This is a genomic window from Paenibacillus sp. FSL H8-0104 (genome assembly GCF_038050215.1).
GTDB lineage: Bacteria > Bacillota > Bacilli > Paenibacillales > Paenibacillaceae > Paenibacillus > Paenibacillus amylolyticus.
In genome coordinates, this window is record NZ_JBBOTC010000001.1 from 6,170,856 (window position 1) to 6,401,541 (window position 230,686).

Sequence of the window (230,686 nt, forward strand, 5' to 3'; positions counted from 1 at the left end):
TCAATGGGCAATTGCTGCAATTTGAAGCTCCTATTTATTGGGCGGTTGCAATCACTACCCTCCTATTTATCATCTGGGTAGCCATTTACTTCAAACAAATCAAGTTAGAAACACAGCAAGATTGGCTCAAAGTGGCCGTGCTATTGATTCCACTTACCTATGTACTATCCCTCATCAGTGCTGCATCGGAATATTTGGCAATCAATATGATCCTCATCCAGTGCATTTATGCGATAATTTTTGTGATGACGATGTACCTGCTTCAAAACAACAAAATCAATCATATCATACAATCTTCTTTAATAGGAATTGCATATGTTATTGTGGGTTTTGGTTTGTTAAACTGGCTAGGAGCCTTCAGTTTCGCCGGCAAGCTGGTGGGGTGGTTTTCTGCAGGAGTTATTAACGGTGTATACAACCAAGCGATCTGGAATGATTCAAACGGACCACGACTTGCATCAGTGTTTCAGTATCCTAATACATACGCCGCATTCCTAATGGCATTTTTATTTATCACCATTTTTAGTATGATCCGTTCCAAAAAAGTGTACACGCAGTTTCTACATAGTTTTATGCTTGTACCTATTATTTTGTCGCTACTGTTGACACTTTCCCGGACTGGGCTTGTCATGCTTCCGATTGTGTTCGTTATACTGTTATTATTGTTAAAACCCGCTAAACAAATTCTATGGTTTATCTATAGCGGAGTAGCCGCAATCGGCACACTGGTTGTATTGAATCCAATAAATACAGCAGGACTTGAATTGCAACTACAATTTTCCGGCTCACTCGCAGCCAAGGGTTGGATTTATCTGTTAGCAGCATCCATCATTGTGGCAATAGTAAGTTGGGTTATCCAGCGTTGGATCGCACCACAACTAGAGCATGGCATTCAATCCTGGTCAGCTCGAAAAGGCTCCAGTTTATGGATTCCACTAGGATCTGTTATTCTCACAGTTGTTGTTTCCGTGCTTCTGCTCGGTACGAGTGTGAGAAACATTTTACCTGATAGCATTAGTACACGACTTGAAAATATCAATTTCCAACAACACAGTGTACTCGAGCGAATTACGTTTTATAAAGATGCTACAAAGTTATTTGCAGACTACCCAGTCATTGGTGCGGGCGGTGGCGCTTGGACCGCCTTGTATGAGAAGTACCAGAACAATCCTTATATTAGCGCCCAGGCTCACAACTTCTTCATGCAATATCTGGTTGAGGTCGGGATCATAGGCTTTGTTGTTTTTATGGCATTTATTCTCTTTGTATTCTATCAATATGTGCGTGCTTATTTAAAACGGAGTGAGGAAGAACGCGAATCGCATTTTGTGTACTTCATTCTATCGATGTCCATTCTGGTATTGAGCCTTCTCGATTTCAATATGAGTTATGTCTTTATTGGAATCTTGGTATTCCTTGGACTCGGCGGTATGGCTGCTGCCATGGACCCCAAGCCGATGCGTCGATTGAAGATGAGCGACTCCACCGCACGCGGAATCTACAGTTCGATTTCGGGAGTAGCTGTAATCGTTCTGCTCATTATGTCTATTCGTTTCCTGCAAGCGAATCAATATGCCTACGAGGCTAAGGAGGTAGCTCAAACGAGCCAAGACTTCCAGATGATCAAAGCTCCACTGGAAAAAGATCTTTCGATTCGAAGCACACATTCAGACTCCTTGCTGATGCTGGCTTCCCTGTATCAACAAGGCTATGAGCAAACAAAAGATGATCAGTTCTATACAGCCTCAGCACAGTTGCTCCAGCGTGGTCTTGAAGCAGAGCCCTTTAATAAAGGTATGGTTAAGCAACTCATAAGTTTAGACGAATTGAAGGGTGAGTTTGACCAAGCGTATGCACTCCAAAAAGAATATGCGGCCAATTATGTCTGGGATATGGCTTGGTACGAAACACTGATAAGCCGTTCATTCGATCTTGGTTATCAAGCACTTGGACAAGGCGATGCAGCTAAGAAGGAATCTTATTTCACTTCAGGTCTGGAAGCCTATCAGCATGTTGTTGATGGAGTAGAACATCTACAGACCCTCCCTGAAGGACAACTTCAAGGACAGCCGTTCGAGCTGACTCCAACAATGATTCTGAACGCGGGGAAAATAAAATACATGTTAAACGATTCTGCTGGAGCAGCTACTATCCTTAAGGGTGGGATTGCAGAGGATCTGACCGATGCTACCAACCGTGAAATTGCTCGTTGGTACCTTGCCGCTCTAACGAAGGATGGGCAACAAGATCAAGCTATATATGATAAGCTTATCGCTGTCGCACCTAACGAAGCAGACGAGATTAAACAGATAGCAGAACTGAATTTCTAATAACAAAATGCACTAGTGGTCCTCTATAATTCCACACAAAAAAGGTTTGCCTTCATCAAAGGGCAAACCTTTTTTGTGATCTAATTCATTAGGGATGTGTTAGTTCGACGCCACTATCTTCTTTAAATACGCCAACAAATCCTCCCTCAGATCCGGGCGTTGCATTGCGTAGTGAATCGATGTCTCAATAAAGCCCAACTTTTCACCAACATCATGACGTAACCCATCAAAATGATAAGCAAGAATTTGTCGCTGTTCATTCAATCGGGACAAGGCATCCGTGAGCTGGATTTCTCCCCCGACACCAGCAGATTGTTGACCCAGTATCTCAAAGATATCCGGTGTAAGAATATAACGTCCCATAATAGCAAGGTTCGAAGGGGAATCTTCGGTCTTTGGTTTCTCAATTAAGCGGCGGGCCCGAAAGACACGATCATCGGTAGGGGTCAGCAACTCTCCGTCCACTATCCCATAGCGGGATACCTCGCTCCAATCAACAGGCTGTACACCAACAATCGGAGATTGCAGTTCATCGTAGACATCGATCATCTGCTTCAGGCAGGGATGTTCCGCTTCCACAATATCATCCCCTAACAGGACGGCAAAAGGCTCGTTGCCGATAAACTTGCGGGCACACCAAATGGCGTGACCAAGTCCCTTCGGTTCCTTTTGACGGATATAATGAATATCTGCCATCTCGGAGGGTTTGCGTACTTCGTTAAGCAAGTCCCACTTCTGTTTGTCCGCCAGATTCTGCTCCAGCTCAAAAGAATAATCGAAGTGATCTTCAATGGCCCGTTTCCCTTTACCTGTCACAATAATGATATCTTCAATGCCTGAAGCTACGGCTTCTTCAATAATGTACTGAATCGTTGGCTTGTCCACGATGGGCAGCATTTCCTTAGGCATCGCCTTGGTGGCAGGCAGAAACCGGGTACCCAGCCCTGCGGCTGGAATAATCGCTTTGCGAATACGCACACGAACCCACTCCTTTTGCTAGATACATATTTTAATATATTTAATGATTCTGAGTGCTTGGATGCTTGGACTTCATTATACCATCAACAATTCGCGGATATCCTGTTCGGATAAGGTCGTCGATCCCCCGTCTCCCGGTTCGATTACTTCGGCAATCAAGTCCTTCTTCCGCTGCTGAAGTTCCAAAATCTTCTCTTCGATCGTACCTTCGGTAACCAGACGAATGACTTGCACCACTTGTTTCTGTCCCATGCGATGGGCACGGCCAATTGCCTGTTCTTCCACGGCAGGATTCCACCACAGATCATATAATATAACGGTATCTGCCCCTGTTAAGTTTAATCCGGTACCTCCAGCTTTCAGGGAGATTAAGAACAGTTCAGCTTCGCCCTCATTAAATCTGTGACACATCTCGACCCGGCTCTGAGCAGGGGTCTGACCATCGAGGTAAAATAGGTTTCTTCCCTGTGCCGCAAGGGTCTGACGAATCAGGTTCAACATGCTCGCAAATTGGGAGAAGATGAGAATTCGTTTCCCTGAAGCCAAACAATCCTCGACCGTTTCTAGCAACTGTTCCATTTTCCCGGAATCGCCTTGATATCCTTCAACAAAGAGGGCCGGGTGACAACACAACTGACGCAAGCGCGTGATACCAGCCAGAATTTTGATACGATTCTTCTGGAATCCGTTATCCTCCATGTCCTTCGCTGCTTCATCCTGAAGCTGGGAAAGGTATGCGGCATACAATTTCTTCTGTTCAACCGTAAGCTCTGACCGCTGTACCGTTTCAATTCGATCAGGCAATTCTTCCAACACATCCTTCTTCAAACGGCGCAGAATAAACGGACGTACCATCCGCGAGATCCGTTCCGGAGGAAGGTCGCGGAATCTTCTGTAACTTGGAAATAACCCAGGGAATACCGCTTCAAAAATGGACCACAATTCATCCAGCGAGTTCTCCACAGGTGTACCTGTGAGTGCAAAACGGCGCGGGGCCTGAATTTGTTTCACTGCCTGCGCTGTCTGGGAAGAAGCATTTTTGATTGCCTGAGCTTCATCCAAAATGAGCGTATGGAAGGTTCGGCCGAGATAGGTGTCCAAATCCCGTCGCAAGAGAGGATACGACGTCACAATTACATCTGCCTCATCCATGCCTGAAAGCATGCTGGCTCGTTCTTCTTTCTGACCTGCGGCAATCAGTACGTTCAGATGCGGGGCGAACCGCGCAAACTCATTGGCCCAGTTATAGGTTAGCGAGGCAGGCGCCACGACAAGTACCGGAGGGTGAATGACCCTCGTTCGGATCGTCAGTCCATCCTGCTGCATCGTGGACCATAGGCCATCCCTATTCTCTGAGGCCATCTTTTCCAATGGGAGACCAGTTTCGGGGTCGATGTCGGAAGTCGTTAACGTTTCACCGCCCCGTAATGATCCGCTCTCCTGGTATTTATCAACGCCCGTATTGTCCATATTGTAGTCGGGCTTCTCCTGAAGAACCGCTGTGATATACGCGATGCTTTGCAACGTTTTACCAAGTCCCATATCATCCGCCAGAATGCCGCCAAAACGATAATAAGCGAGGGTACGCAGCCACTGGTATCCGCTGTTCTGATAATCCCGTAGGATGGGGGTCAGTGATCCCGGCAATGCAAAATCCATCCGTTCGGGATCTCTGAGATCATCGAGGAAACGTTTCAGAGAACCTCCCCACTTCACATGACCGGAGACTTCATCCCTGCCCGGCAATTGTAACGCCCGAACAGCTGGCAGCCGGATATGGCTGCTCTTGATGTCATCTGCTCCCAGCCCAAGTGAATCGGCCATGTAAGCGAAGCTATCTGCACCTTCATTTTCAAGCGAGAGAAAGACACCGCTCTTGAGACGGAAATACGGTTTCTTTTCCACAATGCGACGCATGAGTTCCTGAAGCTCCTGCTCGTCCACACCTTCCATCTCAAATGAAATCTCCAGCCAGTCCAATCCTCTTCCCAAATCTGCTCGTACTTTCGGCGGTGTGGGATAGGATTGCACCATCGCCTTCACGGCGTTTGGCATATAGACTTCTACCTGTTTCTCAAGCTCAGGCAACAGATGATACATGACATCATAGATGGCATCTTCCCGTTCACTCGCCCAGACACTACCATCACGTTCCAGGAAAGAACGATCGAGCCGTTCAATCAGATTCCGCTCTTTGTATCGATCACGCACCAAAATAACCTTTTTCTCTTCTTCATCTATTAAATACTCTGCAAGCGGATTAATAACCATGACCTCATAGTCGAATTCCAGACGCGCTGTAATACGCTCACGATAGAAGTCGATGTACAACTTGGGTGAGAGTTCCGGTTCCGCGATCTGTTCACGTACCTGTGAATCAATGGACAGATGTCCAAGCGTACGCAGTTCTGGCACGACATGCTGCACGAATTCATCCACCTGCTGGGTCGAAATATCGATGCTTTCCTTGATTCCATATGAAGTGAGAGCCCCACTCAAGTCCTCCAGACTTCGCATCTGCATCGGCTCCAACATATGCAACTGTCCTTCCACCACGGCGGCATCATAAGCAGGAAGAAGAATCAGCTCACGCAGTCCCGAAATTTCAAGCTGATATCCTTCATTCGCTCCCTGGGCGATCCGGTAAAATAAAGGAAGTACCCCCTCACCCAGTGTGAGTGGTCCATTGGCAAATCCCGTGCCCTCCATCCGGCTGTCAGCCTGTAGTAGCAATTCCAGCAATGGCTTCCATACGAGCGGAGCGATCAATATATCCCGTCCGTCCGAAGCTCCCAGATAACCGGAGATGGATTGGCGATAGGCCTCCTCACTCTGTCTCATTCGAATAAGCATCGAGAGAATGGCCTGATCCTGCGGAGCGAACACATGCATCAATGGATCATAGTGAAACAGCTTGGTAAATGACATGGGCTCGCCCTTTTCGATGCAGTTCAGGAATTGTTTCACTTTCTGCACCACATACAGACGTTTGTTACCCACTTTCAGTTCAAGGGCAAGTTTCCCACCACCCTTGTGAACCTGTGTCAGCTTACATATAAACTGAACCTGCAATTCTTCCCGCAGGGAGGAACGGCTGACAGGGGCAGTGTATTTACGATCATTTCCATGCAGCGGTCTCCGATCCTTGGCAAACATGGACAGAATCTGATCCGCCGTACGGTAAGAAGGTTTATCTGCCGAGCGGCCCCACCCCGAAGCTGAGCTTGGCCGACCTGCTTGGGCAAAGTGAACGGGCGGACGCTCTGGGGCATCATTCAGTTGCTTTCGTTGTGAAGGGGACTGCGGTCGCTCCCACATGCTCTCTTCGACCAACGTCCCAACCCTGGACTTGGAACCTGAACTGGAACTGGTATTGGCTCCTTGGCCTGGAGCAGGTTGAGGAGGCTTCCCCGAAGCAATCGTGGCATTACGCTCCTGCTGCTCACCCCATTCGTGAATAGCCAACAGGACAGCAGCGACATGTTTGCAATAGTCATAATGCCTACCGTCACCCGGACAACTGCAGCCTGCCACAACCTCACCCGTTCCATCTATATCCACGGTCACCTGATAACGCTCCGATCCACGTACCTGAGCTTCATAATGAAGCTGATCCTCACCGACCACCAGATTGGTCACCCTGCCAGATTGGTTATAGTCTTCTCCGCGCTTGAATGCCGTGACCCCGCACAGCAATTTGATATCCATAATTGTGAATGGCGCCACGCTTCTTCGCCTCCTGTATCATGATGTAAAAAAACCCCAAGAGCTCCTTGAAGCAGAGTTTGGGGTTCCTTCATGCTTGTAACTGTTGTTGTACCATAAAACTGTTTATTTCACCAATTGACCACGTGTAACGCCCAGTTGGTTCGTTGCTTTAAGTGTTTTCCACACTTGTGTACCACTGATCTCGCCGCGCAGTGCACGGTTATACAGATCAATTACTTCACGTACCTGCTCAGGTGTCTCTTCCAGGAACTCCACACGGTAACGGGATACACCCAGATCCATAAAGTTGGTCAGATACTCGGCACCTGACTGTTCCACTGCGTTGTATACCGTATTACGGCAACCTTCATCCACACGTACCGGGTGGGACATACCGATCCGGTCTTGCAGGGATGCACGCTGTTCCTCACAAGGACGGCCACAGTTCGTAAAGTCCGTTCCTTCACTCATAAACGTACAATACACACAGTGCTCGGTGTGGAACATCGGCAGATGCTGATGGATAACCACTTCGGTCTGACTTGTACGGGAGTGACCCAGCAAATCAACCATTTGTTGAATGTTCAGGTCATAGGATGGCGTAATCCAGTCACATCCGGCTTCCAGGAACAATTCTACTGCTTTGTGATTGGCGATGTTCAATGAGAAGTCGCCGATCAATTCCGGGTGCTTCGCATCCGGGTTTTCCATCCGGTGACGCAGGTAGAAGTACAGTGCGCCTGTATTACGTACCAATACCGCATCCGGCTTCAGACGCAAGATGTTGTTGTGATATCCGTTCTCCCCAGGCATGTGAATACGCGGTGTTGCCAGCGCGATCTTGCGACCAGCGGCATGCGCAGCTTCTACGGCTGCCGGGAACTGTTTGATAAACTCGAAGTCGGCATAGATCATACCTATTCCTGCTCCAATCGCTGCCTCCACTTGTGGCAGGCTACGGCAGAGTGCGGTCAGTTCTGCTTGACCACGAGCGACTGGTGATGCCGGTTTAACCGAATCGCCGTACACATCTACCGCGCGTTTCACGTAGACGGGCGGTTTAGGACGCTCACCCGCGAGTTGTTCTACCGCCTGACGACGAATGTTATTCAACTCACGCATCGGGATGATAACGTCACCGTGCAGATTGACGTCCATTCCTTCCAACTGGAACACAGTGCCTCCCAGACGACCGAACTGCTCTTCGAGCAATTCATGTGTCATTGGACGCTTCTGGGCGATGTCCAGTTCCATCTCGGAATCAATACGGACGGTCGTGCCTTTCTGCACGTCTGTCCACCATGTGCTAAGCGGCTGCCCCGGGCTGCCGATGACCTTCACCTTCACTGGGAATACACGGTACGGCTTCTCGGTCTCGAAGCTTTGACGCAGACGTTTGTCCAGCGCCGGGTCATTCGTTTTCCACACTTTGTCGCCAACTTTCACGCGTCGCAGATCCACGTCACTGCGGCCTGGCACGACATCAACGATCCAACCCTCTTCGGCTTCGCCTTCGAGTTTTACACCTTTGCGACGTACATCGTATACACGTCCGCCCTCTTCCTTCTGAGTCGGGTCTCCGGCGTCAAATACGATCCCATCTCCACGTTTCACGGGTGCATCCAGCTTGAGGACCACACCATCGCGCAACACTTGATCCACACGACCGAGGTAGACACCACGGCTTTTCGGGAACGTTCCATCCACCAGTTCTTTGTTGTTTGTACCGCTGAGGAAACCATGCGTGAATCCACGGGAGAAGCTTTGCTGCAATTCGCGAACTTCTTCCTTGCTTGGCGGTGTGTTATCTCCATCAAAATAACGGTCAATCGCTTTACGATATTTGCTTACTACGTTTGCTACGTATTCCGGCGTTTTGAGACGTCCTTCAATTTTGAAAGAAGTTACTCCTGCTTCGATCAGTTCTGGCATCAGGTCAATCGCTGCCAGATCTTTCGGAGACAACAGATAGGCTACATCACCCATCGGTTTGTGTACCCCATCCACCATCAGGTCATATGGAAGACGACAAGCTTGTGCGCACTCCCCACGGTTCGCCGAACGTCCTCCCCACATTTCGGAAGTAAGACACTGCCCCGAGTAGGATACACACAGCGCACCATGAACAAATACTTCCATTGGAAGTTTTGCCTGCTCACCGATCTTCTGGATCTGCTTCAGGTTGTTCTCCCGTCCCAGAACGACACGTTCCATATCAAACGGCTTCGTAAACTCGACCGCTTCCGGAGACGTAATTGTCATCTGTGTTGAACCGTGAATCGGGAAATCCGGTGATATCTCGCGGATCATCTTCACCAAACCCAAATCCTGAACAATTACAGCGTCCACACCTGCATCGACACAAGCGTCAATCAGTTCTTTGGCATCCGTCAATTCATTTTCAAAAATCAATATATTAAAGGTCAAAAAACCTTTTACGCCATAACTGTGCAAAAACGCCATTATCTCCGGCAGCTCGTCCATACGGAAATTGTTCGCCCGTGCCCGTGCATTAAACTTTTCGACTCCGAAGAAAATTGCATCTGCGCCATTAGCTACCGCCGAACGCATACAATCCCAGTCACCAGCCGGTGCCAGAAGTTCAACGTCTTCTCTTCGTATTGTTGCTGTTTTCATGTAGATCCTCCCCATAACCGGCTATCCGCCGGATTTCATCCCTATATCCTTAAACGCCTGAACATACCAAGCCTAAGACTGCACCTTATCGGGTACACCTGCATTGTCACGGTATTACAATATCTATCTATTATGACTGTATTGCCTGAACTCCAAGCTTACAGTCATTCCTATTCATCAGAACAGCAGTCATAACTCCTGAACTAGTATAGTGTACCACTTCTGCACCGACTCTTCTACGTTTTCCTGAAAAAACCGTTTACCATTTTCATTTCCAGTACAACGAAAAAAACCGAAAGGTCTTTTGACCCTCCGGCTCCACTAATATTATTTAATAAAAGTAAATGAGTTCACTGCTTTTTCCAAGGCTGCCGCCTGAACTTCTGTCTTGTTGGCATCATTCAGCCCACTTGTGATCGTATAGGTTGTTCCGTCCTTTTCAAACACGATCTGACGACCCGCATATGGCACGCCTTTGTCCAGCTCATGATACGTAAAGGAAAATGCAGGCACACCCGCAAACGTCAGCTCTTCACTGCCAAGCAACTTGAAGTTCTTACGGGTTTTGGTGGCTTCGGCATAGGCTTCTCTCAATTGGCTGACCGTCATCTCGATCGACTTGTCTTCGCTCGCCGCAATGGAGAACTCTCCGCCAGTAAAGGTGTACACCACAGGTGAATATTCGAATCGATCACTATATGGCGTCCAGTAACGCGGAATATCTACACTGTATTTATAACGTTTGGACGTACGTGTAAGTGTCTTCGTTTTGTCTGTCAAATAAGGATCTTCATCCAGCTGACCGAAATTATCGGCAACCGTATCAAAATCAATCTCCACACTCTTCATAATCCGTTCGAACCATGCCCGATCTGCAACCTGCTCCTCAGGGAACGTATACTCTGCATAATACCGATACCCATTCTTCTGCAAAAGAACATCAAACTCGGTCTGCCAGCCCCCGCCAAAGTTATAACGGAATTCATTCACCTCGGCAGTCTCTCCCGAGATATCCATCGTGTATGAGCCAATTGGCTTGTAACTCTCTGGTGTAAATGTCTCACGCATCCACTTATCCAGTTGGCCGCTCCAGTCTTTTACCGTTGTACCTGCCTTCGCCGAAGTGACACGCCATTGCAGATACGCACCATCCTTGGCTTCATAGATCATCTGATTGTTATCCATCGACCAGCCGGCAGGTATCTTCAATTCAATACCATAGTCATCGTTCCATGCGGAGCGCATGCCGTTATCTACGGTGGACAGATCCTTGATCGTTCGATCCGATTCCGCATAGGTTGGCTGGAATGAATTGAGCAGCGCTGCACGTTTGCCCAGATCTTTATAATTCAGGGCTTCATAATCCGCCAGGTACACATCATATTGACGACCTTCGCTCAGATACTGACGCATCTCCCATAACATGCCGTCTACATCTTTCACGATAATCCGTGCATAAGGCGTTTTGCCTTTCGACACCGCTTCACGATCCAGCACCGTATCTCCCGATTGTTTGGCCTCCTGGACAAGTTGCTGCAACAAATCATCCGCATCCAGAGCCACATCCTGATCGCTGACATACACTTCAAGATAATAACTGTTGTCCGCAGCGCCAAAAGTCATCATGCGCTCCTGCTCACCGGTCTGGAAAACCATAAGGTCTGCCGGGTAGTTAATGGACCAACCGTAAAAACTGTTGCCGATTCTGGTTTTGCCTTCATCCGGATGAATGCCATCCTCATCATCCACCGAATCATCGGTTTGCAACAGACGAATGACCATTTCTCCGGAGCTGGTTGGAGCTAGCGTCGCCCCAATACCGGCAGCAACCGGACGAAGTGGAACCATAAGTACGCCATTCACCATCTTGGGAGCGATACCCATCTCATGTTTTACACCATCCACCCAGGCAATTGAACTGCCAATCGTTAGAGTCACAGTGTGCGGGCCTTCCTTGATTTTGACAACATCATTTTTCTCCAGCCGGATTTCACTGCCAAATGCTTTCTTGAATACACCGACAGGTACCATCGTTACACCCTTGAACTTGTAAGGTTTGGCTATGGCCTGCTTATCGCCGTTAATGTAGGCGCTCGTGCTACCCGCTTTGACACGCAGTTCACTTGTCGTCAGATCAGATGCCCATACAGGCAGTGCCGCGCCAATGGTCAGCATCCCGGTTAATACACCTGTGCTTAGCACACGTATCCATGACTTTTTCATTCCGTTCTTTCGTCCTCTCTCCATCCGGGCTGATCGCCGGGCTTTATTGTTCTTCATCTGCAAGGAACGCCTCATCTTCCTCGTCTACGATGTCTGCGCGATCAGCAAGCACCAACGTACGGGTGACGATATCGCCATCCGATTGCATCAACAGCTTTACCTTTTGCCCAGGCAGATACTTTTTGAGCAACTCATTGATATCCACTACTGAAGAGACACGTGTGCCCGCGACACTGTAAAGGACATCGCCCTCTTTGATTTTGGCTTTCTTGGCTTCTGGAGACAATACGCCCGTAATCGTTAATGGATCATCTGTAGGCAGGCCCACAATCGCAGACCAACTTTCCTCCAGCTGCAGCCCCAGACTTGCACGTTTTATTTTGCCATATTTAAAAAACTGATCGATGATATATTGAACGGTATCCACGGGAATCGAAAACCCCAAACTCTCTACGCCGACCGCAGAAAATTTCATCGAGTTGATACCAACCACTTCACCCTTCAGGTTAACCAGCGGTCCTCCGCTATTTCCAGGGTTAATGGCCGTGTCGGTCTGAATCAACCGGTAGGTCGCCTCAACACCACGATTCAAGCCGCTAATTACCCCTACCGTTGCCGAGTTGCGCAAAGAAAAGGAAATCGGCGTACCCAAGGCAATCACTGTTTCTCCAACAGTGGTTTGTGAAGCTTTGGCAAAGCTCGCCGGTTTGAGTGATTTGGCATTGATTTTGATTAGCGCCAGATCACTGAGTGCATCACTGTATATTTTCGTAATTTTGTATGTATTGCCATCCGTCGTTACGACAACCGGATTCGTTAATCCGTCGACCACATGTGCATTCGTTACAATCCATCCATTGGACCGGATAATGACACCTGTACCATGTGCAAGATTATAACGGTCGTCTGATGTTGCACCGTCCTGCACTTCGGTAGATTTCCCAATAATGCCTACGACCGAAGGAGATACCTTTTCGATCACTTTGGGAATGGCTTCACTTCCCTTGTACGTGTACGTTCCTGATTTGGCATCATATTGTCCACTTCCACCAACTGCCTTGAGCAGATCCTTGGTGTTCACATAGACTTGACCGTCTACCACTTTCGCTTGCATCGCCGCTTTGGATTCAGCTGCACCGGCCGTTGCCGCTACACTAATCGAGAGTACAGCAGCCATCAGTATGGCTATCCCCTTTTTACCCAACACGCTCATATTCTCACCTGACCCTCTCTATACATCCTTCTTGCGCGACTCGACATCGGATTCATCGCTGAATCTATTCTCTTTTTCTCTCATCTGCAATTCCGGTATCCCTCAATGTATCATACAGAATCTGGATATACAATTGTTTTAAGTCCTATTTTAGTAGAGAAGATAGAATCTTGTTCAATCGCTCCATATAAACGAAAAAAAACACCCTCCATGTCTCTCGTGGAAAGTGTTCATCTGTAACTCTTTTGGCTTAAATCCCATTCACTTCATTGGCATTCCTACTGAGCAAACCAACCCGTTATCATCGCATAGTCTGTCATCAGAAATACCAGTAGGCTGACTACTGCAAATCCGATCGCAAACAGATTTTTCTTCGGTGCCCGAAGAAGCCGAACAACTCCGATGAAAATCAGGATCGTAAATAAGATGACAAAAATATCAAATGCATTAAAATTCGATGTACTCGCCGTGGCAGCTTCTGCAAACAGCATGGATAGACAGACCTCCTTACCATAGTTGAACAGCTAACGCATACCCTAATATCTTCCTCTATGTTATCTGTACCCTGCTTGTAATGCAAGCCCTATCATCCATAAAAATGAAAAAAAGCCAATTTGGCCGAATATTCCTGTAATGCTCGTCGCAATGCATATGTAAACACTTTCACGAAATAACCTTAGTCCGAGGGAACACTGTGCATAATTCATAATGAAAAGCCCTTCTTCTCGGAAGCAGAGCACATCAGATCGTAATCCAACGTCTTTACCTTTTCGAAAAGAAGGGCCAATACTGCCACTTCATATTGATATAACTACTGGTTAGAAGACCTTAGTCTACTAATTGCAGTGCCTTGCTCCGCTCGGTATCCCGCTCCAGAACCGGTTTCAAGTACTTGCCAGTATAGGAAGCTTCCACTTTGATGATATCCTCAGGTGTTCCAGTTGCAACAATGGTACCTCCACCGCTACCACCTTCTGGACCCAGATCAACAACATAGTCTGCCGTTTTGATCACATCCAGGTTATGCTCAATCACCAGCACTGATTCCCCGGAATCAACCAGACGGTGTAATACGTTCAGCAAACGGTCGATATCATCGACATGCAAACCGGTAGTCGGCTCATCGAGGATGTAGATGGTTTTCCCTGTACTGCGGCGATACAGCTCGGAAGCGAGCTTCACACGCTGGGCTTCACCACCAGACAATGTGGTTGCAGGTTGTCCCAGATTGATATAACCCAATCCCACATCCATCAGCGTCTGCATTTTGCGATGGATCTTCGGAATGTTCTCGAAGAATTGGGTTGCATCTTCAACCGTCATTTCCAGCACATCGGAAATATTTCTGTTTTTATATTTCACTTCAAGTGTTTCCCGGTTGTATCGTTTGCCTTTGCAGACTTCACAAGGGACATAAACGTCCGGCAAGAAGTGCATCTCGATTTTGATAATACCGTCTCCACGGCAGGCTTCACAACGTCCACCTTTGATATTAAAGCTGAATCGGCCTTTCTTGTATCCACGTACCTTGGCTTCGTTCGTCTGAGCAAACAGATCCCGGATATCATCAAAGACACCTGTATACGTAGCCGGGTTGGAACGTGGTGTCCGCCCGATTGGTGACTGGTCAATATCGATAACTTTATCGATATGCTCCAGACCACGAATCTCTTTATGTTGACCCGGGCGCACCCGAGCACGGTTCAGATCACGTGCCAGCGTTTTGTAGAGGATCTCATTGATCAATGTGGATTTACCTGAGCCAGACACACCCGTTACCGCAGTAAATACACCTACAGGAATCTTCACATTCAGATTCTTCAGGTTATTTTCTTTGGCTCCGCGTACTTCCAGCCAGCGGTCTCCTACACTTCTACGTTCTGCACGAATAGGAATGAATTTGCGACCACTCAGATATTGACCGGTTAATGAGTTCTCATCGTTCATGATCTCCTCCGGTGTACCCTGTGACATAATGGTACCTCCGTGGATACCTGCACCCGGGCCAATATCAATAATATAGTCGGCAGCCATCATCGTGTCCTCATCATGTTCAACCACGATCAATGTGTTACCAATATCCCGCATATGCGCAAGGGTTGAAATCAGACGGTCATTATCCCGTTGATGCAAGCCAATACTTGGCTCATCGAGAATATACAGCACACCCATCAGGCTGGAACCAATCTGTGTGGCCAGTCTGATTCGCTGAGCTTCCCCACCGGACAATGTTCCGGCAGCACGACTCAGTGTAAGATAATCCAGACCAACATTCACCAGGAAGCCGAGACGACTGTTGATTTCTTTCAGAATAAGCTTGGCAATCGTCTGCTCTTTCTCCGACAATTCCAATGAATCGAAGAATCGGCCAGCTTCACCAATGGACAAACTAGTCACATACGCCATGTTGTGATCATTAATCGTAACTGCGAGACTTTCCCGTTTCAGACGCTGACCTTTACATGTACCACAAGGCTTCGCACTCATGTAACCCTCAATAAACTCACGGATGCCTTCAGATGCTGTATCCCGGTAACGACGCTCCAGATTATTCACAATACCTTCAAAGGTAACCAGTGCTTCCTTCCGTTGTCCAAAATCATTCTCATACCGGAAACGGATTTTCTCCGTACCTGTACCCTGTAACAACTTGTTCATCTGCTCAGCTGGCAGATCTTCGACAGGTACATTTTGCGGAATGTTGAAGTGCTCACATACTGACTTCAGGAACTGAGGATAATAGGTGGATGTGCCACCTGTCCAAGCATCAAAAGCTCCATCTTCGATGGTCTTAGTCCGATCCGGTACGAGAAGATCAGGGTCAACAATCATTTTGACACCCAACCCATCACAATCCGGGCAAGCCCCGAAAGGGCTGTTAAATGAGAACATCCGTGGTGCCAGCTCTTCAATACTGAATCCGCACACCGGGCAGGCAAAGTTGGAACTAAAGCGCAGCTCTTCTTCGCCCATAATGTCCACCAGGAGTTGTCCACCGGACAAATTAAGTGCCGTTTCAATGGAGTCCGCCAGACGCGCCTGTACATCATCCTTAACAACGATCCGGTCAACGACCACTTCAATCGTATGCTTTTTATTTTTCTCCAATTGAATATCTTCTGAGAGGTCACGCAGTTCCCCGTTCACCCGTACACGGACAAAGCCCTGCTTGGACACATCGGCAAATACACTTTTGTGCTCACCCTTACGACCAGAGATAATGGGTGCCAATATTTGTAGCCGGGTACGCTCCGGGTATTGCATAATGCGGTCAACCATTTGTTCTACGGTTTGGGAACTGATCTCTACGCCGTGGTCTGGGCAATGCGGATGACCCACACGTGCAAATAATAGACGCAGGTAATCATAAATTTCGGTCACGGTTCCTACTGTGGAACGCGGGTTACGGCTTGTTGTTTTCTGATCTATTGAAATGGCAGGAGATAATCCTTCGATGGAATCCACATCCGGTTTCTCCATCTGTCCCAGAAACTGCCGTGCGTAAGCTGACAATGATTCTACATAACGCCGCTGTCCTTCGGCATAGATGGTGTCAAAAGCCAGCGAGGACTTGCCTGAGCCACTCAGGCCGGTCAATACAACAAAGCGGTCACGCGGGATGGTAATGTCGATATTTTTCAGGTTATGCGCTCGTGCGCCTTTAATGACAATGTTATCGCTCGCCAATAGTATTCATCCTCTCAAATTTACTAATCCAACCTTTTAAAAGGCTTTTCGATCCCTCCCAAACCCTCCCTTCCAAGGGAGGGCCCCAGAGGGCGCAGCCCTCTGGACACCCGAAACAAGCGGTGCAACCGTGAGGGGTCGGGTCTTGCTATGTGAAGGGTTGTCGTGTGCCCGCGGCTCCGTATAAGGTTCCGGCTCATTGCCGGAACCTTATACGGCCGCTCTACTGCGAGGGTGCGCTCTCGGCTTCGCCACGTTCGCGACAGGGTCGCCATTGCCTTTGGCTCGGCTCCGAGGTCAACACTGGGGCACTCTCGACTCCCAATTGCTTTCCTATAAACCTTTTAACCAATTTCAACATTTCTATCAGTATAGACCTGAATTCAAGATTTCAACATCTCTTATTATCGGTAGATATCAACGATTTCCTTACTCAACAAGAGAACGGCCAATTGGCCGTTCTCTTGTTACAGATCCATCTTTACCGGAGCATATGAATGAGCTGTATCTTATTCAGCGCGAAGTTCCAGCAACGCATCGCGAAGCTCGGCAGCACGCTCAAACTGCAGGTTTTTGGCTGCATCTTTCATCTCTACCTCTAGGCGCTGAATAAGCGCCTGGCGATCTTTCTTCGACATCTTCTCGGCTGCGCCTGTGAGATAGTCTTTCTTGGATTCGGCAACTTTGGTTGCCTCTATTACATCACGCACTTTTTTACGAATCGTCTGTGGTGTAATTCCATGTTTCTCGTTGTACTCGATCTGGATTGCACGACGACGCTCTGTTTCCTTTATTGCTTTATCCATCGAATCCGTTACTTTGTCACCGTATAGAATAACACGACCCTCGCTGTTCCGTGCCGCACGACCAATCGTTTGGATCAGTGAGCGTTCGGAACGCAGGAATCCTTCCTTATCAGCATCCAATATAGCGACGAGGGATACTTCGGGCAGATCGAGACCTTCCCGGAGCAAGTTGATTCCGATTAGGACATGGAAAACACCCAATCTTAAATCACGTAAAATCGCCATCCGTTCCAACGTCTTGATCTCAGAGTGCAGATAACGAACTTTGATTCCAACTTCCTTCAGATAATCCGTCAGGTCCTCGGACATCTTCTTCGTTAATGTTGTAATCAACACACGCTCGTCTTTGGCAATCCGGTCGTTAATCTCACCAATCAAGTCATCGATCTGCCCCTTTGTTGGACGCAGTTCAATGATTGGATCAAGCAGTCCGGTTGGACGGATAATCTGTTGCACCATCGTATCGGTATGCTCGATCTCATACGGGCCTGGTGTAGCCGATACATAGATGATCTGATCCATCTTGCCTTCGAACTCATCGAATTTGAGTGGACGATTATCCAGCGCTGACGGCAGACGGAAACCATGCTCAACCAATACCGTCTTCCGCGCCTGGTCACCATTGTACATCGCACGGATCTGTGGCAGAGTCACGTGAGACTCATCGACCACGATCAACATGTCATCCGGGAAGTAATCCATCAGTGTGTATGGGGTATCGCCGCGTTCGCGGAAAGTCAGCGGACCGGAATAGTTCTCAATCCCCGAACAGAATCCAACTTCCTTCATCATCTCGATATCATACCGTGTGCGCTGCTCCAGTCGCTGAGCCTCCAGCAGTTTCCCCTGTTCACGCAACACTTCAAGACGCTCCTCCAGTTCACGCTCAATGTTCACCAGCGCAACCTTCATTGTCTCTTCTTGCGTTACGAAGTGAGACGCCGGGAAGATGGCAATATGTTCACGTTCACCAATCAGTTCTCCGGTTAACACATCAATCTCCGTAATTTTCTCGATCTCATCACCAAACAATTCAACCCGAATTGCATGTTCACCCTTGGAAGCAGGGAAAATCTCAACAACATCCCCACGAACACGGAATGTACCCCGCACAAAGTTAATATCGTTCCGCTGATACTGGATCTCTACCAGTCGGGATAAAATCTGATTACGTGGTTTCTCCATACCTACCCGAAGTGACAGCAACATGCTTGAATACGAGTGCGGTGAACCCAAACCATAAATGCAGGAAACACTCGCTACAATGATGACGTCCCTGCGCTCAAACAACGAACTTGTCGCTGCGTGCCGCAGTTTGTCGATCTCTTCATTAATACTTGAATCCTTCTCGATATACGTATCGGAGGACGGGATATATGCTTCTGGCTGAAAATAATCGTAATAACTGACGAAATACTCAACCATGTTATTAGGAAAAAAATCTTTGAACTCACTTGCAAGCTGCGCTGCCAACGTTTTATTGTGTGCAATAATCAGCGTCGGACGTTGCAGTTGGGCTATCGTCTGGGCTATCGTAAACGTCTTACCCGTACCCGTTGCACCCAGCAGTGTCTGGTATCTCTTCCCCTCCTGAACACCCTTCACCAATTCTATAATGGCTGCAGGCTGATCACCTTGGGGAGAAAACTCTGACTCGATTTCGAACGTTTTGTCGCTCATTATAATATCGCTCATTGCCGTATCTCACCCTATCGTCTAAAATAATAGTCACTATATATTGTCGAAGTTCCCCGAATTTTCATATGGGAAAACTTATAGTAATAGGAATATTTGTTCCCGTTTAATTATACCTCGTTCGTTTTAGTGATGCAAACGTGAAATGAAGATAGGAGTGGGTTAATTTATGGATATTGCGACACTTATCGGTATTATTGCCGGAATTGCCGCAGTCATTAGCGGTTTTTTGTGGGAAGGCGGCCAATTGTCTGGTCTCCTGCAAAAAACGGCTGCTTTAATTGTATTCGGTGGAACGATTGCTGCTGTGGTTGCCAGTTTCCCGGCGCATCGCCTTCGTACGATTCCAGCTGCCCTGCGTATGGCTTTTGGACGTAACAATAATGATTCAGGCTTGTGGGTTGAAGAACTGGTGGAGATGTCTTCAATCGCACGCCGCTCAGGTGTACTTGCATTGGAACGCAAGGTTATGGATCATCCGCATCCATTTTTGCAAGACGGTATTCAGATGGTTGTTGATGGTACCGATCAGGATGTGGTTCGCCAGATCCTGGAGATGGAGATCGATTCTATTGAACAAAAACATGAGGGTTACGCCAAAATATTCGAATCTGCTGGTGGTTACGCCCCAACCATGGGCATCATCGGAACCGTGATGGGACTCATTCAGGTCCTTGGCAGTTTGACCGATCCCACAGGACTCGGACCTGCCATTGCTGTTGCCTTTACCGCAACCCTGTATGGGGTCGCCAGTGCCAATCTTATCTTTTTGCCCATTGCCTCCAAGATCAAATCCAGAGGTGCCGATGAAGTGCAGACCATGGAAATGCTTCTCGAAGGTGTACTTGCCATTCAGAACGGTGAGAATCCCCAGCTTGTACGCAAAAGACTGGAGTCCTTCACCCTCACGCATCGTCAGCATATACGCCCCCTAGCAAAGGAGGGATTGGATGAGTCGGCGCAGTAAACGGCGCGGAAAACGTGAAACTATCGATCATCGGGATCGCTGGATGATTACTTATGCCGATCTCATAACGCTGCTTTTGATCTTTTTTGTCATCATGTATGCCATGAGCAATCTGGATTCCGGTAAATATGACGTCGTTACTCAATCGTTACAAAATACATTTAATGCGTCCGACTCAGTCCTTGAGCTTGGTGAGGGACTCGGTGAGAAACCCGGTCAAACGATTACAGAGACTCCACCATCCGAGGTGCAGGGTGAAGATCCTTCAGATGGGGAAGGAAACCCTTCCGATTCCGGGACTGCAACACCAGATAATGACAACAAGCCCCTCACAGAACGGGAAGAACAGTTCAGATCACAGGAGCAGGAATTGCAAAATCTGTTCAATGTGATTACCCAATATATCGAGGATAATAAACTGGAAAATCAGATTTTTGTTGCGGACAAGCCACAGGGCCTATCCATTACACTTAGTGACCGCTTCCTGTTTGATCAGGGACAGGCCGCTCTAAAGGACGGTGCAGCACCAACGCTAAGTAAACTTGCCAGCCTGTTCCGTGATCTGAACACCGTTGTCAGCATTGAGGGTCACACCGATAATGTTCCTGTGGGAGCAAACTCCGCCTATACCGATAACTGGCAGCTTTCCGGGGAACGTGCACTGTCTGTATTACGATTTTTTCTGGATACAGAGAAACTTAACCCGGACGGATTCCAGTATGCCGGATATGCGGATACTCGCCCAACGGGTGACAACACCACTGCCGCAGGAAGACAAAAGAATCGTCGGGTTGAAATAACGGTCCTGCGTCAACTCCAACCTTAATCATCAATATCTCACATAATGCATCATTCCTTATGCAAAGAAAGCACGTTCTAACTGAATTCAATTCAGCAGAGCGTGCTTTCTTTTATGTCGTATTACCTTATGCCTCTACTCCTGGCTGGCTAGGGCGTAGAATCGCAGAGCCAACAGTCAGTAAAATGGCAGCCATGCCAAACAAAATCAATAGTGGCAATGTGATATCCGACAATGTACCACCAGCAGAGATCGTCTCCACTGCCTGAATCGCCCATTTCTGTGGAACAAAGTTGGCGAGCTTTTGCATATAATCCGGCATCAACGAGATCGGCCAGAAACAACCACCTATCATGCAAGTTGGCATAATGACAAGTGAATTCAGCATGTTGGCATTTTTGGGATTACGTATTAATCCTGCCACGGTACTTGCGATCCCCATGGAAACCAGCATGAATGCGGCCAAGATGATGAAATGAATGCCAAAAGGAATACCGGCATCATAATGCAGTAGCCACCTGCTGACTCCCAAAACGAGAACAATCTGAATCATGCCAATGACAAAGCTACCGAGGAAGTTACCAAGCGCAATCTCATATGCACGGACGGGTGCCGTATATACTCTGGCCATCGTACGTTTCCTGCGATCTTCCATTATCACAGCCACTGCACTGGTCAGCAGCCCCATCATAAACATGATTGTAAATCCAGTCACATTGTTCAGGCCTGGCTTGGGATAAATCTGAAGATCGGTGACTTCACCAGCGACTTGATGTTTTCCTATCTCCTGTAAAAGCTGTTCAAAGGGCTTCTGTATACTCGATAGTATGTCCGTCTCACTTGAGACAGGACCTGCCGCCACCTTAACAGCTGAAGCAGATTGTAACAATCCGCTCGTCAAACCTTCAACTGCTGCTCGTAGGGTATAGGAATCTTCGCTTATACGCAGTTCCACCAGTTGGATCTCGGTTGGCTTTCCTTGTAACAGATCCTCCGTATAATGTGCCGGAATGATGATACCCGAGCTTCCTTTTTGCTGAGCGATGGCTTCCTTCACTTCTGCTTCGTTTGTCATCGGTTTGAGCAGATACTCCTCTTTGCCAGCAAGTTCATGAATCATCCATGTCCCTGCCACCCCTCCATCCTCATTGACATAGGGAATAACAGTACGTGTACTCTGCTCGCTTCCAAATAGAGCAACTGCTCCTGTAACCACCAGGCAAGGCAGAAGCAGAAACGTAATGAAGCCCATTTTACGGCCAAGTGTACGTCTAATCATCAACCAGGCGATGTGTAGACTATTCATATCGGTATCCTGCCTTTCTATAGATCAATCCTGAGATGAACAGTAATACAGCGCATACCACGCCTAACATTAGAATGTTATATACAATCTCTCGTACAGGTGCATCCAGCATCATTCTCAGAAAACTTTGGAGCGCCCAGTGGTTAACCGTAAATTCGCTAAGCCGTTGTACAAAATCAATTGGAATGGGCGTGAACCCACCGCTAATAAATGTCATGGCAACGATGATACCTTGGATGGTTGCACTGGCCGATGCTGTGCTTTTGCATACCAGTGCGACGATTACACCAAGGGTCATGGAGGCCAATGTGATACATACACAAGTCAGCACAATATACCAAGGATGCGATCCCCAATCTACACCGTAGAGCCAATATGTCATAAGGATAATCGTTGTTGCTTGTAAGAAAGCGAGTAGACTATTGCCTGCAATTTTTCCAGCGAAAATAACTCCGTTACCTATCGGCGCAGCCTGAAGGCGAATTAACGTTTTGTTATCACGCTCTCCAAAAAGGCTGGTACTGGTTGTCATGCCTGAGTACAACATGAACATCGCCAGCATGGAAGCTGCATAGTATTGGGAGGCACTATACGCCGTACCTGTCTTACCGGGATTAGTGACAGCAATGGAGGTGGAATTCGCCGTACCAGACTCCGAAGCAGAGGCCATGGCAGCAATTACTTCCGGACCGAGCACTTTGGTAATCGCCATCTGTCGGTTCCATTCATCCGTAAAACGTGTAAACAAAGTTTCACCCAAGGTATTAAGTGTGTTGTCCTTTCCTCGTATCCACTGTAATCTGGCCTCTTTCCCCATCATCACGTTTTGCTCAAAATCCGAAGGAATCATTACAGCAAAGTCCAGCTTGCCGGTACGCAGCGAATGAACGGCCTCTTCTTCAGTCGTAAAGTTCTGCACCTTGACCATCTCAGCCACTTCCGGGGATTCAACGAATGAATCCAGTGCTTGATTAACCGTACTTGATCCTCCACCAGATTCAGTACTCAAATGGATAATTCCCACACGTACAGTATCCGGAATAACATCATCCGCCGTACCCATCGTACTGGAAAGGGCCGTGCCCAATATAAAAATCAGTAACAACGGCAAAATAAACAGGTTTAACACCACAGATCGAATCTTAAGAATACGCCTTAATTCAAAGATGCAAATATGCCATATATTCATCTCTTGCTCCCCCTAGTCCCGAAGCGTACGCCCGGTCAGATTGAGGAACAACGTTTCCAGATCTGGCTCTTCGACCTTGAGCGACTGAATGGATACTTCATGTTTGCTGCAAATGAAGAGCAGATCCTGGAGATCCTGCTGTGCCGAAGGCAGCGTAATGGTCAGTGTATTCTCTGAAACGTCTACCATCCGCACACGGGGGTGAAGTTTCAGTTCTTCCACGACGTCGGTACCGATACCGGAAGTGGAGAGCACTACTTTTTCCTCCGATGCTACCCGTTCTCTCAGCTCTGCTTCAGTCCCACAGGCAATAATTCGCCCCTGATCCATAATCGCAACCCGGTGACTAATCGCCGCCACTTCCTCCATGTAATGACTTGTATATATGATCGTTGAACCCATCTTGTTGAGTGTCCGTACCGATTCAAGAATATGATTTCGAGATTGCGGATCAATGCCAACTGTCGGTTCGTCCATGATAATTAGATCAGGGCGATGTGTAATCGCACATGCGATGTTTAACCTGCGTTTCATACCGCCAGAGAAGGTCGAGGGGGCATCCTTTGCTTTATCCTGCAACCCTACAAATTCAAGGGACTCCTGCACTCTTTCCTTAAGCAATTTTCCACGCAGTCCATACAGTCTGGCAAAAAAGGTCACATTCTCCGCAGCAGACATGGTTTCGTATAAAGCCAGATCCTGCGGAACGAGTCCGATCTTGCGCTTTACTTCAAGCGGTCGCTCCTTGACCGAGATCCCATCTAATCTGATCTCACCCTGATCCATATTCAGGAGCCCTGCAATCATGCTAATAGTGGTACTTTTTCCTGCTCCATTGGGACCAAGCAATCCAAAAATCTCGCCTTTGCCAACACTAAGGTTCAAATGATCCACGGACAGCTTGCTACCGTATCGTTTTACTACATGATCTACTTTAAGTATGCCCATCCCTTTTACGCCCCTTTTCCGTTTCGGCCTTCGCCGCTGGATTTCATAATTTTATTGTAACGGATCGCAATCTGTAGCGAAGGTACAAAAAGTCATGAATCGAAGGTGACTTAAGTCATCTCCTGATTCGAATGCTGCTTATGGTATAATCAAGGGCGCATTACCAAGAGATTTTCTACTCCACTTTTTATATAAAGGATGTCACAACCATATGCCGATGCGGTTTCTGCAATACGGATTAATTATCGTTCCAGCAGTGCTGTACCTTTTGATGCTGCCCTTGGAAAATGAAGCCGTCTACACCTTGTATATCATCATCGCGCTTGTACTCTCCGTGTGGAAAGATTTTAACCGTTCAAGTACACAGCAATGGCTGTTGCTGCTGGCCGAAATACTCTGGAGCTGCTGGCTGATTGCTTCGTATGGACCATTTATGTTTTTCCTCTCTCTATCCGTGCTCTACGTGTATATATACAGACTGGAGGGAAGTCGCAGATGGTTGATGTTTGCAATTCAGCTTGTCGCTAACAATGTCGCTTTGCATTGGCATTATTCTGCCCCACAGGCACCGCAGCCAGGGTTAACCACACTAAATACAACCGCCACTACATTACTCTCCACAGAGACAACTGCGATTGTTCTTGGCAACCTGCTTCTGCTCATCACAGCGGCTCTGTCCTGGCAGGGATCAAGGACGGCGAGCAGCCGCGGACAACTGGAACAAGTCTATGACGAACTTCGCAGCAAACATTACGAGCTACAAGAAACTCGTGCGCAGCTGCTGTTATTTACAAAGCAACTTGAAGGAGTGGCTCAGGCAGAGGAACGTACCCGTATCTCCAGACAGCTTCATGATGATATCGGGCATCGACTGATCCGCACCAAAATGATGTCGGAAGCCGCCCTGTTGACCTTCCCCCTCGATATGGAACAAGGAACGGAAATGGTGCGACAGATTCGCGATCAATTGGCCGATAGTATGGATGATATGCGCAGCACACTACACAAACTGCAACCTAATTCCTATGCATCCGAAGCCTACGCCCTGGATCTTCTCCTAGAGGAAGTGGGCAGAGATACCGGCGTGAAGACAAATTATGAAGTTCATGGTCCATCCCATGTGCTGTATCCCAGCATACAAATTGTTTTGTTCAAAAATGCCAAAGAAGCCTTGACCAATGCCCTGCGACACGGAAATGCTTCTTCAATCACAGTAGAGCTGGTATTTGGGGATCAGGAAGTCCGTATGAGTGTAAGTAATGATGGCAAAATCAATCCTCCTTCTTCCAAGCGAAACGGCATAGGGCAGGAAGGTATGCTTCTGCGCACACAAATGGTGGGAGGAACCTTGGAGATTCAATCGGCTTATCCGTATACAGTGATTACACGCATTCCAATAACGAACCAGTTGAATATACTCTGAAAAAGGAAGTGAATATTCTCATGTCCGAACGTAATGATGTGAACAACAAGAATGATTCAGGCCAGCTCCCACTTATTCGGCTGATTCTCGCAGACGATGATTACTTCATTCGTGAGAGCCTGAAAGTGTTGCTTGGACTGGGCTCCGGCATTTTCGTTACAGGCACGGCCTCAAATGGGCAGGAAGCGTTGGAATTGCTTGAATCAGGGACGTCTGCGGACGTGGTTTTAATGGATATTCGGATGCCGGAATGTGACGGAGTTGAAGGTACCAAACGCATCAAGGCACGTTTTCCTGAAATCCAGGTGCTCATGCTAACTACGTTTGACGACGATGAGTATATTATTCAGGCATTACAGAACGGAGCAAGCGGTTATTTGCTCAAAAACGTCCCCCCCGAACGGATCATTCAAGGCATCAAGACCGTACATAACGGTGATATGTTAATCCATCCGGATATTGCCCGCAAATTGGCAGGCCTTCTTCGTCCTGCTGCGATTCCCCTGACACAGAATCCAATCGAAGCCTATGGACTGACACGTATGGAGCTGGCGGTTGCCGAGGCCATATCGGAGGGGTTGTCCAATAAGGAAATTGCCGCCAAACTGTTCCTCAGTGAAGGCACCGTCAAAAACTATGTCACGGATATTCTCGGTAAGTTGAGCTTGCGTGATCGGACCCAAATCGCCATCTTTATGTTAAAACAATAACAAAGAAAAAGGTATTTCCCTTGCCTGTGACGGCGCTCGGAAATACCTTTTTCTTTGTTTTATTTATGCAACATACTTCACACGTATGCTTAGTTGTTACATCTCTATGGACCCTTTATCACTGCCCACAGGGGCTGGCGGTAACGCCAAGGGAGCTTCGTCCCTTTGTGGTTTTTTCAGACGGGCAAACAATTTGAGGTTGATGATATGGAACAACGTCAGTGGACGTAACCGAATCGCCCAGACCTCGTGATTGTCCGGTGCCATAATGACACCAAGCTGATGATGCTCCCCTTCATAGATCGCTCGTTGCATGAACTTGCTTTCTCCCTGGTGATTGCGAACCTCAAGTTTGCAAAAAGCCGGGTTCATCCGCAGAGCACGATGCAACTCTTCTGGTGAATGAACCAACTTACCATTCACCTTGTACAAGGTCTCACCTGCTTCAATCCCCAAATCCGCTGCAGGGCTCTCCGGAATAACAGCCAATACCTTCAGCCCATGCTGCGGATGGACAAATACCGGACTGCGGTTTTGCTCTTCAAACGCGCTGTACCATACCAGAAATTCATGTCCAATAAATGCGATAAGCGCAGCAACCACTATGAGTGGAGACCACCATGCAGCAAGCAAACTGAACACAAGCAAAGTTGCCCCGTATATCATCAACCGCTTTGATGAGATCTGTACCTTTTGTCCCGGAAGCATACTCTGCGTTATCTCACCAAATCCGAGCATAATCGGCAACGCAACCAGCATGTAACTATGACCTGCATTCATCAGTGGATTCCATGCCAGCTCCGCGCCACCTCCTGTGACTGGAACAAGAATTAGTAGAGGAATGGCCCAGAACTGCTGCAGTTGATATCCCCCAACCAGTTTCCCGCGTTTTCCCTCGAAGAGAAGCGGTGATGCCATCGATACCCCCTGCATGCGTACCAACAAGGCTTCACCCATATGTAGAAGGGCAGCCAGGACAAGCAGTGCAGGCATATCCAGGGTACGTAGCGTTTCCGTGATAGTGCCCATCCAACCCGATGGTTGCCAGCCTGAAGCCACATTCAAACCAAATTGCAGCACACCCAGTAACCCGGCCGCATAAGCAAAGCACAGATACCGGATACGGAATAAGGATAGAATTAATGTTGCAGCCCATATGCATATCAGGCTTCCCAGTGTAAGGTGTGCACCGAGGAATAGGGACACGATCGAGACAATGGTACCGATGAGTATGCCTCCGAGCACCGCACGAATCGTCTGTGTTATCGAGCTTTGCAAACGGACATGAAACAATTTACGCTCCTGTAGTAACTGACGATGATAGATCAGCGCAATCAGGATCACCGCAATATAATAAAACGGCTGAATAAACAACTGCAACAAAGCTTCCCCTAATGTAGTTAACCACGGCCATACCCATTCCATTGTGGTCGGTCACCCCTCTCTTTCAGCCGGTTCAGAAAAAAAGAAGGCTGAAAATCAGCCTTCTTTATGGCTTCGACACAGCGGACGAAATATCCTTCGAGACATTTTCGATCGCGCGTTTCAGCTGTGCATCATATTGAGGATTGGCAATACGTTCAATCAGAGCCGCTTCCAGTGATTCAGCGGTTTTCTCGTCAATCTGGCCTGTAGCCTGAATGCCTTTTTGCTTCTGGAATGCCTTGACCGCTTCTTCCGTCTTCTGGTCGTAGTATCCATCCACACGATCCGGTTTGAAATCGAGTCCTCTCAGCATCGTCTGCGCACTTTTCACATCCGAGCTATTGCTGTCATATTTCAGTGGTAACTTCTCTTTGTTAATCGGTGCCACCGAGAAATAATCCGGCTGGTCTACCGCAATATCCGGTTTGATTCCTTTTTCATGAATCCAGTCTCCGTTCGGAGTGAGCCACTTGGCAATGGTGATCTTCAGCAAGCTGCCATCACCCATCTGCTTGTCATAACTCGTCTGGACGGTTCCTTTACCAAAGGAGTTTTCACCAATCAACTTAGCACCTGCTGACTGTTGTAATGCACCGGCCAAAATCTCCGACGCACTCGCACTGCCTTTGTTCATCAGGACTGTGACTGGGTAAGCTTTGGCTGATCCATTGGACTTGCTTTGTTCCTTTTTGCCGTTCTTGTCTTCAACTTGCACAATAACCTTGCCTTTAGGAACAAACTGTTCAGCAATATCAATAACAACTTGCAATACACCGCCTGGGTCATTCCGTACGTCGATGACCAGACCTTTCATGTTCTGCTTCTCAAGCTTCGCCAACTCTTCCTTAAAGCGATCGCCTGTATTCAAAGAGAATTGAGTAATGGCAATAACACCAATTCCGCCATCCTCCATGTGAGCATATACGGTCTCCAGATCAATGTCATCGCGTACAATGACAAATTCAATCAGCTCGGAAGATCCGGCACGTTTGACCTGTACCTTCGCTTCACTGCCCTTGGGACCTCTGATTTTGTTAACAGCCTTGTTCAGTTCCAAACCTTGCAGGGATTCGCCGTTGACCGACATAATCATGTCTTTTGCACGAATACCCGCTTTCTCGGCAGGAGATCCTTTGATTGGGGAAACAACAACCACGTTTCCATCCTGAGAGGATACCTCTGCGCCAATACCGGTAAATGAACCTTCGATCGACTCTTCAAACTGAGCAGCCGTTTCCTGCCCCATATAGTTGGAGTACGGATCACCAAGCGATTCCATCATGCCGTTGATCGCACCGTCAATCAATTTGGTCTGATCCACGTCTTTATAATAGTTGCTGGAGATCAAATCCATCGCAGTTTCAATCTTTTTCAAATCGTTCTTCTGCTGTGTATTGCCGGTTACACTAGCCAGCAAACCTTCGCCCGCTGTGGTTTGGTTTGCTATTCCCGGATAAGTCATTAATACCAGGGTTAGCAAACTACCACCCAGGAGACCCACAATGACAAGCAGTAGCGCCGATCTTTTCTTCATCATCCGTTTGTCACCGCCTTTAGTTTTGAAGCGTGTCCGATTCCATTGTTGCCAGAATCCATTCCCTGAACATGCCAGCTTATTATATGTCTAGCTTGTACGGAATATGTTTTTTCCATTCGAACGATGGAGCAATAATTACAAATAGTTCATCGGATTTACAGCGGTACCGTTGTCTCTCACTTCAAAGTGCAAGTGAGGTCCAGTAGAGTTCCCTGTATTTCCTGACTCCGCAATGGTATCCCCTTTGCTTACTGTGTCTCCCTTGCTGACTTTGAATCCACCTTCGCGCAAGTGACCATATAACGTCCATAGTCCACCGCCGTGGTCCACAATAACCGTATAACCATAACCGCTATACCATTCAGCCATGATCACGATTCCGCCAGAAGCAGCATGAACCGAAGTTCCCTGAGGAACAGCAAAATCGACACCGGCATGCATTTTACCCACTACACCCGTAATCGGATGGGTACGGGGGCCGAATCCAGAAGAAATACGTCCTCCAGATACTGGTCTTGAGAAGATACCATTACCGGATGAATACGTGACCTCACTGCTACTATCCGAACTCACTCTAGTAGGCGCCTTGGCTGCAGCTTTCGCCCGAGCCGCTGCTGCGGCTTTTGCTTTGGCTGCGGCAGCCGCCTGCTGTTCACGCAATTTATTTTTCTCTTGAAGAAGTGCCGAACGTTTGCTGGCAATCTGCATTAATACATCTTCCTGCTCTTGTGTCAGCTCTTCTGACTCTTCAATTTTAGCATCATATGAAGCGAGAAGCACTTGCTTTTCCGCTTCTTTTTCATTCAATTGGGACTTACGCTGTTTCTTCTGTGCATACAGACTCTTGGCTTCCGCATATTGCACATCCAATTCTGCCTTTTTGTCCACGACAAGTTGCTTGTCCGCTTTGTGCTCATCCAGCAGATGCTGATCCTGATCCACAATCGTTTTGAGTGAATCCGCACGGGTCAGGAAGTCAGTGAAGCTAGTAGAGGACAACAATACATCCAGATAGGATACAGCACCGTCCGTATACATCAGGCGCACGCGTGACTCCAACAATTTTTCCCTTGCAACAATGCGTTCTTCTGCCGCTTGCAGATCTTTTTTCGTTGTACGAAGATCTTCCTCCGTGTTCTCGATCTGCAAGGATACACTCGCCAGTTCATCACTAACGACATTGATCTGTTCCATGACAACCTTCAGATAAGCGTTGGTTTTGTTCTTGTAATGCTGTGCTTCCTTTTTGTTGGAAGCCGCTTTTTTTTGCTCCTGCTTGGCAGAAGCCGCCTTGCTCTCCAGTTGCTGAATCTGTTGGTCAATATCGCTGATGCTACTCTTGGCATATCCGTCAGAAGGTTGAAGCGTCAAACTGGCCAATAACGTAAAGGCCAGCAGCGAAGCGGTTTTTTTCAAAATGATGATCCCCCATCCTATGATTTCACAAGAAAGCAACCTGCACAGGTGGTGAACAGCATGTTCTTTGCTTTCTTCAATCTTAAAAGACTCCGTCTTTCCTACATATCGTCAAACAGCGTCCATTAATGAACCTGCTTTACCATTCTTTTCGACATATTCTGCAATTCGATCGTTGAAAACAAAATTAAACGTTGAGTGATTTCCGAATGGACAGTGTACTTCCCAAAATACCTACCAGCACACCAAGTCCGATCAACAGTGTTCCAAACAGCCCCCAGATTTCGCCGAGCGGAATCAAGTTAAGCATCTGCATGAAGACATCCTGACCAATCGTCTTCATCAACTGGCTGTACCCAACAAACAACACACCAACCGTAATGACCGAGCCAATAAATCCAATGAGTGCACCTTCAATAAAGAAAGGCCAGCGAATAAAGGTATTGGTTGCACCAACCAGCTTCATAATTCCGATCTCCCGGCGACGTGCCAGAATCGTTACGCGAATCGTATTCGAGATCAGGAACATGGACATGAGACCCAGTCCCCCGACAAAAATAAATCCGATGTTACGAACAAGCTTCGTAAATTTGAACAACACTTCCACCGTTTCCTTGCCGTAGTTCACTTTCATGATCGGCTTCTCCGGGTGTTTTTCGTTCAAAGCTTCGATTTTTTGCGCCACAAAAGTGACGGTTTCCGGTTCAATGACCTCAACTTCAATGGTCTCCGGCAGTGGGTTGTTGTCCACATCGAAACCGCTAAGCACGTTATCTGCACTCTCTCCAAGACGCTCACGGAACTCCTTGAGTCCTTCTTCCTTGGAAACAAAACGAATCTCACTTACTTCAGGCATCGCGCTGATTTCTTTCTCCAGTGTGTTACGCAGGTTCTCGTCCACATTCAGTTCGAGGAACGTGCTGATCTCCACTTGGCTATCAACCTGATTCGCCATGGAGTTCACATTGAGCACCAGCAACATAAACACACCAAGAATCAATAGCGACACAATGATGGACATGATGGAGGCCACGGACATCCAGCCGTTGCGGAATACGTTTTTGAATCCCTCCCGCAGATGGCGCAAGAGAGTACTAAAATTCATAACCGTATTCCCCTCTCATCTGATCCCGTACAATCTGTCCACGTTCAATCGCGATTACCCGTTTACGCATCGTATTCACGATATCTTTGTTGTGGGTCGCCATAACAATGGTTGTTCCCCGGAAATTAATCTCATCCAGCAGTTGCATAATGCCCCACGACGTCTCCGGATCGAGGTTACCTGTAGGCTCATCCGCGATAATAACCGATGGGTTATTGACGATAGCCCGTGCAATAGCAATACGCTGCTGTTCTCCACCCGAGAGCTGTGAAGGTTCACGATTCGCCTTACTGCGCAGTCCCACCAAATCGAGCACTTCCATCACCCGTTTTTTGATATGACGCTTCGGGGCTTCAATAACTTCCATCGCAAATGCCACATTCTCAAATGCTGTCATCCGTGGCAGCAGACGAAAATCCTGGAACACAACGCCGATGTTACGACGCACATAAGGAATCTTTCTTGGCTTCAACTTACCAATATTAAATCCGTTAATGGATATTTGTCCTTTGGTCGGAACTTCTTCTCTGTACATCAATTTCATAAATGTCGATTTACCTGCTCCGGACGGACCGACGATATAAACAAATTCATTGCGGTCGATCTTCACCGACACCCCTTGTAATGCGTGGGTCCCATTGGCGTAGGTCTTCCACACGTCCTGCATTTCTATCACATCATCACTTCCTGCTCGCATAGTTAGCCATTATCATTTCGACACAATCCCGGCATTTCCTTTAAAAAGACCTGAATTTCATCAGGGAAAAATCCACTTCGTTCCTGTTTCAATGGTGAAGCATGGATGCATATGAAGTTTATTGTAACAAATTTGTTACCTATTGAGTACCCGAAAGTTTTCCTGCATTGGATCATATATATAGAAAGTGTTACAAAGTCGGGAACAACCGAAGTATAAAGGAGCGTACGGTTATGAAAAAAATACATTTGACGGTCATTGTTCTATTCTCCATCCTCTTGATCGGCTCCGCGTCCTATGGATTGTTGTATATGTACGTGAATCAGCCTGCCCTGCCCAAAAACGTTCATGTTGGCGAGATGCTGGTGGAGGGGAAGAATCGTAAGAACGTATTGCATGAATTGGATGAACAGATCCAAAAGCTGGAGGACTGGCCTGTCACCTTTGAAGTGACTGAACCCAACCCCCAGACGATGTCGTATACCGCAGCTCAGGTGGGGGTGAGTTACAACGTTAACAGCTTGGAGTCCGCAATACAGCAGCTGGAGGAAGGTAACCTGTGGGAACGCGCTTATGCACGTTATCATTTTCCGAAAGAGTTCTCTCTCGATATGACCTATAACTCAAGACCACTCCAAGAACATCTCAGCCCTGCCTGGGAAAAAGAAACCTTTGGTACACCTGCGGACGCTGTTCGCCGCATTACCACAAGTGACAAAGTCCAGTATATCCCGGAAAAGGGCGTCCGCCGCATTGATTGGGATACACTCACAAGTCTCATTCAGACCAAGTTGCACCGAGATTTCAGTGTACTGAACCCGGATGAAAAACCCGCCCCATTGCTGATCCAGGTACCACTGTATACGCTGAAACCTGAAGTAACCCTTGATTCGCTGCGCCAGGAAGGCATTGACCGAAAGATCATCCAGTTCTCCACGGGTCTGGGCAATAGTAGTGAAGGCCGGATACATAATGTCAGCGCAGCGGCGGAAGCGATTAACGGCATGATTTTGCCACCAGATGCCACATTTGATTATGAGAAGGTCGTCCGTCAAGCTGAAAAGGAGTATGGGTTTCGTGAGGCCCCGGTCATTGTTAATGGCAGACTAACCCCTGGAATTGGCGGAGGAATCTGTCAGGTATCCAGTACGGTGTATAACGCAGCGCTATTGACGGGTCTTGATATTATTGAGCGTCGCAACCATTCCCTGCCGGTCAAATATTTGCCGAAAGGACTGGATGCCACCTTTGCCTCGGGAGCCATCAATTTTCGCTTCAAGAACAATACAGGCAAGTCCTTACTCATTCATGCAGAGGTGAAGAACCATCAATTGATGGTGAAATTTTTCGGCACATTCCCGGAGAATGTCAGCTATGCACTTGAATCTCGTACCATTGAAACATTAAGTGTTCCGGTAAAGTATGTGTCCAGTACAGTACTGCCTGATGGTGCTCAGCAGGTGCTGCAAGACGGACAGCCTGGATATATTGTTGAGACGGTAAGAACCAAGAGGCTGGACGGCAAAGTGGTCGAATCCAAAACGATTACACGGGACACGTACAAAGCTCAGAATCGTCTAATTGCCCGCTCAGGTCATAGCAGCTTGCCAGATCCACAAGAACCTTCTGTTGTCGAGGATGGTATTAGTGATACGAAACAGCCTTAATTTTTTTCAAAGCAACCGACAACTTACAGATCACGGAATGGTACAAACAAGGCCCTGCCGTAATTCATGGATAAACATAAGCTGATCACACGAAAACAAAAAGACACACTTCACGTCCCTTTTGGGGATAAGCGAGAAGTGTGTCTCTACATTTTCAAGATAAGTTATTCGAGTTTTATCAAGCTACAATCAGCTTTACTACCGTAACTTACAGTTTACTGCATTACGGTTTAGTGACCGCCGGTGTATTCGCCTTGCTCTTCGCCTACAACCATCTTCTCTCTTCCCATGAAGAAGGAAGCGACCAACGCGAGTGCAGCCGGAATTACAGCCCAGGCAAATAACTGTACGATGGAAGAGGACAGGGCATGTGTGATGGTATCCAGCACCTGAGGCGGAATCGCCTGTCTGAGTTCTGGTGAGAGCAACGCATGTGGATCTGTCAGATCCACTCCCTGCGGCACGCCACCCGCTGAAGCACCGCCTGCTTCCGCAGCTGAACCAGCGAGAGCATCGTTCATTTTACGCGTAAATACCTGGCTCTGTACGATACCAAAGATCGTAATGCCCATCGTCATGCCGAGGGACCGCAAAAAGTTAAGTGTGGAGCTTGCTGCTCCGCGCCTTTGCGGTTCAAATGCGTTCATGGCTGCATTGCTAAGTACAGAGAACGACGCACCGACACCCAGACCAACCATCACCATGTAGATACGTATCGTCCAAAGGGAAGAATTCTCATCCAGTGTGGTCAGCAATCCAAGTCCAATGACAAGTAAAGCTAACGTAGGGATCATGATATTACGATACTTGATTTTGGTCATCAGCACCCCGCCCAAGGACGCCGTCACAACGGACCCAAGCATCATGGGTAGCAGCACAAGACCGGAGTTGGTCGCTTTACCACCAAGTACCCCCTGTATGAAGATCGGAATGTACACGGATGCTGTAATGAACGCCGCACCACTGAACATACCAATAACGTTACTGGACCAGTAGACCCGGTTGCGGAACATGCTGAAGGAGATGATTGGTTCTTTGGCTTTTGTCTCTGCAAAAAGGAAGAGCAGGGCTAATGCTATAAATCCGGCAAACAAGCCAAGAATCTGCCACGAATCCCAGGCAAATGTTTTGCCACCCAGTTCCAGACCAAAGATCAGGCACACAACAGCACCGATCAGTGTTACAGCACCCAGCCAGTCGATCTGTTGGGATTGATGCTGATGGGATTCTTTATAGAAGAACGCAATAAACACAAATGCAATCAAGCCTAGCGGCAGGTTGATATAGAATACCCATTCCCATGTCGCATACTGGGTAATGTAAGCACCGAGCAGAGGTCCGAATACGCTGGAGAGGCCAAAGACGGCTCCAAACAATCCACCCAATTTACCACGAGATTCTGGTGCAACGACATCAAACATGATCGTAAAGGCAATCGGTACCAGGGCCCCCGCGCCAATACCTTGAATCGCTCTGTACATCGTCAATTCCACAATAGACGTTGCCGTTCCGCACAGCGCTGAGCCAAGCATAAACACAATAATACCAAATACAAAAAACTTCTTCCGTCCATACATATCGGATAACTTACCGAATATCGGCATCCCTGCCATCTCAGCCACCATGTACGCGGAGGTAACCCAGACGAACTTGTCAAGCCCGCCCAGCTTCCCGACAATATCCCCCATAGCTGTTGCCACGATGGTATTATCCATCGAAGCCATTAATATGCTGAGCAGTAACCCTGCCAGCACCAATCCAATACTGTTTTTACGTGCAACCATTGTACTCAATCTCTCCATTCACGCTCTATTCATATGACTGCATTAGTATATCCGAAAAGAAGTCTGCGTTAATCAGTCCAAGGACCGATTGCTTTGCAACAAAACTTCCGATTGCGGATGAATTTGCAGAGATGAACGATATTCCACTGTACCAATCCGGCAGCCAGGACCGATTTTTATTTTATCGCCACGGACAATCTCGGCCTCCGTATTCTCTAATTCAATGTCATCACCTTCGATAATCTGTGCCTTGAGAATTGATTTATTTCCCGTAAACAAGTCATTCAACCGGCCACTCTTCACCGAGATGATGGAACCACCCATTTCCTTGACCTCGGATGGACCCATGATTTTGAGCGTCATTTGTTCAGCGCTGAGCATCCCCGCTATCGTCAAACGCCCGTTCAGCTTGATATTTTCCGCCTGACAATCCCCTGACAGATGAAGTTCACCGACCACTTTTATATGCTCAGCTTTGGCATGCAGGCCAGATGCCTGGATTCCATCCTCACCATCGTTGCTGGTCTCTCGCTCTGTTAGAGTCAGGGTTCCGGTAATTTTAATATCTGTGGATTCAAGCGATCCGTATATGACCGATGTACCCGTACATTTGAATCGATCACAAGATAGATTGTCGTTAAAGGACGCGTCCCCTACGACCTTGATCTTGCCGTACACGCCACCAGAAGAACTGCCATCACCAACGATGCTGATATCCATTTTTTTGTCCAATGAACGCCCAGGATTGTTATTCATGTCGATCCCATCCCTTTCTCTCCATATGCAAACTTTAAATTCGCTGACTGCTGCCCACCTTGGCATCCTGATCTACCTCAAGTTCACCTGAATACTCAACCAGTCTGATGTTACAGCCGCGACCGATAAAAATGTTACTCCCCCGAACAATGTCAGCTTCGGTATCTTCCAGCACAATCTCATCACCCTCAATTAAGGATGTCTTAAATGAAGGGGTCCCGCCCAGACCAATACTTTTCCAAAAGCCATTCTGTTGTTCCTTGCGACGAATATCGATACGCTCTCCGCCAATCTCTTTAGCCGAAGAAGATGTATGCAGCCTGATCTCCACTGTTCCCGCATTCAGTAAACCGCTGATCTTAATATTGCCCCGTACATTCAGGGACTCACATTGGACATCCCCTTCAATATCGATCACACCGCCAATATCAATTCGTTCCCCATCTACTCTTCCACGTACGGTACACTTTCCGTTCACTTCAAGTTCAGGGCTATGGAGATCTCCGTTAATCGTCGTCATGCCATCCACCCGGACACCAGAACTGGTCAGAGGTCCATTCAACGTGCACATGCCGTTAATCGCTACACTCTCGGAGGTCAAAGCGCCGTGCATCTTCAATGTTCCATTCACTTCCATAGAGGTGCAGTCCAGATTTCCGTTCACCTTAGCCATGCCATCAATAGATACACGGTGAAAATTCCCGCCTGCCGTTTGACTTATGCCCGCCACATTCAGATCATTCCGCTTATTCCGCTCTTCCATAGATGATCCTCTCCTTAACCCAATTTGAGTTTTAATTCTTCCATAAATGTTCCCATCGGCTGCCTAAGAACCACTTTCACACCATTGTCAAAATAAAACTCCGTTCCTGCTGTTACCAGCATGAATGAAGGAACACCCATCTTACGAATAAGCACGAGTTCGCTGGGTTTGCCTGTAAAACGATAATAATGTTCGGACATCACTTCGATCAGCAACGCACCCTCTTGCCGAGTAATATCTCCGCTCATTAACAGCTTATCAAGGACGTAGAGCATCATAATCTGCTCCAAAGCATACAGCGGTTGTTCTCGACCTGCTTCTTTTAACAGCTCCAGCGAGATTTGTGAAACAATGTTTCGCTCTAATAGTTGCTGTGCAGACATCTCCACTTCACCCAACGTAGGTGAGAACACGTCTGCCAGCTCATCCAGCGATAATCCGTCTTTCATATTGAGAATCTTGTCAATGCGCAGTAAAATCTGTTGTTTGGGAAAAAAGGTCTCTTGTCCGGTGTAGGACGACTTCCGAATGAACCATTCTTCCGGAATGAGATTTTTCCGCTTCCATCGGTATAACTGGCCGTATGAGATTCCTGTCAGGTCCAACAATTCTTTCTTGGAGATCAAATCATCTGTCATATATGGTCCCCCTTTTTATTGAAACGAGTGTAACATAACATTGTTACGTTGTAAACTACATTGAAAAATCGATGATCAGATTACAGATTTCCACTTTAACCACTGGTGTGAAATTCTTTGTTTTCTTCTGTAGATCTTGTTATTGCAATGGAAGCGTAATGCGTATAACCTGTTACATATAAACACTTTGGAGGCCTAGGCATCCGATTTCCATCCCATCGTCTCATGTCAGAACAGGTGGTTAACGAACTTATGAAAGGGGTTTCTTATACTCATGGCACTTATTAAATGTGATTTTTACTCGGATACGCTCGGGCTGAGCACCAGCATGCATGTCATTCTACCGCAACAAACCCACAATCAGATCGGTATGGAGAATGTGACTGGCAAAGGGTTGCACCCAACTCTGTACCTGCTGCACGGCCTGTCTGATGATGATTCCATCTGGCTGCGTCGGACTTCCATCGAACGTTATGTGGCCAACCTCGGGATCGCCGTTGTTATGCCACAGGTTCACCGCAGCTTCTATACAGATATGGTAGAAGGCGGACGTTATTGGAGCTTTATCAGTGAAGAACTCCCGGCACTTGCTCGTTCTTTCTTCCCACTCTCAGACCAACGGGAGGACAATTTCGTTGCCGGATTATCCATGGGTGGCTATGGGGCGTTCAAGCTGGCCCTTCGTAAACCAGATCAATATGTTGCAGCTGCCAGTTTGTCTGGAGCACTCGATATGTCTGCACATATGGATAGAAACGCATCCTCAGCATTGCAACAGACGGAGTTACAACGTATTTTCGGACCAGAGGTGGCAGGTACAGAGAACGATCTGATTCATCTGTTAAAAGAAAGCCAATCTAGCAAAAGTCCTCGACCTTTGCTCTACCAATGCTGCGGAACGGAAGATTTCCTGTATGAGGATAATCAAACCTTCCGTCAAGCCTGTGAACAGACGAACTTCGAACTGACATACGATGAAGGGCCTGGTGAACATGAGTGGGGCTACTGGGATGCCAAGATTCAGGATGTATTGAAATGGTTGCCTTTACAAAAGCGCGATTAGTGGAGAATTGCAATGGAGCTACCGCGAGTAACTAAACTGGTACTCCGATAGTAGAACAACCTAACATCCGTTCGCGGTTGAGTAGAATGTATCTAAAGCACATCGCTGTAAAACACAAAAAGCAGGCCGCTGAGAACAAAGTTCTCTGGCCTGCTTCTTTGTTGTACTGTTGTATCTGTAAGGGTACCTTATAGTAGCTGTGGTATTAACCGCGGTTCGTAATCCATTGCTCGGTGATCTCCAGTACCTTCTCACTGCGCCCGATGGCTTCAGCGACTTGACCCGAAGCTGTCCCGCCGTAAACATTACGAGCGTTCACTACCGCTTCCGGTTGCAGCACATCATAGATCCGGTCATCAAACAGTGGTGAGAACTGACGAAATTCATCAATCGTCAGATCCAGCAAATACTTGCTGTTCTGGATGCAGTACAGCACCGTTTTACCAATCACTTCATGCGCCTGACGGAAAGGCAAGCCTTCTCCCACGAGGAAGTCGGCAATATCCGTAGCGTTGGAGAAATCCTGGTTGACCGCTTGACGCATCCGATCCTTGTTCACTGTCATTGTCGCGATCATTGGAGCAAACAGTTGCAGCGCACCCTCCAGCGTCGCTACTGTGTCAAACATACCTTCTTTGTCTTCCTGCATGTCTTTGTTGTATGCCAGTGGAAGAGATTTCAGTACCGTCAGCAAACCGATCAGGTTGCCGTACACACGTCCTGTTTTACCACGCACGAGTTCAGGAACGTCCGGATTTTTCTTCTGAGGCATGATGCTGCTGCCTGTGCAGAATGCGTCGTCCAACTCCACAAAACCAAACTCCGTGCTGCTCCACAATACCAGCTCTTCACTCAGACGGGACAAGTGAGTCATGATCAGCGAAGCCGCCGCCAAGAACTCAACGATAAAGTCACGGTCGCTTACTGCGTCCAGACTGTTCTCGTACACCCCATCAAAGCCCAGTTGTTCCGCGACAAAATGACGGTCAATCGGGAATGTTGTGCCCGCGAGCGCACCTGCGCCCAGTGGCAGGATGTTAATGCGTTTGTAGCTGTCCATCAGACGCTCCGCATCCCGTTGGAACATGGAGACATACGCCATCAGGTGATGTGCAAACAGAATTGGCTGTGCCCGTTGAAGATGCGTATAACCCGGTACAATTGTATCGAGGTTATCTTTCGCTTGTCCAATCAGTGCTTCCTGCAAGGAATGCAGCATGCCTACAAATCCAACCACGCGTTCGCGCAGGTATAGGTGCATATCCGTTGCTACCTGGTCATTCCGGCTACGGCCTGTATGTAATTTGCCGCCTACAGGGCCAATCGTCTCGATCAGGTTTTTCTCAATATTCATGTGGATGTCTTCGTCCGATACGGAGAATTCCACTTCGCCCGCACGGATTTTGTGCAGAACGGTGATCAATCCTTCTTTGATGGTCTCTACATCTTCCGCCGGCAGAATACCGCATTTGCCCAGCATTGTCACATGGGCCAGACTGCCCTGAATATCTTCCTCAGCCAAAGCTTTGTCAAAATTGATCGATGCCGTATATTCCTCAACCAAATGATTGGTTTGTTTTGTAAAACGTCCTCCCCACAGCTTGCTCACGGTGAGTACTCCCCTTTCGCTCATGGACAAAGCCGCTCCTGCCAGATGTGCAAGAACGGCCTGCCTTGTCATTTATATTGATATAGCTCTATAGATGCAGGTTGAAATTAGTTTTTGTTTTGCTCCACGCCGGAGTTTACTTTCAAACGCAGTGCATTCAGGCGGATAAAGCCTGTTGCATCACCTTGATCGTAAGCTTGCGTTGGATCAGCTTCCATCGTTGCGATGTCCGGATTGTAGAGGCTGACAGAACTTTTCACACCTGCGCCGATGATGTTGCCTTTGTACAGTTTCACACGAACCGTACCTGTTACGTTCTTCTGGCTTTCAGTCACCAGCGCTTGCAGCGCCAGACGTTCCGGTGCGAACCAGAAGCCGTTGTAAACGAGTGTGCTGTAACGTGTGATCAGGCTATCACGCAGGTTCATCACTTCACGGTCCATCGTGATGGACTCCATTTTGCGATGTGCTGTGAACAGAATTGTTCCACCTGGTGTTTCGTACACGCCACGGCTCTTCATACCAACAAAACGGTTCTCAACCATATCTACACGGCCAATACCATGTTTGCCACCCAGCTCGTTCAGTTGCTCCATCACTTGCAGTGGGCTCAGACGCTCACCGTTCAGTGCAACACAGTCACCTTGTTCGAATTCCAGTTCAACATATTCCGCTTGATCTGGTGCATCTTCAGGTGCACTGCTCAGCAGGAACATGTCTTTGTTCTCGTCCGCGCTTGGATCGAACCAAGGATCTTCTAGCACACCGCTCTCATAGCTGATATGCAGCAAGTTACGGTCTGTGGAGTATGGTTTAGCCGCAGAAGCGGTTACCGGAATGCCATGTTTCTCAGCGTACGCGATCATCTCGGCACGTCCCGGGAATTGGTTACGGAATTCTTCCAGACGCCAAGGTGCAATTACGTTAATGTCTGGTGTCAGTGCAGCCGCGTTCAGCTCAAACCGAACTTGGTCATTTCCTTTACCTGTAGCGCCGTGAGCGATGGCTGTAGCACCTTCTGCACGAGCGATGTCCACCATACGTTTAGCGATCAGTGGACGAGCAATACTTGTGCCAAGCAGGTATTGTCCTTCATAGAGGGCACCTGCCTGGAACATCGGATAGATGAAATCTTTTGCGAATTCATCGCGCAGATCATCAATGTATACTTTGGAAGCGCCTGTTGCCAGTGCTTTTTCCTCCAAACCGTCCAATTCATCCTTTTGTCCAATATCCGCTGTGAATGCGATAATCTCTGCATCATATGTTTCTTTCAACCATTTCAAAATTACAGATGTGTCCAACCCGCCTGAATATGCGAGTACAATTTTTTCCTTAGCCATGTTCGATGGTCCTCCCCAAGATCAGTTAAGTTAAACAGAGCCTTCATACACTGAATCCTACGAGCCAGAAAATCCTTCCGATCACTGTTATCCCCAGATTTTTTCATCCCTTTATGACAAAGGGTAAAATCCGGGGATAGCCTATGCTTCCGATGCAGCTTTCTTTCAGAAAGCTTTCAGGCGACCGCTTCGCTTCTTCAGGCTTTTTCTGTCTCTTCGTTTTTGTGTATGCTTCTTGTTTAATTAACTTTTTAAAGTACATTATAGATGAATCTATCATCGCGAAATCTGCGCCTAAAATCAACCCATAAAGGCAAATAGCATCTATTCGCTCATTAATGCAGCCATTAATGCTTTCTGTGCATGCAAGCGATTCTCCGCCTGATCAAAGATCAGAGAGTTCGGTCCGTCAATTACACCGGCACTCACTTCTTCGCCGCGGTGTGCTGGCAGACAATGCAAGAACATGTAGTCCGGCTTCGCGCCTTTCATCAGTTCCTCGTCCACTTGATATGCCGCAAATGCCTGCTCCCGAATCTTCTGCTCTTCTTCAAAGCCCATGCTCGCCCATACATCCGTATACACGATATCTGCATCTTTGGCTGCTTCCTGTGCACTGTACGTTACAGTCACTTCAGAACCGCTCTCCTGTGCGATAATGCGTGCCTGCTCCACAACTGCACTATCCGGCTCATAACCTTCTGGCGTTGCTACAGCAACATGCATTCCCATCTTCGCTGCACCGAGCATCAGGGAGTGCGCCATGTTGTTGCCATCTCCGATGTAGGCCATTTTCAGACCTGCCAGCTTGCCTTTGTGCTCCAGCACCGTTTGGAAGTCTGCCAGTACCTGACAAGGATGCGCCGCATCGCTCAGGCCGTTAATGACTGGAACATCAGCATGCTCTGCCAGTTCAGTTACATTATGGTGTCCAAAGGTACGGATCATGATGCCGTCCAGGTAACGGGACAATACTTTGGCTGTATCATGTGTTGTTTCCCCGCGACCCAGCTGGATATCATTTTTGCTCAGGAAGAGCGCGTGTCCGCCCAATTGGAACATACCCACTTCAAAGGATACACGTGTACGTGTGGATGATTTTTCAAAAATAAGTCCGATCGTTTTGCCTTTCAACGGTTGAAAAGGTACACCGCTTTTTTGTTTGCCTTTAATCTCAATTGCGAGATCAAGCAGATAACGAATTTCCTCTGCTGTGTAGTCCGTGAATTCGATAAAATCCCGGCCTCTCAGATCAATCTTTTGAACCTTTTCCGTCTGTTGTGCTGTCATCTATAATGTCCTCCTTATTTCCGGTTCCCTGCACCCGCATGGGCAGAAGAGAGCACCGTTAACATCGTTTTTGGTGCTTCTCAGGTTCATCTTCCGCAAGTTCACCGCGCGGCTACAGGGATTCATCATCTCATTCTGCTTCGAGGCCGGTAATGGCCCCGAGACAGAAAGGTTCTCATTTTTATGTTAGGCTTTCGCCGCTACGTGCTCTTCGATCGATGTAGCTACAAGGGATACCGCCTCGTCAATCTCTTCTTTGCTCACATACAGGTTCGGAAGCAAACGAATCACATTAGGTCCTGCAGAGACAAACAAAATACCGCGTTTTTGCCCAGCAAGCACAATATCACCTACCGGCTCAGCACATTCAATACCGACTAACAATCCCAAGCCACGAATTTCCTTCACAAAGGAATTACCCGCCAAACGATTCCGCAGGGAGCTCATCAGGTATTCACCCATCTCCGCTGCGCGCTCTGGCAAGCGATCTTCCAGCATTGTTTCGATTGTTGCTATCACAACGGATGAAGCAAGTGGTGTTCCGCCAAATGTTGTCGCATGGCTACCTGGCGTGAACGCATCCCGCAGGAAACCTTTACCCAGCATTGCGCCTACAGGGAAACCACTGCCGATACCTTTGGCAACGGTGAACACGTCTGGCTCAATGCCATAATGTTCGTGTGCGAATAGTTTGCCTGTACGTCCCATTCCCGTTTGTACTTCATCAACAATGAGCAACAATCCGTGCTCGTCACACAATTTCCGTACATGTTTGACGAATTCCGGTTCAACCGGATATACACCACCCTCGGCCTGAACCATTTCCAGCATAATAGCTGCTGTGTTGGGTCCAATTGCCGCTTCAAGGGCAGGGATATCATGCAAAGGTACAGTTACAAATCCGGCTGGCAATGGCAAAAATCCTTCTTTCACCTTATCCTGTCCGGTTGCTGTCAGTGTAGCGAGTGTCCGTCCATGGAAGGACTGGGCAAATGTGATCACTTCATAGCGATCTGTACCCTTCACCTTTTGGTGATAACGACGTGCTACTTTAATAGCTGCTTCGTTCGCTTCGGCACCACTGTTACAGAAAAACACTGCGTCAGCACATGTATTGGCTGTCAGCAATGCTGCTGCCTTCTCCTGGCCTGGAATCTGGAACAGGTTGGATACATGCCACAGCTCATCAATCTGAGCTTTCAGCTTGGCTCCAACTTTCTCCGGTGCATGGCCCAGGCTAGTTACAGCGAGTCCGCACATGAAATCGAGATAGCGGTTCCCCTGATCGTCCCATAACCAGCTGCCTTTACCTTTGACCAGACTGATTGGATAACGTGCATACGTTTGGAAAAGCGAGCTTTCCGTCTGTGCCGCTGCACCTGTTGCTGTTGCGCCCGCTACCGCTGTGCCAGAACCTGGCTGTTCGTTGCCTTTTGCCATGACCCTATCACTCCTTATTGGTTGGTGCAACGGCAATTATATAAGAGCTCTTATTTACACTAGATCACTCCGATTGCGGAACCATCTTCCGAACGTATGCATACTCCACTTCGATGACAGAACAACCTTCCGATCGCTGTTATCCCTGGATTTTTTTTATTCCCCTTCAATGGGGAAAATCCTGTGATAAAGGCGAGATGATGCTTACGAAGTAGCTTTCTTTCAGAAAGCTTTTAGCTCCGCTTCTTCAGGTTATTTCTGTCCTCTCCGTTATGCATTTTTATTCTTCAGATTGGTTCTGCACCCTACGATATGTGAGTGTAATATTAGATTTCTTATATAAAAAAGCCGTGCACATATTTTTCTATTTAAATAAGACTATTAAGACCCTAGCGTATCGAGCAATTTTATTGCATACGGATGATTCTAGTTCCGATGATTTCTCCGCCGAGCACTCGGCTCAGGATCTGGGGTTCGCTTCCGTCTACGATGACGACCTCACGTACTTGGCCATGGATACATGCGATTGCTGCACGCACTTTGGGAATCATTCCGCCATAGATTTCTCCGGTCTGGATCATGTCCTCAATCTCTTGTACAGATACGGATGGCAGTACTTTTTTCTCGCCGCCTACGTTTTTCATGATGCCAGGAACGTCAGTCACGACAATCATCCGACTTACGCCGAGATGAGACGCAACTGCACCCGCAGCTGTATCTGCATTTATGTTATAGCGTTGTCCAGTTGCATCTACGCCAACTGGTGCGATAACTGGCATGTATCCCATGTTCACGATGCCTTGGATAATCTCTGCGTTCACACCAGTGACATCGCCTACCCAACCGATCTCTGCGTGGTTGGATACGGGCTTCGCCTGAATGAGACCCCCGTCCACGCCGGACAAGCCTAGTGCACGACCGCCCACACGCTGAATCAGACGTACGATCTGCTTGTTGATACTTCCAGCGAGCACCATCTCCACTACGTCCAGCACAGGTTCAGTTGTTTTGCGCAGGCCGTTAACAAATTCAGTTTCGATACCAAGCTTCGCCAAGTTATCTGAGATCGCAGGACCTCCGCCATGCACGATTACCGGTTGCGTGCCCTGAGACTGCAAATCACGCAGATCCGCAAAGAAAGACTCCGGCAACGCCGCCAGCGTGCTGCCTCCACATTTCATGACGAACATCTGTTTCTCTGTGCTCGCTTCCGTTGCGGTACTCTCGTTTGGCATTGTTGAATTCATGAGGGCAAGCTCCTATCATAGTAAAAATTATATTCAAAAAAATATAACACTTTTATAAGGTCACACAGGCTGGTAGGAGTCCATTCCGAATTCGGATTGTTCTTTTGATCGCTGTTGTCTCCAGGTTTCTTGAATTATCCCTATATAGGGGAACACCCGGAGACAAAGGCGACCGCTCCGCTTCTGCAGAATCAATTCCGTCTTCTCCATTACTATCGCTATATGTCCAACACCAAACAACAAGTTTAAATTTCATTGATAATTTTTGAAACATCTCACGAAACAGCTTCACAATAGAAGACAGCTGTTTCGCAAAACCTTTATCCAAAGGTTTATTAAGTGCGGTATGCGGCGTTAATTCGGACGTAGTCATACGTCAGGTCACAGCCCCAGGCTGTTGCTGTTCCTTCGCCGTGGTGCAAATCCACCACGATGCGAACTGTATCAGTCTGCAAATAGGCCAATGCCGCTTCTTCGTCAAACACGACTGGGCGGGACTGCGCGAGTACCGAGATATCTCCCAAACGGATATCTACGGTATCCGGGTTCACCGGCTGTCCTGCACGCCCTACGGCTGCAATAATCCGTCCCCAGTTGGCGTCTGCGCCAAACATGGCGGATTTCACCAGACTAGACCCGATGACGGTTTTGGCAATGGCTTGCGCGGATTCATCACTTACCGCACCTGTAACTTCTACCTCGACCAGTTTTGTTGCTCCTTCACCATCGCGAGCAATGGCTTTGGCCAGTACTTGGCATACATAGGTGAAGCCGGCTGCAAAAGCGTCCCAATCCGGGTGCTCCATCGTCAGCTCTTCATTGCCTGCATATCCACTGGACATGGCTACCAACATGTCGTTTGTACTTGTATCCCCATCGACGGTAATCATGTTGAATGTATGATTGGTAGCCTGGCGCAACAGACGCTGTAACGCTTCTGCACCAATGACCGCGTCAGAGGTCATAAAAGCGAGCATTGTCGCCATATTCGGATGAATCATACCCGAGCCTTTGGCGGCTCCCGCAATCGTAACCGTCTTGCCGTTAACTATAACGGAGACGCAAGCTTCCTTTTTTACCAAATCCGTTGTCAGAATCGCTTGTGAAAATTGCTCCGCCTCATTCGATTCCTTGCCCATATGCGCTGGAAGTCCGGTGATGCCTGAATGTACAGCATCCATTTTGAGCAATTCACCAATGACACCTGTGGATGCCACAGCCACGTCTTCTTCTGCCACACCCAACTCACGCGCAGCCGCCGAACGCATCGCATAAGCATCTTCTTCCCCTTGTTGCCCTGTACATGCATTAGCATTACCACTGTTAACGATAACAGCCTGAAGGCGTCCGTTGCTCAAGCTTTCGCGTGTTACTTTGAGTGGTGCCGCCTGAAACACGTTCGTCGTGTATACAGCAGCAGCTGTAGCCGGTACATCACAGCGGATCGCTCCGATGTCATTACGAGATGTCTTTTTCAATCCGCAGTGAAGTCCACCAGCAGTGAATCCCCCAGGGGTTACAATTGTTCCGTTCTCAACCACGGTAAAAGTATGTTGCTCCACATTCGTTCCCATATCATATCCCCCGTATGCGTTCAGCTATATGCTGATGATCGCCTGCTTAACCTGATCCGTTCTCCCTAAGTTGACTCCGAGAAAGCACTCTACACCGAATGTTCCAGCACTCCTCCTGAATACCAATCCCTTATGGATATACCGGTGTCATGTTCAGCCCAAGGTTCTCCTCCCATCCCATCATCAGGTTCATATTTTGAATCGCTTGCCCGGAAGCACCCTTCACCAGGTTGTCGATGACCGAAATAATCGTCAAACGCCCTGTGCGAGGATCTACCGCAAATCCGATATCACAATAGTTGGATCCGTACACTTCTTTGGTAGAAGGCCAGATGCCCGGTTCACGTACACGTACAAAAGGCCTGTTCTCATAATATTTACGGTACAAATCTACGATCTCCCGGTCGCTGTGTTCCCCAACGAGGTTTGCATACATCGTACTCATAATTCCACGTGTCATTGGCACCAGATGTGTTGTGAAAGTAACCGTAACAGGCGTTCCCGTTATACTGCCAAGCACTTGTTCGATCTCGGGAATATGTTGATGTTTATTCAGTTTATAGGCTTTGAAATTCTCATTCATCTCTGCATAATGGTTTGTCAGACTTGTTCCACGTCCCGCTCCGGATACGCCTGATTTGGCATCAATTATAATAGTAGAAGGATCAATCCATCCTGCCTCTACAGCAGGGATCAGTCCAAGAAGTGTAGCCGTTGGATAACAGCCTGGGTTGGATATAAAATTCTGTCCCTTCACTTCTTCGCCATACACCTCAGCCATGCCGTATACCGCTTGTTCCAGCAAATCAGCTGAAGGCGCCGGATGTTTGTACCACTCTTCGTACACTGTTCCATCCTTAAGTCTGAAATCGCCAGACAGGTCAATCACCTTAAGTCCTGCTGCCAGCAGGCTTGGTACGAGCTTAGCACTTACGCCGGACGGGGTCGCTGTGAATACCAGATCCGCACGACTCGCAATTTCAGCCGGATCTACACCGTCGAGTGGCCTGTGAATCACGCCCGTCAAATGCGGAAATCCATCTGCGATGGACTCACCACTGCTCGATGATGAGATCACCGATGTGATTTCAACCAGCGGATGGTTCTGGAAAAAACGAATCAGCTCCACCCCACCGTAGCCGGTGGAACCGACGATTGCTACTTTTAATTTGTTATTCACTCTCGCTCCCCCAATCTCGATGTATGCGCTACTTGTGCTATGTCCTTGCCTGAAGGATACTTGAACACAGCAATTCCGTCGCTTATATGCATATTTGTGTATTATTATACGACTCTGGTTATATAAATACAACACTCTATCATCAATTTCACATGGATTTCCATCCAATCCGAACATATCTTTTTTAACATCCGGGACGAATAGGTATACATCTGTTAAAATACGTATTAGTAGGAAACATTACAATCAGGGTCTCATTCATAACTAACCTGCTAATCAAGGACATATGAATAGATTCATGATGGTCATAATGAGACGTGGGGGACTATAGTGCATATCGAATCCATTTTACTTATTGTACTCCTTGGCCTGAATATTATTTTTGCCGCAGCAGTCGTTTTCTTCGAACGGAAGGATGCCAGCGCTTCCTGGGCTTGGCTGCTCGTCTTGAACTTTATTCCGGTGTTTGGGTTTTTACTTTATCTTTTAACCGGTCAGAACCTGACCCGATACCGGCTTTTCCAGTGGAAAGAACGTAAGAAGCTCGGGCTAGAGGAACGTATTGAAGCCCAGCTCACGCAGTTGCACGATAACCGCACACCTTTCCGCAACCAAGCAACCGAGACTAGCCAGGACATGATCTATATGAACCTGAAGCAGAACGGTGCTCTGGTGACGGAAGATAATGCGGTCGAGATCATTACGGATGGAACAGATAAATTCCAGCGGCTCTTGGATGACATCGAAGCGGCCAAGGATCACGTGCACGTACAATACTACATTTATAGAGGCGACCGTCTGGGCAAAAGAATTCGGGATGCACTTATCCGCAAAGCGCGGGAAGGCATCAAAGTTCGTTTGCTGTATGACGCGCTCGGATCGCGGCGGGTATCAAAACGCTTTTTCAAAGAATTGCGCGAAGCAGGCGGTTTGGTTGAAGTCTTTTTCCCCTCCAAATTCAGTCTGATCAACTTGCGTATGAACTACCGGAACCACCGTAAGATTGTCATCATTGATGGTAACCTGGGGTACACAGGCGGGTTTAACGTTGGAGATGAGTATCTTGGCTTGAACTCCAAATTCGGTTATTGGCGTGACACACATCTGCGTATTCAGGGGAATGCCGTTCATGCGCTGCAGACCCGTTTTCTCCTAGATTGGAATGAAGCGTCCAAGCAACACGACACACCTTATGTTCCGGCGCATTTCCCTCATATTGAGGGTACAGGAAAGATTGCCATGCAGATTGTCTCCAGTGGACCGGATGCAGAGACTGAACATATCAAGAACAGTTATCTTAAGATGATTAACGGGGCCAAACAATCGATTCTGATTCAAACTCCTTATTTTATCCCGGATGCCAGTGTATTCGAAGCTATTCGTCTAGCGTGTCTGTCCGGCATAGATGTTCGCATTATGATTCCAAATAAGCCCGACCACGCCTTTGTATATTGGGCTACGCTATCTTATATTGGTGAGTTGCTAAAAGTGGGCGCCAAAGTATTTATATATGATAATGGCTTCATTCATGCCAAAACACTTATCATTGACAGTTTGGTTGCATCCGTGGGAACCGCCAATATTGACTACCGCAGTTTCCGGTTGAACTTTGAGGTTAATGCTTTTATGTACGATGAAGCGATTGCGACAGCACTTGTACAAACCTTTGAGCACGACCTGCATGTATCGCGAGAAATGACGCTCGATGAATACCAAAAACGTAGTCTCATTATCCGCTTCAAAGAAGCCATTTCCCGTCTGTTATCTCCGATTTTGTAGCGGTCAATATTTATAGTAAAAAAACAGGCACATCCTCTCCCGTCATTTCGGAGTAAGATGTACCTGTTTTTTTCTTGTCTTGAACTTCCGAACGTATGAGCCTACACGGCTCACTCGATATTCTTCACACCGTTCACACATGCTCTCCCCGCTTAAAACCTTCGCCAAGCACTTCGTGCGCGTTACTGATAATGACAAATGCTCCCGGGTCCACAGACCGAATCAACGCTTTGAGTCTTGGTACCTCATTTTGCCCAACCACGACCATTAGTACTGTTCGTTGATCATCGGTGTAACCACCTTTAGCTTCCAGCTTTGTTAATCCGCGATCCAGATCATCCAGAATCACTTTGCTAATCGCTTCGGTCTGGTTGGAGATAATATAAGCCACCCTGGAAAAGCCTAGGCCCATCTCAACGGCATCGATCACTTTACCGGTAACATACAACCCAATTAGTGCATAGAGAGACTGTTCCAATGACAATACAAAAGCAGCCATAATAATAACCGTAGCATCCATAATTACGACACAAAGAGAATAACTCAGTCCGCTGTATTTCTGTACGATTCTGGCAAGAATGCTCATGCCACCTGTTGATCCTCTACCTCGGTATACAATTCCAATCCCTAAACCAACGCCAATCCCACCATACAGTGAACCAAGTAGCGGATTCGTTGTTGGAATGGCCCAATCCTTCGTGAGATAGACTAACAGTGGCAGGACAATACTGCCCAGTACTGAACGAATTCCATACTGCTTACCAATAAGCAGGAAACCCGCAATCAAAAGTGGGATATTAATTGCCCATTGGGTATATGCCGGCTCCCAATTAAGCCACTCCTTGCCCAGGATCGATAACCCGGACACCCCACCCGAAGCAATCTGATTTGGTAATAAAAATAAATTAAAGGCCACGGCAATTAAAAACGAACCTAAAATGATAGATACCGTATCCACGACGTTTCTCCATGGACCATTGAGTGGAATGAGGCTAGTTATCCTCTTTTTGCGATTATTGTGAAGTTGTGATCGTTGTTGCATGTTCTCGTGCTCTCCTTTTATGTGACTGATCAGTTGTTCGCTCATTTTTTCTATCCTATAAAATTATTCAAAAAAAAGCTCCCGTATACACCAGCATACGCCTACACGTATGGGTCCATACAGGAACTTATATTAATCGGTTTCTACTTTAATCTGGCTACGCAAATAACCATCGATGAATGCATCGAGGTCGCCGTCCATTACTGCTCCTGTATTTCCAGTCTCTACGCTTGTACGGTGATCCTTTACCATACTATAGGGATGGAACACATAGGAGCGAATCTGGCTACCCCATGAAATATCCGACTGATCTCCTCGGATTTCATCCAGCTGTTGTTTTTGCTCTTCAATTTTACGCTCATACAATTTCGAACGAAGCATCTTCATCGCCCGCTCACGGTTCTTGATCTGTGAACGTTCATTCTGACACGTTACAACTACACCTGTCGGAAGGTGGGTAATCCGCACGGCTGAGTCGGTGGTATTGATATGCTGTCCACCCGCGCCACTCGCACGGTAGGTATCAATCTTGAGATCCTCTGTTCGAATGTCCAATTCAATCGTATCATCAATCTCAGGAACCACATCACATGATACGAAGGACGTATGTCTACGGCCCGATGAGTCAAAAGGAGAGATCCGCACCAGTCGGTGTACACCCTTCTCGGCTTTCAGATAACCATAAGCATTGTGCCCCTTGATCGATAGCGTGACGCTCTTGATCCCCGCCTCATCTCCTGGCAGATAATCCAGCACCTCAACCTTGAAGCCACGTTTCTCGGACCAACGTGTGTACATCCGGAGTAACATCTGTCCCCAGTCCTGTGACTCGGTACCACCTGCCCCCGGATGAAGCTCTAGAATGGCATCCATCTTATCATACGGCTGGTTCAGGAGCAGCTGAAGTTCGAACTCTGCCACCTTGCTCACGATCGCTGTGACGCTTCTACCGATCTCTGCAGCGAGGTCCTCGTCGCCTTCCTCGTCAGCCAGTTCTACCATCATCACCGCATCATCATAATCCTGTTGGAGTTTGGTGTATTGATCCACAGATCCCTTCACCGCATTTAGCTCAGCGATTACGGATTGCGCCTTGTCACTGTCGTCCCAGAAATCGGGGGCAGACATCTTCACTTCGAAGTTGCCAATCATCTCTTGCTTCAGATCTAAGTCAAAGAGACCCCCTAAGGTTGGTTAGTTTCTTGCCTATTTCACGCAGGTCATGCTTCACGTTTGGATCGATCATGTGCAATTCCTCTTTTCATTAAGATAAGCTCCCCGCATCCAGGGCATTCCTCCAGATCAAGTAAGTGATGCGCCACCCTGGTGTTGAGACTACTGTTATATCAGTATATCTCTTCCCCGTGATCATGGTCATATTATTATAACTATGCACCATTAATCGGTTTTGCATCCTTCACTTCATCCTATGGAATACCCGGCTGCAAGGAGCCATTCATGTCATTCGTGTATAAATGAACCCTTTAACTACTCTTGACCGTGGCAGTGTTTGAACTTCTTACCACTACCGCATGGGCATGGATCGTTACGTCCGATTTGGTCAGAAACCTTCACTGGACGTTTCTCAGCAGGTTCACCGCTTGTCGAGATCTGACTTTCCTCAACAACCGCTTGACGCTCCTGATTGCTCTCGATCTGTGCTCTCATCACATAAGTCGCTACTTCTTCTTGAATCGAAGCGATCATCTGATGGAACATCTCGAAGCCTTCGAACTGGTATTCACGCAGTGGATCTGTACCACCGTAGGCGCGAAGGTGGATACCTTGACGCAATTGATCCATTGCATCGATATGATCCATCCACTTGCTGTCTACTGCACGGAGCACAACCACTTTCTCGAACTCACGAACCATCTCTTCGCCAATTCGCTCTTCACGTGCATTGTACTTGTTCTGAACTTTCGTGAACAGCAACTCGATGATCTCTTCTGCTTCCTTGCCCCACAGATCATCTTTTGTTATGGAACCATCGTCCAGCAATTTGCTGTTCATATAATCAGCAACTTCCTGAAGCTCCCAGTTTTCCGGGATATCATCACTACAATGTGCTTCAACGATACGTTCAATGGAAGGCTTGATCATATCCATAACGATTTGTTTGATATTTTCGGACTCCAGTACCTCGCGGCGCTGTTTATATATAATTTCACGTTGTTGGTTCATTACATCATCATATTGGAGAACGACTTTACGCACGTCAAAGTTGTTACCTTCAACACGCTTCTGCGCTGATTCTACTGCACGGGTAATCATCCGGCTCTCGATCGGTTGGTCTTCTTCAAAACCAAGGCGCTCCATCATGTTCAATACATTATCTGCACCGAAACGTCTCATCAATTCATCACCCAGTGACAGGTAGAATTGTGTTGAACCCGGGTCACCTTGACGTCCCGCACGGCCACGTAGCTGATTATCAATCCGGCGTGATTCGTGACGCTCTGTACCGATGATATGAAGGCCGCCTACTTCAGCTACACCATCACCCAAGATAATATCTGTACCCCGTCCTGCCATGTTGGTTGCAATCGTTACTGCACCCGCTTGACCAGCTCCTGAGATGATCTCTGCTTCTTCCGCGTGGTACTTGGCGTTCAGTACCTGGTGTTTGACACCACGGCGTTTAAGCATGTCAGACAGGCGTTCAGAGTTCTCAATGGACACTGTACCTACCAGAATCGGTTGATTCTTACTGTGGCGTGCCACGATCTCTTCTACAACGGCATTGAACTTGCCATCGATGCTCTTATACACGACATCTGCCATGTCATCGCGTTTATTCGGACGGTTGGTTGGAATTTGCAGTACTTCGAGACCGTAGATTTTTTTGAACTCTTCTTCCTCGGTTTTCGCTGTACCCGTCATACCCGCAAGTTTACGGTACATCCGGAAATAGTTCTGGAAGGTAATCGTAGCAAGCGTCATGCTCTCATTTTGTACTTCAATGCCTTCTTTGGCTTCAATCGCTTGGTGCAATCCATCACTGTAACGACGTCCAGACATCAGACGACCTGTGAATTCATCAACGATCATGACTTCCTCATCACTGACAACATAATCCACGTCACGACGCATGATTGCATTAGCTTTCAAGCCCTGTACAATGTGATGGTTGAGAGTTACATTGGCATGATCATACAAGTTCTCGATACCAAATGCTTTCTCTGCTTTTGCCACGCCCGCCTCAGTCAACGCTACGGATTTCACCTTAATATCTACCGTAAAGTCTTCTTCCGGCACCAAACGTTTCACAAAACGATCTGCTGCATAGTACATATCCGTCGACTTCTGAGCTTGTCCAGAGATAATGAGTGGCGTACGCGCCTCATCGACCAAGATGGAGTCTACTTCATCAATGATACAGAAGAACAATGGACGTTGTACCATTTGCTCTTTGTAGAGCACCATGTTGTCACGCAGATAGTCAAAGCCAAACTCATTGTTCGTTCCGTACGTAATATCACATGCATATGCATGTTGTTTCAACGCATGGTCCATACCGCTGAGGTTAACCCCAACCGTCATGCCCATGAACTCATAGATTTGTCCCATTTCCTGGCTATCCCGTTGTGCCAAGTAGTCATTGACCGTGACCACGTGTACACCTTTGGACATTAACGCGTTCAGATATACCGGAAGTGTTCCTACCAGCGTTTTACCTTCACCCGTTTTCATCTCGGAAATACGGCCTTCATGCAGAGCGATACCGCCCAGCATCTGTACATCGTAGTGACGTTTGCCCAGTACACGACGTGATGCCTCACGTACGGTTGCAAATGCCTCTGGAAGAAGCTCATCTGTTGTTTCTCCCTTTTCAATACGAGCACGGTATTCGTCCGTTTTACCTTTCAGTTGTTCATCAGACAACGCCTGAAATTGTGGTTCCAGTTTATTGATCACATCGACCGTCTTCATCAGACGTTTAACATCACGTTCATTCATGTCGCCGAAGATCTTTTTGACAAGTCCTAGCATGGTATACCCCTTTCGTGCAAAACAGAATAGACCCCCTGTTGCCGCCACGCGACACCATCGGATGGATATTGCATCCACTTGCCCGGGGGTGACAAACAATATAATTTGAGCTTAATGAAGGTTACACTTCGTCAACTCAGTTGCCAGAATGTCCTTTCGATCGCTGTTATCCCCTGATTTCTTTTAAACTCTCTTCTCAGAGGGGGAAATCCGGGGATAAGGCGTATGCTTCCGATGTAGCTTTCTTTCAGAAAGCTTTCAGGCGAACGCTTCGCTTCTTCAGGTCATTTCCGCCCTCTTCGTCATCCGTGTAAAAATCAAATTCAAATCATATGCTAATAAGTAATATGATGAATCAACTCCAGGCTTGCCAAGGGTTCCTCATGAAGCTGATTCGGTATTCAAACGGATTCGGTTATTAAAAACTAGCCGAAGCCCGAGCCTTGCGAATCATGTTCATGGTGCTGTGCCTGTCATTGATTATGATTAGCGATCATTCGTTGACAATTCCTCATCAGGACAATGATTCTCTTTGCATAAATTGTAACAGTTTGTAAGGGCCGCCGCAACACGCCACGGCACACTTCTTTGAACTTCTGAGACATATCAAACCGAGTTTAAGTGCAAAAAATCATAGTCGTTAGCGGAAGCGTCCGATTGTCATGTTTCGTTTTGCAGGATAGACAGCTCTGTCAACGAATTTTGATGGTAAATTTGGATGGAAATCTCAATATCCAGTTCTCGAATGTAGGTATACGAATATTTTCGTAAGCATCGGAATCTGGTGATAAACTTGTACCAATTATGATTATTCTTACTATCTATTAGACGCAGCAGCATAGGGAATAGTTTCACCATTTTATTTCCAAAAGTGATTTCCCAGCTTCTCTACGCACAAAAGAGCCCCATCCCCTAAGGGATGGAAGCTCTTGTTAAGTCCAATCCAGGAAACTACAGTCCCTGTCTTCATTATTATTAGATATTCATACGCATGTCCGTTCCGATGATCCTGTACGTTAAGATTAACCTTGTTCGATCAATCCGTACTTACCATCGTTCCGTTTGTAAACAACGCTAACTTCTTCACTGTCAATGTTGGAGAATACGAAGAAATTGTGACCAACCATGTTCATTTGGAGGATGGCCTCTTCCACGTCCATTGGTTTCAACATAAAGCGTTTCGTCCGTACGACTTCAAAATCATCGTCATCCGTGTCCGTATCCAGTTCAGCTGTAGCTACAGTACCTGTTGGATCTTCAACGAAGAGTGTTTTCAGGCTACCTTCCTGGCGGAACTTACGGTTAATTTTTGTTTTGTGTTTGCGGATCTGACGTTCCAGCTTGTCCACCACGGAGTCAATCGATGCATACATATCATCGCTCTCATCCTCAGCGCGGAGCACAATGCCTTTCAATGGGATCGTCACCTCTACCGTATGCAAACCTCTCGTCGTGCTCAATGTAACAGCACCGTCAGAGTTAAGGGGTGCATCGAAATACTTCTCGAGTCTACTCAACTTTTTGTCGACATAATCCTTCAAAGCATCAGTAACCTCGATTTGTTGACCTCGAATACTTAAATTCATAGGGCACTCCTCCTTTTTCCTTTGCCACTTCATTATAACACGAATGTAAGCGCCATGTAAAAACTCCCGGTGACCGAATAATGACATCTGTTCAAGCCACATCTGCCAACGTAGGCATAACGCCATATTTCGCGATATTTCATCATATTCAGCCATAATCGAATATTTACTTGGTATGAATTATTAGGCGCTTGATGATGTAATTAACCCATTTTGAGCTTGCTCAATCTAATATGTAAAATGAACTTCAATCTATCTCTTGAATCTATTAAATTCAATAGAATAATGTTCCTCGGATGATCCTCAAATCTCTAATCTATTGAAACAAAAAAAGACCCCGGAAAGTACCGGAGTCTGATGCTAGCGATAATTCAATTTGGTAACCATCTAACCATATATGTAGGTCGGATTGTCCGGATGATTATAATTTGATTACGTTAGCTGCTTGCGGTCCACGTGCGCCTTCGACGATGTCGAATTCTACGGATTGACCTTCTTCCAAAGTTTTGAATCCTTCGGATTGAATTGCGGAGAAATGTACGAATACGTCGCCGCCATCTTCAGTCTCAATGAAACCGTAACCTTTTTCTGCGTTGAACCATTTTACTTTACCTTGCATGCACTAACATTCCCTTCGTCATCAAATGAAGTGAAGCTTTCGGCCTTAACCTCTGCCCACAATTCAGATAATACCATCCAAAGTTATCCATTGTCAATTGGAAACGTAAATGTTTTCTTGGAATTTTTTGTAGATTAATTGGGGATTGTGTTGAAAGGTGGGATATCTTGAATATAGCAGGTAATTGGAGGGTTGGTAAGTCTATTTTTGATGTATTAATAATAGAAACTTGGATGAGAGTTTACTGTTCAGATAACGAGAAGTAGATACACCTTGCGTAGGTAAACATTTCATAATTCCTAATATTAAGAAAATTAAAAAAAAAAGAGAACACAACAGAAAAAGGACGCAAAATATCCCTCACAGGTATCTTACATCCTTCTGAATTCTTATTTAATATCTTTTTGTGTCTACAATAATACTGTCCACTGCGTAAGACATCTCATATGCATTCTTTTGTACTTTAGCCTGCTTGCGTTGAATGAGCCAGTCTTTTGCTTCTATTTTCAAGCTGTTCATGCGCATCAGAATGGCATGATCATTATCCATAATCTTCTTAAGCCGTGCTTGTTGAGGCACTGAAGCTTCGCGCTGATCCTGCTTTAACATAGAATCAATAATGTTCTGACGCTTGTCCACAAATAGTTCCAATTCATCTGAACTCACATCATCAATCTGAAGCATGATATCTTGCGTTAGCCGCTCTAGCTCTTTAATCAAATCATCCATGAACGGCTCCAAGTTCAGATGAGGATACCATTTTGCTTGCCTGAACCCAGGTCTCTTTCAACTCTTTCAAATAACCCAAAGCTTCCTCAGCTGGCTCAGCAGTTTTTTTCGTATTAGCATCAATAAGAAGGAAATTAATATATTCATACAAAGCATTAAGATTCTCTGCAATATCAGAAGAGCGATCCAATGTAACTGATAACTCGCTAACAATGGTTTGTGCTTTTCCAAGATTCAAACTAACCTTCTGATAATCCTTGGCACCCAATCCATCAATCGCTGTCCGTACAAAACGAATAGCCCCATCATATAACATTATCAACAACTGACCTGGTGAAGAGGTCTGAACGGACGACTGACGATATTGATCATATGGAGACTTAATCATATTTACACCCTTTCAATCTTTAAGTTAACTTAGCTGGAGAAGAAACTGGATAAGCTTGAAGCCTGACTTTGATACTTGCTCATAGCCGTTTCCATAGCCGTGAATTGTTTGTAGTAACGATTTTCAAGAGCACTCAGGCGTTTTTCCAAGGCTGTAATCTGAGTATTATAGCCTTTGAGCGTTTTACCCATGACGCTCTCTTCCTTGAATAGACTGTTAACATCACCGCTAAATTTAGTCGTACCGGCACGTTCTGCAACTTTGCTCATTGCTGTATCCATCTCTTTATACATCTTGCCAAAAATAGAGCTATCTGCACCGGCACCCGTACCTTGTAATAAATCAGAGACCTGCTGAGGATTATCAAGTATGGCTTTTTTAAACTTATCCTCATCCAAGTATATTTTCCCATTTTCGTAATACTTACCACCTGTGATTCCAATACTACTTAGTTCTCCCATTTTCTCGCCCATGATGTTTCTCATCGTTGAAGCTAAGTTCGTAAGGATATCATCGTTTTTAAGAAGACCACTCTTGGCCTTTTCTTCCCACAACTTAATGTCACTTTCTGACATAACGCTACGTTGTTCTGTAGTTAACGGTTGGAAGCTACGATACTTCTCTTCACTAACCTTGGTATTTAACAATTCTAGCATTTTATTATAATCTTCTATAAAGGACTTAACCGTTGAAAGAGCCTTATCAGGATCATTTTGCGTATTGATTGTAAAGGGTTTATCACCATTCAATGTAATTGCACCATTATTCTCCGTAAATGAACTTGCAGTCGTTGAAAGCAAATTCATTTGCACCCCATTGTAAGTAATCACATTACTTGAAGGTGGAGGATCTAACTTCACACCATTGATTAAAACAATAGCATCCTTCGCTACAACCTCATTGATTACTGCAGTAGAGTTTTGCCCAAATAAATCCATTAGCGAATTATTCCCAGCGCCTGGTGCCTCAACCTTAAGTGTGCCTTTAGAGCCTAGATCTTTAGAAGCAATGGTAAACTTTCCTGTCAGTTCATCAAAACTAGCTTTTACGTTTAATTCCGTCTTACTATTGATTTTTGCAATAATAGAAGAGACTGTATCCTGCCCTGTAAAAGTCATTTCTACATCATTAATCTTAATCTTGTATTCTTTTGTATTATCGCTTGCGCCTAAACTTGTAGTTGGCTCTCCAAATTTTATGCCGTTTGCTAATTCAGCTAACGACTGCCTCGAACTATAACCTTGGCCCTTCCCATCGGTTTCTTGAGCTTTCGCAGTAGCAAGCTGCGCAACCGAAACCTCCATTTTAATACCATTAGCTGCTGCACCTGCTTCAGCTTTAACCGCATCCGTATTACCTGTTACAACCGCCTTTTGTGTATTAAGCGCTGTTGATTGTCTATATGTCTGTTGTAGCTTGGTATTACGGAACTCATACATCTTACTATTCAATTCACGATAACTGTCACGTTGCCATTCCAGTGTCGTCTTTTTTTGATTCAATTTATCCAGCGGAGCCCTTTTGGCTGTCATGAGTTCCTTAACCATACTATCGATGTCCATACCGGAAAATCCGTTAATACGCATAAATTCACTCCTCGCTCATTAAGTTACTTTGTACCTTTATACTTTCTCGTCGATCAGGATGCCCGCTATTTCCATCATCTTGGCTACCAGATCCAATGTCTTCTCAGGCGGAATCTCACGAAGCACTTCTCCCGTTTCTTTGTTCAGTACTTTGACCATGATATCATGTGTCTTCTCGTGGATGCTGATATCCAGCGTTGTCTCAGGACCTTGTAATGCTTTCACCGCACGGTCAATATTACGGATGAGTAATTCTTCTCCCATGGATAGATTTAAACCCTGCTTTTCTTTACTATAGGCTTCTTTCGCTGTCCTGATGTTTGCTGTGTCGGTTCCCGCTTGAGAAGCGCCTGCCGGGTTCTGTACCTCTATAGCAGGATTACTTGCAGATGAGGCAGCGGATAAGGAAAATTGAATATTCACCCTTGAACGACCTCCAATTATTTCGCATTTATAATATATATCGGCTTATAAGCTGTCGAGCTTTAGGAAATATGTAAAATCCAATAAAAAAACCTTGGATCAGAGATCCAAGGTTTAAGATGAAGCAAGGTGAAATTAACGAAGCAATTGCAGAACACCTTGTGGTTGTTGGTTAGCTTGAGCCAACATAGCTTGAGCTGCTTGAGCCAAGATGTTGTTTTTCGTTTGTTGCATCATTTCTTTCGCCATATCAACGTCACGGATACGGGATTCAGCAGCTGTCAAGTTCTCGGAAGCCGTTCCCAAGTTGTTGATCGTATGCTCTAGACGGTTTTGAACAGCACCCAATTTAGCACGCTCGCTGGAAACAAGGGAAGTTGCTTTATCCAAGATGTTGATTGCTTTGGAAGCATCTTCACGAGTGGAGATGTTAAGAGCTGCTTCAGCTTTGATATCGTTTGTTCCGTTAGTAACGGAGTTCTCTTTTGTGAAACCAGCTTGTCCAGCGTTACCTGTAATACCCAGGGCAGCGGAACGAACATCGTTGATTGTCAAGGACATGGATTGACCAGTGTTAGCACCGATTTGGAACTTCGTGGAGAAGCCTGTTCCTTGTGCTCCAGCGCCAACAACTTGCTCGACGTTTTTAACGGTTTCTGTACCAGCAAAACCAAGTCCCGCCAAAGCTCCACCAGCACCTGCAGCGACACTGATATCTTTACCAGTTTCAGAAAGGAACTGAATTTTATTATCTTTAGACAATGAAGCAGTAACTTTGCTGTCCAGTCCAGCAGTTTGCAATGCAGCGTTCAGATCTTTAACCAGATCGTCCATAGCCGCTTTTGCTACGTTAGCATCCGCATTTTTTGTATCATATACTTTTGCATCTTTGCCAGAATTAAGAACTACTTCTACTTCACTGTCTGTACCAACAGTGAATTTCAACGAAGCATTGGATGCAATGCTAGGATTAGCTGCAACTGCAGTAAGGTCAGTGCCAGCTTGCAGACCGGAACGCTCTACAGTAGCTGGATCTCCTTTAACTTTACCAACAGCATTCGCTGCAGCTGCATCAGTTTGGCCCAACATAACTGCTGCTTCATTGTCACCTGTGCCTACTTTCAACTCAAGCGTGCTTGTAGCTCCAGCAGATTTAGCAGTAAATTTCAGACCAGTACCACTAGAATCAACATCAACTAGGTCGCTCAATTTCACTCCACCAGAAGTTACATTTTTCAATGCATCAGCAAAGTCTGCTTTTGTAGTTGCAGTGTGGTCTTTATTCAAAAGCTCGGAAAGATCGAAAGTCTTACCATCAACAGTGATAGAAGCTGTTTGACCAGTTGTGTCTCCTCCAGCGAATGTTGCAGTACTAGCAATAGTAGCTTTAGTAGCTTGAGTCAACTTAGCGTTGTCTCCAGAACCGATACCACCGTTCAGCAATTTTTGAGTATTGAACTCAGTTGTGTTACCGATACGGTTGATTTCGGAAGTCAGTTGATTCATTTCGTCTTGCAAAGCTTGACGATCAGAATCTGTATTCGTTCCGTTCGCGGATTGGTTGGCAATCTCGCGTTGACGTTGCAGGATGGAGTGAGTTTCGTTCAATGCACCCTCAGCTGTTTGGATCAAAGAGATACCATCTTGAGCGTTACGGGAAGCTTGGTCCAAACCACGGATTTGGCCGCGCATTTTTTCGGAAATTGCCAGACCTGCAGCATCGTCACCAGCACGGTTGATGCGAAGACCGGAAGACAATTTTTCGATATTTTTGTTAGTGTTAGCAGTGTTTGCAGACAATTGACGGTGTGTGTTCAATGCCGCGATATTATGGTTGATAATCATTAGAGTGTTTCCTCCCTGAAAATAAATTAATTCCACATCCATGTGGTAAACGCCGCGACATTAAGGTCGGCCGCCCTGCCGAAGCAGCGTCTAAATTATATATCGACGGAAGGTGAACAACTGTTTATAGCAAATTGGAATATTTTTTAATCTTTTTTTATTTCGTTATTTCTAAGACGCTCCATAAAGGCCTCAACATTGGCTGCAAGCGGTGTTGCCGACTCTCTATTTGCTTCTTGAATAGATGCATAAATCTCTTGGCGATAGATATCAATATGCTTGGGTGCAGATATCCCGATGCGTACGGTATCTCCTTCGACTGCAAGAACAGTTACTTCAATGTGATCCTGAATAACTATAGACTCGCCTTTTTTTCGAGATAATACCAACATGTCACACCCCACCCTTCACGGATTTAGCTTCTTCGTCTTCTGACCAGATTAGATGGCGCGTTTCATAAATTGACTGATGGAGTATAACTTGCTTGCCTAGACGCTTTTCCGGATTGAGCACAACAGGTGCAAGAAGGTTCATTGTGGAATTATTCGTCTGGGAATGAATTGTGACCAGCGAGTATACAGATACTTGCTCTGCAATCTCCAATTCTTCCTTATCCACTTCGCTTAACTCAAAACTATAATCCGTAACAAACGTAAATGGACTTACCAATAAGAAAGACAACTCCTTTTCTCGAACAGATTGTAAATAACTAAAAGGCGTGTCTTCCCATGGGATTAGCGCGAACTCAGTCTCCTCTTCAAATCCAGGTAACCCTTTTGGAAATTGATATATATCTTTCTCCTGAACCTCTACTTCTCCCCACACGCTTGTCTGAATATGAATAATAAACGCCTCCTTGGCGATGAATTTATACAAAAAGAGCCATAGAGGGCTGTGTCCGAGACCGTCTATAGCTCACATTATAACTTATAACTCCATATCTATGGCTGGTGGAGTGTATTGTACTGATGCGTACTGTTTCACATAAATGTCCAGCTTACCTCTCTGATACTCAATCTCTGGCTTATTCACGATAACGTTCATCTCAGAGACCGCGGGATCATAGCTGATATCTGGAGGTCTTGTGTTGATACGAATATCCACGTTATCAAAAGAAGCAGGGGTTCTCGTCTCCGGAAAAGGTTGCGGCTTCCAATCGGTACCCACAATATTAGCAATCGTATTTCCCGGTTTATGAATAGCCGCTAACTGATTACCCTGCTCCACACGCGAAGCTATGTTTTGCAGAAATTTCTGTTGGATCCCCGAATAAATACGAGCGTTCATATCAATCATGTTACCACCAGTATATGCAGAGAATGCCCTGCTTTGATCAACATTCAGCTCAATTGGATGGCTTTGTACAGTCAGTTTTGCAGGTTTGGTATGAAGTTGAACCTCCGCCTTAGGTTGACGAATGGAGTACTGTCCAGGGTCAGCATCCATGTTTAATATAGATGGTGTAGTTCGAATCTGAACAACAGGAAGAGTGTTCATAACATAACTCCTCCTTATATTATCTCAGGAAGTCCACCAGAGATGGCGAGATGATTTTGGCACCTGCTGAAAGAGAAGCATTATAGATATTTTCTTGAATTTTAGATTGCAAGGATAGTTCGGCGTAATCCGCATCTTCCACCTTGGATTGCAGATCTGTCAAGTTAATACCGAGATCCTCCAAACGCCCCATCATCAGGTCAACACGGTTAGTCTTTGCGCCGATTTCAGATCGAATCGACAACATTTTACCCATTCGACTATCGATGTTGTCCAGCTGATCAGATAGCTCTTTCTGATCACCTTCCGTCAAAGCTTGCATGATCGTATTCATGATGACAAAAAGATTGTCTTCTTCCGTCTCTGTTCCAAATACTTCATTACCACTCACATTAATAGGCAATTGGACACTTTCACCTACAATGAAGTTAATTTTTCCTTTATCAGTAACAACAGAAGCAGCATTCGTTGTATCCAAAGTACCATCTAGATTTGCAGGGAAATCATATGGTTTCACATCATAGGTCTCACCATTGAAAACATATTTCCCGTTAAGCTTACTATTGGAGATATCAATCAACTGTTCATTAAGCTGTTTTACCTCTTCATTGATACTGTCCAGCGCGGACTGAGGATTCGTTCCTGTCGAAGCTTGTACCGTCAGCTCACGTAGACGCTGCACGACATTCCCCGCCTGATTCATAACAGTATCGTTAAACTCAAGCCAGGAAACCGCACTGTCTACGTTTTTCTGATACTGCTCATTGGATGAAAGTTCTGCCCGATAACGAAGGGAGTAAGTGATTCCTACCGGATCATCCGAAGGCTTGTTAATTTTACGGCCTGTTGCCAGTTGAGTCTGAGTATTGTTCATTTGCTGTGCATTCCGGTTCAGGTTCAAAAGCAACTGTGAACTAAGCATGTTATTTGTTATTCTCATGGTTGTTAGTCACTCCCTTCTATTATCTGCCTACCATGCCGGTAGAGTTAATCAATTTATCGAGAAGTTGATCATATGTGGTCATGAAACGTGCAGAAGCACTATAAGCATGTTGGAACTTAATCATGTTGGCCATCTCTTCATCCAGCGATACACCACTAACAGATTGACGACGGGTGTCCACTTGCTCCACAAGGAACTCCGAGTTGGATGTCTGACGTGCAGCTTCCTGAGATTGTACCCCCAGTTGTCCCACAATAGCACTGAATTGTGCACCGATCGTTGCATTACGTAATCCGTCTGCAGATTTCATCGGTGTATCTTTCAGATTCGCCAGCAAGATAGCAAGTGTATTATTACCTTTGATTACAGTCTCTGTACCAGAAGCATCCGATGTGCGGAGTGAGGTCGCAATCTTATTCGGATCAGCCAGGATCTCTGCGTTCAATGAAATATTACCAGCTGTAATGGCTGTTCCACCACCCGCTGCTGTAAAGAATGGTAATCCTCCAGAGTTAGTTCCATCCATGCTGTATCCAAGCTGATGCAGTCCGTTCAGACCTTTGACTGTAACCTTGAGATCTGTAGCTAGTGTCCGTGCTGCACCTGTGTATGTAACTCCATCAAGGATCGTATTATCAGGTAAAACAGAACCCGCAGGAAGAGTAATCTCGATATCTCCGTTAGCAAGGGTATTAGCCAAGTCATCCATTTGTTTCTGGTAATCACTTACCAACGTGTCTCTGGACTTAATCATGCCGTGGACTTCACCATTAGTGAGCGTGCCTGCTGTATACGCGGCATTCAGAAAAGCAGGATCTACTGCAACCTGCACTGCTCCGCCTGTAACAAGTGCTTGTCCATTCATTTGAATCTGATATCCTTGTGGAGAATCCGTAACAGTAACATTCATGATTTTAGACAGCTTGTCCGTCATCAGATCACGTTGGTCACGCAAATCGTTGGCATTGTCGCCAAGAGACTCTACTTTCACAATAGCACTGTTAAGGTTCGCAATGTTACCCAGGTAACCTTGGATCTCATTACCTTTGACCGCGATGTTGCTATCCAAATCCTGACTAAGCGAACCCAGTTGGCGGCTAATCTGGTTCATCGCATCTGTCAGCGCCAGAGTCGTTTCTTTCACGATCCGACGTGCTGTAACATCCTCAGGATTCTTACTCAGATCTGACCATGATTTATAGAAATTATCCATAACCGTCCGAAATCCGGTGTTTGATGGTTCATTCACAATAGCTTCAAGTTTCTCAAGCGTGTCTCGTTGAATGGACCAACTCCCGAAGTTGGTGTTTTCATTACGATATTGGTCATCCAGGAATTTCTCGCGCACACGCGTAATCGAATCGAACTCCACCCCTGTACCGAGCTGTCCTGGTGTAGTGCTGTGCAGAAATGCAAACGGCTCCATGGCAATGGATGCCTGCATGTTTACCTTTTGCCGCGAGTACCCTTCGGTGTTGGCATTGGCTACGTTGTGGCCTGTTGTGCTAAGAGCTGTCGTCTGTGTGAACAAACTGCGTTTAGCCGTTTCGATTGAATGAAATGTTGATGTCACTCTGGTTTCCCCCTAATTTAATCAGGCACGCGTGTCAAACAGACCGATTCGCCCTGGATTACCGTTCTTATCAGCAGGATGCTGATATGTGGCATCCTGTTCTGGCCGAGAAGCAAAGATATCCATTGAAAGATCAATAAACATCAACGATTGCTCGATCAGCTTTTGATTCAGTTGATTGATTTCCTTTAATTCATGCAGTGTTTCCGCCAGCTTTTTCTGGGCTTCAAGCAATCGCAGTTTGTCAGCCGGATCAAAAATCAGTTTGGAGATCTCCGTAATGTTCAGGTTCAGCATGGACTTGATCCCACGCTCCTGAAGCAATTCGTGAACTGCGCTCTGCCGTTCAATCTCCAATGGCTCCTGTTGTTTCATGAAACGGGATTCTTTGTTCAGAATGGCAATGAGTTCATCCACATCGTTTTTGACAATGACCTGTCTCTTGACCTCGCTGAGTGCCAGCATATCGCGGTGACTTTGTTCCATTTGCTGCAAAACTGCAATTAATCTATCCAGTGCTGCCATTGCGTGATCACCTATTCCTTATCAAAAGACTTAAAATACGGTAGCAATTTGTCAGCAAGCTTGCTGCTGTCTACCTGATACGTTCCCGAACTGACCTGTTCTTTCAGTTCCTGTATCCGCTGAATGCGTCCTGCATCTTGTGTACGCCCTTGTTCCTCAAGCATCTTCATCGCCTCCGGAGAAATGGATACTTCGTCCTTACGGCGGCTCTTCTTGGCATCAGCCTGCTGATTGGATTCAACGTTCCTTTGATATGAATTGATGGCGCCAATTCTACTCGGTTCATTGATTTTCATTTAAAATGCACTTCCTTCCATGATTAGGAGTTTATGTTGATATACGTTTTTCTTACTTTATCTTTATGTTATCGAAATGATTAGGATAATAAAAAAAACCGATAATCTTTAATAAGTTTATCGGTACGTTTCAAAACATTTGTTATAGCAAGATCTGTATTTAAGACCTCGTTCCTATGAATCGCGTAGTTTGTCGAGAGCATTGTAGGTTCGTCCGCCTATAATGCCGTTATCCTTCTGACCTACATCACGAGCTGCACTAGCCAAGTCTTTCGTCAAGCGATGACGACAAGAGTCACACATATGACCTTCACGAATCAATGTTCCGCATACTTCACAAGGATACATCATATTCGGGGCATTTTCGATGGAAATCCGTCCCTCACGGATGAACTTGGTAATGGTTTTGATCGAAACTTCTGTTGCATCAGATAGTTCCTGGATATTGGTGCCTTTATTTTCGCGCAAATAATCTACACAGATCTGATATTCCTGTTCCATTTCCTTAATACAATTCGAGCATACATCTCGAAAATTCAACGCATATAATTTACCACAGCGAGGACAATTACCTAGATTCATCGCTAAAACGCCCCTCTCAAACTTCCATTTCCGAATAGATAATAATTATACATTACCTTATTTTCTCTGATGAAGCCATAGTCTATTTACAAAGCAAAAAAGGGGAACAGGATGCACATATATGCAAACCCATTCCCCCTTATACATTACTAATTCAATGTTCTAATACTTAGTACAGAAGACCATATGCTTGTGTTCTGATCATTGAATGCCCGAATACGATATTTATGCGAACTGAACGGTAACAGGTCAGAATGAATAAACGTTGTATCACTGACAGCCGCCACAATTTGCCCATCGGCTTCAATTTCGTAAGACGAAGCACCGATAGCCGCTTCCCATGTCAGAATAACGTTTGTTCTGTCTGAAGTTCCTTTGAGCACAGGTGTAGTTAATTGAGTCATTCCCGCTATGATCTCACTCCAAGCTCCCGCACCAGAAGCATTTTTGGCCCGAATCCGGAAGGTATGCTCCGTATTTGGTGCAAGTCCGCTCTTCGTATAAGCTACTCCACTCACGGCAACCACCGTACCATCAATCTCCAGATCATACCCGGTAGCTCCAGTTACAGCACTCCATCTCAGCGCAATAGCCGCTGTGGTTGCAGAGTTAATACTCAAGCCTGAGACACTTGCAGGTAACGTAGTTTGGGACAATATTGCTGTCCATGCACTCACATTAGTGTCGGTCAGGGCACGAATACGATATTTATGAATCGTTCCACCAAGTACTCCATTATGGACATACAAGAGATCACTTACAGTAGCAACCACTATGCCATCTGCCTCAATCTCATATTTTGTTGCACCAACAACTTCATTCCATGTCAGCGTAACTGCGGTTTCTTCAGGTACAGCTTTCAGTGTTGTTGGTACATTTAATTGGGTCGAGGCGGTTACAATCTCACTCCAGCTACCAATGCCGGCAGCATTTTTGGCACGAATGCGGAAGGTATGCTCTGTATTGGCTAGAAGTGCTGTTTTGGTATAAGCCAGAGCCGTTACAGCAACTATTTTACCATCGATCTCAAGATCGTATCCTGTTGCTCCCGTAACCGCATTCCACTTCATAGAAATTGCTACTGTTGTTGCAGAATTCATACTCAATCCAGTCACACTGCCTGGTATAGTGCTTTGAGTCAAGACCGTAGACCAAGCGCTGCTGTTCTTATCCGTTAATGCACGCACACGATAGGTGTGCGATGTTCCTGCAAGCAAATTACTATGAACATATGAGGGATCGGTTACTGTAGAAACAATTGTTCCATCTGCCTCAATTTCATATTTAGTTGCATCTTTAATATCAAGCCAATTCAAAGTAGTAGCTGTTTCCTCTGATGTTGCTTTCAGAGCAGGTGTGTTTAACTGGGTTGTAACATCTGTTACATCTCCCCAAGCTCCAGCTCCAGCAATATTTTTGGAACGAATACGGAATGTATGATCCGTATTGGCGATAAGTCCCGTTTTGGTGTAAACCACTCCACTAACAGGTACCACCGTGCCATCAATTTCAAGGTCATATCCCGTCGCTCCTGAGACTGCGTTCCACTTCAGAGCAACAGCTGTGTTCGTTACACTTGTTACCGTTAGCCCGGTCACAGAACCAGGCAACGTATTTTGTGTCAAGACCGCAGTCCAAGCTCCAACATTGGTTTCGGTCAGAGCGCGTACGCGGTATTTATGTGCTGTTCCAGCTATCAGATTATTGTGAGTATAAGTAGGCACCTTAACAGTACCCACTAAGACTCCGTCCGCTTCAATCTCATATTTGGTTGCATCTTTAACTTCAGGCCATGTCAAGGTGACCGCTTGTTCCTCAGAAGAAGCCTTCAGCACAGGTGTGTTAAGTAAAGTTGTGCCATCTACAATCTCACTCCATATACTTGCACCTGCTGTATTTTTAGAACGAATACGGAACGTGTGATCCGTATTTGTCACAAGCCCACTCTTCGTATAAGCTACTCCCGTTACTGGTACAACTGTACCATCGATCTCAAGATCATATCCTGTTGCTCCCGTTACTGCCGTCCATTTTAAGGCAATGGCTACATTGGTAACGGAGCTAATACTTAAACCAGTAACCGAAGCAGGTATCGTATTTTGCGTCAGCACCGCAGTCCAGGCACCTGTATTAGAGTCCGTCAGTGCACGTACACGATATTTATGCGCCGTTCCTGGAAGCAAACTAGTGTGCACATATTTCGGTTCGCTAATTGTACCAGTAACGACTCCATCTGCTTCAATCTCATACTTGGTTGCATCTGCTACATCAGCCCATGTCAATGTAATCGCAGTCTCTTCCGAGGAAGCTTTTAGAACAGGGGTATTCAATAACGTTGTACCACTTACCTCATCACTCCATGCTCCGGCACCTGCCGCATTTTTGGAGCGAACGCGGAACGTATGATCCGTATTAGCCGCAAGTCCGGTCTTGTTGTAGATTAATCCAGTAGCAGCTACTACCGTGCCATCAATTTCAAGCTCATAACCTGTTGCTCCGGTTACAGCATTCCATTTCAAAGCCATTGTTGTATTCGTTACAGAGGTAATACCCAGTCCAGTAACTGAACCTGGTAGTGTATTTTGATTTAAGACAGCAGTCCAAGCCCCGTTGTTTGTATCTGTCAGTGCTCGTACACGATACTTATGCGCTGTTCCTGGCTGAAGACTTGAATGTACATATTTCGGCTCATTAACTGTTGCAACAATTGAGCCATCTGCTTCAATCTCATACTTGATCGCATCTGATACATCTGCCCATGTTACTGTAATAGCAGTCTCTTCCGAGGAAGCTTTTAAAATAGGGGTATTCAACAATGTCGTACCATCAATGATATCACTCCATACTCCGGCACCGGCCGTATTTTTAGAGCGAACGCGGAACGTATGATTCGTATTGGCTGCAAGACCTGTCTTGTTGTATGTTAATCCACTTACAGCTACTACCGTGCCATCAATCTCCAAGTCATAACCCGTTGCTCCAGTTACGGCATTCCACTTAAGCGCGATAGCGACATTGGTTGCAGAGGTTACACTCAACCCTGTGACTGAACCCGGTAAAGTATTCTGAGTGAGAAGTGCAGTCCAAGGGCTAACGTTGAGCTCCGTCAGGGCTCTTACACGGTACTTATGCGTTGTTCCTGGAGTCAAACTCTCATGTGTATAGACTGGCGCCGTAACCGTTGCTACAACAATACCATCTGCCTCCACTTCATATTTGGTTGCATCAGTAACATCTGCCCAAGTTACAGTAATTGCATCTTCTTGGGAAGATGCTTTCAGCACAGGCGTATTGAGTTGAGTCCTGCCACTTACCACATCACTCCACACACCCACACCTGCCGTATTCTTGGAACGGATACGGAACGTATGGTCCGTATTCGCTGCAAGACCACTCTTCGTATATGTTAAACCAGTAACTGGAACTACCACTCCATCAATCTCCAAGTCATATCCAGAGCTACCGGTCACTGCACTCCATTTCAAGGAAATTGCGGCGTTCGTTGTGGATGTTATACTGAGACCTGATACCGCTGCAGGCAATGTACTCTGCGTCAGAATTGCTGTCCATGCACTTGTATTGGTCTCGGTCAACGCACGAATGCGATACTTATGCGCCGTTCCTGGCAGCAGTGCTGCATGGCTATAACTAGGTTCTTCTACTGTTGACACTACTGCTCCATCAGCCTCAATTTCATATTTCGTTGCGTCTGCTACATCAGCCCATGTCAGATTGATTGCAGTTTCTTCCGATGCTGCTTTCAATACTGGTGTGTTTAGAAGTGTCGTTCCACTGATCAGATCACTCCACGCCCCTGCACCAGCGGCATTCTTTGAGCGAATACGGAAGGTATGATCTGTATTTGCTGCGAGACCATTCTTCGTGTAGGTTACTCCTGTTACAGGGACAACTGTTCCATCGATCTCGAGATCATAACCTGCGGCTCCGGTTACTGCTGTCCATTTCACAGTTACAGCTGCATTGGTCGCTGCACTGACCACCAATCCATTAACGGAATCAGGCAACGTATTCTGTGATTTCACTGCCGACCATGCGCTAATGTTATTGTCACTTATAGCTCGTACACGATACTTATGTACCGTTCCAGGTTTGAGCCCTGTGTGCGTATAGATTGAATCTGATATATCTCCAACGACAACGCCATCCGCCTCAACTTCATATGACGTTGCACCATCAACTGGTGACCAGATGAGAACAACTTCTTCTTGTGAAGGGTTGGACTGAATAACGGGTGTACTCATCTGGGTGATTCCTGTAGTTACATCACTCCAGCTTCCTGCACCACCAGCATTTTTAGGTCTGATCCTAAAAGTGTACTCTGTATTGGCTGCAAGGCCAGTTTTACTATATGTGGTGCCTGTTACAGCAACATTAGTGCCATCAATCTCCAAATCATATCCGGTAGCACCCTTTACCGCAGTCCAAGCTACCGTTAATTTATTGAATGTGGCATCAGTAACCGTCAGCCCGTTGGTACGATCAGGTACTGTTAACTGACTCACCATTTTACTCCACGCACTCTCATTGTTAGCCGAGAAGGATTTTAGCACATAGGTATGCGTTGAATTAGCTTCAAGCCCTTCATGTACATAGGAAGTTACGTTTCCTAATTCAAATGGTGTACCACCATCAATCTGCAACTGGTAGCGATCTGCAGACTCAACCGCCATCCACTGAATCGTATTCTTGCCTTCCTCTGGTGTTACGGCCAAAACAGGTTTCTCAAGCAAGGTTGTTATTGCAACCGGCTCACTCCACTCACTAGCTCCTAGTCTGTTAATTCCACGTATCCTATAGGTGTATGTAGTATTGGGTGTAAGTGAAGAACGTGTATAATTGATTCCGTAAAAAGGCCCTTTGACTATGCCATTCTCTTCAATCTCATATTGAACAGCTTGTGGAGCAGCAGACCAATTGAGATTAATAGCTACATCACTGGCATCAGCCGCCAAATTAGTTGGGACAGCAGGAATTGTAGTAATAGGCTGTGTTGTCCCCGGCTCTTTTACAAAACTGAATGATTCTGCTTTCCGTATGTAATACGGATTCAGGTTAGATACAAAATCTACTACCGCTCCTGTATCGGCATTAATCACAAGACTTAACTGTGTAGCCTCATAGCTTTGCACATATCTTGGCGTAGTCATTCCAAATTCATCAACGGTGGAATTATTCCATACTCCAACATTGGTTCCGGATTGTCTGTATTCCATAGTCGTGTAATACTCCCATACCTCAGCAAAGTCGATGATAAAGGCATTGGTAACTTTACCGGCATAAGTAGATGTGTAGGAGCCAAATGAAATCTTGGTTATGTCCTCAACTGCTCCATTAATCGATTGGCTTCTCCTAAAAGAATATCCTGATGTTGAAATCTCATATGATCTCACCCAACCCAGCTTAACTGATTTTTGATTCACCTGTAATTGGCCGTTGTTGTTGGTCAACACATATTGGTAATCATTACTTGATGAGACTATCCCACTTCCTACGGCTGCATGTGCCCGGTTCCCCCCGTACACGCCAAACTGTCCGAATACCAGCATGAATACTAGTAGACGGACAGTCCATAAGTAAAATCCATTTTTTCTTTTTCCTGCGACCACTTTTGTTCTCCCCTTCAACAGATATGTTGTGCCACTCCCTATGCTGTCACCTGTGGTGAACGGCAAAACTATCTATTCTGCGCGAGAAAACCAATTCCTCTTTTTTACATGTAAAAAATTTCTTATTACGCTTTCATTTATAATTTCATCAAACAACTATATTTCAAATGGAATAAATGGAATGGAGACACGCATTAACGTACCAATGATTAATAAAGGAACATACTTTCCTGTCTACTATTAATTATACAGTATAGATCACCCACCTAAAGTGGCTGAAGAATGCTGGACCGTCATTTATTACTTGGATTTACTTTCTAGGATCTTGCCAGTGTCAGGGTGTAAATCTCGACCGGAATCTCCATGTGGAAGCCAGCATTTAGAATAACCCGCCCACAAGCGTCCAAGGTGCTGCCTGTTGTATAGATATCATCAATCAGCAGGATCTGTATGGGTGTGGCATGCGATATGCCCATATGTGTTGGCAGATGAGATCCCTTGTATAGCTCTTCAATTAACTTCGTGCCATACAGGTTGATGGAAAAGGCGTTCTTCATCGTTTCAATACGCTCACCGCGTGATTTGAAGCTTTGTTTAGTGGTGTTGATCTGGCGCTGCAACAGATCTACGATGGGTAGGCGGCAGGCGGTGGCGAGCCCAGCAGCCAGCCGCTCCGCCTGATTGAAGCCACGCTCGGCCAGACGCTCGCTGCTCACCGGGACATAGGTGACCGCGTCAGGCCGCCATTGCGGCTTCATTTTTTGAGCAGGCGTGGCGATATGAGCCACGTGAGCTGGGGGTTCTTTTGCCAAAGCAGAATTTCGTTCTTCGCTCATCGCTTGAAAGGCTTGAATCAACAGCGCGGTTAAGAGCGGCGCGTATCTTTCATGACCTCTGAATTTGTACATGCCTATCCATTCTTTCATGAGAGCGTTGTACTGTACGGCGCTGCGGTTGGCGATAAAAGAACGGTTTTGCATGTGTGGACGAGCACAGTCCGGGCACCCAACACCCCGACCACAACGCAGGCAGCGGATAGAACGAATCCATGGAATCTGCTTCACACAACGTGGGCATATGCCCGGATAGATTGAAGACAGAATCGCTCGAGTACCACATGTTAAACAAGTCGCTCCCGGCGGGGCGAGCAGGTGATGGAGACGCTGGGTCAGGTGTTGCGCGTGATCGGTTATGTTGCTGAACCAGTTGAACATGGATGAGCAAACCTCCAGTCTTGGGAATGTATTGTGCAATGTGGATACGAACTTGTCAGATAACGATTAAGTTTAGGATGGTGGGTGCAGGTAGCCTTTGCGACGAGCGATGGTGTTCATTTTCCGAATTTGTGCAACGGCCTTCACCTGTGAACGTGTCCGACGAGATGATGCAAAAACCACTCTACCCGCTGGGTCATCCATGGAACGCCCTGCTCTACCCGCCATCTGGACCAGCGATGCTTCATCAAAGAGACCATTGTCTGCATCCAATATAAAGACGTCGCTACGTGGAATGGTAACGCCACGCTCCAAAATTGTGGTGGTTACGAGCAGACGAATTTTGCGTTCACGAAAGGCTATAACTTTGCTAGCGCGATCAGGGTCCTGAGATGAAGTTCCTTCGATATGGATTCCGGGAAAAGTACGACGCATTAGATTCACAAACGCCTCAATCTGGGCAATGCGTGTTACAAAGACAAATACCTGAGCGTCACGCTTCAATGAAATTTGGATGTTAGTCCTCAAGGCAGAAGGAAGATTTCGTTTCTTAATACATTCAGCAACGGTAACCATTTTGATCAATCTTGGCACGGGCAAAGGATGGCGGTGGAAACGTACTGGAACTTTGGCATGGGTTAGTTTCCCCTGTGCTGCTTCCCTCTGCAGCCGAGCTGGCGGTGTAGCAGATAGATAAACGAAATTCCCGTCTGGTTTACATGAGGATGCCGCCGCGTGAGCGAGCATGGGATCGTTGTGGTACGGGTAAGCATCCAGTTCGTCGATAATGACGAGATCAAACCCCTGATAAAAACGCATCAGTTGGTGTGTGGTCGCAAGCGTGAGCTGAGCGTCTTTCCAGCGTTCGTCACTGCCTCCGTAAAGGGTAGCGAGCGAGGTGTCCGGAAAAGCTTTCGCCAGGCGCGGGGCCAGTTCCAGTACCACATCCCTGCGCGGTGTAGCGACCAGCGCTCGTCCGCCACGATCCAATGTATGTTGGAGCAGTGGGAATATCATTTCCGTCTTGCCGGCCCCGGTCACGGCCCACAGCAAAAACCGCCCCGGCCCATCCCCTGCGGGTGGGCCGGCCAAAAACGCAAGCGCCGCGGCTGCTGCCGCGCTCTGCGCTGCGCTAAGCCCCCACCGGGCGAGCCCGCCGCCGGTGTGGGCCAAAGCCGTGCCACGCGGTGCTTCGCCGCGTCGTGGCACGCCCCCTTGCGCTGCGCTGCGTAGCAGCAGCGCACAAGCACGGCTGCGCCCCAGCGCGAGGCAAGCCTCGCAGTAGGCGCACGCCGCCAGGCCGCAGGCAGCGCAGGGCACGCGCTGCCTGGCTTCGCTGCCGCAACGGTGGCAGCGGGGCGCGCTCCGTGCGCGTCCTAGCCACGCGTGCCGACGGCGCGTGGCAGGCCCTTCGAGGGCGGCTGTGATACTCAGCCGCCCGTGCAAGCGCGCGAGCTGCGCAGCCGCGCGCCACTCCCTTGGCGGCTGGGCGGTATCCGCCAGCAACGCCTCCGCCTCGGCCGCCAGTAATTGGCGGCCGCTGATCCGCTCAGCCAGCAGGGCCGCGTCCCGCTCCAGCTGAGCCCACTGCCCGGCGGGATACGGCTCTGGCATCCCGCCTACCTGATTGCCACGCACAGCGGTACTTCCCGCTTTGCCCGCTATGCCTTTTCTGGCCTCTGTTTCCCCAGAGGCCAATTCATACACATCCAGCTTCCGTGCAAGATAACTCTGCCATTCGCGCTGGCCCCACTGATCCATACCTCGCTCCATCTCATAATGTTCAACCAACCAGGATGCCTGACTTAACGGTAACGCCTTGTCTAACAGCGACCAGCGCAGCACATGTCGCCCACTTCCTCCCTCCAGCCACCAAGCCACATCCACTCGAATATCGAGGGACAAGATCATGCTCCACCCTTCCCCTACACGGCACACATACAAAGCAACCTTCATTTACTCTCCTCCCCCATCGTACTTTCTCCTAAACGCAAAAAAAGCACATGCCAACCCGGCTGTTCGCCGGAGCATGTGCTTCATGTCCATATTCCATCTTCGTATGATTAATCTTACTTATCACTATACCAATTGAATCTCTACATCACAACATTAGTCACACAACATGATCCATCATAAAATTCTGCTAATAACCAGAATCTTTCTCTAAAATTGCGAAACTTTTTCCAATCTGAATCGTCTATACTTTTAAATTAAGAGTTCTGACTTCGAAAAGTTTATTTTAATACTCATGAACTCGTCAAAACCCAGACAATAACCATAGATTGCATAAAAACCCATTTTTAATTTAAAAGCAGACTTGGCTACAATTACAAAAAAAGACTACAGCTTCTGCTGTAATCTTTTCACTGTAGATCTGCGAAATGCTAATCCCATTTCCGTTCACATGATGATTTATTGCTCTGACTCACGCAAATCAATCAGGCGAAACGTGTGATCGGTCTGTGCTACCCGTTCAATATCAGCAGGGACAGCAGGCAGATAAGATGTCTCCATGCCTTGCCTTTGCATAAGCTTTTCAATAATCGTAATCGTTTCCGCTTCTGTCCGATCAGCAACAACGGTTAATCTGAAGCTCTTACCACGGTATAACAATTCCCGGCAAAGTTCTCTTACAATGCCTTCGATCCGCCCTGCCTGATTGGAAGGGATGAGCAGAATCTGCTCGAAACCTTCAGATTCCGGACGGGAAAGATGGCGCTGGTGCATGGCATGAACGGCCATTGCCGCCAGGAAGTATATGAGCAGAATCATAGTCAGATGAGCAACCATGGCAACTGCACCTCCTCGGAAGGTCATGCTCACCCATGGCGAACATCCCTGTATACAACAAGTATATGCTGTACTTCCTGAAGGGTTACACTTGCATTTCCTATCACTCATATTCCACGCTGATCGACACCGGACGAAGAAAGACAGGCCAGGTCATTCATTCACGCCTAAGCTTGAACATATGTTCCGCACAGCCTTACACTTTGCTCATTTGCAGTGATAAAGTCCATTAACCCGCAGACCAATCCAACATTCTGGAAAGGGCGCGAGTGAACACCAATCTATACTTCGTCTAGGTTGAATCAACCAATGGACTGACTTACCATAAGAATACTGCTTTACGAAAAACATAAGGTATTAGAGCGTAACCCAACCATATTTGATCGAATTGATAACAGCTTGAGTACGGTCGTCCACTTCCATCTTCTGCAGAATACTGCTGACATGGTTTTTTACTGTTTTTTCACTGATGAACAGGAATTCACCAATCATTTTATTGCTCTTACCTTCTGCCATCAAGCGAAGTACTTCAGCCTCACGACGTGTGAGCGGGTTATTGTCGCCAGCGACAAATTTAACACCTGCTTCCTTCGAAGCTCCTTCACTCATTGCCCCTGTTTCATTAAGATACGTCATACGACGCAGCTGCATGATCAGTTTGCCTGTTACTTTCGGATGTATGAACGCATGTCCTTCATGCACGGAACGAATCGCATTGATCAGAGACTCGGCCTCCATATCCTTCAGCAAGTATCCGTTAGCCCCTTTACGAAGCGTCTCAAACACATAACTTTCATCATCATGAATGGACAAGATAATTACTTTGACATCAGGGAACAGCTCACGCAATTTCTCCGTTGCTTCTACCCCATTTTCGATTGGCATGTTGATATCCATCAATACGATATCAGGTTTATCCTGATTGCAGAATTCGAGCACTTGAATACCATCGCCGCATTCGCCGATGACCTCAATGTCGTCCTCCATATTTAAAATGCGTTTCAGTCCCTCACGGAACAGCTGATGATCATCAGCCAAAAGAACTTTAATCGATGCTTTACCAGTATCACGGTTTTCCATCATCCTGCTACTCCTTTCCCTTATCCACGTTTGTCGGGATATGAATCACTATTTTGGTTCCTTGATTTTCTCCGGATTCAATCTCTATTCTTCCTTCTAACAGTTCAACCCGTTCTCTCATCCCAATCAGACCGAAGTGGGTATGATCCTTGCTTTTCTTGGCAAGAAGCTCCGGTTTGAACCCAAGCCCATTGTCCTGAACGACAATTTTGACGAGCTGAGCCTGGTATGTAATTTCCACTACAACATATGTGGGATAAGCATGCTTTGCAGCATTCGACAGACCTTCCTGCACGAGGCGGTAGATTGCAGCCTCCATGGCTGAAGATAAACGATGTTCCTTACCTCTTGTTTCAAAAAGCGACCGGATTTTCGTTTTTACCTCAAAATCCTGCACGTACTTCCGAAGCGTTGGAATCAGTCCCAGATCATCCAGTGCCATAGGACGCAGATTGAAAATAACTTTTCTCATTTCTTCAAGACTGGAACGAACCTGGCCTTTCAAATCTACTATTTCGGCCTGGACCATCTTAAAATCCTGCTTAATGAGCATTCTTTCTACAATTTCCGTCCTAAGCACTAGATTGGCGAGCATCTGCGCAGGCCCGTCATGAATCTCACGAGCAATACGTTTCCGCTCTTCTTCCTGGGCCAAAATTATTTTCAAACCAATCATTTGTCGATTTTTGGCAGATTCGATGATCCGGGTCACTTGACCCAGTTCACCTGACAGGTACTCGAGTACAACACCCATCTGCGAACCGATGGTCTCGGCACGCTCCACAGAAGCTTCCACATTTTTGGCACGCTTCTGCAGATCATCCCGACGAGCCTTCAGATACATTTCCTTCTCACGATAAATCATCAGATCCAGCTGCAGCTGTGTTGCTTTCTCGTACGCCTGCTTGATATCATGCTCGGAATAACGGACAAAGTCGCGGCTAACCTCAGTCAGCCGGATCCGGGAACGACGGTAGTTCAGCTCCAATTGATCTACTTTCTCGATCGTTTCCGCCGTCTCCTTCAGTACCGACTTTAACTCCTCGTTGAGTGTTTTCAGCTCATCGCGAGTTGCGTCCATGATCTCGAACATTTGATATTTGCTGTTTTCCATGACTTGTATGGCGTTTTTAATGACGCGGTCTATGGCATCGGCTTGTAAATCCACGTTTGTTCGACTCCATTTCTATCGTTTCCGGTATATATCATACCATATCACGATGAGATGGTAACGGTCTTCGTTTTCTGTTCCCATTTTACAGTCAGACCAAGTTGCTCGGAAACGAGTCTAAGTGGGACTAAAGTCCTGCCACCCGTTACGTATGGTGCAACAGTTGCGCTCTGTCTTTTACCATTCAGAATGAATTCTTTCTGCCCTACAACCAGATCAATCAGCTTGCCACCACGTAATACCGTGATCCGCTGATTTTTGCTATCCCAGCTTGCCTGACCACCAAAAGCGTCCAAAACATGTTTGATCGGCACATACGTTGTACCATTTTTCAGGACTGGTGCTGCATCAATGGCTTTTTTCGTTCCATTCACCGTCATCGATTTCTGTCCAAGCACAAGTGAGGCTGTCCCCGTAGGCAATCCAACTTCACTGGACTTGGAAGGCATTGTGAATGCGATGTTGTCAAAAGCAACCGTACCTGATTTCGCACGCTCATCCTGACCTTCCTCCACGTTCACCACATAGACCCGCTTCAGCTTCGCCGGATAGGCGATGTTCAGTCCGTTCAGGTCCACACTCAGCTTCTTCCACCCGTTCCAGTCAATTGCCTTGGCGAGATCGGCATATACCGTTTTGCCATTGGCATCCGTGAATTCGGCACGCAGCCAGTTCAGGCTTTTATCTCCCATAACATCCATCGACATCGATGTAGCTGCTGCAGATACCTCTCTACCGGTAGAACCATTCAGTTGTGCATAAGCGTACATTTTGCCTGTTCCAGCAGTCATATCATAACCGAGTTGCAGTACATTGGAGCCGACTTTTTCACCAGTTCCTGCTGTAACGGTTGCTGTACCAGTTACACCCGCTGCGTTCGTTGTGAAGTTAATCGGATAATTCACATTCTCGAAGTTCTCCCAGATCGTTTCGCTCGCAGAAGCCGAGAGTACCACGACTGTGCTGTAACCATCATAACGTCCAATCGCATATCCCACTTGTGCACCCGAATTGACGGAGGATACTGTTAATTGGTCAGCAGTAACTTTACCTTTGAATCCGATAAATTCCCATGTCAGCGAGTCTGCCGGAACCGTAACACTTTGTCCGCTCTTCGTTGTTGCCGTTACAGGAATGGACATCGTTGTGCCTGCTTTGAGCGAACCGAGACCTGATCCTGCTGTCAGGGAAGCCAATTCACTTCCCCCCAATACCGATACTTTAATGGAGGATGAAGCTCCATTGCTCGTTGCCGTCAACGTTGCTGTGCCTGGCTTCACGCCTTTGATCGTGCCATTGCTGACACTCACGATGCCGTTGTTGCTGGACTTCCAGGACATGCTGATATCGCCTGTTGCAATCGGGTTGTAGTAGGTGTCATATCCTTTGGCTGTGTACTTGCCCTCTTGTCCCACCAGCAACGTTTGGCTGCCACTTACAGCAAAGCCCTTCAGTTTACCTACAGGAGCCGTAGAGAACACACCCAGCGTGTTTACAACCTGACGTTGCTCGGTGCCATACTCTGTGTTGAACGTCAGACCAGCGGTCTGCTCACCTAACGGACGGGTTACCATCGTTGTGGAGCCGCCTCCGTCCAGGTTCATGCCTTTCCAGACACCCACACTGGTCATAAAGGATTGCAGTTCCGTCAGCGACATCCCGCTGCTGTTACTGTTTTTCTCCGCTGCGATGATGTAGACATACCGACCATCCTGGGAGTATCCTACTGCCGTTCTGGCACGAATGCCACCAATGCCGGAAGATGCGATATCACGGGAAAAGGAAGCTGCCTTTCCACCGTTCACCAAAATGGTATGACCGCCAATCATCATCTCCAGGTTACTCGGATCAACCGATTGCCCGGTTGTTTTGGCTTTTAACTTGTAATCCGCATCCAAGGTTTGGCCAACGGATAGATGGCTCATGATCCATGTCGCCGCTGTTCCATGCGCACGCAAAATGTACCCATCCTTCGGCACCGTCATGTTTAGCGCTTTTTTATCCGAGATTTGGGTGATTACTCCGTTCTGCACGAGAACCTCTGTTGGCGTTGTGGAAGGATCATTTGGTCGTTTGCTCGATGTCCATGCCGGTGTATAAATATACATCGAGTTGGCATGACTATACTTCACCGCACCCGACTCTACCGTATAATCCTCTTTATTTATCCCACGCAAAGCAAAGGTTGAACCATCCTGTGCCTTCACAGTTCCGTCAAAGGAATACTCGTCGATCATCGGTTTGCCATCCTTGGTCACCGTGAGGGCATACATGCCTGACAGTTCGGAAGGTGTGGAGACCAGAACGCCATCGGAGACCTGTCCACCAATTGGCGAGAGTTCCCCGGATACATTGAAGTAATCGCCATTTACAGCAGCTACTGCACCATTTTCCTTGGCCATGGCACCTGTGCTCTGTTTACTGTTCAGATTACCGCCCTTGCCTGTCATTACATCCAGCTTCACATACGGGTTCTGCAGATCCACCTGGACTACATCCGCCAGTACGTTGACCTTGGAACCGGAACGTGTTGTTGTATATCTGTATTTCATGAGCTTCGCACCCGAAGTCAGAATTTCTTCACTCAACTTGCTTGTATTTGTAGATGCTGCAGCGGCCACCGATTGCCACGAAGTGCCTGACCACATCTGCCCGCCTGCGCTCATCACCGGTGCAATCCAGATCACACCCGCCAGCGTCACAATCGCCCATTTCTTCACCTTACTGCCCTTAACGTCTTCCAGCTGTTTCTCATGTTTCCCCAGCATGTCTGAAACGTCTCTCCCATCTTGTATATCAATCTTAGACATCACGAACACTGCCAAGTAGGCAGCCGATAGCGAGATCTCTAGTATACTCTTCTATTAATAGACTGCTTTTTGTGGAAAAAGTTACGCCCCCAGCCAAGATTGAGGTATATATTGGTTAATCAATTCCATACGTTTCTGCTATGTAGTTAAACTAATCAAAAAATAGACTTCGTCTGTGCACGAGTAAGCACAACAGAAGTCCATTTATGATTCATATATTTCCTATTAACTTACAAGTCTTCTACCACAAATTCAATATCATTATAGTACCTCTGTAATGATAATTGGTTTCGACTCTCTAATACATTTTTCACCAATTCATGCGGTGATCGTCTAAATTTAGGATTACCAGCTATATTTTTTATCATCGGACCTTGTTCTTTAGTATACTCCCATTCTGCACCAAAACGTTTTATAATAATTTCCCCAAAACAAAAGCCTACCGAATATATCTCATTTTGATCTATTCCCTGTACTATCAACTCATCTAATATAACAATCGAACTTGGAACCTCTAACTTAATATGATTTGTCTCGACGAAATCATGCATAAAGTCAATCCACTCAGTGCCTAGGTAATTGGGTGGTGCGGGCGAAAGAGCCACTGCATGCTCTGCAAACCATTGCAAAGCGTATTTCTCTATGAGTTCACCAAAATAGTTAAGAATTTGATGCAGTTCTTCATTATTACGATATACATACCACTCATGAACCTTTCCTTCAGCAAGCTTTGTACTACTTATTGACTTAGAATCCGTTTGGAAAGTGCAACGAATGGCACATGATTCCCAATCACTTCTATCAATTTCTATAATTTCTTTAGAATAACCATTTCTAGATCTAACAAAAACCCAAGGATTAGACGAAGATTCTTGATAAACAAATGATAATTCTCGAATTCGTTCATATAATACTTTTTTGAGTATCTTAGTAATGTTCAAAAAAGTCACCCTTTCTATAAAACTTCAACTCTCTTTAGTCCTTTATCTAATTATATAAAAAGAACACCTCAAGAAATGAGCTTCCTTGAAGTGTCCCTATTAAATTATAGATATCCTAATTTGTCCAAAACCCGCTTCAACATGACTGCTGCCTGTGCACGAGTTGCATTTCCCTGAGGTTCAAATGTTCTGGCTGTCATGCCTTGAATGATTCCCTCCTGCACCGCTTTGGCAACAGAATCCTTGGACTGGATTTTGTTGCTGTCCTTGAACTTGGATAGAGTGGTAGCAGCGGAAGATTGAAGAGAGACTGTTTTCCCACCGTAGTTCATCGCACGTACCATCATAAGTGCCATCTGCTCACGCGTAATGGGGCGATCCGGCTTAAAGGTACCATCGGTATTTCCTGTAATGATTCCCGCTTCAGCAGCAGCACCGATATAGGCACTTGTCACACTACCGCTACGAACATCCTGGAAACGACTTGCTGCAGTAGGTTCTCCATTCAGTCCTAGACCTCTAGCGACCAATTCAGCAAATTCCGCACGTGTAATGTTCTCATTCGGTCGGTAGAAGGAACCACCCGGTGTGTTAATTATCCATTTGGCAGAGAGCTCCTTAATGACCTCACTAGCCCAGTGTGACGCCGTATCCGGATAACTAACGATGTTGTTAACAGGGACTACCGACTGATTGCCATTCAGCTGTCCTCGAACAACTACACCACCTGTCGTATTTTTAAAGGAACTAGGTACATTGGATAACCTAAACGTAACTGGATCGATATACGTAAATCCAGATGTTACACTCGGGGTATTGGCAGCCAATTGCATGGCCAGTTGGCTTTTGACATTCTGATCTACACGTTGATCGCTTGTTCCATTACCGGTATACAAATATACGTCCGTATAGTTGCCAAGCTTCTGCGCTCCTGCACCTGCAATCAAGCCTTCCATCGTCCCCGATGAAGACACAGGTACCGTCCCTAACTGAACGTATAAGGATGGAACTGCTGCTGCTGTCGTAGCACTTGTGTTTGACGTTCCTACACTCCGACTCATAGCCGCCATATCTAAATTAGACAGTGGCACCGTCCAGAGAAGATCGCCATATTTCACACCAATAGTGCCTGTGCGATAACTTGCAGCAATCTGAGTCAGTGCATTTAATGGGAATCCAACATACGCAGCCGATTCACTGTCCGGAATCTCAAATACCACCGGCTGAGTCAATTTCCCGTTTGCTCCAGCGTATTCAAAGGACTGAATCAACTTGGTTGCATCCACGTTGAATTGACGAGTCGGGCGATTATAGTGGGACATCGCAGATACAGCAGAAGCCGTAGTATTATTCATCACAAGTAAAGACTGACCATAGTTCAATGCATCCAATTCCGACAACCAGGAAGGACGGTTTCCCGACTGATTATTGTTCGAACTATTATTCGTCTGTTGTAACGTAAGTGGACCAAATGCTGTTATCGTGACATTCGACGCATCCCGTAACGGCAAAGCCCCAGGTACATAACTCACCGTTCCCGTCGGAGTAGCTGTCGATGTAACTGCTGAAGTATCCACTTTCAACGTCACCACAGTGCCAGAAGCTGAAGCAGACAATACAGTTGTGGTTGAATTACCAATCACTACACTGAACTGAGATGCTGTTAGTGCAGCCTGGGACTGGAGTGAATCACGGAAATTAATTTGAACCGTGTCTCCCTGAAGCGTAGCCGAAAGGATTTTGCCATTTCCATATGTGTACGTTACTGGAGTCAGATTGAGATATCCTGCTGGGTTATTGTTTAGATCCGTTAATCGCAATGCTCCAGGTACATATGATAACGATATATTTTGTGTATCTTTCACCGCTGAAGCCAGCGTTAACGTGACCAGATCATTTTCGATCTCGGAATCATTAACGAAGACTGGCTTACCATCGACCAGAACAGAATATTGGCTGTTGAGGGGTTTATTCGTCATGTTCAGTGGTTCATTGTAACGCACCCATAACTTGTTGCCACTCACCTCAGCACTCTTGAACTCAGGTGATTTGGTATCAATTGAATTGCGGACATAGAAGCCGCTGAATCCAGCAAGAGCCTGTCCACGTGTATCTTTTACAGGCCATGAACCTGGCGTGTATGCAACCTGAACGACTTCACCATCCGTAATGGATCGACTAAGATTCAATGTCACCACAGAGCTGCCATTGATCGATATGCTACTAATGCCTACAGCCGACTGATCCGCAGTTACACTGAATTGTCTTGCTGCATCACTTGAAGTGATATATACCGTCTCAGGGTAGTACAACGTAATTGTACTGTAATACACGTTACCTTCTCGCGGCTTGGACATAACAGAATCTAAACCGTTCTCCACATCTCTTGCGCCAAAAGCAGCCGCAGCATTGGAAGACTGATCTGTAAGACGATTACCTGTAGTACCGGGTGCATATGCGATTCGCACAACTTGTCCTACCGCTACACCCGTATCCAAGACAACATATACACTGTCACCTGAGATATAAGTGGAGCTGACGTTTCGATTCTCTCCATTCACGGTAACGGTATAACTGCTGCTCAGTGGGCTGATGCTGCTAAGCCACTTGTCGTACGTTAGACGAATCGTGTTGTTACTATGCATCTTGGCACTCTTAATTACAGGTATTGTTGTATCTCTGCTTAAGGTTTTGAAAGCCCATGATGTAGATCCATTCAAACCTGCGAATGTATTACCTGCTTGATCACGAAACGTATTGGCAGGAATATCGACAACATAGTTCATATTATTCTCTAATGTGCTTGTTGGCGTAATAATCAGTTGTCTGTTGTTCGAACTAAAGGTTGTCGTCGAATCAACGGTTGCTCCATTTGCTTTCTTGAGAATAGCTTGACCTGGGAAGCTACGGTCCAGTTCCTTGTTGAACGTCACTGTTAGGTTGCCCGACAAAGGCGCATTCGTGGTGCCATTGGTAGGAGACAAGGTGGACACCGTTAGGGAAGTTGGGTCCGACTGCACATTGAATCCCCAATCCATGCCGCTGATTCCACGGATGTCATTCCCCTGCTGATCTCGTAAAAAACCTTCAGGTATCACGATATAATATGTACTATTGTTATTGAAATTTTTTACAGGATCAATTGTAATCGTCTTAGTGCCAAGACCAGTAATTCGTGGTGATCCTTTAGACGTGATTGGAATTGCTTCAAATAAAGTTCCTGTTCCGCTCCCTTGATAAATTTGAAGTGTGCCTGCTCCAGCAACAACCGGTAGACTAAACGACACTGTCAGATGATCCGAAGGTTTCACCTGAACAGCTGCGTTCTGGGGTATCTTGCCTGTAACTGCCGGCAAGCCTATATTTTGAGTACTAAACGTCCACGCTTTGTTCAATAATCCTGGAAATAAAGTAAGATTCTCACCATCCATGTAAGCAAATGCATTTGCATCAATTTGAACGTAATATGTTCCACCAGGAAGAATATTTCCTTCTGGGAGTTGGATGCTTACAAATTTCCCTTCAGGTGGTGGTGAAGCTGTATCTTCTCCTGTAGACGGTTCGGTATCGTTCACAGGTACAGAAGGATTCGTGATTAACCCTAAGCTTTCAATCGTTACCAGTTCACTGGATACGTCTACAGAAACAACCTCTGAATCATCGTTGACACGTTTAATGGATATCTTACTTTCCGGACCGATTACTTTTGAAACCGGTCTCGCAAATTCAATACGTAACGGCAATGATCCATCGACGTTTTTGCCGTTCACCGCAGGAACAGTATTCGTTATTCCATTTGCACTTAATTCATTGGCCGCATATGCTTCCTGCTCGACTCCACTCCATCCCGTAAGCCAACCTTGAGCCGTCAACATAACAATTAAGATTCCGAGCATGCCTTTTCTTGCAATTCTCTTCAATTCCACTGATCTTCCCCCTTATCTGCATTTCTTCTCCTGTCTGATGTACAGACCTCATTATGTATTTCGGTTAGAGAAGGGATTTCATTTAGTTATTTGGGGATTTATACCATAATTTTTCCTTTGTCCATGACAAGCAGTGAAATCGATGGAAGCACAAAAAAGCCCTTAATTCCTTAACGGAATCAAGGGCTCCATTACTATTGCACCTAACTTACAGACCTGCTTGAGTTTTCAAAAGGTCTACTTTATCCACTTGCTCCCAAGGTACATCCAGGTCTGTACGGCCGAAGTGACCGTAAGCAGCGGTTTGTTTGTAAATTGGGCGACGCAGATCCAGCATACGAATGATGCCAGCCGGACGAAGATCAAAGTTGTTGCGCACAAGCTCAACCAATTTCTCTTCGCTGACTTTGCCTGTTCCGTATGTATCCACATTGATCGATACCGGGTTGGCTACACCAATCGCGTAAGCGAGCTGGATTTCCAATTTGTCTGCAAGACCTGCAGCAACAAGGTTTTTCGCTACGTAACGAGCTGCATATGCTGCTGAGCGGTCTACTTTTGTTGGATCTTTACCAGAGAACGCACCACCGCCGTGACGTGCATAACCGCCGTAGGTATCTACGATGATTTTACGTCCAGTAAGGCCTGCATCTCCCTGAGGTCCGCCAATAACGAAACGTCCTGTTGGGTTGATGAAATATTTAGTCTGCTCATCCAGCAATCCAGCTGGAACAACAGGCAAGATTACATGTTCTTTGATATCTTTTTGGATCTGCTCCAGCGTAGTCTCTTCAGCGTGCTGAGTAGACACAACGATTGTATCCACACGTACCGGTTTGTCACCGTCGTATTCAATCGTTACTTGCGTTTTACCATCCGGACGAAGATATTCCAATGTACCGTTCTTACGCACTTCCGCCAGACGACGCGCAATACGGTGGGACAGAGCGATTGGCAAAGGCATGAGTTCAGGTGTTTCGTTCGTTGCAAAACCGAACATCAGACCTTGGTCACCTGCACCAATGTTTTCTGTCTCACGAGCCATTTGTTCCGGGTCACGGTTCTCAAACGCTGCGTTAACGCCTTGGGCAATATCAGCAGACTGCTCATTCAGAGAAGTCAGAACTGCACAAGTGTTATAATCAAAACCGAACTGGGCATTGGTGTACCCAATTTCCTTAATTGTATTACGAACGATGGACGGAATGTCCACGTATTCAGAAGCTGAACTGATTTCACCGATGACAAGCACTAAGCCTGTGGCTACGGAAACTTCGCAAGCTACGCGAGCATTAGGATCGTTCGCCAGGAACGCGTCCAATACGGCGTCTGAGATCTGATCGCAGATTTTATCCGGATGTCCTTCAGTTACAGACTCCGATGTAAATAGATGCCGGCCTTTAACAGACATGAAGTTTCAACCTCCCATAACTAGTAGTATGGCGATTGCCCGAACAAAACATGACAGCGATTCGTTCACTGTACCCTCGAAGCTTTCCAAAATGGAATAAGGACGCAGGGTCCGCAGTACCGAAGATAAGGATTTTTCAGGTAATTGCCTCAAACGAAAATCAACCTTTCCCTAGTGGAAAAGGTTGCATACCTCAAGTGCCATCTTAACGTATTTGTCAAGACGTGTCAAACGAAATGGGGTAAGGAAAATGCCCTATAAGTGCTGTTCTGCCTGACGAATTAGCCTTTTGGTGATCTCTCCACCAACCGATCCATTCTCGCGGGAAGTCAGATGTCCCCACCCTTTGTATTGCCCATAGGAGTGATCACTCACTTTACCAAGTTCAGATCCAAATTCTGTATCCGCACCAGCTAAACCTCTGCCACCATAACCTACATTGAGACCAAACTCTGCAGCAATCTCATACTTCATCTGATCCAGCATTTGACGACTTTCGGGTACCACTTTGCGATTGCTTCTAGCCATGGTTCCTGCACCTCCATTAATTGATTGTCAACAGTTATAGAGTGAGCAGGAACAAGGTTGGCTAGCCGTATTAATGTTTGTTAGAAATGGGTAATCTGAGCAAATGAAAAGTAAGACTAATGAATAATTCCTTTAACAGCTACAAATCCTATTTCAAAGTATATCCACCACGAACCATTACAGTTAGGCTATATTTGTTTCCTTCCAATACCGTGATCCCCCGTCCATCCCTTGGAAAAGAGAGCAGGTGATTGGTCGGCGCTGCCTGTCCATTCGTCAGATCAATCCCGTCCGTCAGATCAGCTACACCATTCGTACCTTCACTGACGATCACAGCTTTGCCGCTACGTACAATGAACTCCGCGCCGGACTTTCCGATCAGCTGTTGACCCGGCTTTACGGTTACGATCTCAACGGCTTCAGAAGCGCCCGAGACCAGTGGAGGAAGGGATGTGTCTCCACCTGTGCTACCGGAGTCCCCGGTTCCTGTAGAGCCAGTGTTGTTACCAGATGTGTTGCCTGAACCCGTGCTAGCACCTCCACCCAATGCTTTTTGAATCTGCTGGTCTACATAACTCTTCGTTACAACCGGATCGTCTGCTGTTCCTGGCTGGCTTGTACCTGCACCGATGGCTGTATTGCTGTATACCGACCCAACCCACACGCCAACACCAATCGCGAGCGCTGCAAGGGATACTTTCATATAAGGTTTCATGTGAATCATTTTCCTCCTCTGGTAATCTATTAACTTTAACTATAGAGAAAAAGTAGGGATGCGACAAGCAAAACCTCGTTTCCGTTGGGTGGAAACGAGGTTTTATGGATAATTATAGTGCTGCCTGTTTTTTATTAAAACCCATCCGATGGGAACGTAGGGAACTCCGGTTCTTCTTTTGGAAGCTTAGAAATGTCGTATCCATAACTTTGCTCTGCAAGACGGATACGTTGTCCTTGAAATTGATCATATACTGTCAAACGATACGAACCACCACGTAATTTTTCGAAGAAGCTGTCTTCTACACTCCAGCTCAGCGTCTGGTTGGTTCCCACTTTCAGATCGGTTCCCAAAGTCAGTTCTTTCTCATATGTTTTTCCTGCTTGATCGGTCAGCGTGAGGATTAATTTGTGTTCGTTCTCCCCCATCTCGATCTCTTCATTGCGAGTCAAGCTATAGTTCACCTCTACTTGTACGGATGAACTACCTGCCAGATATGCTCTCACACTGTTAGCAGTCCAAGAGTACGGATAGAGATCAATATTGCTTAGCGAGCCTTGAATACTAATGGAGGTTGGCGGTACTTCGAATGCCAAAGCATTCACATAAGCAGTCGCTTCCCCTTCACCGGTTACAAACTTGCTGTCTGCAATGCCTTCACCCACTATTAGGCGCAGGTCTGAGAAGGTAACGGACTTCGGAATCTTAGCCCAGAACGTAACAATTGACTTCTGACCCGGCCCAGGCAGACGCTCTGCTTGTTTCGCAGTTGCTCTGTAATACTGGCCATCCGATGTTTTGAAGTATCCTACCAGTTTACCGAGACCACTTTGACGCAATGATTTGTTCGTCATTTCGAATTCGGTATATACGATGTCCGATGATGTTCCCGGATAACGAATCGTTCTCCGCACACCCATTTCCGTCTCTTTATCAGCAGTACCCGAAGTGTATGTCTTGCCGCTTCCAACATAAGATAAGGGTGGAATTAATCCGGACGTATTTAACGTGATCCACTCATTCGTCTCTTCTTCACTAACTTTCTCGTTAAGACTTAGTTCCAGACGAGATATACGTAATTCGGAAGGAATCTTGGTCAACAGGTAAGCCTCTGTTGTCATGCCGGCTCCAAGTAGCTTTCCACTTTGTGTGTAGATTAGCTTCTTGTCTCCTTCAATCTCAGCAGAATCAATCATAAACATCGCTTCAAGCTCAGGAAGTTGAACTGTTTTGTTACCCGCATTACGAATGGTCACTTTTGCGGCAATAATATCACTATCAAGCCACGGCAACCGCTGTAACGATCCAAAAGACACACCAAATGTACCTTTGTTATTCTTAACGACAGTTTCGGTCGTCAACCCATCTCCACTGGATACCGATTCAGGAATAGCATAGACACCCACAGGATAAGAGAAAACAAATCCATTCGTTGGAGCAGAAGTTGTCGATTCTGTGCTTTCATTTTTGTCTACAGGACTCATTACATACAGCTTGATTTTGCTTGTATCACCATCACCCTGAAGGGTTACACTTAGCTTAATTGTCTTGATATCGCCGGGGTTCAACTTCAATGTATCCAATGCTTTGGTTTCGATCGGATATACTGTTCCGTCTGTATTACGTACCTCGAAGGTATATGTCGGCACCTTAATGGCTTTTTTGCCTTCATTCTTGAGTTTCATTTGAAGGTTAAGATTGTACTCACCATCATCAATTCGAACTTTGGCAGATTCAATCAATGTGGACAGTCGTTGTCCTTCAACTGAAATAATGTTTGGCTGATTAGCAGCGACTTCTACATTCGTTTTGCTAGCCTCTGGCAATTGCAATGCAGCAACAGGCAGAACACTTTTCTCTTCACCCTGTTCCTCTACCAGCAATAGCTCAGACTTTTGCAGCTTCACTGACGTAGGAAGAGATGCCATCAGACTGAGGGCCTTATTAGCTTGAGCCTGTATACTGACACTCGTACTGTCTTTATCCGGAGTTAACGGATAGTTGGTACCACTTGGTGTACGTAAGATCCATTTGATATTCGGATTTTCAAGCAATTTATAACTGATATTGTTTAAATTCACGCCAATTTTCACATACTGATTCTTATCTTCACCTGGAAACACTTTAATTCCAGATACTTTCACCTTCACCGCAGAGTCGCTTAGACGAACCGTCTTCGGCTTACCTACAGGTGTGGTAATACTATAGGATGCGGGCACGTTAAACTTACCCAGCGTACGTTCATAGTTAGCTTGACTGAAATCCCATTTCACGATGAGGAAGTTCAGATCACTGAGTTTCACCTCGCGACCCACTTTCATGACATAGGTCAACTCAACTGTTGATCCAGGGGCGACCGTTTTCTTTTCCTGATCCTTCGCAATCAGTTTAGGTGAGAACGATGTTCCACCCTTGGTTTTCACCTTGCTCCAGTAATCGAGCATCATCATTGGGGTGCTGTCATTGTTCTTATAAGACAATGTATACGTAACCACATTGCCATCATCCTGTGCCAAGATATTTACATCTGTTAATCTTACGGAACTTCGCGCTGTCACTTTAACAGCCGATAGGTTACCGAGTGTATGTACAACCTTTTTCGTGGTTGATGCCGTTTTCTTCGATGTGCTGCTATTTGAACTGGTGGCAGACTTTTTATTGATTGTGCTCGCTGCCATGGCAATGCCAGCCGTTGAACTAATCAACATCGCACTCGCGAGCAAGCTCACAAACATTTTCTTTTGATTCACTTCCAAACCTCCCATAAGTTGCTTGTTACATTATAGTATAAACGTTCGAGAAGGGTAGAAAGTTACGATGTTGTTGTGTATTAACAATTTAAAAATTCTCTAAGTTAAATAAAATTGAGTAGCCTATCTCTCACACCTTGTACGTACATTCGGTATACGGCGGTTCAACCATTTGAGCGCAATCGACAGTACCTCAAGCGGGTGTTTTTCTACTGTTAAACTATTTCGAACTAACCGCCAAGTTTTTACGCTTGCCGGGCGAAAAAAAAAGCAGCCTTGCATCTATAAAGATGCAAGGCTGCTTCAGAAAAAATATTAATTAGTCAACTGTTTTCCGAAAGAAAACTCATCCAGCGCATTACCTTTTGCATCAGTAATAGCTTTTGCTGCTTTATTTTTAGAACCATCGAATTTCACAGTTGTAACTTTACCATTTGTGTCACCAACTACATTTGCAGTAATAGTGATAGTTCTGTTGTCAGTACCACCAATAGAAGCACCTGTGATTGTTGTTGTCACGCCACTACCTGCATCAATGTCGAAGAGTCCTTGGATGTAAGCAGAACCATAGTTGCCATCTTGAGTAAGAGCCTCAGAAGCATAAACAGTTACTGTAACAGTGTTATTATCTCTAACAATGTTGTTCAGAGTTACTGTTGGAGCAATACCATCTAGTACAGTTGCAGTGAATGCTTGAAGCTTGTTACCGAAGCTATCTTGAGTGCTTGGGTTAGTAGCTTTCAAAGTATAACCGTTAACATCATTAGAGATTGTGTTATCAGCAAACTTCAGAACTACAGTTTTGTTGGAATCAGCCAACGTGTAGCTTGTTGGACGAACGCCATTCAGATCGAAGTCTCCCAAGTTAACATTCGACAACGCTGTGTTGAATTTAACTTTAACTTCGTTACGGCTTGTAGCATATACATCGTTAGTTGTCGCAAGTACTTCGGAAGAACCTACGTTAGATCCTACAGTGTAGTTACCACTGTTGAAGTATTTACCTTCGGAATCTTTAATGTAGCTTGCGGAAACTTTAGCTTTAGCCCAGTCAGTGATCGCAATGTTATTTGTAACAGCGATTCTAACAGTGTTTGTAGAAATCAATGTGATGTCATTGTTTTCTTTAGCGATTTGATATGGAGTTCCAATAGGAGCACCAGTGTTATCAACGTTTGTTACCATATATTTAGCTGCATCCAGAGCATTACCGTCACCGGAAGTAGCCAAAGTTTTGTTGAATTGAACATATACATAACGAACACCATTAGTCACGTCAGACCATACACGTGTTACACTACCGTTTTGAGCTGTGTTAGCGTTCAATGTAGCAGTATAAGGCAACAATACATTTCCGATTGTTGCAGTGTCAATAACACCAGATACTGTCAATGTATAAGTTGCATCAGATTTCAAGCTGCTTCCCAGGTTAACAGTAACAGTTTTATTGTTGCTGTTATAACTTGGTTTGATAACTGGGTATCCTTTAGAAGTCAATCCAGATACAGTTACAACTTTACCTTCTGCATCTTTCAGAACGTAGTTCTCTGGGTTTTCTGCGGAATCCAATTTCAGTGATTTGCTGAATTGAACTTCAGCAATGTAGTTACCATTTTCCATTTTGAACTTAGTATCTACAACTGTTGGACGAACTGTGTCCAATGTTGGAGTTACTTTAGTGTCAACGGAAGCAGAGTTGTTGCTATAGTCGGACACTGCAGTCAAGTAAACTGTGTTTTCCGATACATTCAACGGATTGTTGAATGTCAACGTAACTTTATTATCGTTGATTTCAATGGTTTGAGCAGTATTGCCAGTAGTGTTAGCATACGCACTTGCTACACTTTTCACAGTTTCGTCGAACTCAACAGTTACTTCTTTCAGGTCATTGGATTTAACACCAACAACTTTAGGAGCAGCTGTATCTTCAGTTGCTGTGAATTTGCTTTCTACTGGAACGATGGACAGACCAGAGTAGTCTTGTACGCCGCTCACACGCAATGTGTGTTCACCAGCAGTCAAATCTGTAGTTACAATTGCAGTGTTAGGATAAACGTATTTTACTGAAGCAGCAATCACGTTGTTATCTACACGGAAAGAAGTAGCGTTCACAGATTCTGGTTTAACTGGCTCGCTGAATACTACTTTGAAAGCTTTTGTTCCCAGAGCTTTAACTTCTTTTACTTCTGGAACTGCAACATCAAGTGGAGTAAACTCTACTTTTTGTGTGAATGTTTTAGTTGCATCAGCATTTTTAACGTTGTTGATTTGAAGACTAGTGGATCTTTGGTTAGTCAAAGAAGTGTTACCTTCAGATACCAACAAAGTTACAGTAGTTTTGTCATCAGACAATGTAGCGCTTTTGAAAGTCAGACCATTAACAACATAGTTGTTTTGGTTTTCAGCAGACATTTGATCTACAGTACCATCAAATTTAACTGTGATTTCTTTCAGGTTTGTAGCAGATACGGAAGATACCGCTTGAGCTACTGTAGTTACATAAGTAACTTTTTCAGTGAACTCTTTATCTTTGTAAGTAAATTTCACTTCAGTTTCTTTGTTAGCTTCGAGAGCTTTATCCAAAGTTACTTTTACTGTTTCGCCGTCGCTGATTTTGAACTCAACAACTTTACCGGCTTCAGTTACAGTGTAAGAAGATACTTTCAAGCTTTGAGCTTGATCGATTGCGAAAGCTGCACCTACCAACAATTCGCGGGAAGCGTTAGCTGTGAAGTTAGTGTTTGCATCAACCAAACCAGCATTGATTGCTGCTTGAACATAACCTTTAGCCCAAGCTGGAGCAGTGTTGTTTGTTTCAGTTGGGATTTCAAGATCCAATGCACGAGTCAGGATTGTAGCCATCTCGGACACAGTCACTTTACCGTTGAAGTCGAAGATTTTCTTCTCAACGTTTTTACCTTCCATGATACCCGCAGCAGTTACTGCTTCGATGTAAGGTACAGCCCAGTTTTTAGCTGTGTAGTTTTTGTCAGTGTAAGAAAGAGTTCCAGTGATCTCTTTCAGACCCAGCAATTTAGTGATAACTTTTGCAAACTCAGCGCGAGTCATGTCTTTGTCAAGACCTGCTGTACCATCCGGATAACCGTTGAAGATACCTTTTGCTTTCAATGCATCAAACTGTTGTTGCGGGGAAACTGCTGTGTCACCGAATGCTACAGATGCAAACATTGAGAATGCCATTGCTGTAGACAATGCTACGGATAAAATTTTCTTCATAACCTTTTTTTCTCCTCCTTGGGCGTTCATAACATTTGAATTTTCTTTTTTAATAGGGTCGCTCGTATTCCTCATATATTGTTGCACCCCCTTTCCAGAGTTGTGAGCAAGTTAATATAAATGATGTCTGTGAGCATATCACAGAAACTTGTAAACTAGTTTGTAAAGCAGAATCACACGTAAATAGAGTAGTTTCCTAATCCTACCTTACGTATTATACAATGGGTCTCTCGTGTCGTAAAGCAATTTTTTCTAAAAAATAGACAAGATTCTTCACGAGGTCATTCTTGGTAACAGGCCCAATGTTTTCGACTCTACACTTTAAACGCAGTAGATTTCAAAAAGTTGCGGATTGCACAAAAAAAGTTTTGGTTTTTTTTATGTATAGGTACAGTGCGGGTATCGAAGCCATTCAAAACCTTTTCAAACCGTTGATACAGCAGTGAATCTGGAATTGTGATCTCTGGTTTGTCTGTGCTACCAACGTTTATTTATACCCGCAACTTCAACCTATGAAGCGACAAAATTCACAAAAAATAAAATAAAAAAGCACCCCTATTGGGATGCTTTTCCTGCAGTTCTGGAAATATAAGTTATTTAATCTTCATCGCGAGTTCAATAATTTGGGCACGCATATTTGGATCGCTGTTCAATCTCAGATACATATCGTCAATTGGTTGTCTGTTCTCACGGTACGTTTTCTCATGCTTCATCGTTGTATGAGACCATTCAATCAACTCATTCTCAGCCAGCACCAGATTGTTATACGCATCATGGAAGCCAGTAGACTGTACAAGCCCTTCCATAACTTCCTGAGAGATTTCCTGAGTCTTACGTGTATCTTCCAACTTTTTCTCCAGAATGACTGCCTGCTTCTCAAACTGTGTCTTTGCCTTCATGTAGCCCAGCTGGGCTTTTGAATAAATCGGTTTCATTAGCTAACTTCACCCTCTAGATCATTGTGTATTTACCGTTATTGTATCTTATACTCTAGCAAATTACAAAAATAGTTATTGGTAAAAATTCTGTTTCTTCTATTATAAAAGTACTCTATGTCAATTCATTGACAGCCATGAAAAGGACCTGCCCCTTTAGAGTAAGGGACAGGTCCTTCCTAAATTGCATTAATGTATCAAACGAATTAACTCAAGGTTTTAGGAAATAATCCTGTGCTCTTTTTGAGCAATTCCACAGCAATCTTCGCTGCTTCTGCGCGAGTCATGTTACCTTTTGGATTGAATTGGTATTGTGGTTTGGTTGATCCTGCTACAGTCACTGGACTACCGTCCATGATCTTAGCCTTTGTTACAGCTTGTACAGCTGGACGAGCATAATACTCAATTGAAGATGAATCCAGGAACGACTTGCCTAGTGCTGAAGACAACTTGCTATCATTGGCTGCAAGTTTGGCGTTCATCGCACGCGCAATCATAACGGCTGCATCTTCTCTGGATATTGGCAATTGCGGCTGGAAGAATCCATCGCTACGTCCCGTTATAATCCCTACACGTGCTGCTGTCTCAATGGCTTCATAACTCCAGATCTCAGCTCCAGTACCTTTTCCTACATCACTGAATGTTTGCTGCGTCGGAGTAGTAATTGGAATATCCATACCTTTAACCAACAATGTTGCGAACTCCCCACGTGTTACTCGGTCATCTGCACCAAACGAATTACTCTTCAATGGTTTCATCAGACCTTTGGCATACATCGCATTAAGATAGTTTCTTGCCCATGGATGGTTCGTAATATCCGCGTAACTTCTGCTTTGTTTCATTACTTTATAATATCCGAACTCATCAAATGGCACTGTGATCGTATGTTTCTTCGTATCTACTTTACCACCAATCGGTACCCAGGTACCCGCCTGCGTTTTGTCCGAAAGACGGAATACGGTGATTGTTGAACCCACATCATCTACAATTGACGGATCGTAGTTCAAGATTAACGATCCACGATTGGATGGAGTAAGGATACGTTCAGCGGCAAACGTAGTGAAAATTCCGTCCATACTGTATGGTGTGACTCCGTCTGTAGCTGACTTATAACTGCTATCATTTCTATTACCTTGTTCTCCAATACCTCCACTGATCCAATAAATATCGGAAATCAACGCAAAGTCACTTGTATCCAATGCAGATGAGAAATTACCCGAAACGGAGAGAGGAATTTCAATCTTCGGCTTATATTCGCCTCCAACTTCAGTATCATACCCGTAATCATTTATCTTTTCTACAATTCCTTTTCTCGGTTCTGCAATTCCAAACAACACTTTGTTAGTTGGATAGAATTTTGTAATACCTATTGAATTTTGGGATTGCAAAACTGTTCCTTTCGGGAAAGAAAGCTGTAAGTTTTTATTAAAAGCTGTATATTTGTTAGCTACTTTAGGAGCCATATACTGTGAATTCGTTGTCACTGCACTAGTGTAGTACACAGATACTGTATCACTAATTGTTCCACCAGCACGAGTGATCTCAATCTTGATTTTATTATCCTTATCAGGCTTCAATCCCACATAATCAAGCACAAAACGATTATTGTAATCCGTACGCTTCTCAGCAGGTTCTTTGCCAACCAGAACTTGAGTTGCACCCTCTGCTTCGATATCAAATCGTACATAGTTCTTATTAACAACAATCTGATCACCCACCGTTGGCTGAGGAGCCAGAATTCGGTATGGAGCAGGCTCACGTACAACCTCAATTCGTTGTGTAGAACGAGCGCCTGTACTATTAATCAACTCAAGCGTATACACTTGGGTTCCCGGCGCATCGAACTTCAGACCACGAATCCGTCCGATGAATGAATCTTCATTACCAGCAAAGTCAGAGCCGGTTATATCTCCAACTGTTGCACCGTTATCTGTACTTTCCAACACCTCTGTATTATTAACAGTTTTACTGAAAATCACTTTTGAACCGAAACTCAAGTTGATATTTTGCGCTCCACTTCCTCGGAACACGAGATCGAACTCTTTCTCACTTGTTACATACTTACCGTCTTTGAGAATAAAGTCAGGAGTCACGGCAAAAATTCTACTTAATTTCTCTTCCGTGTAGTTCGCGACTGTTTTATTATCAAATAATTCTCTACTTGTAGGGATACGTGTTGGCATAAAAGAAGCAATGGTTGAGTTATACGAATCCACTACATTAATTTTCAGAACCGATGTTATCGTTTTCGGTCTTCCACCCGCATCGTCAACAATAGCTCGAATATCAATGGTGTTCTCTCCGTAATAAATCGGACCATTTTTTTTGATTGGCAGACTGAATTTGAATTTTTGTGTTTTCGGGAATGCAATGACCGGAGCTGTTGTAGACCCTGTGTTGTTCAAATCAGTAGCATTCACTAAACTTGTTACCGTTGTTGCAGTCAACTGACCATTAACAAGCATCTCTGCCTTCAAGTCAGTCAGGTCTTTGAAACCTAACAATTCACCCTCTACATTCAGGTATTGCGTTCCTTTGGATGAATCAAACGTATACGTTTCTCCTGTCTGGATACTTCCTACGTAGATTGAGCTAATCGTCGCATAGGTAACCTCAACTACCTTAGCCAGATCTGGTTCAGGATTATCACTGAATGAGAAACGAAGTTGCTGTTTACCACTTGCAAGGCTGGTAATCTCATATATCTGCTCGTTATCCTTTAGACCTGTTGCACCAAGATATTGTTTTAGTTCAACCGGTTTAAGTCCTGATGGTAAGTAAACACCTTTAAGTGTTGGAACTGGTAACTTGTCAAGAGAGCTTCCTGACTCTACAAGGATATATAGTTTATCATCTTGCAATGTTGCGCCATTCAGTGGTCTCTTAGAGTCAACTGCTCCTCCCTTATAGTTAGGCAGGTAATATAGGTTCGTAATATCTTGTGCACCTGATGAATACACGTAACTAGCTGTATATTCCGCACTGAACGCACCTTGGGCTATTTTCACTACAAGTGTCTGATCCTTGGCAGCCTTCGTACTGTCAGTGCTACTAGGAGTTAGATCAAACTCCTCAGTGGATGTAAAGCTTACCATTCGATACTTGACAGATTTTCCATCTGGGCCTGTGATCAACTTTTCATCTTGGGCCTGTACTATAATACTGTAACTTTTACCTTGGACGGTTACAGTACCCTCATCTGCGAATTTGCCACTACCCTCCACATAAGGAACCAGAATCTGACCAGCTAATGTCCCTTTTGTTTTATCTGGGTCCGTGAAAGTTGCCAAATCCGTTTTACTCACTACAGATTTAGTCTCATTTCCAATCGTTACTTTGAGATCTACGAAAGGTTTTGTTTTATCAAAATAATAAACAACACGTTCCGTTTCAATCCCATTAGGCTGACCTTCAATGTTGAACTTCAGAATATTTTTACCGGGTAATAGCTTTATTTGAGATGCAAAGAAACTACCATCCGTTGTTACAGGGGGGTCCATTGGTTCTCCACCATTGACTGAAATGGAGACCTGAGTTGCATTCTTAACTGTACCCTGGAAATCTACACGCTCTGTATCCACAACGGTCTCGGTACCTTCATTTAGGTTATACGCTACACCGCCACCTGGGATGGTACGGTCTGTATAAAGTATGAAGTTTTCAATATAAGGAGCAGGATCATACATTACATAGAATGAATCAGAACTTTCTACAGAACTATTTCCTTGTGTTCCAATAAACGTTATTCTGTTGAATCCTGAAAATAAGCCTACGTTACTAGCTGTAAAACGGTTACTGCCACTATTCGTGATAGCTGTAGTTACAGTACGTGTTTCATCCGGAACCCATGTACGCAAGTTTCCTTCTTCAACAAGCTTTAACTGCTCAACTTTCACTTTTAGACTCGAACCGTTAACCATTGAAAATGTGCCCGTAATATCAAGGGACGAAGTAGGGCTTTTATACACAAGTTCCCTTGTCAGAAAGTTGGAGTTATCCTTGCCTTGAGTAGAATCATAGACAAGCGAAAGTCTTGAGCTTTCTCGGATTGTTCTATCAGATGGCGTAAAATACGTTGAAAATGCATCTGCAGCCGAAGCAACGGACCCACCGAATAGACCTTGTGGGAACAATGAGAACACCATGGTGACCAACATGATCCAGACCAACGGCCGTTTCTTTTGTTGCATTAAATATCATCTCTCCTCTTTTAAGTCAGTTACCTTTATATATCGGCAAAAGGTACCAATTATTTAGTAAAAATCTCAAAATAAACAAAAAACCTTATCCACAAGGGATAAGGTTGGGTCTGGAATAATATTCAAAAATAGCTGTAACCATTACATTTGTCTATTTATGATTTCGAACGGGTCTCCGGATTCAACTTGACGCGCATGCGCATCAGAAAGTTAATAACCGGTCTTCTCGTTTTGCTAACAAGTCCAATGACTTCTGCTCCCACCTGGAGGAAGAACATCATGATACAGATGACCACAAATGTTACCCAGTTCGCTTCAAACATGGCAGCGGAAGATTGGATAATCGCCAGAACTCCGAAGAATGCGGCAATTCCATAAATGATCAGCACCGTCTGACGGTGACTGAATCCAAGTTCACGTAAGCAGTGATGCAGGTGACCTTTATCCGGTGCGAAAATCGGTTTCCGTTGTACCGCACGACGGATAATCGCGAAGAAGGTATCCGAGAGCGGCACACCGATAATGATCAGCGGTGTAATAAAGGACACGATAGCAATTTGTTTGAATCCCAGCATGGACAGCATTGCCAGAGAGAAACCAAGGAATAGTGATCCGGTATCCCCCATGAAGATCTTGGCAGGGTGGAAGTTGAAGAATAGGAATCCGATAATACTACCCAGCAATACAAGACACATCAAGGCAATCATCATGTTACCCATCAGGAAGGACATCACCGCAATGGTACCAATTGCAATACCAGATACACCGGCTGCCAGACCATCCAGACCATCAATCAGGTTAATCGCATTCGTTACACCAACGATCCAGAAGATCGTCAGCGGAATCGATACCCAAGCTTCGAGTGAAGAGTAGGAATCCTGAAACGGAATGTTAACGAAATCTACCCGGATATTAAATCCAAATACAACGACAGAAGCAGCAACGATCTGACCAAGCAACTTCACTTTGGCCGACAGTTCAAACCGATCATCGAGTGCTCCGATCAGCACGATAATTGTTCCACCAATCAGAAACGCGCTGACAAAACTCATATCCCGAGTCGTGAACCATGCCGATACAAACGGAAGCAATGCAGCAACTGTAATAATAAAGGCCAGGAATATCCCCAGACCACCAAGACGAGGCATGATCCGTGTGTGTACTTTACGTGCATTCGGCGTATCCATTGCGCCAATGCGGACTGCGAACTTTTTGACAAGTGGTGTCAGGGCAAGAGCCAGTCCCATTGACACGATAAATCCAATGATAAAGATCGCTACCATTTGAACATTCGACCCCCAATTATAATACCTGTACGAAATTATAAATCCCCTGATCTCTTTTTATATATAAAAATGTTTTGTTAGTCACTTTTGATGAAAAATGCCATTTGCACCAGAACGGAGAGGGCAGAAATAACCTGTAGAAGCGAAGCGTTCGCCTACAAGCTTTCTGAAAGAAAGCTACATCGTAAGCATATGCTATCGCGGGATTTCAACCTTGCAAAGGTGGATAAAAGAAATCCAGAGATAACAGCGATCAAAAGGTTATTCTGACATCGAAGTGGCCGTATGCAACAACTTCCGTTTTTCAATGGAGTGGCACACATGTAATCCGGAATGAATTATACGCTCATCACACCCGAAAAGCCATCCTCAATTTCTAGCAAAAACACGCATTTATCTCGCAATTACCTGTTTTTAACGGACTTTCGTCACGTTTTCTTTGTCACGCATCACCTTAACAGCGAATTTCGGAAGCGCAAGCATCCGTCCAGCCCGGCTTGGTTCACGCAATAAGCGATAAAACCACTCCAGTCTTAACTTTTGGAACAGGACAGGCGCACGTTTAGTTTTACCCGAAATCACATCAAAGCTTCCGCCAACGCCCATGGTTACGGGAACCTGCAGTGCATCTTTGTGCTTGTGAATCCACGGTTCTTGTGTGTCCGCCCCACGTGCTACAAACAACAGATCAGGTGCCGCTTCCCGAATAGAAGCGATGACCTGTTCATCCTCAGCCGGACCAAAATAACCGTCGCGATAACCCACAATTCGAATCGCCGGATATTGCTGTTGTAACCGAACTGCCGTTTCTTGAATCACCTCAGGGGTGGAACCAAGCAGATATACGCCCCATCGATAGTTTTCTCCAACACGCAGCAATTCATGTAAAAGCTCAAAACCCGGCACTCGCTCAGCTACAGGATCTCCACAATAGTTTGCAGCCCATACGACACCTGTTCCATCAGGAACAATTAATTCCGCAGCTTGCATGACTTCCATAATTGCGGGATTTTCCAATGCGGCCATAACCATAATGGGGTTGGCTGTGATGACCTGATGTGGTGTCTGCTTGGACAGCACAGCTTCCTGGAGAACCTTTACCGTTTCTTTCATCGTCAGTTTGGAAAAAGGAATGCCGTAGATCGAAACGGTAGGTATTGATCCGGTCTGACTCATCTTTATCTCATCCTTTGCGGCCCAAATAGTTAATAATCTGCTGTGCAGGCACTCTGGCTTCCTGCTTCAGTTGGGTGATGCCTTCTTCATGTTCCTTCAACCACTGTGAACGTTGATCCAGCAGTCCAACAACAGTCTTGGCGAGTTTATCTCCATCGAGTGTATCCGTATTTCCTGCTGGTTCACTGTCCAGACGAAGCAGGAATTGATCAATTTTCGGATCATACGAGATACCCACCGGAGGCACATATTGCGAAGCTGCATAGATCAGACTGTGCAGACGCATACCGATGACGAGATCACACTTGCTGACTTCCTCCAGCATAAGCTGAGGGTCGGTCAGATCTTCTGTGATGCTAATCTTGCTGCCTTTGCTGGTCACATCACCGAGCATTTCCATTAGGAAACGTGATGCCTGTTCATCCACTGGCAAATGAAATGGCAGAAAACGCAAGTGCACCGCTCTTTTGGAGCACAGCTTTTTTAATCCGGCGGCAATAGCCGTAAGTTCCTTCCGGTCTGACTCCCAGAAACGTACCGATACGCCGATCACAGGAAGCTTGGTATGTCCTCCAGTTGAAGGCTCCACTCGATTAGCTTGAGTAGCAGCATTTGCTGAGACAGCACCTGCGCCCCTCTCAACTTTTGTTTCAGGTAATGGCAAACCCATTACGGGGTCGGGTACAACATGGATCTGATTCCACTGTAACCCGAGCCCACGCAGGTAGTCTGCAGACTGTTCATCCCGAACGGATACATAGGTGCAGGCCTTAAAGACCGATTTGATCATCGGATTAAAAATTTTACGATTCACAGGGCCAATCCCCTGTGCATAGATAAACGTTGGTTTTTTCAGCCACTGGGCCAGTTTGATTACACCCAGATAATAAGGAATGGATTTCAGTCCAGTTGCATCCTGCAATAGACTTCCTCCGCCACTGATTAACCCGTCGCTCTCCTTGAGCACTTCACGGACTTCCTTCAATTTCATACGATGCACGGAGCGTACACCGTACATTGCGGTTGTTGACTCGGGATCACCCGAGAGAACAATAGGTTCAATCGTTATGTTCGACCTTTGGCTTTCCTCTTCCAGCGCTGTCAAAATCGACTTTAGCACCGCTTCGTCTCCGCTATTGCGGAATCCGTAATACCCCGAGATGACTAACTTTTGAGAAGTGGTGACCATTTTTTCCAACATCCTTCCGCTACTTGCCACACACCCACAGCAATGATACCGAAGATTAAGCCAAGTCCCAATCCCATCACTCCACGAATGAGTGACAATACAGCCGGCGTATGGATATGCGCGAACGTATCCACCATGGACAACTGTCCAATCGCTGCAATAATGAGCACAAAGATGACTTTACGATATTTTAAAGCGGCGAACACGCCAACGATAAACAGCGGGTGTCCCAGCATAAATTCTTTGAATCTCGGACGTACACCGAACGTATCTTCCAGCACTACACGAAGGAACATCTCGAATGGCGTAACCGAACCCGAGTTGCCTGTACGACTCAAATAGTAATATCCAACAACGGCAGCAACAAGTCCCAGTACTACCATTACAACGGTAATCGGTGTACGAAGAATATTCTTAATTTGTTTAATAGAGAACGATCCCGAACCCCGGTAAAACACAATATAGATCGCCACCAGTGCCATAGGTGCAAAGTGCAACAGACTCACGCCGCGGAACTGGTTAATCACCAGACTGTACGTAATACTGTTAAGCAATGCGATGACAAAAGGTACCGCCAGGAATGACAGAATCGAAGTTCTTACATATAACACCAACGTTTGTTTCAAACGACGACCCGCAGATGCGTCGGGTTGACGCTGTTGCTGATAGTTCACTGTACGAACGGCCAGCACCATCGCTATGGTCGGCGCGGCGATTGCCACAAGCAAGGCAATTCCTTGCTCCAGCAGCGTTGGTTTCAAAAGGAACAATCCTGCACTGCCCACCAAAGCGACCACAAATGCGATCAAAGTCAGTAGTGGGATAAAATAAGAAACCATAAGTGCAATCATGGCAATTGCACCAACAAGAGCAACCAGCTTGGCATAACGCTGAATCGAAGAATCCTTAACTGTAAATGCTTCAGCTTGTCCTAACTCGAATCCATGCTTCGCCATGCGTTCTACCGCATGACCCGGCTCACCCAGACTATTGATCAGATTCTCAATTGGATCTGTAATCATAGCCTTTGCTGTATTCCGGCTTGGCGATGCATTCATATAGAGCATACGAATGTTGCGATCCTTGGTTGCCAGAACAAAACGGTCAGCAATCGTATCTACGTCTAGATTGGCATCTCCATCACTAAGCGAGTACAGACGCGTAACGTTGTAATCCGTTTTATAAGCAAGGGTCTGGAATCCAGACTGCGGTTTCTTCAAGTTCTCGATGGCTGCAAGACCAATATTGTGCTTATTCAGCAACTGTGCGAATTGGTCAAGACTTTTCATCTCTTCATTATCATTGTACCCTTTCACAGCATCACCATCAAACAAGATGCGCTTTACGCCATTCTCTTCGAAGAAGGTAAGCAAGCGCTCCATCGATTCCTGGCTGTATGGCACACTGTCCGAGATCCGCGGCAAAATGTAGAACCCTTTATCACGCAGCATCTTCACGGCAACCGGATCGGGCTGCAAAGGCTGCATGTTGGCATTCTCCGGAGGAGTCTGCAATATTAAGCCGCTACGACCTTCATATTCCCATGGTACTACCGGAATCTGCCGATCAGCGAACGTTTGTTCAATAATAGGGGTATACGTCTGTGCGTTTTCCTCCGATGTAAATAACACATACGTGTAATTTGCATTAGAAGGGATCACATCTTTGGTCAGGTTCGCGAGATCCTGGCCGTTATATACCATTAGTCGGCGTGTCTTTCTCAGCTCGTCCAATGTACTTTCGAACACAGCCATCGTTGTTACGCCTGCGTCTTTTAGACGAGTCAATTGTTCATTCATGAAATCTTGCGGATGTGCCTGATACGCTGAGATATCCAGCAGTCCTCGATAGTTAAAGACAAGCTCCACCTTTTTGGCAGAAGATTCTGTCTGCACCCGATCACTGATTACAGGGATGGACGCGACCAGACCGATAATAACGACGAGCCACAACCACTTCCGAGAAGCGTTATTCCAATAAAGCCATTTTTGACGCACTACATGTACCTCCTCAAGTGTTGGAACCAAATGCACGTTCAGCTCAAGTAATTCGTTCATTTAACATTTATACAATAGGTTACAAACAGCTTGTGTCAACAAGCCCTCTTATATGCTAGAACCATCTACACTTTTATTTCAAAGAAAAACCCCTCCGCCAACCAACCTTACGGTGCGGAGAGGCCTTCTCATGTTCTTGCTCATTGTTGCATTCGTATTATTGTGCGTCTACACGCGACATCACTGTAGTCACCAGACGCTCGATCCAGCTTTCCGCATCTTCCAAATTCTCTCCACGCACGGCGAAGTATACTTTGATCTTCGGTTCTGTTCCTGAAGGGCGCAAGCAGAACCATGAACCGTCTGCCAAAATGAACTTCAGTACGTCCGCCTTCGGAAGACCGTCCAGACCAAGGGAGTAGTCCAGTACATCTTGTACAGCAATTCCCGCTACTTCTTGTGGCGGATTGGAACGCCAGTCCGTCATTTTGGCTTGAATCTGAGCCACGCCGTCTTTGCCTTTCAGCGTACGGGACTCCAGCTTCTCCAAGAAATATCCGAATTGGTTGTACAGCTCTTGCAAGACATCATACAGCGTTTTGCCTTGACTCTTATAATACGCAGCTGCTTCAGCAATCAGCATCGAGGCAAGGACAGCATCCTTGTCACGGGCATAGTTACCGGAAAGGTAGCCATAACTCTCTTCATATCCGAACAAGAATGTATGACTGCCTGTTGCTTCGAACTGGTTCATTTTTTCACCAATATATTTGAAGCCTGTCAGTGTGTTCATCACTTCTGCACCGTAATGTTCAGCAATAACAGCACCCATCTCACTTGTTACGATTGTTTTGACAACCGCACCATTGCTTGGCAGTGTACCTGTCTCTTGCAGGCGACTGAGCAGGTAATGTACCATAATGGCACCAGACTGGTTACCGGACAAGACGAAATATTTGCCATCATTGTCTTTCACGACAGCACCCATACGGTCTGCATCCGGATCTGTTCCGATCAGAATGTCAGCGCCTACGGATTCTCCCAGCTTCATTGCAAGCGTAAACGCTTCGCGTTCTTCCGGGTTAGGGGATTTCACGGTAGAGAACTCAGCATCCGGCTGTTCTTGTTCAGCTACAATGTGCACTTGCTCGAATCCGATCTGCTCCAGCACGCGACGTACAGGAATGTTACCTGTTCCGTGAAGCGGTGTGTAAACGATTTTGAAATCATGGCCTATGCCGGATTGGATCAGTTCACGGCTCAGACTACGGCTCGCTACGGTATCCACAAACGCTTGGTCTTGGTCTTCACCCAACCAGATCAGGAGTCCTTGAGCTTCTGCTTCTTCTTGCGTCAGCTTTTTCACGTCAGCAAGGGAAGGCACTTCCTGGATGTACTGAATGACTTTTTCCGCTTCATCCGGTACCAATTGACCGCCCTCATGATTGTAGACTTTATATCCGTTATATTCCGGTGGGTTATGGCTCGCTGTTACAACGATCCCTCCAGTTGCCTTCTGGTGACGCACTGCGAATGACAGCTCAGGAGTTGAACGCAAGGATGGGAACAGCTTGGCTACAATGCCGTTTCCAGCCAGTACAAGCGCAGCATCCAGTGTGAATTCAGGTGAGAAATGACGGGAATCATGAGCAATGACAACAGAAGGTTTGCCTTCTTGGTCACCATGCTGCTCAAGCAAATAACGCGCAAATCCTTGCGTTGCCCGACCTACGGTGTAACGGTTCATCCGGTTACTTCCCGCACCAATGACCCCGCGCAATCCACCTGTACCAAACTCCAGGTTTCTGTAAAAACGTTCCTCCAGCTCTTTCGGCTGATCCTGCAAGTCACGAAGCTCCTGTTTCGTTGCTTCATCAATCGAAGCATCCTCCAACCATTGCTGCAACGTCTCTGCTGCTGCTGTGCTTAACTGTTCCATTCCGATAAAACCCCTTCCGTCTATATAAATTCAGGTGTGCTGAGTTACTTCAACATCTTGCATCATTCGCTCCGTCTACGTTCCTGCATGATGTCAATGCTCACATATGTAATCAGCTTGGGTCAGACAGTGCAAACATGATCTCGCCTTCAGCGACCACTTTGTCGTTCACTCGGGCAGTTGCTTTACCTTTACCAATAGAACCCTTCAGACGTGTAATCTCCACTTCCAGAATCAACGTATCTCCGGGCACAACTTGTCCACGGAATCGGAAGTTGTCCAGTCCCGCCAAAAAGCCGATTTTTCCTTTGTTGCCTTCCAAATTCAGAATGGCTACTGCACCAACCTGAGCCAGCGCTTCTGTAATCAGTACACCCGGCATTACCGGATACTCTGGGAAATGACCAATGAAGAAAGGTTCGTTAATGGTTACGTTTTTCAAACCAACGGCACGTTTGCCATCCTCAATCTCTAGAATCTTGTCCACCAGCAGAAACGGGGGGCGGTGCGGGATGATTTCTTGAATCTGTTTGATATCGAGCACAGTGTAATCTCCTCTCGGGATGTTTATATGAGCGTTCTTAATCATGGATTTTTCATGTGCGCATAGGTGACCGTTACGGTTACGGATCGTTCTTTCGATCGCTGTTGTTTCCTAATGTTTCTGAACTATTTTTCAGATGGATAACATTAGGAAACAAAGGCGAGCGCTTCGCTTCTTTCGAACGATTCCGTTCCCTTCACTGACTTTAGTGCGGACATGGAAAACCTGATTATGATCAAGTCGAAGCTCATATAAAAGGTTTTTAATTTTTAAATTTTGTATGGAAAGCATATTTTCGGTTAACACTAGTTATATCCTTCATGACTGCAGTAGTGAAGGTTAAGATAAGGGGTCTCTCTTCGCGATGACGAATGTCTTTCGCAGGGGAGGCCTCTTTTGTGACGTCAAACGTCATCCATCATTATACTGTTTTCAACGTCAAAAAGAAAACTCCTGCCTGCGCAGGAGTTTTCGCTTAACTCGTTACATTATGGAGCGAATACCAGATTATATACATGTTCCCATGTACTCCATTGCCATACGGAACCGATATCCTGTTTGCCCAGTACCACATATCCAGCTACCATTCCGCCAGCGAGGGCAAGAACAAGCAGGACCGGAACCAGGAACCATCTTGCGATGCGCCATCCACTCTTCTTCTTGACTTCCTTTTTCTCCGGCTTACTGTTCTGCTGCTGTGTTTCTGTCATCACACTCACCTTTTACGCTCTCATATTGTTGGCAAGACCCAACATGGAATCACTTGAAGTTAGCGCCTTTGCCGCCAGCTGATATGTCCGCTGTCCTTGCATAAGCAAAGACATCTCCTGTGTCAGATCCACATTGGATTGCTCCAGAAATCCTGGACGAATCAATGCAGCTGCTTGACGTGTAGCTGCATCAGCGCCAAATACATCATCCTCGGTTAATCCCGCATCCAGTCCAAACAGGTTATCCGCATACTGTACGAGCCCCTCAGGGCGTTCAATGTCTACCACTTGCAGCTGTGCTCCAATGGTTGCATTTGCCGCATTACCGCGTCGGATTAACAGGTTGCCATTTTCATCAAAAGCAACTTTGCTATTATTCGGTGCCGTAATACGATTGCCTTGACGATCCAGGGCAAAGTGGCCTTCGCCATTGACCATCACCATCATATCAGGTGAATTCGGAGTAGGCTTAGGTCTTGTATCAGGTACAAAATGAAATGCACCCTGACGTGTCCACATTTTCTCCCCATTCGCTTCAACTGCAAACATCGCATTTCCTTCAATGGCCAGATCGGTCGGAAGGCCAGTCTCGTTCAAGGGGCCTTGAGACATATCCTTCGTTACATCTGCCAAACGAGCACCAAAACCGAGGTTATATCCCATCGGTGTGGAACGTCCATCCAGTTTGTACTTGTCCGGTTGTTGTTGAACCCGGGTCAGCACATCCTCGAATGCCGCCTGCTTGCTCTTATAGCCTGCCGTATTCACGTTGGCAATATTATCGGAAATGACATCCAGACGCTGCTGTATGGCAGTCATGGAAACCTTGGCACTAATCATGGAATTATTCATTGGTGGTATACCCTCCCTTGTGTCCTGTCCACCCTCCCAAACCCTCCCTAGTAGGGAGGGCCCCAGATGGCGCTGCCCTCTGGACTCCCGAAACAGGCGGATTAGGTAAGTGGGGTACGATCTTGCTAAGTGGCGGTGGTGTATGTGCGCCGCGACTGCCGTGCTATGATTCCCGCCATAGTTTCACATGGCTGAATCATAGCACGGCACGCTCTTTATGCGGCGTGTAGCTCCGCGGGGTCTCTTCCTTGCTTTGCTCCGCAAAGGACTGTCGAGACCATCGCTTCGCTCAGGTACTGCCACGCATTCCTCGCATAGGCTCGGTTGCGTCTAGGCTCTTGCGCTCCGCGGGGTCTCTCCTTGCTTTGCTCCGCAAAGGACTGTCGAGACCGTCGCTGCGCTCAGGTACTGCTACGCATTCCTAGCTTAGGCTCGGATGCGTTTAGGTTCTAGCGCTCCGCGTGGTCTCTTCCTTGCTTTGCTTCGCAAAGGGCTGTCGAGACCGTCGCTGCGCTCAGGTATTGCCACGCGTTCCTCGCGTAGGCTCGGATGCGTCTAGGCTCTTGCGCTTCGCGTGAGCCTCTCTGCTTTGCTGCGCAAAGGGCGTTTGGCTCTCCGCTGCGCGGTTATATTTAAACGTCGGCGTTATACACGCCCGACTTCATTGACGGCTTTATCCAGACTGCGGTCGTAGAATTGTACGACCTTCTGGTTGGCTTCATACGCCCGGAATGCAGCGTTCATATCAACCGTTGCCTGTGAGGCATCAACATTGGAACCTTCCAGGTATCCTTGACGGATCTGCACATTATCACCGGCAGCCATCATCCGGGACGTTGCCCCGTTTGCATCGCTGAGACTGAAATTGCCATTACCTTGACGAACCAGTTGATTCGGCTGGTCAATGACACTAATGCCAAGAGTAACCCCTGTTGGTGCACCCGTTGCTGCATTCACCAAACGGCCTTGCTCATCCACTTTAAATTGCTCCACAGAACCTGTCAACACTACAGGTTGTCCATTATTATCCAACACTTGTGAACCTGTTGAACTCAGCAATTGTCCCGTTCCAGTGATCTCGAAGTGACCATCGCGTGTATATCCGGTGTTACCTTCTGCATCTTGAACTGTAAAATACGCCTGAGGCTGGTAAGTCACCGTGCCGTCGGCCCGTACAAATTTGCCTGATGCGTCAAACGGGACAGGTTGTCCAGTCTGCGGATCATTGACAGTCATATTGGATGAAATGGAAAAATCGTTTTTCTGCCCAGTCTCCATAATGGTCCCCTGCAAATTCATGGACAAACTCTCTTCCGCGAACACCCCCGTGTTCAGCTTGCCCAGCCGCTTTGTTGGAAGATTTGCATCTCCGCCTACCAAAGTAATGAGCATTTCCGGGAAGGAACGGCTTACGCTGTTCACCTGTTTATATCCCGTGGTGTTCATATTTACGATATTCTGTGTTGCTGTGTCATGGCGGCGTTGTTGCGTAATCATTCCCGCAGTAGCGGTGTACAGACCTCTTAACATGAATTAACCCCTCTCCTCAAGCGCTTGACCTGCATCACAGGTTGGCTGCTTGTCCGTTCTGCTTTCCGAGCATGGCGAACCTTTGCTATTTATATCGGCAGATTAGAACTTTTTCTTAACCACCTGATCCAAATTATTAAGCATTATGCCTGTCCCCTTCACGACACAGTGCATTGGATCTTCCGCCACCCATACCGGTACATGCAATTCATTGGACAAAAGCTCGTCCAGTCCGTTCAGCAATGCACCTCCGCCAGTCAATACAACACCACGGTCGATAATGTCCGCTGACAATTCAGGCGGTGTACGTTCCAATACCGATTTGGCTGCCACGATGATGGATTGCACGGAATCCCAAAGTGCTTCCTGTACTTCATTTCCCGATATCGTTACGGTAACAGGAAGGCCGGATACCATATCGCGTCCGCGAATGTCCATCTCCGTTTGATGTCCACCCGGATGTACGGTACCAATCGCAATTTTGATGTCTTCAGCGGTCCGTTCACCGATCATGAGCTTGTACTTGGCTTTGATAAACTTGATAATGGCTTCGTCGAACTTGTCCCCTGCGACTTTAATAGAAGAGGCGGTGACCACGTCGCCCATAGAAAGGACTGCAACGTCAGTCGTACCGCCGCCGATATCCACGACCATATTGCCGCTCGGCTGAAAAATATCCATTCCCGCACCGATCGCTGCCGCTTTCGGCTCTTCTTCCAGAAACACTTCTTTGGCACCGCTGCGTTCTGCCGCCTCACGGATGGCCTTCTGCTCCACGGAAGTAATGTTCGTTGGTGCACAAATCAAAATCCGAGGGTGGCTGTACCAGCTTCTTGCACCCACACGATTAATGAAATGTCTGAGCATCGCTTCTGTAATCTCGAAGTCCGCAATAACGCCGTCACGCAGCGGTCTAATGGCAACAATGTTACCTGGAGTACGCCCCACCATACGACGCGCTTCTTCCCCAACAGCAAGGACACGCTTCGTATCTCTTTCAATGGTCACGACGGAAGGTTCATCGAGGACAACCCCACTTCCTTTCACGTGAATAAGCACGTTGGCCGTGCCAAGATCAATACCGATATCCTTGCTAAACATAAAAGAGCCCCCAAAGTGATATTATTTGGTCAGCGTATCCTGTGAAAAAGAGTCCCTTATCACGTCACCGCTCGTTCGACAAAGTGCAACATATATATGTAAAAATCGGGCTGATAAGATGTCATAATTCGATCCTGTACCAGCATTTAACATATCATACTTCAGGGGAGGGATTCAATGCATGTGTGAGCTTTTTGGCCTACGTCTTTGTGAAGATGCTTACGATTTGGCGGAAGCCAACACCTCACGTTTCTTGCCACTCGTTTTTTTGTATTTAATTTTGGTCGCTTCACCGCCCCGCAAATGGCGGATGGACTTGTGATACTCCAAAATGTGTTTCACCTGGTCAGCAAGATCAGGGTTGATTTCCGGCAGACGCTCCGTTAGATCCTTATGCACAGTACTCTTTGACACGCCGAATTCTTTGGCTATGGTACGGACCGTATTCCTCGTCTCAACAATGCAGCGACCAATTTTGATGGTCCGTTCCTTGATGTAATCGTGCACGCTCCCGCCTCCCTACTGTGTGGATAGTTTGGTACATTATATGAGGAGCATGCCTATATATTCGCGGTTTAGAGGTGTGACAAGCTTCGAAGGTCCCATTATTTTCTGAAAAGCACAAAAAGAGCAGAGGTTTAACCCTCTGCCCGTCATGTTGCTGCGGTAAAATTCATTTATTTTTCCGGAAGATATCCTTGCGGGTTAACTGGCTGTCCGTCTTCGTACACTTCAAAGTGAAGGTGGTTGCCAAGCGTTTTACCCAATTCATTGACGCCAGCGGATGCAATCGCATCTCCCTGTTTCACTTCGTCGTCCTGTTTCACTTTGACGTCTGCCAAGCTTTGGTATACCGTTTTCAGGTTATCGCTATGTGTGATTTCCACAACTTGACCTGTGAGCGGATTTTGCTCAACCCGGGTAACTTTACCGGCGAGTGCTGCTTTGACTTCAAACGTTTTGTTATCCCCACGTGCCAGATCCACACCCGTGTTCGGGATGAATGTATCATTGTACTGCACCATTGCCGCTTCATGTTCCTCGGTTGAAGCTTCGCTATCATAGAAAGGTTTTACTACCGAAATTTCGGACGGTACCGCTACCGGCCATACAAAATTCTCCGACTTTGCAACAACTTCCACACTTTCTTCTTCTCCGCCTACTGCTGTTCCTTCTGTACCCACCGATGCGCCTGTTTCTACTACCCCGCTAGCAGGGTCCGAGTTTAGCGTTTTGTCGCCTGTGCCCTGATAGACCCACACTAAGGTTAGTATAATGCCTGCTGCTGCGATGTAGGCTGCCGGGAAGACCCAGCGTTTGGACATTGCTCTTTTCCATGAAGAGGGCTGACTAGCCGGTACTCCTTGAGTTGTTTTAGGAGTTTCTTCTTGGTTTGTTTTTTTGTTTTGTTCATTCATGTTAATCACCTCAGTAACAAGTGTTACCGGGTGCAACTCTTTTATACACGCGCGACTCTAATTATTTTCACGGAGGTTTCAGAGAGTGCTATATATGTGAGGGGTGAGTAATTAGTGCGTACACCGCTTCGGGGCCAGAAAACCTTTCGACCGGCTGTTATCCCCGGATTTCCTGATTATTTCTCCCAATGGAGAAATCCGGTGATAAAGGCGGCCGCTTCGCTTCTACAGGTCTTTTCTGTCCCCTGCGCTCCCCTTACGGCTAGCACTCTCCGCATATATAGCCAAATCTCGAAAGCTCCGGAATGGGTGTTGGTAGACTGGTCCGGATTGGCTGTAGGGGTCAATCTTTCTATGAAGTGCATTTATCGGTGAGAGAAAGGATATAGGATGTGACTGGATAATGCAGATTTAAACCACCCAGGTTCTTTGAAAGTGAGATGTGAGATTAGAGATAGACAAAGCGCGCCAATACTGAATGTTCCATCTAACATCTTGATTTAAAAGAAACTGGATCATGAATGGTTACAGTATAGTTAGAAGTTGCTTGGTAGACAGGGAACATAAATCAATTTTTTAACCTTAGGGCTTGGAAACTTAATTTCAACGTTCTGGTTCTGGTTCGGCTTGCTTATTGCGAATGAGCATGTAGTGAATGGCAGTATCCACCATTTTGTTAGTGATTAGAATAATAAAATATTTCTAACGAACTCAGACGGCCTTATTGGCGGGGAAATCGCGGCTTAGGAATTCTAACGAACCGTAGACACACTAATTACTCTTTAGGGCGCTATTATTGGATCAGTTCGGTGGTATATCGTGATATAACGTGTCTGAGATTCGTTAGAATTTCCATTCGTTGTGATAACGCCCAATAAGATCTCTCAGATTCGTTAGCGCCCCACTGGTGGAAAGGAAGCCTGATGAGTTCCAAACCTAAACTGCTCTCATTCACATACATTTGTATACATTCGCACATACTCCTACTCATTCGAGTTATTTCGCTTTATCCATCCGTGTTCATCTCTCCTACTTCGATGCAAGCATCTTGGATGCCTGTCCGAATGAAATGCCGGTATAGTAGTGTTTGAGAATCTGGGTGGCCGTGTGTCCCTCCTGCGCCATGCCGTTTGCTCCCCATTGGCTCATGCCAACCCCATGACCGTAACCGTACGTTGTAATCTGGATTTCGTCACCTGTGGTCTTCCAACTGAACTGGCTGGATCTTAATCCAAGCAGTTTACGAACCTCGGGTCCGCTGAATGTCTCACCCGCGATCTGCATTTCCTTAATCCGATGTCCTTTGGTTGTAGACAATACTTCCATCCACGATCCACCCTTCTGAGCGGTAACGGGAATGGCATCCAAGTTTAACTTCTGCAGAATATCATTACGCTTCATGGTGACGGTCTGTTTGAATCCTGGTGCCAGGTTTTTGTCCCACGGACTGTCTACACTTTGCAGATACGGTACGGCGTTCCCCCATACATCCTCAGCATTCTCGGTATACCCATTACTTGTGGAAAAAAAGGATGCGGTGATTGCCTTGCCCTGATATGTCATCACCGTATCTCGACTTTCGCGCACAGCCTGTTGTAGCTTCTCCCATTCCTTCGCCTTCCCTAGACGCGTCCAATCCGCTTTCACCTGATCTGGCGGAATAAACACCTGATGGTTGACCGTATCCGTCACATCCGCCGCACCTGATGGAACACCGCTTGTATCACTCGCAGCTAACCTACGCACGATAAATGTACGAGCAGCTATTGCCTGCGCCTTTAACGCCTCCAGTCTGAATTCCGCAGGCATCTCAGCTGCCACCACCCCGGTAACATAGTCTTCCAGTTGCAGATTCATCGTTGTGCCCGTTGCAGACAGGTATACGCGCACTTTAGGTTCAGGGTACGTAACAGGAACGGCTGGCGCAGGAGCTGGGGTTCTTGTACTGCTTGAATCTGTTGGAGCAGGGATCGGCTTTGGTGATTCGCTTGTCCGCGGCCATACCAGAATTACCGGAATCAGTAACGCCATTGCCAATAAGGCAGATACAGCGGCAGCAGGTTGCCATCGCGTCGTATTACGTCCCCATCGGGGTTTTCGTCCAAACGTCCGCATTCGGCGACGCTTCACTCGGCGGAACTGGTCCAGCTCAATAACAGGTATATGAATATGCTCGGTTGTCTTTCGGTTCAGTTCATCTGCCGACACCCGTCCTGGATTGGATAATCTTGCAGGCTGTGATGGAACAGTCCTCAGGTTCAATCGGGCAGGCTTGTCTTTTTCCACTCCAGAAACGGTATTTCCCTCCGGCTCTTGCATACCTGGACGAGGGACAAGGGGTACCTTTACCTGTACACGAGCTTCTTTCATTCGAATATAACCCTCCGTTATCTATGGCCGGTCATGTGCCGGTCGTGTTGTTCAAATCCATAGTTTAGGTTATGAGCTGGCTTGATCTGATAGAACCTGATTTGAGAGAAACGAGGCCCTTTTCGTTCTGTTCAATTTCTTGTTTTCTTTTGCTATGTACATCATAGAAACGTTGATCTGTCGCTGTATACCGGTGTTTAGCTGGATCCGACACCCATATAAAGTATGCTCTTTCATTTGGTTCAGAATCGATACAGAATACGATGTTATGCTATACAAGTTAGGACCAGCTATTAATAGAATCAGGTATCAAATATCTCGTTGTCTTCTTAAAAGTAAACACAAAAAAAGCCAAGCCAGATGGCTTAGCTTTATCATTTTTTACAATATACGTTCCATCGCATTCATAATCCACACAACCGTGTGACTCATAATAGAGGGCCATATTTTTTCTATTCAATCCAGTGTTAAGCCAAAGTTGGTTGTACCTTAAACATCGGTACTTCTTTCTCCACTTTTTCACTAGGTGCTTTGGTTGCTTCCAGCTTAGGCTCATCAACCGAGATCCGATAGATGTCAGCGCCAAGTCCGTTAAGCTTCTCAGCGAGATGTACATAGCCACGGTCGATGTGATGAACACCGCCCACTTCCGTTGTACCTTCAGCAACAAGACCTGCAATAATGAGTGCGGCACCCGCACGCAGATCGGTAGCCGTTACTTTGGCACCCTTCAGTTTGGCATTACCTGTGACGATGGACGAACGTCCTTCAACTTTGATCTCCGCATTCATCAATTGGAATTCATCCACATGCATGAATCGGTTTTCAAAAACAGTCTCTGTCACGACACTTGTTCCTTCAGATGCAAGCAAAAGTGCCATCATCTGGGATTGCATATCGGTCGGGAATCCTGGGTATGGTAATGTTTTCACATCCACAGCCTTAAGAGGGCGATCTGCGATTACACGCACGCCATTCTCATCCGGTTGGATTGTAACACCCATCTCTTCAAGCTTCGCGATAACGGAGCCTAAATGATCAGAGATTGCACCTTCAATGTACACGTCACCGCCCGAAATTGCAGCAGCAGCCATATACGTACCAGCTTCTACCCGATCCGGAATAACGGTGTGTGTAACACCTGTCAGTTTCTCCACACCTTCAATGCGGATCACTCCAGTACCAGCACCACGTACGATGGCACCCATCCCATTCAGGAAGTTGGCAAGATCCACAATCTCAGGTTCTTTTGCCGCGTTCTCCAGAACAGTTACACCTTCGGCCAATGTTGCAGCCATCATAATATTTTGAGTGGCACCTACGGAAGCCACATCCAGATAAATTTTCGCGCCACGCAACCGACCTTGGCTACGAGCTTCGATATAACCTTGGCCCAAGCTGATCTCTGCGCCCATGGCTTCAAAACCTTTCAAATGCTGATCAATAGGCCGTGTACCGATGGCACATCCACCAGGAAGTGAGATTCTTGTATGACCCATTCGAGTCAACAAAGGCCCCATGACCAGGAAAGACGCCCGCATTTTACTTACCCATTCATACGGGGCTTCACAGGAAGTAAGTTTCTCCGCATTTACGGTAATCACTTCGTCCCGGTATGTAACTCCCGCTCCCAGCGATTCCAACACCTTGTTAATCGTCATCACATCGTCTAGAGGAGGCGCGTCAATAATAACGCTTTGTCCTTCTTCCCCTAAGAGAGAGGCAGCGATGATCGGAAGAACAGAATTTTTAGCGCCGCTAACTTTGACACTTCCGGTCAACCTTTTGCCACCGCGGACGATAAATTTGCTCATCATGGTTCCCTCCGCGCTTTTATTCCCTTTTCTTCATTCCGGAATACGTAAGCCCCACTATGCTAGAAAGGACTGTTGCTGTGTGTGGAATTTCGACATATTCTGGCATATTGCCACAGATGTCTGTTCAGAAAAGAATTGGTTTTTATAATCCATATCAATGATACCATGTGCCGTGCATCTTGCTATTCAGCATGTAAAAATCAGTGTCTTACAAGCCAGCAGAGCATCAGAACAGACAGAGTGGGATGGTTATTAGCCGGCATGAACCGGATATCCCGTTTATAACTACAAAATAAGTGAACAATTGTGAATTCCCTAACTTCCATCATAACATTGTTGAATTGTACGATACAAGCATTTTTACATAAAACATCTCAAATTCATCCAATTTTACGTCACATTTTTTTCTTAATTTCTTTACCGACAACTCATACTCTAATTGTTAACACAATTAATCGATGTTATTCGACAATGAGCAGCTTGAAGAACCTAACAGATGATTAACCAACCATCTCAACATTAAAACAAATTACGCAACATTTGAGTCCAGGACAAGTAGTCAATGACAAAGCCAGCAACGGCATGCCCCAAAATGATGGCGAGCAACAAATGCAACAGTCTTCCCTGAGCACCTCGTGGCTGCCTGATGATTAAATCCAGTTTGAGATTTGTCAAAGCCCACCAAGACAACGCAATACATAACAGGGAGACGATGATTGAGACCAAGCCATTGGTGCTTAATGCTTGGTTCACCTGATTCGTCAGATCAGTATCCATATATTCTTTACCTCCACATTTGTTGCAGCGATCAGCATATCATATGCCCGGCACCCATAACTTGTTAGTATACTGGAATGTCTTAAGCACAACATACTGAGCGTACTGTCAGATTTACTCCTGCCAGGCAGGAATCTCCTGATGCCCAATCACCGAGCAGCAACAATGCGGCTGTGCATGACTATGGAATCTACTACGCAGCTTCCTGCTTCTGCTGACTCTATGGAATATAGGCTCTTTCATCATACATTGTCAATTACATTGATTTCCACTTCTAAAATATTTTAATTTTAAAATGCCGGGATTTTGTGACTAAAACGACATAAAAGAGCGCTATTTCGATATCGATTCTGTCATTTCCTCGGAAATAATTTAAATTTACTCATGAAAAAAATGGTTCTCTTAGTGGTAAATGCGCCCACTACTTTAGTCCTACATTCTATTCAAATAATCATAATCGGTGAATATTTTGCTTAAAATACTTCTGTTTACTGAAGGGATAGGATGGATTTGTGGTCAGCCCTTTTGATATATTCGATAAAACAATTCTATTAAACAAACTCAAAAAAGCCCGGCAGACTAAGCCGCCAGGCTTCAAAGAATCGTTTATTTGCCGAACACATTAATCCGGTTAACCGCTTTTTGCAGCGCAATCTCTGCACGACGGTGATCAAAGTGGTCCTGATTGCTTTGGCTTGCAAGCCGACGTTCTGCCCGCTCTTTCGCCGCACGCGCACGATCCACATCAATGCTTTCCGGGAATTCAGCACTCTCTGCGAGTACAACAACCTTATCTTTACGAACTTCGATAAACCCGCCACCGATAGCAACTCGTTTATTTTCTTTTCCGTTATGGATATAGATTGGTGCAATCTGCAAAGGTGTAACCATAGGAATATGACCTGGCAGAATGCCCAGTTCCCCTTCAATACCACGAGCCGTAATGCTATTCACCTGTTCTGAATAGACCAAACGCTCGGGTGTTACGATTTCCAACAAAAAGGTGCTCAATTCCATCCCTCCTGAAACTATCCGAAGGATAGCCCACATAAGGACAATCCTGGATTCAGACTAAACCAGTGTTTTGGCTTTCTCCACTGCCTCTTCAATTGTACCAACAAAGAGGAAAGCTGCTTCCGGAAGATCATCATACTTACCTTCGAGAATCTCTTTAAAGCTGCGCACCGTTTCTTTAACCGGAACGTATTTACCTGGAATACCGTTAAATGCTTCAGCAACGTGGAAAGGCTGGGACAAGAAACGTTGGATTTTACGAGCACGGTATACAAGCGCTCTATCTTCTTCACTCAACTCGTCCATACCCAGGATTGCAATGATATCTTGCAATTCATTGTAACGTGCCAAGATACGTTTAACGCCTTGAGCTACGCTGTAGTGTTCTTCACCTACAACTTCAGGGGACAAGATCCGGGAGCTGGAAGCCAGTGGATCTACCGCAGGGTAGATACCCATCTCGGAAATTTTACGCTCCAAGTTCGTCGTTGCATCCAAGTGGGCAAACGTCGTTGCAGGAGCCGGGTCAGTGTAGTCATCCGCAGGCACGTAGATGGCCTGGATGGATGTTACAGAACCTTTTTTCGTTGATGTGATACGTTCTTGCAGTTGACCCATTTCTGTTGCCAGCGTAGGTTGGTAACCTACCGCGGAAGGCATACGTCCAAGCAAGGCAGATACTTCTGAACCCGCTTGGGTGAAACGGAAGATATTATCGATAAAGAGCAACACGTCACGGCCTTCTTCATCACGGAAGTATTCCGCCATCGTCAGACCTGTGAGGGCTACACGAAGACGTGCGCCTGGAGGCTCGTTCATTTGTCCGAAGACCATTGCTGTTTTGTTGATAACGCCGGAATCACTCATCTCGTGATACAAGTCATTACCTTCACGTGTACGCTCACCAACACCCGCAAATACGGAGATACCGCCGTGCTCTTGTGCGATGTTGTTGATCAATTCCTGAATGGTTACCGTCTTACCTACACCGGCACCACCGAAGAGACCGATTTTACCACCTTTAGCGTAAGGAGCAAGCAAGTCGATAACTTTGATTCCTGTCTCCAGCATTTCTGCTTGGGTAGTCAGTTCATCAAATGCAGGTGCTGAACGGTGAATCGGGTTCTTGTGCTCAGCAGCTACGGCACCGCCAGTATCAATTGCTTCGCCGAGTACGTTAAATACACGACCCAGTGTTGCTTCTCCGACGGGTACAGAGATTGGTGCTCCTGTATCTAAAGCTTCCATACCACGAACAAGTCCATCCGTGGAGGACATCGCAATACAACGTACTCGGTTGTCACCCAGATGTCTCGAAGCTTCGAGTGTAAGGTTCACACTTACGCCGCTCTCACTTACTGTAGTGATCGTAATGGCATTGAGGATTTCCGGCAGACCGCCGCGATCAAACTCGACGTCAACAACCGGACCCATGATGCTCACAACGCGTCCTTTGTTCATCTTAACGTTCCCCTCCTACAAGCCTGCTACTTTTGCAAAAATAATGTACCGTTCGTTTATCTTTGCTCTGCAAGCCTTCATTAATAAAAAAACGGTTAGCCTTGTGCTGCGTTGGCACCTGCCACAATTTCCGTAATCTCCTGCGTAATCGCCGCTTGACGGGCACGGTTATAGGTCAATGACAAGTCGTTAATGAGTTTAGATGCATTTTTGGTTGCATTACCCATTGCCGTCATTTTCGCGCCGAGCTCACTTGCCTTACCGTTCAGAAGTGCACCATAGATCAGCGTTTCCGCGTAACGCGGAAGCAGAACCTCCAGTACAGCTTCAGCAGACGGCTCGTATTCGTAGCTTGCCGTTGGTCCTTCCGCAGCAGTTACCTCAGGTGTTTCCATCGGAAGAAGTTTTTCTACCGTAGGAATCTGGGTCAACGCATTCACAAAGCGGTTATAACAAATGTACAATTCATCAAATTCAGCCAGTTCAAACCCATGAACAGCTTCGTGTGCGATGGATTTGATGTCTGCAAATGAAGGCGAATCCGACAGATCCGTTGTTGTGGATGCCATCGCAATTTCACGACGTCTGAAGTAATCGCGTCCTTTACGTCCAATGACGAACAATTCGTAGTCATCCTGGGAGTTGTGGCGCTCTTTGAGCGTCTGATTAACCTGACGCAAAACGTTCGCATTGTATCCACCTGCAAGACCACGGTCCGATGTAATGATCAGGTAAGCTGTCTTTTTGACCGGACGGCTCTCCAGCATCGGATGCTGTATACCTTGCGTGCTTGATGCAATACTAGCTACAACTTCTTTCAGTTTCTCCGAATAAGGACGGGCTGCTTCCGCTTTTTCCTGCGCTTTACGCAGTTTTGCAGCAGCTACCATCTCCATTGCTTTGGTGATCTGCTTGGTGCTTTGTACGCTTTTAATTTGCCGCTTAATTTCGCGCATGCCTTTTGCCATGATTTCACCACCTTAAAGTTTTGACAAAGTCAAAACTACATCGTAAGCACAACCCTACTTTGACGGGGTCAAAGTTACTTCGTAAGCATCATCTTTTTTTGACAGAGTCAAAGTATTACATGCAGACATGCGGAATCGGTTAGACAACTCCGCACCTGCAGTCATTTATTTAGACAGAGACAGCAAAGCTCTTTCTGAACTTCTCAATTGCACCTTTCAGTGCATTTTCGTTGTCTGCAGTCAATTCTTTAGTATCACGGATGGATGCAAGAATTTCCGGATGACTGCTCTCCATGAAGGCAAGGAACTCACCTTCGAAACGAGTCACATCACCTGTAGGAATTTCATCCAGGAATCCTTTAACGGCTGTGTACAAGCTGACCACCTGTTGTTCTACGGCCAGAGGCTGGTTTACACCTTGCTTCAGGATTTCCATCATACGTGCACCACGATTCAGGCGAGCCTGAGTCGCTTTGTCCAGATCGGAACCAAACTGGGAGAACGCTTGAAGCTCACGATATTGAGCGAGGTCGAGACGCAGGGAACCTGCAACCTTTTTCATCGCTTTGATCTGAGCAGAACCACCGACACGAGATACGGAAATACCTACGTTGATTGCCGGGCGTTGTCCAGCATTGAACAAGTCAGCTTCCAGGAAGATTTGTCCGTCCGTGATGGAGATTACGTTCGTTGGAATGTATGCTGATACGTCGGAGGCTTGTGTTTCAATGAACGGCAGTGCGGTTAAAGAACCACCACCCAGTTCATCATTCAGCTTCGCAGCACGCTCCAGCAAACGGGAGTGCAGGTAGAAGACGTCACCCGGATAAGCCTCACGGCCCGGTGGACGACGAAGCAACAAGGAAAGCTCACGATATGCAGAGGCTTGTTTGGTCAAGTCATCATAGATAACCAGAACGTGCTCGCCTTTGTACATGAAGTACTCACCCATCGAACATCCGGAATACGGTGCGATGTACAAGAGTGGTGATGGATCGGAAGCTGCTGCAGTTACAACGATTGTGTACTCCATTGCGCCTTTACGACGAAGAGTTTCCACAACTTGAGCAACCGTAGACTGTTTCTGACCAATAGCCACATAGATACACTTCATGCCGCTACCTTTTTGGTTCAGGATCGCATCAATCGCGATGGATGTTTTACCTGTTTGACGGTCACCGATGATCAACTCACGTTGTCCACGACCGATTGGAACCATTGCATCAATGGCTTTGATCCCTGTTTGCATCGGCTCATGAACCGATTTACGATCCATTACGCCTGGTGCTTTACCTTCAACCGGACGGAATTCCGTTGTAGCGATTGGCCCTTTGCCATCTACAGGAATACCGAGCGGGTTCACAACGCGTCCAATCAATGCTTCGCCTACAGGCACTTGCATGATTTGGCCAGTACGTTTCACTTGGTCACCTTCACGAATATCGTAGTAAGGTCCCAAGATAACGACACCGACATTGCTTTCTTCGACGTTCATGGCGAGTCCCATAACACCGCTTGGGAATTCAACCAACTCGTTGGACATGACGTTCTCAAGTCCGTAAACACGAGCGATACCATCACCAACCTCGATTACCGTCCCGACTTCGACTACATCGATATCGGTCTTGTATTGTTCGATTTGGCTCTTAATTAATGTACTGATTTCTTCTGGTTTGATACTCAAGTGTCCTCACCCCAATCTACTGTACTCGTCTGTTAAAAGACTGCTCAAGACGTTCGAGCTTGCCAGCCAAGCTGCCGTCATAGATCGTATCGCCAATGGCGACTTTCAATCCGCCCAGCAGAGTCGGATCAACAATGTTCTCGATACGAATCTTTTTATTCACACGGCCACCGAATTCACGGGCTACCGCTTCTTTTTCTTCATCATTCAACGCATAAGTGGAGTAGACACGTGCATCAGCGATGCCCAGCGACTCACCTTGGATCTTCCGATAATCATTCAGCAAGTCTCCCAGCAATTCAACGCGTCCGCGTTCAATTAACAACAAAACTGTACGAAGGACAGGTTCGGATACCTTACCATCAAGACTTGAGTGAAGCACGTTCTGCTTGACTTCATCAGAGATATTAGGAGATACGATAAATTTCTCGATATCTGCATCTCCGGTCAATGCACTGACTACCGCAACCAGTTCCTGTTCAACCTCAAGCACCTGCTGTTGCTGAAGAGCAACTTCGAACAATGCTTTCGCATAACGCTTGGCAACTATCGTATCGCGGCTCATTGTCGGCCTCCTACCTCATTGAGGTATTGGTTCACAAGTTCTTCTTGTGCAGGACCGTTCTCAACTTCTTTTTTGATCAACTTGGATGCAATCTGAACGGAAGCTGTACCCAGTTCGCTGCGAAGTGCTGCGACTGCTTTGTTCTTCTCGCTCTCGATTTCGCGTACTGCATCGTCTTTCAGACGATTAGCTTCAGCTTTTGCATCAGCCAAAATCGATTCAGCTTGTTTGCCACCTGTTTGTTTGGACTGTTCAATGATGTCGTAAGCATCTTGACGTGCTTGTTCAAGAGCTTGTTTTTGTTCCTCCACATAGGCAATGGCCTGTTCCCGAGTCTGTGCAGCCTCATTCATCTGCGTCATCACGAGTTCACGACGTTTTTCCATAATGGAGAACAAAGGCCCGAAGGCATAACGGCTAAGCAGCCAATATAAAATTGCAAATGCAACAATCGCAAGAAGCGTATTTTCCCATATGAAACTCAATCTGTTCACTCCTTCCTGGAGGTATCCTTGAAACGTCATCCGTTAGAACGGACATTACCTAAAAAGAAGGCGCGGATGGCTATGGCCTTCCCCGCCAAACCTTTAAAATTTGATTAAGCCATACCGTAGAACATGAACGCGAGTACCACACCGATGATCGGCAATACCTCGATCAAACCTACACCGATAAACATTGTTGTTTGAAGAGTGGATTTTGCTTCCGGTTGACGGGCAATACCTTCCACCGTTTTGCTGATTACCATACCGTTACCAATACCTGCGCCAAACGCGCCCAGTCCTGCAACAATTGCTGCTGCGATTAATGCCATTGCTCCCATTTGTATATCCTCCTTAAAATGATAAATCGAATTTTTTATTGTTCAGCCTGGTGAAGAAATCTTCGTAGGGCTTGAAACTTAATGCTCGTCATGCGTCTCGATGCTCTGTGAAATGTACACCATCATCAAGATAACAAACACAAATGCCTGGATCGCGCCGATAAAGATACTAAAGCCTTGCCACACCATAAGTAGCGGAATCGCTGCAATAGCACCAAACACTTTGAATGTGGTCAGTTTCAGGATCGTTGCGATCAGTACCTCACCAGCGAAGATATTCGCGAATAAACGCATACCGTGTGTCAACAGCTTGGATGCCGTCTCAATCAAGTTGATTGGCAAGAACAAGGCGAATGGCTTGAAGTAATGCTGGAGATACCCTTTGGTGTTACGGAACAATCCAAGTCCATGAGATACAAGGAACGCTACGAGAGCAAGTCCCATCGTTACAGACAAGTCAGCTGTTGGTGATTTCCACCAGGCCAGTTCAACGTGTGGGTGTGCTTCAGGGTCCTTGGCATGCGCTTTTTCAAACGCCTCCACCGCTGTAACAATCGGCTTACCGAATACCTGTGCCTGATTAACATCTGTTACCTCAGATACAGCCACGAGCGGAAGTCCGAGCATGTTCCCTACAAAAATGAACATAATCATGGAAAGAGCGAGAGAGATAAAATGTTTACCTTTCTTCATATCCATTGTACTGGAAATCAGATTGCGGACGAATTCTACTGCCCACTCCATAAAATTTTGCAGCTTGCCGGGATTTTCAACGGATAATCTCCGTGTTGCCAGTACAGCAAAAATAAAAACAATTGCACCTGTAACTACCAGCATCAACAGAACCGATAGATCCAGTCGAAATCCGCCAAGCATAATAATTGGAGCTTCATGCATATTTTTCTCACCCCTTTCTCGACTTGAAAGCTGCAGCCCTTAACATCATTCTGCTCTGCGGGAATAGACAATCCCTATAATCAATAAGGAATATTGTGCAATGACGAGACCGCCTGCAACCGCATATGTATTGAAGTACTGCGGAAAGCGCATCGATATGAATATACCGAGCACAGCGAATGCCGCTCTTGTCAAAAATCCCAAGTTGACACGCTTCAAGTTACCTTCTGCCGCATCATCAGACATTTTCCTTACTTTGTAGCCCAGGTAAAATGCATTGATCCAGCTAACTCCTGTACCCAGGGCCAGTCCCAAAGCAATTGTCTCCACACGTGGCATAAAGGCCGCTGCGAGAAAACAAATCATAAGAAAGTACATGACGAAAACAGTCATCGATCTGCGGTATCTGGTTAGTTCACTCATCACTTTCCCCCATGATTTTTTTCGCGATAAAGTAGATGCTTACACCGCCTGCCGCAAGAAAAAAGAGAACGCTTACGGCGATCCATATTCCGTTACCTCCGATGGTCTTGTCCAACCAGGAGCCAGCGTAATATCCGGCAACAGCGAGAATGGCAATCTCGATCCCAAAAGCTGTCACGAGTCCCATCGCTTTCCATACATTATCGTCATGGTTACGGGATGAATTTGGTTTGTTCGAATCGGCCATTTTCCACGCCACCCTTGCAATCCCAGTTAATTTTACTGAATGATGAGAGCCTTTGTCAATTGAATGATTTTAGCGTTTTAAAGGGGGAAACGACGGGAATACAGACCCTCAAAGCCCATAAACCCGCGTAAACCGTACAGTTTAACTGTATGCTTGCCCTTTATAAATCCGTCAGAAAAAATGTATTATTTTTTGAATTTTCTGTGAAATGATTCCGGACGTTCACTATTTACACCGAAATGATGCAAAATCGCATTGACAATTCTTTCCGAAGCATGTCCATCACCGTATGGATTGGCAGCCTGGCTCATGCTTGCATACAGGGTTTTGTCTGTGAGCAGAGCTTTGGTCCGTTCATACACACGTTCCTCTTCGGTACCTACCAATTCCAGCGTTCCGGCTTCAATACCTTCCGGGCGTTCTGTTGTATCGCGCAATACGAGCACAGGCACACCAAACGAAGGTGCTTCTTCCTGCAAACCGCCTGAATCGGTCAAAATCAAGTGAGTGTGCGGGTAAAAGTTATGCAAATCCACCACGTCTAGTGGATCAATTAATTGAATACGGGGATGATTCCCCAAGATCGCGTGAGCCGGCTCCTTCACAGCAGGACTTGGATGCACCGGGTACACGATGGCAATATCTTCGAATTCGTCGGCAATCCGTTTGACGGCCTGGAAAATGTTGCGGTGAGGCTCGCCTTGAGATTCACGGCGATGAGCTGTCATCAGCACAAGGCGTTTGCCTTGGGCCCAATCAAGTACCGGGTGTTTGTAGTCCTCCCGTACAGTATATTGAAACACATCTGTTACCGTGTTGCCTGTGACGTACGTACTAGACTCCGATTTATTTTCTTTGGCAAGATTGGAAGAAGACCAATCCGTAGGCGCAAAGTGTAGATCAGCCAGTACTCCCGTCAGCTGACGGTTCATCTCTTCCGGATATGGAGACAGCTTGTTCCACGTCCGCAGCCCCGCTTCCACATGTCCTACCTGAATCTGTTGCAGGAATGCTGCGTAGCTCGCTACAAAGGTAGTTAATGTATCCCCGTGAACCAGTACAATATCCGGCTTAGCTTCGGCTAACACTGGCTCCAGACCGCCAAGAACACGAATTGTAATTTCATTCAATGTCTGACGGTCCTTCATCACATCCAGATCATAATCGGGATGAATGTCGAAAACTTCAAGTACCTGATCCAACATCTGGCGATGCTGCGCAGTTACGCAAACAATAGATTCAATAGACTCAGGGTGTTTCTGCAATTCCAAAATAAGCGGAGCCATCTTGATGGCTTCCGGACGCACCCCGAAGATCGTCATAACTTTAATTTTGTTGGACATTCGAGCAAGCCTCTTTTCTACTCCGCATGCGATATGCTTATTTAGTGCCGTAAAGACGGTCTCCTGCATCTCCAAGCCCTGGAACGATATAACCATGATCATCCAGACGGTCGTCCAATGCTGCTACATAGATGTCCACATCGGGATGTGCATCTTGCACAGCTTTTACGCCTTCCGGTGCTGCAACCAGGTTCATCATCTTGATTTGGGTACAGCCACGTTTTTTGAGCACGTCAATAGCTGCAATTGCCGAACCACCCGTTGCCAGCATCGGATCAATTACAATCAATTGACGCTCTGTTACGTCTGTAGGCAGTTTGGTGTAGTATTCTACCGGTTGCAGTGTTTCCGGGTCACGGAACAGACCCACATGTCCAACTTTTGCCGCTGGTAACAATTTCACAACGCCATCCAGCATTCCGAGTCCTGCGCGCAGAATCGGCACCAGTCCGAGCATACGTCCAGAGATAACTTTACCTTGTGTTGCAGCTACAGGTGTCTGTACATCAATCGTTTCCAGTTCAACATCTCTTGTAATCTCATAAGCCATCAACGTTGCTACTTCATCCACCAATTCACGAAAATCTTTCGTATTCGTACGCATGTCGCGTATAAACGTCAGTTTGTGTTGAATCAAAGGGTGATCACATATTACTAATTTTCCCATCTAATTTGTCCCTCCGGTAAGTTCTTCATGTTCAGCATTTCCAAATATACCTAGCCACCATTCATGGGCTCGATAAATCCTGTATATTATATCATCACCAACAACGAATTACACCATCAAAGGGCACCCAATCATTACAGATTACCGAATCCTATAAAAAACAGGACCGGAAAATGATCCATCCGGTCCTGTTTTGCTCCTGCTGTTATGTCGTTAAGAAAATGAAAATGATGAATACAATGGCACTCCGCCTACAGAATGATCCTTCGATCGCTGTTATCCCCAGATTTTTTTTATTCTCCTTTTAACAAGGGAAAAATCCGGGGATAAAGGCGAACGCTTCGCTTCTGCGGTCTCATTCTGTCTGCTTCGTTTTTTTGTATCCCATTTTAAGAACATCTCAAATACAAACAGCATGAGCAAAGTTTTTTAGTATTTAAGATCTGTATAGAGCGGGAATTGGTCTGTCAGTGCAGTCACTTCTGCACGGGCTTCATCCAGCTTCGTTGTATCTTTTGGATTTTTCAGCGTTTTGGCAATGATCTTACCAATAGCAACCATCGCTTCTTCGTTCATGCCACGGGAAGTTGCAGCAGGTGTACCAATTCGAATACCACTTGTTACAAACGGGCTTGTAGGGTCGAATGGAATTGCATTTTTGTTCACGGTAATACCGATGGAATCAAGCACATGCTCAGCTTCCTTACCTGTGATGTTCACACTGCGTGTGTCGATCAGCATCAAGTGGTTATCTGTACCACCGGATACGATGTTCAATCCTTCAGCGATCAGTGTTTCAGCCAGAACCTGTGCGTTTTTCACGACATTCTGTGCATATGTTTTGAACGAAGGTTGCAAAGCTTCTCCGAATGCTACCGCTTTGGAAGCGATCACGTGCATCAGAGGTCCACCTTGGGAACCTGGGAATACGGCTTTATCAATCGCTGCTGCCCACGCTTTGCGGCACAGAATCATACCACCACGAGGTCCACGCAGCGTTTTGTGTGTTGTTGTTGTAACGAAATGCGCATGTGGAACCGGGTTTGGATGCAAACCAGCAGCAACCAATCCTGCAATGTGAGCCATGTCCACCATGAACAAAGCGCCTACATCATTGGCGATGGAAGCTAGCTTTTCAAAATCAATGGTACGCGGATATGCACTTGCACCTGCAACGATCAGACGAGGACGGTGTTTGAAAGCCGCTTTGCGTACTTCATCATAATCAATCAGGAATGTATCTTCCTGTACGCCGTATGCCACAAAGTTGTACAGCAAACCAGATGCGTTAACCGGGCTACCGTGTGTGAGGTGTCCACCATGGGCAAGGTTCATACCAAGTACAGTATCACCAGGTTTCAACGCTGCAAGATAAACTGCCATGTTCGCTTGTGCACCGGAGTGAGGTTGAACATTCACGTGTTCTGCTCCGAACAATTCTTTTGCACGATCACGCGCGATGTCTTCAACGATGTCCACATGCTCACAACCGCCATAGTAACGTTTACCTGGATATCCTTCAGCGTACTTGTTGGTCAGAACAGATCCCATTGCTTCGATTACTGCTTCACTTACGATGTTCTCGGATGCGATCAGTTCGATGTTGTTCTGTTGACGTTTCAGTTCAAGATTCATCGCTTCCAGTACTGCCGGGTCATTCTTGCGCAATTGTTCCATGATTAAATTCCTCCCAGTTATAAGTGAAGTTATAAAGTGAAACTAATGTTTACACGAAAACGGCGAGTGCAACACCAATCTGAAGAAACTAAGTGGTCGCCTTTATCACCGGATTTCCCCTTTTAAATAGGGAATTAAAAAATCTGGGGATAACAGCGATCGGAAGATGGTGATGCAATCAAAGTCAGGAGTGTAACCCAATTAGTCTCGCTTTATATGTTAGTCACAAAATGTCGAATCTGGTTGTTCTTCCATACGATACACCGCGCGTTCGCCGCCAATCAACTTCGGACGGGTCAACGCTGTGGTTACACGAGCATCTCCAACATAGCGAAGCGCTGTACGATAGGGTACGGCTACATGCCGGAGATGCATCCCAATCATCGTCTCCCCAATGTCCAGTCCCGCATGGGCCTGCACATGTTCAGCCAGGCATGGATCGGTCAGCGAACGATATGCTGCGGATGCCATTGAACCTCCGGCCTTGGGCACGGGTACTGCACCAACCTCGGTCAATCCAAGTCGAGTAAGCACAGAACGTTCCATTACCAGCGCACGGTTCAGATGCTCACAACATTGGAATACCGTGTCAAAACCGAACTCTTCCTGCACCTCGCGTATACCCGCAAGAAGCTGCTGCGCCACTTCAATGGCACCACTCGTACCAATCCGAGCGCCTGCGACTTCACTTGTGCTTGTACCGATCACAACGATCTGTCCAGGCCCAAGCTGTCCGGCAAGCGCCAGTTCATGCAGAATAGACGCGGTCTGTTCCTGCAATCCGGGTTGTTCCGAATCTAACTCTATAGTCATCCTATTATCGCCTCCCGATAAAATCATGCCCGCTGTCTCTTGGTTGTCCTTCGTATTCTTGCACGGCATCTCAGGTACTATTATAGCGAATAATCAGATGAAAGACGAAAAAAAGAGCAGTCTGCGGGTAACGCAGAATTGCTCTTTTGCCCAGGCGACCGGCCGTTTGTTCCGGTGCTCCATCGTGGTTATGCCCACTTCGTCGCCAGTTACACCGGATCCCTGTTTTCCCCTTCATCATAAAACAACCCGCGGCTAAAATCAACGGTTAATTTACATCACGTGTCCTATTTCTATAACCTGCCTCGCAGGATCAGAATTATCCCAGCTTATCCAAAAGCCGGTCCAATGCCGTCCGAATCTCAGCTGCAGCTATATTGTAATCATCACGACTTCCTCCAAACGGATCGGAGATGTCGAAACTTGGAATTCGTTGTCTAATCTCAATGGCTCGCTCACGCTCCGATGCCAGGATCTCTTGGCCAAGGGCACGTTTCATCTCAAGCGTTGCAAACAGGCTGTCCAACTCCTGAACATCACTTAATACCTGTTCATCATCCTCCACATATTCTTTCAATGTATAGGTTTTGTGGACTGAATCGGGAAAAACCTGCATGACATGCTGCTTATGACTCCGTGTTAATGTAAGAACCAGATCGGCCCAACCTACCAGGTTAGAGCTAAGCTGTGTGGAATGAGGTGGACCTTCAACGTTATGATCTCTCAAAACCGCTTCAGCGTGTCGGGAGATCGGCATACCCGACGTTGCTGCCACACCTGCGGAGCGAACCTCTACCTGAATGCCACGCTCCGATGCCAGTTTTCTCAAAAGCCCCTCTGCCATGGGGCTGCGGCACGTATTTCCTGTACATACGAATAAAATATGTTTCATTGTGTTAGCCTCCCCATTTTACATATGATGCGAATGATATGATATCTCAAGTTTTATTCTAAAATATAAACAAAAGTCCAAACGCAAGCAAGATTGCGCCACCAATGGCTTCGCCGTAATCCCCGAGATTCTGGCTCACCCGACGGCCTAATAGCAGACCCATAACCGACATCACCCCGCCACACACACCGAAAGCAAGTACAGTTAAGATCAGATCACTGCTAAACATCCCTAAGGATACGCCAACGGAGAATGAATCCACACTTACGCTGAGGGAGAACAAAACAACGCCGAGCAGGGAACGGTGGTCCACCAGCTTTGTATCGCCTTCACGGAATGCATTCAGAATCATATGAGCACCCAGCAAAACAAGCAATCCACCTGCCGCATACGTCGTAATGTCACCGAGCAGGGAGCTGACGTATTTGCCCATATACATGCCGATGAGCGGCATGATGATATGAAATAGCGCCGTTACAATACTGATTCGCAATACATCCCGCAGCCGAATGCCCTTCATGCCAATTCCGATCCCGAGTGAGAACGCATCGAGGCCAAGCGCAATAGCCATGATCAAAATGGTTACCAACTGCCCTACATGGACAGACACATCCCACATCCCCATACCCCCAAGTCACGTAAAGGTTCTTGTACACGATATGCGGACAAGGACCTAAACATGACCGATGAAAGGCAAACGGCGACGGATCTCTGGTCAGATGCTGGCTTTATAGAATCTTGATTTTGTTTTGGAAAAAGTTTGAGTAGCTCTCCTGACTGTATGATCAGGAGAGGTTATAAGAGGCGCTGGTTGCCAACTTGTATGAGTTGGTTCCCCGCAGCCTTGAGCAGCCGATTCATGACGGCTGCTCCCAGCCCTTCGCGTGAGCAGGCTTCAGCCACAATATATGTGGCGCCTTGCTCATCGCAGCTGCGCAGCGCGGCGTATAGCCGGCGCGCTGCTTCTTCCAGCTCGCTGGCGTCGCCCAGCGAGAACACGGCATCGGCGCGGTACTGCTCCGCGTGCTCGGCGAACGCCAGCACAGCGGTGCGCTCTCCGCGCTGCGCCGCCTCTGCGAGGGCGGCGCTGATCCAGGCCGCCACCGCTGCGGGCGGCCCCTCCACCACGCACAGCGCCCCTGCGGGTGCGTAGTGCGTGTACTTCATGCCCGGCGAGCGCGGCGCCGGGCTGCCCACGCCATCGGCCCCCTCCGCGAGTAGCGCGGGGTCCGTGGCGACACGGGCGGCAACGGCGGACAGTTGTTCCGCCGTAATGCCGCCAGGGCGCAGGATGGTGACGGTACCGTCGTCACCGACCTGCACAACCGTGGACTCGACGCCCACCCCGGTGGGGCCGCCGTCCACAATGCCGCCGATGCGGCCATCCAGATCCTCGCGTACATGAGACGCGAGTGTCGGGCTTGGCCGCCCGGAGCGGTTGGCGCTTGGCGCAGCCACAGGGCATGCCGCCGCGGCGATCAACTGCAAGGCCACCGGGTGGTCCGGCATGCGCACGGCCACCGTGTCCAGACCGGCGGTGACACGCGGGGACACCGCCCCCGGCCTAACCGGCAGCACCAGCGTCAGCGGTCCCGGCCAGAAGGTCGCCATCAGCGCTTCCGCCGTTTCGTTCACTTCCGTGACCAGCGTATCCAACTGGTCACGGTGCGCGATATGCACAATCAGTGGATTGTCGGAAGGTCGGCCTTTAGCGACAAATACAGCCTCCACGGCTGCTGTGCTACGCGCATCAGCACCCAAGCCATAGACCGTCTCGGTCGGAAAGGCCACCGTCTGACCGAGACGAATGCAGGCTGCGGCAGCCTGCAAGTCGGCGAGCGCCTGTTGATCGGCGCTCCCCTTTTTCACATCCAATAATTCAATATTACCCAATCCGTGATCGTTCTCAGCGCTCACCAAGACGCGTACATCCCACATCTCAGTGACCAGCTCTCCCGGAGCTTTCATATCACGTTCTTCTCTACCATCCCTCATCTCAGAGGTGTGTTGCACTGGTTCGTTTTCTCTGCTCATATATCATCATTCCTAAACTTCAAGTAGGTTAGTTCATATCCATATTCAATATAAGCAATTATAACATACCTGTCCCAACTCGGATGCCCTTCAAACTTCGCCCGGAAATTCACCACTAATTCATATCAAAAGGGCAGCTTCCTGAATCGAAGTCGCCCTCTACTATTTTATAAATACGTTGTTATGCGAACAATCCAGTTACCCAACTCCACAGTTTCACAGCCATATCCCACAGAAAGAATCTCGCTTCCGGTGTGTCTCCCTGCACAGATGCTTCTGCATCTCCTGGTTCAGCCGCTGCGGCTGATACCGTTGAAGGTTTCGCCAGTGCATCCCCGGTCCCTGCATCAATGAAACACAACGGCGGGAACAACACACACCACCAGTTCTGACCTTTTCCTTCGCCCAGCGTAATCCGAACCGCTTCATAATCTCCGGCAGGATACACAGTGCCACCATATAGTTTGGTCGGGAACGGAACGGAACCCAACTCCACCTGATACTCATAATTTAAACCGCGACTGGCCAACTCTTCTCCTACTCTATTCTCAATCTCGGACAAATGCTCACGAATCACCTTGCGCGCTTCATCCAGACTTTGCGGATTCTCCAGTTCGGCTACCCACTCGCCCATCTGAGCAACGACAGCATCCCGAATCTCGCGTTTCACCAATTGATCTCCCGGTGCATCCGAGTTTGCTAGAATACGCAAGCGAATCGATTGTTCTGGAATTGCTGTGGCCGCCACAGCTGCATCCGTTTTCTGACCTTCCCACATCATGATAATCATCATAAGACATACAATAATAAGTCCAATTTGCTTTACAATTCTTCTGCTCATTCCGTTCTCCCCCTCGGCTCTCTGATCACGTTGCCTGCAACTCTCTCATGTCTATCAGTATGCCCGGTAGAGACGGAAGTAAACCTAGCATTTGCAATAAATCTACTAGAAGTTGTTCAAAAAGTCCGCTTTGATTACGAAGAATGCCCAGCTGCATCATCAACGTCGAATATGAAATTCAGCCGAAATAAGCGGGAGCCTTACGGAGTATGTTTACCAAAGAACCATTTTGATTGCTCACGTAGTTTATCCTACGCTCCACTACTCCATTTCTAGCCTCATCCCATCTTCTCGGTACTGAAAACCCAACTTTTTGAACACGTACTACTAGAATGTGTGGTTAAACCCAGGCAAGTTATACGATGACAAAATGTCAGCGTCCAAAAAGCCTTGAAGACTGTACTGGCTGACCCTAGGCGAATGACTCTCGCGAGTGACCAGTCGATGTTCTAAAGAACCGAGGACTTCTTATTTGCCCTTCAGGCATTCTTTTGAAATTGTAAGGAACATGAGGCACGTTATTCCCCAAAGTTATCTGATCAACACGCTACAGAAGGCTGTTTATACTGATATAACGTGTCTCAGATTCCTTAGTTTTCTCCAGACACTTCAAATCCCCGAATAAGACGTGTGTGGTTCGTTAGCTCCTAACACCACCTAACTCTTAACTCCTAACAGCTGGCACCTGAAGCTCCACACAATGCTCAACACTCTATTTCCAACTCTTTCAGGTTCGCCTCAGCCTACAGCAGGCTCGAAGACACCTATGCATTGCTTCTTTCATCTCTCATTCACACTTTCTCACCCATCATGTTAAAAAGGCTTATCCGCACCTGGTTACAGGGCAAATCAACCTCTTCATTCCTATAAACGATCACGTTATACGTCCCACCGCTTTACCTTTCACCTACACCGACTCAACAGTTACACAGCACTTTTTTCTTTCTTGAGCATATTCCATAAACGTTCCGACAACCGGGGTTGCTGCTCTCCCATCAGAAGTTCATCCTCCTCTTCTTGCCCGTACAACTTAATGCTCATGACTACACCGATGCAAGCCATATTTATAAGCAAAGAGGTGCCGCCGTAACTGATGAACGGTAACGTAATACCTGTGAGTGGCATCAGTCCGAGGAACGCCCCCACGTTCTCAAACACCTGATACAACAACATTCCGATAATACCTACAATGATGACGGGTCCCGCGCGATCTCTACATGCCAGAGCAATCAGCACCATGCGGTGGATCAGGATAAAGTACAACAGAATCAGTACGGATGCACCAACAAACCCAAACTCCTCTGCGATCACAACAAAAATGGAATCAGAATACGTATAGGGGACTCGTCCACTCTGAACGGATGTTCCTTGCAAATAACCTTTGCCGATGATGCCCCCAGAACCGATGGCTAAACCTGCATTTTTCGTATGCCAGGAAGCCTTTGAGGTAGCCTTTTCCGGTACAAGCCAGGGATCAATCCGCTCCGCCCAATGCTCACGTTTTATCTTTTCAAGAAAAGTGAAAACTTCACCATGGTAGAAGGTATAGGCTTTGACAAAACCAAAGAACGCCACTCCCACAATCGCCAGTGCAATCAATGCGTGCTTCAGCCTCATATTTCCGATCCAGAATACCGCAGCCAAAATCACCACATACCCCAGCGCATTCCCCAAATCATTCTGAGCCATAACAAGGGCAAACGGAATAAACGCCCAACAGCCAATCGGCACAATATCTCTCCAAAATTTCAGCGTGCCTCGTTGTCTCTTCACGATCAAATGGGCGAGAAACAGAATCAGAATCATCTTGAACAGCTCTGCCGGTTGAAAAGAAAAGTTCTCGCCCAGCTTCAGCCAACCGTTGGCGTTATTGATTGAACTTCCCAGGACATTGGCCAGGATCAGTAGTATGATCCCCAAGCCATACAAATAAAACGCATATTTCACGTATAACTTGTAATTCACAAGCCCGATCACAAGCACCGCAATGAACCCGGCCACATAGAAATACATCGTTTTGACATGATGATTCGCCAAGTTGGCATCTGTCTGCGTTCCGCTATAAATCGCAAATACACTAATAATCATGAGCAACAGCATTACAAAAAGAATCACACCGTCCATCTTTTTCAACATTCTCAACATGACTCTGTCCATCCCCCTGAAATCTAGCATTCTATGATTTCCAATTGAACTCAATATTACCATTGTATATAATTGGATAATAAAATGGAAATCAGGGTCGTTTCAGGTTAAAAAACGAACTATTCAACGGCCTGAATTACGCCGTAAAAACAATAAAAACCCCAAAACATCCACCCAATGTAACTTGGGTTGGTCTGTTCCAGGGTTCTATAGTTATCTAGCTTATATACATAAATCTGACGTGCTATTTCACGGTTTGACTCAGAAACGTTATTGCTCCTGCTGGGATGGCTTGCGTCTTAGCAATTTCCTCACCAGATCCGTAATACTCGGTTGTTCCGCAGAGCCAAGAATATCCTCATTCTCTTCCGTATGGACCTTAATACTCATTACAAGACCCATGCTAATCATGTTGATCATAATGGAGGTACCACCCGAACTGATAAACGGCAGCGTAATTCCTGTCAACGGCATCAGACCAATGAATGGACCAATATTAACAAAGATCTGGTAAAGCAGCATCGCTATGATCCCAACAATGAGATAAGGCCCCGCGCGATCCTTACACTCCAGTGCAATCAGCACCAGCCTGTGAATCAGGATAAAGTACAGGAGAAGCAGTACCGAGGCACCGATGAAACCAAATTCTTCCCCAATCTGCACAAAGATGGAGTCAGCATAGGCCAGCGGCACCCGATTCGACTGAATCGTTGTGCCTTCCATATAACCTTTGCCTGTAATCCCACCAGAACCAATCGCAAGCTTTGCATTATACGTCTGCCAGAGTACATCTCTTGAGGTCAGCTCTGGTACAAGCCAAGGGTCAAAACGATCCGCCCAGTGCGAACGTCCAATGTCATTCAGGAATTTAACAATCTCATCATGATAATGAATATACGCCTGTGTACCACCGATAAAAGCAGCCACTGCGATCATAAAGCCAATGAGGGCATGCGTAAATTTAATGTTACCAATCCACAGTAGGCCCACAAGAATGACTACATAGCTTAATGCATTTCCCAAGTCATTTTGAAGCAATACGAGTAGTAACGGCGGCAGAACACAGAGCGAAATCGGAATAACGTCACGTCCAAAATAGAGCGGACGGTTCTTCTTTCGGGCCAAAAAGGCCGATAAAAACACAATCAGGCATAACTTGAACAATTCAGCAGGCTGCAAACTGACCCCGAAGATGGACAGCCAACCTTTTGCACCATAATACTCCTTACCAAAGAACATAACGAATATGAGCAGGAGCATCCCCACGCCATAGATATATAAATAATTTTTGATTATGAATTTATAGTTGATCATCGACATCCCAAAAAAGACTACGAAGCCCAAAATATAAAAGATCACTGCGCTTTTCGGGAGTCCCTCCAGCTTTGGACGACCAAACGTTGTACTGTAAATCGATAAAATACTGATACCCATCAGAATAACGAGTATAAAGACAATAGAATAGTCTATTTTTTTAAATTTGTGCAGCATGTAATTATGTTCCCCCAAGCATTCAGAAATCTTCGGTATATCTCATTGTAGAGGATTTCACGGCAAAAAGAAAACCCGCAGAACCTTACATTTTCGTCACCTGTTCCGAAGTACGAACACCCAGGACATGCCGCTCGATTCCGGCAAGGTCCGGTACAATGATAATTTCCGGCCAATGTCCCGCCGTTTCAAGCAAAGCTGCAATGTCGCGAGCCTGCCCTTGGCCCAGCTCAAAACCAATGATCTGCGGCGGCGCAGGCAACAGCGCCAACTGCTCCAGCATGATACGGTACGGTGCAAGCCCGTCCGGACCGCCGTCCAATGCCATGCGCGGCTCATGATCGCGCACCTCTTGCTGCAACCCGGCGATATCCGCCGCCGGGATGTATGGCGGGTTGGACACCAGGATGTCCACCCGTGCCCCGGCGAACGGGGCCAGCAAATCGCCTTCACGGAAGTCGATCTGTACCCCGTTCGCGGCCGCGTTCCGCGCGGCCACTTGCAGGGCAGCCGCCGAGAGATCCCCGGCGCCGACCTGCAAGCGCGGGCGCAGTGAAGCCATCGTCACCGCGATGGCACCACTGCCCGTGCCGATATCGACGGCGAGCGGAGCGCCGTCGGGAAACACGCGGTCGGCTTCGCGCAGCACAGCCTCGACCAACAGCTCGGTCTCCGGCCGCGGAATCAGCACGGCCGGCGTGACCTCGAACGGCAGCCCATAGAATTCCTGGCTGCCGATAATGTATTGCGCCGGCTCACCCGTAGCCTTGCGCGTGACGGCGTCCTCCCAGCGGCTGCGATGCTCGCTGGGAAAAGGCTCCGGCTGCATCATGTAGTACGCGGCGCCATAAACGCCGAGTACATGTTCCAGCAGCAGCCGGGCATTGTTTTGCGGCTCGTACACGCCGCACTTCTCCAAAAAAGAGGAAGCCTCCACGAAGGCTTCCCGACAGCTCTGTTCCGGCGTCATGACAAACTGCGCGCGGGTCACAGATTATTCTCCTCTATCCATCAACTCGGTCTGCTGAGCAATCGTCAGTGCAGACAAGATATCTTCAATCTCCCCGTTCATGATCTGATCCAGCTTGTGCATCGTCAGACCGATACGGTGATCCGTCACACGGCTTTGCGGGAAGTTGTACGTACGAATACGCTCACTACGGTCGCCCGTTCCCACTTTGCTCTTCCGCTCAACAGAGATCTTCGCTTCCTCTTCCATACGTTTCATATCGAAGATACGTGTACGCAGAACCTGCAACGCTTTTTCCTTGTTGGAGTTCTGTGATTTTCCATCCTGACATGTCGCCACAATTCCCGTTGGAACGTGCGTTACCCGTACTGCGGATTTCGTGGTATTAACCGATTGTCCACCGGCACCACTGGAACAGAACGTATCAACACGGATGTCTTTGTCATGAATTTCGATATCAAAATCTTCGGCTTCAGGCATGACCGCAACCGTTGAAGTTGACGTATGAATACGTCCGCCGGATTCAGTTGTTGGAATACGCTGCACACGGTGTGCGCCGCTTTCGTATTTCATTTTGCTGTAAGCGCCACGTCCGTTGATCAGGAAAACAACCTCTTTGAATCCACCGAGATCATTTGTGTTAACGTCCATCAGCTCTACACGCCAGCCTTGTGCATCTGCATAACGTGTGTACATCCGATACAGATCTGCTGCAAACAACGCTGCCTCATCTCCACCAGCTGCTCCGCGAATCTCAACAATAACGTTTTTGTCGTCATTCGGATCTTTTGGCAGCATAAGCACACGAATCAATTCGTCCAGTTCCTTCTGGCGAGTGCTTAGTTCGTCAATTTCCATTTTGACCATTTCACGCATCTCATCATCCAGTTTCTCACCCTGCATTTCCTTTGCAGCTTCGAGATCCTGACTTACCTGTTTGTATTCATTGTACGCTTCATAAGTCGGTTGCAGATCAGATTGTTCTTTGGAATATTCCCGCAACTTTTTGTTGTCACTTGCCACATCCGGGTCACACAAAAGCTCACTCAACTTGTCATAACGGTCGGCTAACGCCTGTAATTTATCCAACATGTATAGTCACCTCACACATTATTTTGTCCATGCAAATATCGTTTTTAATAATTATTTCGGTTTCATTATTCATAACATCTATAATCTATATTCCACAACGCACAGGATTCTCACCGAATCCCCTGACCGCAGCATGTATTCACATTCCTGTATGATCGACGTATAACATCGCTACAACGTCATCAAATCCTTTACTTTTAAAGTGAAATCAAGAAATCGCGTACCCTGTATGAAACACGCTTAAGCTCATCTGTTACAGCGCGAATTTTAACGTGGTATACGACTCTTAATTATAGCATATTCTTATGGTTCTGAATAGTAACTGTTCCGCAGGCGGATGAACTAATTTTTGTGCTGCAAAATACAAAATTCGATGTTGTTCCGATATGTTCCTACGGTGCTATAATACAAGTAGTATAGCAGGTGTAAAATAAACAAAAGCCACGATGCGCTAACATCGTGACTTCTCTAACAAAGGCCGGTGGGCGACCACGGCGAATTTCAATCAAATGAATGAAGAACCACCGGATTGCAAGGCGACCAACCTAATCCCGGTGGTTTTTCTTGTTCCTCATCTGTAAAACTCTAAGTCAAAGACCCCACGAACTTCACGAGAAGGTCGCAGGGTCATGTTATTGAATCTACATATAAAGGTGTAACAACTTATACGTTGAAACGGAAGTGCATAACGTCGCCGTCATTTACAACGTATTCTTTACCTTCAAGACGAAGTTGTCCACGCTCTTTGGCACCGTTCATGGAACCCGCTGCAACCAGATCGTCGTAGGAAACAACTTCTGCACGGATGAATCCACGTTCGAAGTCGGTGTGAATGACTCCCGCTGCGCCAGGCGCTTTGGTACCTTTGCGGATTGTCCACGCACGAACTTCCTGTACACCTGCTGTGAAGTATGTGTACAGACCGAGCAATTTATAAGCCGCTTTGATCAACAGGTTCAGACCGGAATCCTCGATACCGAGTTCTTCCAGGAACATTTGTTTATCTTCGCCTTCCAGCTCAGAAATCTCTTCTTCAACCTTCGCACTGATCGGCACAACTTCTGCGTTTTCAGCAGCTGCGAATTCTCTTACTTTTTGCACATAAGCATTGTTCGCCACGTCGCCGATTTCGTCCTCAGCTACATTGGCTGCGTACAGAACAGGCTTCAGGGTGAGCAAGTGCAGATCGCGCACGATCAGAAGCTCGTCATCCGTAAGTTCCATGCTGCGTGCCGGCTTGTCATCGTACAGGACAGCCTTCACTCTCTCCAATACTTCTACTTCTTGAGAGGCAGTCTTGTTGCCGCCCTTCATGTTTTTCTTGGAGCGATCGATTTTCTTCTCAACACTCTCGATATCGGCCAGGATCAGCTCCAGATTGATTGTCTGGATGTCGCTTACCGGGTCAATTTTGCCATCGACGTGTGTAATGTTCTCATCTACAAAGCAACGTACCACGTGTACAATCGCGTCTACTTCACGGATGTGGGCAAGGAACTTGTTACCAAGACCTTCGCCTTTGCTCGCACCGCGAACAAGACCAGCGATATCTACAAACTCAAACGCCGTTGGTACTGTTTTCTTAGGTACAACGAGTTCTGTCAGTTTGTCCAGACGCTCATCTGGCACTTCAACGATCCCCACGTTAGGGTCAATTGTACAGAACGGATAGTTTGCCGATTCGGCACCTGCTTGTGTAATTGCATTAAACAATGTAGATTTACCAACGTTAGGCAGACCCACGATTCCAGCTTTCAAAGCCATGTATATGACAACTCCTCATTGATTACTTGTTCGGTATGGATAATCCTATACATTATATATGACAAACCTCAAGGCATCAAGGAACTTCGCCAATTCGACCAGAGTCCCATACGCTTCCCGAAATCCCCGGTTACTGCGGATAATTCGTTTTGCGCAGATCTTAAGTTTGGACTAGATTATCCGCTTTTTGGTTTACCCTTTGATTTCCTTGTACATCGTCAGATCCGTCACCTCATATCCCATCTTGCGATACAGGCTGCTCGCCCGCACATTATGTCCAAACACATGCAAACCAATGCGATCCACGCCAAGACTCAAGGCCGTCTGTTCAAGCGCCTGCATTGTCTCTGTTCCGTATCCCTTACCACGGTGTGCTTCTTCAACCACAATATCCAGCAAAAAAGCATCTTTCCCGCGACGATTATCCGTGATATTAAACCAGATATACCCCACATTTCCGTCCACAGGATGCATCAGTATTGTAGAGATACGCTCCCGGTGTGTTCAAGCCTTCTGGCAGATAACGTTCATAAGATTCTTCCGCCAGTTGCTGCGCCTCTTCCTCAGCCCAGGTACCCGCTTCTACTTTTTCTTCTGCAAAATCCTTAATCGATCGAATGCGAAAACTCGCATAACCTTCCTGATTCATTGGAGATAGTTCCATGTTGTTTTCCTCCTCAATTGAGTGTTCTATGTATGATCTCCGTGCAAACTTTTTTTGCACTACTAGTATCTTATTGTATCCTGTTCTCCCGCTTAGCGCATGAAGTTATTCTGACGATTCGAGCTTCAATTTCATATTTACCCATTTTATTTATAACTTTTGATCTCTTCCCATCGTTTATACCTCATGAAGGAAGGGAGTGGATCATATTGAACACACGTCGCCGATTCTCCAAAAAGAAAATGATTATCTTGTCTGCTATCATACTCGGAATCGCCATCGTCGCTTTTATGAGCTTTCTGAATGCAATGGATCCCTTTCGCCACTTAAGGATCACGATCCATAATCAGTCCGACTATGACCTCACCCATATTCAGGCTAGCCTAGTCCAAGGCGACAACTCGTTAAACAACAATGAGAGTCGCTCCACCTACGTATTCGATAAGGATATTCCCAGCGGAGCAAACGTGAAATTCGCCCCACGGCTGAAACTTTCCGGGGAGGGAGCCGTCTCCTTAGCGTTTACGGACAGTCGCGGAAAGCCCTATAACAAAACGGTTTGCGGTTATACGGAATACTTATCAGGCAATTCCTACGTTACTGTAACCAATGAGAATGTCACCGTGAAAGATGAATGTATGTGATATCGATACTCGCTCCGTTTAAGCAGTAAAACATTATTATGTGAACATGGGCACACATAATAAAAACTTAGATGCCAATTTTTAAGCTTTTCCCTGAAGAACTATCTCAATAACGGCTACACTATAAATTGAACCCAGCAAACTGCTCGATAGGAGCAGTTTGCTGAGCCCGACAAACAATAAACGTCGTCGGTTTTTTTCATTATTGGATACCTTTGAGACGGAGCGGAATGCTTTCACTGAACAGAGACCCACCTGCTGGCGTTTGAAGTCTAATTACCAAATCGCTTTGTTGTACAGTACCTGTTTTTGGAATAATTACGGCAGGAGTGTCAAATAAGCTATTACGAAAAACGTAGGAGGTTGTATTCAGAACACCTTTGGCATGAGCATTGGCATCAGCACTATTAAATCCATCAACCCGGAATTGAAGATTTTTTGAAGGGTTATATTTTTTTGTATCCTTGTTGAACACCGTACCACCACTGAAATACAGGACGTAACTGTTCTTCTGATCTTTGACCATTAGGTTCCTTACATCAGGCTTGTTGTTAAACCATTTGAGCGTATTCATTGGCGCAATCAACCCAAGGTTCGGATCGTTAGGATCAGCAAGATCAATCGCGATAAGAGCCTCCAGCTTACCTTGATACAGTCCATCTTTCGATGTGATCGTCATAAGCTTTTCGTTCCACATTTCTTCGACAGACGATTTACCAGCTTGTTTCCAATCAGATTCTGGAGTAACCCACATTTCAGGCATCACAGTGAAGATGTTCGTACCATGCCATGCGATTTCAGCATTACCAATCGCATATTTATCGAAGTCAAGGGAAGCGCCAGTATTCTTGGAAAGAATACGTTCGATTACAACAATTGCCTGCGCACGCGTGGTCAGTCCTTTCGGAGCGATCTGCCCTATACCAACGCCTTTAATGAGACCCGCTTTCGTAGCAAGGTACATCCATTTGTCATCTTCCTTTGTTGTTTCACCGATCGCACGAGCTGCAACGCGAGCCATTTCTTCCCGTGTCATCACTTTCGTCCAACCCACTTCGCTATCGTTAAAATCGGTAGATACGTAAAGGTCTGCTTTGCTTGCAGCGTCAACGTACTCGGTATACCATTTACCGTTTGCTGGCGTGATTTCAAGTCCCCTAGCCGAGACGACCATCTTCACGAATTCCGCACGTGTGACGCTGGCGTCTGGTTTAAATGTACCGTTCATGTATCCATCGACATAGCCTTTGGAAACGCCCTTAGTAATGGCGCTGGCGCCCCAATGGGTGGATTCAACGTCAGAAAATTGAGTCGTTGCTGTTGCGGCTTGCACGTTAGCTGACGTGATACCCATCGTACCTGCCATAAGTACTGCTGCCAGTGCGATTCCTGCGATTTTGGTGAAATATTTTTTCACGGGACTCTCTCCTTTTGATTAGACGCTCTTGATTTCGGAAAATAACCCTCTATATTTTTATAGTAACAGGAGTTTAGCGGTTAAATGCTACTTGCGAAAGCAAGTGGATTTTTTTCTAAAACTTCCTATAACGGCAAAAAGCACCCAGTATACTGCTTGTTAAGAGCAATATAATGAGTCCAACAAATTTTAAGCCTCGGCTACTGAATACCCCGTAGTCGAATAATTACGCTATCACTTGCAAGTGAACCGCTAGTTGGAGTTTCGAGCCTCACAACAAGATCATCACCTTGCTGAATAGTTCCAGATTTTGGAATAATAATAGCAGGAAGATCAAACCACTTGTTTTGATAAACAAAAGCGCTCCCGTTAAGGGTACGTTTATAGTAAAACGCATCAAGATCCGGGCTGTTAAAACCACCGACACGAAAAGTTAGCCGTTTTCGATCCAGATATTTATTTGGTGCTTTGTTATAAACTTGACCACCTTTGAAATACAGAATGTAGCTATTTTTTTGGTCTTTAACCATCAAATCAGTAATGGTCTGCCTGTTATTTGACCATTTCAATTGATTGATATTGGGTAGTAGGAATCGATTGGGATCGTTCGGATCAGCAAGGTCAATAGCAACAAGAGCGTCCAGCTTGCCTTGCCACAGTCCATCCTTCGATGTAGCGTCATTTTACTTTCGTTCCACATTTCCTCGACTGAAGCCTTGCCAGCACGTTTTACATCAGATTCAGGTGTGACCCACATTTCAGGCATCACAGTGAAGATGTTCGTACCATGCCATGCGATTTCAGCACTACCAACCGCATACTTATCGACGTCAAGGGAAGCGCCAGTATTCTTGGAAAGAATACGTTCGATTACAACAATTGCCTGCGCACGCGTGGTCAGTCCTTTCGGAGCGATCTGCCCTATACCAACGCCTTTAATGAGACCCGCTTTCGTAGCAAGGTACATCCATTTGTCATCTTCCTTTGTTGTTTCACCGATCGCACGAGCTGCAACGCGAGCCATTTCTTCCCGTGTCATCACTTTCGTCCAAGCCACTTCGCTATCGTTAAAATCGGTAGATACGTAAAGGTCTGCTTTGCTTGCAGCGTCAACGTACTCGGTAAACCATTTACCGTTTGCTGGCGTGATTTCAAGTCCCATAGCCGAGACGACCATCTTCACGAATTCCGCACGTGTGACGCTGGCGTCTGGTTTAAATGTACCGTTCATGTATCCATCGACATAGCCTTTGGAAACGCCCTTGGTAATGGCGCTGGCGCCCCAATGGGTGGATTCAACGTCAGAAAATTGAGTCGTTGCTGTTGCGGCTTGCACGTTAGCTGACGTGATACCCATCGTACCTGCCATAAGTACTGCTGCCAGTGCGATTCCTGCGAATTTGATAACCTGTTTTTTCACAAACTCTCTCCTTTTTTATAGGCTCTCTCCGATTTGGGAAGAACACCACTCTATATTCATTATCGTCACCATGGGCCGTGGATTAAAATTTCAGAAAAATTCCATTGTGTATTCGTTTTCTTGGAACGCCCCCCTCATATCAGGGAACACTTGTGCAACTCTTCGTAAGTTTGAGTGAATTGCTTAAATATATTTAATCGCTTCTCTCGATGAACTATTAAATATATTGGGTTTAACAGGTGGTATGGTCGAGCACAAATCTATTCTTCTGGAATGCCTTGTTCCCGTAATACAGTTAACTGCCGATCTTTATTATGCTCTTTTGTGGATACCTTGGCATATCCGTATTCTCTAGTGATTGTTTGCATGATTAAAACTCCTGTATGTATGTTGCGGCCACATTTGTCATGAAGCAGGGCGTCGCGTGAGGTCTTATAGTTATTATAAATGCTCACAATAACTGTAAGACTTCTAGGTAATATAAAAACAGACTTTTTCTTCGTTCGTAAAGATATACCTTCACAGACGTCTACCGAAGTTTTAGATACAAAAAAGCCACTTGCTTTCGCGAGTAGTATTCTAAAGCACTCCATACGGAGTGCGACAGCGAAAATACATGTAATAAAGTCCAAAATTCATTACGTATCGCCAATAATTATAGCAACATATGCGTCAAAAGATATCCTTCACCAAATACCGCTGTTGCCAAAAGGGCACGAAAACGATGTTTTCGACAAAATCCGAGGTGCGAATCTCCCAGGGAAATCATGTGAGCTTGGGGTTCACACCTTCATTTTAACCTCCCGCCTAATGCCGCTCCACCAGACGTGACGTCTGTTTCAAATCCTCAATCCGACCGGCGCCAATGCCAAACATCACGGTACGCAGCTCAAATTCGACCTGTTCCAACCGCTCATTCAGCGCATCATCATCTGATGCGACCGCGGATTCGATCAGAGGTCAGCCAAAACCAGCCAGTGGCTTAGATTATCCGCCATCAGATTAACCTTTTATTTCCTTATACATCGTCAGATCCGTTACCTCATATCCCATCTTGCGATACAGGATGCTCGCCCGCACATTATGTCCAAACACATGCAAACCAATGCGATCCACGCCAAGACTCAAGGCCGTCTGTTCAAGCGCCTGCATCGTCTCTGTTCCGTATCCCTTACCACGGTGCGCTTCTTCAACCACAATATCCAGCAAAAAAGCATCCTTCCCGCGGCGATTATCCGTGACATTAAACCAGATATACCCCACATTGCCGTCCACAGGATGCACCAGATTGTAGAGATACGCTCCGGGTGTGTTCAAGCCTTCTGGCAGATAACGTTCATAAGACTCCTCCGCCAGTTGCTGCGCCTCTTCCTCAGCCCAGGTACCCGCTTCTACTTTTTCTTCTGCAAAATCCTTAATCGATCGAATGCGAAAACTCGCAAAATCTTCCTGATTCATTAGAGAAAGTTCCAACTTATTCCTCTCCTTATTTCGAGTGATCTTCATTATGTAAGATCTCTGTGCAGTCCTATTTGCACTACTAGTATCTTATTGTATCCTGTTCTCCCACTTAGCGCATGAAGTTATTCTGACGATTTAAATTTGAGAATGTCACCGTGAATCAAGAATGTATGTAATAACGATATTTCGCTCTGTGGACTTATGTTAAAATATAGGGGCGAGCGACCCGCCAAAGTTTCTCGCCCAAAGTCGATTGAATTATTCAATCGGCTTTTTTATTTTAACCTGATTGTATTGATTAATTAGATCATCCAGGACCATAGATTGCTGTATAACATGAGGATGAAGCAGATTTCCATAGTCCATCTTGAGTTGATAGAGCTTTTGTCTCGCTGCTTCGATCTGCAACTTGAGCTCACCACAATCCATATTCACCCCTCCCTGTTGTAACATTCTAGTCCATTCTGCTAATTAGTAGGAAATCAGGCGAACTCCAACACGAAAAAGCTCCCTTCAACGTAGACAATTCACCATTCTACTTGAGGGAGCAGCTCATATTCAAAAAGCGTATTTTCAGAAATGCTGGTTAACTTCCTGTGCCGTGGCCATTAGTTGTCACGATTACTGGACGGTCTTTTTCAACGGGGATGGGTTGAGTAGTAGGAAAAACAACGCCTACTGTGATACTGCATGTAACTATCAATATTGCCAATTTCATCTTCATTCGTCATCAAACCTCCCGAATCATTTTTTTGTATCGTAGTTTAGCTTCTTCGATTGCACAATACCGAAATTCTTCAAATATTTTTATACACTCTAGAATACTATCTTTATTCTTAATTTTATTTGCAAAATCCAAACCGTTAAGAATCAACTGAAATCCTCTGTTATAATCTTGATGTTTTAAATAATATGTACCTAGGCCCACAAGCAAAGTACCATATTGATCATTCGTATATTGCTCGCTGATTTTTCCAATACGACTGCTTTGGTCCTGATACATGAAATAAGATTGATACTTTTCAAGAATTGAAGAAATGTTTCATATCATACCGATTCGCTGCATTTACAATCGCACATAAAGCAGGAAAGATCTCATTTTCTCTCTCCGAGATATAGTTCATATAACTTTGGATAACCTCTGTTTTACCTGACATTAGTTCATATAGATATCGATTGCCTTCTGCCCATTCCTCGAACTGACGAATAACAACGGTTTCCTCTTCGCTCGGATCATTTATCCAACTATAATCGGTGTACAACGAAACATACTGAAGTGCTTCTCCATATTCTTCATAATAAAAACAAGCCTCTCCAAGCATCAAATAAGCGTATAAAACATAGAATATAATTTGCTTTTTAGGGTTATCTTCCGCTACATTTACTTTTTTCTTCAATTCATAATGGATCATTGCTTTTAACTTTAACTGATCAGCAAGGCTCCTCACCTTATCCCATCGGCGCAATGAAGCATACACATTCATCAGATCGTTCAGTCCATCCAGCTGGTAAGGCTCGTCTAGCCGATCTACAAAAAACTCGAACTGGGTAGCAAGTGCAAGATTACTCATCTGATCCTTGGAAAGCCCGATTGTGAACAAACGATACTGACTTAGAGCCAACCGTTCAGAATGTTGCATTTTCTCACCCTCGGCTACACATACATACAAGGGCATGGCCGCTTCTAACTTCCCTTCACGATATAACTGTTCAGCCAACTCGAACAAAAGCGGTGCATAGGAAAGATTATCCATAATTAGATTAACAGCTTCTTCCATATAATCGACCTTACCGAGTTCGGCACAACGATATAAAAAAGGCCCCAGTCTTCGCCAATCCGGGCTTGTATGTACAAAACACTCATGTATGTATAATTCATAGAAGTAACCCTCTGTTAAACCCATCCCGGCAGTTAGTCGATCCAACTGCTGCATGCCAATGGTACGTAGCCCGTTCAGCGTACCACTCAACGTCCCTGAGTTGATTCCCGATATCTCAGAGAATTGATTGAGTGTCATATGGTTCGTTTTTAAGTAGTCTGCTAAATGATCACGTATTGTGGCTACTGAGTTCAAAGGTACACCACCTTTCCAAGCAAAATTAAGCAATGGTCAATTAAATAATACTATATTTTTGAATTTAATATCAATATTTTACTTGTAAATAATTTACTTTTATTATAAAGATATTTATCTGCTTTGCTTAAAATGTTGCAAAAAATAGCCTGGAAGAGGGCTGGAGAGCCTTGTCATAGTATGCAATCAAGCATCAAATTCATATCCACACGGTCGGGAGTCCACAATAAGACATCCGTGAGAAATGTCATCGCATCCATACCACTCAATCTGTCCACGATTGACTCTAGCATCTCTCTTGCATTTCCTGTGATATGCTCAGTCAGGACTAACCCTCCAGTATCTCCATCAATATATAAATGATCTATATGTGTAACTCTCTGTACATGCCGAAGCCATAACGTACCTTCATCTACATAAATGATATAGCGCTCATTCATGACATAACCTTGGTAAATATACATTTCTCGATCTTGGTCAAAGGTGTCGAGGATTAACAAAGCACGTTCAAAATGGTTTGAGATTTTCATGACACTATTGCCCTCCCTTAAAAAGAATGAGACTCATTATTCATAATCATTATGAGAAATAACCATTAGGTAAATTTAAAACATTATTGATTTTGATTTTAAACCACAAACAATTTAACGCCAAAAGTTTAACGTCTATTGATAATATACCCAAACTTTATAACGTTTAACGATAAACGTCAAGTGATTATTTTAAAACATTTAACGTTAGGTTATCATTAAAGTGAAAGGTGGAATTGGCTATGTCTATAAAAATAAGATTGGGCGACACTTTAGATGCAGCCAGCGTCACTAAAAATGCACTGGCTAGAGAAGCAAAAGTTAGACCGAACCTTATCTATGATTTGTGCGAAGGAAAAACGAAAAGGCTTGATTTAGATACCTTGAATAATATCGTGAACACTCTACGGGCACTGACAGGAAATGACTACACTCTTAACGATGTGTTAGAGTACATACCGGATGATCACAAGGGATAAAAAAACAAACTGGACAAACATTTTCAATGGAGCGAAATGTCACTTTTAAAGAAAATCAAAAAAATCCGTCCATTTTTACTTTGGACGGATTTTTGTATTGTTACTGACTCCTGATAAATTTGAACCCGTATTTAGCCATGTTTAGTACGGCTAAGTACGAGTTCACATTATGGCACTCTGACTACGGGAGGAAACTTCATGGTAACCCAGTCAAAAGTATTTCAATTCATGCTCTCAATACGTGGTTTGTAACTACAAACCCCCACAGCGGACTTTCTCCGCCTAGTTAATCGCCATGCATGGCGCACAAAAAAAAGAAGCTTAGTTAATACTAAGCTTCTGATTACGATCTATGGTTATACCAAACACTCAATGATTATACTCTGTAATTCGTTGCTTAATAACTGTTATCCGTATAAACCCCTGACATTCCTAAACCATCATAGACATAACTATATTTCGAAAAAACTTCTCCTGTCTTTGTACCATTATAAAGATAATTCCCTTTATAAATCCCTTCTACGCGAGCATAACTTTTTACTCCATTGTTTGCGATGGAATACACCAAGCCTCCACTATCACCACCGATTAGCCCACCGTACTCAGTTCTCACTAAATGCATTGGGTTTCCAGGAATACTTAGATCAGAATCTATTACTTTCAAAAGGGAAGTACCCGTGCCACCTTTAGAAGTAGCATGAATTTTAACGTAATCACCGACTTGTCTATACGCCCCGGAATAATCAGTAGTACCAACGGTCATTGTACTTCCGTTAAGGAATACACTTGGCTTCACTCCTGATACATATTTCACAAAACCAGCATCATAGCTCGAACTTGAGCTATTATTTGCATTTGACATTGTACCAATAGAAGCTGATCCATCTGACAAATCATAGTATGTGCCGTTTGAACAGTGTCCTGCAGTCACACCAACATCATTTCCACTCGCTCTTCCATTAAAACCAAGACTACACACTCCCCAGGAATTTCCATCAACGTATCTTTCAATACGTTCACCTGAGAATAAATCATAAGCATTGTCTTTAATTTCAACATCGCCAACTATCCAATTAATCATATCTTCATTTAAATAGTTGCTTACAATCTCGTCCTTTTTGCTATCTAAATTCTCTTGCGTAATGTAAACATTGACTTTATTCTGTGTGGTATCGATTCCCACGGCTTCAAGGTCTAAAGATTCCGCATTTTTAAATATTTTTTCCTTTCCCTCGTAAAGTTCATTTTCGCTGTACTTTACATATTTGAATTTCAGTTTATCTGTCTTTTTGCTTTTACTCTTCAGCACTGTTTCGAGGTTATTACCCGCAAGGCTTTTAGCTTTGCTTTCGCTAGTTAGAAGTATTACATTGGTTCCATCTTCTTCGGTATACGCTCCAGCATAAGCATCTTTAAAGTTAGCAGCAATGTATTCCTGCAATTGGACACGATCATTCTGTGCCAGGGAAAACTCCTTACCCTCGGAATCCTGAGCTACCGCTACTGTATTAACTGGAGCAGGTCCGGCATCAATGGGTATTTCAAAATGATTTGAAGCAGGATTCGGACCCCCCCCAAGTTCAGGACCATTTGCAAAAGCTGAAGAAGATAAAAGCATTATTGACATGGTAAACGTTGTAGCAATTGAGATCAGCTTTCTTTTCATTCTTAAACCAACTCCTTTTCAACAAAAAATTTCCTGGATATGCAGCAGGGGCACAACACATACCTCAACTTTTTTCCAGGTATACTTTTAATAACGTTGCTTCCAAGCAAAATGTTCCATAAAATACAAAAAAATAGTATAAAATGTGTTTTATATACTTTCCGCTCTGACCGTCAGCTGGTTAGTAATGAATAAAACAATTGAAGATCTGCGCGATCGTATTGCAACATCCTTACTGAATATAGCGTCAAATATATATCAACTAATCGATCGGAGGCTGTTAAAGATGAAAACTGCGGGTATGCTGAAGTTGATCGCCCCTTTGCTCCTATTCGTTATTTCAGGCTGTTCATTTAACGAAGCGAATAATAAGCCGCTTTTCCTTCTGGATGTAGATGCACCAACTGAGGTCAAAATTAATGAACCGTTTAATGTAGAGGCCTTCTTACGGAATAAAGGTACAGCTACGATTCAATTGGAGCATGGAGTAAATATGTTTACCTATACTCTTTTTGATGAAAAAGAGAAGGCTATAGATCTTGGAACAGAAAATTCGATAGTAAATGGTATTGGAATCAGCACATCCATCAAATCGGGGGGCAGTTATAGTTATGATGGTAGTGAGTATGTACCTTCGCCACAAAATGTACTAGAGTTAAAAACTCCTGGGACATATACTTTGGTAGTTCGTGCAAAGTTTAGGGCACAAATTGACGGTCAATGGAAAGATATCGAATTAACCTCCGCCCCTGCTTCATTAACTGCAAAGTAAAAAAATACTGACAAAAAGCGGATTCCGCTTTTGCATTCGGCTAGGTCACCCCAATCATCTGTCTGATTCCTGTATTTAGTTTTTTGAACAATCTGCAGGAAATGATAGGAAATGACTTTACTCTTTCAGATGTGTTAGCGTACATACCGGATGATGATGGGTAAAAAAACAAACTGGGCTAAACATTGTCAACGGAGCGTAACGCTTTCTCACTTTTAAAGAGAAACATAAAAAATCCATCCATTTTTCTTGAGGCCACTGAAAAAGTTCTAATTTAGAAAAAGGTACAGTTTTTCAAGAAAAATTGAGTTATCATGAAAAGTAGGTGAGAGCAGATGATTCGACAACAACAAACTTTAGTCCTGAGTCCTTATGCGGTACTGTATGACATCGTCGTTCCGAAGGACAATATGCTCCGTCAAATCAGAGCTCGTGGACTTTACTTTCATTTATGAAGAACTCGAAGCGAAATATTGTTTGGACAATGGACGTAACGCCATTGATCCTATTCGCATGTTTAAATATTTACTGCTCAAAGCGATCTTTGAACTGTCTGACGTAGACATCGTTGAACGCTCGAAGTATGACATGTCGTTTAAATATTTTCTCGGTATGGCACCGGAAGATTCTGTTATTGACTCCAGCTCTCTGACCAAATTCCGGAAATTGCGATTGAAAGATATGCTCATTGGTAAAACGGTGACGCTTGCGATCGAGCAGAGTATTGTGAAGAGCCCTGCCATTATCGTCGATGCTACGCATACAAAAGCGCGCTACAACCAGAAGTCACCGCAAGACATTCTACAAGACCGTGCGCGGAAGTTGCGCAAAGCGATATATACCTTGGATGAATCAGCCAAAACCAACAAGCAAAAAGCTCGAAGATGAAATAGAGTATTGCCAGAAGCTTGTCACTTTCGTTGAAACCGAATCTGGGATCGCACAAGTACCGAAAATTCTAGAGCCTCTGAACCTGCTGAAAGAAACGATCTCAAATGACGTCGAGCAACTTCGCCTGGCAGCAGACCCCGACGCACGAGTGGGACACAAGAGCGCAGACTCTGCTTTCTTTGGATACAAAACACACCTGGCCATGACTGAGGAGCGGATCATTACAGCGGCCGTTATCACAACAGGAGAGAAGAATGATGGAAAACAATTACAGGAATTAATCAAATAAATCAAAGCGGCTGGCATGCAGGTGAAGACCGTCATTGGAGACGCAGTTTATTCCGAGAGGGATAATATTGTATACACCCACAAAAATGAAATTGCACTTGTAGCGAAATTGAAGCCACTGATTACGCAAGGAAACCGTAAAAAGGAAGATGAGTTTCTGTTTAACAAGGATGCAGGGTTGTATGTGTGTCCAACTGGGCATATGGCCGTCCACCAGGCTCGGCAAGGCAAGAAAAGTATCGGTAAAAACCAAACAGATACTTATTATTTTGATGTAGAGCGATGTGTGCGTTGTGCACTGAAGGAAGGTTGCTACAAAGAAGGTGCGAAAAGCAAGACATACTCCGTTTCGATAAAATCGGAAGAACATTCCAAACAAATGGCATTTCAAGAAACAGAATATTTCAAAAAGAAATCCAAAGAGCGTTACAAAATTGAAGCGAAGAACAGTGAACTTAAGCATGGACACGGGTATGATATAGCCACATCCTCGGGTTTACTTGGCATGCAATTACAAGGTGCAATGGCCATATTTGCTGTAAATTTAAAACGAATATTGAAGTTAGCAGAGTAAGGAGAACAGAGAACACAAGCGAATAATGCCAAAAAAAGAAGACATCACTCCCAATACTTGGGTGTAAATGTCTTCTTTTTTGGCTAAACGTTATCCACTACTTGAAAAAGTAAAGTTCTTCAGTGGCCTCATTTTTCTTTGGACGGATTTTTTGTATTCTCATAACTTCTAAATTGTATTAAAACAAAAAAAGTCTTACGTACTTATCCATGCTAAAGCATGAGATAGACAAGACTTTGTAAGGATTTGATTATATTTGGCACCCCATATACAGAACCAAATATAGATGACACAAACAGCGTTGACCCGAGGAATTTCAATCCACGCACTGGTCTGGCGTGTGAAATCCCGTTCGGCATGACTTCAATCCACGCACTCCACGGAGTGCGACTGCGAAAAAATACGTAATAAAGTCATCAAATTCAAACATTATCACGTATTCTCAATCATTATACCAAATTACAGAAAAGTTTGTGATAAAAAACATCCTTCAACGAACACATGTGTTGCCAAAAGGTCACGAAAACGATGTTTTCGACAAAATTCGAGGTGCGAATCCCCCAAGGAAATCATGTGAGCTTGGGGTTCGCACCTGCATTTCCACCCTCACTCTACCGCCGTTCCACCAGACGTAACGTCTGTTTCAAATCCTCGATCCGACCAACCCCGATGCCAAACATGACGGTACGCAGCTCAAATTCGACCTGTTCCAACCGCTCATTCAGCGCATCATCGGAAGCGACTGCGGATTCGAGCAGAGATCGGCCAAAACCAGCCAGATCCGCACCGAGCGCGAGGGCTTTGGCCGCATCCACGCCAGTGTGTAGTCCACCACTACCAATCAGGGCACCAGTAGGATTCAGCGCTCGTACTTCCTGAATACACTCCGCTGTGGGAATGCCCCAGTCGGCAAAAGCTTCAGCAGCTGCCCGGCGTACCGGGTTATTGTTGCGGTACTTCTCCACCTGTACCCAGCTTGTGCCCCCTGCTCCGGCTACATCAATGAACGCGACACCCGCTTCATATAGGCGTTGAGCCGTCACGCCATCGATGCCAAAACCTACTTCTTTTACGCCAACAGGTACGTCTAGCTCACGACACAAGTTTTCAATCCGTTGAAATAATCCGCTGAAGTTGGTGTTACCTTCCGGCTGGAAAACTTCCTGCAAGGTGTTCAGGTGAAGCACGAGCATGTCCGCACCCGCAATATCTACAGCACGCTGGAAATCAGCTGTTGTGAAACCATAGTTCAGCTGCACCGCGCCCAGGTTAGCAATGACCGGGATGTCCGGTGCCCAGCGCCGCACATCGAAGGTACTCGCAAATTCCGGCTGTTCCACGGCAGCCCGGATCGAACCTACGCCGAGCGCCCAGCCTCTGGCGTTTGCTACTCGGGCGAGGCGCTCATTAATGGCGCCCGTTGTTTTGCTTCCACCCGTCATCGAACTGATGAGCAAGGGTGTAGGTACTTTTTTGCCAATAAATGAAGTCTCCAGATGCACTTCTTCAAAATCCAGTTCCGGCAGTGGGTGATGACGAAACGCAAACCGCTCCATACCGCTGGTTACCCCTTCTCCTGCCACATTCTCCTCAAGACAGAGGCGCACGTGCTCTAGCTTCCGTTCTCCCGTAGCCACTTCGGGAAGCAGCCGTTCGCCGGCTCGCTCTTGTTCATTCATGATGAGACCTCCTATGTGAGAATCGTGCGGATCGACAGGATAACCTGCCCGTTCCTTACTTCTATGTATATACGTCTTTTGCAAAAGACAAAAACATTAATCCTATAAGCATTACAGCTCAGCAGTTTAACTCTATTCAGTATAACGTTCCAAACCGGCTATTGAAAGGATGCCCCGACACCAAATGTCTCACTTAAATCCCGGAGCACCACTATCTCATACCTACTCAACAGCACGGATCATCCGTAGCAGCTTTAGCAGAGACGATACACACGCACATGGATCAACAGAACACATTTTCACTCCATCATCTGCACAACAAACTTATCTCAAGATTTCCGATGCCAATTGCTCACCAACAAGCTGTCCGGACAACGTCACTATCGGGGTTCCGCCGCCTGGATGTGTCGTTCCGCCGACGTACCAGAGTCCTTGTACATCTTTGCTTCGGTTGCCTGGTCGCATAAAGGTCTGCTTCACCGAGTTGGACGAGATGCCGTAGATCGACCCTTGATGCGCCAAGGTATCCAGTTCGATATCTCGCGGTGTGTACCGGATCAGCACATCGGATTCATTCAACCCGGTAATTCCCCGCGCCGCCAATTGTTCCAGCACAAACGCACCGTAACGTTCCGTCTGCTGCTCCCAATTCCATGAATCCGACAAATAGGGGGCATTGACCAGAATGAACAGATTACTGGCTCCCGCCGGAGCCATGCCCGCTTCCGAATAACCGGAATAACAGATGTAGATCGTGGGATCGGCGGGCATTTTACGGTCACGGAAAATATGGTCAAACTCCGGTTCATACCGTTCCGGGAAAAAGACCGTATGGTGTAACAACGCATCATATTGTCTTCTCACACCTGCCAGCGTCACAAATCCTGAAATGGAGGGCTCATACTTCCGTATGCGGGCATCGCTCATTTCTTTCCGATGTTCCGGTGCGAGCAGCAGTCGATTTATGCTAAGTACATCTCCATTGGCAACCACCTGATCGGCTTCCCGAAAGCCTTGGTCCGTGTCTACACCTGCCAATTTGCCATTCCGAACAACAATCTGTCGGACCTCTGTGCCGGTAATGATCTGTACACCTTTTTCCCGTGCCAGCCGGGTCATTCCTTCGATCAGTTGATAGGTTCCACCTTTGACCCCGTAGATGCCGACTTCTGCTTCCACATGCCCCATCATGGCAAAGATCGAAGGTGATTGATACGGCGATGATCCCACATAGGTCGCGTACCGTCCGAACATAGCCAGCGTATGCGGATGTTGGAAATATGAGCGCAGTAACTTATCCAGCTTCACCGTTGGCCGCACGCGGAGCAGGCTGCGCAGCATCTGAAGATTGTATTTGTCAGAAGGAGACAGCAGCAACTTACCCAGAAAATGACGATTGGCTTCCGCATATAGCGCGGCAGATTCATCCATAAACGCATCATAACGAGTTGCATCCTCCGGACTGTACGTAGCGATCTGCTCCTTCATCCACCCGCGATTACCTGACAAATCTACCACTGTGCCATCTGCAAATATATTACGCGTGCGCGGTTCTAACTCATATAATTGTACGTAATCTTCCATTGCTACTCCAGCATGGTCGAAGACTGAACGAAAGGTCGATGGCATCGTGATCGTGCTCGGTCCCCGGTCAAAATGATACCCGTCCCGCTCAATCTGCTGTAGCTTGCCACCTACATGTTGCTGCCGTTCCAGAATGGTCACCTGCACACCTTGTGAAGCCAGTCGTATTGCACACGACAGACCTCCAAATCCTGCACCGATTATAATGACGTTACCTCTCAACTGTACCGCCTACCTTTCCATACATACCCCTTGCCGGAGCGGCCTGCCTGCCAGGAAGCGAATCCGATGGCAATGACACAGGCCATGCTGACCGGTTGCAGAAGGGCAAGCCACCAGGGTTGTCCGCCAGCATGATCCGCTACTCTTTTTACAGCCATACCTAATAATGTTCCTAACAATCCATACAGAATGGACATCGAACTGCCCATAAGGAGTCCAATAATCAATCCTAGTGGAGGCACAATATACATCAGTGTATACATTAACATCGTGCCAAGCAGCAGCACGTCTTTGCGCCCCATACCTTCGTACATGTTTTTCTTATATCCGTTCCATACTTCTGCCCCGTTCTGATACATACGGGTATTTGTTACATCATGCACATCGGTCAGCATCACCGGATGACCTGCACGCTTGACTGCTTTGGCGAGACTCATATCATCCACCAGATGTGCCTGAATGGCAGCATGACCACCGGAAGCTTCGTAACTGGAGCGATGAATCAGCAAAAAAGCCCCCGTAGCGGCCACAAACATCGGACTGGATGATCTTCGTATCATGAAAATGGGCAGATGACTGATGATGGTGAAGACCATCATGGGTACAACAAGCTTTTCCATCCACGTCTTTGTTACCTGATAAGGAAAACCGGTTACCAGCCCCCCGCTCTGCTCACACCCTGCCGCAAGAGTCTGCCGAATGGCACTTGGCTCCAGACGCACATCCGCATCCACGAACATATACCATTCTCCCTTGGCCTCCTGAACCAGCCTGTGACACGCATAGGATTTCCCCATCCAGCCTTCGGGAAGATCAACGCCATGCAGCAAACGCACACGTGCATCCCGATCCGCAATCGCTTGTACCATGGCCGCTGTCTCATCTTCGGAGCGATCATCCAGCACCAATACTTCCATCCGGAATCCTGACATATCGCTAGCGAGCACACTTTCCAGACATCCTTCGATATGTAGTCGTTCATTTCTGGCTGGAATCAGCACCGAGACCAGCAGGTCTGGTGGTTGTATTCGGTCTGCTCGGAATGAACGCACTTTGGGCAGACAGGAGACGTTCCATAGAGCGAATAGCAACTGTATGCCCAATATGCAGGTAAGCACAATCCAGAAGATTTCAGATGCATTCATGCTAACGGTTCACCCGCTTTCGTGCCGCATCGTATTTTTCACTTGTCGAACGTACATGACGAATCAGTGGAATCGCATCTGGCAAACTTCCCTGCCCCATCCGTATAAGCTCTGATCTATGATCGTCTAACTGCTGTTCCAGCACATGGCCGAGTCTGGCGGCAATCTCTTCACTCTTCAACGCCTTCCAGTCTTCCATCACAGCTGGGCCCGCCTGCATCGATATTTCCGGTAAATCATGCTGGACCATCCCATGACACAAGGTTACCGGTACGGCGATGGCATTCGGAGAACGACGAAGCAACAATCCGATGCCTGGACGGAACTGAATTGGTCTGGCCTCCTGATGCAGAATTTCTCCTTGGGGAAAAATCCAGACCCTTTTACCTGAATCCAATAATTCACTGGTGTACTGTAGAGAGGTCCGAATACCGGACGCACTCTCCTTATTGATCGAATACGCACCCAATTTACGAAAAAAAGCATATTGCTGAAGCTGTTGCTCCTCCATCATCACATAATGATCACCCCGCGATGTCTGCCTGGCCGCATGATAGAGCAGCAGACCATCCCACCAGGAGCTATGGTTCATGAAATAGATCACCGGACGAGTCTGTTCAATCGGGGAGTTGTCCCTGATATCCACCTGCGGGTCGAGTGACCCCGAGAGAGTGAAGGAGCGGAAGCGCCGACGCAGCAGATAATAGTGATTGTATAAGGCAAAAATACGATTAAACGGTTTTGATTTTACGGCGCGAATCATAGAGCCAGCTCCCTTCGGCAAGAAGCACACCAGCAATGGCGATGATAAAGCTGCCCGTAATCCCTTCCTTTAGAGCAAGCAGGCCGAACAGAAGAATAAACAGCTGATACAACCATTTTGCACGCAGCAATGAGCTACGGTCATTAGGCATGGCCGGAAGGAAAAGGGACAAGAATGCACCCATGATAAACCAGCTTATGTAATTGGTCCACGGAACACCGTAGAAACCACCTGGAGCCTGCCATTCCCAGAATCCTCTCGCATGTGCAACAGGGTCGAGTACCAGATCAAGAACAATCGCCCAGAACCCGGTCTTCACTGCTCGAAGCAGTCTGCCAGTCCACGTTGAACCACCGCCACTTAACAGCGCCGAGTTACCCACCACTGCGATCCAGGCGAAACCCAGCGTAACTGGCACACTGAACAGATGAATCCCGAAGAAGTCTGAGTAAGCATACTCACCAAAGGGCCAATGCGTATGAACGCCTACCCACTCTACGCCCATACCTCCAAGCCAGATAATCACAGAGGATATCCAGAGTCCGGGTTTCAGCCAGATGACTGACTGGTCGGACAGGCCTGTCCGATTACGCCCTTGATAGATCAGATCCAGCACATACAATGCGTAGAAGATTAGAAATAAACCATTAGAAAAAGATAATACGTCAGGCACACCGATCGTTAGCATCAAGGTTGCTCCAATGACATACCACGCCCAGTAAAGCCACTGGATCATCAGGATACCGCCGTTCGGGAGGCTTGATAGGCCAGCATCGGGTAACGTTTCACAATCGCACCCAGCATCTCCAGTTTCAATTCATCGCTAACATATGCCCGTTTGGTATATACGTCATAATCGTTGCGTTCAACCGCGTGTAGAATGGTGGAGTAAAAGGCTGCTGCCAGCTCGATGGAAAATGCACTTTCCGTTGGGTACGTATCCAGACGATCCATGCCAATACGGAACCAGTTCAATGCTGCAGCTTTTAATTCATGAACAATGGCAATAAAGCGTTCGTCCACAACCCCGTCTTCAAAGTCCTGCTCGGTGTAACCATGCTTCTCCATAATCTCCAGCGGAACATACCGACGCACTCTGGCCCGATCTTCACCAACATCCCGAATAATATTAACGATCTGCATTCCTTTACCCAAAGCAATCCCGTTCACGGCTACTTCCGCGCCGTTATCATCCCGCAATACAGGCAACAACATCTCGCCTACGGTTCCGGCCACCAGATAACAATAATGCTCCAGTTCCTGCATCGTTGTATAATGCGTGACTTTAAGATCTGTGAGCTGCCCTTCCATCTGACGGAAAAATGGCCCCTTATCCAGATGAGGGAAACTGCTGAACAACCATCTCAGTGCTGGCCAGATAAAGTGTCCTTCCGCGTCGTCCAACCGATCAAACAAATCATGGATCTCGTGAATCGTATAGGGCGAATGTTCCGGCTCGTCTACACTGTCATCAATCATGCGGCAGAAGGCATAAATGACATATACCGCTTCCCGACGTGGACTTGGCAGCCCTCTAAAGGCCTGATAAAAAGAGGAAGAACCCTTTTGCATCAACTCTTCACACCTGCTCAAAATCGCTTCATTCATGTTCCCATCTCCTTCATGAGTTGATTGACGGCCATCCGTGCACTCTGCATTACAATCGGCACTCCGCCACCTGGATGTACAGATGCTCCTGCGGCATATAATCCCTTGATATTAGGGAATGGTTTGGGTTGCGGTCGGTATACACCGGACTGGAACAATACAGGTGCTATACCAAAGCTTCCGCCCCCATAGAGCCCGTCTCGCTCTGCGTCAGCGGGTGTACGTACCTTTTTCCACTTGATCGCTGCACGAAGTCCCGGGAATCCACGTTGCTCCGCTTCTTCCAGTACCCGTTCTGCCAATGCTTCACTCTCCTGATCCCAGTCGACACCTTCGGCATCTGGTACGGGAATGAGGAAATATAATACACTCTGTCCTTGAGGTGCTGCAGTTTCATCCAATGCGACCGGATTAAATACGTAAAATGAGGACTTTGCCGGAATGCGTCGCTGATTGAACACTTCCTGCAAACTGCCTTCAAGACTCGGTGGCAGGAAGAACTGGTGCGTCGTTGCATCTTCCCAGGTTTTGTCCACGCCCACATAGAGCAATACACATCCGGAAGAGGGACGATACGGTTTTCTTTTACGTGCTACCTCTCGTGATTGTCCAAGCAAACCTGATAGATGGGGGAAATCACCATTATAGATAACTGCATCCACATTTTCTGCGCCTGCTGCCGTTTCTATACCTTCACACACACCATTTTTAATCTTGAGTCCGGTCACTTCCGAATTCAGCACGACACGTCCACCACGTGATATCAGTTCCTGTTCCAGTATGGCTGGCAATGCTGCATATCCACCTTTGACCATCCAGATGCCATATTCATGCTCTGCGTAAGGTAAAAGGGAATAGATACCTGGCGTCCCAAACGGTGATCCACCAATGTATAAACTTTGCAGTGAGTATGCATCGAGCAGTTCCTCATGCTCAAAATAATCGCCTACCGCTTTCCGGACACTTTTGTGTGCACGCAATCTGCCCATGAGGGACATGAGCGAAGGTGTGAAGAAATCCCTTTTGCGTGGAAAAGCCCTTTCCAGAAAAGCTGCCCGGCCTGCCGGAAACAACGTGTCCATATCTTTCATGAATCGTGTGAATCCCCGGCTCTCTCCCGGGAACAAACGTTCAATCTCCGCCGTCTGCTCTTCACGTGAGGTCATCTTGGTCATGACACGACCACTATGGTAATGCACTCTGTATAACGGATCACAGCGAAGTAACTCAATCTTCGAACGATCTACGCCTGCCTCCTCCATGATGCCAAGTAACATCTCCGGCAGCAGTACGATCGTTGGCCCCTGATCGATCCGATACTCGCCTTCCTGCTCATATCCAATGCGTCCGCCAACGCGGGAACCCCGTTCATACACGGTGACATCCCAGCCTTGACGGTTCAATAACAGTGCCGAAGTGAGTCCGCCAATCCCTGCGCCTACAATAGCGGCCCGCTTCATGAATGCCCTCTGGCTTCTGCCGTCTTCACATAAGAGGATGGCTTGGAACGTGTGCGTGCGTCCTCTTCCTGAATCAGTCTGACACTAATCCGTGCCGATTCGAAAATCGTGGGCAACCCGCTGCCCGGATGTGTTCCGCCGCCTACCAGCCATACACTTTTCAACTCTTCAAACTGGTTATGGGGACGCAGATACATCATCTGACCCAGGTTATGTGCCATATTAAACGTTGCTCCGCGATACACGTCCAGTTCATTCTCCCAATCAAGTGGAGTGAACAGCATACATTCTTCAATACGGCTGCGTATGTCTGCCAGCTCAGGAATGCCTTCCATGCGTTTCATCATGGCCTCCTGCACATTCTCCCGTTCTGCCTCCCAATCAATGTCTGCGGTAAGGTTAGGCGTAGGCATAAGAATATACAAAGCAGATTTCCCTTCCGGTGCCAGCGTCGAATCAAGTCTGGAAGGGTTATGAATATATAGAGATGGATCGGCTGATAACATTTTATGCTTTGTAATCTCATCAACGTTTAACCGGTAGTCCTCGGGAAAATAGATCGAGTGATGCGGCAGGTCCACATCACCATCCACGCCCAGATACAGCATTGCTGTAGAGCAGGAATACTTTTTGCGTTTCATTTTCTCCGGGGTATATTTCTTAAGCACGCCTGGTTCAAACAGATGGTTAACCGCATGTGCAAAGTCGGCGTTCACCACCACATGGTCTGCTTCGATGCGTTCACCGTTCTCAAGCAACACACCTTCTGCACGACCATTGCGAACGATGACCTGTTTCACCGGGGTGGAAGTATGTATGCGTCCTCCGTGTTCTTCCACGACATCGGCCATGGCTTGGAAGATCCGATTCACGCCGCCAATGGGGTGGAACAATCCGTAGTGATGCTCAATAAACGATAATATGGTAAAGGTACCCGGACAATCCCAGGCAGACATGCCAAGGTATTTGGATTGGAATGTAAATGCCCAGCGTAGACGCTCATCTGTAAAATAGCGGGACAAGATTCCATAGACTGTATTGTGGACATCAAGCTTAGGTAGAGCTGTTACCGCATCCTTGCGTAGATAGTCAGTCAACTTGCCAAAAGGACGACGGAGCAGAGGCATGACTTTGCCAAACTTCACTTCTTCTTCTTGCATGAACCGAAGGTAATTGTCCTCATTGCCCGGAAACAATTCCTTAATCTGTGCAGCTGTATCTTCCCGATTACGAGAAGGCGTGAACACCTTATCACCAAAGTTCAGTGCGTACAGTGGGGTTAGCTCTTTCATATGCACATAATCGGATAACTTACGCCCCACCACGTCGAACATCTCTTCAATCAGCTGAGGCATCATCAAAAATGTAGCACCGCGGTCGAATCGATATTCACCCAGTTCCAATCTGGCAGAACGCCCCCCGATGACTGGCTGTTTCTCATACACATCTACCTCGTACCCCTGACCGGACAATAACATCGCTGCTGCAAGTCCACCCGGACCTGCACCAATGACAGCTGCACGTTTGCGTTGTTGATTCGGTATCATGCCACTCACCTTTCTATGTAGGGAATTCCTATAGTTCTCTAGCCCCTAACCTATTATTAAACCGCCCAAGAACACTTTAAGCGGTAACTAGCAAAAACATTATACAAATATAATACAAATATTATACGAGCTTGTAAACCAAAAAATGACCCGTCGGTCAAAATACCTGGTAATCCATTTATAAACACAAAAAACACCCTTTGATCACTTTCGTCAAAGGATGTCCTTTATACACTAACCTATTCATATCATTTGAGATTATGTTTAATTATTGGCCTGTCCAAACCGTGCACCAGGTGACCGCTCGGAGAGATATTCACGCTCCATCCACGACTGCCAGTCCGCAGAACTCTCCGGCATAATCCATTGCGGATAACGCGCATGCTCTGCACGCTCATAGCCCTTTCCACCAAGTACAAAGCGAATATGCGGGAACTCGTTTTTAATCCGCTCGACGAGTTGATCACATTTAACAAGAAGCCCTGGACTTGTGATCGACAGGCAGACCAACTTGATCTTCTGCTCCCGGATAATCGGGAAGATACCTTCTTCTGGCGTGTTCGCACCGAGATACAGTACTTCCGCTCCATTTTTGCGCATAAAAAGAGAGAACAGCAGCAATCCGACCTGATGGTGCTCCCCTTCCGGACACAACGCCAGAACTTTGGGCAGATGCGGATAGATCGGGAACAGATGGAAAAACTGATAAAAGCGCTGTGATATCAGCTGTGTCATGAAGTGTTCCTGAGCCACCGAAGCCCTGCCTTGCTCCCATGCATCTCCAACCCGAACCAGAATGGGCACCAACACATGATAGAACATCGAGTCATACCCATACATGGTGAACCCAAAATCAATCAAACCATTGGCACGTTCACCCTGAAAGTTGTAGAGCGAGTCATAGATCTGATCTGCCATGCGTGCGTAGGCTTCTTCCATCGTAGGCACCGGAGCCATGATCGGCGTGGGCACAGCCTCGGGCGGATTTAATTTGTTTACTTTCAACATCCGTACCGCTTCCGAAATATTGGTCTGATGTAGCTCAACCTGTTCTTTCAACCAGCGCAGATCCGCAACATTCTCTTCGGTATACATTCGATAACCCGATTCCGTCCGCTCAGGGGTGACCGCACTATACCGATTCTCCCAAGCCCGGAGCGTCACCGTCGGGATACCGAGCATGGCAGCGACTTGTTTGATGGAATACACCTTATTACCCACTTTCTTTCCTAAATGTCCAGATTTCAAAGGTTATATCATTGGTTCCCCGTCCTTGTCAGGCATATGAAAACCCTAACATTCTACAAAAATAATACACTCATTATACACAACGCTCAGACACCTGTCGATTGCATAATGCCAATTTTGCCATATGCGTTTTACTGCTACATTCGTTATGCTAGCGGGTTCTCCTGCGTCAACGTTATCATCCGTGTGGTAATAGAAGTCAGCAAGTACAGAAGGGGGAGTCCACCGTTGGCCTCATTACGCCGCCATACATCAGACCGCAAGTCTTCACGCGGCAAATTTCCATACATACGAACAGGACTTGTCCTATTGGTCCTATGGCTCATCGCCGTCATGCTCTATCAGACCTACAAACCATTACCAGCGGGCATTTCCTATGAAAGTCCAGAATACCGTGTGGATCAAGTCGAGTTCCTGCACGACCTCACTTATCCTTCCTCCGACGGACAGATGGAGCACGAGCAGCAGATTTTCCAGCGCATGATGCAGATTGTGGAGGAAGCAGAGCAGTTTGTCCTGGTGGATATGTTCCTGTTCAATAATTATCAACATAAGGGACAGAACTTTCCTCCCGTGAGTACTGAATTCACCGAAGCGCTGGTCACCAAAAAAAATCAGCATCCTGATATGGACATCTGGTTCATTACAGATGAAGTAAATACCAACTATAACTCAGCACCCAATCCGTTGCTGGAACAAATGAAACAAGCAGGCATTCATGTGGTCATCACGGATGTGGACCCTTTGCGTGATTCAACTCCAGTATACTCTGCGGTCTGGCGGACCTTCTTCCAATGGTTTGGCCAATCTGGAGATGGCTGGATCAAGAACCTGATGGCCACGGATGGTCCGGATGTCACTGTGCGTTCCTATCTCAAGCTGCTCAATGTGAAGGCCAATCATCGTAAAGTTGTTGTTAGTGAGAAGACAGCGATTGTCTCTTCTGGCAATATCCATGATGCGAGTGCCTACCACTCGAATATTGCATTTGAAGTAACAGGTCCAATCATTGGCGATATTCTTCAGTCCGAGCAAGCTGTTCTCGACATCTCAGGCGGAGGCAAGGTTCCTGCCTACACAGCTCCTTCCTCCAATTCAAACACGGGAGATTTGCGAATACGCTATTTAACTGAAGGCAAAGTGAATGACGCTGTACTCCATGAGATCAATCAAGCTGGCAAAGGTGACACCTTATGGATGGGCATGTTCTATGTGGCCTCTCCGAAAGTATTGGAAGCCCTGCTGGAAGCGGCAAAACGAGGAACCGAGATCCGGCTTGTACTAGATCCAAATGAAAATGCTTTTGGTCAGGAAAAGATCGGGATTCCGAACCGTCCTGTCGCCGCTGAATTGCATGATAAATCCGACGGTAAAATACAGATCCGCTGGTATAACACCACCAAGGAGCAATACCATACCAAGATGATCTATCTTGCCAAAGCAACCGGAGATCATATTGTCCTAGGGGGTTCAACCAACTTTACACCACGAAACATGAATGACTACAATCTGGAGAATGATCTATGGGTTGCTGCACCTCCAGACAATAAGTTCACGCTTGATATCGCGAATTATTTTGAGCGTATTTGGAATAATAATGATGCCGAGTTCACGTTAGACCTGGATGAGTTCCAGGAGAAGACTACGTTTTTGAAAGGTATCCTATATAAGTTGCAACTGATTCTGGGTCTTACGACCTTTTGATCAGAAACCACATCCATACCTGTTATATCCGCCTGTACTCAACTGTGCAGGCGGATATTTTCATCTTGACAGGTGATGTAAAGTATGGAAATATAATTACCTAACGACCGTTAGGAAGGTGATTGAATGACTGCACAATCCATTCGGGATGCAGCCCTGTTCCATTTTGCGAGAGATGGCTATGAGGGAGCTTCTCTGAGAGCTATTGCTGATGAAGTCGGGATTAAAAAACCGTCCATATATGCGCATTTCAGCTGCAAGGATGACTTATTTTTACACACCCTGGACTTTGCATTTCACGAGGTAACACGGCACACACTGGAATATTTCCGCGATCATGCGAATCTGCCATTGGAGCAGAGGCTGAAAGGCTTGCTGATCTGGTTCGAACAAGAATACAATGCCCATGCTTCGGCTCGTTTGATGTTGCGTAATTGTTTTTACCCACCCCTTTCTCTGTATGGCGAAGTGATGGATCAAGTGTATCCGTTTATCGATGGTATGGAACGCGCACTGACTCGTCTGCTGCAAAGGGCAATGCGTAATGAAGATATACCGCCCCTACCCGCGGAACAAGCCGCCATTGCATTTATGACGTTTCTCGACGGTATCACCGTGGAGATTATCTATGGAAGTTCCCGTCGGTACAAGAGACGGTTGGAAGCAGCCTGGCCTGTATTTTGGCATGGCATTCATCATTTGAACGACGAGGCACACAGCGTTGTGCCGGAAGGAGATTTAACAACATGAACCGCAACTGGTTATATGTATTTATCGGTGGAATTATTGAGATTGTCTGGGTAAGTGGGCTGAAACATGCCTCTAATGGTTGGGAGTGGACTTTGACGGGGATTGCCATCGTGATCAGCTTTGGATTGATCATTGCCGCTTCCAAAAGGCTGCCTGTGGGTACGGTGTATGCCGTCTTTACGGGAATTGGTACGGCGGGTACCGTCCTTACGGAAATGGTATTGTTCGGTGAACCGTTCCGCTTGGCCAAAGTATTGCTCATCGGGCTGCTGCTCTGCGGCGTAATCGGACTGAAGCTGGTTACGGATCAGCAAGAAGCCAAAGGAGGTGCAGTATAATGGCTTGGATGGCAATTGTAGGTGCAGGGATATGTGAAATTTTCGGCGTAATCGGTATTAATGGTGCTTCCACCAAGAAAGGATGGCCATACATCGTACTTATGCTGGTGTCGTTTGTGTTCAGCTTCTCGCTCTTGTCCTACGCCATGACGTCCATTCCCATGGGCACAGCGTATGCCGTGTGGACGGGGATCGGGACGGTCGGCAGTACGTTAACAGGCATGTTCCTGTTCGGTGAACGGAAAGAAGCGAAGCGTATCCTGTTTATCGCGATGATTTTGGTGGCAGCCGTTGGTCTGAAGCTCATCACGTAACGGAACAACTGAATTACACTCTTATATCTCCGATTGCAGTCCCACTTTCCGATCGCTGTTATCCCCAGATTTCTTTGATTCCCTTTGAAGAGGGATAAATCTGGTGATAAAGGCGAACACTTCGTTTCTTCAAGTCGGTTCTGCAATCTCCGTTATCGTGTAATTCTTAGCTTCCATTATGATATCTATTAAATCTTGTAATATAAATTAGACGACTTCGATCAGGAAGTCGTCTTTTTTTGGGGAATGATATAAATAGGGAACCTCTTTATACTTTGCTACGTAAGAAAGGATGTCGTAATCATGAGAAAATTATTGGCACACATGGGCTCTTATACAGGGTATACCCTTCTGATCGGCATGGCCATCTTCTATCTCATCGCTCTAGTCGCCATTATTATACTCGCCTTGTACGCCTTCACTGGAGGAAACTAACTTATCCATTCTTGATACCTTATCCCTATCGTACATACAAGCTGTACCTTGTTACTTGCCGTGTATTCTTTCCTTTGATCAGTCTCTTTTCTCCGCTCTGATTTTCCAATTTACTCCCATTTGAATTCCTTCAACCAGATCGTTTATACTAAGTTTGACCCTAAAGTCAATTCAAGAACTCACAAGTTCCCTGATGAGGTGAAAGTATCGTTAATGAACCCTATACATGAGATGAATGAGAAGAAAAAACTCATCATTACTACAGCACTCAAGCTATTCTCGGAAAAAGGCAGTGCCGCAACCTCCATGCAGGAGATTGCAGAGATATGCGGGATGTCCAAGGGAAGCCTTTACCTTATTTTCAAATCCAAAGAGGAATTGGAAGACAGCACGATGGAGTACTGCTTATTTACGCTCATAGACGAACTATCCCAGATCGAACATGAAGCTGACCTTACTCCGAGAGAACGTTCACACAAACAGATTGAGACACTGCTGGGCCATGTGTCCGAGCTAAAGGAATTTTTACGTGTTCAGATGCAAAGCATGATGATGAATGATGAGCCACATCGCAAGGAAAAATGCAACCCGCAGCATAAAGATCTGGAGATCCTTACACTACACGGTTTCAAGGACAAACTGGAAGATATGTACGGACCGGAGATTGAACCCTATACGATAGATCTTATTTTACTCATACAGGGTCTGTTCCTCTCCTACGTTAAGATCTGGTTTACGGAAATGCCTTCCCTTACCGTCTCCAAAATGGCAACCAATATGCTGCAAATGATTGATTATGCAGCTTACGGATTGCTCGATCAGCGCCCTGCGCCTTTGATTTTGTTGGAAGACTGGCCCGCATGGAATAGTGATCCAAACACAGACTCCACTGTGATGCGTCATCCCATTCACATTATTAAGCAAATGCAGGATATCGCTGGTTCCGATTTGCCATCAGGGCAAACAAAGAATGATGTGCTTGAAACCATCGCCATTCTCAGACAGGAGATGATGGAATTTACGCCTAGGCGTGCCATCATTCTTGGCATGATGCACAATTTGGAGAGCGTATCTGCCATCAAACCTTTGCACTCTGAGCTTAAGCACAGTCTGGATGCCAAGTATAGCCGGTTTATCCAGGCTGACTCGTCACACATATAAACAGGAGAAACAGAGAGGAGAAGAAACCATCGTATGAAAGGTATTATTAATTTTTCACTGAACAACAAGTTTGCGATCTGGATTCTGACAATTATCATCTCTTTTGCAGGTCTGTACAGCGGACTGACGATGAAACAAGAGACAATCCCAAACATCAACGTACCGTTTCTGAATGTCACTGCCATTGATCCAGGGGCTGCACCGGAGGGAATTGTTGAGGATGTCACGAAGCCGCTGGAAGTAAAACTACGTAATGTAGATGGCGTGAAGACGGTGACCTCCACTTCCATGGAGAACGCAGCATCGATCACACTCGAATTTGATTATGGAACAGATCTGACCAACGCAACTGCAACCGTTCGTGAGGCACTGAATGAAGTTCAACTGCCTGACAGTGTGCAGAAGCCGACCATTTCCAAGTTCAGCATTAACTCTTTCCCGGTTGTATCTCTGAGCCTGTCCGACAAGGACGGCGGTGACCTGGAACAATTGACACGACTGGTTGAATCGGATATTCAGCCTGCACTCGAAGACATTGACGGTGTAGCTCAGGTTCAGGTGTCCGGTCAATATGTGAAAGAAGTTCAATTGAAGTTTGACCAAGCCAAAATGGCCGAGCTGGGCCTAACGGAAGATACGGTAAACGGCATCGTTCAAGGTTCATCCATTCGTGTGCCCCTTGGACTGTTTGAACTGGATAAATCCCAGAAGGCCGTTGTTGTAGATGGCAACATCATCGACATCGATGATCTGAAAAACCTTGCCATTCCAGTTGTACCCGGCGGTGCCGGTGCTTCCGTAGGCAATGGTTCAAACGCAGCCCCACAAGGCTCTGGAGCACCAACTGGTGAAGCTGGTCAAGGTACCGCTCCAGGTGCTTCACAAGGAACGGACCAAGCCGCTGGTGGTAATGCCGGTGTGGGTAGCCCTTCAGGTGCTGCCAACGCAGCTGGTATCCCTACAGTGAAATTAAGTGAAATTGCCAAGATCGAAGTCATCGGTCAAGCGGAATCCATTTCCCGGACAGACGGCAAGGAATCGATTGGTATTTCCATTGTAAAATCCAACGATGCCAACACGGTTGATGTCGTTAACGCAGTCAAAGATAAAGCTGAAGAGTTGCAATCGCAGTTCAAAAATGCTGATTTGACTGTATTGCTTGACCAAGGTAAGCCGATTCAGGACTCGGTGAACACGATGTTGGGCAAAGCCATTTTTGGCGCCTTGTTTGCCATCCTGATCATCCTGCTCTTCCTGCGTAATATTCGTTCAACCATTATCTCCATTATCTCGATCCCGCTCTCCTTGCTCATGGCATTGACTGCGCTCAATATGATGGATATCACCTTGAACATGATGACGCTGGGTGCCATGACGGTTGCCATCGGACGGGTTGTCGATGACTCCATCGTTGTTATCGAGAACATCTACCGCAGATTAACACTCAAAGGTGAGAAACTGAAAGGCCGTGAACTGGTTCGTGAAGCAACGCGCGAGATGTTCATTCCAATTCTTTCTTCCACCATTGTAACGATTGCTGTATTCCTGCCACTGGCATTGGTAAGCGGTATGGTCGGTGAGTTATTCACGCCATTTGCACTGACCATGGTATTCGCTTTGCTGGCATCCCTGATCGTTGCCATTACCATTGTGCCGATGCTTGCGCACACCCTGTTCCGTGGAGGGTTGAAGAACAAACAGAATCACGAAGAAAAACCAGGCAAAATGGCGGAAGGTTACAAACGCCTGCTGAACTGGACCCTTTCACACAAACTCATCACCGTCAGTATTGCAGTGATCTTGCTGGTCGGCAGTTTGTTCCTGTACCCGTTCATCGGTGCAAGCTTCTTGCCAGAACAACAGGATAAATACGTGACTATTACGTACAGCCCACAAACCGGAGCTTTGCGTGAAGATGTCGAAAAAGAAGCACTCGTTGCCGAGAAGTGGTTGCTGGAACAACCAGGTCTGGAGAAAATGCAATATTCCATCGGCGGCACGAACCCACTGAGCAGTATGGGTGGCGGTGGCGGAAACTCGGCTCTATTCTATATCGAATATAACGAAGATACGAAAGACTTTACCAAAGTGAAGGAACAGCTTGTAGAAGGTCTGAAGAAAGAAGTTACCGTAGGTACCTGGAATGAGCTCGACATGTCCGGCGGTCTGGGTGGTAGCGGCCTGAGCCTCTCCATCTATGGCGATAATGTAGAGCAACTCAAACCTGTATCGGATGAAATTCTGAAACTGGTTGAAGCGGATAAGGATAATTTTGAAAAAGCAGATACAACACTTGCTGACACCTACGGGCAGTATACGCTCGTGGCAGATCAGGAGAAATTGAGTTCCCTGGGCCTGACTGCAGGCCAACTGGCGATGACGCTGAGCCCGGCACGGGAACGTCCTGTGCTTACGGAAGTCGATATTGATAACAAAACGTACAAAGTATATGTAGAGACAGACAACAAAACATTCAGTAGCATTAAAGAGATTGAGGATGAAACCGTCACTTCACCGCTTGGCATCGAAGTACCAATCAAAGATGTTGCCAAAGTGGAAGAAGGTACATCCCCGAACTCCATCATGCAAATTGATGGTAAAGTTGTTGTACAAGTTACAGCCAACATCCTGGCTTCGGATGTAACGAAAGCTTCGAGTAACCTACAGGCTGAGATCGACAAGCTGGATCTGCCTGATGGCGTTGAAGTGAAGTTCGGCGGTACAACCGAACAGATTAATGATACCTTTACTCAACTGGGTCTCGCCATGCTGGCGGCCATCGCCATTGTATACTTCGTGCTCGTTGTTACATTTGGCGGCGGATTGGCACCATTCGCAATCCTGTTCTCCCTGCCATTTACGGTCATTGGTATTATGGTAGGTCTGTTCATCGCTGGTGGTACGCTCGACGTCTCCGCCATGATGGGTGGACTGATGCTCATCGGGATCGTGGTCACCAACGCTATCGTGTTGATCGACCGTGTTATTCACAAGGAAACAGAGGGTATGCCTACCCGTGAAGCCTTGCTGGAAGCCGGTGCAACTCGTCTGCGTCCAATCCTGATGACCGCTCTCGCAACTATCGGTGCCCTGTTGCCACTGGTTACGGGCCTCGAAGAAAGTGCGGGGATCATCTCGAAAGGATTAGGAATTACCGTAATCGGTGGTCTGATCAGCTCCACGCTGCTCACGCTGGTTATCGTACCGATTGTGTATGAGTTCCTGATGAAATTTAAAAAGAAAAGAATCGAAGATTAAGAAGTCGTTGATTGTACTCATGTAACGGTTCGAGTACAACTTAAATACAGACTATAATATTAGCTTCTCGCCCCTTAGCGCATATTGGAATGATTGAATTCCGATGTGATGTTAAGGGGCTTTTTTTTATTTAAGCATTTTGCATAAATCCCATGAGCGTCTTCCAATCAGCAAGATATAGATCGAAATGATTCTATTCGTCTATATCTTGTACCCGTGAGCGATTGGAATCGAATTATGCAAAATGCTGATGAAAATTCACATGAGACATAGACTGACATATAAATTCTTTATTTTAATCAAAATCACAAAAAGCACAGTTCCATTTGTCATTTGAAACAAATGAACGTTAGATTTCAGCTCATCGGCTGTAAATAGACTTATAATATGGATTAATTATGCAAGTTGACGGATTCCAGACTCCAGATAGATCACATGTGATTGGGGAAGGATGGTGGTTGTGTGGGGGAGACAATGCTTCATATTCAGATCAGAGACATGTTAAAACGTCCCGTATTTCGCAAGGCGGAAGTTCTGGCCAGTGATCGTGCATTGGAGCGGTATGTTCGCTGGGTTCATATCATGGAAGTTCCTGAGGTGGGGGACTTGCTCAATGGCGGGGAATTGGTGCTGACAACAGGCATTGGCTGGCAGGAAGGTGAGCAGCAAGGTCTGTCTTTTCTGCGTCAGTTAATTGCACGTGGGGCTGCCGGACTCTGTATGGAACTGGGGAATCACACCAAGTTACAGCTCGGGGCTATGAAAGAAATTGCAGTAGCAGCTGATTTTCCGTTGATCTGGTTTCACGAACAAGTCCGTTATATCGATATTACGCAAGACTTGCATTTCACCTTGATTCGCAGTCATCAGCGGATGATCGCTGAACTCGATAGTCTCACCACCTCCTTTAACCAACTTCTTCTGAATGGAGATGGCGTACAACCTCTGCTTCGATTATTGTCACGAACAACCGGATGTGCTGTGGCGTTATATCCACTTGAAGGGGAAGCAAGTGCCGTTCCCTACTGCCCTCCAGAGCAGCTGGAGACTCGTCGGCAGGATTGGTTTTTGCAGCGGGAACATTTGGCGGAGGAGGATATTCCGAATTTAATGCAGCTGTCAGATAACACATTGGATGTGATCAGCATGCCTGTTCAGGCGTTGGACTACACCTTTGCCGACCTTGTGCTGATGCATCAAAAGCTGACGGATCAAGATTCAAGCATACCGATCAAACCTTCGGATGAATTCGTCATTCACGCACTGGAACGATGCGCGGCCGCGATTGCTCAGGACTGGATGCGAACCAAATACATGGAAGAGAAACGCCGCTACAAAGAAGATATGTGGGTCATTGATTGGCTTAACGGACACCACTCCACGAAGGAAATCCATGAATATATATCTACCGTTAATCCCCTTCTCGCAACGAGCAAAGCCACTATTATTTTATTCGACAGCAATCCAGCATACACAGATAGCCTCAGACTTCAGAAGTTGTTGATCCAACGTAACATCGTCGCCCGGTCGGTATTTGCTCGGGAGAACTTCACCCTCTACAGCACCGTTCTGAACCACCAGATCATTCTTATCATTCTCGACCCACTACCTGGATCTCAGCGCAAAAGCAGTCTCTGGCGCTGCATCAAACAGCTGCAGCAGCACGAGCAGGAACAGACCCACTGCCTCTTCTCAGGCCTGATCGGTATCAGTCATAACTGCGCAGACCTCTCCCGTCTCAAGGATAGTCTGGAATCAGCAAAGGAGACACTGCGAATTCAGAAGGACATCGGCGAGATGCAACAGCCCTTTTACAGTAATCTTCATTGTTATCGCATCATCGCCAGTATGAAACAAAGTGGCAATCTGGATGATTTCATTGAAGAATATCTGGGCCCTCTCATTCGTTACGATGTAGAGAAAGGAGGTCAGCTGCTACGCACGCTCAAGCAATATTTGGTCCTGTGCTGCTCTAAGCAAGAGACGGCCACCGCTCTATATATTGTCAGACAGACGCTGTATCACCGTTTGGACAAAATCGAAGCCCTTTTGGGAGAAGACTATATCCTCCCGGAGAAGCGGGTAGCGATCGAACTTGCACTCTATGCCTATGAGTACGTACACGGCCCGATCGCATGAAGAGCTTCAGTATGGTCTACGCTCCCCGTTGCTCCTGAAGCTGGCGAATCAAGATGTGACTGAACCACTTCCGTCCAGACGCCGTGCCTACGTATTGCTCTTGTTTCTCTTCGGGAAGATCCGGGTGCCCCCATATGACGTGAGCACCCTCCAGATGTTCCCGTACCGCATAGATCCGATAACCCTGTGCAACCATTCGCTCTATGGCGATCCTCTCGGTCTCAAACACATCATGATCCGACATCAGCTTCTCCCTCCATTCACTGCCGTCACAGGATGTTTCATCGGTATGGGCGCGCCTGCATCATACTTGTTGCGCTTCACATATTGGCCTGCCCCTGCTGTTCCGGTATACTGCCGATCTCGAATGACATCCCCCCCGCGACACAACACCGTCACCGGACATCCCTGTACCTGCATACCTTCAAATGCACTGTAATCCACGTTCATATGATGCGTATCTGCCGAGATCACCCTGTTTACAGAGGGGTCAAAAATAACGATATCCGCGTCTGTCCCGACAGCGAGAGTCCCTTTCTGCGGAAATAGTCCAAATAACTTGCTCGCTCTTGTCGAACATAGATCAACCCACTGATTCAGTGTGATCCTTCCTTTGACTACACCTTCGGAATACAGAATGCTGAGACGATCTTCGATGACAGGCCCCCCGTTTGGAATTTTGCTAAAATCATCCTTGCCCAAGTCCTTCTGCCCCTTGAAATTAAACGAGCAATGATCGGAGCCAATCGTCTGCAACTGACCACTTTTCAATGCATTCCACAACACTTCCTGATGCGCTACTTCCCGCAGCGGAGGTGACCAAACATACTTTGCACCCTCAAAGTCCGGCTGATCCATGATCGATTGATCCAGTGTCAAATACTGAGGACAGGTCTCCCCCCAGATCCGGTAGCCCATTTCACGCATACGCGCAATTTGCTCCACTGCTTCTGCACAGGTCACGTGCACCACATACAGCTGTGAATCCGCAAGTGCAGCCAGACGCGCCGCACGGCCTGTCGCTTCTCCCTCCAACATGGATGGACGAGTCAGCGCATGATGAATCGGCTCCGTGCGCCCTTCGGCGAGCGCCTGTCGAACCAGCAGGTCAATGACATCCCCGTTCTCGGCATGAACCATGACGAGTGCGCCGTACTCTTTTGCCTTTTGCAACGTCTGGAAGAGAATCCCGTCATCGGCCTGAAACTGGTTTTTATACGCCATGAACACCTTGAAGGATGACACACCCTCTTCTTCAATGATCTGCGGCAGCTCTTCTAACACCTGATCATTCATCTCGCCAATCATGAGATGGAAACCGTAGTCGATGGTAGCTTTACCCTCGGCTTTGGCATGCCACTCCTGGAGAGATTCGATTAATGGACGGCCTTTTTGTGTCAGACAAAAATCAATGATCGTTGTTGTACCGCCAAAAGCTGCTGCTGTCGTTCCCGTCGCAAAATCATCCGCCGTTACCGTTCCACCGAAGGGCATATCCAGATGCGTATGCGGGTCGATCCCGCCCGGAATGACGTAACAGCCCGCTGCATCTACAACCTCCGTTCGTTCGTCAGGCATCAGTCCGATGCCAATCTGTGTGATTTTACCCTTTTCGATCAAAATATCTGCTTCAAAGGTATCTGACGCTGTGACCAACACACCGTTACGAATCAATTTGCGGGTACTCATGATATCGCCTCCTTGGTTGATTGATCTCTAACCGATTGCAACATCGCAATCGCAGACTGCCGTTCATTCCAGGTTACAGGTTCCTGCTCAGGTACAAGTTCAACCATCTCAATCGCCCCATCCACCGGGCAAACGATCGAACACAGATTACAGCCAACACAGTCCTCTTCCACCACTTCCAGATAGGATCCGGACGGGTCGGTCAACATATCAATACACTGATGCGAGGTGTCCTCACAAGCAATATGGCATTTGTTGCAATTGATGCAGACATCGCGGTTGATGCGGGCGACCACTTTGTAGTTCAGATCGAGATTGCCCCAATCCGAGTAACGTGGAACCGTCTGACCTACCAGTTCTGCTACACTGCTCAGACCCTTTTCATCCAGATAATCGTTCAGCCCATCAATCATTTCCTCCACAATACGGAATCCATGATGCATCGCTGCGGTACATACCTGAACCCCTGTAGCGCCCATGAGCAGAAACTCTGCGGTATCCCGCCAATCAGATATGCCGCCTATGCCAGAGATCGGCACACCCACCTCCGGATTACGTGCACACTCCGCAACCATGTTCAGTGCAATTGGCTTCACAGCTGGGCCACAGTATCCACCATGTGCTCCTTTGCCGCCCACATGGGGCACGGTATTCCACGAATCCAGATCCACACCTGCCAGAGAGTTAATTGTATTGATCAGGGAGATCGCATCTGCGCCACCGCGGACAGCTGCCCGGGCAGTCGCCGTAATATCCGTGATATTCGGCGTGAGTTTCACGATCACCGGTGTGGTCGCCACTTCCTTCACCCACATCGTCTGGAGTTCGACCAGGTCAGGTTGCTGACCGGAGGCGGCTCCCATACCACGTTCGGCCATGCCATGCGGGCAACCAAAGTTCAGCTCCAGGCCGTCCACACCGACAGCCTCCACCTTTTTCACAATCTCATGCCACTTCTCCCGCGTAGGTTCCACCATCAGTGAAGCGATAACCGCACGGTCCGGGAAGCGTTTCTTGGTCTCGGCGATCTCCCGCAGATTCACTTCCAGCGGACGATCGGATATCAATTCAATATTATTAAACCCCGCCACCCGTTGCCCACCAAAATGGACCGCCGCGAAACGCGAGGATGTATTGATAATTGGCTCACCCAGTGTCTTCCACACCGCACCACCCCAGCCCGCCTCGAACGCACGCTGGACCTGATATCCCGTATTGGTTGGTGGTGCAGAAGCCAGCCAGAATGGATTGGGTGATCGAATACCTGCCAGATTAATGGATAAGTCAGCCATAACGATCCCTCCTTGGTGTTGTTTGAACTTACTAGTTACACTGGACATTTGGTCGCGCTCAGGATTTATGCGTAGTAATTAGTTCTGGATAGCACGCACCTAAATTCTAACGAACTGTACAGCTCTTATTGGGCTCATTAGCGGCACTTTCAAAATCTAACGAATCGTAAAAGTCTTATTTGGCTGTAGTAGCTCATTTCGGCTTCATTTCAACAGGTGTTCGTCAACATAAGACGTGTGAGATTCGTTAGATTTTCCAATCCTCGGTAATTGCCACTATAAGGTGTGTAGGGTTCGTTAGCGTGTCAGGTACACGAGAATTTGATGTACCCACACTTCTTGCTCAGATCTGATCTACACCTATATCACTCTAGCAGTCCCTTGCGCCCTCCCACCCTCGCCTCTCCTTGTACTCTCTCCTTACACCCTTCCATTCCACGGTTTCCGTGTACTCTCCACTTTCCCTTGTCTCCCTCGCTGCTCACGCCGTCTCTTCCACCTGTCCAGGTAATGCCTTCATGACTGCGGCGGCAGCCAGCTTACCCTGCTGTGCAGCCGAGACAACCATCGCCTCACCCTGGCCCTGACCAAAAATGACATCTCCTGCCGCATAGATCTGAGGATGCGAGGTACGATACGTATGCGGTTCGATCTCAACGACGCCCCATTGGTGACGCAGCCCAAACGTTTCGATTAATGGTAATAACCGATGCTGCCCAATCGCCCGGATGACCGTATCACATTCAATCATGAACTCCGATCCCTCCACAGGCACGGGCAACGCACGCCCACCACCAGGCGGGGTAATTAGCTCCATTTTCACGCATTCCACAGCTTGAACCCGACCGTTCTCGTCTCCAATGATACGCTGCGGCAGGGTAAACCAGCGGAACTCCACACCCTCCTGCTTGGCAAACGTATATTCAAACGCATACGCCGTCATCTGGCTTTCCCCGCGCCGATATAACATCTGCACCCACTCGGCACCAAGACGTACCGAACAGGTTGCTGCATCTATCGCCGTATTACCCGCGCCAATAACGGCGACCTTCAGACCATTCAAAGCGGGTGGAACACCTTGCTTGGTAGACTCCACCAGTTCAATCGCATCATAGACACCTTCGAGTGTCTCCCCTTCAATGCCCAGCATAGGTACTGAACCCATGCCACAGGCTAGAATGACCGCTTCATGCTGCTCCAGCAACTGCGAAGCAGGGATATCCACACCGATACGCACCCCATAACGGATCTGTACACCAAGTGCCTCCACCTGCTCCACTTCCCATAGCGCAACCGATTCGGGCAAACGGAAGGATACGATGCCGTACGTGTTCAGCCCCCCGCCTTTGGGTTTTGCTTCATAGATCGTCACCTCATATCCTGCACGCCCCAGTTCACGTGCTGCCGACAGTCCTGCTGGCCCCGCTCCCACAACAGCAACGGTTCTCCCATTGGCAGGTGCTGCCTGGAATAACGGCTCATTCTTCGCCCGCGCCCAATCGGTGGCATAACGCTGCAAGTCACCAATGCGAATCGGCTTCGACGATTCGTTCAGCACACATGCGCCTTCACACAGTTCCTCTGTGGGACAGACACGTGCGCAGCTGGCTCCAACCGGATTTGCATCCATGATGGTGCGGGCCGATCCTTTCAGGTGCCCTGTTGATATTTTGCTAATAAAAGAAGGGATATTAATGTCGGTTGGACAGGCTTTGATACAAGGTGCATCGTAACAGTACAGACAGCGGTTCGACTCCTCCATCGCTTCCCTTCCTGTCATGGCGGGTTTCATCTCGGCAAAACGACTCTCCCACCCATAATCGGATAACGTTGTTCCTGAGCTGTTCATCAATGTCATGCACCTCCTGAAGTTTGATCCGCGCAGCTTCCAGCTACTTTTACAGACTAACCAGATGTTCGTACGTTTCCGGCCTGCGATCGCGGTAGAACTGCCACACATTACGCACCTCACGAATCATCTCCGTATCCATCTCGCCAATGACGACCTCATCCTGATCCCGGCTGCCTATCGCTACCATTCTGCCTCGCGGGTCCACCAAGTACGACTGTCCATAAAATTCACCCATATTCCATGGTGCTTCCACGCCAACCCGGTTGATGGCTGCTACATAATAGCCGTTAGCTACCGCGTGAGCGGGCTGTTCCAGTTTCCACAGATATTCCGATGTACCCGCAACCGTAGCTGAAGGATTGAAAACAATCTCTGCCCCCGCCAACCCGAGCAATCGTGCGCCTTCCGGAAAATGACGATCATAACAGATGTACACGCCGACTCTGGCGTAGGCCGTATCAAATACCGGAAACCCAAGGTTACCTGGTTTGAAATAATACTTTTCCCAGAACCCATTCGTGCCCTCACCTGCTTCCACATGCGGGATATGATGTTTGCGGTATTTGCCCAGATACGTACCATCCGCATCTATAACGGCTGCCGTATTGTAATACGAAGCAATGCCCTCCACCTCGTATACAGGTAAAATAATCACCACCGCAAGCTCCTTTGCCAGCTCCTGAAAACGTCTGGTCGTCGGTCCTTCCGGCACCGGTTCAGCGGATGCATACCATTTGGGATTCTGCTCTGTGCAAAAGTACGGCCCATAGAATACTTCCTGCAACCCGATGATCTTGGCGCCTCTTGCAGCCGCTTCACGGACCAGCGCAATGTGTTTCTGAACCGCAGCTTCTTTGTGTATCTCAACGGGAGCCGAACCTTCAATTTCATGAGAAGCCTGGATTAATCCGATGCTGATTTTGCTCATAACGTCACAACGCCTCCTCGGGTAAAATGATTGGTTGGTTCACTCCACTACACATCCTCCGAATGGTGCGATATAACACTTCCGTGCCGAGTCCAATATCCTCCGGGGAGGAATATTCGCTGGGATGATGACTGATGCCGTCTTTGCTGCGGACAAAAATCATGCCATAATCACACACAAGCGAAAGGGCCAACGCATCATGGAACGGACCACTCATCAGTTCTGGCAAAGTAACCCCGATCTCTTCCGCGGATGAACGAATCACCGACTTGATTGGCTCTGCACAATACCGCGGCTCACTATTCGTATCCTCTGTCAGCGAGTAGGTTAGACCATATCGGAAACTCACGTCATCCAAAATGTTCATCAATCGGGCTTCAAGCCGGTTCCTGCGCTCCATCTCCATGTCTCGTAAATCAACCGTGAAGCTGACTTCCTCCGGGATGATGTTACGCGAGTCTGGAAACACCCTCAGACTTCCCACCGTACCTACGGTTGGAGCTTCTGGGTCTTCTCTCACCATATCGTCAAAAGCCGCAATGACTTTGGCGCTGCCTACCAAAGCATCATGCCGCATCCCCATCGGAACGGAGCCGGCATGACCCGCCATGCCTTTCATCGTCACCGTAAGCCACAACGGACCCGAGATGCCCGTCACCAGACCTACTGGAGCATTCATCGCTTCCAGCACCGGCCCCTGCTCAATGTGTAGCTCCAGATAACTCCCTATGGAACCTGGCGGATAGATCGCCTCTTCAAAATCCGAAGGAGAACAGCCGAAGGCTTCCAGCGCCTCCCGACGGGTCACTCCGTTTTTATCCTGCCGCTCCAGTTCGCCTTCTTCCAACTGACCGGTTATACCACGTGAGCCGAACAGGCCTTTGTTAAAACGGGAACCCTCTTCATCGCAAAAGGCAATTACCTCAATTGGCATATGGGGCTGAATGCCATTTTCGATCAGGCATTGCACGGCTTCGAGTGCACCGAGCACACCAATCGCTCCATCATATCGACCGCCATAAGGCTGAGAGTCGATGTGGGAACCAATCATGAGGATCGGCAGTGCCTGATCCGCACCTTCCAGACGACCTATCAGATTACCGAAGGGATCAAGTCGTGTCGTCAGACCGGCATTTTCCATCCAGAGACGAACTTGTATGACGCCATCCATATCTTCCGGGGTCAGGGCAAGTCGGCAAACACCCGTCTCCGAGATTCGGCCAATCTGTGACAACTGCTCAATTCGCTCATTCAGCCGAAGCTGATTAATGACTTTGCCTGTTGTGGTCTGCATCCTTCCTCGCCTCCTTGCGCTTATTTTCGCGTAATGATATGAAAATTTTCATTTTGCTTGCTAAACCGTAAACGCCTGTCGTACCTGTGTATGGCAACTAACCTGCGTCCAGACTACGTAGCGCAATGAGCAAACTTCCAGCGATCAGATCCAGCTCATCCTCGGTGGTGACAAACGGCGGAGAGATCGTCAAAATGTTTGCAAACCCCGGTACGGTATCGCCGTTCTTGCCAATCAGGATGCCATCCCTTTTACAACTGGCGAGTACCTTCATTACTTTATCCGCCTCCGCAGGAGATCCGTCTGCTTCAATCAATTCAATGCCACAGGCGAATCCGAATGAACGGATATCCCCCACAATGGACAGCTCCAGTAGTGGCTCCAGCTTCTCACGAAGCAGGTATCCCAGTTCTTCCGCCCGGCTGACCAGATTCTCTCGTTCCAGAATCTCCAGATTTGCCAGTGCAACCCGGCAGGACACCGGATTTCCGCCAAATGTATTCACATGGCGAAAATGGGCATCCGGTCCGGGTTCGCGGAACGTGTCATACAGATCGGCTCGCACGGCCGTTGCCGATAGCGGCGAATACGCACTGGTCATGCCTTTTGCCATCGTCACGATATCTGGCTGTACACCATAGTTCTGATGACCAAACTTCTGCCCGGAGCGACCAAAACCGCAGATTACCTCATCCACAATGAGCAGCACGCCATAGCGCTGACAGATCTCTTGCACGGTACGCATATAATCCGGCGGGGGCACAATCATGCCGCCTCCTGTAATCACTGGCTCCATAATTACTGCGGCAACCGTCTCAGGACCTTCCCAACGAATCACCTCTTCATAGATGGTTGCACATTCGAGTCCGCATCCATCCTTGTTTCGTCCAAACGGACAGCGGTAACAATACGGTGGTGGAACATGAGAGAAACCTACGCCGAGTGGCTCGTATTTGATCTTGCGGGCGGCTTGCCCGGTGGCGCCCAGCGCTCCCATGGAGTTACCGTGATAGGCACGGTGACGGGAGATGAATTTGTGCCGAGTAGGCTCACCATTCTGATGGTGGTACTGACGGGCTATTTTGAAAGCCACCTCATTCGCATCTGAACCTGAGTTGGAGAAGAATATTCGATACTCCCCCTCCAGCCATTCATTCAGCTTCTCCGCCAGCAAAATCGCCGGTTCGTGACTCTGCGTCATCGGGACATAAGCGAGTGCTTTCATCTGTTCGTAGGCACTCCTCGCAATCTCCTCACGGCCATGGCCCACATTCACACACCACAGTCCCGACATCGCATCCAGATAACGCGTACCATCCTGATCGGTGATCCAGCTACCCTCCCCACTCACTGCAATCATCGGATGATCGTTATGAGGCGAGATGTGATGCCACACGTATTTGCGATCCTTCTCCAGCCATTCTTCCTTCGTACTGCCAAGCGGCTGAGGCTGCTGATCCACAGAACTCATTCGTCATCCTCCTCCACGCGCTTATTTCACAGCTTCTTCATAGATGCTTTTCTTCAGCGCTTCATCCAGGTTGGCGGCTTTTTTGATCAAGCCATAGTTCAGTGCAATATCCGCAGTTCGGGTAAATGACTCATCAACAAAGCTGCCGACTTGCTGTTCCGTAAATCCTTCCGGGCGGATCAGCTTTGCAATCTCTTCGAGCATCGTGACCTGATGTTCACGGGTGGTGCTGCCATCCGTCACATTACTCATCACGATATCCACCGTTTCATCCTGATTGTCGATGGCGTAATTCCAACCTTTCAGAATGGCACGGGTTACTTTGACCGCAAGCTCACGGTTGTTGTCTACCCAATCCTTCTTGGCAATCAGCGTATCCTCCAGCATCCCAACACCGGCATCTTCAATATTGAATACATCCAGATCGGATTCTTTCATCCCACTTTCCAGCACCACGTGAAATTCGTTATAGATCGTTGCCGTCGCCACATCTACCTGATCGTTGAAAAACTGATCCATCGTGAACCCCTGCTTCACCAGTTCAATATCCTTCTTCGGATCCAGGCCATTCTTCTCCATGAACGCGAGCACCTGAAACTGCTGACTGCCAAACCAGGTACTGACCTTCTTGCCCTTCATCTGAGCGGGAACAGTAATGCCTAGGGACTTCTTGGCAATCAAGCGATAACTACTCTTCTGTGAGATCTGGGCGAGCGAGACGAGTGGCAGACCATTATCCCGGCTGACCAGCAAACTGTCTACACCCGTAATGCCCACATCGGCCGCGCCATTGACCACCTGCTGCTCAATCACGATATCCGGCCCACCTGGAATAATCTCGGCATCAATGCCTTCATCTGCAAAAAAACCTTTTTCCTTCGCTGCATAGATCCCGGCAAACTGCGCCTGCGGCACCCATTTCAGTTGAATTTTCACTTTGGTTAACGGTTGATCTGCTTCGCCCGCCCCTCCTGAACTCGCAGCAACAGGCTCAGCCGCCGGCTCGGACTTCGTAGAACATGCACTCAGCATCGTAACAACCAACAGGACCAATACCAGCAAACCCGGCTTCAACGTTTTGTACATGTACAGAACAACCCCCTGTTTATATACGATTTATCAAGCATCAGTCCGTGTTCAAAAAGTCTACTTTTCAGTACCGTGGACTTTTTGAACAACCTCAATCACGTATTACGATCTATGAATCTATGGTTGGTACCCTGATGTAAGTTAAGGATTTATGCGTGCACGATTCCACGGAATGAGTCGCTTTTCTGCCAGGACAACCGCTTCATACAACACAATGCCGAGCGCGGCGGCGATAACAATGCAGGACCAGGCCAAGGGCATGTTTGCCAGTCGAATCTGATCCGAGAGCAAGTACCCCAGCCCCTGGGAGGCGATGAAAAATTCACCCACAATGGCCCCAATAATACTGGTCGACATATTGATCTTCAGACCGGCGAAGAGGGAAGGCAGCGCGTGAGGCAGTCTCAGTTTCCAAAAAAACTGCATCCTGCTCGCGGCAAGACCACTCAGCAGATCACTGTACTGCGGCTGAATGGAAGTCAGCCCTTTGAACAGGCTGACGGCCATCGCTGCCATCGTAATCACCGTGACTACTGCAATACGCGACCAGATCCCGTCTCCGAACCAATTGTTCATAATCGGGGCAAGGGCCACAATCGGAACTGCGTTCAGTGCCGACAAAACCGTAACCGCCGCCCTGCCGCTTGTTGGAAAGAACGATGCACCTGCCGCTGCCAGAGCACCCAACAATGAACCGAGCAAAAAACCTCCCAGCATTTCGGTTCCGCTATACATCGCGTATCGAAAGAGCATATTGGCATTTTCCTGAATGGATGCCGCAATCGCGGAAGGCACAGGCAGTTGGTAACTTTCCAGCGAGAATATCCAATGAAACAACCTGAGCTGCCAGAGGGCGAGAAATAACACACCCGCACCCCAAGGAAGCATGCTCAGTACAATGGAGCGCCTGCGAACGCTGGTACCCAATCTGGCCTTTTCGGCTTGTCCCTGTTGTCCGTGAATTTCTGATCCTGGAGCAGATGTTATCTGTGAACCCGTGAGGGGCGTAGCCGCGCCAGTTACAGCAGCAATCGTCACACCTTCATCACTTTTCCGGCTCAACACACTACCTTCACTCATGTGGCCTGACCTCCTTTGGCCCTGAATTCAGGCTGCCAAGGGGTTAGCCAACGTTCAGCCAGACTGATGGCCAGATACGAGATCAGGCCAATGCCAATGCTAAGCATGATGGTGGCCCAGAACATACCAACTTGGGCATGACCGTAATATAACGAACTGACCATCAGGACGCCGAGTCCGTCGGGAGCTCCCATTAATTCCACAACGATGGAGGAGGTCACCGCCAGCGGAGCAGCTATTTTCATACCAGAAAATAGTCCCGGCAGTGCTGAGGGCAGCAGGCATTTGATATATCGTGCAGTCAATGAAGCTCCACAGGAACGCATAAGCTCCAAATGCTCTGGTGCTGCACTTTTCAATCCTTTCAACGTATGGATGATGATCGGGAAGAAAGTGACATACGCGGCCATAACAATTCGGGCCCACTCCGCATTGTGGATGATCCCGTACACAATTGGTGCGAGACCAATAACCGGAACCATCTGTGAGGAGACAACATATGGAGATAACGTGCGCTCTAGCCAGACAGCCCCGCTCATGAGTAGAGCCAGACCCAGACCAAGCAACGTTCCCCCTGCAAAACCAATGGCTGCATTGCCAAACGTGACAGCCCCCTGCTCTGCGAGCGTACTCGAGTAACGAAACAAGGCTGCAAGGACTTCGTGCAGATAAGGAAGGCGAGACGCCGCCTGCTGAGGTGACAGGAACAGTTGGAGCATCCAGGCGATTCCTTCCCATAGCACCAATATGGCCATAATCCAGATGACAACCCAGGATCGATATCCCGGTTTAAAGAACCGCAGAGACATGAGATTCATCACGCTCCTCGTAGAAGCAGTTGCGAATGGTTGTGATCATGTGGTAGAAGGCTTCCGTTTCTCTCAGTTCACTATGACGTTCGGAAGGCAGATTGACGGAATGAATGGAATGTACTTGCCCCGGATGTGCCGAGAGCACGATGATCCGGTCGGACAGAAATACGGCTTCGGAGATGCTGTGTGTGACAAAGAGGAAGGTCTTGCCTGTTGAGCGCTTGATCTCAAGCAGCTCCAATTGAAGCTTTTCTTTCGTGAATTCGTCCAAGGCAGAGAAGGGTTCATCCATGAGCAGCAATGGCGGATCAAGTGCAAGTGCACGTGCAATGGATACACGTTGCTGCATCCCGCCACTGAGCTGCCATGGATAATGGTCGGCGAAGCGGGTTAACCCCACCATTTCAAGTAGTTCACCGCTAATGCGGCGGCACTCCTTCCGGCGGGTACCCAGCAGTTCCAAGGGCAATTCCACATTGTGACGAACGGTGCGCCAATCGAACAAGGCGGGTGTTTGGAAAACGATGCCGAACTGTCGCTGTAGTCGAGCCCGCTCAGGATCCTGACCTGCAATGCGTACGGTGCCTGAGTTAGGTTGAAGTAGATCACCCACCAGCCGGAGCAAGGTCGACTTGCCACAGCCGGAAGGGCCCAGCAGAGAGACAAACTCATTGGACTGGATCTGGAATGTAACATCCGACAAGGCAGTCACTTGTTGTGTACCTGTACCAAAAACAACGGACACATGATCTACATCAATATGGCAGGCTTCGGGGACTGTGGCTGAGGATATGGAGGACATGGGCATTCTCCTTTGTGAGAAGTTGTTTTCATTGCACACCAAGGCTGAATGGGAGGTTTATATACACAAACGTAACAGGTTTTGCTTGTTAGATAATACTATATCGCTTTGGGCGGGGATTACATTATACAGTGTGTTTTGAGTATGGGCCTGTTCATGTTACACAATGTAAAATGAGACGGATTCTCATATACATACATGTGAGTTTTCTTCGTAGATAGCTAACATACATTTCACCTAACAACAAGCGCACGATCATTTGTATTTATTGATTAAATATTCGGAAAATATGACATATGCCCTCGTATTCTTGCTCATTTTCTTGTATAAAGATTGAATAGAGAATCCAGAAATCGGGGTGGTCATGATGTTTGATTGGCTGGGATGGAGAAAAGGATTGCCGCTGTGGCGATCGTATCGGTTGAACGCACATATGAAGGAAGATGTGGAACAGATTTTTGAGGGGATTGCCGAGACGAGACGGCAGCTTATGATGGACTGGGCAGATGAACAATGGAATCACCTGGATCGTTTGCTTCAACAGATACAGTCGGTCCGATTACAAGATGTATTACAAGGTTCACAGCAACGAAGCAAACTAGATACATGGTTTCAATCCAGTTATATTCGAGCCATAGACAGTACGGAGCTATTCATGCTGAACGAACAGAATCAGGTAGTATTCTCTACATATAAGAAACATATTGGACAGATCTATGAGGATTACGAAGCTTTAATTGGACCAGGATTGAAATACTCCAGAGCAGATCGTCATGGTAAAAAATGCTTGTATGGTCCATATTCTGATCCACTGACGTTGGATATTGGTCCACGCTCGTCCGCTTTTCACGATGATGTCACCTTGCTGTTTATCTCCCCAATCTTGCAGGAAGGTCGATATGTCGGTTCATTATGCAGCCGTGTACCCGGGGATGTACTCGGTGACCTGATCCAACGAGAATCAGGTCATATCTATCCCGATTCCGGTGACAATTACCTCTTTATGGCTGAGTCGATATTACGGCCCCATCTGCAACCCGGCACCGCCTTGTCCCGAAGCCGCTTCGAGGATCGTACTTTTACACATGGGGAAAATCTCAAAGATGGTGTCACCACCGAATGGGGTATCGTTTCCGTCAAGGAGCATACCGAACTGGAACTCATGTTCACTGATCCGTCGACCGGAGAACTACACCCCGGAGTAGCAAACACCATTCAGAATGGTTCCAATCTGTTTGTAGCTTTTCCTGGCTACTCGGATTACCGCCATATTTCTGTGATCGGCAAAGGCATCACCTTCCAGCTGCCACACTGTCCTGATCGCTGGGGCATGATGTGTGAAGGGGATCTGGAGGAAGTGTATCGGATACGAAGCATCGGCTGGCGCCAGTTCAAGCAACACAGTCTCTTCACGCTTTTGTCAGGCGTTGCAGGAGCCGCCCTTGTCTATGCCTTCACTGGTAGTGGATGGGGCGCGGCAGCGATGGCAGCATTTAATGTGTTATTTGGATTCTTCACTGCATTACAGCTGCATCGCAGCCAATATCAACGAGTTCATGAAGACTTGCGTCGCATCAGCCGATTTATTCGAATTAACGCCGAAGGCAGGGGTGATCTGACCCAGCGCCTGAACACGTCTGCTTTTGCCCAAGATGAATCGGGTGAACTGGCGAAGTGGATCAACAACATGATTGACTCTCTGGAAGGCATTATGCTGAAGGTACAACTTGCCACGGTAGACGTTATGGATAATCAGTATCAGATGCGAACTTCAACAGAGACAACCCAAGGTACAACTGAGCGTGTGAATTACAAGCTTGGTTCGATGATTCAGGCCATTCGTACCCAACTGGAAGATCTTGACCAGGCCAAGATTGCTGCTGATCACATGCGCATAACGCTGCAACAACTTGAGACCTCTGCTACCGAACAGATCAGCGTGGCTCAGCAGGAAGTGGAACGAATCGGCGATAAAATGACCCAAATCTCAGGAGCGGTATCCGATACTAACCGTACCATCCTTTCCTTCATGGATACCATGAAAGAGATTTACCGTGCACTGGCTGTCATTGATGAAATTTCAGCTCAGACCAATCTGCTGGCTCTGAATGCTACAATTGAAGCCGCACGCGTGGGCGAACATGGCCAAGGGTTCTCGGTCGTAGCAGGGGAAATCCGCAAGCTAGCCGAGTTATCCCGCTCTTCCACTGAAAATATTCATCAGATTCTGGACCGAATCTCAACGGCAGCAGGAGCGGCATCTCAATTAATCACAGAGGGTGATCAGGTACTGGCTGAAGGAACAACACTGGTTCAGGCCGCTTCGCAACTTTTGCAAAATGCTACCGCTGAAGAACCTGAGCGCATACAAGTCGTGGATCAAGTGGTCATGCTGATGGAGAATATTGCTGCAATCAGCCATCAGAATCGGGCGACATCTGCTGAGGTAGAAGCAGAGATGATGGAGCTGATCCGTGATATGTTGCAGGTTCAGCATTCTTCGCATAATGTGGAAGCCATTACGGTCTTTCTGCAACAACTCGTGGGACAATTCCATCTGAATCACCCCGCCAAAAATGCTGTCATCTGACGTCATCGTTGACGCGGATTGGAGAAATAGCTAAAATTTGATGCAACTGTTCCTTTTGAAATTGTCGTATCATTTATAATAGAAGATTTCCAATCTGAACCGATGAAAGGGTGGTCTGCATGGAACTGCTTCAGGATTCATTTGGCCGGATACATGACTACATCCGTATTTCTGTTACGGACCGCTGTAATTTACGCTGTGTGTATTGCATGCCCGCAGAGGGTATGGAGTTTGCTCCACATGATGAGATTATGAGCTACGAAGAGATTGCACAGGTGCTGAAAGTGCTTGCTCCGATGGGCATGCGTAAAGTTCGGCTCACGGGGGGCGAACCGCTGGTACGGAAGGATCTGCACAAGCTCGTCAGCATGATCTCGGCAATTGACGGGATTGACGATATTGCCCTGACTACCAACGCTCTTCTGCTGGACAAACAAGCTCAGGCGTTGAAAGATGCTGGGTTGAACCGGATTAACATCAGTCTGGATTCCCTGCGCGCTGATCGCTTCTCCATGATTACCCGCGGCGGAGATGTGAACAAGGTACTGAAAGGCATTGAAGCTGCAACAGCTGCTGGCCTTGCTCCGATCAAGCTGAATGTTGTGCTGATGAAGGGTATCAACGATGATGAAATCAAGGATTTTATTGCAATGACGATTGATCAACCTCTTCATGTGCGTTTTATTGAATATATGCCGATTGGACAGGCTTCGGATTCATGGCGCAAATCTTATTTGCCGCTGGAAGCCGTGACAGATGTATGTGCTGAAGCAGGCTGGACGGTAGAAAATACAAAAGGCCCTGCGGGCAATGGCCCATCACGTAATATGAAAATTGCGGGCTCCGAAGGCACATTTGGATTGATTCATCCCGTAAGCGATCACTTCTGTGACAATTGCAACCGACTTCGGTTGACCGCTGATGGACATATCAAAGCTTGCCTCTACTGGTCAGATGAGTATAATGTTCGCCGCTTCGTGGATGATCCGAATGCCATGGCGGCACTTTTCCTCAAAGCGCTGGGTACGAAACCGAAGAATCATGAGATGGCTCTGGCTTTGGAACAAAAAATGCAATCGCACACGCCGACGGTACGCCGCATGTCCCAGATTGGCGGATAACAACAGTACGCAATATAACTCAACCGCGTATTCCTGCATATCGATATATATCTTTACCGTCAGGATGACCTCTTCACACAACGGATGAGGTAACGCTGGCGCGGTGACCCCTGACGTGAATCAGCATTCATAACGTGAAGTGGAGCGTGTCATAAGGCATAGGTGGATAGCCAAAGCAGACAAGAACATGATGTTCTTGTCTGCTTTTTCGTTATATTTTCATAAATTTCTGAAAATCATCAATTCCCCTGTTTCATTTGTTGAAAATTTAATTAATATACGTTATGCCCTTATCAGGCCTTCAAGATCAACCTCATTCTGACGATGTATACAATACATCTAGATGATACACATACATTATAGGAGCTGAACCTTATTGAACATCGTTGAAGCACTCGTTGCAGCAAGTCCATATTTTAAAATTATGCTGAAAGAACACGATATCATGATTGCGGTAACCGACACGGAGAAGTTCTGGTATTATGTTCCCAGCAACGAACTCGATCTGGGCATCAAGGCTGGAGACCCCGTTTCCCTCGATGACCCTACACTACGCCGGGCACTTATACATGGGGAAACTTCAGCGAACCGTATTGATGCGAAATTCTATGGCACATCAATCAACTCGGCGGCCACCCCACTTCGGGATGAACAAGGAAATATCGTGGGCACACTTGCCATTGGTTTCTCTCTTCAGAACGAGGAAAAACTGGAGTACTTCACTGAATTGATCGGCGGTATCAGCGGAAAATTAACAGATATGGTGCAGACGGTAGCCGCCCAATCCGAGCAATTGACGGCATCTTCCACGCAAATTTTGGATAATACCCGCATGGCTGTGCAGAACTCAAGCGAAGTGAACAAAGTCGCCGCATTCATCCGTGAAATCTCAGAACAGACCAATCTGCTCGGCCTGAATGCAGCCATCGAAGCGGCCCGAGCAGGTGAAGCAGGCGCCGGATTTAGCGTCGTTGCATCTGAAGTGCGTAAACTTTCTACAGGTACCAAAGAAGCTACGGTGAATATCGAACGTTCCTTGAAAGATGTTCAGCATTCCATTCAGCAGATGGAGCAGGAGATCACATCCATCTCACAGTCTAGCAACCAACAAGCGGTGCTGGTAACCGAGTTCAGCGAGGTCATTGATCAGTTGAACAGTGTAAGCCGTGATCTGAAAGTGTTTATTGAATCCATGTTGCTGAAGGCGGAATAGATCCGATTACGATGAACTTAACTCAAATGACTAACCATATATAAGAGACGCAATACCGATGCATTATCGAGCACTACATATTCCTACTCAATAACTAATTCAACAGGCTATGCTGATTACCAAATTCAGCATCCACATTGAACTCTCCGTGCGATTAACGTCACGGGGAGTTTTTTTATTTTAACAAGTTGTGCCAGCCACATCACGGTCCTTCTATGAATAGATGAGCTTCCACAGCATCATACACGCAAGCCCAACCATGACTACAGCGGACAACCGATTAAACACCAGACTGATGCGTCCAGTTCGATCCGTTCTGCCAATCACCCTGCCTGCGCCTGCAAGTCCCAAGAACCATATCCACGATACAGCCGCGGCTGTTAGGGCAAAATAAATGCGCTCCACCCCTTCATACTGAAGTGAACTGGTGCCAATCACGGCAACCGTATCCAGCAGAGCATGAGGATTGAGTAAAGATACCGATGCGGCGAACGCAATTTGTCGCCCCGCTGACATTACCGTCCCCGAACCTTCCACAGATTCGGACGACCTCCAGATACTCCATGCCATATATAGCAGAAACAAGCTTCCTACTGCATACAACACATTCGCTAGCAATGGCCATTGCAACAAAATGAGCGACACCCCTCCAACGGCTGCCCCGATCAGCAGCGTATCACTGACCCCTGCCGTTATTACAGCAGGCAGGGCATGTATATAACGCCTCTGGCTCATGCCTTGGTTAAAAATAAATACATTCTGCACACCCAGTGGCAAGATCAGGCCAAACGCCAGAACCACTGCGTGAATAACAACCTCCATCGCGCTTCCCCCTTATCTCTGTATTCCATAGTAGGGCAGATGATGGCCGACGTAACCAACCACTTGGATGGCATCAGACCCAACCAAATGATATATTGTTTGTTACAAAGAAAACCGGAGGTGATTCTGCCAGTTATGGAACGTTCTGATTCTCGGCTAAACATGGGGTGGAAGCCGAACCCTTCTCTCGACTTGCCCTTGTATCGCCAGATTGAAGCCTATGTTCGGCAGAAAATCACAACGGGCGAATGGTCAGCAGGATATCGTCTCCCCTCACAGCGAATATGGGCTGAGTCCATGGGGGTAAACCGCAGTACATTGGTCACTGCCCTTGATAATCTGGCTGCCACTGGTCTGATTGAAGGCAGACATGGCGGGGGAACCTATATTTCCGGCTCCGGTTGGCATGGTATGGCTCACGAAGCGATGCCCAACTGGAATGAAGCCATTGAGGAGGGCTGGTATTATCCCAACCTGCCCGAGATCCAGCAGATTAATCAGGCTGAATTCCGACCTGGCATCATACGTCTTGGTACAGGGGAGCTTTCCCCGGAACTGATGCCTCAGGATGCTTTTAACGACATTCTGCACTCCCTGTCCCATCGTTCTCGTACACTCAACTATCTGGAACCTCAAGGAAGCCTGGAGCTTCGTGAGGCTTTATCCGTCCATTTGCAGACTACCGGCATTCAGGCCTCTCCAGATTCCATACTAATCGTGTCGGGCTCTCTTCAGGCGCTGCACTTGATTTCGGTCGGACTGCTCCCTCGCGGATCAGCGGTTCTCCTGGAAAAACCGTCGTATCTCTATTCGATTCACGCCTTTCAATCGGCAGGGTTGAAAATGAGTGGCATCCCTATGGATGACGAAGGATTGCATATTGCACGTCTGGAGGATGCTGCGCAGCATGTCAAAGATCAAGACCACATCTCGCTTCTCTATACGATCCCGAGCTTCCATAATCCCACCGGCTCTGTGATGAGTGATCACCGCCGGGAAGAACTCATGACCACCGCTCGAACAATAGGCATCTCCATACTGGAGGATGCCGCCTACAGTGATCTGTGGTTGGATAAACCTCCTCCGTCATCGCTGAAGGCGCGTGACCAGGAAGGACGGGTGCTGCATATGGGTACTCTGTCAAAGGCAGTCAGTCCTGGACTGCGCCTCGGATGGATGGTTGGGCCAGAGCCGGTCATTCGCCGTCTCGCAGATATCAAGATGCAGACCGATTACGGCACCAGTTCACTCGCCCAAGAAGCTGCTGCCCTATGGTTCGCCGAAGGACATCACTCTGGACATATGGAACGCCTTCGCCCTGAACTACGCAGACGCAGAGATATCATGCTGGAGTTGCTTCAACGTCACTTCCATGGGATTGCGGATTGGGAAATACCCGCTGGTGGATTTTACATCTGGCTGCAATTCACCGTATCCCCTCTCTCTATCCGCCAATTGTTCCATACCTGTCTGGAGCAAAACGTACTTATACACCCGGGTTATCTGTATGACCGGTTAGATGCGAGTCACATTCGGCTCTCTTACGCGTATGCTTCACCTGATGAGATGGAACATGGGTTAAAATGCCTCGCAGAAGCTGTCCACAGGCTCATGGATTCTGGCTCCTAACTTCGAATGTTGGTTCCTGATTTCACAACCAAAAAACAGCCTTGACCTGAAAGGACCATGTCCTTCAGATCAAGGCTATTTGCGTACGTTTCGAAAGTTTGGCCAAATACCAGAGCGGACAAATACCAGCTGTGTTTTGGGATACTTTCGAATGTTTTACCCTTTTACCGCACCCTCCGCAATACCCTCCATGATGAACTTTTGGAAGAACGCGTATATCAGAATAACCGGAATCGCAGTCAGTACTAAGGATGACAGAATCAACGGCCATTCCTTGTTGTATTCCCCAAACAGCATGTTCGTGGACAGAATCAGCGTATAACGATTCACATCGGTCAACATGAGTAGTGGCAACAAGAAGTCATTCCAGATCCACAGGAAGTCCAGAATCGCGATGGTGACTGTGATCGGCAGCAAGAGTGGGAAGATAATCTGGAAGAATGTCTGGAACTCATTACATCCGTCCATCTGAGCTGATTCTTCCAATTCACGCGGAATGGACTTCACAAACCCGTGATAGAGGAAGATTGCCATGTTCACGCCAAGTCCGATATAGATCAGGGCCAATCCGTACGTGCTTCCCTGTACACCCATGCCTTTGGCTACCCGTGTCAGCGGAATCATGATCGAGTGGAACGGTACCAGCATGGACGCAACAAACAGGAAGAAGATCAGGTTGCTCAAACGGCCTGAGGTACGTGACAGCTTGTATCCCGCAAGTGAGGCACAGAAGACGATACCACCGATCCCCAGAAAGGATACAATTGCCGAGTTCATGGAACTGCCCAACAGATTGATTTTGTTAAACGCGTCCGAATAATTCTCCCAGTGCAACGTTGTTGGCAGCGCGAGAAAAGATTGGAACATCTCACCCTGTGTTTTGAAAGAGTTCACAACCGCCATGTAGATCGGCAGCATGGCGACGAGAGAGCCCAGAATCAGCAGCAGTCGAATCAGATAACTGTTCAGTCGTTGCATCCTCATGCTTCCACCTCTTTCTTCTTCATGACGGTGATCTGGATGAGTGTAAAGATGAGTACGATGATGAACAGCACAACCGATTTGGCACTCGCATAGCCGTATCTGAAGTTGTTGGAGAATGCTTCTTCATAGATGTTCATCGTGATCACCTGCGTGGCCCGACCCGGTCCGCCACCAGTCAGTCCATATACCACTTCGAACACTTTGAATGCTCCGTTCAGCGTCAGGAAGAAACAGATGGTCACGGCATGAGTAATCATTGGCAACACCACATTGCGCAGTACCTGGAATGCGTTGGCCCCATCAATAACAGCCGCTTCTTTGAGACTTTTCGGCACACCCTGGAGAGCAGCCAGATAGATGATCATCATATACCCTACACCGTTCCAGAGCGATACGATCAGAATGGAGTAAAATGAAAACTTCGGATCACCCAACCATTGCTGGTCGAGGAACGAAAAAGCCAGTTTCTCTGCGAGCTGTGGCAGCACCTGAGAGAAGATGAAGGTCCACATGAAAGCACTGATGATTGTACTGATCATGTTAGGCATGAAGAACAGCGTCCGGAAAAGCCCTTTGCTGCGCGTTCGTGACTCAATCAACACAGCGAGCAGCAAGGCAATTCCATTTTGCAGAATCAGCATAAATATTACATATTTCATCGTGAACCACAGAGAGTTCAGAAAGTCTGGATCTTCTTTGAACAATTCCACAAAGTTACCCAGACCGATAAAGCTGTAATCCCGATTGAGTCCGTTCCAATCCGTCAGACTATAGAACATGCCACTAAACGTGGGATACAGCAGGAAAATCGCATAGATGACAAAGGCAGGCGCAGTGAACGCGAGCAGTGACAGATACTTCTTGAACACATTCGTAGCCATTGGTTCTCCCCCTTTTCACTCGAAGCGGATGATTGTAAACGAGGGAACGAAGAACGTTCTGCCTGCCGTATCATCTGCTTGGAGACTGTGACGAAACAAAGTACCGCTAATTTGTTGACAAAACTCTCAGACCGTTGAGATTTGCCAACAAAAGCGGATACTCCATTCCTCACAGCTCCTTACTTGTTGACTTTGTTGTAGGATTTCCACGCCTTGTCGAGCGCATCGATAACCTGCTGTTGATTTAATTGCCCAGAGTAGTAGCCTTGCAACGCTTTGCCTGACTCGTCTTTCACCGCTTGAGGGAGGGATGGGTCCTCATAAGCTTTACCTTCACTCACATATTTCTGGGCATCGTCTACCCATGGGAAGCTCTTGAAGTCATGGATCTTGGCAATCGGATTGAACTTGAGTGCTTCGAAGAATGCACTTGAATCCTTGTCATCGAGAATGTAGTTCACGAAATCGAGTGCCACTTCTTTGTTTTTGCTAGATGACGATACTGCCAGTGAAGTGGAGGTGCTCAGATTGATTTTGGTATCATCCGGATTGTCATTGATCGGCATTGGTGCTACACCAAAGTTCAAGTCCGGGTTGGACTTCAGAATGGTTTCGGCAAACCATGGTCCCTGAATCCACATCGCTGCGCTTCCAGATGCGAAGGCTGCTGAACCATCATCTCCGCCCACTTCCAGCGCTTTGTCCGTTCCATTGGCATTGACGAGATCGAAGATATCGAACAATGCTTTCATATCGGAGAAGGAGCCCTGATCCTGATTCATCTTCTCCACGAAGTCTTTGTGCTCCGACTGAGTTAATGCACCCACGGTAAGTGGCAGGAATAATTGCGGAATCCAGGCTTCTTTGTAGGACAGTTCAAACGGTGTAATGTTGGCTGCTTTGAGTTTCTCCACGACCGCTTTCATTTCCGTTAACGTCGTTGGCACTTCCAGCCCTTGCTCTTCAAAAATATCTTTATTGTACAGATAGCCCCATGATACTGTTTCCAATGGAATAGCTACGATTTTACCCTCCGCATCCGTTATGGAAGGTTTAACCGAATCCAGCAGCTTATCGACAAAAGGTTGGCCCGACAGGTCTTCCAGATAACCAGCTTTGCTGAATGGTGGAATCTCATTGACTGCATGCAGGGCGAACACATCCGGTGCATCATTGGAGGCGAGGCGAGTCTTCAGAATCTGAGGTGCATTGTCCGCAGGCGGCATCTCCAGTTGCACGTTCACTTCAATGTTTTTCTCTGCTTTCTCCTTGGCTTTGAACTGTTCTATATATTTATCGTAATGTTCTTTCAGCCGAGGTTGTGCAACGAATACTTTGAGTGATACCGTGCTGCCTGATGCGGATTCCTCCTGCCCATTGTCCGTTCCTGCATTGGAACCGCAACCTGCGAGCAGAACACTGACCAGTACCGCACTTGCTACGCTTTTCCATACTTTCATCTCTTATGACCTCCCGGTGTGTAACTGGTTTGTCTTTCATAGGCTCATTATATATCAGAAAATGAAAGCGCTTCATTGGACAAAATTAGAGTTGTGTATTGGATTATTTTAAACCTTAATCCTGCCGCAAATGCTCTCTCAAACGTCTAATTCCGTACTACTGCCTGATTTACCTGCTATACGAGCCTGTCCCTTCCGCATCTCCCCTGGAGAAACTCCGAAATGCTTCTTGAAAACACGATAGAAGTAGGACACATCTTCATAACCCGCCATCTCGGCAATATGCTTGAACGGAATCTGTTCATCCATCACCCATTCTTTCGCTCTCGTCATACGTAATTGGACAACATAGTCGGTCACATTCACCTCATACTCTTTCTTGAATACCTTGCTGAGATATTCCTTACTGACAAAAAAGATCTGGGCGAGCTGCTCCAGGGTAATCATCTCCATACAGTGCTGCTCCATGTATTGCTTCACCTCATTCAGGTTCAGCTTATTCTTGAACTTACGCTGCGCAATCAGCTGCTCCAAAGCTTGATAGTACGGAGTCGAAATCCATGCGATCGTGGATTCAATGGAAGCCAGCGCAGCCGCAGGAGGTAGCGCCGTTGCTTCGGGCCGCTCGTACAAGCCATTGGAGACGCACAACTCATCCAGCAAAGCCTGTAATTCATGAGCCACCCGCCCAAGCTGCCGAGGTCTGTTAATCTCGCATCGTTCCAGCTTCTGCTGTAATTGCTGGAACCACTCACGCAGACTCTGACCGTTCAGGTCATTAAACCGCAGGCGGGCCTGCTGCTGAAACAGGGAGAACTCACCTGCGAACGAAGATGGGTACGATTCCCACGATTCAGGTGCTGATTCAACCTTTTCCAACTCCCTTGCACATTTAGCAAGTACACCATTCAGTTCATCCGGATTCACCGGTTTGAGCAGATAATCTGCAGCCCGATGGCGGAGCGCATGTTTTGCATAATTGAAGTCATCATATCCGCTCACCACGATCACCTTGATCTGTGGGTACTGTCCGCTCATTGTCTGTAACAGTTCCACACCGTCTGTACCGGGCATGCGCATGTCCGTAATGATAATGTGAGGCTGATGCTGCTTGACCAGTTGAATGGCCTGCTCGCCATCCTCTGCCTCACCTGCAACGGTCATGCCAAGTTCATTCCAATCTCCTAGGTTGCGCAAAATATCCCGGTTCCACGGTTCATCGTCCACCAACAGCACTCTGTACAGTTCCTTGTTCACAAGGCTTCGCCTCCTGTATTGCAGGGGATTCGTACCGTAACGCTTGTCCCCTGTCCGTATTCACTTTCTATGCTCATCCCATATTCAGGTCCAAAATGCATTACCATTCGTGAGGCCGCATTGACCAGTCCAATACTTGTACCTGAACTCCACACCCGATCAGCCTGCCGGGTAAGCCGCTCCAGTCTGGACTGCATCTCCGTTAGTTTCTCAGCATCCATACCCACGCCGTTATCACAAATTCGAATGGTTACATCTGTAGGTTCACAGACGACCTTAATACCCAGCTTCCACTCGCCCTGTTTCTTCTCCAGACCATGCAAAAATGCATTCTCCACAATGGGTTGCAAAGACAACTTGGGGATATAACACGCCCGAAGTTCTCCGGTGATTTCCAGTGTATATTCAAGCCTGCCGGCAAAACGCTGCTTCTGAATCAGCATATAATGCTCCAGCTGGTCCAGTTCAGCCTGTAGAGGGACAAGTCCATCCGGCGCTCGCACAATATAACGAAACATCTCGCTCAAGGCTCGAATGACTTTGTAACTGTCTGCCGGTTTTTGCGAGTAGACCATGCCGCCAATCATCTGCAACGTATTTTGCAGGAAATGCGGATGGATCTGGGATTGCAGTGCTTTGAGCTCGGCCGTCTGCTTCTCCAGATTCATCAGGTAGTTGTCGCGAATATGTTCCCGAATACGACTAGCCATGCCGTGCAGATTTTTCTCCAGCAGACCAATCTCATCTACCCGGCCACTTCGCACCACTTCCCTGTCCTTGATCAGTTGAATACCCTTCATAGAATTTGCCAGTCTGACAATGGGCTTTGATGTGCGCCAGGCCACCAGCGCAGCTAGTCCCACAGATATGACAGTGGCCAGGCCACCCACAACCAATCCGTATTTCATCGTTTCCAAGGCACTTTCGTTAACAACATGGGCAGGTACAATCTTGATCACACGCAGTCCTGACGGCTCGATGGAGTGAAAGAATACATATTCTTTGGCTGTACGGATAAACCCCGAACTTTCTTTTGTGCCTGCCAATTTCTCCAGTGCTTCCGCTGAAGGCTGAATCTCTTGGTTTGGCTGATAGACCGGACTGCCCGTGCTGTCAGCAATGTATACCGCATAGTCACCCCGGCTATCCAGCAGCTCCAGGGTCTGGTTGAACTCAGCCCACTTGACCTCCAGACTGATGGCGCCAATCTGTGCCTGATCCTCGAAGCGGTTCATGCTGCGGGTCATGTGAAACTTTTGCGGATCGTCCGGATCATTGATAATCGTAAAATCTTTATGTTGTGCAAAAAGCTCATGATATCCTTCCGGTATTTCCGATACCGCTTTGATGCGAGAATCCATCGAGTTGAAGGTGAACAAGGTGTCCAATTCCTTCAGGTACAGTTCAACGCCAAATACATAATTGCCAGCAGAATAGTATACACTGTTCAGCATATTGAACATGGCCTTCTGTTCATCGAATCGGCTGGCCGCCGGCGCTTCCTCGTTCAACGCCAGATATTGATGCAATTCGTCACTGATCTGAATCGAATAGATAATGTTGTTCATGCGCGCGAACTGTTCACCCAGATAGATGGAGGCCCAGTTCATATTGGCTCGGTTGGTCTCCATAATCTCCTCTTCCATGGAAGAGCGGGTATTCTCAGCAGCCATAGCGGTCATGGCAATGACGGGCAGAACGGCCAGCAGCGTCATGGTAAGAATCAATTTATTGCGAATGCTACGTTTGAAAGGATCTATCAGCTTCCGATAACATTCGGTAAACACAGCGCATCCACTCCTGAGCTAAAATAGACAAACGCCCCAGCATGGAAGCTGAGGGCGCTTTGGTCTTTATATTCGTTTGGAAATGTTAAAATATCACGTTATACAATAGAATGAATGGTTACACGAGATCACTACGTGGTCAGAACAACCCTCTGATCGCTGTTATCACCGGATTTTTTTGATTCCCTTTTCTAAGGGGAAAATCCAGTGATAAAGGCGAGGTGTATGCTTCCGATGCAGCTTTCTTTCAGAAAGCTTTTAGCTCCGCTTCCTCAGGTTATTTCTGCCTCTCCGTTAACGTGCACATGTTAAATTCAACTTATATACCTATATTTATTATTTCCTATTATTGTTCAATAATTAGTATGCCCCATGGCTCCAATTCGATCTTCTCTCCCGCAGCAATCGGGGTTCCTGCCAGAAGTTCAGTCCCTTCTCCATAAGCATTCACGAAGGATGTTGCCTCATCTGCATAATTGAAATAGTAGCGAATCGTGTTCCCCTGATCGTTCACACCTGTCTTCACAATGATAGGAAAAGCCAGCTCCTGATCCGCTCCCCATACGCCCGCTTCCTTCATGACACGTTCCAACAACTTACGGATCACCGCAGAACTGGTATAACAGCCGACATAGGTTGCTTTGCCTTCTCCATAGGCATTCTGGGTAATTGCCGCATATTCACCCCAATGTGGATGATCATACCAAGCGAGTACTTCAGCCGTTGTTGGTGTAATCAGTTCCATCCAGGTGTGAATCTGGTTCTGCTCCTCACCAACCTCGAATGGATCATTGCGCAGCGAAACATGTTTTGGCTCTACAAAAAGGTTATAACTGATCCCGCAGGCCTCACTAATCAGGCCGGGCTGGCGGGTAGAGCGTACCTTGATATGCTCATTTGCAAATCCGCTTTTGAACGAGTAGACGATATGTCCGCCATCCTCTACGAATTGATTTAATTTTTCCAGCAATGCATCCGAAGCAGCATACAGAGCAGGTACAACGAGCACATCATACTCCGTATAACTCTCAACCGATGGGTCGATGAGGTCACAGCCAATGTTCATTTTATACAATTCATCGTACATCCAGCGCACCACGTCATTGTAGTTCTTGTCACTGGTGAAGTTAAACCCAAACCATTTGATTGATGTCAGTGCCTCATTGCTGAACAGCACAGCCACCCGATTCGTTTTCTTCAGATTCACGAGCTTTGGACTCAGCCTTGCAAAATCCCTGCCAATGGTCTTCGCTTCGTTGTACACCGGATTCGGTTCAAAGTCATGACTGAGCAATCCTTTCCAGTACGTCTCAAACGAATTGTGCAACGAATGCCAGTGCCAGTAGGCAACCATATTCGCTCCTGATGCCAGATGACTGAATGCCTGCAAGCGCAGCTGCCCCGGATAGGGAACCCAATGCCAGAAAGCCTGCGCTTCGGTCTCCAGTACCAGATAATTCGATTGTTTGGTCGAACGCGCCACATCCCCGCCGAATGAAATTTCAATGCCCGTCAGATCATCTTGGGAAGGATGGTAGATGTCCACACTGGTGATGTCAAAAGGTTTCGATGCGGCAAAATGGTCCACATCCCCTTGAATGCCGTAGGAATATCCACGCCAATCGAAGTCAAAGTTCTGGGTAACAAACTGTCCTTCCTGTTTGTATTCATTCACGATCCCCACTTGCCAAGCCAAAAAATTGGTTACCAGCAGACGCTGGAACTTGGCAAACTCAGCGCCCAGACTGCCGTTAATCGTTCCTACAACAGACGGAAAGTCCTCCCAGCTATTGATCCGATTGCTCCAGTAATCAAGGCCAAATTCCTTGTTGAGTTCATCCAGAGAACTGAACTTGTTACGCATGTATTTCACGAATTGCAGTTGTACATTATCTCCAGCCGTATTGTAATGCTTCGTCTCGTTATCTGTCTGATAACCGATTACCGCTGGATGTGTGCTTACCCGAGAGATCAGCTTGCGGATGATCCGCTCGGCATAGAATAGATAGGTTGGATGTGTAATGTCCATGATCTGTCTTGCGCCATATTTGCCAGGTCCCTGTGAGGTTGTAGCCAGAACGTCCGGATGTTCCTTGACCATCCACGTTGGAACAGCATACGTTGGTGTGCCAACGATAACCTGAATCCCTGCCTCATGCATGGCATCCAACACGCGGTCTACGGAAGAGAAGTCAAATACACCATTCTGCGGTTCATGGGTACTCCAGGTTGATTCTGCAATGCGGACCACGTTGATCCCTGCATCCTTCATCATCTGAATGTCCTTGTCCAATCTTTCGTAGGGCATATATTCATCATAATAAGCTACGCCATATAATAATTTGTCCATGATTTAATCTCCTTTTTAGGTGGAAAATATAATGATCTTGACGTGTGCAAGAGTTGACATATTCCAATCCATAATGGTAGCGTTTACATTAATGTCGGTTAAAGAACTTGGATTGTTCAGCAACCACTTCAAACGCTGATGTGTTAAGTGGATTAACCATGCTCACGTTAAACTGATTATAATGAAGTATACTACGGGTGCCGATTGTATAAGGCAAGTTGTTTTTACCCTTTTCCGAGGTGAATGTTATGGATATCCGATCACAGCTCCGAGAAATGCCACATCATACGCTGGCCCACTGGCTGCCTATTATCGACTGTAACATCAAATTCTATGGTGCGCACAGCCAACAAGTACCCTATGGATGGGCGATGCCGGAAGAATCACATCCGGGCTTTGAGATTATGTTGATCATCGAAGGTACGCAGGAGAGTGTGATTCATGGTTATACCTATACCGTGGAGGAAGGTTCCATTCTTCTCATTCCTCCCGGGTTCAAACATACAAATCAATGTGTATCCACGGAAGGCATGACTTATTTTAGCGCTCACTTTAATGTGGATGATCCGGTCTTCACCCTGAAGCTGATGTCACAGCACAGCCGAATCTACGCAGCAGGTACGGCTGATAATGGGAAAATACGCGTTGTGCTGGAGAGTTGGATGGGGATGATTAACGTATCTGAAGCCTACACGTCCACTGACAAAATGATCATGCAGGCACGCATGTTTGAACTGTTCGCCCTGTTGTCCCAAGCCGCTGACAATGAACCGGAGTCCACCCCTTCCGTTGCTGCTTCACATGCACCAGCTCCAACAGCCATGCATTATGCGGGAGCTATAGCAGAGGCAATCAAGCAGGCATTCCATGCCCAGCTTCGAACCAAGGAAAGCAGCGTATCCACGGTCAAAGTAGAGCAGATTATATCCTCGTTTGGCATCAGCCCGGGATATGGTCTACAGGTCTTTCGCAAGGTGTACGGACGATCGCCCAGGGCTTACCTGTCCAGCTTGAAGTTGCAGGAGGCCAAAGTGCTGATCGAACAACCAGAGCTGTCGCTCGGGGAAATTGCGTGGAAGCTAGGTTACACCCATCTGTCCCATTTCAGCAGACAATTCAAACGTTGGACAGGCCAAAGCCCGCTTCAATATCGCAATCATCATGCAGATGCATCAGGTAATCCTGTATCCTACAGATCGGAATCGAGTCCAGAATCTTGATTACGGATACGTTCGTACTCTTCCGGCGTGTTCATATTACTCATTTGCATCGCTACTTGATGAACGCCCGCTCTTTCAAGCTCTTCCGCTTCGACATAACAGCAACCGATCTCTTCAAGCCATCGCATGACTCGAAGATGATCCTGTATCAGACGCTGCTCCAGATCAGGGAGCACTCGTATGTGGTAAGCCCCTGCAAGAGGGTGGACATGTCCATCCACGCGTGGAACGATAGCAGAATAAGAGTCATGCGACTCGGCCAGCTTTTTTATCCCATCAAAAAAAGACGTTTGCAGGAGCGGCATATCGCAGGCGCAGACTAGATTCCATTCCGTACCGGAAGCCTCCAGTGCCGCGTGAAGACCGGCGAGTGGCCCCTTCCCCGGATAGTGATCCTGAACGCATTCGTAGCCCATTGTACTGTAGGTTGTCACATTGGGTCCGGCAGCCACGATGATACGGGATACAGCGGGTCTCATGGCATTTGTGACATGTTGCAGTATAACGGAACCGTTCAGTTCCAGCATGGCCTTGTTGGTCCCCATGCGACTGGATAAACCTCCTGCCAATATGATGCCTGTCCATTCACGCGTGTTCATGTTGTTATCCTCCCTCCTGGTAACGATATGTGTTTGACTACATCAATTTCAAAACGTTCGCTATGCATTGAATCCCCTTTCAACAAATGATACATTGAACAATATGCATTTGAAAGGAATGGCTTAATTGGACAGACCTGCACCTTCAAGAGGCAATCCCTCATTGGTTTCTCTGAAACTATATAACTTTTTCATATATGGAGCCATCTCGATCTTTGCCGGATTCCTGCAGTTGTATCTGCAAGAGATTGGTATGACCAAACTGGAGATTGGCAGTCTCATGGCGATTGGACCCTTTGTATCCTTGTTTGCCAACCCGTTCTGGGGTTTCTGGAGCGATAAATCTCGCAACATTCGTATCATTCTAATGATTATGATGGGAGGCACATTTGTGCTCGCCCAGGGTGTATTCTATGCGCCCACTTATACATGGATCTATGTAGCCATGATTTTCTTTTATTTTTTTCAAAGTCCATTATTTGCTCAAACTAATAGCCTGATTCTCGGATATATCGATGGGACAAACCAAAAATTTGGATCATTCCGGCTCTGGGGTTCACTCGGTTGGGCACTGACTGCCGTCGCAGCCGGACCGCTCATTGACCGTTTTGGCATCGGCAGTGTATCCATTATATTTGCGTGCATGATTGCCACCGCCTTTGTATTATCCGTATTTCTGCCTAGACAGCCAATCGCTTCGGATACACCCGTGGTTACTTTTCGGCGGTTTGGCAAAGTCATGTTCAATCCGTATTTTATGGCATTTATCGGCCTGGGTGTACTCGTATCGGTGCCTAATGCCATGAATAGTACGTTTATGTCGCTATACATAGTAGAGATGGGTGGCGATAAACAGATGGTCGGCTGGGCCATCTTCACCTCATCCATTCTCGAAGTCGGCGTATTCCTGCTGCTTGACCGCTTGCTCAAACGCAAAATGAGCATGCTCTTGGCATCTCTCATTCTGATCAGTGTGCTGTTTGCACTTCGCTGGCAGCTCATGGCACTGGCTAACAACCCACTGGAGATTGTATTCATTCAGTTGATGCACTCCATTACGTTTGGTGGATACTTCTATGTAGGCACACAGCTGACCATGCTGTTTATCCCAAGACCTTATCGTTCCTCCGGACAAGCGGTGTATACGATGGCCTGGGGCGGTCTCTCCGGCGTCATTGCCGGTCTGTTCGGCGGCTGGTTGTTCCAAAGCTTCGGTGCAGAAATCATGTATAGCATTGGCGTATTCTTCTCGCTCATCGGCGCTGTCGGATTTAGCATCATGTGGTTATCGAATCGACGTAACGGCTATCAGCCAGTTGTATTAACGGAGATGGGTAATATGGATGAGGACCGATAATCTTTTGTTAGAAAAAGTTGAAGGATTTCCACTGGAGCACTACGAGGACAGAAGAATCTTTCGATCGCTGTTATCCACGGATTTTTTTGATTCCCTTTTCAAAGGGTAAAATCCGGGGATAAAGGCGACCGCTCCGCTTCTCCAGCTTTCTTCTGTCCTCTCCGTTATGGTGTAAATAAAACGTTCAAACATTCAGACAAAAGATTAATCATAGGTGCAGTAAAGAGGAAGGCGTCTAAGGTTTGTTGCTCCTAACGAACCTTAGACGCCTTATTTGCAGCAATTTCACGAAATTCTAAAGCTAAGGAATCTCAGCCACGTTATTTCGCGTAAAAGACGCTGAAAACCCCAAAAAGACAGGCCGAACGAGGAAATAAGGTGTCTACGATTCATTACGTTGCTGGAATGTCCAAATACACTTAAATAACGTGTCTTCGGTTCGTTAGATTCTTGCCTCATACGCACATCTATGGCCTTAGCTCATTATCATGTTCATGTTCATGTTCATGTTCATGTTCATGTTCATGTTCATGTTCATGAGAAATTGTATTACTACGTCTAAAACTGGACCTGGCTAGACCCAGAAAAACAAAAAGGGCATCCTTCGCCATGATCATGACGAAAGATGCCCTCCCTTTAACTTATAACTTGGCTGCTTACCAGCACTCTGATGAACAAGCCATAAATTTCATCCAGCGGCCTTATGCCTTCGGCAGTTGGAACGAGCTTTTCAGGGATACGACCCGGTTAAATACCGGACGTCCTGGCTCGGAATGTTTCGGATCTACACTAAAGTAACCGTGACGGAAGAATTGGAATTTATCCTGAGCATTCGCTTCTTTCATCTCTTGTTCCACATACCCATTAACAATCTCAAGGGAGTTCGGGTTCAATTGATCCAGGAACGTTTTCTCCGGTTGCTCTTCCACAACCTCAGTTTCAGCCCCAGCTACTGCTACTTCGACCTCTGCTTCTGGTGCTTCATCCAGGATCAACGGCTCATACAGACGGAATTCAGCAGGTACCGCTTGAGTCGCTTCTACCCAGTGGATTGTTCCTTTGACTTTACGGCCAGTGAAGCCACTGCCGCTCTTCGTCTCTACATCATAGGTACAATGAATCTCGGTCACATTGCCTGCTGCATCTTTGATCACATCGTTACATTTAATGAAGTATGCATGTTTCAGACGAACTTCGTTGCCAGGGAACAAACGGAAATATTTGTTCGGCGGATTTTCCATGAAATCGTCTTGTTCGATATAAATCTCACGGGAGAACGGAATTTGGCGATTACCCATCTCTGGGTTCTCCACATTGTTCTCTGCTTCAAGCCATTCCACTTGTCCTTCAGGATAGTTGGTGATGACCACTTTGAGTGGGTGCAGAACAGCCATCGTGCGTGGAGCTTTCAGTTTCAAGTCTTCACGTACAAAGTGCTCCAGCGTTTGCAGATCGATAACTCCATAGTTTTTGGAAATGCCTGTCTCATATACAAAATCACGAATAGCTTCCGGTGTATAACCCCGGCGGCGCAGACCCGAAATCGTTGGCATGCGCGGATCATCCCATCCATCCACATGACCTTCGTCCACAAGCAGTTTCAGCTTCCGCTTACTTGTCACCATCTGGGACAGGTTCAGACGACCAAATTCATATTGATGCGGTTGGTTCTCCATCTCACACTCGGCAATAACCCAATCGTAGAATGGACGTTGATCCTCAAACTCCAGGGAACAGAGAGAGTGCGTCACACCTTCAATCGCATCTTCAAGCGGGTGAGCAAAGGCGTACATTGGATAGATACACCATTTGTCGCCCGTGTTATGATGATGTGCATGAGAAATCCGGTAAATAACCGGATCGCGCAGATTGATATTCGGTGCAGACATATCAATCTTGGCACGCAGCACTTTCTCTCCGTTCTTGAATTCACCTGCACGCATACGTGTGAACAGGTCGAGATTCTCTTCCACCGAACGATCACGGTACGGGCTGTTCTTACCCGGCTCCGTCAGCGTTCCGCGCATTTCACGGATTTCGTCGGCGCTTTGGTCGTCGATGTAGGCTTTACCTTTTTTAATCAACAAGACAGCACGGTTGTACATCTCGTCAAAATAATCCGAGGCAAAACGTTTCTCATTCCACTCGTATCCGAGCCATTTCACGTCTTCCTGAATCGATTGAACGTACTCTACATCTTCCTTGACCGGGTTTGTGTCATCAAAGCGCAGATTCGTTTTGCCGCCAAATTCGCCGCCCAGTGTAAAGTTAATCCAGATCGCCTTGGCATGGCCGATATGCAGATAACCGTTCGGTTCCGGAGGAAAACGGGTAATAACTTCCTGGACTTTCCCAGACCGGAGATCTTCGGTAATAATATTTTTGATAAAGTTAGGTGGGGTTGTACGATTGTCCACAGGTATCAAACCTTTCATGAATGGATTGGAGCCTTAGGGAATTGCAGCAATTCCGGCTATAATTCCTTAATAACGAAGTCATTTCCTGAAAAAATCTATTTTCTTGGAAAGTTTCGTACGCGTTTCATTTAAATATACCTTTAACGGGGGAGGAGTTCAATAAAGAACGGCACCAAAGTCAGGATAAGCCGTGCATAAATAGGCCCTAAACCATTTTGACGGGTTCGCTCGAATCATGTAGCATGATAGTAAAAACAAATTAAAGGGAGGGTTTCCCATTCCATCGAACTCGCTTAAACTGACCAAAGAACAGCAGGATGAAGCCATTCGCACCATCCAGTCGTATTTCGAAGAGGAACGTGGCGAAGAACTCGGCGATCTGGCCGCTTGGGGTGTCCTCGACCTGTTCATGACACAGCTCGCTCCCTACATATATAATCAGGCACTCCGTGACGCACGCACAACGGTCAATCAACGCATGGCCTCAATGGAAGAAGACCTGTTTGCACTGGAGCAAAAGTTGCCCAAGACCTCCCGTTAATCCACTACAAACCAAACCTATACTATACAAAGAAAGAAGGTTGCATTCATGTTTACCTATTCATTGGATGAATATACCGAACTCCGGCCACTGGCCATGGAACATACCAAACCGCTGTTTGAACTGACGGATCGCTCGCGGGATCAATTGAGACATTGGTTGCCGTGGGTGGATCATGTGACAGAAGTGGAACACACCTCGAACTTCATTACCAACGCGTTAAAACAAGGTGCCGAGAATGGCGGATTCACCGCCGGAGTATGGTCAAAAGGGGATCTAGCTGGCGTCATTGGATTCCACGAGATTAACTGGACCAACCGCTCGGTAAGCATCGGATATTGGCTTGGCAAAGGTTTTGAGGGTCAGGGCTTGATGACAAGCGCTTGTCGCGTTCTGGTTGATTATGCTCTGGTGACCCTGGACCTGAATCGCGTCGAGATTCGCTCGGCAACGAATAACAAACGGAGTCGTGCTATCCCTGAAAGACTCGGATTTGTTCTCGAGGGTGTCATTCGTCAGGCAGAGAAACTGCCTAAAGGTTACGTGAACCATGCGGTGTACGGCATGCTTCAGCATGAATGGGAACTCTTGCGCTAATTCGCCTACATAATAAATCGGAGTGATCTCTCCCAACATAATGAATCAAAACGAATACCCTCGATCTCCACGTAATGTGGTGACAGAGGGTATTTTATTGTATTCAATGACTTTTATAGTGCTCGGACCATACCACCATCCACGATCAATGAGGTTCCGGTAATGTACGTATTGGCTCCGGATAACAGGAATACAACCGCTTTGGCAAACTCCTCTGGTTGACCATAACGGCCCAGTGGAATCTCTTTACGGAATTGGTCAGATACCTCTTCCTCACTGATTCCATTCTGCTCAGCCCGTGCTGCATCCAGCTCACGTATACGGTCTGTTGCAATACGTCCTGGCGCCACCGTGTTGATCAAAATTCCGTATGGGGCCAGCTCTTGAGACAAGGTCTTCGCCAATCCAAACACGCCGGTACGGAACGTGTTGGACAGCACCAAACCCGGAATGGGTTGTTTCACTGAAGTTGAAGCGATATTGACAATGTGTCCTCCACTTTCTTTCATATAAGGAAGAGCACCGCGAATCAGCCTTACATAACTGAGTACATTTAATTCAAATGCACGTTCCCAATCCTCATCCGTCAGTGACTCAAATGAACCCGATGGCGGGCCACCCGAATTGTTCACCAGAATATCAATCTGTCCAAACATTTCTGCTGTCTTGTGAATCAGAGCCTCAATATCTTCCTTGCGTGTCACATCGGTTGCACAATATTCCACATGTCCGCCACCACCAAGCGCCAGAAGCTCCTGCTTCACTGCTGCGAGCTTTTCTTCGCTCCGGCTGGCAAGCATGACGTCAGCACCTTCTGCTGCCAATTGAGCGGCTACCGCTTTGCCCAGTCCTCGACTGGAAGCCAGCACCAATGCTTTTTTACCTTGAAGTCCCATATCCATCGTTGTTCCTCCTCCTCAGCTATGTTTCTATTTGGTCTGGATAAAATAACCCATAAGAATATCGTCCACATATTTGCCTCCGATATAAAACTCGGAAACCAACCTGCCTTCCGTCACAAATCCACACTGTGTATAAAACGTGATGGCTCCCGGATTGCTGGAAAGTACGCGCAGCCTGAGCTTGCGAACGCCTTGTTGGGCCGCATGCTGCTTAATGGCATCCATCAAAGCTGTGGCAACGCCACAACGCCGATCATGAGGATGAACCGCAATATGAATCTCGTAGACATGACGGTTGACGGGCATACCTGTGGCTGGATTAAAGCCCACATAACCACATACCCGCTCTCCCTGCACCGCAATCAATTGACTGCCTGGCGGGCAATGCTGCAGATATTGTTGTCTGGAACGCCATTGCATCGGTGCAGGAGAGGTGTATTTGTCCCATACCAGGGCATCCAACTCCATTAGCTGGGCTGCATCTTTAATCTCGGATGGACGAATCGTAAATGTATGGCTGGTAAGCATAATGATTCAACCTTTCGTGCTATAGTCGACAACGCTGTGCGTTACAACGTCGGGAAAGTTAAGAGAGTTAAGAACGTTGAGAAACTTAGGAATAGGAAGACATTGTTCGTTTACTCCACTATTTAAGTTTTTTGTTCTATATATTGTAGCATAGCCTCAGCTTTGACTAAAATTCCACTCGGTATTGAACCTTTTCGCAAAATGATAAACACTTAACCTTGCCGTAACGTCATGGTTTATACTGATTCGATAAGGAGGGGGATGCATGATGAACATCAAAGAGGCAGCAAGCAGGCTTGGTATATCGGCGAGAGCCATTCGTTTTTATGAGGAAAAAGGATTAATTCTCCCCGCCAAACAGTCCAGTAACGGGTATCGTACCTATACGGAGAATGATATCTGGCGGCTTCAGACCATTGCTGCGCTGCGTGAGATTGGCATGTCGCTACAGGATATTACACATGCGCTCGGAGAGATTGATCAAGGGAATCAGCAGCGGCTGGAAGAATATCTGGAGCTGCAACAGGCCGTCATGTATGCCCAGTGGATTGAGCTCAAACGTATGATGGATACAACCCAGCGCATGATTGACCTGAATCGTCAGGACGGCCCGTTGGATGTCAGCCATCTGCACGATCTCGCAGACAGTGCCCGTCGCCTGCGTGAAGCCCGGCAGAACTGGCATGATCGGTGGAATTATGACATGCAGGCAGACATCCATGATCAGCGAGTGCAGGCAGAAGGCAGAGTCAGTACTGAACACCCCAATTCAGAGGACAGGCATCATTCGGCCAACCCCTCGCCTATAAGCGATGAGAATGAAGTTTCACATCCAAACCATAATGCAGGTCATTCCACGCCGGGCGATTCCAATGATACGGTACAGTCTTCCTTTTATCTGTATCACAACTATGACGAAGCGCTCGAACAGACAGCTCAATGGATCTCTCCCGCCCTTGGTGAGAAAGGACTTGATATTGGTACAGGCACAGGTAATCTGGCTGGGAAACTGCTACAGCACGGCGCAGACATGACTGCAATCGACCAATCCCGGGAGATGCTGCGCAGATGTCGTACCAAATATCCTGAGATGCATGTGAAACTTGGTAATTTTATGGCGTTGCCTTTTACCGATCATTCCTTCGACTTTGTTGTATCCAGCTTTGCTTTCCATCATCTAAGTCCAGATCAGCAACTATTGGCTTTACAGGAGATGCAGCGGGTATTAACCTCGCGTGGACGTATCGGTCTAACGGATCTGATGTTTGTTGATGCGACTCACCGTGATTCCTATATTCGGCAGGCAGAAACCACAGGACACGAGGAACAGCTGCTAGCCTTACGCCAGCGTCACTTCCCTCTGCTGGATGAGCTATGCGGCTGGCTGGAGCAACAGGGCTACGTAACAAAACATGTGCGACATAATGAGCTGTTGTACACGTTGCTGGCGGTCCCGCTGCGCTAGTGGATTATGAGCATATGCCAAAAAGGCCATCCCGCCTTGATTAAAGGAGGATGACCTTGGTGTACATCATGCTATGAAATTACATATAGATATCAACAACCGTACGCTCAGTTTCACTGCGTGCTTGTCTGAACTCATCCAGTGAGATGCTTACTCCGCCTTGACGGTAACGGTTCGCTGTACGCTCGGTACGAATGTCCTTGCCATTCACCGCTACTCGGCTCACAGCACCTTCATTCAAGTGATAGATGAACGTCACCGGCTCACCCGCATACTCGAATTCGAATTGCATACCGTTCAGCTCAGCTGGCAATACCGGGTCAATGACCAGATCGCCGCCCTCTTGACGAATGCCAAGTGCATTGGAGATCAGCTGGTTCATGTAGATTCCAGGGCCGCTGGAGTAGATTCTCCATCCGCCTTTCACTTGTACAGTCCCTTTACGAAGTTGGTCAAAATGCTCCTGCGCCTCGTAACGTGTATTAAACTTGCCGTCTGAACTGCTGAAGTACGAGTTCGCTTGACGAATCTCCGCGTTAGGTACAACCTCGCCGATACCAACCGGGTTGATCATCGCGAGACCATTCCACACCTGATCTGTCTTACCGAGCTTCGCCATCGCTTCTACGTAACGGATATGGGCATGTACATATTGCAAACCAATCTCACGACCGAAGTTGGATGCTTGCTCTGCACGTTTGAAGTGTGTGCTTACACCACCAGCATATTGAGCTGGACGATTCATCAGACGCACGCCATCCGGGCATAGGAACTGTTCACGGATCAATGCGTAATGCGATTCTGCTTGCTCCGCATTCAGCAATTCACCGATCATGCTGCGCGTCATTGGCAACAGGCGATATTGAATGCCTGTCTCTGTGTCTGTTGGATGAAGCATCAGCTTCGCTTGGTCGGCTTCTTCCATGTATACAAAGCCTGGAATCACATCTGTGCCCAGCATGTAACGGTTAAAGTCCTCACGAATGCCTTGAGCCAACACGTCAAGCTCCTGTGCAAAGTCTGCATCCTTGAATTTCAGCGCTTGCGAGAGCACATTCACGGACTGATACGTCAATGCCACCGTCCAACTGCTCACCATGTATTGCTTCAGCTGTGCATTGGCTGGTTGGAGCGTATCATCCCAGTCGCCATCTCCATAGGAAGACAGGAACGTATCGTGCAGGAAGTGCGAACGGATATATTCGATCTCTTTTTTCGCGTGATCCAGTACCGTTGCCGTCTCTTCCGTGAACCCGAAGCTATGCTTGACGGTATAAGGTACTTTCTCATCCAGTATCGCATAGTCGCGAGTCGCTGTCAGGTAGTCCGCCAATACTTTCAAAGGCCAAACGATGATATCGCCATGACTTTCTTCCTGTTGAATCGCAAAGTATTTATCAAACATGAACCATTGCGGCCAGTTGCCATCATCTTCATATTGGTGGGTATAAACCATTTTGATGATATCGCGAACTTGCTCATATTTTTGCGTTGCCATAAAGTACTCCACTGGACCTTGGCACACATCTCGTGTACCCCAAGCCGCGCCACCGTACTGCTCCAAACCGTGAGGCACAGAATAGTGAACCAGCATATTGTGGGTGTACCACCAAGCCAGCGCATTTACTTTGAACAGATCCTCTGCACTCTGACCTTCTCCACGGGACAAACGGAACCCGTTCATCACACTTGCGAAGAACTCGCGGTATGCCTGCACTTCCTCTTCAAACGTCAGGCTTGAACCTGCTACCACTCCGCTGTCCGCTTGGCCTTCCAATACCCCTTGTACCTTCAGCGTCCATTCAGCACTTGCTTCCAGACTAAGCGTAACCAGTGATGCGGAACCACTGCGGATACCACTTGCCAGCAACGTTTCGTCCCCTACATTCACAGCTGCGCCATCCACCGACATGCGGTATTGCAGATCTGGGTACGTTCCTGCACTAATCGCTTGTGGATCAGCCTTGAAGATCAAAGTATCGCCATCCTGCGTCATATGCAGCGGATACTCGTATTCATTCACATTCATCGTAATCTGGTTTGTTACCAGGTAACGGTATGCTGTGCCACTTGTGGAGCGTACGTTCATGCTCACTTCGGTGGTGTGTGCCCCTGTATAGTTCGTCACGATGATCGTATCGGATGCCGTTTTGTAGATCCAACGTACATAGTTGAAGCCAATCTCGAACAGGGAAGGCATCGTCAGCAGACGATATTGTCCGTCCATTTCCACATAGATGCGTTGTCCCGCCGTTTTCGGCACGTTTAATGCATTGCGAGCATTACTGATCATTTTATTAAAATTGGTGTTACCAATAACGAGTTGTGAGTTGAAAATACCGTACATATACGATGTTGTCGTAATAACCTGTGCTCCAAGTTGCACGTTGCCACCACTCATCAGAATGTGACCATGCGGACGCTCCACAAGCAATTCTTTTGCTTTCAGAACGATATGCTCATAGCTGCCTGTGAAGAAGGACAACAGTTCCTCACCACTGTGCTCTTCCTGATGACGATCAGGGAACAGATCATGAATCTCATCTTGCGTCAGATCAAGTGTAACCAGTGGTTCACCCAGGAAGGAGGACAGTTTCACCTGTTCCAACGTATCACCATTTTCCACAGTCAGAGCCTGTACTTCATTCCATGCTGCGGTAACTTCATCTCCGAACTCCAGTGCAGAGATTCCTTCGGCATGATTAGGCTTCGCCAGTCCATAGAAGACCACCTGAGCTTCTCCGTTCAGATTCAGCAGTTCAGATTGCAATGCCGTATAGGCAAATTCATACTGATATGTCTCATTTGCCAGCGTTGGGTGAGTCAAGCTCTCTGGTTGATTCGTTTCCTTGTACGACAGACCGAAGAATTGGAATCCATCTGTGGAGTAACCAACTACTTTCGTCAGGGAACCTTGTTGCATATATGGAAATGCACCGCCCTGAGGCTGGTTTTGACGGGAACAAACGACATAGCCTTTCGCCTCATCTTCAAACACCGTATGGTCAATGTATTGTGACAGATAAGCCTCATTACTACGTACCGCACCTGGATCTGCAAGCCCAACATCCTGTCCGTATACCACATCTACGTTATGTTGTTGTCCTGTGAGCTTCACATCCCAGAACCATACACCTTGAGGTGTAGCTGTAAATACGACCTGATAGCCAATGCCTTTTTCGCTACCTTCCAGCTGGACTGTGCCCTCCCAGATCAACTGGTTGCTGAATTGTGCCTTGCTTGTAATCACCTTGCTGTTCGAACGTACACCGAGCAACGGGAACGAGCTGATATTCTCTCCCTCATGTACACGCAGGTACAGGTTGTTCAAAGATCCATCAATCTGGTTGCTGAGCAACTGGTTTAACATCGTTGTGCCGGATGTAGCTTGGTATAGGTCGCCACTATTCAAAAAGGTAAAGGATAACTCCCCGGCACTTAACCGGATCGGTTCATTAATCATCGTTGTCATAAGGTTCACTCCTTGAATTAGTTAAAATCGAAACGTTTCGATAAATCTGAAAAAGAATAGGGGCCTCTTCAAACCGGCTTTTTACAGCCCGTCCGGACGATAACCCCATCATTAAACTTTTACTTCAGCATGCAGACAGTTCTTTATTGTTCAGACTTGGTCTAAATCGAACGTACAGAGCTGCGCTCGATCATATTAATCGTTAACGTATATGAAGGGTCAACCGCTTCGCCATTGAGCATCTGGAATAACAGATGTCCGGCGAGCGACCCGGCTTCATGCTTCGGCTGGCGTATCGTTGTCAGCGGTGGATGCACATATTCGGACAACTGAATATCATCAAAACCGATCACGGAAATGTCATCCGGCACCGATACACCACGCTCTTCCAATGCCTTCAGGCCACCAATCGCCATCTCATCGTTACCGTAAAATACCGCTGAGGGAAGATCGCCCTGCATGATCATCATTTTGGTTGCACTGTATCCGCCCTCACGCACAAAATTGCCGTTCAGACGCCATTTGGACTTTTCTTCAAGTCCCGCTTCCCGCATCGCTCGCAGATACCCTTGGTAACGGAGCGCGTTGTCATACGAGTTGGATGGACCGCTGATATAAGCAATCTTCTGATGTCCTGCCTGGATCAGGTGGCGGGTTGCAAGGTAACCACCCTGCTCTCCATCCACCAACACGTTGACCAGATGGTCACTCGACAGCTGACGATCCATCACAATGATCGGAAAACGATGACCGGCAGATTCTACCAGAATATCATCATGGATGTTATGCGCCAGGATGATGGCTCCATCTACTCTTTTTTCACGCAAAAATCGCACTGCCGTTGAATCCCGTCCACCCATGGAGCTGCAAGCAATAAGGTCATACCCGTTCGCAAGGGCTACATCCTGTACACTACGGATCAACTCCGAGTAATACGGGCCCGACAGATCGGTCAGGATCAAAGCGATCGTGTTTGTCCGGCTCCGTTTCAGGTCCATGGCAAAGCCGTTCTTGCGGTAATTCAGTTCTCGTGCTGCCTCAAGCACTTTAGCCTTGGTCTTGGCACTAACCTTGCTATCCCCGCTCAGCGCATAGGAAGCAGTCGAGAGTGCTACACCTGCCAGCTTTGCCACATCCTTAATCGTTGCCATTCCACGTTCGCTCCTTCTAAACTATATATAAATTGAACTACAGAATATTTACACTGACCACTCCGATGACAGAACAACCTTCCGATCGCTGTTATCCCCAGATTTTTTGTTTCCCTTTTATAAGGGTGAAAATCCGGGGATAAAGGCGAACGCCTTGCTTCTTCAGGTTCTTTCTGCCCTCTCCGTTTTGTGTAAATGTTAGTTCAATTTATATAGAACAAATTCTAAGGTTATCTACATTTTATACGGTACATGGTTAGAACAACCACTAAATCCTTCATTATCGTTTATTAATCTTTATACATATCATAGCGATGGATGTCAATCGAAACGTTTCGAGGTGTTCTCAAAAAAAATCCTCGTTCCAATCCATACCATTAGTGATGGTCATGACACGTCTTTCAATCTGGCGCTCTATAAACAGTTCGTGCCTAATACAATGAAACTGGCAGTAAACGCCAGATTGAAACGTTTCGACATTTTCATTATAGTCGGTGTTGATAGCGATTTCAACCACTTTATCTATTTTTCACAGAAAAAGTTGAATTGTCCAATCTGTCCATCCACGTCACTCCGTTTATAGTATATACTGCATAATAGTCGAGATCCGAGAATTACGCCAGTACACCAGGGGCATGAGACGAAAAATGCGCCTGCTGACTTATGTAAGGAGACAGTTATCAAATGAATATTTCCAAGCCTATTTACCATAAAAAATCGCTGTCCCGCTCCGTTTCCTTGCAGAAGATTCAGTCCATCCCCGCTGCCCTGTTCAAGCTGCGCCATCTGGTGCAACTTCATGACCGTGAGGCGTTCTCCCGTACAGATGAGATGTGGAGCACACTTCATGTGCTATACGTCATTACTGCTGGCCAGGCCAGGCTGATCAGTACAGAGGGTAAACTGACATTAAATGCAGGCTGTGCAGTCGTTCGGCAAGCTGGAAGCCTGCTTCAGCACGAGAACAAGCGCGGCTCCCTGTCGCCAGTACAGGGCATTGCTATTGCTTTTGATTCCACTGAAAATGAACAGCTGTTCTGGCCGTTCGGGATACCAGTTCCCATTGGAAGTCGCACTCTCACCGACAGGGCAGTAGAGCTGGTTCAAGCCAGTACGGCAGGCCGTGATTCCAGCCCCTTCAGGCCACATATGCTTTTCTATGAGTTACTGGATATTTTGCGGGATCATGCGGCTCATTCTGCTCATGAAGATCACTCCTGGCTCGATGCCGTGCTCAGACATATCCATCAGATGTATACCCATCCGTTAACCCGCGAACAATTGGCACGGGATGCAAATGTGAGTCCTGAGCATTTCTCACGGGAGTTCAAGAAACATACAGGTCTTACGTTTGTTGAATATGTAACTCGTCTCAGAATCAGGATGGCTCAGGAACATCTGTTGTTCGCGAACCCTACGCTACAGGAGATTGCACAACTGACAGGCTACAGGGACACCTTTTATCTGAGCCGCAAATTCAAACAGATGGTTGGATCAGCACCAACACACTACCGGAAAATGCCCAAAAAGATTGTTTCTTTGACTTACAACTATACGGCTTCACTTCTGGCATTGGGTCACACTCCCCACATGGGTGCCGTCGCCAGCTGGATGGAAGAAAAACGTGGTGAACATGTTCATGATGGTCATGAGCAATTTGAGCAGCATTCCGAATATGAGCTTGTTAAACATACGGATCTGATTGCAAACGCTCAGCCCGATGTCATTATCGGGTATGCACCACATCCCGCTTCTGATGAACTACGTCTGATCGCACCAACCATTCTGATGCCCTTTGAGGAAATTGATTGGCAGGAGCAGCTTCTTCTTTTGGGCCGAATTACCGGGCTTGAGTCCAATGCACAGGCGTTGTTAGATCAATATCATCAACTGGAGCAAGAAGCCAATCATACGTTAGACCAACAGATGGAAGGAACACGAGGGTCCGCCGTTTGCATGTTTATGATTGGAGAGGACGGCGCTTATATCTATGGTCATGGCTGGGGCAGAGCTTCTCATGTGCTGTATCAATCGCTGAGCTTCACTCCGCCGTCACGTATGGAGCAGGATGGGCAGTTACTTACGGGGTACGTTCATGTTCCGTTGTCCGAGATTCACTTGTATGCCGCAGATCACATGTTTGTCGCCTTCCCTGAGGAACCTGCCGAACGAGAAATGCTGGATAACCTGCTGAATCAGGAATCCTGGGGCACCCTATCCGCCGTTCGTGAAGGACGTGTATACGAGATTGATGCCGACATGTTCTATGGATTTGATCCCTTGTCCGTTATGGAGCAGTTGCAGCATATCATGCGTCACCTCACATCATAATTGTCCATGCAGTAGTGATCATAGTTGTCCATGTACAAATATCACATCTTCCTCTATGTTATTAATGAGAATAATAATCATTATTGATTATACACAGGGGGAACAAAAATATGTTTGCTGCAAAAAAACGCTTTTCCGGCTTGCTGCTTATGCTCGCCATCATTATGATTCTGGCTGCATGTAGCAGCGGAACAGGCTCGACTGCCACTGAACAGACTTCGGCAGCGGGAACCGAAACAACAACAGCCTCTTCCGAGACGAACACAGACACGTCGTCCGGTTCAGACAATTCAAATGCTACACGGATCTACAAGTCATTAAGCGGAGATGTTGAAATTCCGGCTGAACCGAAACGAATCGTTACCGATATGTACGTAAGTGATCTGCTCGCACTGGGTGTGAAACCCGTTGGTGCTGTTCAATATTATTTGGAAAACCCGTTCTATGCAGATCAGGTAGCGGGCATAGAGAGTATTGGTGATCGGGCGGCGGTATCCATGGAGAAGGTTGTTGCCTTGAACCCGGATCTGATCATTACCTACTCTGATCAGGCCAGCGAAATTGAGAGTTATCAAAAAATCGCACCGACCGTGGTCATTCCGTATGGTACTTTCACCAATGTACACGACGAAATCCGGGGATTCGGAGAGCTGATGAACAAATCCGAAGCAGCCGAAGCTTGGCTGAAAACGTACGATGAACGGATTGAAGCCGCTCGCGCTAAGGTGAAAACAGTCATTAAACCGGAGGAAACCTTCTCCATCCTTGAAGTATCCGACAAAAGTTATTATGGATATGGAGACAATTTTGGTCGAGGAGGACAAGCGGTCTACAGTGCTTTGCAACTTGCCCCACTCGAAATCACCAAAAAAGAACTGATGGGTGATACCCAATGGAAAGAAATTTCGCGTGAAGTTGTTGGTGATTATGCAGGGGATCATATCTTCTTAACCGTTGGAGAGAACAATAAAAATTACCAAGGCGATTCCATCTGGCAATCCCTGCCGGCTGTGAAAAACAATCAGGTGTATGAGTTGCTGGAAGACCGTTACTGGTACTTCGACCCGATTGCGATTCAAGGTCAGGCTGAGGAATTCGCCGATATGATCGTAGAACGTGCCGAGCAAAACCGTAAATAACATAAGCATGAATACAGGTGTCCGGACAGGCTAATTAGCCTGCTCGGGCATTTATGTCATATTGAGGAGGACTTACATATGCTTCGCCGTTTTATGTCTTATTATCGTCCTTACAAAAGGCTCTTTATATTGGACTTCTCCTGTGCCATCGCTGCCGCTCTGCTGGAGTTGGCCTTTCCACTCGCCGTTAACCGGGTGGTCGATCAACTGCTTCCGGCTGGCAATTGGTCCATGATCTTAGCGGCGTGTGTCGGGTTGCTCGGCATCTACCTGCTCAGTTCCTTTTTCCATTATGCAGTGACCTATTGGGGCCACAAGCTCGGTATTAACATCGAATCCGATATGCGGCGTGAACTGTTCCAGCGTGTACAGAAACAGTCCTTCCGCTTCTTCGATAACAATAAGACCGGGCATCTGGTCTCCCGCATGACCAACGATCTGATGGATATTGGTGAGATCGCGCATCATGGACCCGAGGATCTATTCATTGCCCTCATGACACTCGCTGGAGCTTTCGGGATTATGCTGGGGATCAACTGGCAGTTGGCTGTGATGACGTTCATCATTGTGCCGCTGATGATCTACCTGTCGCTGTATTTCAGTCGCAAAATGTCCAAGGCGTTCAAGCGCATGTTTGCGGATATCGCCGATTATAACGCACGAGTAGAGAACAATGTGAGCGGCATCCGTGTGGTACAGGCTTTTGCCAATGAAAAACATGAAGTAGGACGTTTCGTTGAGAACAACGAACGTTTCCGGCTTACAAAACTAATCACCTACCGTATTATGGCCTGGAACTCTTCACTCAGTTTTATCCTGATGAAATTTGTATCGCTGTTTGTACTGGTATGTGGAACCTGGTTTGTCATTCAAGGCAGTATGACCTACGGGGAATTCATCGCTTTTGTGATGCTCTCCAATGTATTCCTCGGACCGATCGAGAAGATTAACTCTGTCATCGAGACGTATCCCAAAGGCATCGCCGGATTCAGACGTTACCTGGAGCTTCTTGAAGCTGTACCGGATGTAGAAGATACACCACAAGCGAAACCGATTCCGGATGTCAAAGGAGATATTGCTTTCCATAACGTTACCTTTTCTTATGGAGAACACAAACCTACGCTGTCTCAGGTCAATCTGGATATCCAGGCAGGCCAGACGGTTGCTCTGGTTGGACCTTCGGGCGGAGGTAAAACGACGTTATGCAGTCTGATCCCACGTTTCTACGATGTGGATGCAGGACATATCTCCATCGATGGCATTCCCGTGAAGGACATGACACTGGAATCACTGCGCTCCCATATCGGGATTGTGCAGCAGGATATTTTCCTGTTTGATGGAACGATTCGAGAAAATATTGCATACGGCAAACTGAATGCTTCCGATGAGGAAATCTGGCAAGCCATTCGCCGGGCCCAATTGGAAGAGCTGGTACAATCCCAGCCAGATGGACTGGACACCATGATCGGTGAACGTGGCGTGAAATTGTCCGGCGGACAGAAGCAACGTTTGTCCATCGCCAGAATGATCCTGAAAAACCCGCCAATTCTCATTCTGGATGAAGCAACATCCGCTCTCGATACCGAGACGGAAGCTGCCATTCAACTGGCGTTGTCCGAGCTGGCTCAAGGTCGTACGACATTGGTGATTGCCCATCGACTGGCGACCATTAGACACGCCGATCGCATCGTGGTGGTGGAGAACGGTAGCGTTGCTGAACAAGGAAGTCATGAAGAACTGCTCGCGCGCAAAGGCTCGTACAGCCGACTGCATCAAGCCCAGTTTGGGTAAATACAACGACAAAACAACCTTCCCTCAGAACTAGAGGTGAAGGTTGTTTTATTCATTTCAGGTATCCTTTGGATTTCCAAAATCGTTTTGCAAATGATTCAGCAGCGTAAGGCAGCTCCCCATTCAGTAGATCCTCATTTGCTTGAATGAGTACTTGGCGTCCACGTTCGAGCAATTGAACGGCATGTAGTAATTGAGAGCCGCCTATATAATGAAGTTCAAGCAACAACGGTTCTTCTTCCTCATCCTCGTCCTTCTGAGCCGAGTATTCGATCAACACACTTTCCGAGCCGTCCGCATGTTGGTGCAGGGTATAATAGTATTTTTCCACCTGCGTCTCCCCTTGAGCATCCACATACTCTCTTCCAATACGTAGCATAACTGGCTGGGGAACACCATCAGACATCTGACCTGCTTGTCGAAATGCATAATATAACTCTCCAATCCACAGCCCGTGCCGATCATCATCATAATAATCGTCATATGGCTCCACGACAGGCAGTGCTAATAAATCGTGGATCAGTTGGTGCGAAATTAAGGAACGGGCATACTGATAATTCGATACAGACTGCAACAAGGTGCTCCATCCTTGCTCGCTTAACTGCTGAATATCAGCAGGTGAGTTCTCCGAAAATACGTTCCATTCCGACTTCTCATTGTTTAGATAACGAAATGCTCCTGAGATCATCCAGACAGGTTCACCCGGTTGTACGATATGTTTATCAGGAGAGTTGGAACCTTGATCTGATGGCTCCATCTTAAGCAACAATGCACAATTGTGGTCATCCTGAAAATACAGACTGCGGAAATATCCCTCCGTATGCTCATCTCCATAGACCGATACTCGGCAAAATTGCTCGTCCAACCAAAATTCATAGCTGTTCAGTAACTCATCCTCCTCTCTTACAGGCAACAAAGATGGATGAGTAAGACGCTCTATGTTCTCAGCGGTAATCCGATGATCTTCGAACCAATCCGGCGCATCTGGCTCTGATTCATCAGCATGAATGTACTTTCGGTTGATTACAGGTTGTCCTTGTTGCAGCCTCTTTAACATTTCTTCTCGCCAAGGAAACGGCTCTGTATCTTCATCAATCACACATTCAGGAACGAATAACGCCAACATGTCAAAGCCCCGCCATGGTCCGAGATCCTCCCATTCTTCAAGCTGACGCTTCACATTACGCTGTCCTTGAACCTGAATCGTATATTGATCGGTACTTACCAGCAATCCACCTTCTACATTCCCTCTCACTGTCAATTCTCCATGGTTATAATCCCCCCAGAACATATCCTCCACATAGAGATTACCTGTAATATATATTTCCTGCCCACCCACGATCATATAGGGCGTTATGAGATTCCCAAGTACAACCAGATTTGAACTGGCCGCGTCGGAACTTGTATTTCCAATATAACGATCCACTGTCAGATTTCCTTCAACTAAGATCAAAAAGGGTCCTTCATCCAACAACAGTTCACTGATATGAAGATCACCAGAATGTAACCATACTTCCTCGGCTTCAAATTCACCGTTGTGCGCTTCATTCTGAGTGTACATCCAGCTCTCCTGAGGCAACTTCGTTTTCATATCGGCAAAAGACACCTTGTGACCTATCTGATGTATGGACATGTCCTGACACTCCTCATCCATTAATATATGGATAGAATCTATCTAATCTACAGATAGGACAACTACCCATTTTCATTATACTAGAGGAAATATACACCATTCCATAACAAAAACCCTCACCCGAGTAGAATGAAGGTTGAGCTTGTGAACGACAACAGCCCCAAGTCCATTAAATACATATATGATCTAGTCCATTCTTATAACTTCCCACCCAGAATGGCATTCGCCCGTTCACGAAATTCCACCGCCGCTTGCTCAGGCGTAATTTTGCCAAACAGCAGCAGATCATACAACTCACGTAATACCGCAGTGACCTCTGGCGCACCTACGGGATCAGGCGGGTCCATCTGAGTGCTGTTATCCGCAACCCAATCGATATAATCAAACACCTGCGCCAGCTCCGGTTCAACCACCAGCTTCATCCGCTCTTTGACACTGGATGAGACGGGCACACCCCGCTCCCCTTTGAGCAGCAGATTGGCATCCAAATCATTCACAAAAAAGCTGATGAACTTGGCAGCTTCCTCCTTATGTCTGGAATTACCCGCCATGGAGAAAAACATGCCTGGCTTCAAGAACAATCCATCCTGGCTGTTTGGCCCAGGCATTGGGGAGATGGTTAAGGGTTTGCCATAACGCTGAGCGGTGCTGATAAATTGGTTGGAATACCCCCAGCTAAACAAAGCCTCTCCCAGATAAAACGGGTCGTTATCAGGCTGGCCAATGTCTGATGTCCAGATATCCGGTGCAAAAATAAGTTTCTTTTCCGCGAGCTTCTGCATCCTGCCAAAGTACTCAATAAACAGCCCATCATCCTCATACCCCAACCTCTTGCCATCCTCCGCGTATAGCTTGGAACCATACTGTCTCAAGTAATACGCGAAAAACTGTTCCGGCGTAAAATAGGTTCCCAGATAGATGCCTTTCCCGAGCAATTGCTCGCCCATCCGGTCAAAATCCGCCCATGTCCACGTATCCGTTGGCAATTCAATATCATGGGCCTTTAACACTTCCGGATCATAGATGCTGAGCATGGCGTTAACCCCCAAACTGAGACCATAGGTTTTTCCATTCAGGCTACCACTCTCCAGCTGTTCCTTCTCAATATCTGTCGTGTCAATCAGCCCGCTCTGCATGTACGGCGTCATGTCCTCCAACAGTTGCAGCGAACTGTACTGGGACAGATAGGAGATGTCCATCTGGATAATGTCGGGCAACGCATTGCCTGCTGCATGTGGGGCAAGTTTTCTCCAGTATTCGTTGAAACTGCTATATTCGTATTCAATGTTCACATGTGGATTCAACTTCTCATACAGGTTGATAACGGCAATCGTTGCATTGTTGCGGAACTCTCCACCCCACCAAGCGATTCGTAGCGTTATCGGCTCTTCTTCCACAATCATGCCTGGCCTTTGATCCAACTGGTTCACGCAGCCAGGAAGAGTCAGCATAAGGCAGAGCATGCCTATCATTCGCATCCATCTTCCCATAACTTCTCCTCCTTACCTGGTGATGGGGGTGGCAGCAGCACCGTTACTCTCGTTCCAAGCCCCGGCCTGCTCTCCAGCAGAACGTCATATTCTTCGCCAAAAGCCAGACGTACCCGCTCCCTGATATTCAGTAGACCAATACCTGTGCCTCTGGTTTTCACTTCACCGCGCAGCACCTGTTCCACATATTCGGGTTCCATGCCGGGACCGTGATCCTCCACGATAAGAGCCAGCTTGCCAGCTGATATCTCGGCATACACTCGAATCAGACATGATCCAACCTGTGGTTCCAAACCATATTGAATGGCATTCTCCAGTAGTGGCTGTAGGGTCAACTTTGGAATGGCACAACCCAGATAAGAAGCAGGCACATCCATACGGAAATCCAGCCGTTGCCGGAAACGGTAGGTCTGAATGGTGATGTAATGATTGACGATCTCCAGCTCTTCCGCAATGGTAATGATATTTTGTTTGAAGCTGATGGAGGAACGCAGCAAATATCCGAGTGATAACACCATACTGGAGATTTGCTCCTGCCTGTTCTTTTTGGCGAGCCAATGGATCGAATCCAGCGCATTATACAGAAAGTGGGGATTGATCTGCGCCTGTAGCGCCTTGAACTCCGTTTCTTTAATGACCAACTGGCTTGCATAATTTTCTTTAATCAATGTATTAATATGTGTAATCATCAGTCGATACGTACGCTGTAGTAACCCCAGTTCATCCATGTGCTGGTGCGTTGGAATGGACAGATTGGCGTCTATATTCTCCAGATCCCCATACTGAACCTCCTTCATCTGACTGATGAGTTGCCTGATCGGCCTTGTCAGACTTCGTGCGAACACCATACCAAGCGCGAGAACAACCAGAATGGCGATAAGATAAACAACAATCAAACTATTTTTCAACCATATAATACGTTCAAAAATTTCATCATAAGAGGCCATATTATAATACACCCAGTCGGTGTATGCGGATTTCTTCTGGGAAAGAAATATCTCCCT

Annotated in this window: 176 protein-coding genes, 2 pseudogenes and 1 riboswitch (2 of these 179 only partly in view); of the genes and pseudogenes, 32 read left to right on the top strand and 146 right to left on the bottom strand. The window is 46.9% G+C overall.

Going from position 1 to position 230,686, the window contains the following annotated elements:
* On the top strand, positions 1-2,330 hold the 3' portion of the coding sequence (locus NST38_RS27270; protein WP_341344206.1) for an O-antigen ligase family protein. The gene continues 136 nt to the left of window position 1, outside the view; 2,330 of the gene's 2,466 nt are visible here — the last part of the coding sequence; its start codon lies off the left edge, out of view; it ends in the stop codon at positions 2,328-2,330.
* A gap of 99 nt (positions 2,331-2,429) precedes the next feature.
* Here NST38_RS27270 and galU read toward each other — a convergent pair whose 3' ends face one another.
* From galU to uvrB, 8 genes are all read right to left on the bottom strand, one after another.
* The gene (galU, locus tag NST38_RS27275) at positions 2,430-3,308 is read right to left on the bottom strand and encodes a UTP--glucose-1-phosphate uridylyltransferase GalU (protein ID WP_076254112.1); all 879 of its coding nucleotides are present in this window, start codon (positions 3,306-3,308) and stop codon (positions 2,430-2,432) included.
* Positions 3,309-3,383: 75 nt separating this feature from the next.
* Positions 3,384-7,034 carry a DEAD/DEAH box helicase gene (locus tag NST38_RS27280; RefSeq protein WP_341344207.1) on the bottom strand — a complete coding sequence of 1,217 codons (3,651 nt, stop codon included), beginning with the start codon at positions 7,032-7,034 and terminating at the stop codon, positions 3,384-3,386.
* Positions 7,035-7,139: 105 nt separating this feature from the next.
* Complete coding sequence (locus NST38_RS27285) at positions 7,140-9,653, bottom strand: U32 family peptidase (RefSeq protein ID WP_341344208.1); 2,514 nt, start codon at positions 9,651-9,653, stop codon at positions 7,140-7,142.
* Positions 9,654-9,980: 327 nt separating this feature from the next.
* The gene (locus tag NST38_RS27290; protein ID WP_341344209.1) at positions 9,981-11,876 is read right to left on the bottom strand and encodes a stalk domain-containing protein; all 1,896 of its coding nucleotides are present in this window, start codon (positions 11,874-11,876) and stop codon (positions 9,981-9,983) included.
* A gap of 43 nt (positions 11,877-11,919) precedes the next feature.
* A complete protein-coding gene (locus NST38_RS27295) occupies positions 11,920-13,089 on the bottom strand; it encodes a S1C family serine protease (protein ID WP_036667713.1) in 1,170 nt (389 codons plus the stop codon).
* Between the two features lie 278 nt (positions 13,090-13,367).
* Entirely contained in the window at positions 13,368-13,580 is a 213-nt protein-coding gene (locus tag NST38_RS27300; protein WP_017692026.1) for a hypothetical protein, read from the bottom strand.
* Between the two features lie 337 nt (positions 13,581-13,917).
* Positions 13,918-16,776: an excinuclease ABC subunit UvrA gene (uvrA, locus tag NST38_RS27305; protein ID WP_036667714.1), complete on the bottom strand. Its 2,859-nt coding sequence runs from the start codon at positions 16,774-16,776 to the stop codon at positions 13,918-13,920.
* Between the two features lie 509 nt (positions 16,777-17,285).
* A complete protein-coding gene (gene uvrB / locus NST38_RS27310) occupies positions 17,286-19,277 on the bottom strand; it encodes an excinuclease ABC subunit UvrB (protein ID WP_036612386.1) in 1,992 nt (663 codons plus the stop codon).
* A 169-nt stretch (positions 19,278-19,446) separates the two neighbouring features.
* On the opposite strand from uvrB, the gene NST38_RS27315 reads away from it, so the two are divergent.
* Together NST38_RS27315 and NST38_RS27320 are read left to right on the top strand one after the other, a co-directional pair.
* Positions 19,447-20,244, top strand: coding sequence for a flagellar motor protein (locus NST38_RS27315; protein WP_036612388.1), 798 nt, complete (start codon positions 19,447-19,449; stop codon positions 20,242-20,244).
* Positions 20,228-21,070, top strand: coding sequence for a flagellar motor protein MotB (locus NST38_RS27320; protein ID WP_341344210.1), 843 nt, complete (start codon positions 20,228-20,230; stop codon positions 21,068-21,070). Before NST38_RS27315 ends, NST38_RS27320 begins: the two co-directional genes overlap by 17 nt.
* A gap of 100 nt (positions 21,071-21,170) precedes the next feature.
* Here the strand turns inward: NST38_RS27320 and NST38_RS27325 are convergent, their stop codons facing one another.
* The 3 genes from NST38_RS27325 to NST38_RS27335 are packed head-to-tail and all read right to left on the bottom strand — an operon-like array spanning position 21,171 to position 24,486.
* Positions 21,171-22,349 (bottom strand): ABC transporter permease, encoded by a 1,179-nt coding sequence (locus NST38_RS27325; protein ID WP_341344211.1) that lies wholly within the window; start codon positions 22,347-22,349, stop codon positions 21,171-21,173.
* Positions 22,342-23,538: an ABC transporter permease gene (locus NST38_RS27330; RefSeq protein ID WP_341344212.1), complete on the bottom strand. Its 1,197-nt coding sequence runs from the start codon at positions 23,536-23,538 to the stop codon at positions 22,342-22,344. Before NST38_RS27330 ends, NST38_RS27325 begins: the two co-directional genes overlap by 8 nt.
* Before the next feature lie 12 nt (positions 23,539-23,550).
* Entirely contained in the window at positions 23,551-24,486 is a 936-nt protein-coding gene (locus NST38_RS27335) for an ABC transporter ATP-binding protein (RefSeq protein WP_341344213.1), read from the bottom strand.
* Positions 24,487-24,697: 211 nt separating this feature from the next.
* Between NST38_RS27335 and NST38_RS27340 the strand changes: the two genes are divergently transcribed.
* Together NST38_RS27340 and NST38_RS27345 are read left to right on the top strand one after the other, a co-directional pair.
* Positions 24,698-25,909: a sensor histidine kinase gene (locus tag NST38_RS27340; RefSeq protein ID WP_341344214.1), complete on the top strand. Its 1,212-nt coding sequence runs from the start codon at positions 24,698-24,700 to the stop codon at positions 25,907-25,909.
* Between the two features lie 20 nt (positions 25,910-25,929).
* Positions 25,930-26,619, top strand: coding sequence for a response regulator transcription factor (locus NST38_RS27345; protein WP_127551491.1), 690 nt, complete (start codon positions 25,930-25,932; stop codon positions 26,617-26,619).
* A 96-nt stretch (positions 26,620-26,715) separates the two neighbouring features.
* On the opposite strand, the gene NST38_RS27350 is transcribed toward NST38_RS27345, so the two are convergent.
* The 5 genes from NST38_RS27350 to ftsE all read right to left on the bottom strand — a co-directional run bounded on the left by NST38_RS27350 (position 26,716) and on the right by ftsE (position 32,778).
* Positions 26,716-28,044 (bottom strand): PDZ domain-containing protein, encoded by a 1,329-nt coding sequence (locus NST38_RS27350; RefSeq protein ID WP_341344215.1) that lies wholly within the window; start codon positions 28,042-28,044, stop codon positions 26,716-26,718.
* Between the two features lie 64 nt (positions 28,045-28,108).
* Positions 28,109-29,581, bottom strand: a complete 1,473-nt coding sequence (locus NST38_RS27355; protein WP_237177463.1) for a S41 family peptidase — start codon at positions 29,579-29,581, stop codon at positions 28,109-28,111.
* 135 nt (positions 29,582-29,716) lie between these two features.
* Positions 29,717-30,997 carry a murein hydrolase activator EnvC family protein gene (locus NST38_RS27360; RefSeq protein ID WP_036612408.1) on the bottom strand — a complete coding sequence of 427 codons (1,281 nt, stop codon included), beginning with the start codon at positions 30,995-30,997 and terminating at the stop codon, positions 29,717-29,719.
* 187 nt (positions 30,998-31,184) lie between these two features.
* Positions 31,185-32,102: a permease-like cell division protein FtsX gene (ftsX, locus tag NST38_RS27365; RefSeq protein WP_047840643.1), complete on the bottom strand. Its 918-nt coding sequence runs from the start codon at positions 32,100-32,102 to the stop codon at positions 31,185-31,187.
* A complete protein-coding gene (ftsE, locus tag NST38_RS27370; RefSeq protein ID WP_024631580.1) occupies positions 32,092-32,778 on the bottom strand; it encodes a cell division ATP-binding protein FtsE in 687 nt (228 codons plus the stop codon). The genes ftsX and ftsE overlap by 11 nt, the downstream gene beginning before the upstream one ends.
* Before the next feature lie 254 nt (positions 32,779-33,032).
* On the opposite strand from ftsE, the gene NST38_RS27375 reads away from it, so the two are divergent.
* Complete coding sequence (locus NST38_RS27375; RefSeq protein WP_340387768.1) at positions 33,033-34,466, top strand: VanW family protein; 1,434 nt, start codon at positions 33,033-33,035, stop codon at positions 34,464-34,466.
* 230 nt (positions 34,467-34,696) lie between these two features.
* Here NST38_RS27375 and NST38_RS27380 read toward each other — a convergent pair whose 3' ends face one another.
* From NST38_RS27380 to NST38_RS27395, 4 genes are all read right to left on the bottom strand, one after another.
* Complete coding sequence (locus tag NST38_RS27380) at positions 34,697-36,250, bottom strand: MDR family MFS transporter (protein ID WP_341344216.1); 1,554 nt, start codon at positions 36,248-36,250, stop codon at positions 34,697-34,699.
* 72 nt (positions 36,251-36,322) lie between these two features.
* Entirely contained in the window at positions 36,323-37,006 is a 684-nt protein-coding gene (locus NST38_RS27385) for a hypothetical protein (RefSeq protein WP_341344217.1), read from the bottom strand.
* Between the two features lie 34 nt (positions 37,007-37,040).
* Positions 37,041-37,769 (bottom strand): polymer-forming cytoskeletal protein, encoded by a 729-nt coding sequence (locus NST38_RS27390; RefSeq protein WP_341344218.1) that lies wholly within the window; start codon positions 37,767-37,769, stop codon positions 37,041-37,043.
* 14 nt (positions 37,770-37,783) lie between these two features.
* On the bottom strand, positions 37,784-38,407 hold the full coding sequence (locus NST38_RS27395) for a YhbD family protein (protein ID WP_340937723.1): 624 nt from the start codon (positions 38,405-38,407) through the stop codon (positions 37,784-37,786).
* 274 nt (positions 38,408-38,681) lie between these two features.
* Here NST38_RS27395 and NST38_RS27400 point away from each other — a divergent pair, with 274 nt between their 5' ends.
* Positions 38,682-39,470, top strand: coding sequence for an alpha/beta hydrolase (locus tag NST38_RS27400; RefSeq protein ID WP_341344219.1), 789 nt, complete (start codon positions 38,682-38,684; stop codon positions 39,468-39,470).
* A gap of 205 nt (positions 39,471-39,675) precedes the next feature.
* Here NST38_RS27400 and argH read toward each other — a convergent pair whose 3' ends face one another.
* The 7 genes from argH to argC form a co-directional block, all read right to left on the bottom strand.
* The gene (gene argH / locus NST38_RS27405) at positions 39,676-41,079 is read right to left on the bottom strand and encodes an argininosuccinate lyase (protein WP_036612430.1); all 1,404 of its coding nucleotides are present in this window, start codon (positions 41,077-41,079) and stop codon (positions 39,676-39,678) included.
* Positions 41,080-41,186: 107 nt separating this feature from the next.
* On the bottom strand, positions 41,187-42,422 hold the full coding sequence (locus NST38_RS27410; RefSeq protein ID WP_076254080.1) for an argininosuccinate synthase: 1,236 nt from the start codon (positions 42,420-42,422) through the stop codon (positions 41,187-41,189).
* A 324-nt stretch (positions 42,423-42,746) separates the two neighbouring features.
* Complete coding sequence (gene argF, locus NST38_RS27415; RefSeq protein WP_017692003.1) at positions 42,747-43,712, bottom strand: ornithine carbamoyltransferase; 966 nt, start codon at positions 43,710-43,712, stop codon at positions 42,747-42,749.
* 186 nt (positions 43,713-43,898) lie between these two features.
* Positions 43,899-45,152, bottom strand: a complete 1,254-nt coding sequence (locus NST38_RS27420) for an aspartate aminotransferase family protein (protein WP_339191134.1) — start codon at positions 45,150-45,152, stop codon at positions 43,899-43,901.
* A gap of 407 nt (positions 45,153-45,559) precedes the next feature.
* Positions 45,560-46,399, bottom strand: a complete 840-nt coding sequence (gene argB, locus NST38_RS27425; RefSeq protein WP_127551507.1) for an acetylglutamate kinase — start codon at positions 46,397-46,399, stop codon at positions 45,560-45,562.
* A 335-nt stretch (positions 46,400-46,734) separates the two neighbouring features.
* Positions 46,735-47,973, bottom strand: a complete 1,239-nt coding sequence (argJ, locus tag NST38_RS27430) for a bifunctional glutamate N-acetyltransferase/amino-acid acetyltransferase ArgJ (protein WP_445933721.1) — start codon at positions 47,971-47,973, stop codon at positions 46,735-46,737.
* A 130-nt stretch (positions 47,974-48,103) separates the two neighbouring features.
* Complete coding sequence (gene argC / locus NST38_RS27435) at positions 48,104-49,153, bottom strand: N-acetyl-gamma-glutamyl-phosphate reductase (RefSeq protein ID WP_341344220.1); 1,050 nt, start codon at positions 49,151-49,153, stop codon at positions 48,104-48,106.
* A gap of 330 nt (positions 49,154-49,483) precedes the next feature.
* Between argC and cls the strand changes: the two genes are divergently transcribed.
* Entirely contained in the window at positions 49,484-50,932 is a 1,449-nt protein-coding gene (cls, locus tag NST38_RS27440) for a cardiolipin synthase (RefSeq protein ID WP_341344221.1), read from the top strand.
* A gap of 133 nt (positions 50,933-51,065) precedes the next feature.
* Here cls and NST38_RS27445 read toward each other — a convergent pair whose 3' ends face one another.
* From NST38_RS27445 to NST38_RS27810, 74 genes are all read right to left on the bottom strand, one after another.
* Positions 51,066-51,974, bottom strand: a complete 909-nt coding sequence (locus NST38_RS27445; RefSeq protein WP_341344222.1) for a YitT family protein — start codon at positions 51,972-51,974, stop codon at positions 51,066-51,068.
* A gap of 132 nt (positions 51,975-52,106) precedes the next feature.
* A protein-coding gene (gene prfB / locus NST38_RS27450) for a peptide chain release factor 2 (RefSeq protein ID WP_101313559.1) occupies positions 52,107-53,220 on the bottom strand; the annotation gives its coding sequence in 2 pieces (ribosomal slippage) (positions 52,107-53,147 and positions 53,149-53,220; 1,113 coding nt in all).
* Positions 53,221-53,462: 242 nt separating this feature from the next.
* Entirely contained in the window at positions 53,463-55,967 is a 2,505-nt protein-coding gene (gene secA / locus NST38_RS27455) for a preprotein translocase subunit SecA (protein ID WP_341344276.1), read from the bottom strand.
* 1,022 nt (positions 55,968-56,989) lie between these two features.
* Complete coding sequence (gene hpf / locus NST38_RS27460) at positions 56,990-57,553, bottom strand: ribosome hibernation-promoting factor, HPF/YfiA family (RefSeq protein ID WP_036667734.1); 564 nt, start codon at positions 57,551-57,553, stop codon at positions 56,990-56,992.
* A gap of 421 nt (positions 57,554-57,974) precedes the next feature.
* Positions 57,975-58,172, bottom strand: coding sequence for a cold shock domain-containing protein (locus NST38_RS27465; RefSeq protein WP_024631599.1), 198 nt, complete (start codon positions 58,170-58,172; stop codon positions 57,975-57,977).
* A gap of 393 nt (positions 58,173-58,565) precedes the next feature.
* Positions 58,566-58,901, bottom strand: a complete 336-nt coding sequence (locus tag NST38_RS27470) for a hypothetical protein (RefSeq protein WP_341344223.1) — start codon at positions 58,899-58,901, stop codon at positions 58,566-58,568.
* Positions 58,894-59,289, bottom strand: a complete 396-nt coding sequence (gene fliS, locus NST38_RS27475; RefSeq protein WP_091036383.1) for a flagellar export chaperone FliS — start codon at positions 59,287-59,289, stop codon at positions 58,894-58,896. Before fliS ends, NST38_RS27470 begins: the two co-directional genes overlap by 8 nt.
* Positions 59,290-59,318: 29 nt before the next feature.
* Positions 59,319-60,875 (bottom strand): flagellar filament capping protein FliD, encoded by a 1,557-nt coding sequence (fliD, locus tag NST38_RS27480; protein ID WP_340028262.1) that lies wholly within the window; start codon positions 60,873-60,875, stop codon positions 59,319-59,321.
* A gap of 36 nt (positions 60,876-60,911) precedes the next feature.
* Positions 60,912-61,298: a flagellar protein FlaG gene (locus NST38_RS27485; protein WP_076254065.1), complete on the bottom strand. Its 387-nt coding sequence runs from the start codon at positions 61,296-61,298 to the stop codon at positions 60,912-60,914.
* A gap of 135 nt (positions 61,299-61,433) precedes the next feature.
* Positions 61,434-63,143, bottom strand: a complete 1,710-nt coding sequence (locus NST38_RS27490; protein WP_076254063.1) for a flagellin N-terminal helical domain-containing protein — start codon at positions 63,141-63,143, stop codon at positions 61,434-61,436.
* Positions 63,144-63,289: 146 nt separating this feature from the next.
* Positions 63,290-63,535, bottom strand: a complete 246-nt coding sequence (gene csrA / locus NST38_RS27495; RefSeq protein WP_076254062.1) for a carbon storage regulator CsrA — start codon at positions 63,533-63,535, stop codon at positions 63,290-63,292.
* Position 63,536: 1 nt separating this feature from the next.
* Entirely contained in the window at positions 63,537-64,019 is a 483-nt protein-coding gene (fliW, locus tag NST38_RS27500; protein WP_257467791.1) for a flagellar assembly protein FliW, read from the bottom strand.
* Between the two features lie 51 nt (positions 64,020-64,070).
* Entirely contained in the window at positions 64,071-64,640 is a 570-nt protein-coding gene (locus tag NST38_RS27505) for a DUF6470 family protein (protein WP_076254060.1), read from the bottom strand.
* 19 nt (positions 64,641-64,659) lie between these two features.
* Entirely contained in the window at positions 64,660-65,580 is a 921-nt protein-coding gene (gene flgL, locus NST38_RS27510; RefSeq protein ID WP_076254058.1) for a flagellar hook-associated protein FlgL, read from the bottom strand.
* Positions 65,581-65,602: 22 nt separating this feature from the next.
* Positions 65,603-67,156 carry a flagellar hook-associated protein FlgK gene (gene flgK / locus NST38_RS27515; RefSeq protein WP_076254056.1) on the bottom strand — a complete coding sequence of 518 codons (1,554 nt, stop codon included), beginning with the start codon at positions 67,154-67,156 and terminating at the stop codon, positions 65,603-65,605.
* A gap of 21 nt (positions 67,157-67,177) precedes the next feature.
* Positions 67,178-67,681 (bottom strand): flagellar protein FlgN, encoded by a 504-nt coding sequence (locus tag NST38_RS27520; protein ID WP_076254054.1) that lies wholly within the window; start codon positions 67,679-67,681, stop codon positions 67,178-67,180.
* 11 nt (positions 67,682-67,692) lie between these two features.
* Positions 67,693-67,977 carry a flagellar biosynthesis anti-sigma factor FlgM gene (gene flgM, locus NST38_RS27525; RefSeq protein ID WP_053779526.1) on the bottom strand — a complete coding sequence of 95 codons (285 nt, stop codon included), beginning with the start codon at positions 67,975-67,977 and terminating at the stop codon, positions 67,693-67,695.
* 174 nt (positions 67,978-68,151) lie between these two features.
* Positions 68,152-68,559 carry a TIGR03826 family flagellar region protein gene (locus NST38_RS27530; protein ID WP_076254051.1) on the bottom strand — a complete coding sequence of 136 codons (408 nt, stop codon included), beginning with the start codon at positions 68,557-68,559 and terminating at the stop codon, positions 68,152-68,154.
* 149 nt (positions 68,560-68,708) lie between these two features.
* Positions 68,709-74,252 carry a fibronectin type III domain-containing protein gene (locus NST38_RS27535; RefSeq protein ID WP_180361732.1) on the bottom strand — a complete coding sequence of 1,848 codons (5,544 nt, stop codon included), beginning with the start codon at positions 74,250-74,252 and terminating at the stop codon, positions 68,709-68,711.
* 251 nt (positions 74,253-74,503) lie between these two features.
* On the bottom strand, positions 74,504-75,166 hold the full coding sequence (locus NST38_RS27540) for a ComF family protein (RefSeq protein ID WP_256720189.1): 663 nt from the start codon (positions 75,164-75,166) through the stop codon (positions 74,504-74,506).
* 306 nt (positions 75,167-75,472) lie between these two features.
* The gene (locus tag NST38_RS31695; protein WP_076254045.1) at positions 75,473-77,356 is read right to left on the bottom strand and encodes a helicase-related protein; all 1,884 of its coding nucleotides are present in this window, start codon (positions 77,354-77,356) and stop codon (positions 75,473-75,475) included.
* Between the two features lie 456 nt (positions 77,357-77,812).
* The gene (locus tag NST38_RS27550; protein ID WP_143781457.1) at positions 77,813-78,217 is read right to left on the bottom strand and encodes a hypothetical protein; all 405 of its coding nucleotides are present in this window, start codon (positions 78,215-78,217) and stop codon (positions 77,813-77,815) included.
* A gap of 330 nt (positions 78,218-78,547) precedes the next feature.
* Positions 78,548-79,270, bottom strand: a complete 723-nt coding sequence (locus tag NST38_RS27555) for a response regulator transcription factor (RefSeq protein ID WP_026081439.1) — start codon at positions 79,268-79,270, stop codon at positions 78,548-78,550.
* Between the two features lie 7 nt (positions 79,271-79,277).
* Positions 79,278-80,438: a sensor histidine kinase gene (locus NST38_RS27560; protein ID WP_074092506.1), complete on the bottom strand. Its 1,161-nt coding sequence runs from the start codon at positions 80,436-80,438 to the stop codon at positions 79,278-79,280.
* A 47-nt stretch (positions 80,439-80,485) separates the two neighbouring features.
* Positions 80,486-83,209 carry a stalk domain-containing protein gene (locus NST38_RS27565; RefSeq protein ID WP_076254043.1) on the bottom strand — a complete coding sequence of 908 codons (2,724 nt, stop codon included), beginning with the start codon at positions 83,207-83,209 and terminating at the stop codon, positions 80,486-80,488.
* Between the two features lie 272 nt (positions 83,210-83,481).
* Positions 83,482-84,192 carry a hypothetical protein gene (locus tag NST38_RS27570; protein WP_076254041.1) on the bottom strand — a complete coding sequence of 237 codons (711 nt, stop codon included), beginning with the start codon at positions 84,190-84,192 and terminating at the stop codon, positions 83,482-83,484.
* Positions 84,193-84,296: 104 nt separating this feature from the next.
* Positions 84,297-88,118, bottom strand: a complete 3,822-nt coding sequence (locus NST38_RS27575) for an S-layer homology domain-containing protein (protein WP_076254040.1) — start codon at positions 88,116-88,118, stop codon at positions 84,297-84,299.
* A gap of 208 nt (positions 88,119-88,326) precedes the next feature.
* The gene (metK, locus tag NST38_RS27580; RefSeq protein WP_076254038.1) at positions 88,327-89,529 is read right to left on the bottom strand and encodes a methionine adenosyltransferase; all 1,203 of its coding nucleotides are present in this window, start codon (positions 89,527-89,529) and stop codon (positions 88,327-88,329) included.
* A 255-nt stretch (positions 89,530-89,784) separates the two neighbouring features.
* Positions 89,785-90,057: an alpha/beta-type small acid-soluble spore protein gene (locus NST38_RS27585; RefSeq protein ID WP_076254036.1), complete on the bottom strand. Its 273-nt coding sequence runs from the start codon at positions 90,055-90,057 to the stop codon at positions 89,785-89,787.
* Positions 90,058-90,205: 148 nt separating this feature from the next.
* Positions 90,206-90,772, bottom strand: a complete 567-nt coding sequence (locus tag NST38_RS27590; protein ID WP_076254034.1) for a hypothetical protein — start codon at positions 90,770-90,772, stop codon at positions 90,206-90,208.
* A 134-nt stretch (positions 90,773-90,906) separates the two neighbouring features.
* Positions 90,907-93,522, bottom strand: a complete 2,616-nt coding sequence (locus NST38_RS27595; RefSeq protein ID WP_076254032.1) for a hypothetical protein — start codon at positions 93,520-93,522, stop codon at positions 90,907-90,909.
* 315 nt (positions 93,523-93,837) lie between these two features.
* Positions 93,838-96,834 carry an S-layer homology domain-containing protein gene (locus NST38_RS27600; protein ID WP_076254030.1) on the bottom strand — a complete coding sequence of 999 codons (2,997 nt, stop codon included), beginning with the start codon at positions 96,832-96,834 and terminating at the stop codon, positions 93,838-93,840.
* Between the two features lie 518 nt (positions 96,835-97,352).
* Positions 97,353-97,694, bottom strand: a complete 342-nt coding sequence (locus NST38_RS27605; protein WP_036612519.1) for a hypothetical protein — start codon at positions 97,692-97,694, stop codon at positions 97,353-97,355.
* Between the two features lie 206 nt (positions 97,695-97,900).
* On the bottom strand, positions 97,901-101,884 hold the full coding sequence (locus tag NST38_RS27610; protein WP_076254028.1) for an S-layer homology domain-containing protein: 3,984 nt from the start codon (positions 101,882-101,884) through the stop codon (positions 97,901-97,903).
* A gap of 164 nt (positions 101,885-102,048) precedes the next feature.
* Positions 102,049-103,176, bottom strand: a complete 1,128-nt coding sequence (locus tag NST38_RS27615; RefSeq protein WP_036667762.1) for a glycosyltransferase family 4 protein — start codon at positions 103,174-103,176, stop codon at positions 102,049-102,051.
* Positions 103,177-103,593: 417 nt separating this feature from the next.
* Positions 103,594-104,355 carry a WecB/TagA/CpsF family glycosyltransferase gene (locus tag NST38_RS27620; protein ID WP_076254027.1) on the bottom strand — a complete coding sequence of 254 codons (762 nt, stop codon included), beginning with the start codon at positions 104,353-104,355 and terminating at the stop codon, positions 103,594-103,596.
* 7 nt (positions 104,356-104,362) lie between these two features.
* Positions 104,363-105,544, bottom strand: a complete 1,182-nt coding sequence (gene csaB, locus NST38_RS27625) for a polysaccharide pyruvyl transferase CsaB (protein WP_076254025.1) — start codon at positions 105,542-105,544, stop codon at positions 104,363-104,365.
* Positions 105,520-107,541, bottom strand: a complete 2,022-nt coding sequence (locus NST38_RS27630; RefSeq protein ID WP_076254023.1) for a DUF5693 family protein — start codon at positions 107,539-107,541, stop codon at positions 105,520-105,522. Before NST38_RS27630 ends, csaB begins: the two co-directional genes overlap by 25 nt.
* A 217-nt stretch (positions 107,542-107,758) precedes the next feature.
* Positions 107,759-109,480 carry a phospho-sugar mutase gene (locus tag NST38_RS27635; protein WP_076254022.1) on the bottom strand — a complete coding sequence of 574 codons (1,722 nt, stop codon included), beginning with the start codon at positions 109,478-109,480 and terminating at the stop codon, positions 107,759-107,761.
* Between the two features lie 112 nt (positions 109,481-109,592).
* Entirely contained in the window at positions 109,593-110,024 is a 432-nt protein-coding gene (gene fabZ, locus NST38_RS27640; protein WP_036613058.1) for a 3-hydroxyacyl-ACP dehydratase FabZ, read from the bottom strand.
* A gap of 488 nt (positions 110,025-110,512) precedes the next feature.
* Entirely contained in the window at positions 110,513-110,734 is a 222-nt protein-coding gene (locus tag NST38_RS27645; RefSeq protein WP_047840694.1) for a DNA-directed RNA polymerase subunit beta, read from the bottom strand.
* Positions 110,735-110,746: 12 nt separating this feature from the next.
* Entirely contained in the window at positions 110,747-111,586 is an 840-nt protein-coding gene (locus NST38_RS27650) for a flagellar hook-basal body protein (protein WP_047840695.1), read from the bottom strand.
* Positions 111,587-112,231: 645 nt separating this feature from the next.
* Positions 112,232-113,116: a flagellar hook-basal body protein gene (locus NST38_RS27655; protein ID WP_076254020.1), complete on the bottom strand. Its 885-nt coding sequence runs from the start codon at positions 113,114-113,116 to the stop codon at positions 112,232-112,234.
* Positions 113,117-113,218: 102 nt separating this feature from the next.
* Positions 113,219-114,217: a rod shape-determining protein gene (locus NST38_RS27660; RefSeq protein ID WP_036612542.1), complete on the bottom strand. Its 999-nt coding sequence runs from the start codon at positions 114,215-114,217 to the stop codon at positions 113,219-113,221.
* Between the two features lie 219 nt (positions 114,218-114,436).
* Complete coding sequence (gene spoIIID, locus NST38_RS27665) at positions 114,437-114,724, bottom strand: sporulation transcriptional regulator SpoIIID (RefSeq protein ID WP_024632710.1); 288 nt, start codon at positions 114,722-114,724, stop codon at positions 114,437-114,439.
* 170 nt (positions 114,725-114,894) lie between these two features.
* Positions 114,895-115,635 (bottom strand): M23 family metallopeptidase, encoded by a 741-nt coding sequence (locus NST38_RS27670; protein WP_076254018.1) that lies wholly within the window; start codon positions 115,633-115,635, stop codon positions 114,895-114,897.
* 1,029 nt (positions 115,636-116,664) lie between these two features.
* Positions 116,665-118,005, bottom strand: a complete 1,341-nt coding sequence (gene spoIID / locus NST38_RS27675; RefSeq protein ID WP_341344224.1) for a stage II sporulation protein D — start codon at positions 118,003-118,005, stop codon at positions 116,665-116,667.
* A 467-nt stretch (positions 118,006-118,472) separates the two neighbouring features.
* Positions 118,473-119,819 carry a UDP-N-acetylglucosamine 1-carboxyvinyltransferase gene (gene murA, locus NST38_RS27680; protein ID WP_017691942.1) on the bottom strand — a complete coding sequence of 449 codons (1,347 nt, stop codon included), beginning with the start codon at positions 119,817-119,819 and terminating at the stop codon, positions 118,473-118,475.
* Positions 119,820-120,341: 522 nt separating this feature from the next.
* On the bottom strand, positions 120,342-120,599 hold the full coding sequence (locus NST38_RS27685) for a DUF1146 family protein (RefSeq protein ID WP_017691941.1): 258 nt from the start codon (positions 120,597-120,599) through the stop codon (positions 120,342-120,344).
* Positions 120,600-121,205: 606 nt separating this feature from the next.
* Positions 121,206-121,610: a F0F1 ATP synthase subunit epsilon gene (locus tag NST38_RS27690; protein ID WP_036612555.1), complete on the bottom strand. Its 405-nt coding sequence runs from the start codon at positions 121,608-121,610 to the stop codon at positions 121,206-121,208.
* Positions 121,611-121,670: 60 nt separating this feature from the next.
* Entirely contained in the window at positions 121,671-123,074 is a 1,404-nt protein-coding gene (atpD, locus tag NST38_RS27695; protein ID WP_036612557.1) for a F0F1 ATP synthase subunit beta, read from the bottom strand.
* Between the two features lie 95 nt (positions 123,075-123,169).
* A complete protein-coding gene (atpG, locus tag NST38_RS27700; protein WP_036612560.1) occupies positions 123,170-124,042 on the bottom strand; it encodes an ATP synthase F1 subunit gamma in 873 nt (290 codons plus the stop codon).
* A gap of 169 nt (positions 124,043-124,211) precedes the next feature.
* Positions 124,212-125,726, bottom strand: coding sequence for a F0F1 ATP synthase subunit alpha (atpA, locus tag NST38_RS27705; protein ID WP_036612563.1), 1,515 nt, complete (start codon positions 125,724-125,726; stop codon positions 124,212-124,214).
* Positions 125,727-125,742: 16 nt separating this feature from the next.
* Positions 125,743-126,291, bottom strand: coding sequence for a F0F1 ATP synthase subunit delta (locus tag NST38_RS27710; protein WP_036667767.1), 549 nt, complete (start codon positions 126,289-126,291; stop codon positions 125,743-125,745).
* Positions 126,288-126,776, bottom strand: coding sequence for a F0F1 ATP synthase subunit B (gene atpF / locus NST38_RS27715; RefSeq protein ID WP_036612568.1), 489 nt, complete (start codon positions 126,774-126,776; stop codon positions 126,288-126,290). The genes NST38_RS27710 and atpF overlap by 4 nt, the downstream gene beginning before the upstream one ends.
* Before the next feature lie 113 nt (positions 126,777-126,889).
* Positions 126,890-127,114 carry a F0F1 ATP synthase subunit C gene (gene atpE / locus NST38_RS27720; protein WP_017691934.1) on the bottom strand — a complete coding sequence of 75 codons (225 nt, stop codon included), beginning with the start codon at positions 127,112-127,114 and terminating at the stop codon, positions 126,890-126,892.
* 78 nt (positions 127,115-127,192) lie between these two features.
* A complete protein-coding gene (atpB, locus tag NST38_RS27725; protein WP_017691933.1) occupies positions 127,193-128,011 on the bottom strand; it encodes a F0F1 ATP synthase subunit A in 819 nt (272 codons plus the stop codon).
* Positions 128,012-128,056: 45 nt separating this feature from the next.
* Positions 128,057-128,434: an ATP synthase subunit I gene (locus tag NST38_RS27730; protein WP_017691932.1), complete on the bottom strand. Its 378-nt coding sequence runs from the start codon at positions 128,432-128,434 to the stop codon at positions 128,057-128,059.
* A complete protein-coding gene (locus NST38_RS27735) occupies positions 128,427-128,681 on the bottom strand; it encodes an AtpZ/AtpI family protein (RefSeq protein ID WP_017691931.1) in 255 nt (84 codons plus the stop codon). Before NST38_RS27735 ends, NST38_RS27730 begins: the two co-directional genes overlap by 8 nt.
* 185 nt (positions 128,682-128,866) lie before the next feature.
* The gene (gene wecB / locus NST38_RS27740; RefSeq protein ID WP_341344225.1) at positions 128,867-130,024 is read right to left on the bottom strand and encodes a non-hydrolyzing UDP-N-acetylglucosamine 2-epimerase; all 1,158 of its coding nucleotides are present in this window, start codon (positions 130,022-130,024) and stop codon (positions 128,867-128,869) included.
* Positions 130,025-130,061: 37 nt separating this feature from the next.
* Positions 130,062-130,691 (bottom strand): uracil phosphoribosyltransferase, encoded by a 630-nt coding sequence (gene upp, locus NST38_RS27745; RefSeq protein WP_017691929.1) that lies wholly within the window; start codon positions 130,689-130,691, stop codon positions 130,062-130,064.
* Positions 130,692-131,120: 429 nt separating this feature from the next.
* The gene (gene glyA / locus NST38_RS27750; RefSeq protein WP_076254015.1) at positions 131,121-132,371 is read right to left on the bottom strand and encodes a serine hydroxymethyltransferase; all 1,251 of its coding nucleotides are present in this window, start codon (positions 132,369-132,371) and stop codon (positions 131,121-131,123) included.
* A 216-nt stretch (positions 132,372-132,587) separates the two neighbouring features.
* Positions 132,588-133,181: a TIGR01440 family protein gene (locus NST38_RS27755; protein ID WP_076254013.1), complete on the bottom strand. Its 594-nt coding sequence runs from the start codon at positions 133,179-133,181 to the stop codon at positions 132,588-132,590.
* 141 nt (positions 133,182-133,322) lie between these two features.
* Positions 133,323-133,404: riboswitch (ZMP/ZTP riboswitch) on the bottom strand.
* A gap of 96 nt (positions 133,405-133,500) precedes the next feature.
* Positions 133,501-134,073, bottom strand: a complete 573-nt coding sequence (locus NST38_RS27760; RefSeq protein ID WP_036612575.1) for a low molecular weight protein arginine phosphatase — start codon at positions 134,071-134,073, stop codon at positions 133,501-133,503.
* A 58-nt stretch (positions 134,074-134,131) separates the two neighbouring features.
* Positions 134,132-134,692, bottom strand: coding sequence for a manganese efflux pump MntP (locus NST38_RS27765; protein WP_036667772.1), 561 nt, complete (start codon positions 134,690-134,692; stop codon positions 134,132-134,134).
* 176 nt (positions 134,693-134,868) lie between these two features.
* Positions 134,869-136,041 (bottom strand): L-threonylcarbamoyladenylate synthase, encoded by a 1,173-nt coding sequence (locus tag NST38_RS27770; protein WP_256720188.1) that lies wholly within the window; start codon positions 136,039-136,041, stop codon positions 134,869-134,871.
* 247 nt (positions 136,042-136,288) lie between these two features.
* The gene (gene spoIIR, locus NST38_RS27775; RefSeq protein ID WP_076254010.1) at positions 136,289-136,948 is read right to left on the bottom strand and encodes a stage II sporulation protein R; all 660 of its coding nucleotides are present in this window, start codon (positions 136,946-136,948) and stop codon (positions 136,289-136,291) included.
* 924 nt (positions 136,949-137,872) lie between these two features.
* Positions 137,873-139,093: an FtsW/RodA/SpoVE family cell cycle protein gene (locus tag NST38_RS27780; RefSeq protein WP_036667775.1), complete on the bottom strand. Its 1,221-nt coding sequence runs from the start codon at positions 139,091-139,093 to the stop codon at positions 137,873-137,875.
* 270 nt (positions 139,094-139,363) lie between these two features.
* Positions 139,364-140,584, bottom strand: coding sequence for an FtsW/RodA/SpoVE family cell cycle protein (locus tag NST38_RS27785; protein ID WP_076254008.1), 1,221 nt, complete (start codon positions 140,582-140,584; stop codon positions 139,364-139,366).
* Between the two features lie 85 nt (positions 140,585-140,669).
* A complete protein-coding gene (prmC, locus tag NST38_RS27790; RefSeq protein WP_083685084.1) occupies positions 140,670-141,554 on the bottom strand; it encodes a peptide chain release factor N(5)-glutamine methyltransferase in 885 nt (294 codons plus the stop codon).
* A 24-nt stretch (positions 141,555-141,578) separates the two neighbouring features.
* Entirely contained in the window at positions 141,579-142,646 is a 1,068-nt protein-coding gene (gene prfA, locus NST38_RS27795) for a peptide chain release factor 1 (protein WP_017691918.1), read from the bottom strand.
* A 663-nt stretch (positions 142,647-143,309) separates the two neighbouring features.
* The gene (gene ychF / locus NST38_RS27800; protein WP_017691917.1) at positions 143,310-144,410 is read right to left on the bottom strand and encodes a redox-regulated ATPase YchF; all 1,101 of its coding nucleotides are present in this window, start codon (positions 144,408-144,410) and stop codon (positions 143,310-143,312) included.
* 192 nt (positions 144,411-144,602) lie between these two features.
* Positions 144,603-144,875, bottom strand: coding sequence for a GNAT family N-acetyltransferase (locus NST38_RS27805; RefSeq protein WP_257467789.1), 273 nt, complete (start codon positions 144,873-144,875; stop codon positions 144,603-144,605).
* Positions 144,844-145,074, bottom strand: a complete 231-nt coding sequence (locus NST38_RS27810) for a hypothetical protein (protein ID WP_257467788.1) — start codon at positions 145,072-145,074, stop codon at positions 144,844-144,846. The genes NST38_RS27805 and NST38_RS27810 overlap by 32 nt, the downstream gene beginning before the upstream one ends.
* Before the next feature lie 209 nt (positions 145,075-145,283).
* On the opposite strand from NST38_RS27810, the gene NST38_RS27815 reads away from it, so the two are divergent.
* Positions 145,284-145,718: a hypothetical protein gene (locus NST38_RS27815; protein WP_076254981.1), complete on the top strand. Its 435-nt coding sequence runs from the start codon at positions 145,284-145,286 to the stop codon at positions 145,716-145,718.
* A gap of 202 nt (positions 145,719-145,920) precedes the next feature.
* Here NST38_RS27815 and NST38_RS27820 read toward each other — a convergent pair whose 3' ends face one another.
* From NST38_RS27820 to NST38_RS27855, 8 genes and pseudogenes are all read right to left on the bottom strand, one after another.
* Positions 145,921-147,135 (bottom strand): S-layer homology domain-containing protein, encoded by a 1,215-nt coding sequence (locus NST38_RS27820; RefSeq protein ID WP_341344226.1) that lies wholly within the window; start codon positions 147,133-147,135, stop codon positions 145,921-145,923.
* A gap of 200 nt (positions 147,136-147,335) precedes the next feature.
* Positions 147,336-147,665 (bottom strand): hypothetical protein, encoded by a 330-nt coding sequence (locus tag NST38_RS27825; protein ID WP_341344227.1) that lies wholly within the window; start codon positions 147,663-147,665, stop codon positions 147,336-147,338.
* Positions 147,666-147,700: 35 nt separating this feature from the next.
* Entirely contained in the window at positions 147,701-148,555 is an 855-nt protein-coding gene (locus tag NST38_RS27830; protein ID WP_341344228.1) for an S-layer homology domain-containing protein, read from the bottom strand.
* Positions 148,556-149,362: 807 nt separating this feature from the next.
* A pseudogene (locus tag NST38_RS27835) lies at positions 149,363-149,512 on the bottom strand (type 2 isopentenyl-diphosphate Delta-isomerase); the annotation flags it as partial.
* Between the two features lie 45 nt (positions 149,513-149,557).
* The gene (locus NST38_RS27840) at positions 149,558-150,028 is read right to left on the bottom strand and encodes a GNAT family N-acetyltransferase (protein WP_341344229.1); all 471 of its coding nucleotides are present in this window, start codon (positions 150,026-150,028) and stop codon (positions 149,558-149,560) included.
* 246 nt (positions 150,029-150,274) lie between these two features.
* A complete protein-coding gene (locus NST38_RS27845) occupies positions 150,275-150,445 on the bottom strand; it encodes an aspartyl-phosphate phosphatase Spo0E family protein (protein ID WP_101313549.1) in 171 nt (56 codons plus the stop codon).
* Between the two features lie 593 nt (positions 150,446-151,038).
* Complete coding sequence (locus NST38_RS27850; RefSeq protein WP_256720166.1) at positions 151,039-152,091, bottom strand: transcriptional regulator; 1,053 nt, start codon at positions 152,089-152,091, stop codon at positions 151,039-151,041.
* 173 nt (positions 152,092-152,264) lie between these two features.
* Positions 152,265-152,621 (bottom strand): hypothetical protein, encoded by a 357-nt coding sequence (locus NST38_RS27855; protein ID WP_076253621.1) that lies wholly within the window; start codon positions 152,619-152,621, stop codon positions 152,265-152,267.
* A 242-nt stretch (positions 152,622-152,863) separates the two neighbouring features.
* Here NST38_RS27855 and NST38_RS27860 point away from each other — a divergent pair, with 242 nt between their 5' ends.
* Positions 152,864-153,100 carry a helix-turn-helix domain-containing protein gene (locus tag NST38_RS27860; RefSeq protein ID WP_076253622.1) on the top strand — a complete coding sequence of 79 codons (237 nt, stop codon included), beginning with the start codon at positions 152,864-152,866 and terminating at the stop codon, positions 153,098-153,100.
* Positions 153,101-153,497: 397 nt separating this feature from the next.
* On the opposite strand, the gene NST38_RS27865 is transcribed toward NST38_RS27860, so the two are convergent.
* Complete coding sequence (locus NST38_RS27865) at positions 153,498-154,766, bottom strand: hypothetical protein (protein WP_076253623.1); 1,269 nt, start codon at positions 154,764-154,766, stop codon at positions 153,498-153,500.
* A 286-nt stretch (positions 154,767-155,052) separates the two neighbouring features.
* Here NST38_RS27865 and NST38_RS27870 point away from each other — a divergent pair, with 286 nt between their 5' ends.
* Both NST38_RS27870 and NST38_RS27875 read left to right on the top strand, forming a co-directional pair.
* The gene (locus NST38_RS27870) at positions 155,053-155,538 is read left to right on the top strand and encodes a hypothetical protein (RefSeq protein ID WP_076253624.1); all 486 of its coding nucleotides are present in this window, start codon (positions 155,053-155,055) and stop codon (positions 155,536-155,538) included.
* Positions 155,539-155,873: 335 nt separating this feature from the next.
* Positions 155,874-157,291: pseudogene (locus NST38_RS27875) on the top strand (IS1182 family transposase).
* A 611-nt stretch (positions 157,292-157,902) separates the two neighbouring features.
* On the opposite strand, the gene fni reads toward NST38_RS27875, so the two are convergent.
* The 9 genes from fni to NST38_RS27920 form a co-directional block, all read right to left on the bottom strand.
* Positions 157,903-158,970, bottom strand: a complete 1,068-nt coding sequence (gene fni / locus NST38_RS27880) for a type 2 isopentenyl-diphosphate Delta-isomerase (protein WP_076253625.1) — start codon at positions 158,968-158,970, stop codon at positions 157,903-157,905.
* Positions 158,971-159,294: 324 nt separating this feature from the next.
* Entirely contained in the window at positions 159,295-160,776 is a 1,482-nt protein-coding gene (locus tag NST38_RS27885) for a phytoene desaturase family protein (RefSeq protein WP_076253626.1), read from the bottom strand.
* Positions 160,773-161,921, bottom strand: coding sequence for a glycosyltransferase (locus tag NST38_RS27890; RefSeq protein WP_076253627.1), 1,149 nt, complete (start codon positions 161,919-161,921; stop codon positions 160,773-160,775). The genes NST38_RS27885 and NST38_RS27890 overlap by 4 nt, the downstream gene beginning before the upstream one ends.
* A gap of 1 nt (position 161,922) precedes the next feature.
* Positions 161,923-162,684, bottom strand: a complete 762-nt coding sequence (locus NST38_RS27895; RefSeq protein ID WP_076253628.1) for a lysophospholipid acyltransferase family protein — start codon at positions 162,682-162,684, stop codon at positions 161,923-161,925.
* A complete protein-coding gene (locus NST38_RS27900) occupies positions 162,653-163,420 on the bottom strand; it encodes a carotenoid biosynthesis protein (RefSeq protein WP_076253629.1) in 768 nt (255 codons plus the stop codon). Before NST38_RS27900 ends, NST38_RS27895 begins: the two co-directional genes overlap by 32 nt.
* Entirely contained in the window at positions 163,420-164,292 is an 873-nt protein-coding gene (locus NST38_RS27905) for a phytoene/squalene synthase family protein (protein WP_076253630.1), read from the bottom strand. Before NST38_RS27905 ends, NST38_RS27900 begins: the two co-directional genes overlap by 1 nt.
* The gene (locus tag NST38_RS27910) at positions 164,289-165,752 is read right to left on the bottom strand and encodes a phytoene desaturase family protein (RefSeq protein WP_076253631.1); all 1,464 of its coding nucleotides are present in this window, start codon (positions 165,750-165,752) and stop codon (positions 164,289-164,291) included. Before NST38_RS27910 ends, NST38_RS27905 begins: the two co-directional genes overlap by 4 nt.
* A complete protein-coding gene (locus NST38_RS27915) occupies positions 165,749-167,299 on the bottom strand; it encodes a phytoene desaturase family protein (protein WP_076253632.1) in 1,551 nt (516 codons plus the stop codon). The genes NST38_RS27910 and NST38_RS27915 overlap by 4 nt, the downstream gene beginning before the upstream one ends.
* A gap of 264 nt (positions 167,300-167,563) precedes the next feature.
* Entirely contained in the window at positions 167,564-168,508 is a 945-nt protein-coding gene (locus tag NST38_RS27920) for a MerR family transcriptional regulator (protein ID WP_036612617.1), read from the bottom strand.
* Positions 168,509-168,775: 267 nt separating this feature from the next.
* Here NST38_RS27920 and NST38_RS27925 point away from each other — a divergent pair, with 267 nt between their 5' ends.
* From NST38_RS27925 to NST38_RS27960, 8 genes are all read left to right on the top strand, one after another.
* Complete coding sequence (locus NST38_RS27925) at positions 168,776-170,251, top strand: phospholipase D family protein (RefSeq protein ID WP_076253633.1); 1,476 nt, start codon at positions 168,776-168,778, stop codon at positions 170,249-170,251.
* A 126-nt stretch (positions 170,252-170,377) separates the two neighbouring features.
* Positions 170,378-171,001, top strand: coding sequence for a TetR/AcrR family transcriptional regulator (locus NST38_RS27930; protein ID WP_076253634.1), 624 nt, complete (start codon positions 170,378-170,380; stop codon positions 170,999-171,001).
* On the top strand, positions 170,998-171,339 hold the full coding sequence (locus NST38_RS27935; protein WP_076253635.1) for a DMT family transporter: 342 nt from the start codon (positions 170,998-171,000) through the stop codon (positions 171,337-171,339). The genes NST38_RS27930 and NST38_RS27935 overlap by 4 nt, the downstream gene beginning before the upstream one ends.
* Positions 171,339-171,653 (top strand): DMT family transporter, encoded by a 315-nt coding sequence (locus NST38_RS27940; RefSeq protein ID WP_017691901.1) that lies wholly within the window; start codon positions 171,339-171,341, stop codon positions 171,651-171,653. Before NST38_RS27935 ends, NST38_RS27940 begins: the two co-directional genes overlap by 1 nt.
* Positions 171,654-171,956: 303 nt before the next feature.
* Positions 171,957-172,088, top strand: coding sequence for a hypothetical protein (locus NST38_RS27945; protein ID WP_256720167.1), 132 nt, complete (start codon positions 171,957-171,959; stop codon positions 172,086-172,088).
* A gap of 213 nt (positions 172,089-172,301) precedes the next feature.
* Positions 172,302-173,249, top strand: coding sequence for a TetR/AcrR family transcriptional regulator (locus tag NST38_RS27950; RefSeq protein WP_076253636.1), 948 nt, complete (start codon positions 172,302-172,304; stop codon positions 173,247-173,249).
* Positions 173,250-173,282: 33 nt separating this feature from the next.
* Positions 173,283-176,507 carry an efflux RND transporter permease subunit gene (locus NST38_RS27955; protein ID WP_076253637.1) on the top strand — a complete coding sequence of 1,075 codons (3,225 nt, stop codon included), beginning with the start codon at positions 173,283-173,285 and terminating at the stop codon, positions 176,505-176,507.
* Between the two features lie 474 nt (positions 176,508-176,981).
* The gene (locus NST38_RS27960) at positions 176,982-178,646 is read left to right on the top strand and encodes a PucR family transcriptional regulator (protein ID WP_076253727.1); all 1,665 of its coding nucleotides are present in this window, start codon (positions 176,982-176,984) and stop codon (positions 178,644-178,646) included.
* A 16-nt stretch (positions 178,647-178,662) separates the two neighbouring features.
* Here NST38_RS27960 and NST38_RS27965 read toward each other — a convergent pair whose 3' ends face one another.
* The 11 genes from NST38_RS27965 to NST38_RS28015 form a co-directional block, all read right to left on the bottom strand.
* Positions 178,663-178,890, bottom strand: coding sequence for a hypothetical protein (locus NST38_RS27965; protein WP_047840726.1), 228 nt, complete (start codon positions 178,888-178,890; stop codon positions 178,663-178,665).
* Entirely contained in the window at positions 178,890-180,335 is a 1,446-nt protein-coding gene (gene hydA, locus NST38_RS27970; RefSeq protein ID WP_341344230.1) for a dihydropyrimidinase, read from the bottom strand. The genes NST38_RS27965 and hydA overlap by 1 nt, the downstream gene beginning before the upstream one ends.
* Positions 180,332-181,627 (bottom strand): NAD-dependent dihydropyrimidine dehydrogenase subunit PreA, encoded by a 1,296-nt coding sequence (gene preA, locus NST38_RS27975; RefSeq protein WP_076253639.1) that lies wholly within the window; start codon positions 181,625-181,627, stop codon positions 180,332-180,334. Before preA ends, hydA begins: the two co-directional genes overlap by 4 nt.
* 481 nt (positions 181,628-182,108) lie before the next feature.
* The gene (locus tag NST38_RS27980) at positions 182,109-183,476 is read right to left on the bottom strand and encodes an NAD(P)-dependent oxidoreductase (protein ID WP_076253640.1); all 1,368 of its coding nucleotides are present in this window, start codon (positions 183,474-183,476) and stop codon (positions 182,109-182,111) included.
* 49 nt (positions 183,477-183,525) lie between these two features.
* On the bottom strand, positions 183,526-184,407 hold the full coding sequence (locus tag NST38_RS27985) for a nitrilase-related carbon-nitrogen hydrolase (protein WP_076253641.1): 882 nt from the start codon (positions 184,405-184,407) through the stop codon (positions 183,526-183,528).
* 4 nt (positions 184,408-184,411) lie between these two features.
* Positions 184,412-185,701 carry a M20 family metallo-hydrolase gene (locus tag NST38_RS27990; RefSeq protein WP_076253642.1) on the bottom strand — a complete coding sequence of 430 codons (1,290 nt, stop codon included), beginning with the start codon at positions 185,699-185,701 and terminating at the stop codon, positions 184,412-184,414.
* A 97-nt stretch (positions 185,702-185,798) separates the two neighbouring features.
* Positions 185,799-187,172, bottom strand: coding sequence for an aspartate aminotransferase family protein (locus tag NST38_RS27995; protein ID WP_076253643.1), 1,374 nt, complete (start codon positions 187,170-187,172; stop codon positions 185,799-185,801).
* Between the two features lie 21 nt (positions 187,173-187,193).
* Positions 187,194-188,258 carry an ABC transporter substrate-binding protein gene (locus NST38_RS28000; RefSeq protein WP_076253644.1) on the bottom strand — a complete coding sequence of 355 codons (1,065 nt, stop codon included), beginning with the start codon at positions 188,256-188,258 and terminating at the stop codon, positions 187,194-187,196.
* A 144-nt stretch (positions 188,259-188,402) separates the two neighbouring features.
* Positions 188,403-189,341 carry an ABC transporter permease gene (locus tag NST38_RS28005; RefSeq protein WP_083684945.1) on the bottom strand — a complete coding sequence of 313 codons (939 nt, stop codon included), beginning with the start codon at positions 189,339-189,341 and terminating at the stop codon, positions 188,403-188,405.
* Positions 189,338-190,150: an ABC transporter permease gene (locus NST38_RS28010; RefSeq protein WP_076253645.1), complete on the bottom strand. Its 813-nt coding sequence runs from the start codon at positions 190,148-190,150 to the stop codon at positions 189,338-189,340. Before NST38_RS28010 ends, NST38_RS28005 begins: the two co-directional genes overlap by 4 nt.
* Positions 190,131-190,955: an ABC transporter ATP-binding protein gene (locus tag NST38_RS28015; RefSeq protein WP_076253646.1), complete on the bottom strand. Its 825-nt coding sequence runs from the start codon at positions 190,953-190,955 to the stop codon at positions 190,131-190,133. The genes NST38_RS28010 and NST38_RS28015 overlap by 20 nt, the downstream gene beginning before the upstream one ends.
* A 364-nt stretch (positions 190,956-191,319) precedes the next feature.
* Here NST38_RS28015 and NST38_RS28020 point away from each other — a divergent pair, with 364 nt between their 5' ends.
* The 3 genes from NST38_RS28020 to NST38_RS28030 all read left to right on the top strand — a co-directional run bounded on the left by NST38_RS28020 (position 191,320) and on the right by NST38_RS28030 (position 195,879).
* Positions 191,320-193,545 (top strand): methyl-accepting chemotaxis protein, encoded by a 2,226-nt coding sequence (locus NST38_RS28020; RefSeq protein WP_341344231.1) that lies wholly within the window; start codon positions 191,320-191,322, stop codon positions 193,543-193,545.
* A 119-nt stretch (positions 193,546-193,664) separates the two neighbouring features.
* Positions 193,665-194,666, top strand: a complete 1,002-nt coding sequence (gene moaA, locus NST38_RS28025; RefSeq protein WP_076253648.1) for a GTP 3',8-cyclase MoaA — start codon at positions 193,665-193,667, stop codon at positions 194,664-194,666.
* A 376-nt stretch (positions 194,667-195,042) separates the two neighbouring features.
* Complete coding sequence (locus tag NST38_RS28030; protein WP_076253649.1) at positions 195,043-195,879, top strand: methyl-accepting chemotaxis protein; 837 nt, start codon at positions 195,043-195,045, stop codon at positions 195,877-195,879.
* Positions 195,880-196,092: 213 nt separating this feature from the next.
* On the opposite strand, the gene NST38_RS28035 is transcribed toward NST38_RS28030, so the two are convergent.
* The gene (locus tag NST38_RS28035; RefSeq protein ID WP_076253650.1) at positions 196,093-196,701 is read right to left on the bottom strand and encodes a LysE/ArgO family amino acid transporter; all 609 of its coding nucleotides are present in this window, start codon (positions 196,699-196,701) and stop codon (positions 196,093-196,095) included.
* 135 nt (positions 196,702-196,836) lie between these two features.
* Between NST38_RS28035 and NST38_RS28040 the strand changes: the two genes are divergently transcribed.
* A complete protein-coding gene (locus NST38_RS28040) occupies positions 196,837-198,330 on the top strand; it encodes an aminotransferase-like domain-containing protein (RefSeq protein ID WP_076253729.1) in 1,494 nt (497 codons plus the stop codon).
* A gap of 156 nt (positions 198,331-198,486) precedes the next feature.
* On the opposite strand, the gene NST38_RS28045 is transcribed toward NST38_RS28040, so the two are convergent.
* The 6 genes from NST38_RS28045 to NST38_RS28070 form a co-directional block, all read right to left on the bottom strand.
* Positions 198,487-199,314, bottom strand: coding sequence for a carbohydrate ABC transporter permease (locus NST38_RS28045; RefSeq protein ID WP_047840740.1), 828 nt, complete (start codon positions 199,312-199,314; stop codon positions 198,487-198,489).
* Entirely contained in the window at positions 199,311-200,195 is an 885-nt protein-coding gene (locus NST38_RS28050; protein ID WP_017691891.1) for a carbohydrate ABC transporter permease, read from the bottom strand. The genes NST38_RS28045 and NST38_RS28050 overlap by 4 nt, the downstream gene beginning before the upstream one ends.
* A gap of 179 nt (positions 200,196-200,374) precedes the next feature.
* Entirely contained in the window at positions 200,375-201,655 is a 1,281-nt protein-coding gene (locus NST38_RS28055) for an ABC transporter substrate-binding protein (RefSeq protein WP_047840742.1), read from the bottom strand.
* A 138-nt stretch (positions 201,656-201,793) separates the two neighbouring features.
* Positions 201,794-202,912, bottom strand: coding sequence for a response regulator (locus NST38_RS28060; RefSeq protein WP_256720169.1), 1,119 nt, complete (start codon positions 202,910-202,912; stop codon positions 201,794-201,796).
* The gene (locus NST38_RS28065) at positions 202,909-204,699 is read right to left on the bottom strand and encodes a sensor histidine kinase (protein ID WP_076253651.1); all 1,791 of its coding nucleotides are present in this window, start codon (positions 204,697-204,699) and stop codon (positions 202,909-202,911) included. The genes NST38_RS28060 and NST38_RS28065 overlap by 4 nt, the downstream gene beginning before the upstream one ends.
* A gap of 346 nt (positions 204,700-205,045) precedes the next feature.
* Positions 205,046-207,049, bottom strand: a complete 2,004-nt coding sequence (locus tag NST38_RS28070) for a beta-galactosidase (protein WP_341344232.1) — start codon at positions 207,047-207,049, stop codon at positions 205,046-205,048.
* A gap of 248 nt (positions 207,050-207,297) precedes the next feature.
* Here NST38_RS28070 and NST38_RS28075 point away from each other — a divergent pair, with 248 nt between their 5' ends.
* Positions 207,298-208,269 (top strand): helix-turn-helix domain-containing protein, encoded by a 972-nt coding sequence (locus NST38_RS28075; RefSeq protein ID WP_076253653.1) that lies wholly within the window; start codon positions 207,298-207,300, stop codon positions 208,267-208,269.
* On the opposite strand, the gene mobA is transcribed toward NST38_RS28075, so the two are convergent.
* A complete protein-coding gene (mobA, locus tag NST38_RS28080) occupies positions 208,239-208,868 on the bottom strand; it encodes a molybdenum cofactor guanylyltransferase (RefSeq protein WP_076253654.1) in 630 nt (209 codons plus the stop codon). The two genes, NST38_RS28075 and mobA, sit on opposite strands and share 31 nt — an antisense overlap.
* 163 nt (positions 208,869-209,031) lie before the next feature.
* Here mobA and NST38_RS28085 point away from each other — a divergent pair, with 163 nt between their 5' ends.
* Entirely contained in the window at positions 209,032-210,225 is a 1,194-nt protein-coding gene (locus tag NST38_RS28085) for an MFS transporter (RefSeq protein WP_047840746.1), read from the top strand.
* A gap of 701 nt (positions 210,226-210,926) precedes the next feature.
* Here NST38_RS28085 and NST38_RS28090 read toward each other — a convergent pair.
* Positions 210,927-212,660 (bottom strand): glutamine--tRNA ligase/YqeY domain fusion protein, encoded by a 1,734-nt coding sequence (locus tag NST38_RS28090; protein WP_076253655.1) that lies wholly within the window; start codon positions 212,658-212,660, stop codon positions 210,927-210,929.
* Between the two features lie 280 nt (positions 212,661-212,940).
* Here NST38_RS28090 and NST38_RS28095 point away from each other — a divergent pair, with 280 nt between their 5' ends.
* Together NST38_RS28095 and NST38_RS28100 are read left to right on the top strand one after the other, a co-directional pair.
* Entirely contained in the window at positions 212,941-213,183 is a 243-nt protein-coding gene (locus NST38_RS28095; RefSeq protein WP_244988428.1) for a DUF2164 domain-containing protein, read from the top strand.
* A 48-nt stretch (positions 213,184-213,231) separates the two neighbouring features.
* Positions 213,232-213,780: a GNAT family N-acetyltransferase gene (locus tag NST38_RS28100; RefSeq protein ID WP_036612698.1), complete on the top strand. Its 549-nt coding sequence runs from the start codon at positions 213,232-213,234 to the stop codon at positions 213,778-213,780.
* Positions 213,781-213,893: 113 nt separating this feature from the next.
* Here NST38_RS28100 and NST38_RS28105 read toward each other — a convergent pair whose 3' ends face one another.
* On the bottom strand, positions 213,894-214,682 hold the full coding sequence (locus NST38_RS28105) for an SDR family oxidoreductase (protein WP_076253657.1): 789 nt from the start codon (positions 214,680-214,682) through the stop codon (positions 213,894-213,896).
* A 27-nt stretch (positions 214,683-214,709) separates the two neighbouring features.
* The gene (locus NST38_RS28110) at positions 214,710-215,210 is read right to left on the bottom strand and encodes a GNAT family N-acetyltransferase (RefSeq protein ID WP_076253658.1); all 501 of its coding nucleotides are present in this window, start codon (positions 215,208-215,210) and stop codon (positions 214,710-214,712) included.
* Positions 215,211-215,475: 265 nt separating this feature from the next.
* On the opposite strand from NST38_RS28110, the gene NST38_RS28115 reads away from it, so the two are divergent.
* Entirely contained in the window at positions 215,476-216,675 is a 1,200-nt protein-coding gene (locus NST38_RS28115; protein WP_076253659.1) for a methyltransferase domain-containing protein, read from the top strand.
* A 79-nt stretch (positions 216,676-216,754) separates the two neighbouring features.
* Here the strand turns inward: NST38_RS28115 and NST38_RS28120 are convergent, their stop codons facing one another.
* Entirely contained in the window at positions 216,755-220,147 is a 3,393-nt protein-coding gene (locus NST38_RS28120; protein ID WP_076253660.1) for a GH36-type glycosyl hydrolase domain-containing protein, read from the bottom strand.
* Positions 220,148-220,308: 161 nt separating this feature from the next.
* On the bottom strand, positions 220,309-221,298 hold the full coding sequence (locus NST38_RS28125; protein WP_076253661.1) for a LacI family DNA-binding transcriptional regulator: 990 nt from the start codon (positions 221,296-221,298) through the stop codon (positions 220,309-220,311).
* Positions 221,299-221,982: 684 nt separating this feature from the next.
* Between NST38_RS28125 and NST38_RS28130 the strand changes: the two genes are divergently transcribed.
* The 3 genes from NST38_RS28130 (at position 221,983) to NST38_RS28140 (ending at position 226,559) form a co-directional block, all read left to right on the top strand.
* On the top strand, positions 221,983-223,629 hold the full coding sequence (locus NST38_RS28130) for an AraC family transcriptional regulator (RefSeq protein WP_076253662.1): 1,647 nt from the start codon (positions 221,983-221,985) through the stop codon (positions 223,627-223,629).
* Between the two features lie 110 nt (positions 223,630-223,739).
* Positions 223,740-224,768 carry an ABC transporter substrate-binding protein gene (locus NST38_RS28135; RefSeq protein WP_076253663.1) on the top strand — a complete coding sequence of 343 codons (1,029 nt, stop codon included), beginning with the start codon at positions 223,740-223,742 and terminating at the stop codon, positions 224,766-224,768.
* Positions 224,769-224,846: 78 nt separating this feature from the next.
* Positions 224,847-226,559: an ABC transporter ATP-binding protein gene (locus NST38_RS28140; protein ID WP_036612711.1), complete on the top strand. Its 1,713-nt coding sequence runs from the start codon at positions 224,847-224,849 to the stop codon at positions 226,557-226,559.
* Positions 226,560-226,611: 52 nt separating this feature from the next.
* On the opposite strand, the gene NST38_RS28145 is transcribed toward NST38_RS28140, so the two are convergent.
* The 3 genes from NST38_RS28145 to NST38_RS28155 all read right to left on the bottom strand — a co-directional run.
* On the bottom strand, positions 226,612-228,192 hold the full coding sequence (locus NST38_RS28145) for a hypothetical protein (RefSeq protein WP_076253664.1): 1,581 nt from the start codon (positions 228,190-228,192) through the stop codon (positions 226,612-226,614).
* A 197-nt stretch (positions 228,193-228,389) separates the two neighbouring features.
* On the bottom strand, positions 228,390-229,682 hold the full coding sequence (locus tag NST38_RS28150) for an ABC transporter substrate-binding protein (RefSeq protein WP_076253665.1): 1,293 nt from the start codon (positions 229,680-229,682) through the stop codon (positions 228,390-228,392).
* Positions 229,661-230,686, bottom strand: partial view of a sensor histidine kinase gene (locus NST38_RS28155; RefSeq protein WP_076253666.1) — the 3' portion only. Its footprint extends 750 nt past the window's final position; 1,026 of the gene's 1,776 nt are visible here — the last part of the coding sequence; the start codon falls outside the window, past its right edge — the gene reads right to left on this strand; the stop codon is at positions 229,661-229,663. Before NST38_RS28155 ends, NST38_RS28150 begins: the two co-directional genes overlap by 22 nt.

Bases quoted from the DNA above. Each gene is read 5' to 3' on its own strand.
- uvrB (WP_036612386.1), bottom strand. From the start codon at position 19,277: ATGAGCGATATTATAATGAGCGACAAAACGTTCGAAATCGAGTCAGAG.
- NST38_RS27395 (WP_340937723.1), bottom strand. From the start codon at position 38,407: ATGACAGATGATTTGATCTCCAAGAAAGAATTGTTGGACCTGACAGGA.
- metK (WP_076254038.1), bottom strand. From the start codon at position 89,529: ATGTCTGTTAAAGGCCGGCATCTATTTACATCGGAGTCTGTAACTGAA.
- NST38_RS28125 (WP_076253661.1), bottom strand. From the start codon at position 221,298: ATGGCAACGATTAAGGATGTGGCAAAGCTGGCAGGTGTAGCACTCTCG.
- NST38_RS27340 (WP_341344214.1), top strand. From the start codon at position 24,698: ATGCCGATGCGGTTTCTGCAATACGGATTAATTATCGTTCCAGCAGTG.
- NST38_RS28105 (WP_076253657.1), bottom strand. From the start codon at position 214,682: ATGGATATGGGACTTCAAGGTAAAAAAGCATTGGTGCTGGCTTCCAGT.
- NST38_RS28000 (WP_076253644.1), bottom strand. From the start codon at position 188,258: ATGTACAAAACGTTGAAGCCGGGTTTGCTGGTATTGGTCCTGTTGGTT.
- NST38_RS27915 (WP_076253632.1), bottom strand. From the start codon at position 167,299: ATGATACCGAATCAACAACGCAAACGTGCAGCTGTCATTGGTGCAGGT.
- NST38_RS27605 (WP_036612519.1), bottom strand. From the start codon at position 97,694: ATGAAACCGATTTATTCAAAAGCCCAGCTGGGCTACATGAAGGCAAAG.
- upp (WP_017691929.1), bottom strand. From the start codon at position 130,691: ATGGGAAAATTAGTAATATGTGATCACCCTTTGATTCAACACAAACTG.
- NST38_RS28110 (WP_076253658.1), bottom strand. From the start codon at position 215,210: ATGCTTACCAGCCATACATTTACGATTCGTCCATCCGAGATTAAAGAT.
- NST38_RS27610 (WP_076254028.1), bottom strand. From the start codon at position 101,884: ATGCAACAAAAGAAACGGCCGTTGGTCTGGATCATGTTGGTCACCATG.
- flgM (WP_053779526.1), bottom strand. From the start codon at position 67,977: ATGAAAATCAATGAACCGAGTAGAATTGGCGCCATCAATTCATATCAA.
- NST38_RS28035 (WP_076253650.1), bottom strand. From the start codon at position 196,701: ATGGAGGTTGTTATTCACGCAGTGGTTCTGGCGTTTGGCCTGATCTTG.
- NST38_RS27335 (WP_341344213.1), bottom strand. From the start codon at position 24,486: ATGGGCATACTTAAAGTAGATCATGTAGTAAAACGATACGGTAGCAAG.
- NST38_RS27935 (WP_076253635.1), top strand. From the start codon at position 170,998: ATGAACCGCAACTGGTTATATGTATTTATCGGTGGAATTATTGAGATT.
- NST38_RS28075 (WP_076253653.1), top strand. From the start codon at position 207,298: ATGGATATCCGATCACAGCTCCGAGAAATGCCACATCATACGCTGGCC.
- NST38_RS28150 (WP_076253665.1), bottom strand. From the start codon at position 229,682: ATGGGAAGATGGATGCGAATGATAGGCATGCTCTGCCTTATGCTGACT.
- NST38_RS28120 (WP_076253660.1), bottom strand. From the start codon at position 220,147: ATGACAACGATGATTAATGAACCGATCCGGTTAAGTGCCGGGGAGTTA.
- fni (WP_076253625.1), bottom strand. From the start codon at position 158,970: ATGAATGAACAAGAGCGAGCCGGCGAACGGCTGCTTCCCGAAGTGGCT.
- NST38_RS27410 (WP_076254080.1), bottom strand. From the start codon at position 42,422: ATGGCTAAGGAAAAAATTGTACTCGCATATTCAGGCGGGTTGGACACA.
- wecB (WP_341344225.1), bottom strand. From the start codon at position 130,024: ATGTCCAACAAAATTAAAGTTATGACGATCTTCGGGGTGCGTCCGGAA.
- atpE (WP_017691934.1), bottom strand. From the start codon at position 127,114: ATGGGAGCAATGGCATTAATCGCAGCAGCAATTGTTGCAGGACTGGGC.
- NST38_RS27420 (WP_339191134.1), bottom strand. From the start codon at position 45,152: ATGGCAAAAGGCAACGAACAGCCAGGTTCTGGCACAGCGGTAGCGGGC.
- argJ (WP_445933721.1), bottom strand. From the start codon at position 47,973: ATGGGAACGAATGTGGAGCAACATACTTTTACCGTGGTTGAGAACGGA.
- hpf (WP_036667734.1), bottom strand. From the start codon at position 57,553: ATGAATTTAAGTATTCGAGGTCAACAAATCGAGGTTACTGATGCTTTG.
- NST38_RS27960 (WP_076253727.1), top strand. From the start codon at position 176,982: ATGCTTCATATTCAGATCAGAGACATGTTAAAACGTCCCGTATTTCGC.
- NST38_RS27785 (WP_076254008.1), bottom strand. From the start codon at position 140,584: ATGCTGCACAAATTTAAAAAAATAGACTATTCTATTGTCTTTATACTC.
- NST38_RS27590 (WP_076254034.1), bottom strand. From the start codon at position 90,772: ATGAAACCTTATATGAAAGTATCCCTTGCAGCGCTCGCGATTGGTGTT.
- NST38_RS27845 (WP_101313549.1), bottom strand. From the start codon at position 150,445: ATGGATTGTGGTGAGCTCAAGTTGCAGATCGAAGCAGCGAGACAAAAG.
- fliS (WP_091036383.1), bottom strand. From the start codon at position 59,289: ATGATTAAGTCTCCATATGATCAATATCGTCAGTCGTCCGTTCAGACC.
- moaA (WP_076253648.1), top strand. From the start codon at position 193,665: ATGGAACTGCTTCAGGATTCATTTGGCCGGATACATGACTACATCCGT.
- NST38_RS28020 (WP_341344231.1), top strand. From the start codon at position 191,320: ATGATGTTTGATTGGCTGGGATGGAGAAAAGGATTGCCGCTGTGGCGA.
- NST38_RS27735 (WP_017691931.1), bottom strand. From the start codon at position 128,681: ATGGCCGATTCGAACAAACCAAATTCATCCCGTAACCATGACGATAAT.
- NST38_RS28070 (WP_341344232.1), bottom strand. From the start codon at position 207,049: ATGGACAAATTATTATATGGCGTAGCTTATTATGATGAATATATGCCC.
- NST38_RS28010 (WP_076253645.1), bottom strand. From the start codon at position 190,150: ATGTCTCTGCGGTTCTTTAAACCGGGATATCGATCCTGGGTTGTCATC.
- NST38_RS27985 (WP_076253641.1), bottom strand. From the start codon at position 184,407: ATGAGCAAAATCAGCATCGGATTAATCCAGGCTTCTCATGAAATTGAA.
- NST38_RS28130 (WP_076253662.1), top strand. From the start codon at position 221,983: ATGAATATTTCCAAGCCTATTTACCATAAAAAATCGCTGTCCCGCTCC.
- NST38_RS27555 (WP_026081439.1), bottom strand. From the start codon at position 79,270: ATGGAAAACCGTGATACTGGTAAAGCATCGATTAAAGTTCTTTTGGCT.
- NST38_RS27730 (WP_017691932.1), bottom strand. From the start codon at position 128,434: ATGAGTGAACTAACCAGATACCGCAGATCGATGACTGTTTTCGTCATG.
- NST38_RS27400 (WP_341344219.1), top strand. From the start codon at position 38,682: ATGGCACTTATTAAATGTGATTTTTACTCGGATACGCTCGGGCTGAGC.
- NST38_RS27655 (WP_076254020.1), bottom strand. From the start codon at position 113,116: ATGTTAAGAGGTCTGTACACCGCTACTGCGGGAATGATTACGCAACAA.
- ftsX (WP_047840643.1), bottom strand. From the start codon at position 32,102: ATGAATTTTAGTACTCTCTTGCGCCATCTGCGGGAGGGATTCAAAAAC.
- NST38_RS27855 (WP_076253621.1), bottom strand. From the start codon at position 152,621: ATGAAAATCTCAAACCATTTTGAACGTGCTTTGTTAATCCTCGACACC.
- hydA (WP_341344230.1), bottom strand. From the start codon at position 180,335: ATGAGTACCCGCAAATTGATTCGTAACGGTGTGTTGGTCACAGCGTCA.
- NST38_RS27760 (WP_036612575.1), bottom strand. From the start codon at position 134,073: ATGAAACATATTTTATTCGTATGTACAGGAAATACGTGCCGCAGCCCC.
- NST38_RS27350 (WP_341344215.1), bottom strand. From the start codon at position 28,044: ATGGAATGGGTATGGCCGTGGTTAACTACATTAGGGGAAGCTTTGTTG.
- NST38_RS27540 (WP_256720189.1), bottom strand. From the start codon at position 75,166: ATGCAAAACCGTTCTTTTATCGCCAACCGCAGCGCCGTACAGTACAAC.
- prfA (WP_017691918.1), bottom strand. From the start codon at position 142,646: ATGTTGGATAAATTACAGGCGTTAGCCGACCGTTATGACAAGTTGAGT.
- NST38_RS27860 (WP_076253622.1), top strand. From the start codon at position 152,864: ATGTCTATAAAAATAAGATTGGGCGACACTTTAGATGCAGCCAGCGTC.
- NST38_RS27385 (WP_341344217.1), bottom strand. From the start codon at position 37,006: ATGAATAACAATCCTGGGCGTTCATTGGACAAAAAAATGGATATCAGC.
- secA (WP_341344276.1), bottom strand. From the start codon at position 55,967: ATGCTAGGACTTGTCAAAAAGATCTTCGGCGACATGAATGAACGTGAT.
- NST38_RS27945 (WP_256720167.1), top strand. From the start codon at position 171,957: ATGAGAAAATTATTGGCACACATGGGCTCTTATACAGGGTATACCCTT.
- ychF (WP_017691917.1), bottom strand. From the start codon at position 144,410: ATGGCTTTGAAAGCTGGAATCGTGGGTCTGCCTAACGTTGGTAAATCT.
- NST38_RS28090 (WP_076253655.1), bottom strand. From the start codon at position 212,660: ATGAAAGGTTTGATACCTGTGGACAATCGTACAACCCCACCTAACTTT.
- NST38_RS27755 (WP_076254013.1), bottom strand. From the start codon at position 133,181: ATGACTATAGAGTTAGATTCGGAACAACCCGGATTGCAGGAACAGACC.
- atpB (WP_017691933.1), bottom strand. From the start codon at position 128,011: ATGCATGAAGCTCCAATTATTATGCTTGGCGGATTTCGACTGGATCTA.
- NST38_RS27585 (WP_076254036.1), bottom strand. From the start codon at position 90,057: ATGGCTAGAAGCAATCGCAAAGTGGTACCCGAAAGTCGTCAAATGCTG.
- NST38_RS27285 (WP_341344208.1), bottom strand. From the start codon at position 9,653: ATGAAAACAGCAACAATACGAAGAGAAGACGTTGAACTTCTGGCACCG.
- NST38_RS28140 (WP_036612711.1), top strand. From the start codon at position 224,847: ATGCTTCGCCGTTTTATGTCTTATTATCGTCCTTACAAAAGGCTCTTT.
- NST38_RS27865 (WP_076253623.1), bottom strand. From the start codon at position 154,766: ATGAAAAGAAAGCTGATCTCAATTGCTACAACGTTTACCATGTCAATA.
- NST38_RS27980 (WP_076253640.1), bottom strand. From the start codon at position 183,476: ATGAACAGCTCAGGAACAACGTTATCCGATTATGGGTGGGAGAGTCGT.
- NST38_RS27870 (WP_076253624.1), top strand. From the start codon at position 155,053: ATGAAAACTGCGGGTATGCTGAAGTTGATCGCCCCTTTGCTCCTATTC.
- NST38_RS27325 (WP_341344211.1), bottom strand. From the start codon at position 22,349: ATGAATAGTCTACACATCGCCTGGTTGATGATTAGACGTACACTTGGC.
- NST38_RS27930 (WP_076253634.1), top strand. From the start codon at position 170,378: ATGACTGCACAATCCATTCGGGATGCAGCCCTGTTCCATTTTGCGAGA.
- NST38_RS27965 (WP_047840726.1), bottom strand. From the start codon at position 178,890: ATGTCGGATCATGATGTGTTTGAGACCGAGAGGATCGCCATAGAGCGA.
- NST38_RS27355 (WP_237177463.1), bottom strand. From the start codon at position 29,581: ATGATGAAGAAAAGATCGGCGCTACTGCTTGTCATTGTGGGTCTCCTG.
- argF (WP_017692003.1), bottom strand. From the start codon at position 43,712: ATGACAGCACAACAGACGGAAAAGGTTCAAAAGATTGATCTGAGAGGC.
- NST38_RS27670 (WP_076254018.1), bottom strand. From the start codon at position 115,635: ATGAATGAACAAAACAAAAAAACAAACCAAGAAGAAACTCCTAAAACA.
- mobA (WP_076253654.1), bottom strand. From the start codon at position 208,868: ATGAACACGCGTGAATGGACAGGCATCATATTGGCAGGAGGTTTATCC.
- NST38_RS27650 (WP_047840695.1), bottom strand. From the start codon at position 111,586: ATGAATAATTCCATGATTAGTGCCAAGGTTTCCATGACTGCCATACAG.
- spoIID (WP_341344224.1), bottom strand. From the start codon at position 118,005: ATGAAAGAAGCTCGTGTACAGGTAAAGGTACCCCTTGTCCCTCGTCCA.
- NST38_RS27990 (WP_076253642.1), bottom strand. From the start codon at position 185,701: ATGCAGACCACAACAGGCAAAGTCATTAATCAGCTTCGGCTGAATGAG.
- NST38_RS27530 (WP_076254051.1), bottom strand. From the start codon at position 68,559: ATGAATCTAGGTAATTGTCCTCGCTGTGGTAAATTATATGCGTTGAAT.
- NST38_RS28055 (WP_047840742.1), bottom strand. From the start codon at position 201,655: ATGAAAGTATGGAAAAGCGTAGCAAGTGCGGTACTGGTCAGTGTTCTG.
- NST38_RS28015 (WP_076253646.1), bottom strand. From the start codon at position 190,955: ATGTCCTCCATATCCTCAGCCACAGTCCCCGAAGCCTGCCATATTGAT.
- NST38_RS27470 (WP_341344223.1), bottom strand. From the start codon at position 58,901: ATGGATGATTTGATTAAAGAGCTAGAGCGGCTAACGCAAGATATCATG.
- NST38_RS27660 (WP_036612542.1), bottom strand. From the start codon at position 114,217: ATGTTTAGCAAGGATATCGGTATTGATCTTGGCACGGCCAACGTGCTT.
- murA (WP_017691942.1), bottom strand. From the start codon at position 119,819: ATGAGCAAATTTATCGTCCGCGGTGGCAAAAGGTTGACCGGAAGTGTC.
- atpG (WP_036612560.1), bottom strand. From the start codon at position 124,042: ATGGCAAAAGGCATGCGCGAAATTAAGCGGCAAATTAAAAGCGTACAA.
- NST38_RS27505 (WP_076254060.1), bottom strand. From the start codon at position 64,640: ATGAACACTCTTCCTGTTGTTCAGATTCGAACTACACCATCTATATTA.
- NST38_RS27890 (WP_076253627.1), bottom strand. From the start codon at position 161,921: ATGAATGCATCTGAAATCTTCTGGATTGTGCTTACCTGCATATTGGGC.
- NST38_RS27295 (WP_036667713.1), bottom strand. From the start codon at position 13,089: ATGAGCGTGTTGGGTAAAAAGGGGATAGCCATACTGATGGCTGCTGTA.
- prmC (WP_083685084.1), bottom strand. From the start codon at position 141,554: ATGACGCCGGAACAGAGCTGTCGGGAAGCCTTCGTGGAGGCTTCCTCT.
- NST38_RS27375 (WP_340387768.1), top strand. From the start codon at position 33,033: ATGAAAAAAATACATTTGACGGTCATTGTTCTATTCTCCATCCTCTTG.
- NST38_RS28005 (WP_083684945.1), bottom strand. From the start codon at position 189,341: ATGAGTGAAGGTAGTGTGTTGAGCCGGAAAAGTGATGAAGGTGTGACG.
- atpD (WP_036612557.1), bottom strand. From the start codon at position 123,074: ATGAACAAAGGACGCGTTGTGAGCATCATGGGTCCGGTTGTTGACGTC.
- NST38_RS27810 (WP_257467788.1), bottom strand. From the start codon at position 145,074: ATGGAACTATCTCCAATGAATCAGGAAGGTTATGCGAGTTTTCGCATT.
- NST38_RS27445 (WP_341344222.1), bottom strand. From the start codon at position 51,974: ATGCAACAACGATCACAACTTCACAATAATCGCAAAAAGAGGATAACT.
- NST38_RS27765 (WP_036667772.1), bottom strand. From the start codon at position 134,692: ATGTGGGATGTGTCTGTCCATGTAGGGCAGTTGGTAACCATTTTGATC.
- NST38_RS27465 (WP_024631599.1), bottom strand. From the start codon at position 58,172: ATGCAAGGTAAAGTAAAATGGTTCAACGCAGAAAAAGGTTACGGTTTC.
- NST38_RS27320 (WP_341344210.1), top strand. From the start codon at position 20,228: ATGAGTCGGCGCAGTAAACGGCGCGGAAAACGTGAAACTATCGATCAT.
- NST38_RS27315 (WP_036612388.1), top strand. From the start codon at position 19,447: ATGGATATTGCGACACTTATCGGTATTATTGCCGGAATTGCCGCAGTC.
- NST38_RS27955 (WP_076253637.1), top strand. From the start codon at position 173,283: ATGAAAGGTATTATTAATTTTTCACTGAACAACAAGTTTGCGATCTGG.
- NST38_RS27635 (WP_076254022.1), bottom strand. From the start codon at position 109,480: ATGGAACAGTTAAGCACAGCAGCAGCAGAGACGTTGCAGCAATGGTTG.
- NST38_RS28145 (WP_076253664.1), bottom strand. From the start codon at position 228,192: ATGTCCATACATCAGATAGGTCACAAGGTGTCTTTTGCCGATATGAAA.
- NST38_RS27770 (WP_256720188.1), bottom strand. From the start codon at position 136,041: ATGAAAGCTCCGGGAGAGCTGGTCACTGAGATGTGGGATGTACGCGTC.
- preA (WP_076253639.1), bottom strand. From the start codon at position 181,627: ATGGCTGACTTATCCATTAATCTGGCAGGTATTCGATCACCCAATCCA.
- NST38_RS27910 (WP_076253631.1), bottom strand. From the start codon at position 165,752: ATGAAGCGGGCCGCTATTGTAGGCGCAGGGATTGGCGGACTCACTTCG.
- NST38_RS27345 (WP_127551491.1), top strand. From the start codon at position 25,930: ATGTCCGAACGTAATGATGTGAACAACAAGAATGATTCAGGCCAGCTC.
- NST38_RS28135 (WP_076253663.1), top strand. From the start codon at position 223,740: ATGTTTGCTGCAAAAAAACGCTTTTCCGGCTTGCTGCTTATGCTCGCC.
- NST38_RS27550 (WP_143781457.1), bottom strand. From the start codon at position 78,217: ATGACCTTCCGAGGAGGTGCAGTTGCCATGGTTGCTCATCTGACTATG.
- NST38_RS27490 (WP_076254063.1), bottom strand. From the start codon at position 63,143: ATGATTATCAACCATAATATCGCGGCATTGAACACACACCGTCAATTG.
- flgL (WP_076254058.1), bottom strand. From the start codon at position 65,580: ATGAGAATAACAAATAACATGCTTAGTTCACAGTTGCTTTTGAACCTG.
- csaB (WP_076254025.1), bottom strand. From the start codon at position 105,544: ATGGTCACCACTTCTCAAAAGTTAGTCATCTCGGGGTATTACGGATTC.
- NST38_RS27390 (WP_341344218.1), bottom strand. From the start codon at position 37,769: ATGGAAGAGCGGAATAAGCGGAATGATCTGAATGTGGCGGGCATAAGT.
- NST38_RS27565 (WP_076254043.1), bottom strand. From the start codon at position 83,209: ATGCTGGGGAAACATGAGAAACAGCTGGAAGACGTTAAGGGCAGTAAG.
- NST38_RS27780 (WP_036667775.1), bottom strand. From the start codon at position 139,093: ATGTTGAGAATGTTGAAAAAGATGGACGGTGTGATTCTTTTTGTAATG.
- NST38_RS27380 (WP_341344216.1), bottom strand. From the start codon at position 36,250: ATGGTTGCACGTAAAAACAGTATTGGATTGGTGCTGGCAGGGTTACTG.
- NST38_RS27950 (WP_076253636.1), top strand. From the start codon at position 172,302: ATGAACCCTATACATGAGATGAATGAGAAGAAAAAACTCATCATTACT.
- NST38_RS27905 (WP_076253630.1), bottom strand. From the start codon at position 164,292: ATGAATGAAGCGATTTTGAGCAGGTGTGAAGAGTTGATGCAAAAGGGT.
- NST38_RS27600 (WP_076254030.1), bottom strand. From the start codon at position 96,834: ATGAGGAATACGAGCGACCCTATTAAAAAAGAAAATTCAAATGTTATG.
- NST38_RS28050 (WP_017691891.1), bottom strand. From the start codon at position 200,195: ATGGCTACGAATGTGTTCAAGAAGTATCTGTCACTGCTCGCGTTCACT.
- argB (WP_127551507.1), bottom strand. From the start codon at position 46,399: ATGAATTCAACAATGCCAAACGAGAGTACCGCAACGGAAGCGAGCACA.
- spoIIR (WP_076254010.1), bottom strand. From the start codon at position 136,948: ATGAGCAGAAGAATTGTAAAGCAAATTGGACTTATTATTGTATGTCTT.
- NST38_RS27520 (WP_076254054.1), bottom strand. From the start codon at position 67,681: ATGGCAGCACTGGATAGATTAATTGCAGTTTTGCAGCAAATGGAACAA.
- NST38_RS27645 (WP_047840694.1), bottom strand. From the start codon at position 110,734: ATGACAGAAACACAGCAGCAGAACAGTAAGCCGGAGAAAAAGGAAGTC.
- NST38_RS27895 (WP_076253628.1), bottom strand. From the start codon at position 162,684: ATGATTCGCGCCGTAAAATCAAAACCGTTTAATCGTATTTTTGCCTTA.
- NST38_RS28100 (WP_036612698.1), top strand. From the start codon at position 213,232: ATGTTTACCTATTCATTGGATGAATATACCGAACTCCGGCCACTGGCC.
- NST38_RS27615 (WP_036667762.1), bottom strand. From the start codon at position 103,176: ATGGTAGCGATCTTTATCATTGGATTTATCGTGTCAATGGGACTGGCT.
- NST38_RS27900 (WP_076253629.1), bottom strand. From the start codon at position 163,420: ATGATCCAGTGGCTTTACTGGGCGTGGTATGTCATTGGAGCAACCTTG.
- csrA (WP_076254062.1), bottom strand. From the start codon at position 63,535: ATGTTGGTATTATCTCGAAAAAAAGGCGAGTCTATAGTTATTCAGGAT.
- NST38_RS28045 (WP_047840740.1), bottom strand. From the start codon at position 199,314: ATGAGGATGCAACGACTGAACAGTTATCTGATTCGACTGCTGCTGATT.
- NST38_RS28040 (WP_076253729.1), top strand. From the start codon at position 196,837: ATGGAACGTTCTGATTCTCGGCTAAACATGGGGTGGAAGCCGAACCCT.
- NST38_RS27300 (WP_017692026.1), bottom strand. From the start codon at position 13,580: ATGCTGTTTGCAGAAGCTGCCACGGCGAGTACATCGAATTTTAATGCA.
- NST38_RS27620 (WP_076254027.1), bottom strand. From the start codon at position 104,355: ATGAGTCAGACCGGATCAATACCTACCGTTTCGATCTACGGCATTCCT.
- NST38_RS27685 (WP_017691941.1), bottom strand. From the start codon at position 120,599: ATGGATACTGATCTGACGAATCAGGTGAACCAAGCATTAAGCACCAAT.
- NST38_RS27330 (WP_341344212.1), bottom strand. From the start codon at position 23,538: ATGAATATATGGCATATTTGCATCTTTGAATTAAGGCGTATTCTTAAG.
- NST38_RS31695 (WP_076254045.1), bottom strand. From the start codon at position 77,356: ATGAAGGTTGCTTTGTATGTGTGCCGTGTAGGGGAAGGGTGGAGCATG.
- NST38_RS28115 (WP_076253659.1), top strand. From the start codon at position 215,476: ATGATGAACATCAAAGAGGCAGCAAGCAGGCTTGGTATATCGGCGAGA.
- NST38_RS27290 (WP_341344209.1), bottom strand. From the start codon at position 11,876: ATGAAAAAGTCATGGATACGTGTGCTAAGCACAGGTGTATTAACCGGG.
- fliD (WP_340028262.1), bottom strand. From the start codon at position 60,875: ATGCGTATTAACGGATTTTCCGGTATGGACATCGATAGTATGGTTAAG.
- NST38_RS27995 (WP_076253643.1), bottom strand. From the start codon at position 187,172: ATGAGTTCTGTGGATCAGCAGCCTCAGCCGCTTGGCAGTACGAAGGAA.
- NST38_RS27710 (WP_036667767.1), bottom strand. From the start codon at position 126,291: ATGAGCCGCGATACGATAGTTGCCAAGCGTTATGCGAAAGCATTGTTC.
- NST38_RS27825 (WP_341344227.1), bottom strand. From the start codon at position 147,665: ATGGTTAAAGACCAAAAAAATAGCTACATTCTGTATTTCAAAGGTGGT.
- NST38_RS27940 (WP_017691901.1), top strand. From the start codon at position 171,339: ATGGCTTGGATGGCAATTGTAGGTGCAGGGATATGTGAAATTTTCGGC.